General features: G+C 65.0%; 203 protein-coding genes, 7 pseudogenes and 1 riboswitch (2 of these 211 only partly in view). Of the genes and pseudogenes, 123 read left to right on the top strand and 87 right to left on the bottom strand.

Annotation, left to right across the window (positions count from 1 at the left end):
* The 7 genes from H5J25_RS15680 to H5J25_RS15650 form a co-directional block, all read left to right on the top strand.
* A protein-coding gene (locus H5J25_RS15680) for an MFS transporter (RefSeq protein ID WP_202092667.1) crosses the window boundary here: on the top strand, positions 1–308 show its 3' portion. It extends 1195 nt beyond the left edge of the window; 308 of the gene's 1503 nt are visible here — the last part of the coding sequence; the start codon falls outside the window, past its left edge; it ends in the stop codon at positions 306–308.
* Positions 305–568, top strand: coding sequence for a Gfo/Idh/MocA family oxidoreductase (locus H5J25_RS15675; RefSeq protein WP_202092665.1), 264 nt, complete (start codon positions 305–307; stop codon positions 566–568). Before H5J25_RS15680 ends, H5J25_RS15675 begins: the two co-directional genes overlap by 4 nt.
* Positions 565–1668, top strand: coding sequence for a glycoside hydrolase family 130 protein (locus tag H5J25_RS15670; RefSeq protein WP_202092659.1), 1104 nt, complete (start codon positions 565–567; stop codon positions 1666–1668). Before H5J25_RS15675 ends, H5J25_RS15670 begins: the two co-directional genes overlap by 4 nt.
* Before the next feature lie 133 nt (positions 1669–1801).
* Positions 1802–2026: riboswitch (cobalamin riboswitch) on the top strand.
* A gap of 120 nt (positions 2027–2146) precedes the next feature.
* Positions 2147–3133 carry a DUF1852 domain-containing protein gene (locus H5J25_RS15665; protein ID WP_202092657.1) on the top strand — a complete coding sequence of 329 codons (987 nt, stop codon included), beginning with the start codon at positions 2147–2149 and terminating at the stop codon, positions 3131–3133.
* A 28-nt stretch (positions 3134–3161) separates the two neighbouring features.
* Positions 3162–4199 (top strand): methionine synthase, encoded by a 1038-nt coding sequence (locus tag H5J25_RS15660; protein WP_202092655.1) that lies wholly within the window; start codon positions 3162–3164, stop codon positions 4197–4199.
* 124 nt (positions 4200–4323) lie between these two features.
* Entirely contained in the window at positions 4324–4524 is a 201-nt protein-coding gene (locus H5J25_RS15655) for a hypothetical protein (RefSeq protein WP_202092649.1), read from the top strand.
* On the top strand, positions 4499–5584 hold the full coding sequence (locus H5J25_RS15650; protein WP_225883178.1) for a hypothetical protein: 1086 nt from the start codon (positions 4499–4501) through the stop codon (positions 5582–5584). The genes H5J25_RS15655 and H5J25_RS15650 overlap by 26 nt, the downstream gene beginning before the upstream one ends.
* Before the next feature lie 64 nt (positions 5585–5648).
* Here the strand turns inward: H5J25_RS15650 and H5J25_RS15645 are convergent, their stop codons facing one another.
* From H5J25_RS15645 to H5J25_RS15610, 8 genes are all read right to left on the bottom strand, one after another.
* Positions 5649–7250, bottom strand: a complete 1602-nt coding sequence (locus H5J25_RS15645) for a methyl-accepting chemotaxis protein (protein WP_202092645.1) — start codon at positions 7248–7250, stop codon at positions 5649–5651.
* Positions 7247–7573: a hypothetical protein gene (locus tag H5J25_RS15640; protein ID WP_202092642.1), complete on the bottom strand. Its 327-nt coding sequence runs from the start codon at positions 7571–7573 to the stop codon at positions 7247–7249. Before H5J25_RS15640 ends, H5J25_RS15645 begins: the two co-directional genes overlap by 4 nt.
* A gap of 59 nt (positions 7574–7632) precedes the next feature.
* Entirely contained in the window at positions 7633–8430 is a 798-nt protein-coding gene (locus H5J25_RS15635; protein ID WP_202092640.1) for an aldo/keto reductase, read from the bottom strand.
* Positions 8431–8492: 62 nt separating this feature from the next.
* Positions 8493–9806, bottom strand: coding sequence for an APC family permease (locus H5J25_RS15630; RefSeq protein WP_202092635.1), 1314 nt, complete (start codon positions 9804–9806; stop codon positions 8493–8495).
* Complete coding sequence (locus tag H5J25_RS15625; protein WP_202092633.1) at positions 9803–11275, bottom strand: S10 family serine carboxypeptidase-like protein; 1473 nt, start codon at positions 11273–11275, stop codon at positions 9803–9805. The genes H5J25_RS15630 and H5J25_RS15625 overlap by 4 nt, the downstream gene beginning before the upstream one ends.
* Positions 11272–12465, bottom strand: coding sequence for a pyridoxal phosphate-dependent aminotransferase (locus H5J25_RS15620; RefSeq protein ID WP_225883177.1), 1194 nt, complete (start codon positions 12463–12465; stop codon positions 11272–11274). Before H5J25_RS15620 ends, H5J25_RS15625 begins: the two co-directional genes overlap by 4 nt.
* A gap of 73 nt (positions 12466–12538) precedes the next feature.
* A complete protein-coding gene (locus H5J25_RS15615) occupies positions 12539–15604 on the bottom strand; it encodes a TonB-dependent receptor domain-containing protein (RefSeq protein ID WP_202092631.1) in 3066 nt (1021 codons plus the stop codon).
* 167 nt (positions 15605–15771) lie between these two features.
* Positions 15772–17187, bottom strand: a complete 1416-nt coding sequence (locus tag H5J25_RS15610; protein ID WP_202092629.1) for a S10 family serine carboxypeptidase-like protein — start codon at positions 17185–17187, stop codon at positions 15772–15774.
* A 167-nt stretch (positions 17188–17354) separates the two neighbouring features.
* On the opposite strand from H5J25_RS15610, the gene H5J25_RS15605 reads away from it, so the two are divergent.
* A complete protein-coding gene (locus H5J25_RS15605; RefSeq protein WP_225883176.1) occupies positions 17355–18587 on the top strand; it encodes an aminotransferase class V-fold PLP-dependent enzyme in 1233 nt (410 codons plus the stop codon).
* 23 nt (positions 18588–18610) lie between these two features.
* Entirely contained in the window at positions 18611–20122 is a 1512-nt protein-coding gene (locus H5J25_RS15600) for a S10 family serine carboxypeptidase-like protein (protein WP_225883175.1), read from the top strand.
* 10 nt (positions 20123–20132) lie between these two features.
* Here H5J25_RS15600 and H5J25_RS15595 read toward each other — a convergent pair whose 3' ends face one another.
* Positions 20133–22205: an amidohydrolase family protein gene (locus H5J25_RS15595; protein ID WP_202092625.1), complete on the bottom strand. Its 2073-nt coding sequence runs from the start codon at positions 22203–22205 to the stop codon at positions 20133–20135.
* Positions 22205–23158 (bottom strand): ornithine cyclodeaminase family protein, encoded by a 954-nt coding sequence (locus H5J25_RS15590; protein ID WP_202092623.1) that lies wholly within the window; start codon positions 23156–23158, stop codon positions 22205–22207. Before H5J25_RS15590 ends, H5J25_RS15595 begins: the two co-directional genes overlap by 1 nt.
* 128 nt (positions 23159–23286) lie before the next feature.
* Here H5J25_RS15590 and H5J25_RS15585 point away from each other — a divergent pair, with 128 nt between their 5' ends.
* From H5J25_RS15585 to H5J25_RS15575, 3 genes are all read left to right on the top strand, one after another.
* Positions 23287–23760: an Lrp/AsnC family transcriptional regulator gene (locus tag H5J25_RS15585; RefSeq protein WP_202092621.1), complete on the top strand. Its 474-nt coding sequence runs from the start codon at positions 23287–23289 to the stop codon at positions 23758–23760.
* 123 nt (positions 23761–23883) lie between these two features.
* Positions 23884–24594 carry a hypothetical protein gene (locus tag H5J25_RS15580; RefSeq protein ID WP_202092619.1) on the top strand — a complete coding sequence of 237 codons (711 nt, stop codon included), beginning with the start codon at positions 23884–23886 and terminating at the stop codon, positions 24592–24594.
* Complete coding sequence (locus tag H5J25_RS15575; RefSeq protein ID WP_202092617.1) at positions 24591–25583, top strand: M61 family metallopeptidase; 993 nt, start codon at positions 24591–24593, stop codon at positions 25581–25583. Before H5J25_RS15580 ends, H5J25_RS15575 begins: the two co-directional genes overlap by 4 nt.
* Before the next feature lie 24 nt (positions 25584–25607).
* Here the strand turns inward: H5J25_RS15575 and H5J25_RS15570 are convergent, their stop codons facing one another.
* From H5J25_RS15570 to H5J25_RS15550, 5 genes are all read right to left on the bottom strand, one after another.
* Entirely contained in the window at positions 25608–27038 is a 1431-nt protein-coding gene (locus tag H5J25_RS15570; RefSeq protein ID WP_202096423.1) for a mannitol dehydrogenase family protein, read from the bottom strand.
* A gap of 46 nt (positions 27039–27084) precedes the next feature.
* Complete coding sequence (locus tag H5J25_RS15565) at positions 27085–29079, bottom strand: M3 family metallopeptidase (RefSeq protein WP_225883174.1); 1995 nt, start codon at positions 29077–29079, stop codon at positions 27085–27087.
* Positions 29080–29083: 4 nt separating this feature from the next.
* Positions 29084–29893: a transglutaminase-like domain-containing protein gene (locus tag H5J25_RS15560; protein ID WP_202092614.1), complete on the bottom strand. Its 810-nt coding sequence runs from the start codon at positions 29891–29893 to the stop codon at positions 29084–29086.
* On the bottom strand, positions 29893–30801 hold the full coding sequence (locus H5J25_RS15555) for a transglutaminase family protein (RefSeq protein ID WP_202092612.1): 909 nt from the start codon (positions 30799–30801) through the stop codon (positions 29893–29895). Before H5J25_RS15555 ends, H5J25_RS15560 begins: the two co-directional genes overlap by 1 nt.
* Before the next feature lie 343 nt (positions 30802–31144).
* A complete protein-coding gene (locus H5J25_RS15550; RefSeq protein ID WP_225883173.1) occupies positions 31145–31753 on the bottom strand; it encodes an arylesterase in 609 nt (202 codons plus the stop codon).
* Between the two features lie 135 nt (positions 31754–31888).
* Here H5J25_RS15550 and H5J25_RS15545 point away from each other — a divergent pair, with 135 nt between their 5' ends.
* Genes H5J25_RS15545 through H5J25_RS21425 form a run of 3 tightly spaced genes read left to right on the top strand, consistent with a single transcriptional unit; the run spans position 31889 to position 35051 of the window.
* The gene (locus H5J25_RS15545) at positions 31889–32551 is read left to right on the top strand and encodes an ABC transporter ATP-binding protein (RefSeq protein ID WP_225883172.1); all 663 of its coding nucleotides are present in this window, start codon (positions 31889–31891) and stop codon (positions 32549–32551) included.
* Entirely contained in the window at positions 32551–33537 is a 987-nt protein-coding gene (locus H5J25_RS21430) for an ABC transporter permease (RefSeq protein ID WP_318781326.1), read from the top strand. The genes H5J25_RS15545 and H5J25_RS21430 overlap by 1 nt, the downstream gene beginning before the upstream one ends.
* Positions 33531–35051: an ABC transporter permease gene (locus H5J25_RS21425; RefSeq protein ID WP_318781325.1), complete on the top strand. Its 1521-nt coding sequence runs from the start codon at positions 33531–33533 to the stop codon at positions 35049–35051. Before H5J25_RS21430 ends, H5J25_RS21425 begins: the two co-directional genes overlap by 7 nt.
* Before the next feature lie 41 nt (positions 35052–35092).
* Here H5J25_RS21425 and H5J25_RS15535 read toward each other — a convergent pair whose 3' ends face one another.
* Complete coding sequence (locus H5J25_RS15535) at positions 35093–36919, bottom strand: DUF885 domain-containing protein (RefSeq protein WP_202092608.1); 1827 nt, start codon at positions 36917–36919, stop codon at positions 35093–35095.
* 87 nt (positions 36920–37006) lie between these two features.
* Between H5J25_RS15535 and H5J25_RS15530 the strand changes: the two are divergent.
* Positions 37007–37991, top strand: a pseudogene (locus tag H5J25_RS15530) (bile acid:sodium symporter family protein).
* A gap of 282 nt (positions 37992–38273) precedes the next feature.
* Here H5J25_RS15530 and H5J25_RS15525 read toward each other — a convergent pair.
* The 5 genes from H5J25_RS15525 to H5J25_RS15505 form a co-directional block, all read right to left on the bottom strand.
* Positions 38274–38750 carry a lasso peptide biosynthesis B2 protein gene (locus H5J25_RS15525; protein WP_202092606.1) on the bottom strand — a complete coding sequence of 159 codons (477 nt, stop codon included), beginning with the start codon at positions 38748–38750 and terminating at the stop codon, positions 38274–38276.
* Positions 38722–38985: a PqqD family protein gene (locus H5J25_RS15520; RefSeq protein WP_202092597.1), complete on the bottom strand. Its 264-nt coding sequence runs from the start codon at positions 38983–38985 to the stop codon at positions 38722–38724. Before H5J25_RS15520 ends, H5J25_RS15525 begins: the two co-directional genes overlap by 29 nt.
* Positions 38982–39890, bottom strand: a complete 909-nt coding sequence (locus H5J25_RS15515) for a sulfotransferase domain-containing protein (protein ID WP_202092595.1) — start codon at positions 39888–39890, stop codon at positions 38982–38984. The genes H5J25_RS15520 and H5J25_RS15515 overlap by 4 nt, the downstream gene beginning before the upstream one ends.
* Positions 39887–40813: an HPr kinase/phosphorylase gene (locus tag H5J25_RS15510; RefSeq protein ID WP_202092589.1), complete on the bottom strand. Its 927-nt coding sequence runs from the start codon at positions 40811–40813 to the stop codon at positions 39887–39889. The genes H5J25_RS15515 and H5J25_RS15510 overlap by 4 nt, the downstream gene beginning before the upstream one ends.
* 151 nt (positions 40814–40964) lie before the next feature.
* Positions 40965–41129, bottom strand: a complete 165-nt coding sequence (locus H5J25_RS15505; protein ID WP_202092587.1) for a hypothetical protein — start codon at positions 41127–41129, stop codon at positions 40965–40967.
* A gap of 488 nt (positions 41130–41617) precedes the next feature.
* On the opposite strand from H5J25_RS15505, the gene H5J25_RS15500 reads away from it, so the two are divergent.
* From H5J25_RS15500 to H5J25_RS15465, 8 genes are all read left to right on the top strand, one after another.
* Positions 41618–42085 carry a helix-turn-helix domain-containing protein gene (locus tag H5J25_RS15500; protein WP_202092585.1) on the top strand — a complete coding sequence of 156 codons (468 nt, stop codon included), beginning with the start codon at positions 41618–41620 and terminating at the stop codon, positions 42083–42085.
* Positions 42086–42391: 306 nt separating this feature from the next.
* Positions 42392–43309: a hypothetical protein gene (locus H5J25_RS15495; protein ID WP_202092583.1), complete on the top strand. Its 918-nt coding sequence runs from the start codon at positions 42392–42394 to the stop codon at positions 43307–43309.
* Between the two features lie 11 nt (positions 43310–43320).
* Positions 43321–43797 carry a DUF11 domain-containing protein gene (locus H5J25_RS15490; protein WP_202092581.1) on the top strand — a complete coding sequence of 159 codons (477 nt, stop codon included), beginning with the start codon at positions 43321–43323 and terminating at the stop codon, positions 43795–43797.
* Positions 43798–43862: 65 nt separating this feature from the next.
* The gene (locus H5J25_RS15485) at positions 43863–44966 is read left to right on the top strand and encodes a DUF11 domain-containing protein (protein ID WP_202092579.1); all 1104 of its coding nucleotides are present in this window, start codon (positions 43863–43865) and stop codon (positions 44964–44966) included.
* Between the two features lie 231 nt (positions 44967–45197).
* Positions 45198–50081, top strand: a complete 4884-nt coding sequence (locus H5J25_RS15480; RefSeq protein ID WP_225883171.1) for a DUF11 domain-containing protein — start codon at positions 45198–45200, stop codon at positions 50079–50081.
* Positions 50078–50587 carry a hypothetical protein gene (locus H5J25_RS15475; RefSeq protein WP_202092567.1) on the top strand — a complete coding sequence of 170 codons (510 nt, stop codon included), beginning with the start codon at positions 50078–50080 and terminating at the stop codon, positions 50585–50587. The genes H5J25_RS15480 and H5J25_RS15475 overlap by 4 nt, the downstream gene beginning before the upstream one ends.
* Before the next feature lie 5 nt (positions 50588–50592).
* Complete coding sequence (locus H5J25_RS15470; protein ID WP_202092565.1) at positions 50593–50892, top strand: hypothetical protein; 300 nt, start codon at positions 50593–50595, stop codon at positions 50890–50892.
* A gap of 2 nt (positions 50893–50894) precedes the next feature.
* Positions 50895–51500, top strand: a complete 606-nt coding sequence (locus tag H5J25_RS15465) for a PilZ domain-containing protein (RefSeq protein ID WP_202092563.1) — start codon at positions 50895–50897, stop codon at positions 51498–51500.
* 10 nt (positions 51501–51510) lie between these two features.
* Here the strand turns inward: H5J25_RS15465 and rutA are convergent, their stop codons facing one another.
* From rutA to H5J25_RS15430, 7 genes are read right to left on the bottom strand one after another with little or no spacing between them, the layout of a single operon-like run.
* Positions 51511–52587, bottom strand: coding sequence for a pyrimidine utilization protein A (rutA, locus tag H5J25_RS15460; protein WP_202092561.1), 1077 nt, complete (start codon positions 52585–52587; stop codon positions 51511–51513).
* Between the two features lie 2 nt (positions 52588–52589).
* The gene (gene rutD / locus H5J25_RS15455) at positions 52590–53369 is read right to left on the bottom strand and encodes a pyrimidine utilization protein D (protein ID WP_202092559.1); all 780 of its coding nucleotides are present in this window, start codon (positions 53367–53369) and stop codon (positions 52590–52592) included.
* A 41-nt stretch (positions 53370–53410) separates the two neighbouring features.
* A complete protein-coding gene (gene rutC / locus H5J25_RS15450) occupies positions 53411–53794 on the bottom strand; it encodes a pyrimidine utilization protein C (RefSeq protein WP_202092557.1) in 384 nt (127 codons plus the stop codon).
* A 33-nt stretch (positions 53795–53827) separates the two neighbouring features.
* A complete protein-coding gene (gene rutB / locus H5J25_RS15445) occupies positions 53828–54556 on the bottom strand; it encodes a pyrimidine utilization protein B (RefSeq protein WP_404829544.1) in 729 nt (242 codons plus the stop codon).
* Between the two features lie 58 nt (positions 54557–54614).
* Positions 54615–55451: an oxygenase MpaB family protein gene (locus H5J25_RS15440; RefSeq protein WP_202092553.1), complete on the bottom strand. Its 837-nt coding sequence runs from the start codon at positions 55449–55451 to the stop codon at positions 54615–54617.
* Complete coding sequence (locus H5J25_RS15435) at positions 55451–56971, bottom strand: ABC transporter permease/substrate-binding protein (RefSeq protein WP_202096421.1); 1521 nt, start codon at positions 56969–56971, stop codon at positions 55451–55453. The genes H5J25_RS15440 and H5J25_RS15435 overlap by 1 nt, the downstream gene beginning before the upstream one ends.
* Before the next feature lie 17 nt (positions 56972–56988).
* Positions 56989–57771, bottom strand: a complete 783-nt coding sequence (locus H5J25_RS15430; RefSeq protein ID WP_202092551.1) for an ATP-binding cassette domain-containing protein — start codon at positions 57769–57771, stop codon at positions 56989–56991.
* 133 nt (positions 57772–57904) lie between these two features.
* On the opposite strand from H5J25_RS15430, the gene H5J25_RS15425 reads away from it, so the two are divergent.
* Positions 57905–58705 (top strand): SDR family oxidoreductase, encoded by an 801-nt coding sequence (locus H5J25_RS15425; RefSeq protein WP_202092543.1) that lies wholly within the window; start codon positions 57905–57907, stop codon positions 58703–58705.
* Between the two features lie 914 nt (positions 58706–59619).
* On the opposite strand, the gene H5J25_RS15420 is transcribed toward H5J25_RS15425, so the two are convergent.
* A complete protein-coding gene (locus H5J25_RS15420; RefSeq protein WP_202092541.1) occupies positions 59620–60045 on the bottom strand; it encodes a hypothetical protein in 426 nt (141 codons plus the stop codon).
* Between the two features lie 579 nt (positions 60046–60624).
* The gene (locus tag H5J25_RS20850; RefSeq protein ID WP_225883170.1) at positions 60625–60801 is read right to left on the bottom strand and encodes a hypothetical protein; all 177 of its coding nucleotides are present in this window, start codon (positions 60799–60801) and stop codon (positions 60625–60627) included.
* On the opposite strand from H5J25_RS20850, the pseudogene H5J25_RS21715 reads away from it, so the two are divergent.
* Both H5J25_RS21715 and H5J25_RS20840 read left to right on the top strand, forming a co-directional pair.
* Positions 60779–61111: pseudogene (locus tag H5J25_RS21715) on the top strand (choice-of-anchor tandem repeat GloVer-containing protein); the annotation flags it as partial. The gene H5J25_RS20850 and the pseudogene H5J25_RS21715 overlap by 23 nt on opposite strands.
* Before the next feature lie 19 nt (positions 61112–61130).
* Complete coding sequence (locus tag H5J25_RS20840) at positions 61131–61925, top strand: choice-of-anchor tandem repeat GloVer-containing protein (protein ID WP_225883169.1); 795 nt, start codon at positions 61131–61133, stop codon at positions 61923–61925.
* A 34-nt stretch (positions 61926–61959) separates the two neighbouring features.
* On the opposite strand, the gene H5J25_RS15405 is transcribed toward H5J25_RS20840, so the two are convergent.
* Entirely contained in the window at positions 61960–62253 is a 294-nt protein-coding gene (locus H5J25_RS15405) for a 4a-hydroxytetrahydrobiopterin dehydratase (protein WP_202092535.1), read from the bottom strand.
* 50 nt (positions 62254–62303) lie between these two features.
* Between H5J25_RS15405 and H5J25_RS15400 the strand changes: the two genes are divergently transcribed.
* The 3 genes from H5J25_RS15400 to H5J25_RS15390 are packed head-to-tail and all read left to right on the top strand — an operon-like array spanning position 62304 to position 63942.
* Positions 62304–62708, top strand: a complete 405-nt coding sequence (locus H5J25_RS15400) for a metallopeptidase family protein (protein ID WP_202092533.1) — start codon at positions 62304–62306, stop codon at positions 62706–62708.
* On the top strand, positions 62705–63286 hold the full coding sequence (gene ccmA / locus H5J25_RS15395) for a heme ABC exporter ATP-binding protein CcmA (RefSeq protein WP_202092530.1): 582 nt from the start codon (positions 62705–62707) through the stop codon (positions 63284–63286). Before H5J25_RS15400 ends, ccmA begins: the two co-directional genes overlap by 4 nt.
* Positions 63283–63942, top strand: a complete 660-nt coding sequence (locus H5J25_RS15390; RefSeq protein WP_202092523.1) for a heme exporter protein CcmB — start codon at positions 63283–63285, stop codon at positions 63940–63942. The genes ccmA and H5J25_RS15390 overlap by 4 nt, the downstream gene beginning before the upstream one ends.
* Here H5J25_RS15390 and H5J25_RS15385 read toward each other — a convergent pair whose 3' ends face one another.
* From H5J25_RS15385 to H5J25_RS15365, 5 genes and pseudogenes are all read right to left on the bottom strand, one after another.
* Positions 63943–64314, bottom strand: a complete 372-nt coding sequence (locus H5J25_RS15385) for a reverse transcriptase-like protein (protein ID WP_202092520.1) — start codon at positions 64312–64314, stop codon at positions 63943–63945.
* Positions 64315–64347: 33 nt separating this feature from the next.
* Positions 64348–65234: pseudogene (locus tag H5J25_RS21710) on the bottom strand (FAD:protein FMN transferase).
* 151 nt (positions 65235–65385) lie between these two features.
* Positions 65386–66225 carry a DUF4198 domain-containing protein gene (locus H5J25_RS15375; RefSeq protein ID WP_202092518.1) on the bottom strand — a complete coding sequence of 280 codons (840 nt, stop codon included), beginning with the start codon at positions 66223–66225 and terminating at the stop codon, positions 65386–65388.
* Positions 66226–66238: 13 nt separating this feature from the next.
* The gene (locus H5J25_RS15370) at positions 66239–66718 is read right to left on the bottom strand and encodes a DUF2271 domain-containing protein (RefSeq protein ID WP_202092516.1); all 480 of its coding nucleotides are present in this window, start codon (positions 66716–66718) and stop codon (positions 66239–66241) included.
* A gap of 29 nt (positions 66719–66747) precedes the next feature.
* Entirely contained in the window at positions 66748–67401 is a 654-nt protein-coding gene (locus tag H5J25_RS15365; RefSeq protein WP_404829543.1) for a PepSY-associated TM helix domain-containing protein, read from the bottom strand.
* Between the two features lie 231 nt (positions 67402–67632).
* On the opposite strand from H5J25_RS15365, the pseudogene H5J25_RS20835 reads away from it, so the two are divergent.
* Positions 67633–68635: pseudogene (locus H5J25_RS20835) on the top strand (IS30 family transposase).
* A 67-nt stretch (positions 68636–68702) separates the two neighbouring features.
* Here the strand turns inward: H5J25_RS20835 and H5J25_RS15360 are convergent.
* The gene (locus H5J25_RS15360; RefSeq protein ID WP_225883168.1) at positions 68703–70022 is read right to left on the bottom strand and encodes an MFS transporter; all 1320 of its coding nucleotides are present in this window, start codon (positions 70020–70022) and stop codon (positions 68703–68705) included.
* Between the two features lie 217 nt (positions 70023–70239).
* Between H5J25_RS15360 and cyoA the strand changes: the two genes are divergently transcribed.
* From cyoA to H5J25_RS15325, 7 genes are read left to right on the top strand one after another with little or no spacing between them, the layout of a single operon-like run.
* A complete protein-coding gene (cyoA, locus tag H5J25_RS15355) occupies positions 70240–71301 on the top strand; it encodes a ubiquinol oxidase subunit II (RefSeq protein ID WP_202096419.1) in 1062 nt (353 codons plus the stop codon).
* Between the two features lie 9 nt (positions 71302–71310).
* Entirely contained in the window at positions 71311–73317 is a 2007-nt protein-coding gene (cyoB, locus tag H5J25_RS15350; RefSeq protein ID WP_202092512.1) for a cytochrome o ubiquinol oxidase subunit I, read from the top strand.
* A gap of 3 nt (positions 73318–73320) precedes the next feature.
* On the top strand, positions 73321–73944 hold the full coding sequence (gene cyoC / locus H5J25_RS15345) for a cytochrome o ubiquinol oxidase subunit III (RefSeq protein ID WP_202092510.1): 624 nt from the start codon (positions 73321–73323) through the stop codon (positions 73942–73944).
* Entirely contained in the window at positions 73941–74303 is a 363-nt protein-coding gene (gene cyoD / locus H5J25_RS15340; RefSeq protein ID WP_202092508.1) for a cytochrome o ubiquinol oxidase subunit IV, read from the top strand. Before cyoC ends, cyoD begins: the two co-directional genes overlap by 4 nt.
* A complete protein-coding gene (locus H5J25_RS15335) occupies positions 74300–74983 on the top strand; it encodes an SURF1 family protein (protein WP_202092506.1) in 684 nt (227 codons plus the stop codon). Before cyoD ends, H5J25_RS15335 begins: the two co-directional genes overlap by 4 nt.
* Before the next feature lie 9 nt (positions 74984–74992).
* On the top strand, positions 74993–76300 hold the full coding sequence (locus H5J25_RS15330; protein WP_225883167.1) for an ATP-binding protein: 1308 nt from the start codon (positions 74993–74995) through the stop codon (positions 76298–76300).
* Positions 76297–76860 (top strand): response regulator transcription factor, encoded by a 564-nt coding sequence (locus H5J25_RS15325; RefSeq protein ID WP_202092504.1) that lies wholly within the window; start codon positions 76297–76299, stop codon positions 76858–76860. Before H5J25_RS15330 ends, H5J25_RS15325 begins: the two co-directional genes overlap by 4 nt.
* Positions 76861–77004: 144 nt before the next feature.
* On the opposite strand, the gene H5J25_RS15320 is transcribed toward H5J25_RS15325, so the two are convergent.
* A complete protein-coding gene (locus tag H5J25_RS15320; protein ID WP_202092502.1) occupies positions 77005–77544 on the bottom strand; it encodes a helix-turn-helix transcriptional regulator in 540 nt (179 codons plus the stop codon).
* 286 nt (positions 77545–77830) lie between these two features.
* On the bottom strand, positions 77831–79222 hold the full coding sequence (locus H5J25_RS15315) for a tetratricopeptide repeat protein (protein ID WP_202092500.1): 1392 nt from the start codon (positions 79220–79222) through the stop codon (positions 77831–77833).
* A 564-nt stretch (positions 79223–79786) separates the two neighbouring features.
* Between H5J25_RS15315 and H5J25_RS15310 the strand changes: the two genes are divergently transcribed.
* The 6 genes from H5J25_RS15310 (at position 79787) to H5J25_RS15285 (ending at position 87709) form a co-directional block, all read left to right on the top strand.
* Positions 79787–81361 carry a SulP family inorganic anion transporter gene (locus H5J25_RS15310; protein ID WP_225883166.1) on the top strand — a complete coding sequence of 525 codons (1575 nt, stop codon included), beginning with the start codon at positions 79787–79789 and terminating at the stop codon, positions 81359–81361.
* On the top strand, positions 81358–82032 hold the full coding sequence (locus H5J25_RS15305; protein ID WP_202092496.1) for a carbonic anhydrase: 675 nt from the start codon (positions 81358–81360) through the stop codon (positions 82030–82032). The genes H5J25_RS15310 and H5J25_RS15305 overlap by 4 nt, the downstream gene beginning before the upstream one ends.
* A gap of 416 nt (positions 82033–82448) precedes the next feature.
* The gene (locus H5J25_RS15300) at positions 82449–82994 is read left to right on the top strand and encodes an FxDxF family PEP-CTERM protein (protein ID WP_202092494.1); all 546 of its coding nucleotides are present in this window, start codon (positions 82449–82451) and stop codon (positions 82992–82994) included.
* A 192-nt stretch (positions 82995–83186) separates the two neighbouring features.
* On the top strand, positions 83187–85517 hold the full coding sequence (locus tag H5J25_RS15295; RefSeq protein ID WP_225883165.1) for a TonB-dependent receptor: 2331 nt from the start codon (positions 83187–83189) through the stop codon (positions 85515–85517).
* A 159-nt stretch (positions 85518–85676) separates the two neighbouring features.
* Entirely contained in the window at positions 85677–87332 is a 1656-nt protein-coding gene (locus H5J25_RS15290; protein ID WP_202092492.1) for an alkaline phosphatase D family protein, read from the top strand.
* Between the two features lie 104 nt (positions 87333–87436).
* Positions 87437–87709 carry a DUF1488 family protein gene (locus H5J25_RS15285; protein WP_202092490.1) on the top strand — a complete coding sequence of 91 codons (273 nt, stop codon included), beginning with the start codon at positions 87437–87439 and terminating at the stop codon, positions 87707–87709.
* A 3-nt stretch (positions 87710–87712) separates the two neighbouring features.
* On the opposite strand, the gene H5J25_RS15280 is transcribed toward H5J25_RS15285, so the two are convergent.
* Positions 87713–88480 carry a hypothetical protein gene (locus tag H5J25_RS15280; RefSeq protein ID WP_225883164.1) on the bottom strand — a complete coding sequence of 256 codons (768 nt, stop codon included), beginning with the start codon at positions 88478–88480 and terminating at the stop codon, positions 87713–87715.
* A 200-nt stretch (positions 88481–88680) separates the two neighbouring features.
* Between H5J25_RS15280 and H5J25_RS15275 the strand changes: the two genes are divergently transcribed.
* Together H5J25_RS15275 and msrB are read left to right on the top strand one after the other, a co-directional pair.
* Positions 88681–89718, top strand: coding sequence for a potassium channel family protein (locus H5J25_RS15275; protein ID WP_202092487.1), 1038 nt, complete (start codon positions 88681–88683; stop codon positions 89716–89718).
* A gap of 88 nt (positions 89719–89806) precedes the next feature.
* Complete coding sequence (gene msrB / locus H5J25_RS15270; protein WP_202092485.1) at positions 89807–90256, top strand: peptide-methionine (R)-S-oxide reductase MsrB; 450 nt, start codon at positions 89807–89809, stop codon at positions 90254–90256.
* Positions 90257–90279: 23 nt separating this feature from the next.
* Here the strand turns inward: msrB and H5J25_RS15265 are convergent, their stop codons facing one another.
* The 5 genes from H5J25_RS15265 to H5J25_RS15245 all read right to left on the bottom strand — a co-directional run bounded on the left by H5J25_RS15265 (position 90280) and on the right by H5J25_RS15245 (position 97587).
* The gene (locus tag H5J25_RS15265) at positions 90280–91677 is read right to left on the bottom strand and encodes an efflux transporter outer membrane subunit (RefSeq protein ID WP_202092483.1); all 1398 of its coding nucleotides are present in this window, start codon (positions 91675–91677) and stop codon (positions 90280–90282) included.
* Positions 91678–91688: 11 nt separating this feature from the next.
* Entirely contained in the window at positions 91689–94880 is a 3192-nt protein-coding gene (locus H5J25_RS15260; RefSeq protein WP_202092481.1) for an efflux RND transporter permease subunit, read from the bottom strand.
* Positions 94881–94996: 116 nt separating this feature from the next.
* Positions 94997–96277 (bottom strand): efflux RND transporter periplasmic adaptor subunit, encoded by a 1281-nt coding sequence (locus H5J25_RS15255; protein WP_202092479.1) that lies wholly within the window; start codon positions 96275–96277, stop codon positions 94997–94999.
* Positions 96274–96657, bottom strand: coding sequence for a hypothetical protein (locus H5J25_RS15250; protein ID WP_202092478.1), 384 nt, complete (start codon positions 96655–96657; stop codon positions 96274–96276). The genes H5J25_RS15255 and H5J25_RS15250 overlap by 4 nt, the downstream gene beginning before the upstream one ends.
* A gap of 312 nt (positions 96658–96969) precedes the next feature.
* Positions 96970–97587, bottom strand: a complete 618-nt coding sequence (locus tag H5J25_RS15245; protein ID WP_202092476.1) for a TetR/AcrR family transcriptional regulator — start codon at positions 97585–97587, stop codon at positions 96970–96972.
* A gap of 145 nt (positions 97588–97732) precedes the next feature.
* Between H5J25_RS15245 and H5J25_RS15240 the strand changes: the two genes are divergently transcribed.
* Entirely contained in the window at positions 97733–99277 is a 1545-nt protein-coding gene (locus tag H5J25_RS15240) for a PAS domain-containing sensor histidine kinase (protein ID WP_225883163.1), read from the top strand.
* Between the two features lie 9 nt (positions 99278–99286).
* On the opposite strand, the gene H5J25_RS15235 is transcribed toward H5J25_RS15240, so the two are convergent.
* The 3 genes and pseudogenes from H5J25_RS15235 to H5J25_RS15225 all read right to left on the bottom strand — a co-directional run bounded on the left by H5J25_RS15235 (position 99287) and on the right by H5J25_RS15225 (position 101564).
* Entirely contained in the window at positions 99287–99436 is a 150-nt protein-coding gene (locus H5J25_RS15235) for a hypothetical protein (RefSeq protein WP_202092465.1), read from the bottom strand.
* Positions 99437–99509: 73 nt separating this feature from the next.
* The gene (locus H5J25_RS15230) at positions 99510–100907 is read right to left on the bottom strand and encodes a sensor histidine kinase (protein ID WP_202092463.1); all 1398 of its coding nucleotides are present in this window, start codon (positions 100905–100907) and stop codon (positions 99510–99512) included.
* Positions 100904–101564: pseudogene (locus H5J25_RS15225) on the bottom strand (response regulator transcription factor). The gene H5J25_RS15230 and the pseudogene H5J25_RS15225 overlap by 4 nt, the downstream one beginning before the upstream one ends.
* Before the next feature lie 124 nt (positions 101565–101688).
* On the opposite strand from H5J25_RS15225, the gene H5J25_RS15220 reads away from it, so the two are divergent.
* Complete coding sequence (locus tag H5J25_RS15220; RefSeq protein WP_202092461.1) at positions 101689–102252, top strand: hypothetical protein; 564 nt, start codon at positions 101689–101691, stop codon at positions 102250–102252.
* Positions 102253–102575: 323 nt separating this feature from the next.
* Positions 102576–103529, top strand: a complete 954-nt coding sequence (locus H5J25_RS15215) for an IS110 family RNA-guided transposase (protein ID WP_202090443.1) — start codon at positions 102576–102578, stop codon at positions 103527–103529.
* An 87-nt stretch (positions 103530–103616) separates the two neighbouring features.
* Here H5J25_RS15215 and H5J25_RS15210 read toward each other — a convergent pair whose 3' ends face one another.
* Together H5J25_RS15210 and H5J25_RS15205 are read right to left on the bottom strand one after the other, a co-directional pair.
* Positions 103617–104666, bottom strand: coding sequence for a glycosyltransferase family 2 protein (locus H5J25_RS15210; RefSeq protein ID WP_202092458.1), 1050 nt, complete (start codon positions 104664–104666; stop codon positions 103617–103619).
* Complete coding sequence (locus H5J25_RS15205) at positions 104663–107149, bottom strand: DegT/DnrJ/EryC1/StrS family aminotransferase (protein WP_202092456.1); 2487 nt, start codon at positions 107147–107149, stop codon at positions 104663–104665. The genes H5J25_RS15210 and H5J25_RS15205 overlap by 4 nt, the downstream gene beginning before the upstream one ends.
* A gap of 107 nt (positions 107150–107256) precedes the next feature.
* Here H5J25_RS15205 and H5J25_RS15200 point away from each other — a divergent pair, with 107 nt between their 5' ends.
* Complete coding sequence (locus H5J25_RS15200; protein ID WP_225883162.1) at positions 107257–108171, top strand: crotonase/enoyl-CoA hydratase family protein; 915 nt, start codon at positions 107257–107259, stop codon at positions 108169–108171.
* 23 nt (positions 108172–108194) lie between these two features.
* Here the strand turns inward: H5J25_RS15200 and H5J25_RS15195 are convergent, their stop codons facing one another.
* On the bottom strand, positions 108195–109802 hold the full coding sequence (locus H5J25_RS15195; protein WP_202096414.1) for a phytoene desaturase family protein: 1608 nt from the start codon (positions 109800–109802) through the stop codon (positions 108195–108197).
* 252 nt (positions 109803–110054) lie between these two features.
* Here H5J25_RS15195 and H5J25_RS15190 point away from each other — a divergent pair, with 252 nt between their 5' ends.
* The 5 genes from H5J25_RS15190 to H5J25_RS15170 all read left to right on the top strand — a co-directional run bounded on the left by H5J25_RS15190 (position 110055) and on the right by H5J25_RS15170 (position 118313).
* Positions 110055–110528 (top strand): MarR family winged helix-turn-helix transcriptional regulator, encoded by a 474-nt coding sequence (locus H5J25_RS15190; RefSeq protein ID WP_202092454.1) that lies wholly within the window; start codon positions 110055–110057, stop codon positions 110526–110528.
* A gap of 173 nt (positions 110529–110701) precedes the next feature.
* A complete protein-coding gene (locus H5J25_RS15185) occupies positions 110702–112516 on the top strand; it encodes a DUF885 domain-containing protein (protein WP_202092445.1) in 1815 nt (604 codons plus the stop codon).
* A 60-nt stretch (positions 112517–112576) separates the two neighbouring features.
* A complete protein-coding gene (locus tag H5J25_RS15180; RefSeq protein WP_202092443.1) occupies positions 112577–113872 on the top strand; it encodes a cation:proton antiporter in 1296 nt (431 codons plus the stop codon).
* Between the two features lie 89 nt (positions 113873–113961).
* Positions 113962–115059, top strand: coding sequence for an extracellular catalytic domain type 1 short-chain-length polyhydroxyalkanoate depolymerase (locus H5J25_RS15175; protein ID WP_202092434.1), 1098 nt, complete (start codon positions 113962–113964; stop codon positions 115057–115059).
* A 290-nt stretch (positions 115060–115349) separates the two neighbouring features.
* Positions 115350–118313: a TonB-dependent receptor plug domain-containing protein gene (locus tag H5J25_RS15170; protein ID WP_202092431.1), complete on the top strand. Its 2964-nt coding sequence runs from the start codon at positions 115350–115352 to the stop codon at positions 118311–118313.
* 283 nt (positions 118314–118596) lie between these two features.
* Here the strand turns inward: H5J25_RS15170 and H5J25_RS15165 are convergent, their stop codons facing one another.
* The 6 genes from H5J25_RS15165 to H5J25_RS15140 form a co-directional block, all read right to left on the bottom strand.
* Positions 118597–119121, bottom strand: coding sequence for a CAP domain-containing protein (locus H5J25_RS15165; protein ID WP_202092429.1), 525 nt, complete (start codon positions 119119–119121; stop codon positions 118597–118599).
* Positions 119122–119241: 120 nt separating this feature from the next.
* Positions 119242–119889 carry a L,D-transpeptidase family protein gene (locus H5J25_RS15160; RefSeq protein ID WP_202092427.1) on the bottom strand — a complete coding sequence of 216 codons (648 nt, stop codon included), beginning with the start codon at positions 119887–119889 and terminating at the stop codon, positions 119242–119244.
* A gap of 1 nt (position 119890) precedes the next feature.
* On the bottom strand, positions 119891–120469 hold the full coding sequence (locus H5J25_RS15155; RefSeq protein ID WP_202092425.1) for a PEPxxWA-CTERM sorting domain-containing protein: 579 nt from the start codon (positions 120467–120469) through the stop codon (positions 119891–119893).
* A gap of 304 nt (positions 120470–120773) precedes the next feature.
* Positions 120774–122159, bottom strand: a complete 1386-nt coding sequence (locus H5J25_RS15150; protein ID WP_202092423.1) for an ABC1 kinase family protein — start codon at positions 122157–122159, stop codon at positions 120774–120776.
* Positions 122160–122172: 13 nt separating this feature from the next.
* Positions 122173–122667: a DUF427 domain-containing protein gene (locus H5J25_RS15145; RefSeq protein WP_202092415.1), complete on the bottom strand. Its 495-nt coding sequence runs from the start codon at positions 122665–122667 to the stop codon at positions 122173–122175.
* Complete coding sequence (locus H5J25_RS15140) at positions 122667–123026, bottom strand: thiol-disulfide oxidoreductase DCC family protein (protein WP_202092413.1); 360 nt, start codon at positions 123024–123026, stop codon at positions 122667–122669. The genes H5J25_RS15145 and H5J25_RS15140 overlap by 1 nt, the downstream gene beginning before the upstream one ends.
* Before the next feature lie 159 nt (positions 123027–123185).
* On the opposite strand from H5J25_RS15140, the gene H5J25_RS15135 reads away from it, so the two are divergent.
* Positions 123186–123542: a nuclear transport factor 2 family protein gene (locus tag H5J25_RS15135; RefSeq protein ID WP_202092411.1), complete on the top strand. Its 357-nt coding sequence runs from the start codon at positions 123186–123188 to the stop codon at positions 123540–123542.
* Between the two features lie 25 nt (positions 123543–123567).
* Here the strand turns inward: H5J25_RS15135 and H5J25_RS15130 are convergent, their stop codons facing one another.
* Positions 123568–124221, bottom strand: a complete 654-nt coding sequence (locus H5J25_RS15130) for a TetR/AcrR family transcriptional regulator (RefSeq protein WP_202092409.1) — start codon at positions 124219–124221, stop codon at positions 123568–123570.
* Positions 124222–124306: 85 nt separating this feature from the next.
* On the opposite strand from H5J25_RS15130, the gene H5J25_RS15125 reads away from it, so the two are divergent.
* The 4 genes from H5J25_RS15125 to H5J25_RS15110 all read left to right on the top strand — a co-directional run bounded on the left by H5J25_RS15125 (position 124307) and on the right by H5J25_RS15110 (position 130523).
* Entirely contained in the window at positions 124307–125491 is a 1185-nt protein-coding gene (locus H5J25_RS15125; RefSeq protein WP_202092407.1) for an efflux RND transporter periplasmic adaptor subunit, read from the top strand.
* Between the two features lie 4 nt (positions 125492–125495).
* Complete coding sequence (locus H5J25_RS15120) at positions 125496–128666, top strand: efflux RND transporter permease subunit (RefSeq protein ID WP_202092405.1); 3171 nt, start codon at positions 125496–125498, stop codon at positions 128664–128666.
* 4 nt (positions 128667–128670) lie between these two features.
* Positions 128671–130149 carry an efflux transporter outer membrane subunit gene (locus H5J25_RS15115; RefSeq protein WP_202092402.1) on the top strand — a complete coding sequence of 493 codons (1479 nt, stop codon included), beginning with the start codon at positions 128671–128673 and terminating at the stop codon, positions 130147–130149.
* Positions 130150–130229: 80 nt separating this feature from the next.
* A complete protein-coding gene (locus H5J25_RS15110) occupies positions 130230–130523 on the top strand; it encodes a hypothetical protein (RefSeq protein WP_404829540.1) in 294 nt (97 codons plus the stop codon).
* A gap of 90 nt (positions 130524–130613) precedes the next feature.
* Here the strand turns inward: H5J25_RS15110 and H5J25_RS15105 are convergent.
* Positions 130614–132772, bottom strand: a pseudogene (locus H5J25_RS15105) (TonB-dependent receptor); the annotation flags it as partial.
* Positions 132773–132951: 179 nt separating this feature from the next.
* On the opposite strand from H5J25_RS15105, the gene H5J25_RS15100 reads away from it, so the two are divergent.
* Together H5J25_RS15100 and H5J25_RS15095 are read left to right on the top strand one after the other, a co-directional pair.
* A complete protein-coding gene (locus H5J25_RS15100) occupies positions 132952–133404 on the top strand; it encodes a hypothetical protein (protein ID WP_202092400.1) in 453 nt (150 codons plus the stop codon).
* A 78-nt stretch (positions 133405–133482) separates the two neighbouring features.
* Positions 133483–134160, top strand: a complete 678-nt coding sequence (locus H5J25_RS15095) for a nitroreductase (RefSeq protein WP_202092398.1) — start codon at positions 133483–133485, stop codon at positions 134158–134160.
* A gap of 140 nt (positions 134161–134300) precedes the next feature.
* On the opposite strand, the gene H5J25_RS15090 is transcribed toward H5J25_RS15095, so the two are convergent.
* From H5J25_RS15090 to H5J25_RS15070, 5 genes are all read right to left on the bottom strand, one after another.
* A complete protein-coding gene (locus tag H5J25_RS15090; protein WP_202092395.1) occupies positions 134301–135350 on the bottom strand; it encodes a phytase in 1050 nt (349 codons plus the stop codon).
* Positions 135350–138133, bottom strand: coding sequence for a TonB-dependent receptor (locus H5J25_RS15085; protein ID WP_202092386.1), 2784 nt, complete (start codon positions 138131–138133; stop codon positions 135350–135352). The genes H5J25_RS15090 and H5J25_RS15085 overlap by 1 nt, the downstream gene beginning before the upstream one ends.
* A gap of 216 nt (positions 138134–138349) precedes the next feature.
* Positions 138350–141214 carry a M16 family metallopeptidase gene (locus H5J25_RS15080; protein WP_202092384.1) on the bottom strand — a complete coding sequence of 955 codons (2865 nt, stop codon included), beginning with the start codon at positions 141212–141214 and terminating at the stop codon, positions 138350–138352.
* A 58-nt stretch (positions 141215–141272) separates the two neighbouring features.
* Positions 141273–141791 (bottom strand): winged helix-turn-helix transcriptional regulator, encoded by a 519-nt coding sequence (locus tag H5J25_RS15075; protein ID WP_202092382.1) that lies wholly within the window; start codon positions 141789–141791, stop codon positions 141273–141275.
* A 56-nt stretch (positions 141792–141847) separates the two neighbouring features.
* Positions 141848–142459: a 2-hydroxychromene-2-carboxylate isomerase gene (locus H5J25_RS15070; protein WP_202092380.1), complete on the bottom strand. Its 612-nt coding sequence runs from the start codon at positions 142457–142459 to the stop codon at positions 141848–141850.
* Positions 142460–142812: 353 nt separating this feature from the next.
* Here H5J25_RS15070 and H5J25_RS15065 point away from each other — a divergent pair, with 353 nt between their 5' ends.
* Genes H5J25_RS15065 through H5J25_RS15055 form a run of 3 tightly spaced genes read left to right on the top strand, consistent with a single transcriptional unit; the run spans position 142813 to position 145882 of the window.
* Positions 142813–144009, top strand: coding sequence for an acyl-CoA dehydrogenase family protein (locus H5J25_RS15065; RefSeq protein ID WP_202092378.1), 1197 nt, complete (start codon positions 142813–142815; stop codon positions 144007–144009).
* A 13-nt stretch (positions 144010–144022) separates the two neighbouring features.
* Positions 144023–145108 carry an acyl-CoA dehydrogenase family protein gene (locus H5J25_RS15060; protein WP_202092364.1) on the top strand — a complete coding sequence of 362 codons (1086 nt, stop codon included), beginning with the start codon at positions 144023–144025 and terminating at the stop codon, positions 145106–145108.
* 24 nt (positions 145109–145132) lie between these two features.
* Entirely contained in the window at positions 145133–145882 is a 750-nt protein-coding gene (locus H5J25_RS15055) for an SDR family NAD(P)-dependent oxidoreductase (protein WP_202092355.1), read from the top strand.
* A 46-nt stretch (positions 145883–145928) separates the two neighbouring features.
* On the opposite strand, the gene H5J25_RS15050 is transcribed toward H5J25_RS15055, so the two are convergent.
* The gene (locus H5J25_RS15050; RefSeq protein WP_202092345.1) at positions 145929–146303 is read right to left on the bottom strand and encodes a hypothetical protein; all 375 of its coding nucleotides are present in this window, start codon (positions 146301–146303) and stop codon (positions 145929–145931) included.
* Positions 146304–146639: 336 nt separating this feature from the next.
* Here H5J25_RS15050 and H5J25_RS15045 point away from each other — a divergent pair, with 336 nt between their 5' ends.
* Positions 146640–147116: a GAF domain-containing protein gene (locus H5J25_RS15045; protein WP_225883161.1), complete on the top strand. Its 477-nt coding sequence runs from the start codon at positions 146640–146642 to the stop codon at positions 147114–147116.
* Positions 147104–149563: a PAS domain S-box protein gene (locus H5J25_RS15040; protein ID WP_202092343.1), complete on the top strand. Its 2460-nt coding sequence runs from the start codon at positions 147104–147106 to the stop codon at positions 149561–149563. The genes H5J25_RS15045 and H5J25_RS15040 overlap by 13 nt, the downstream gene beginning before the upstream one ends.
* A 60-nt stretch (positions 149564–149623) precedes the next feature.
* Here H5J25_RS15040 and H5J25_RS15035 read toward each other — a convergent pair whose 3' ends face one another.
* A complete protein-coding gene (locus H5J25_RS15035) occupies positions 149624–149902 on the bottom strand; it encodes a hypothetical protein (protein ID WP_202096496.1) in 279 nt (92 codons plus the stop codon).
* A gap of 241 nt (positions 149903–150143) precedes the next feature.
* Here H5J25_RS15035 and H5J25_RS15030 point away from each other — a divergent pair, with 241 nt between their 5' ends.
* The gene (locus H5J25_RS15030; RefSeq protein ID WP_202092341.1) at positions 150144–151187 is read left to right on the top strand and encodes a DUF2332 domain-containing protein; all 1044 of its coding nucleotides are present in this window, start codon (positions 150144–150146) and stop codon (positions 151185–151187) included.
* 54 nt (positions 151188–151241) lie between these two features.
* Entirely contained in the window at positions 151242–153038 is a 1797-nt protein-coding gene (locus H5J25_RS15025; RefSeq protein ID WP_202092339.1) for a methyl-accepting chemotaxis protein, read from the top strand.
* Positions 153039–153098: 60 nt separating this feature from the next.
* On the opposite strand, the gene H5J25_RS15020 is transcribed toward H5J25_RS15025, so the two are convergent.
* Positions 153099–156347 (bottom strand): S41 family peptidase, encoded by a 3249-nt coding sequence (locus H5J25_RS15020; RefSeq protein ID WP_225883160.1) that lies wholly within the window; start codon positions 156345–156347, stop codon positions 153099–153101.
* A gap of 238 nt (positions 156348–156585) precedes the next feature.
* Here H5J25_RS15020 and H5J25_RS15015 point away from each other — a divergent pair, with 238 nt between their 5' ends.
* The 5 genes from H5J25_RS15015 (at position 156586) to H5J25_RS14995 (ending at position 161651) form a co-directional block, all read left to right on the top strand.
* Positions 156586–157137, top strand: coding sequence for a 2Fe-2S iron-sulfur cluster-binding protein (locus H5J25_RS15015; protein WP_202092337.1), 552 nt, complete (start codon positions 156586–156588; stop codon positions 157135–157137).
* Complete coding sequence (locus H5J25_RS15010; protein ID WP_202092335.1) at positions 157134–158114, top strand: FAD binding domain-containing protein; 981 nt, start codon at positions 157134–157136, stop codon at positions 158112–158114. The genes H5J25_RS15015 and H5J25_RS15010 overlap by 4 nt, the downstream gene beginning before the upstream one ends.
* A 2-nt stretch (positions 158115–158116) precedes the next feature.
* A complete protein-coding gene (locus tag H5J25_RS15005) occupies positions 158117–160345 on the top strand; it encodes a xanthine dehydrogenase family protein molybdopterin-binding subunit (RefSeq protein ID WP_225883159.1) in 2229 nt (742 codons plus the stop codon).
* Between the two features lie 134 nt (positions 160346–160479).
* Complete coding sequence (locus H5J25_RS15000) at positions 160480–161352, top strand: hypothetical protein (protein ID WP_202092333.1); 873 nt, start codon at positions 160480–160482, stop codon at positions 161350–161352.
* Positions 161353–161444: 92 nt separating this feature from the next.
* The gene (locus tag H5J25_RS14995) at positions 161445–161651 is read left to right on the top strand and encodes a hypothetical protein (protein ID WP_202092331.1); all 207 of its coding nucleotides are present in this window, start codon (positions 161445–161447) and stop codon (positions 161649–161651) included.
* 28 nt (positions 161652–161679) lie between these two features.
* On the opposite strand, the gene H5J25_RS14990 is transcribed toward H5J25_RS14995, so the two are convergent.
* The 3 genes from H5J25_RS14990 to H5J25_RS14980 form a co-directional block, all read right to left on the bottom strand.
* Positions 161680–162642 carry a 2-hydroxyacid dehydrogenase gene (locus H5J25_RS14990; RefSeq protein ID WP_225883158.1) on the bottom strand — a complete coding sequence of 321 codons (963 nt, stop codon included), beginning with the start codon at positions 162640–162642 and terminating at the stop codon, positions 161680–161682.
* Positions 162643–162649: 7 nt separating this feature from the next.
* Positions 162650–163597: a DUF808 domain-containing protein gene (locus H5J25_RS14985; RefSeq protein ID WP_202092328.1), complete on the bottom strand. Its 948-nt coding sequence runs from the start codon at positions 163595–163597 to the stop codon at positions 162650–162652.
* Positions 163598–163707: 110 nt separating this feature from the next.
* Entirely contained in the window at positions 163708–164043 is a 336-nt protein-coding gene (locus tag H5J25_RS14980; RefSeq protein ID WP_225883157.1) for a hypothetical protein, read from the bottom strand.
* A gap of 152 nt (positions 164044–164195) precedes the next feature.
* Between H5J25_RS14980 and H5J25_RS14975 the strand changes: the two genes are divergently transcribed.
* From H5J25_RS14975 to H5J25_RS14935, 10 genes are all read left to right on the top strand, one after another.
* The gene (locus H5J25_RS14975; RefSeq protein WP_202092327.1) at positions 164196–166472 is read left to right on the top strand and encodes an FdhF/YdeP family oxidoreductase; all 2277 of its coding nucleotides are present in this window, start codon (positions 164196–164198) and stop codon (positions 166470–166472) included.
* Positions 166473–166928 carry a c-type cytochrome gene (locus H5J25_RS14970; RefSeq protein ID WP_202092325.1) on the top strand — a complete coding sequence of 152 codons (456 nt, stop codon included), beginning with the start codon at positions 166473–166475 and terminating at the stop codon, positions 166926–166928.
* A complete protein-coding gene (locus H5J25_RS14965; protein ID WP_202092323.1) occupies positions 166910–167920 on the top strand; it encodes a cytochrome c oxidase subunit II in 1011 nt (336 codons plus the stop codon). The genes H5J25_RS14970 and H5J25_RS14965 overlap by 19 nt, the downstream gene beginning before the upstream one ends.
* Positions 167917–169806: a cbb3-type cytochrome c oxidase subunit I gene (locus tag H5J25_RS14960; protein ID WP_202092322.1), complete on the top strand. Its 1890-nt coding sequence runs from the start codon at positions 167917–167919 to the stop codon at positions 169804–169806. The genes H5J25_RS14965 and H5J25_RS14960 overlap by 4 nt, the downstream gene beginning before the upstream one ends.
* Positions 169803–170054, top strand: a complete 252-nt coding sequence (locus tag H5J25_RS20830; protein ID WP_225883156.1) for a hypothetical protein — start codon at positions 169803–169805, stop codon at positions 170052–170054. The genes H5J25_RS14960 and H5J25_RS20830 overlap by 4 nt, the downstream gene beginning before the upstream one ends.
* Positions 170051–170428 carry a cytochrome c oxidase subunit 3 gene (locus tag H5J25_RS20825; RefSeq protein ID WP_225883155.1) on the top strand — a complete coding sequence of 126 codons (378 nt, stop codon included), beginning with the start codon at positions 170051–170053 and terminating at the stop codon, positions 170426–170428. Before H5J25_RS20830 ends, H5J25_RS20825 begins: the two co-directional genes overlap by 4 nt.
* Complete coding sequence (locus H5J25_RS14950) at positions 170425–170733, top strand: hypothetical protein (RefSeq protein ID WP_202092313.1); 309 nt, start codon at positions 170425–170427, stop codon at positions 170731–170733. Before H5J25_RS20825 ends, H5J25_RS14950 begins: the two co-directional genes overlap by 4 nt.
* Complete coding sequence (locus H5J25_RS14945) at positions 170721–171596, top strand: cytochrome c oxidase assembly protein (protein ID WP_202092311.1); 876 nt, start codon at positions 170721–170723, stop codon at positions 171594–171596. Before H5J25_RS14950 ends, H5J25_RS14945 begins: the two co-directional genes overlap by 13 nt.
* Positions 171593–172015 (top strand): c-type cytochrome, encoded by a 423-nt coding sequence (locus H5J25_RS14940; protein WP_225883154.1) that lies wholly within the window; start codon positions 171593–171595, stop codon positions 172013–172015. Before H5J25_RS14945 ends, H5J25_RS14940 begins: the two co-directional genes overlap by 4 nt.
* Positions 172016–172154: 139 nt before the next feature.
* The gene (locus H5J25_RS14935) at positions 172155–172907 is read left to right on the top strand and encodes a Crp/Fnr family transcriptional regulator (RefSeq protein ID WP_225883153.1); all 753 of its coding nucleotides are present in this window, start codon (positions 172155–172157) and stop codon (positions 172905–172907) included.
* 11 nt (positions 172908–172918) lie between these two features.
* Here the strand turns inward: H5J25_RS14935 and H5J25_RS14930 are convergent, their stop codons facing one another.
* The 4 genes from H5J25_RS14930 to H5J25_RS14915 all read right to left on the bottom strand — a co-directional run bounded on the left by H5J25_RS14930 (position 172919) and on the right by H5J25_RS14915 (position 176040).
* A complete protein-coding gene (locus H5J25_RS14930; protein WP_202092309.1) occupies positions 172919–173773 on the bottom strand; it encodes an MBL fold metallo-hydrolase in 855 nt (284 codons plus the stop codon).
* Positions 173774–173845: 72 nt separating this feature from the next.
* A complete protein-coding gene (locus H5J25_RS14925; protein WP_202092307.1) occupies positions 173846–174394 on the bottom strand; it encodes a DUF4142 domain-containing protein in 549 nt (182 codons plus the stop codon).
* A gap of 30 nt (positions 174395–174424) precedes the next feature.
* The gene (locus tag H5J25_RS14920) at positions 174425–175312 is read right to left on the bottom strand and encodes a manganese catalase family protein (RefSeq protein ID WP_202092305.1); all 888 of its coding nucleotides are present in this window, start codon (positions 175310–175312) and stop codon (positions 174425–174427) included.
* 128 nt (positions 175313–175440) lie between these two features.
* Positions 175441–176040 (bottom strand): cysteine hydrolase family protein, encoded by a 600-nt coding sequence (locus H5J25_RS14915; RefSeq protein WP_225883152.1) that lies wholly within the window; start codon positions 176038–176040, stop codon positions 175441–175443.
* Positions 176041–176495: 455 nt separating this feature from the next.
* On the opposite strand from H5J25_RS14915, the gene H5J25_RS14910 reads away from it, so the two are divergent.
* From H5J25_RS14910 to H5J25_RS14880, 7 genes are all read left to right on the top strand, one after another.
* Positions 176496–177674: a helix-turn-helix transcriptional regulator gene (locus H5J25_RS14910; RefSeq protein ID WP_202092304.1), complete on the top strand. Its 1179-nt coding sequence runs from the start codon at positions 176496–176498 to the stop codon at positions 177672–177674.
* A gap of 156 nt (positions 177675–177830) precedes the next feature.
* Positions 177831–179573 carry a beta strand repeat-containing protein gene (locus H5J25_RS20820; protein WP_225883151.1) on the top strand — a complete coding sequence of 581 codons (1743 nt, stop codon included), beginning with the start codon at positions 177831–177833 and terminating at the stop codon, positions 179571–179573.
* Between the two features lie 77 nt (positions 179574–179650).
* Entirely contained in the window at positions 179651–180049 is a 399-nt protein-coding gene (locus tag H5J25_RS14900; protein ID WP_202092302.1) for a hypothetical protein, read from the top strand.
* Positions 180046–180747: a C39 family peptidase gene (locus H5J25_RS14895; RefSeq protein WP_202092300.1), complete on the top strand. Its 702-nt coding sequence runs from the start codon at positions 180046–180048 to the stop codon at positions 180745–180747. Before H5J25_RS14900 ends, H5J25_RS14895 begins: the two co-directional genes overlap by 4 nt.
* A complete protein-coding gene (locus tag H5J25_RS14890) occupies positions 180744–181436 on the top strand; it encodes a hypothetical protein (protein WP_202092291.1) in 693 nt (230 codons plus the stop codon). Before H5J25_RS14895 ends, H5J25_RS14890 begins: the two co-directional genes overlap by 4 nt.
* 19 nt (positions 181437–181455) lie before the next feature.
* The gene (locus H5J25_RS14885; RefSeq protein ID WP_202092289.1) at positions 181456–182829 is read left to right on the top strand and encodes a transporter; all 1374 of its coding nucleotides are present in this window, start codon (positions 181456–181458) and stop codon (positions 182827–182829) included.
* A 242-nt stretch (positions 182830–183071) separates the two neighbouring features.
* The gene (locus H5J25_RS14880; protein WP_225883149.1) at positions 183072–183563 is read left to right on the top strand and encodes a PEPxxWA-CTERM sorting domain-containing protein; all 492 of its coding nucleotides are present in this window, start codon (positions 183072–183074) and stop codon (positions 183561–183563) included.
* A gap of 82 nt (positions 183564–183645) precedes the next feature.
* On the opposite strand, the gene H5J25_RS14875 is transcribed toward H5J25_RS14880, so the two are convergent.
* The 3 genes from H5J25_RS14875 to H5J25_RS14865 are packed head-to-tail and all read right to left on the bottom strand — an operon-like array spanning position 183646 to position 185283.
* Positions 183646–184287, bottom strand: coding sequence for an ATP-binding protein (locus tag H5J25_RS14875; protein ID WP_202092285.1), 642 nt, complete (start codon positions 184285–184287; stop codon positions 183646–183648).
* The gene (locus H5J25_RS14870) at positions 184284–185123 is read right to left on the bottom strand and encodes a Crp/Fnr family transcriptional regulator (protein ID WP_202092284.1); all 840 of its coding nucleotides are present in this window, start codon (positions 185121–185123) and stop codon (positions 184284–184286) included. Before H5J25_RS14870 ends, H5J25_RS14875 begins: the two co-directional genes overlap by 4 nt.
* Entirely contained in the window at positions 185116–185283 is a 168-nt protein-coding gene (locus H5J25_RS14865) for a hypothetical protein (protein ID WP_202092282.1), read from the bottom strand. The genes H5J25_RS14870 and H5J25_RS14865 overlap by 8 nt, the downstream gene beginning before the upstream one ends.
* Positions 185284–185648: 365 nt before the next feature.
* On the opposite strand from H5J25_RS14865, the gene H5J25_RS14860 reads away from it, so the two are divergent.
* The 10 genes from H5J25_RS14860 (at position 185649) to H5J25_RS14810 (ending at position 195079) form a co-directional block, all read left to right on the top strand.
* Positions 185649–186386 carry a Crp/Fnr family transcriptional regulator gene (locus H5J25_RS14860; RefSeq protein ID WP_202092280.1) on the top strand — a complete coding sequence of 246 codons (738 nt, stop codon included), beginning with the start codon at positions 185649–185651 and terminating at the stop codon, positions 186384–186386.
* Between the two features lie 149 nt (positions 186387–186535).
* Positions 186536–187402, top strand: a complete 867-nt coding sequence (locus H5J25_RS14855) for an SDR family oxidoreductase (protein WP_202092278.1) — start codon at positions 186536–186538, stop codon at positions 187400–187402.
* A gap of 27 nt (positions 187403–187429) precedes the next feature.
* Complete coding sequence (locus H5J25_RS14850) at positions 187430–188167, top strand: SDR family oxidoreductase (RefSeq protein WP_202096403.1); 738 nt, start codon at positions 187430–187432, stop codon at positions 188165–188167.
* Between the two features lie 2 nt (positions 188168–188169).
* Positions 188170–189225, top strand: a complete 1056-nt coding sequence (locus H5J25_RS14845) for a zinc-dependent alcohol dehydrogenase (RefSeq protein WP_202092276.1) — start codon at positions 188170–188172, stop codon at positions 189223–189225.
* Positions 189222–189941 (top strand): lactonase family protein, encoded by a 720-nt coding sequence (locus H5J25_RS14840; protein WP_202092274.1) that lies wholly within the window; start codon positions 189222–189224, stop codon positions 189939–189941. Before H5J25_RS14845 ends, H5J25_RS14840 begins: the two co-directional genes overlap by 4 nt.
* Positions 189942–189957: 16 nt before the next feature.
* The gene (locus tag H5J25_RS21210) at positions 189958–190209 is read left to right on the top strand and encodes a beta-propeller fold lactonase family protein (protein ID WP_404829620.1); all 252 of its coding nucleotides are present in this window, start codon (positions 189958–189960) and stop codon (positions 190207–190209) included.
* Positions 190210–190360: 151 nt separating this feature from the next.
* Complete coding sequence (locus H5J25_RS14830) at positions 190361–191926, top strand: MFS transporter (RefSeq protein ID WP_202092272.1); 1566 nt, start codon at positions 190361–190363, stop codon at positions 191924–191926.
* An 86-nt stretch (positions 191927–192012) separates the two neighbouring features.
* The gene (locus H5J25_RS20815) at positions 192013–193047 is read left to right on the top strand and encodes a hemerythrin domain-containing protein (protein WP_225883148.1); all 1035 of its coding nucleotides are present in this window, start codon (positions 192013–192015) and stop codon (positions 193045–193047) included.
* Entirely contained in the window at positions 193044–194087 is a 1044-nt protein-coding gene (locus tag H5J25_RS14815; RefSeq protein WP_202092270.1) for an SDR family oxidoreductase, read from the top strand. The genes H5J25_RS20815 and H5J25_RS14815 overlap by 4 nt, the downstream gene beginning before the upstream one ends.
* An 8-nt stretch (positions 194088–194095) precedes the next feature.
* Entirely contained in the window at positions 194096–195079 is a 984-nt protein-coding gene (locus H5J25_RS14810) for a patatin-like phospholipase family protein (protein WP_202092261.1), read from the top strand.
* Between the two features lie 189 nt (positions 195080–195268).
* On the opposite strand, the gene H5J25_RS14805 is transcribed toward H5J25_RS14810, so the two are convergent.
* Together H5J25_RS14805 and H5J25_RS14800 are read right to left on the bottom strand one after the other, a co-directional pair.
* Complete coding sequence (locus H5J25_RS14805) at positions 195269–196126, bottom strand: SMP-30/gluconolactonase/LRE family protein (RefSeq protein ID WP_202092259.1); 858 nt, start codon at positions 196124–196126, stop codon at positions 195269–195271.
* A gap of 18 nt (positions 196127–196144) precedes the next feature.
* Positions 196145–197953, bottom strand: a complete 1809-nt coding sequence (locus H5J25_RS14800; protein ID WP_202092257.1) for an IlvD/Edd family dehydratase — start codon at positions 197951–197953, stop codon at positions 196145–196147.
* Between the two features lie 316 nt (positions 197954–198269).
* Between H5J25_RS14800 and H5J25_RS14795 the strand changes: the two genes are divergently transcribed.
* The 11 genes and pseudogenes from H5J25_RS14795 to H5J25_RS14745 all read left to right on the top strand — a co-directional run bounded on the left by H5J25_RS14795 (position 198270) and on the right by H5J25_RS14745 (position 213207).
* A complete protein-coding gene (locus H5J25_RS14795; RefSeq protein ID WP_202092255.1) occupies positions 198270–199574 on the top strand; it encodes a sugar MFS transporter in 1305 nt (434 codons plus the stop codon).
* Positions 199575–199612: 38 nt separating this feature from the next.
* Positions 199613–201190, top strand: a complete 1578-nt coding sequence (locus H5J25_RS14790) for an alpha-N-arabinofuranosidase (RefSeq protein WP_202096401.1) — start codon at positions 199613–199615, stop codon at positions 201188–201190.
* 10 nt (positions 201191–201200) lie between these two features.
* Complete coding sequence (locus H5J25_RS14785; protein ID WP_202092253.1) at positions 201201–202214, top strand: arabinan endo-1,5-alpha-L-arabinosidase; 1014 nt, start codon at positions 201201–201203, stop codon at positions 202212–202214.
* Positions 202214–203254 (top strand): annotated as a pseudogene (locus tag H5J25_RS14780) (glycoside hydrolase family 43 protein); the annotation flags it as partial. The gene H5J25_RS14785 and the pseudogene H5J25_RS14780, both read left to right, overlap by 1 nt.
* Positions 203254–205278, top strand: coding sequence for a discoidin domain-containing protein (locus H5J25_RS14775; protein WP_225883147.1), 2025 nt, complete (start codon positions 203254–203256; stop codon positions 205276–205278). The pseudogene H5J25_RS14780 and the gene H5J25_RS14775, both read left to right, overlap by 1 nt.
* A gap of 182 nt (positions 205279–205460) precedes the next feature.
* The gene (locus H5J25_RS14770) at positions 205461–208298 is read left to right on the top strand and encodes a TonB-dependent receptor (protein WP_202092251.1); all 2838 of its coding nucleotides are present in this window, start codon (positions 205461–205463) and stop codon (positions 208296–208298) included.
* 15 nt (positions 208299–208313) lie between these two features.
* Positions 208314–208868: a hypothetical protein gene (locus tag H5J25_RS14765; RefSeq protein WP_202092249.1), complete on the top strand. Its 555-nt coding sequence runs from the start codon at positions 208314–208316 to the stop codon at positions 208866–208868.
* Positions 208865–209806, top strand: a complete 942-nt coding sequence (locus tag H5J25_RS14760) for a family 43 glycosylhydrolase (protein WP_202092247.1) — start codon at positions 208865–208867, stop codon at positions 209804–209806. Before H5J25_RS14765 ends, H5J25_RS14760 begins: the two co-directional genes overlap by 4 nt.
* Positions 209807–209847: 41 nt before the next feature.
* Positions 209848–210996, top strand: coding sequence for an aldose epimerase family protein (locus H5J25_RS14755; RefSeq protein ID WP_202092245.1), 1149 nt, complete (start codon positions 209848–209850; stop codon positions 210994–210996).
* A gap of 22 nt (positions 210997–211018) precedes the next feature.
* Positions 211019–212182: a cellulase family glycosylhydrolase gene (locus H5J25_RS14750; RefSeq protein WP_202092243.1), complete on the top strand. Its 1164-nt coding sequence runs from the start codon at positions 211019–211021 to the stop codon at positions 212180–212182.
* A gap of 2 nt (positions 212183–212184) precedes the next feature.
* Positions 212185–213207, top strand: a complete 1023-nt coding sequence (locus H5J25_RS14745) for a glycoside hydrolase family protein (protein ID WP_225883146.1) — start codon at positions 212185–212187, stop codon at positions 213205–213207.
* On the opposite strand, the gene H5J25_RS14740 is transcribed toward H5J25_RS14745, so the two are convergent.
* The gene (locus H5J25_RS14740; protein WP_202092240.1) at positions 213204–213959 is read right to left on the bottom strand and encodes a FadR/GntR family transcriptional regulator; all 756 of its coding nucleotides are present in this window, start codon (positions 213957–213959) and stop codon (positions 213204–213206) included. The two genes, H5J25_RS14745 and H5J25_RS14740, sit on opposite strands and share 4 nt — an antisense overlap.
* Positions 213960–214064: 105 nt before the next feature.
* Between H5J25_RS14740 and H5J25_RS14735 the strand changes: the two genes are divergently transcribed.
* From H5J25_RS14735 to H5J25_RS14705, 7 genes are all read left to right on the top strand, one after another.
* The gene (locus H5J25_RS14735; protein WP_202092239.1) at positions 214065–215633 is read left to right on the top strand and encodes an aldehyde dehydrogenase (NADP(+)); all 1569 of its coding nucleotides are present in this window, start codon (positions 214065–214067) and stop codon (positions 215631–215633) included.
* 46 nt (positions 215634–215679) lie between these two features.
* Complete coding sequence (gene araD1, locus H5J25_RS14730; protein WP_202092237.1) at positions 215680–216672, top strand: AraD1 family protein; 993 nt, start codon at positions 215680–215682, stop codon at positions 216670–216672.
* Positions 216672–217598, top strand: a complete 927-nt coding sequence (locus tag H5J25_RS14725; RefSeq protein WP_202092235.1) for a Gfo/Idh/MocA family protein — start codon at positions 216672–216674, stop codon at positions 217596–217598. Before araD1 ends, H5J25_RS14725 begins: the two co-directional genes overlap by 1 nt.
* Positions 217591–218478, top strand: a complete 888-nt coding sequence (locus tag H5J25_RS14720; protein WP_202092233.1) for a 2-dehydro-3-deoxygalactonokinase — start codon at positions 217591–217593, stop codon at positions 218476–218478. The genes H5J25_RS14725 and H5J25_RS14720 overlap by 8 nt, the downstream gene beginning before the upstream one ends.
* Positions 218475–219125: a 2-dehydro-3-deoxy-6-phosphogalactonate aldolase gene (locus H5J25_RS14715; RefSeq protein WP_202092231.1), complete on the top strand. Its 651-nt coding sequence runs from the start codon at positions 218475–218477 to the stop codon at positions 219123–219125. The genes H5J25_RS14720 and H5J25_RS14715 overlap by 4 nt, the downstream gene beginning before the upstream one ends.
* 47 nt (positions 219126–219172) lie before the next feature.
* A complete protein-coding gene (locus tag H5J25_RS14710; protein WP_404829619.1) occupies positions 219173–220165 on the top strand; it encodes a glycoside hydrolase family 43 protein in 993 nt (330 codons plus the stop codon).
* Positions 220166–220371: 206 nt separating this feature from the next.
* Entirely contained in the window at positions 220372–220929 is a 558-nt protein-coding gene (locus H5J25_RS14705; protein ID WP_202092229.1) for a GDSL-type esterase/lipase family protein, read from the top strand.
* 8 nt (positions 220930–220937) lie between these two features.
* Here H5J25_RS14705 and H5J25_RS14700 read toward each other — a convergent pair whose 3' ends face one another.
* Genes H5J25_RS14700 through H5J25_RS14670 form a run of 7 tightly spaced genes read right to left on the bottom strand, consistent with a single transcriptional unit; the run spans position 220938 to position 226861 of the window.
* A complete protein-coding gene (locus H5J25_RS14700; protein WP_202092227.1) occupies positions 220938–222404 on the bottom strand; it encodes a hypothetical protein in 1467 nt (488 codons plus the stop codon).
* Positions 222401–222625 carry a hypothetical protein gene (locus tag H5J25_RS14695; protein WP_202092225.1) on the bottom strand — a complete coding sequence of 75 codons (225 nt, stop codon included), beginning with the start codon at positions 222623–222625 and terminating at the stop codon, positions 222401–222403. The genes H5J25_RS14700 and H5J25_RS14695 overlap by 4 nt, the downstream gene beginning before the upstream one ends.
* A gap of 4 nt (positions 222626–222629) precedes the next feature.
* A complete protein-coding gene (locus H5J25_RS14690) occupies positions 222630–223619 on the bottom strand; it encodes a Gfo/Idh/MocA family protein (RefSeq protein ID WP_225883144.1) in 990 nt (329 codons plus the stop codon).
* Positions 223616–224581, bottom strand: coding sequence for an MDR/zinc-dependent alcohol dehydrogenase-like family protein (locus tag H5J25_RS14685; protein ID WP_202092220.1), 966 nt, complete (start codon positions 224579–224581; stop codon positions 223616–223618). The genes H5J25_RS14690 and H5J25_RS14685 overlap by 4 nt, the downstream gene beginning before the upstream one ends.
* Positions 224578–225495, bottom strand: coding sequence for a glycoside hydrolase 5 family protein (locus H5J25_RS14680; protein WP_202092218.1), 918 nt, complete (start codon positions 225493–225495; stop codon positions 224578–224580). The genes H5J25_RS14685 and H5J25_RS14680 overlap by 4 nt, the downstream gene beginning before the upstream one ends.
* Positions 225492–226271 carry a TIGR04290 family methyltransferase gene (locus H5J25_RS14675; protein ID WP_202092216.1) on the bottom strand — a complete coding sequence of 260 codons (780 nt, stop codon included), beginning with the start codon at positions 226269–226271 and terminating at the stop codon, positions 225492–225494. The genes H5J25_RS14680 and H5J25_RS14675 overlap by 4 nt, the downstream gene beginning before the upstream one ends.
* On the bottom strand, positions 226268–226861 hold the full coding sequence (locus tag H5J25_RS14670; protein WP_225883536.1) for a histidine phosphatase family protein: 594 nt from the start codon (positions 226859–226861) through the stop codon (positions 226268–226270). Before H5J25_RS14670 ends, H5J25_RS14675 begins: the two co-directional genes overlap by 4 nt.
* A gap of 255 nt (positions 226862–227116) precedes the next feature.
* On the opposite strand from H5J25_RS14670, the gene H5J25_RS14665 reads away from it, so the two are divergent.
* The 4 genes in view from H5J25_RS14665 to H5J25_RS14650 are tightly spaced (at most 17 nt apart) and all read left to right on the top strand, a layout consistent with a single transcriptional unit that may run on beyond the window.
* A complete protein-coding gene (locus H5J25_RS14665) occupies positions 227117–228232 on the top strand; it encodes an NAD-dependent epimerase/dehydratase family protein (protein ID WP_202092212.1) in 1116 nt (371 codons plus the stop codon).
* A complete protein-coding gene (locus tag H5J25_RS14660) occupies positions 228229–229311 on the top strand; it encodes an NAD-dependent epimerase/dehydratase family protein (protein ID WP_202092205.1) in 1083 nt (360 codons plus the stop codon). The genes H5J25_RS14665 and H5J25_RS14660 overlap by 4 nt, the downstream gene beginning before the upstream one ends.
* Positions 229312–229328: 17 nt before the next feature.
* On the top strand, positions 229329–230411 hold the full coding sequence (locus tag H5J25_RS14655) for a glycosyltransferase family 4 protein (RefSeq protein WP_202092203.1): 1083 nt from the start codon (positions 229329–229331) through the stop codon (positions 230409–230411).
* A protein-coding gene (locus H5J25_RS14650; protein WP_202092201.1) for a CgeB family protein crosses the window boundary here: on the top strand, positions 230408–230686 show its 5' end (the start). It continues 831 nt past the right edge of the window; 279 of the gene's 1110 nt are visible here — the first part of the coding sequence; the start codon lies at positions 230408–230410; its stop codon lies beyond the right edge, outside the window. The genes H5J25_RS14655 and H5J25_RS14650 overlap by 4 nt, the downstream gene beginning before the upstream one ends.

Here is a 230686-nt window from a genome sequence, read left to right as displayed (position 1 = left end):
ATTATGCCGGCTGGGCCTTTGCCAGCAAGGCGGCGGCCGGCTTCGGGTCGCTCGTTGCGGGCGTCGCGCTGCAGGCGATCGGGTTCGAGAGCGGCGGCGATGCAGCCGCTGCAGCAGCGAAGCTGTCGCCGGCGACGATCGACTGGATCGGCGCGATCTATGGGCCCGGGGCCAGCCTGCTTGCCCTGCTCGCTGCAACGACCTGCCTGTTCTACCGCCTCGACGCCAGGAAGCATGCCCAAATCATCGGCGATCTGGACGCACGCCGAGCGATCGCGGTGGGCGCAGCCGCCCCGCTCGCCGCATGAGCCTCAACGTCGGCGTCATCGGCTGCGGCATGGTTAGCCACGCCTATCTCGGCAGCATCATTCGCGCACCGGGTCTTACGCTTGCCGCGCTTGGGAGCCGCACGATGCATTCCGCCTGGACGCAGGCGGCACGATATGGTGGGCACGCCGTCACCGTCGATGCGTTGCTCGCCGATCCGGCAATCGATCTCGTAGTCAATCTGGCCCCGCCGGGCGTGCATCACAGTATCGGCCGACGTGCGCTGGAGCCATATTCATGACATCATCCGACTGGGCACTCGGCCCCTTCACGTCGCCCGTCCGGGTGCTCGAAGATCGCGCCGATGTCAGCTTCGCCTGCCCGTTATCCACTGGTCCCGTATCCTGGGCAGCGAAGGACGCCTTCAATCCGGGTGCGGTCGTCCATGACGGCAAGATCTGCCTGCTGGTCCGCGGGGAGGATGCGATCGGGCGCTATGCAGGTACGTCGCGCATCGGTCTCGCAACAAGCAGCGACGGCCTGCTGTTCGAACTGGATCCCGAACCCGTCCTGGCCCCGGGGGACGACCGCTGGCAGGCTTGGGAATGGCCGGGCGGGCTGGAGGATCCGCGCGTTATTACGGCACCCGACGGGACGTTCGTCTGCACCTACACGGCATTCGACGGAAAGGTCGGATGCCTGTTCGTCGCGACGTCGCGCGACCTGCGCGTCTGGACCAAGCACGGTCCCGCCTTTGCTGGCAGTCCCTACGTCCGCCGTCCGACCAAGGCCGGGGCGATCTTGACCGAGCTGCGCGACGGCCGGCTGGTTGCCGCGCAGGTCGACGGTAAATTCTGGATGTATTGGGGCGAGGGAACGATCTTCGCTGCGACGTCCGCCGATCTGATCCGCTGGACGCCGCTGGAGGCCGACTCATCTCCCGACAAGTATCTCACCTGGGATCCCGAAGTGTCCGGGCCGATGGGTCACTGGCAGCTGGAACGCGTCGCCGGCCCACAAGGCCTGCGCTCACTCGCCGGCCCGCGCCGTACACGTTTCGATTCGCTGCTCACCGAACCGGGCCCGCCGCCGGTGCTTACCCCAAACGGGATCGTCCTGATCTATAACGGCGCCAACCATTATAAGGGCGGCGCCCCGGACACCCCGCCCTTCGCTTATCAGCCCGGCCAGTTGCTCTTCGATCCCGCTGACCCGACCGCGGTGATCGGTCGTCTCGAACGGCCGTTTCTGACGATCGACAGTTCAGAGGCCCAGGGTCAGATCGGCAACGTCTGCTTCGCTGAAGGGCTCGTCGCCTTCGACGGCCAATGGCTGCTATACTCGGGTCTTGCTGATTCCCGGATCGGCGTTTCCGTCGCCCCGATCGGTTTCCACGTCTGACAGTTGTCGGACCTCCATCAACGGATCGTCATCACCTTTCGTACAGCCACCGCAGTTCAGCCAACCAACGATCTAACGGTATAACGATATAAGGATGTCTTTATATCATGGTTGACACTCGCTCTCCGATGGTGTTGAACAGCGACGTCGAGGTTCCTCATTCCAGGCATGGCGATAAGGCTAAGACGGGAAGCCGGTGATCCTCTTCGGGGGAAAATCCGGCGCTGCCCCCGCAACTGTAAGCGGCGAGCGGCGGTTCCATTTCGTGTCACTGGGCTTTTTGCAAAAGAGCTTGGGAAGGCCGGAACCACCGCGTTGACCCGTGAGCCAGGAGACCTGCCTCCGACGCGATAACGTTCTTCGGACGGGGGTTCCTCCGGTGGATCGCGCTTGACGCAAATCCAGTGGCTCACGCCATCCGGTCCTGTCGACGTTCCGCGCGCTCTTGTCTCCCCCGCCCGGCAAAAGCAGGTGAGACATGACCAATAGCGGCTTTACCTTCACGATCAGCAGCATTCCGTTCGACGAGGACTATCGCCCCGCCGACAGCACGCGGATCACGACCAACTTCGCCAATCTTGCGCGCGGGGAAAGCCGACGGGAGAATTTGCGCAACACGCTGAAGATGATCGATAATCGCTTCAATTCGCTGATGCATTGGGACAATCCGGCAGGTGACCGCTATTCCGTCGAACTCACGATCATTTCCGCCGCCTTGCAGATCGATGCACGGTTCGGCGAGCAGCCGTTCCCGCTGATCGAGATACTGCAGACGACCGTTATCGACAGACGGACCGACACGCGCATCCCCGGAATGGTCGGAAACAATTTCTCGTCCTACGTCCGGGATTACGATTTCAGTATCTGCCTGCCCGACCATCTCAGCCACGCCCCGAATGGCGGCCCGCCGGAGGAGTTCGGCGATCTGCATGGCAAGCTCTTCAAGCAGTTCCTGAAGTCCGATGCCTATCGCGACATCGCGGCCAAACCCCCGGTCATCTGCCTGAGCGTTTCGAGCAAGGAGATCTATCACCGCACGACGAACGAACATCCCGTGCTTGGGATGGAATATCGCAACGACCGCTTCTCGGGCACCGATAGGTATTTCGCGAAGATGGGCATGGCAGTGCGCTATTTCATGCCGCGCCACGGCGTTGCCCCGCTGGCCTTCTATCATTCGGGCGATCTGGTCGGCGGTTATAGCGATATCGAGCTGGCCAGCACGATCAGCACGATGGAGACGTTTCAGAAAATATACCGCCCCGAAATCTACAACGCCAATTCGGTGGCGGCGGAACACTATCAGCCCAGCCTGCACTATCAGGACTATTCGCTGACCCGCATCGTCTACGATCGCGACGAGCGAAGTAGCCTGGCGATCGAACAGGGCAGGTTCGCCGAACGGCATTTCATCAAACCGCACGCCGCGATGTTGGCGCAATGGTCCGCGACCTGCGGCCTGTGAACGATCAAAAAAGCCGGGATATTCTATCATGACGATTATGTTGCCGACCACCACTGCGGGCAGCCTGCCCAAGCCTTCCTGGCTGGCCCAGCCGGAAACGCTCTGGTCGCCGTGGAAGCTGGAGGGGGCCGAACTGGCGGCCGGAAAGCGGGATGCGCTTCGCCTGGCGCTGGACGATCAACGGCAAGCCGGCATCGATATCGTCGGCGATGGCGAACAGACGCGCCAGCATTTCGTGACGACGTTCGTCGAACATCTCAGCGGCGTGGATTTTGAAAAGCGGGAGGTCGTCAGGATCCGCAATCGTTACGATGCGAGCGTACCGACGGTGGTCGGTGCCGTCTCGCGCCCCAAACCGGTCTTCGTCGACGATGCCAAATACCTGCGGTCGCTGACGGATCGGCCGATCAAATGGACCCTGCCGGGGCCAATGACGATGATCGATACCCTCTACGACGATCATTACCGCAGCCGCGAGAAGCTGGCCTGGGAGTTTGCCAGGATCCTGAACGAGGAAGCGAAAGAACTGGAAGCCGCGGGCGTCGACATCATCCAATTCGACGAACCGGCGTTCAACGTCTTTTTCGACGAAGCGAACGACTGGGGGATTGCCACGCTGGAACGGGCTGCCGAAGGTCTGAAGGCCGAGACTGCCGTGCACATCTGCTACGGTTACGGGATCAAGGCCAATACCGAGTGGAAGAAGACGCTCGGATCGGAGTGGCGGCAATACGAGCGAACCTTCCCCAATCTGCAAAAGTCGCGGATCGATATCATATCGCTGGAATGTCAGAATTCACGTGTGCCGATGGATCTGATCGAGCTCGTCCGGGGCAAGAAGGTGATGGTCGGCGCGATCGACGTGGCGACCACTGATATCGAGACACCGGAGGAGGTGGCCGATACCCTGCGCAAGGCGCTCAAGTTCGTGGATGCGGACAAGCTCTATCCCGCCACGAACTGCGGCATGGCGCCGCTGTCCCGCGATATCGCCAAGGGTAAGCTGAGGGCGTTGGGCGCGGGTACGGAGATCGTCCGACGAGAACTTTCGACCGGACCGGGATGATCGTCAGATCGGTTCTTCAACGTTCAGTTAAGATCATCACGACATTCCAGGAGAACGTAGAACGACTTCGAAAGCCGGAATGATGCGTTACCTATGCCTTTTGGCGATCGCGCCCTTTATGCAGATGCAGGGCATGACCCGATCGGCGGTCATCGATGATGCGTCGGTGGCGGATACGGCCTGCCGCGACGGTGCGGCTGCGACGGTTGTATCATGGCAGGAGATCGGACGAAGCAAGGGGCCGAGCGAAAGGCGCCGCGTCGTCTGCATGTCGCGGGTCGTCGCCCAACCCGCCGAGCGTGACGACACGGAGGCAGGTCAGTGAGCGCGGCGACAGCACCGTGGCGTCGTGTCCTCGCCCCCGGGTCCTCGCCCCGGTCGTCGCGTTCGTTGCCGCATGCGCGCCATTGCCGGCCGTCGCCTGCATCCTGACGACATCGGTCAAGACCGATCTCGGGACCTATTCGCCCAATGCGGTGAAAGCGAAGGTGGTGCCATCGCTTCGAAGCATCGCCGGGCTCCAATGCGATTCGGCCTTGCTGGTCCTGTTGGGCGGCAACTTCATACGCGCGAAGTTCACCAGTGCGAACGCGTTCAAGCTCATCCGGGATGGGGGCGGGAGCATGGTATACAAAGCTTCGGCGGATCCAGATGGCACATACCCCTTCGCCCAGGGCACGACGATCGATTATATGCAGAACAATCTGCTCAATCTTCTCGGGCTGTTGGGGAACAGTTCGGCGGACCTGCCGATCTTCGTCAAACCGGACGACGGCAACCTTCCGCCGGTCGGGGTCTATCGCGACCGCATAACCATCAACTGGAACTGGGATCTCTGTCCAGGCGGCATCAAGGTGCTCGGGATCTGCGTAGGGGTTCCGGATACCGGAACCGGCGTCTCCGTGATCGACATCACGCTGACCGTCACGCCGCAAAACGCCACCATTGCGATGACGTCGGTCGTGACATGGGATCCCGTAAATACGACGAACAGCCCGAAAGCCATTCCCGGTAGTCGGTTTGCGGTGTCCGCGACATTTTCGAACCCCGATATCGTTCCTTTGGAGCCGGGTGCCATCGATGTCGTCATTCCGACGCCGCCCGGCGCGAAGATCGCGCTCGACGGCGATATGGCCACATCGGGCACGGTTATAAGGATGGTGGAAGGGCCGACACCCTCGTCGCTTCTGGCGCGGTATGGCGGACCCGGCGATGCGACCGACGACGTTTCCTTTTCCAACGACAAGGGCGTCACCTGGTCCTACACCCCGACGAGCGGCAACCCCAACTCGCAGTCAGCAGTGACCCATGTCAGGATGCGTGCGCGCGGTACGATGGCGAAATCATCGAGCTTCGCCGTGCGCGTGCCCTTCATCATCAACTAGCGAAACGAGCGGCCGCGAACGAGCGGGTACGGTTACCCTCGGGGGCTCTGGTCGGGGCAGTACGTCATGCCCGTTCGTGAACGTTGCGACTGTCGGAACGAAGGCTGGAGATGAATTGCTCCGTCGATTGGCGGAGGCTGTGTACGCCGCCTGAAAGCGAGGTCGCGCTCTGCCGGACCTGCGCGGAAAGCGAGGCGGCGGCGAGGACGGAGGCTGCCACCCGCTCCATCTTCTGCTCGATCCGGTCGGCACTCTGAAGCGCACGCGCCGCGCTTTTCTCGACCGTTTCGGAGGCGCTGCGCTGATCGTCCACCGCGTCGGCGATACCATTTGCAGTCTTCGAAATGTGTCGGATGGCCTGGCCGGCTTCGGACATATGCGTCGACGCGCGCTCGACGCTTCCGAGGATGCCTGCCAGCAGCCCGGAAATCCTGTGACTCGCTCGTGACGCGTCCGAGGCGAGCGACTTGACCTCGCCCGCCACGACGGCGAACCCACGTCCGGCATCGCCGGCACGCGCCGCCTCGATCGTCGCGTTGAGCGCCAGAAGGTTGGTCTTGGCGGCGATTGCCTGGATCTCGTCGACGAACGTGGTGATCTGCAAGACGTGGCGTTCAAGTTCGACCAGCGTCGTACCGCTCTGATTTTCGTGGCCTTCCGCCGCTTGCGTCAGTTCGGTCTGCTCGGTTGCCGACCGATTGATGACGCTGATCGAACTGCTGAGGTCCCGGATCGCATCGGCGACCTGGCGGACGTCGGTCGTCGTGGCCGTCGCGCTGCACACGGCCGCCTCCACTTCGATCCCCGCGCTTCCGGCCAGCCCGTCGAGATGGACTGCCGAATCTTCGAGCTGGGCCGCCGCATCGTCGATCGCGCGGGCAACGGTTGCGACACCGGTTTCAAACGCGCTGGCGAGCGCGAATATCTCGTCGCGGCGGCGGTCGATCGTTTCGCGTTCGAACCGTTCCCGCTGGTCACGTTCCTGTGAGCGTTCGATATCCGCGAGCTGCGCAAGGGTAAGCGCTTCCTTGGTCCGCAGGCGCTCGTCATTCGCCTCCTTGAGCAGACGTCGGCTCTCGGCGACGGACGTGTCCTGCGCGTCGAGCAACCGTCGCAACGTACCGGTGACGAACGACAGGACCGCGAATTGCAGGATGACCGCCGCGGCATGGAACAGGACGCGCCCGATATTGCTTTCGCCCCGGAAGACCCAGTTCGGCGCGGAGAAATCGAAAAGCAGATGATGAAGGGCGATCAGGCCCGCCGCGACCGCGATCGCACGCCAGTCGCACAGCACCACCAGCGACGCCAAGGCGACGAAGAAGTACATGTGGGCGTCCATCTGCCAGTCATGACCCTGCAGCACATAGACGAGAAGCGCGGGCATGACCGCTGCGAGCGTCCCGACGACGATCCGCGCCTCCTGATCGCAGCGCCGCCGAAACGTCATGAAGGTCGGGCCCGCCATCGCGACAAGACCGACCGTCAGGATCGGCAGGATACTGCCTGTCCTGAGAAGGGTATCCGACACGATCAATAGCGTCAGGCTGATCCACCCCAGGACGGTCAGCAGACGCACGCCGCCCATCTGGAGCCGCTCGATAGCCGGCAAATTGTCGTCCGCCGCCATCCGCATGAAGGGCAGATCGAGACTGGCTAAGGTCACGAAGATGCCCCTTCGCTCTTTCCGCCGCGTGTGGAACACAAAGGCGATGGCGCCGCGACGAGAAGCGCTCGCGCATTCCAGAACGCCGGCGCTAGTGTTTCGCGGTCCCCGTTTACGATCAGGAGTCCGGCGACGCGCGCTTCGCCGAGCAGCGTCGCTTTGTGACCGAGCGCGAGGTTCAGCAGGCTGGCCTGCGACGCACGCGTCAACGGCACGATTATCATGGCGCCGCTTGCCGGCGGCCAGAATGTTAGAGCCGCCAGCATCGTCATAACCGCGACGATCTGAACGGCTCCGATCGAGGGAAGGCTTACGCGGAACATGCTCCGGACATGCCCGGATGTGGTTAAGATATACTCAACCCTACGAATTTATCGTCCCGTTACATGGAGTTCGGGTGGGACCCGAGGCGTCCTTCCGGGTCGTCGAGTGCGTCCATCGCCGCCACATCCTCGCGATCCAGTTCTAAACCCGTCGCGTCGAAATTGTCCTTCAGATGCGTAGCGTCGGATGCCTTTGGGATCACCGATAGTCCGTGCGCAAGGTGCCAGGCCAGGATCACCTGTGCGGCACTGCGACCATGCTTGTCTGCGATGCCGGTTATGACGGGATCCGTCAGCAGGTCCTTGCCTTGTCCGAGCGGGCTCCAGCTCTGCGTCACAATATCATGCGCCTCATGATACACCCGCTGCTCGCGCTGCTGGAACCGGGGGTGCAGTTCGATCTGGTTGACGGCGGGCGTGACCCCGGTCGCCGCCACGATGGCGTCGATATGCTCGGGCAGGAAGTTCGAAACGCCGATCGATTTCGCCTTTCCTGCATCGCGGAGCGCGATCATCCCCTTCCAGGCATCGATGAACCGGTTGTTCGCCGGTACGGGCCAGTGGATGAGATAGAGGTCGACGGACTCTACTCCTAACAAAGCGAGGCTTTCATCCATCGCCGCTGTGACGTCGTCGTGGCGATCGTTCCAGAGTTTGGTGGTCAGGAACACGTCGCCCGATTTGCAACCGTCACCGACCCCGCGCTCGTTTTGATAGATGGCTGCGGTATCGATCAATCGGTATCCGATATCCAGCCCGGACCGGACGATCGACGCGGCCTGGCTGTCGGGAACCTGCCACGTGCCCATTCCAAGCGCGGGGATCGAGCGGCCATCGTTGAGGGTGAGATCTGTCATGCCGTGTAAGCGAGCGACACGGGTTCCGGTTCCGGATGCCCGCCCGGCACGTGCACGGCCTTCTATTCGGCTTGCCCGGCCGGATGAGGGGCAGGGTGCCCGAACATCGCATAGCCTAGGCCGCAAACCATCCAGCCCATCAGCAGCGCATAGGGTCGCCAATCCGCCTCGATGCCGACGAAGATTAGCACGACCGCGCACGCTGCGCCTGCATAGCCCAGCCCGCGCATCGTCCGGGGGCCGAATTTGAACGCTGCGGCTTCGTAGATTGCCGGGTGGCGCTCCACGACGCGGGCGGCGGACAGGCAGATGCTCGCATATTTCAGCAGGTTCGGGATGTTGACGGCTAGGAACAGGAAGGTGAGTTCCATCGGCAGCAACAATCCGACGCAACCCAGCAGAAAAACTGCGATCAACGCGACATAGGGGGTCTTCCACTGTGGATGAATCTTGCCGAGCGCGCCGGGCAGCATTCCGGCCACGCCCATCGCATACAGGCTGCGGCTGAACATCGCGAACAGCGCGTTCAGCGACTTTCCGATCGACAACACCGCCGCGAGCACGATGACCGGTGTCGCGACAGGGCCCATGAACTGCTTTGCGGCGTCAAGGATCGGCGCCTCGCTGGACCCCAGCCGGTCGCCACCCAGAACACCCAGCGCGACGAAGCCGACCGCGAGATAAAGCAACGTCGCGGACCCGATCGACAGCGCGATGCCGAGCGGGATCGCACGGCGGCTGTCGGTCACCTCCGCTCCCGCCTCGGTCGCGGCCTCGATTCCGAAGAACAGCCCCATCAGCAACGGGGTCGCCGCGATCATGCCGTGAACGCCGTGCGGGAAGACCGGCTGCATTCGCGCCGTATCGACGGCCGTCGCCCCGCCCCAGACGATGAACACCGCAAACAGGATGAGCATGCCGACAAGCAGCACCTTCTGCACGCGCGTCGCGATATGCACGCCGAACAGATTGGCGATCAGCGCGAGCAGCAGCACCGCAAGCATCGTCGGCTTGGTCGGTAGCGGTACGATCATCGATACATATTTGACGAGCACCAACGCCAGCACGACGATCGCACCGACATTGGCGACGATCCGCGCCCAGCCGATATAGAATCCCCAGGCGGGGTGCAGAAAACGGGCCGGCCAGACGAAGGACGCCCCCGATTCCGGGCAGGCCGATCCGAGAAACGCATAACTGACTGCGATCAAATACATTGGCAGCGCGGCGATCAGCGCGGACAGCAACATCGCCGGCCCGGCAATACGTGCCGCTGGCGCGATCGCCGAGAAGATCGAAACGCCGACCGCGGTGCCAAGGCCGAGCGCGACCACGCCCCACAGGTCGATCCCCTTGGCGAGCTTCGCGTCCGTCAACGTTCGGACCCCGTCGTCAGGAAAGCGCGTATGTCGCGCATCAACGCGCGCCAACTGGCATCGTCCGAATAGGCGACATGTCCGGCGGGATAGTGTGCGGCGCTAATCCGGTCAGCGGCCAACGCGCTTTGCGCCACCAGATAATCCGCGGCGCCGACGGTCGTGGTCAGGTCGTACAAGCCGGTACCGACGAATAGACGCAACTCCGGTTCTGCGGCCATCGCAGCTTCGAGCCGTGCCATGAACGGCCAGTCGTTGAACGGCGAATCTCCGGATCCGTATCGCCAGTCGTCTCCACCGCGAATGATAACGCGGTACGCTTGCGGGTCGCGTACGCCGATCCGCGCCAATTGCCCGATCACCGCCTTGCCGTACAGATCAGACACGGCCGAAAACGCATCCGGGCCGACGGTATCGCCGGTACCGGCAGGGCGAGGTGCGGTGTAGCGCGCGTCATATCGCCCCAGCACCCGGTTCCGCTGGCGGAGCAGTTCGACCCGGAATCGTTCCTTCGTGATCCGAAGGTCGTGGGCGAGATAATAGGCGCTGGGTATGCCGGTCAGTTCGGCGAGTTTCGCCGCGACGGATGTGCGGCCGGTCGCGTCGAGCGCGCGCCCCCGAAACAGTGCGGTGAGATAGGTTTCGGCGTAAGCCGACGCCTCGCGTACGCTATTCTCAGGCGTACACTGCTGGGGGCGGACGTGATGGTAGCACGCGATCGCAGCCAAGATCGGCAACGCCACCGGGTAGGTGACGACATTGTCGGGGCGCTGTGACGTCTCGATCATATTGAGTGCCTGCCCGAGCAGCAGCACACCGCGCAGCTTCAGGCCGGGGTCCTGATTACGCAGCGCATCGACCATCGCGGCGGCGCGGATCGTGCCGTAACTTTCCCCAAGGATGTGGATCGGTGCGCCGGAGCGGCCGTGCGCTGCCAGCCAGGCACGGGCAAGTTGCGCGACGGCGTCGGCATCCCCCTGGACCGATCGGTAGAAGGCGGCATCTGCGTCGGCTGCGATCGTGGAGAAACCGGTGCCGGGCGGATCGATGAAGACAAGATCGGCAATGTCCAGCACCGTATCGGTATTGGCGGCAATGGGGGCGATCGCGGGCAGGGGCGCAGTCGGATCCTGCGGCACGTGCGCGCGGAACGGCCCCAGCGCGCCCATCTGGAGGAAAGCGGACGCCGCGCCTGGGCCGCCGTTGAACACGAACAGCACCGGGCGGTCGGCCCCGGCGGTCCGGCTGTACGATATGTACCCCGCGGTCGCATCCTGACGCCTAGGTTTGCTCGACACCGGAACCAATCCGGCCTCGGCGGTATAGTCCACCCCGCGCCCCCGTAGCGCGATCCTATGCGCGCTGCGGGCGAGGATCGTCGGTGTTACTGCGACAGCCGGTCGGTCCTGCGCGAAGGCGGCGGCTCCGGCGAGCAGCATTGCCAATCCCCAGACCAGCCGAACCATCATTCCGTCCTATCCCTGCCATGCTGGTCGCGATACCGGATCAGGCCATCGGTCAGCGCCTGCAAGCCGTAGTCCACATCCGCAGGCGTTCGCGCAAACCCGATCCGGATATGGCCGGGCATGCCGAAATATTCTCCGGGCGCGACGACGACGCCGCAACGATCGGCCAGCCATTCGGAGAAAGTCAGCGTGTCGTCGATCCCGATCAGTCGCGGGAAGGCGATACAGCCGAACGCCGGCAACGCGCCCGAGACCAACCCCTGTTCCAGCCAGTGCGCATGATACGATGCCATGATCGGCCGCGCGCGTTCCATCATCCCGGCACGATAGCCCTCGAAAAGATCGGGATGCTCCAGGACCAACGCGGCTACGGCGTGGGACAGGTTGGATACGCCGAAGTCGATTTCCTCGGCGAGCGCGCGGATCCGGGCGATGGGGTCTTCCACAGCGACGATCCAGCCGCACCGCAGCGTGCTGAGGCCATGCGATTTCGTCAGGCTGCTGATGCTGATAAGCGCAGGCGATACCTGCACTGCGGGCGGCGGGCGAACGCCCGGCTCGATATAGTCGCCATAGACCTCGTCGACGATCACGTGAATGCCGCGCGTCTCTGCCAGCGCGCCGATCGCCGCCAGCGTGTCGGCGGAGAGCGCCATGCCGGAGGGATTGTGGAGGTTGGACAGCACGATAAGACGTGTCGCGGGCGTGATCGCGGCGGCGACCTCGGCGGGGTCGATCGTGAAGCCGTCCCCGCGGCGCTGGAAGTAATCTACGCCATAGCCATAGGTATCGGCGATCTTATGAAACAGGTCGAAGCCCGGATTTTCCACTAGCACGCGTTCCCCCGGTGCGAGCATCGCACGGTAGATCAGCGACAGGGCACCTGTCGCCCCGGTGGTACAGACGATTCGATCCGCAGGCACGGCATAGTGGCGCGCCAACTGCGCGACGACGTATGGATTCCCGCTCGTGAACGCACTCGTATAGCGGGTGGTGATCGTCTCCCCGAAGCCCTCCACGATCATCCGGCGGAGCTGGTCGACGGGTTCGGGAACAGAACTGTCGAACAGGCTAACGAGCAGGTTCCGTTCGGAGCGGACGGCGCGGATCACCCGGCGAATCCAGTTCGAATAGGATTCGGTCATGGCCGATGCCACGGCGGGGGCATGATCGGGCACATCCGGCCGGTTCATCGTCAGGGGTCCGTATCCGCGCGTCAGGGGGCGTCGCCGGTGGTTCGCCCGGCGGTGCGGCCGGGCGATACCGTCACTTCAGCTTGATCCGGACACCGGCGTAGAAGCGCCGGCCCAGGATGTCGCCATAAGCGATCTGCGGATAGGACGGATCCTTGTCGGTCAGGTTGTCGATTCCCAGCCGTAAGGCGTAATTGCCCAGATCGACCTGTGCCGACACGTCGTGAACGATGTTGCGCGCCAGCACCGGGTTGGGCGTGGTCTCGATCGATACGTTTGCTCCGGCCGCGGTCCGGTCACGATATTGCAACTGATAGGTTAGCCGCAGCGGCCCCTTGCTGTAGGCGGCGTTGAAGCGCCCGACCCAGGTCGGCGACAGATACGTCCCGTCCGTCCGGACGAAGGTGGTGCCGGTGACCGATGTCGTCAGCACCGTGTTGTGAGTCGCCGCCGCGGTCAGCTGCAGCCGGCCGAGATCGCCCGTGCGGAACAGGCCGCCCAATGCGAACTGGTAATCGACCATGTAGTTTTCGCCGCGATACCGGAGGACGCCCGCATTGAAGGTGGTCGTGGTGCCGGTCGCGATCGTACCGCCGGGGCTTATCGCGTCCGCGGTGGCGAGGCGCGTGAAGGCGTTACATACGCCGGCCGCCGGATTGGGATCGTCATAGCAGGCCGCCGTGAAATCCTGCGTCGAGAAGGCGGACAGCCCGTCCCTCAGATCGATCTCGATCCGGTCGGCGCTGATCGTCAGGCCAGGAATTATGGCCGGCTGGAGCAGAATGCCGTAGGTCCAGGTCTTCGACACTTCGTTGCGAAGGTTGGGATTACCTCCCGTGGTCACGGTCGCGCGGGCGAAGTTTTCGGACGGATTCTGGAACCGCGCAAGACGGGCGGCCGCGCTCAGGCCGGCGCCGGTACCGTCGGGATCGACGCCATAGCCGGGATTGGCGGTGAACAGCGCAAGGCAGCTCGCGCGGCGTACGGCTGGGTTCGGCCCACCGGAGATACGGTCGGCATCGCACGGGTCGAAGCCGGTCGAGTCGAGGCCACTGGCCGAGGGGGCGATCAACTGCGTCAGCGTCGGCGCGCGGAAATTGCGGCTGCGCGATCCACGTAACGTCACGCCGCGTACGACTTCCCAGCGCAGTCCGATATCCCAGACGTTCTCCTTGCCGGCATAGCTGTTGTCGACATACCGGAACGCGCCCTTTGCTTCGAGCAGCCGGACGAACGGGAGTTGGAAGTCCTTGCCGATCAACGGCACGATCAGTTCGGCGGATACTTCGTCGGTATTGTAGCTGCCCGATTGGCCGATCTGACGGACGCCGGTGCCAAAATTGCCCAACCGGTTGGCTTCCAGCGGGTCGAAGCGCGCGCTTTCGTTGCGATGTTCGTAGGCGACGCTGAAATCGGCACTGCCGGTCGGCAGCTTGACCAGCGTGCCGCCGAGCGTCGCGAGCAGGTCGGTCTGTTCGTTGGTCCAGTCCGTGCCGGCGCGCGTGCTGACATAGTTGCGTGCGTGGGCGCTGACGTTTCCGTTGCCGAACGGATTGATCGTGGCGCAATTCGGATCGTCGTTCGTCGTAATCGCATCCGCATTGATCGCGCAGACGGTCCGCCCGCCGCTTGTCACCGCGTTGATCGCGTTCTGGAAGCGGGAATTGACCACTTGCCAGCTGCGCTGCGCGCCATCGACGCGCGCGTAACTGCCGGCGAGCGACCAGTAGAAGTTGCGCGATCCCATGTCGAAATCACCGTCCAGCGCGAGTGCTGCACGATAGGTTTCGGTGCGCGTCGTCTGGTCGTTCGCAGGCGTCAGATCGTAGAAGTATTTCGACAGGAACAGCGGCGCACCGGCGGCGAACGCCGGATTGGCGGTGCCGAGCAAGGTGCGGGCCTGCGTCGTCAGATAGGGGTTGGCGGCGGTGAAGGCGATCGGGCCGTTATACGCGCCCGCGTTCAGCGTCGTGTAGCTGTTTCCCTGCGGGATCTCCGTGCCAGTGGTGCGCGCATACAGCAACTCCGTCGAGACGGTGATGCTATCGATCAGGTCGTAGTGACCGACCAGATTGGCGGTATAGCGTTCCACCCCGGTGCGCAGCCCGGCCAGCGCCTGATATTTGAAACCGTCCCCGCCCGAGGCGAAGGGAATGCCCTGGAGAACCCCCGTATCGTACGGGATGACGCTTCCGTCGGGCGAGAATTGCAGCGCACTGCCGTTGCTGCGCGCCAGAAACGGGGCGACCGGGGCGGCGCGGGTGAAAATCACGCCGTTGCTGTTGAACGGCCAGAACGCCGCGTTGAAAATCTCCTTCACCGCCGGAATGCCGTCCGCAGGGCCCGTGTCAGCCGCATTACTGACGGTCAGCCGACCGAGGTTGGACAGCGGACGCGCGTCGAACAAAAGGGTCGGCGACTTCGAATAGCCGAGATCGACCGCGATGTTGCCGCGCCCATCCGCGAAGTTGATGCCGGCGGTACCCCGCACGCTTTGCGTGGCATAATCGCCGCGGCCGGCGATGCCGGCTTGGCCGTCGATCACGAGGCCGGAAAAGTCCTTCTTGACGATGTAGTTGACCACGCCGGCAATCGCGTCCGACCCGTACACCGCCGCGCCGCCGCCCTGATACACTTCGACCCGGTCGAGCAGGCCGAGCGGGATGATGTTTGCATCGACGAACGCATTGCCGACGCCATCCGCCGATCCGATGCCGCTGCCCGTGGTAACCATGCGGCGACCGTTGAACAAAGTGAGCGTGCGACCCACGCCGAGGTTGAACAGGTTCGGCGCCTGATAACCCGGTCCGCTCGTATTGCCGCTGCCGTCCGCCTGGTTCAGCACGGGCGCGTTGGACGGCAGGTTGTTGAGCGCTTCGGCGGCGGTGATGAAGCCGCGGTCGGTGATCGACTGCGTGGTGATCTCCGCAACGGGGGGGGCATTGTCCAGACCGGCGCGGCGGATGCGCGACCCGGTGACGACGATCGTCTCTTCGGCTGCGGGATCAGCATCGACGGTGGTCGCGATCGACTGATCGGCGGGGGTCTGCTGCGCCAGCGCCGGCGTCGCGATCAACGCGGCGAGTACCGCCGTCGATGCCATCAGGTCCCGGATCATTCCGTTATGTACGTGCTGCATGAAGCCCCCTTCGTTCGCCATGTCCCACGATCGCGCGGCTGCTGCCGTCTGCGATCGATCCCGGTCGCAAGAATAGCGCAGGGTGACGGGCAATTTTCGGCGTAGCTTGGCTTTCAACGCAGCATCTGGGTTTGAAACATCACGATCACGCCTTGATCGCGCAAAATTTATGCGCCGCTCTGCAGAAAGCGTGTGAGTTCCTTGCCGAAGCGACCCGTCTCGCGCGGGTCCTCATACATCATGTGCCCGCCCGCATAGCATCGCAGCGTGAACCGGCGGGGCAGGTCGCCGGGAAGTGCTGCGACGGTTGCTTCGTTGCCCGCGCAACTGTTGAGCGAATCGTACAGGCCGGTCGCTACCCAGATGCGCAGGCTCCGGCTCTTCCCCATCGCCCGCTGTATCCAGGGTTGCGATGCGCTCGGCGGACCTTCGCCGGCAAGCGCGCGGGCCAGCGACTCCTTCGTCACGGGGGACTGGTCGTACCGCCAGTTGCGACCGACATCCTCTGCCGGATCTTCCACACCCGCATAGCGCCCGGCGGCATATCGCAGCCGGTTACGGTAATAGGCGATCGCGATCGCGTCCTCGTCCGAATTATCCACTTTCGACGTCTGACGCATGTCGAATATCCCGAGCGTCTTGCCCTCGGCGGCAAGCAATTTCGTGCGGAAGTCGCGCGGCGATACCCACAATGTTCGTGAGTCGATCGCGGCAGGATCGAGCCCCTGATACCGCGCAAGTCCGGAGACGATCGTCACCCGCCCGGCCGCATCCAGCGCGCCGGGATCGGCCAGCGCCTGAGCATAATGCGCTCCGGCCCAACGCTCCGCTTCGGCCAGCGTCGCGGCCTGATCACGTTGCAGATCGGGTGAGAGCTTGCCGAGCGCGAACGCCGTGGCGGTGCGGTTGACGAGCGACAAGGCGCGGCGGCCTTCGCCGTTTCGCTCCTCGCCAAGCGGAATGCCACCGGAGATCAGGGCCACGCCGGCGACCGCGACGTTCCGATCGATCAGTGCCTCGGCCACGCCCGATGCGCGCCAAGTGCCGAAGCTTTCGCCGACGAGATTGAGCGGACTGGCGGTGCGTCGATAAAGCTTGCGGAAATCACTGACGAAGGCGGCAGTCGCTTCGATGTCGGCGACGGTGCCGTAGAACGCCTCGGCCTGTGCGAGGCTTGCCGCGCGGCTGAACCCGGTACCGACGGGATCGACGAAGACGAGGTCGGAAACGGCCAGCGGGCTGTCCGGATTGTCGGAAAGCGCACCGTTCCTGATAACCTGTGGGCCGATCGCGTGGAATTGCAGCGTGCGAGAATCGGCCCCCGGCCCGCCGTTCCACACGAAGCTCAGCGGACGGTTGCGGCGTCCGGGGACGACATAGGCGGTATAGACGATCCGTGCTTGTGCAGTGCCGACGCGGACCGGCAGCGCACCGACGCAGGCGACGTAATCAACCCGCTTGCCGGCGATCCGGGCACTGTGCCGCGTCTCGACGGCATCCGGCGCGCAGGTCCGCGCGGTTGCCGCAAACGGTATGCCGAGCGCGCTAAGCATCACGATAGTCAAGGCCGTCCGGCGGATCATAACCACACTCCCTCTTCGCCTTGGCGTAACGTCGAAGCCGCGGCATATTTATGCGCAGTTCGATTGCTGCGGTCGATCGGTGATCGGGTATGATCGCTCTCTCGCGCCAAAGGAGGCAAAAACTATGCGGCTGGGTTGCGTTAGGCTGTGATCGACGGGGGACGCAGGTGATCGAAGGGGTAACACGACGCACGATGCTGGTGGGGGCCGCGGCCCTGCCGCTGGCGACGCGTGCCGCCGCTGCGTCGACGGCTCTGCCCGACCGGACAAGCTTCGCGCCGATGCCTGGCACGTATCTCGATTCCGGAACGATGCATCCGGTGCCGATCGGCGCCCGCGACGCCGCACGCGCCTATCTCGAACAGCGTGCGACGATGGACGGCTATTTCCCGACCGATGCGGTCGAGAGTCGGGTCAAGGCGAACTTCGCAAAACTGATCAACGCGACGCCGGAGGAGATCGCTTTCGTCCAGAGCACCACCGCAGGCGAACAAGCGATCATCGACGCGCTCGGCTTCCCCCGTGAAAAGGGACGGATCGTCACCGATACACTGCATTTCTTTGGCTCCTTCTATCTGTACGAGGAACTGGCCAAGCAGGGTGTCGAGGTCACGTGGCTGCGTCCGCGCGACAACCGCATTGCGATCGACGATCTCGAACGCGCGATCGTCCCGGGAACGCGGCTCGTCGCGCTGTCGCTGGTCTCGACCTATAACGGGTTCGAACACGACCTGAAACGCGTGTGCGACATCGCCCATGCCAAAGGCGCATTGGTCTATGCCGATATCATTCACGCCGCCGGCACGGTCCCGATCGACGTGCGCGCCAGCAATGTCGATTTCGCCGCCTGCGCCAGCTACAAATGGCTGATGGGGGATTTCGGGCTCGGCTTCCTCTACGTCCGCGCCGACCTGCACGATCGGTTGCGGCGGACGCGCTACGGCTATTACCAGCTTTCCGGCTTCGACCCGCACGTCTATCCGTTCGATCAGCCCGCGACGAAAGTCGATTACCCGATCGCCGACGTGACGCCACGCCGCGATATGGAGGGGCTGTTCGCGGGTGGCACCCACGCACACGCCATCTCGGCGATGCTCGACTACTCGCTGGATCACATTCTGGCGGTGGGGGTGGATCGGATGACCGCGTATCGCCAGCCGATGTTGCGACGCCTGCATGCCGGGCTGGCATCGCTCGGCTATTCCATCGTCACGCCGCCGGAAAGCCGCACACCGCTCGTCACCTGCGTGCTAGAGGGCGCGCGCGAGCGGCTATCGGCGCCGCTCAAGGCGGCGAAAGTGCAGATCACCCTGTCGCGCAATCGTTTCCGCGTCAGCCCGTCCATATTCAACACGATGGACGACATCGAACGCCTGCTTGCCGCGCTACCCCGCGTTTGACCCCGAACGAAAGAAGAATGCCGATGCGCCGTCTCGCTCCCTTCGCCGCGCTGCTGCTCGCCGTCGCACCGGCGGCGCTCCACGCACAGGATGAAGGCGATGCCCCGATGTCGCCCGCTTTCCTGCGGGCGATGGAGCCGATGATCCCGCGCGACGCCGCCAGCGCGCGCGTGGTCACCACGCAGCACCGCATTACGCTCGGCGGCAAGCGTTTCGCCTATCGCGCGATCGTCAGCGAATTGCCCATGCCCGGGGCGGACGGCGCACCCGTCGCCGTCGGGGTCAGCTACGCCTATGTCGCTGAACCGGTGCAGGGCGGAGCGAAGCGCCCGGTGCTGTTCGTGTTCAACGGCGGGCCGGGCGCGTCGTCGTCGCCGCTGCACATGCAGGCGTTCGGGCCGCGGCGCATGGTCAGTTCCGGCGATGCGGCACGTCTTGAGGACAATCGCTTCACCCTGCTCGATATCGCCGATCTGGTGTTCATCGATCCGGTCGGCACCGGGGCGTCGATGCCGATCAAGGGCAAGGACGCCTCCGCTTATTTCGGCGTCGGCGGCGATGCACGCGGCGTCGCGGCGATGATCGAACACTGGCTGGCAGTGAACGGCCGCGCCGGCGCGCCGGTGCTGCTGGTCGGTGAAAGCTACGGCACGTCGCGTGCGCTGGCGATCCTGAACGAAACCATGAAGGCGAAGAAGCCGCTGCCGGACGGCGTCGTCTTGTTGTCCTTGTCGATCGGCGACAGCGACGGCCCGGTCGTATCCGACGCCGTCCTGTTCCCCACCCTTGCGGCGGTGGCCTGGTATCACGATGCGATCGACCGTGGCGGCCGGAGCGTCGCGGACTGGTATGACGCGGCGCTGCGTTTCGCGCAGACCGACTATGCCGCGGCGTTGATGCAAGGGCCGGCCCTTCCTCCCGCAGAAAAACGCCGCGTCGCGGCGCGGATGGCGCAATTCACCGGCCTTCCGACGACGATGATCGAGGCGAAGGACTTGCGGCTCGATCGGCGCGACTTCATGCTGGGTTTGCTCTCGGCAAAGGGATTGCGGACCGGCCAGCTCGACGGTCGCGCGACGCGAGCGATCGCGGACAGCAAGTTGCGCCCGCCGTTCGACGATCCGTCCATGTCGCTCGGATCCGGTACGGCAAACGGGATCGAGACATATCTTCGTCAGGAACTCGGCTATTCGGTGCCCAGCGCATATCGCAGCCTGAACCTCGGCATCAATTTCAAATGGAACTGGGACAAGGACTATGGGGGCAGCTATCGCGCCATGTCGTTCGCGCCCTATCTGAAGGCCGCAATGGACGCCGAGCCCAGCCTGAAAATGTTCGCGGCGGGCGGCTATTACGACATCACCACGCCTGTCTATGCCGGGCAATTCGCGGTCGAGCAGCACGGTGTGCCGGCCGACCGCGTGGCATTCCATCGCTACGCCGCGGGCCATTCCGCATTCGAGGACGAAGCAGCGCTGAAGGCGCTCAGCGCGGACCTTCACCGGTTCGTGGCGGACGTCGTGGCGGGGCGGTGACGGCGCCCGCCTACAGGAATTCGTCGCCCGCATCATGGGACGGAGCAGCGCCAGCCGCCGCTGGCGCGCTCTCGGGCTTGGTCATTTTTGGCGCCGCCGCGAACGGCTCGACCCCGAACGCCGGATAGATTTCCGCCGGGAAATACATCGTGCCATCCTTCACCACCATCGCGATCCGGTGCAGTTCGCGCAGGTCGCGCGTCGGATCGCCCGGCAGCAGGATGAAGTCGGCCAGTTTGCCCCGCGCGATCGATCCCAGTTGCTGGTCGCGGCCCATATATTGCTCCGGCGCCAGCGTCGCGAGACGCAGGACGTCGGGTATCGGGATGCCCGCCTCGGCATAGATCTGCAATTCGCGGTGGACCGACAGCCCCGTCTGGTCGTCGGTGCCCGGCAGCAGCCGGATCCCGCGGTGATGCAGCATCTTCAGCACCTGCTTCACTTTCGCCATCGCGCCGCCATACGCCGCAGCATCGGCCGGGCCGGTGATCGGCGCGATCGCCTGGCGGCGGCGGCGTTGCAGGCCGATCGGCAGATGGTCGATATAGTCCGCGACTGCCGGGTTGGCCTTTCCGTCGCGGCCGCCCATCAAAAGCTCCAGCGTCACCGCGGTCGGATCATGCGCGATCTTTCCCGTCACCATCAGGTCGATCGTCCGCTGCACGCGTGGGCTGGCCAGGTCGAGCGTCGCGGTCCGTCGCATTGCGGTCAGCCGAAGTGGAGTCCGCGTATCCTCCTTGGGATCGAGCACCCAGCCGAGCATCAACTGGTTGATGTGTGTGATCTCGTCATAACCGGCACCCATCATCGCATCGGCATCGGTGAAGGCGGGGATATGGCCGGTCACCGTCATCCCCAGCCGGTGTGCCTCGCGCGTGATCGCCGGGACCCAGGCGGGGTTCATGCTGTTGTAGATCTTGATCTGCCAATAACCGCGCGCCGCATACCAGCGCACCGCGTCGATCGCCTTCGCCTCGCTGTCGGCGACGACGCCCAGCCGCGCGGAATACGGGCTGCGCCCTTCCAGGAAGCCGTTCGCTACGATGCGCGGGCCGGCGACCTCGCCCGCATCGATACGGCGGATGAGATCGGGCAGGAATGCGTTGTCATTGCCCATGTCGCGTACGGAGGTGACCCCGGCGGCAAGGTACAGCAAAGCGGACTCCAGGCTGACATGCGCATGCATGTCGTGCAGTCCGGGCATCAGCGTGCCGCCAGCACCGTCGATCAGCGCCTCGCCCGGCGATGCGGGCGCGTCCAGCGGCTGGATGCCCGTGATCCGGCCCCCGGCGAAAGTCACCGATACCGGTACGCCCCGCGTGCCGGCGACAGGGTCGAACACGCGGACGTTGTGGATCCTCACCGGCGCGTCGATGCGATGCGCAAACCTCTTCTGCAGCGCTGCATACCGCTCCGCAGTCAGCCGCGTCGCCAGTTCGGCCAGCGCAGGGACGTCGCCCTCATGCCCTTCGCGCACCGTCGCGCCGCCGGTGCCGAGTACAGCGAACAACGCATCGTTCTTGTCCAGCAGGATCAGTTCGGGCGACAGGTCGATCCCGCTGATCGCAAAGGCACGGTAGCTCTCGCCGCCGATCGTCGCTGCCCCCAGTCGTTCGATCTTCAACTGTCCGCCGGGCAGAGCGGACAACGTTCCACCCGGCGCCTTCAGCAAGGCACGGGCATAGAGGCCGAGCGCCCAGGGGCTGGCGGATTGCCCGACATAGAGTGACGTGCCGCGGACTCGAGCGCGCCGCGCGCCCATTGCGTCGGTCCAGCGCGCGCCGGAACCGTCGCGCGCGAAACGTTCGTGGACGTCGCTGCCGAATGTCAATTTGCCGTCCAGCGTCCAGCGAAGCGGTAGCCCGTCCGCGCCGAGATCGATCGCCTCGTCCATCGTCGGGCCGCGACCGTTATTCTTAACGTCGTAATGGATCGCGACATGGTCCCCGGTGCGGATCGCCTCCACGCTGCCGACCTTTTCGCCATTGGCGATCACCGAAAGGCGCTCGGCGGTCTGTGCGTGAACCTGCGGCGCGAGCAGCGATGTGCCCGCAAGCGCGGCGGCGAGGATCGTCCGGAACATCAACGCCGCGAACTCCGATAGAGGTGAGCGGCGGCAGCAAGGTCTTGCACCGCATGGCCGAGCGATTTGTACAGGGTGATGTCCGCGGCGTTTGTCCGGCCTGCGACCCGGCCCAGCAATACCTCGCCGATTTCCGCCACGATATGGTCGTCGGTGACTAGCCCTGCATCGCGTGCGACGATGAATTCGGCGGCGGCGTCGCGGGCAGAGCCCGTGCTGTCGGCGATATAGCGGCTCTTGACGATCAATGCGCTGTCGACCTCGACCGGGCCGGGGCCGCTCGACCCGACGAGGTTGACGTGCGTTCCTGCCCGTACCCAATCGCCCAGGATCACCGGCTCGGCGGCCGTGGTCAGTGTACAGATCACGTCGGCGGCACGCGTAGCGCCTTCCAGATCATCCACACGTTTGCACGGCAGGTGGGGAAAGGCCGCAACCAGCGCATCGGCCCGGTCCGCCACCCGGCCCCAGATCATCACCCGGTCGAACCGGCGAACGAGCGGCAGCGCGTGAAGGTGCGTATGTGCCTGTCCGCCCGTACCCACGATCAGCAGCGTGCCCGCATCCGGGCGGGCGAGCGCGTCGGTGGCGACGGCGGTCGCGGCGGCCGTGCGAATATGCGTAATCTCCTCCGCATCGGCGATCGCGACGGGGCGGCCCTCGACCGGTTCGAACAGCACGATAAGCCCGCGGTGGCGGCGCTTTCCGGGCGATTGCGGGTCGGCGAAGACGCTGATCGTCTTGGTGCCGAACATGTCCTGTTCGCCGAGCGCCCCGGGCATCTGCGCGAAGGTCCGCCCCGGCCCCAGCGACAGCATCGTGCGCAGCAACTGGCGCGTCGTCCCGGCCGACAAAGCCTGCATCGCGTCGCGCACCACGGCGATGCACTCCGGATAGGACAGACCGGCGCGCACCGCATCGCTGTCGAATATCGCCAACTCGTCGCGCGTCATATCCGGTCCTTCGCCAGCCATTGGGTCACACGCTAGCCCCGCCGATCCGCAAAAGCTTGTCGATCGGGCGCGCGCGTGCTGGAATGGAGGCAGGTCCAAACCCCATTTTGCCGGAACAGCGCATAATTATGGCTGAAGCTCTCGACCGTCTCGACCTCAAGATTCTCGACCGACTGCAGATCGACGCCTCGGAATCGTCGAGCGAAATCGCCGACCGCGTCGGCCTGTCGCAATCGCCGTGCTGGCGACGGATCCAGCGGCTGAAGGAAGACGGGTATATCAAGGCGCAGGTGGCGGTGCTCGATCGCGAGAAGTTCGGCGAAAGCATGTACATCTTCGCGCAATTGAAGATGGGACGGCTGTCCGACGAGGAACGCGACCGGTTCATGCGCGCGGTCGAGGACATACCGGAAATCACCGAAGCCTATACGTTGTTCGGCGAAATGGACGTGATGCTGAAGGTCCTGGCACCGAGCATGGGCTGGTATCAGAACTTCACCTTCCGCACGCTCCTGCGTCTCCCTGGTGTGGAGGATATCCGCTCGATCGCCACCCTGTCGGAGGTGAAGTGTACCCACCGGCTACCCTTGCCGACTGCATGAGCGGGGCCGCCGCCGGGATTGCGTACGAATAGGCTATGCGCGCCGGGGCGTTCGAACCGCGGGATGGGGCAGGATTTCGCCAATGGAGGCGGATAGGCTGGCGGTCTTGTCGAAGGAGCCGCCATGACCGCCAGAGTGTTGCGCCTGTACCCCGCGATCGCGTCTATGGCGGTACTGACCGCTGCGGCGGCGCCCGCCGATGACCCCCGGCTGACCATCCGCCTCGCGCCGGGCGCACCGGATGCGACCCGGCATGTACCGTTCGTCGACGTGACCCTCGTCGCGAACGATATGCATGTGGCCGCGGGCAAACCGCTGTTCGAGCTTTCGATGGTGGCCAATACCGTCGTCACCAGTGGCAAGGACCTGCAGGGATTGACCTTGTCCGACGCCGCCGGCCCGATTGCCGTGACGACGCAGGACATTGCGGAGGACGGGTCAAATACGAAGCGCCAGTGGCGCGCCGGTCGCGCCGTCGACGGCGTCATCACCGTCCGCTACCGCGTACCGATCGATGCCGCCGCCCCGCCGCTGTCCCTGCCGCAATATGAAATGCGGACGGAAGCCGGGACCTTCTCTGCCGCGGGAACGGCCTTCCTGCTCTTGCCAACCGACACCCGGCCGCGCCGCGTTGATGTTCGCTGGAACTTTGTGGGATACGGCAAGGACGGGGCGGGGGTATCCAGCTTCGGCGTCGGCGACGTCACCACGCGCGCGGCCTTGCCTCCGCAGAAACTCGCTTCCGCTTATTATATGGGCGGCCGCCCGGGGGTGGCGGGGCCGGGGAAGGACGGCTTTTTCGCTGCCTGGCAGGGAACGCCGCCTTTGCGATGACGCCGCTGATGGAGTGGGCCGGGGCGCTGCACCGCTTCTATGGCGGCTTTTTCGGCTACACCCCGCCGAGTTTCGGCGTGTTCGGCCGGACCAACATGCGCAACCCGGGCAGCGGTATCGGCCTGACCGACAGTTTCGCCTACACGTTCAATCACACGTCCAAACCGGACGACCTGCGCTCGCTGCTCGCGCATGAGATGCTGCACTCCTGGGTCAATTCGCTCGACGGTTCGATGGACAGTGCCGGCGGGCTGGACCGGTCGTGGTTCGGCGAAGGACTGGCCGTGCATTACCAGCGGACGCTGCCATTCCGCGCGGGGATGATTTCGGCGGAGGAGTTCCTCAAGGATCTGAACGAGACAGCGGGGCGCTATTATACGAACATCATGATCGCGACGCCCAATGCTGCGATACCCGAAGGCTTCTGGCGTGATACCCGAATCCGGGTGCTGCCTTATGACCGCGGCTCGCTCTATTTCGAGGCGGTCGACGCGCAGATCCGCACGGCGTCCGGGGGCAAGAGGTCGCTCGACGATATCGTCCGCACGATGCTCCGCACGCGCCGCGACGGTGGCCGGATGAACGAGGCTTTGTACCGGTCGCTGCTCAAGGCCGAATTGGGTGAGAAGGGGATCGCAGATTTCGACGCGATGCTCGGCGGGGCAACCATGCTTCCGCCGTCGGATGCCTATGGCCCGCACTTCCGGCGCGTCGTCCGGCCGCTCCGGCGGTACGATCTCGGGTTCGACATTGCATCGCTGGGCACGAAACCGAAGATCGTGCGCGGCCTTGTCGCCGGGTCCAATGCGGCACTCGCCGGCCTGCGCGACGGTGACGAGATCCTCAACGGCTTCCCGCAGGATGCGCTGCAGGGCGATCAACAAGCCTATGTCACGCTCGACGTAAAGCGGGATGGACGCACCTTCCCGATCCGCTATCAACCGCGCGGCGCGACCGTGGACGCCTATCAGTGGGTGGCTGCGAAGTGACGCGGTGAACCGCGGCGCGGCGGTTTAGGAAACGATCGTACGAACCGCCCCCGCGGCGCCATCCCGCTCTAATGTGGTGAGCCACGCTCCGATCGCGGATCGTGCACCAGGATCCAGCGTCACGCCTATCGCAGCGAGCAACGCATCCACGCCATCCGCTGATGCCAACCGATCGGCGATCGGGTCCTCGACCGCAAACCGCTCGCCTGAATCGGTTTGTCCGGCCTGCCATCGCATCCAGGCCGCCACCGCGAGCGCCAGCGCGTCGATCGGCTGGGTCGCCTCGCGTCGGTCGGCCAGCGTGGCGATCAGGCGCTGTGGCAACTTCTGCGACCCATCCATCGCGATCTGGTGCGTCCGGTGCTGCAAGGCCGGGTTGGAAAAGCGTGCCATCAGGTCGCGCCGGTATTGCGCGACGTCCAGTTCCTCAGGCGGCGACAGCGTCGGCTCCGCTTCGTTCCAAAGCTTTTCGACGAACGCACGTCCTTCCGGCCGTCCGACGAATTCGTGCACGAACGTGTCGCCCGCCAGCCCGCCCAGATACGCGATCGCCGAATGCGCACCGTTCAGCAGGCGCAGCTTCGCATCCTCCCACGGCCCGACAGCATCGGTCAATTGCACACCTAGCGCCGCGAAATCCGGACGCTCGCCGGCGAAGCGATCCTCGATCACCCACTGCGTGAACGGCTCGGTTTTGACCATCGCTCGGTCCTCGACCCCCAGCTGAGCGGCATGCGCGGCGATATCCGCTTCGGTCGTCGCGGGCACGATGCGATCGACCATCGATGCCGGAAATGCGCCTTCATCGGCAATCCATTCAGCAAGATCGCCGTCATGCGCACGCGCCATTGCGATCACCGCCGCGCGCAGCAGCGCACCATTGTGCGGCAAATTGTCGCACGACATCGCAGTGAAGGGCGGCAGGTTACGCGCGCGGCGCTGCGCCAATGCCGCCACGATGAACCCGATCGCGGTGCGCGGCGCGTCCAGCGCGGCCAGATCGGCCGCGACGTCGGCATCGTCCGACAACAGTCCGCCCGCCGCACGGTCCAGTTTATACCCCTTTTCGGTGATCGTCAGCGTGACCAGATGCGTGTCGCGATCGGCCATCGCCGCGATCACTGCCGCCGGGTCTTCGGTCGCGACTAGCACCTCGCGTACGGCGCCCACGATCCGCGTCTGCTCCGCGTCGCCGTCGCGCACTACCACACCGTACAGCCCATCCTGCGGCTGCAACCGGTCGCGCACCGCGGCTGATCGTAGTGAAACGCCAGTGGTCGCCCAGCGCAAATCGCCAGAGTCGAGCGCGCGATCGAAATACACCGCCTGATGGGCCCGGTGGAACGCGCCGATTCCCAGATGCACGACGCCGCGCTTCGCCGCCTTACGGTCGTAAGCGGGCCGCTCGACATCCGCCGGCAGTCTGGACAATGCGGTTTCAGACAGTCTCATCAGGTCCCTATCTCGCTCGATTTGGGCGATATTAGGGACCTGTCTCGCGTCAGGCCAGCCCGCGTTGCCGCAACAAAGGCCCTTGATCGGGCGCCCGCCCCCGGAACGCGACGAACGACTCCGCCGGGTCGCGGGAATTGCCCACGCTTAATATCTCGCGCCTGAACCGCGCCGCCAGTTCCGGATCGAACAGGTCGCCAGCCTCGCCGAACGCCGCGAACGCGTCCGCATCCAGCACTTCGGACCAGATGTAGCTGTAATAGGCCCCGGCATATCCGCCGTCGAAGATATGCGTGAAATGCGTCAGCCCGTGTCGCGGAGCGATCGCGTCGGGCATGCCGATCGCCTTCAGCATCGCCTCCGCGATCGCGCGCGAATCCGGTCGCGGCTCCTGACTGCAATGCACCGCCAGATCCAGCAGCGACGATGCCAGCAACTCGATCGTCGCGAACCCCTGGCCGAAATCGTCCGCATGGCCGATGGCGGCGATCAGCGCGTCCGGCAGGCCCAAGGTCGCGAGCGTTTCCGGCGCGACGATCCAATGCTCCATGAACTTGCTCGGGAACTCGACGAAATCGCGCGCCACCGCGGTCCCGGCCTGGCTCGGATAGGTCACGTCCGACAGCAACGCATGCAAGGCATGACCGAATTCGTGGAACAACGTCGCCGCCTCGTCCAGCGACAGGCCGGTATCCGATCCCGGCGGCGCCTTGGCGAAATTGGCGACCAGATACGCGATCGGCAGCACGACGCCGTCCAACTTTTCCTGCACGCGCAGCGACCCCATCCACGCGCCGCCATGCTTCTCCGTCCGCGCCAGATAGTCTGTGTAGAGCAACCCGATCGGCTGCCCCTGCTGATCCGCCACGGCCCAGGCCGCGACATCTTCATGCCACCCCGGCAAATCTTCGCGAGAGGTGAAGCTCAACCCATAGAGCCGCCCGGCACAGGCGAATGCCGCCGCCCGCACCCGGTCGAGCGTCAGGTGCCGCTTCACCTCGCCGCCATCCAGCGCATAGCGGTCGCGCCGCACCTTTTCAGCGTAGAAGCGCCAGTCCCAGGGCGCGATTCCGATGCCGTCCGCATCCGCGAGCCGCTGCAATTCCGCCTGCTCGTCCGCAACTTGCGGCAAAGCAGGGGCCCAGAGCCGGTGGATCAAAGCCGCGGCCGCATCCGGCGTCTTCGCCATGCTGTCGGTCAGCGCATAGTCCGCATGGCTCGCATAGCCGAGCAGGCCTGCCCGCTCATGCCGGAGCGCCAGCATCGTATCGACGATCCCGCGATTGTCGTGCGGGCCGCCGTCACAGCGCGTGGTGAAGGCGCGCCACATCGTCTCGCGCAGGTCGCGACGCGTGGAAAAGGTCAGCAACGCCTCCGCATCACCGCGATCCAGCGTCAGCAGATAGCGGCCCGGCTTGCCTTGCGCCTCCGCCCGGCGTGCCGCGGACGCGCGCAGCGGTGCCGGCAGTCCATCCAGGTCGCCTTCGTCCAGCACCATCGACCAGTCGGCGACGGCGGCCATGACGTTCTGCCCGAACCGCGTCGAAAGATCGGAAAGCTCAGTCGCTATCACCGCGAACCGTGTCTTGTCCGCCTCGTCAAGCAAGGCTCCGCTGTCCACGAACCCACGATAGCTTGCCTCGACCAGCCGTAACGAAGCTTCGTCCAGCCCGGCCTTGTGCCGCCCGTCCCACACCGCCTGCACCCGCGCGAACAGGCCAGCGTCATGCGCGATACGCGTGCCGTGCGCTGCCAGCATCGCCGACACCTCGCCCTCGATCGCCCGAATGGCGTCGTCGGCCTGCGCCGATGCAATCGTCCAGAATATCCGCCGCACCCGCGCCAGCCGTGCGCCGCCGCGTTCGATTGCCAGGATCGTATTGTCGAAGGCCGGTGCACGGCGGTCAGCGACGATCCCCGCAATCTCCGCCGCCGCCTCCGCTATCCCCGAGCGGAATGCGGGCATGAACATGTTCGCACGGATGCCTTCGAAGCGCGGTGCGCCGAACGGCAGGTCGGATTGGTCTAAAAGGATGTCGGTCACCCGTTCAGCCCGTAACCTCATCCGTCACGACATTGAACCCCGTCAGCGCTGCCGGCCCGAACGTCGTCGTCAGCGCGGTATCGGTGGCATCCCGCCCGCGCGCCATTAGCACGCGCCCGATCCGCGGCATGTTGTGGCGCGCATCGAACGTGTGCCACTCGCCGCTCAGATATACGTCGAACCATGCGGAGAAATCACCCGCGGCATAAGGCGGCGGCATGCCGATATCGCCCAGATACCCGGTGCAATAGCGCGCCGGAATGTTCATGCAGCGGCACAACGTCACCGCCAGATGCGCGTAATCGCGGCACACGCCCTGCCGCTCCTGATACGAATCCCAAGCCGTCTTGGTGGGGCGGGCGTGATGATATCCGAACTCGATATGATTGTGCGTGAACTCGACGATCGCCTGCACGCGGCCCCAGCCCGGCGCGATATGCCCGAACAGCGACCACGCCGTGTCCGACAGGCGGTCGGTTTCGCAATAGCGGCTGCCGAGAAGATAGACGAGAACTTCGTCGGGAAGATCCTCTACCGCATGCTGCTGCGCCATCGGCGACAATCGGTCCGGCTGACCGTCATCCTCCACCGTGAAGTCGCATGACAGAGTCAGCCCGCCCGCAGGCACCGTCACGCGGGTGCAGACGTTGCCGAACGCATCCATGTAATCGTACATCGGCACGTCGGGCGAGGCGACGATCCGATGCGTCGCCACCAGATCCTTGTGCCGCGTCGGATGCACGCTCAGCATCGCCATCAGCGGCGTCGCGACTTCGGTTTCGTACCGGATTTCATAGCCGCAGCGGATCAGCATCAGGATGTCTTTCTGGAAAGGACGGAGGGTTCGGCGCTGCGATCGACCGAAATGTCGACCGAAACGCCCATGTCGAGGAAGGAGCCGGGAAAACCGCTCCACGTGCCGGAGATCGGCACCGCCTGGTAGATGTCGCGCGCGACGGCGACGCGGATCAGCCCGCGGCTGCCGACGATCCCGTTGGTCGGATCGAATTCGACCCAGCCGGATCCGGGCAGATAGACACGCACCCAGGCATGCGTGTTGCCGCCACCCAGATGCCGATCGTCCTGCGACGCGCTGTACAGATATCCGGACACGAACCGCGCGGCGAAGCCCAGCGCGCGCACCGCCTCGATCATCAGCATCGCATAATCGCGGCATGTGCCCTTGCGCTTGGCGAGCGTCTCGATCGGCGTCTGCGTGCCCTTTTCGGGCCGCGCGACATAGGTGAAGTCGCGTTTGATCGCCGCGGTCATGTCGGACAGCATGCTTAGCGTATCCGTCTCGCCGCCGCTCTTCACGAAGCGCCGAGCCCAAGTATCGATCTGGCGCTGGGGGTCGACATGCTGGCGCTCGATCGAGCGCAACAGGTCCGGCATCTCCTCCGACGAATAGGTGAAGGGATAGATGCGCGCATAATCCTCGATATCGACATGCTGCAATTTGGTCGGGCGATGATCGACATGAACTTCGCTGTCGATCACCAGCCGCGTGGACGGCCGGTCGATCGTCGCGATCGCGACCGAATTGCCGAACACGTCCTGCAACCAGCGCACGTCGGCCGGTTCCGGATCGATCTTCAGCGTCGCACTGACAAGATGCTGGTCGTAACTTTCGCGCGGCCGCACCATCAGCCGATGTTCGCCGAACCGGACCGGCTGGCGATAGGAATAGCTGGTGATGTGGGAAATCGTCAGTCGCGGCATCGAACACTCGTCGCACGATAGACAAGGATGCGCCATCGGTTCGGAAACTCAACTCCGTGACGTCCGGATTCGTTCCTGATCTGGGTTAACCGGACGGAACTTAGGTGTAGCGAGCGACCTGGACTTTGGTCTGCCTACCTCCGTTCGTTTCGAGCGTAGCCGAGAAATCGGTTCTGAGTGTCATGGCCTGTTTCTCGACTATGCTCGAAACGAACGGGGGAGGGTGCCGACCCTAACGACCCCGTTTGTGCTGAGCCCGTCGAAGCACCTGTCCGTGGCGCACGCCCTTCGACAAGCTCAGGACGAACGGTGGGCGTGGATATAAGTAGATCCATTCCGCCCACTAAGTGCCCGGCAGTTCCTTCAACTGCGCGCCGACCAACGGCGCCAGCTTGTCGGCGATCCGGTTCACGCCCGTCACGTTCGGATGCACCCGGTCGCCCTGCATCAGTGCTGGATCGCCGATTACCCCGTCCAGAATGAAGGGATACAAAGCGTCCTTGTGCTTGGCCGCAAGGTCCGGCCAGATCGCATCGAATGCGGACACATAATCCGCCCCGAGATTGGGCGGCGCCTTCATGCCCGTCAGCATCACCGGTACACCGCGCTTGTCCAGTTCCTCCAGCATCGCGGCCATGTTCGCGCGCGTTTCAGCGGGAGCGATCTGGCGCAGGACGTCGTTGCCGCCCAGGCCGAGCAGGACGAGGTCCGGCTTTCTCGGCAGATTGTCGAGCACGAAGGCCAGCCGCTGCCGTCCCGCCGCGCTTGTATCGCCGGAAACGCCGGCATTGACGATCGTCGCGTTGATACCGGATTTCCGCAGCCGCGCCTGGATCGCATCGGGCAGGCTCTGCCCGCGCGACAGCCCGTATCCGGCGTACAGGCTGTCCCCGAACGCCAGGATCAACCGCTCCGCACCCGCGGGACGCGCCGTTTCCGGCTCGACCGACACGCTTGACGGCGACGCGCTCGGCTGCGGCGCGGACCCCGGTCCGCTGCACGCCGACAATATCAGGGCTTGGACTAAAGAGATGGCGACCGCATATCGGCCCAACGGCAACGCTCCGATCAAGGCAAATCCTCCGACATGACCGAAAACGATATGGTGATCGACGCCAGCAATGTCACGCTGACGCTGGGGGAAACCGCGATCCTGCGCGGCGTCGATCTTGCGGTCCGTCGCGGCGAGAGCGTCGCTTTGCTCGGCGCCTCGGGGTCGGGCAAGTCGTCGCTGATGGCGATCCTGACCGGTCTGGAACGCGCCAGTTCGGGCCGGATGCTCGTCGACCGCCTCGATTTCGGATCGCTGGGGGAGGACGATCTGGCGCGGGCGCGGCGCGGCCGGATCGGCATCGTGCTTCAGGCCTTCCACCTGTTGCCGACGATGACCGCGCGGGAAAACGTCGCCGTGCCGATGGAGCTTGCCGGCCTGTCCGATGCCTGGGAGCGGGCAGAGGCGGAGCTGATCGCGGTCGGGCTCGGCCACCGTCTGGATCATTATCCGACGCAATTGTCGGGCGGCGAGCAACAGCGCGTCGCCATCGCCCGCGCGCTCGGGCCCCGTCCGCCCCTGGTCTTTGCCGACGAACCGACCGGCAATCTCGACACCACGACCGGCGCGGCGATCATGGACCTGTTGTTCGAACGGCGTGCCGCGCTGGGGGCGACGTTGGTCGTTATCACGCATGACCGGACGCTCGCCGAGCGCTGCGACCGGGTCGTGACGCTCGCCGACGGGCGGGTGGTCTGATGGGCTGGGCCTTTGCGTGGCGGTTGGCGCGACGCGAACTCGACTGGCGCTTCCGCGGGCTGCGATTGCTCGTCGCTTGCCTGTTCCTCGGCGTCGGCGCACTTGCCGCGATCGGCAGTCTCGCGGGTGCGGTCGGCGGCGAACTCGCCGCCCGGGGCGCCTCGATCCTCGGTGGCGATGTCGAATTCGCCACCTCGCAACGGCTCGCCGATCCCGCCGAACGCGCGGCGATGGCACGGAGCGGCACCGTCTCGGAAACCGTCCGGATGCAGGCCAATGCACTCACCGCCGGCAAGGGCGCGGGCGCACCGATCCAGTTGAAGGCGGTGGATGCCGCGTATCCGCTCTACGGCGCGGTCCGCCTGTCCGACGGACGCAGCGTCGGCGCACCGCCCGCCGATCATACCTGGATATCGCCTGCTCTCGCCGACCGGCTGGGGCTGAAGCGCGGTTCGCCCGTTCTGATCGGCACGGCGCGCCTCACGGTGGGCGGGATTATCGCCGATGAGCCCGACCGGTTGGGGGAGGGGTTCACGCTCGGCCCCGTGGCGATCGTTCCGATGACGTCGCTGCCCGCGACCGGATTGATCCAGCCTGGCAGCCTGTACGAGGCGAAGTACCGTATCCGCATGCCCGTGGCGCGCGATCCGGCGGCGGCAGTCGCGGCGTTTCGCGACCGGTTCCCGGCGGGCGGATGGCAGGGAAAGACGCGGGACCGCGCCTCGCCCGGTGCCTCGCGCTTCGTGGATCGCATGGGTGAATTCCTGACATTGGTCGGGCTGGCGGCATTGGCGATCGCGGGTATCGGCGTCGGCAATGGCGTGGGGTCGTTCCTGGCCGGGCGCCGGTCCGGCATTGCGACGTTGAAGGTGCTGGGCGCGACCAGCGCGGATATCGCGCGTATCTATGCGATCGAGATTGCCGTTGCGGCGGTGCTTGGCATCGCGGGGGGCTGCTGGTCGGCGCGGCGATCGTACCGTTGCTGATACGTCTATTGGGATCGGTCCTGCCGATCGCGACGGACGTGTCGATCGAGCCGCTGCCGCTCGCACGTGCCGCCGCCTACGGCCTGCTGATCGCGATCGCCTTCGCCGCACCGCCGCTCGCCGCCGCCGGGCGCACGTCCGCCGCGGGGCTGCTGCGCGGCGCGCTCGCACCGCTCAGCGCACCGTCCTGGCGCGGGCGGATCGTAGCGCTCGCGGCGGGCGCGGCGGCGATCGCGCTGGCGATCGGATCGTCCAACCAGCCGGGCCTTGCCGCGATGTTCCTTGCGGCCGTCGCTGGAACGCTGCTGCTGCTCGCGGGTCTTGGCCGTCTCGTCCGCATCGCCGCCGCCCGCGTACCGCGTCCGCGCCGTCCGCTGCTGCGTCTCGCGCTTACCGCACTCTACCGCCCCGGCGCGCGGACCGAGGCTTTGGTCGTCGCGCTAGGGCTAGGGCTGACGCTGTTCGTGCTGCTCGCTGCGATCCGCACGAGCATCGATGCGAACATCGCCACCACCGTTCCCGCCCGAGCGCCGGCCCTGTTCGCGCTCGACGTACCCCGCCCGCGGGAGGCGGAGTTCCGCCGGACCGTGAAGCGCGTCGCACCGCAGGCGGAAATCCGTACCGTGCCGATCCTGCGCGGCACGATCACCGCGTACCGCGATATCCGCGTCGCCGACCTGAAGACCCTGCCGGAGGGCGCATGGGCGTTGCGCGGCGAACGCGGGCTGACCTATTCGGCGACGTTGCCCGAAAGCAGCACGTTGGTCGCCGGACGCTGGTGGGCACCGGATTATGCCGGCCCGCCGCTCGTGTCGGTCGACGAACGCCTTGCGGATGCGCTCGACCTCAAACTGGGCGATTCCATCACCGTCAGCCTGCTGGGCGTCGAACGCACCGCGCGTGTCGCCTCGTTCCGGCGGATCGAGTGGGACACGCTGGGCTTCAACTTCGTCCTCGTCTTCTCACCCAACACGCTGGCCGACGCGCCGCACAACCTCGCGGCGACGATTGACCTGCCGAAAGGACAGGAGGATGCCGTCACGCGCGCGTTGCTCGCGCCATTCCCGTCCGTCTCGGTGATCGAAGTGCGCGGCGTGCTGGCGCAAGTCCGCGATCTCGTCGGTCAGGTCGCCACCGCGATCGCCGCCGCCGCCAGCGTCGCGATCGCAGCGGGCATCGCCGTTCTGGTCGGCGCGATCGCCGCGGCGCGTGAGGCGCGCACCTATGACGCGGTCGTCCTGCGCACGCTCGGCGCCACGCGGGCACAACTGCTTGCCGGACAGGTGATCGAATATCTGCTGCTCGGCACCGTCGTTGCGCTGGTCGCCGTCGCGCTGGGGTTGGCGGGCGCGTGGTATGTCGTGGTGGAACTGTTCAGCTTCACTTGGGCACCGGACCCGGTGACGGTCGCCGCGACATTGATCGCCGGGCTCGTCACAACCGTTGCGATCGGCCTTGCGGGTGCCTGGCCGATCCTCAGCGCCCGACCCGCGCAGGCGCTGCGTCAGATCTGACGCAGCGCCCCGGCATTCGTCACCCGAGCCTCAACGGAGCCTCAACGAGTCCGGGCGATCCAGTCGTCGATCTTCTTCTCCAGCACCGGCATAGGCAGCGATCCGGTGTCGAGCACCTCGGCGTGGAAGGCGCGCGGATCGAACTTCGCGCCCAACGCCGCCTTCGCCTTGGCCTTGGTGCGCAGGATCGTCAGCTGGCCGATCTTATACGCCAATGCCTGCCCGGGAATCGCGATATAGCGTTCGACCTCGGCGGTGGCATCGGTCTTGGCCATCGGCGAATTGGCGAGCATGTACGCGATCGACTGGTCGCGGCCCCACCCCTTGGCGTGGATGCCGGTATCGACCACCAGCCGCATCGCGCGCAGCATCTCGTCCGACAGGCCACCCATCCGCTGGTACGGATCGGTTTCCATCCCGAGTTCCGGCCACAGGGTCTCGGCATATAGCGCCCAGCCCTCGACATAGGCGGTATTGCCGCCGAACCGCATGAAAGCGGGCAGTTTTTCGTTTTCCGCCGCAAGGCTGATCTGGAAGTGATGCCCCGGCACGGCTTCGTGCAGGTACAACGTTTCCATTTCCCACATGTACCGCGATGGCAGGTCGTACGTGTTGTAGAAGAACACACCGGGCCGCGATCCGTCTGGCGTGCCCTGCTGGTACGATCCGCCGGCGTCGGTCTTCTCCTTATATGCGGGCACCGGCCTGATCTCGAGCGTGGTCTTCGGGATCAGCGAGAATTGCTCGCGCACCCGCGCATCGACGCGCTTGCCGATCGCCTCGTAGCGCAGCCGCAGATCGTCCGCGGATTTTGGCACGAACTGCTTGTCCGTCCGCAGGAATTCGAAGAATTCGGGCAACGTCCCCTTATATCCGACGGCCTGCTTCTGCGTCTCCATCTCCTTCAGGATTCGCGCGACCTCGGACAGGCCCAATGCGTGGACCTCCTCCGCCTTCAGCGGCAACGTCGTACTCGCCTCGATCAGATAGTCGTACAGTTTCGCCCCGCCGGGCATTGCCGACAGCCCGACGCTGTCGCGCGCCGCCGCCAGATACGTGCCTGACAGGAAATCGCGCATGCGTTTGTGCGCCGGGATCAGCACGTCGCGCACCTGCGTCGCATAGGCGGTGCGCAACCGCGCCTGATCCGCCGCCGGGATTCCGTCCGGAAATTTCTTCACCGGCCCCATGAAGGTCGATCCCTCGACGCCTTCGTTGATGATATTGTCGAACTGCTCGATCATGTTGCGCACGGTCAGCTTCGGTTGCACCACGCCGGTCTTCATCCCCTCGCGAAAGCGCTGGATCGCGATGTCCAGCTGCGCGGCATATTGCGCGTTCCGCTTCAGGTTGTTCTCGTAGTCGACCAAGGTCTTGAACGGCGCCGCGCCCTGCCCGGATGCGAGATCAGGATAGAAACCCTGAACGCCGTTGAAATGGTCCAGCGGACGCACCGCGGTCAGCGCGACGATCTCCGGCGACAGGCCCTTCAGGCCGGTCAGCGTGCCTTGGCGGAAAACGTCATAGGCGATCTGGTCGGTCGCGGTCAGCTTGGCGCGGTCGATCGTGTTCAGCCGACGGAGATCCTCCTGCGCGGCGGCACGCTCGGCATCGATCTGCTGATAGGAGAAGAAATCGCCCAGCCGATCAGCATAGCGCAGGTCGCCGCGGAACAGCGCGCCGATCGGGTTGCGCTTCAGCCCGGCTTCGTCGCTGTCGTGGAATATCCGCTTCAGCTTGCCGTCCTCCGGTCCGTCGCCGGGCAGCGGTGCGGGCGGGGGCGGGACCTGTGCCATCAGCGGCGCGGCGCTGGCGGCAAGCAGGGTGGAGGCGAGCAGGGCGCGGATGCGCGTCATCTTGATGGTCATCGCGCTTGCCTATTCGGGCGTCCCGCACTCGGCAAGCGGGGATCGGGGCCTTGACGCCGCGCATCCCCTCGCGGACACGCTTTCCCGATGATCCGTCGCTTTCTTTCGATCTTCGAACCGTTCGTGCTGATGCTGCTGGGCACCGTCCTGCTGGCCAGCCTGTTGCCCGCGCGCGGTATTTGGACGCAGGTCTTTTCCATCGCCGCCGATGCGGGCATCGTCCTGCTGTTCTTCCTGCACGGCGCGAAACTGTCGCGCCAGGCGATCTATGACGGCATACGGCATTGGCGGCTGCACATCGCGGTGCTCGCCGTGACGTTCGGGCTGTTCCCGCTGCTCGGTCTCGGGCTGGGCGCGCTGCCGTTTCTCAGCGCACCGGCGGCGGCGGGCATGCTGTTCCTGACCTTGCTGCCCTCGACCGTGCAATCCTCGATCGCCTTTACCGCGATCGCGCGCGGCAACGTCGCGGCGGCGGTGTGCAGCGCGTCCTTCTCCAACCTGCTTGGCATTCTCGTCACGCCCGCACTCGTCGCGTTGCTGATGCAGGGCGATGGCGGCATCTCGCTCGCGTCGGTCGAGACGATCGTGCTGCAATTGCTCGTGCCGTTCATCGCCGGCCATCTGCTCCGTCCGCTGATCGGCGCGTTCGTCGCGCGGCACAAGGCGATGCTGACGATCGTCGATCGCGGGTCGATCCTGCTGGTCGTCTATTCGGCGTTCGGCGCGGCGGTAGTGGAGGGGTTGTGGCATCGCCTGTCGCCATCCGATCTCGCGATCATTCTCGGCCTGTGCGTCATCCTGCTCATCGCCGTCTTGCTCGCGACCTGGGGGGATCGGCCGGGCGATGGGACTGAAGCGCGAAGATGCGATCGTGCTGCAATTCTGCGGTTCGAAAAAGAGCCTCGCCTCGGGCGTCCCGATGGCCGGCGTCCTGTTTCCCGCGGCACAGGTCGGCGTGATCCTGCTGCCGCTGATGCTGTTCCATCAGATCCAGCTGATCGCCTGCGCCGTCATCGCCCGCCGTTATGCGGAGAGCGGGGAGGCAGAGGTGGCGGGGGAGGGGGCGGGGTAGTCCTATCCCTACCGTTCGTGCCGAGCGAAGTCGAGAAACGGGCCGCGCGGCCGTGGAGCCGGTTTCTCGACTTCGCTCGAAACGAACGGTTGGTTATTGGTTCGTCACACGGCAATGGCTGCACCAAACCAACCGTCATTCCCGCGAAGGCGGGAATCTAAGTGGCGACCGTCTGTAAATTTGGACCCGACGTCGGCGACTATGGATTCCCGCCTTCGCGGGAATGACGAACCATTGCAGAACCCTCGCGCGTCTCCGCCCCACCCCAAACACTTCCTGAGATCAGACGAAGCAGCCAAGCTCCGCCAACCCCGGCGACACGGGATAGCCCGTTACCTTCACGCCCGCCGCGTCCAGCCATGCATGCGCGTCGATCGGTTTCACGCCACCCTTGCCCGCGCCGAAATGCATCACACTGGAAATGCCCCGCCGGCGGAGCATCGCATGCGCGGCCATCGCCTGTTGCAGGCAGACGGACCGGAACGGCATGAACGGCGCGGCGGCGGCGACGGCCCAGCCGATGTCTTTGGCGATCCGTGCCTGTTCGGGCGTCGCGCCGGCGCCGTGCGCGAAGACACGCGAATCGCTCGGCGGGACGAACTCGCCGAAGCGCTTCGACACTTTGGGGAAGGGCCGCACCAGCACGACGACGCGCGCGCGCAGCATCGCCGCGATCGCCTCCGCGACCAGCGCCTGCCGCCGCAGTCCGACCCGCGACAGCGTGCCGAGCTTATCCAGCGTCGATCGTGACCGCGCCATGCTTGCCCATTTCGGTGATGAATCGCTCGACTTCGGCGCGACATGTCGCCGCGTCCACTTCGAATTCCCGCACCAACGCGGCGCAGATCGTGTCCATGTCGCTCGGCGTCTCGATCAATTCCCAGATCCGCGCACCCACTGCGTTGACACCGATATAATCGCCCCGCTCGGCACTCATCATCATGATCTCGTCGCCGACCTTCGCGCTCAGCCAATCTCCGGAACGCCCGATCATCCCGTCATCCTTTCGTAACCGTCCGGATAATAACCGAAATGTCTCATCGTCACAGCATGATCCGCCTCGATCCGCGCGACCTGGGCAGGGTTCAGTTCATCGCGCCAGCCCCCCGCCACGCCACGCCTGAAAAATCGAGAGGCTGGCACCGCGCGGGCCCCTTCGCGAAAACCTTTTTCGGCCTCCTGCTTTTTCAGCGCATCGAAATCGGCAAAGCGCGCCGCGCGCTCGCATTCAGCCTCGCTCACCTCGACCCCCGCAAAGACCAACGCATGGCGCAGGACGCCCGGCGTATCGGCCTTCAGATCTTCATACCGCACCACATGCACCGGAATGTCGCCTTGCTCGATCCACCCTCTATTATAGCCGCCCCAGGTCGGCAGGAGCTGGCGCAACTGCTTGTGCTGCCGGTCGCGCCGCCCGGAAAAGTCGGCGTCTTGCGATCCCATGAAGTCGATCGCCTGATCGACCGTCCTTCCGATATGATGCGCCAGGGACGCCGCCACGTCGCGCGGATCGCGGACGATCAGGATCGCGCACGCCGCCGCCGCGCGTCCGCCCAGCAACGGCTCCCCGTCGGCGGTATAGGTGTAGGCATCGTGCGTCTTGATGAACCGCTTCGCGCCAAGGCGCGTGTCCGTCTTATCCGCGGGGTCCGGCGGCATCAGATCGGCAGCCATCGTACGATGGAGGTTCGGACGAAGCCGGTCGATTTCCTCGTGCGTCAGCAAACCCGATGGGAACAGCATGATATGGTCGAACCATGTCCGCGCGCTCACGATGCCGACACTGTCGGGCAAGGCGTTGATATCGACCGGCTTGTCCTGCCGCACATTGGCCACCAGCATCCGGAACCAGGTGTTGCCCGATTTCGGATAGGAGGCGAGCCAGACGATATCGGTCAAGCCGCCTGCTCCAGCAGGCCCAGCGTCCGCCAATGATCCTCCAGCCAACCGATCACTGTCGGGAATCGCTCGAAGTCCATCGCGCGGGTCAGCGTGAAGACGCCAGACCGCTGGCCGATCGTCGCCGCCGCATGAAAATACAGCGCCTGTTGATCCATCCGTTCTACCATCAACGGCCGATAGGCGTTGCTCCGGATCAGCAGCGCGCCGTCGACGATGTTCGGCCGCTCTATTCCGGGTGGATCGGGCGGGCGGGCCTCGCGCAGGATATAGACCGCGGCGAGCGGCAGCGGTGCGGAGATGACGGTGCGTGGCTCGACATAGAATTTCTCGAGGTGCGTGCGCACCGGGGCGGTGGTTCGATCGGCGAGCGCCAGCCGGTCGATCGAATTCTGCCACAGCTTCAACTGCCGCCCGTCCGGCTCGACCCAGGGCGTGCCATCGTCGCGCATCGTGATGCCGCAGAAATCGTCGGTCACGAGATCGTATCCGGCCTCGACCAGCGCCGCCGCCAGCGTCGATTTGCCCGCGCCGGATTGTCCGCAGAACAGCACCGCCTGATCCTGCACGCGTACGGCGCTCGCATGCAGGACGATGCGGCCACGCTGATGCAACAGGATGCCGAACCCCGTTCCGCTCAGAAAGATCGCCGCATCGGTCGCGGAGGTCCCGTCGAGCAGCTCGTACGTCATATCGCGACCGTCCGTGATCAGCATGCGGACGATATTCGGTACGGTCATCGTGAAGCGATCGGGCGCGATCTGCCAGTTCGGTCCGATGTTCACCGCGCCGTCCATTTCCTGCGGCACGGAACCGGCGTGCAACCGGACGTCATGCGCATCCGGCGGGTCGGGCAAGGCGATCAGCCCCGGCAGGGTCAAGTCGCTTTCGACCGACAATCCGGAGATGAGATAGGAAAACATTCTAACCCCTTCCGAAATTCCCGCGACCACCCGCCCGCACGGCTTCGCGCGTCGCGGTGTCCGTTCAATAGCGGATATTGGTCGGGCTGCCACCTTCGCGGCGCCGGCCGCATTCTACGCCGGTTATCAGCGAGTTACGAAGCGTGAACAGTCAGGCGTCGGGGTCGGAAACGTCCAGATGGTCGACGCCGACGCCGTATTTTTCCTGGACCAGCGCCATGCTGTGTCCGACATGCGCGGCGATGCCGTGATCGCCCGCCTGTTCGAGCGCGCGGCAAGCTTCCTGCAAAAGCGAATATATTCGCAGGGGATCCATCAGTGTCTCCGTATTGGACGGGCGGCTATCGTGCCGTCGGCCGGGTCTGTATACGCGCTGCACCGACACCGGAACACGCTTTCGTAAGTGGGGTGGCTAACGCGGACCGATCGATTTCGCTCCCGATCCGACCCATCAATCTTCGCCGGTCGATCCGGGGGTTTTGCCGCCGGGATCGCTGCGGAATCGGGTTTATTGCCGCAGGTTTGACCGATCCGGGTAAAGTCCGGCGTCATGACGTCACCCGCAAGTAATGCGCCGCCGCGCATATTCTTGCTGCAAATGCGAAGGGCGCCGGAAATTCCGCTCGCCGGACCTGCGAATTGCTTTTACGTACGAAAAAACTTGAACCATTATAGATATTAATGGACACTCTCTGACATATGTGCGGATTTTATGGGGGTTAGGCTGGCAGTCTGGTGACGATCGAAGGGATGGAAGGCCGGGGGCGGTCTGTGTTGTTTTGATACGGATGGAGCTGAAAAGGGATGGAAACGGTCGAGGACCTCATACGGGATTTCAGCGCGAAGCTCGGCAGCATCGCCGGGGAATTCGGCGTACGCGCCGATCAGATCATCTCGTCGAGCCGCCCGGCGCCCGGTATTGCCCCGTCGGACGGTCCGCCCGACCTCGTCGCGCGGGCGCGAGGGATCATTGCGTCGCGCAAGGCACGGCGTAAATACTTCCCGTCCGACCTGTTCCACGAACCCGCCTGGGAAATGCTGATGGCATTGTTCATCATCTACGAAGGCGAGCACACGATGAATGTGAAGCAGCTCGTGTCGTGTAGCGATGCCCCCGCGACCACCTCGCAGCGCTGGATCGACCATCTCCACAAGTCCGGCCTGATCGACCGCGTCACCGACACGATCGATCGCCGCCGTATCGACATCTCGCTTAGCGAGCGGGGGCATGCCGCGATGGTCAACTATTTAAAGGACGTCACGATCGGTTGAGTCGTCGTTTTCGGAACGTGGTAAACGCCCGTAAATACGTCGTTTCGGTTCCGACATTCCGCCCCGCCTCGGCGCCGCCGATCGAACCGATCCGGGTCGCATCCCGCGTTGTTACGAGACGAAATCCTCCCCCCGATACCAGTTCCAATCGAACCGAATTGCTGAACAATCCCAAGTAAACCCAAAGTGATGCTGTAGCTTTTCGTTAAGCGACATCACTGAAAATCCCCCTGACTCAAATGTCGGGGAACCATGCGCGCACGCCTTCACATCGTTACAGGATCAAACGGGTTCAGGCGCCCGTGTGTGAAGTCGTGTGTCGCGTCGATGCTGGCCGGAACGGTCGCAATAGTATCCAGCTCCGCGCGGGCCGAGACGACTGCCGGAACGCCGATCCCCAATACTGCCGCCCTGCGCTATGATATTGCCGGTCAGCCGATCGCCGCACAGTCGAATACGGTGACGACAGTGGTGGCGGAGCGGCTCGACATAGCGCTCGCCCGGCGTGGCAACGAACCGATCACCCCGGCGACGACATCGATCGGGCTCGTCGTCACCAATCGTGGCAATGGGCAGGAGGCATTCGCCCTGTCCGCCACCGACGGCACCGACACGCCGCCATCGCGCTTCGCGATCGATGTGGATGGCGACGGCCGCTACGACGCCGCGCGCGATCAACTGCTGGCTAGCGCGATCACGCCCTCGATAGCGCCCGGCGCACAACTCCAGCTGCTGTTGATCGGCGACGAGGGGCAGTTCGACGGCGTACAGAACGTCATCGTCGCCCGCGCGGTCACCGGCAGCGGTTCGCCCGGCACCGCATTCCCCGGCCGGGGCGATGGCGGCGGCGACGCACTGGTCGGTCCGACCGGCGCACAGGGGCAGATCATCGTCCCCACGATCGGCCAGGCGGCACAGGGATCCCTGGTCAAGACCCAGTCGGTCCTGGCGGCGGACGGATCCGCCAGCGCGGTCAGCGGCGCGGTCATCACCTACACGCTCACCGCCAGCATCCCGGGCCCGTCCAGCGGCGTCCGCGTCGACGATCCGATCCCTGCGGGTACCAGCTACGTGCCCGGCAGCCTGATGCTCGACGGTGCATCGCTGACCGACGGCGCGGACGGCGATGCCGGAACCGCGACCGCCTCGGCCATCGCGGTCGCGCTCGGCGCGCCGGTCGATCCCGTCATCCACACCATCAAGTTCAAGGTCCGGATTCAATGAGGAGTCATCAGATGCGCCTGCATATCATCGCCGCCGCCGCCGCCGTCGCGGCCATCTCCGCCACCGCGGCCTATGCCGCCGGCCCGCTGTCGCTGGTCAGCGAAGTCAAGACGGAGAAGCGTGTCGCTGCCGCCGACGGCACGACGCGCATCGCATTGGTCAAGGCGGACAAGATCGTCCCCGGCGACCGCGTCGTCTTCGTCCTCACTTATCGCAACACCGGCACGCAGCCGATCGCGAACCTCGTCCTCGCGAATCCGGTGCCGGCGAACATCGCCTATCGCGCCGCCAATCCCGGTTCCGCCGCACCTGAGCTTTCGGTCGACGGCAAGACTTTCGGCCCGCTGTCCGGCCTCCGCGTGGCGACTGCCGCCGGGACTTCGCGCGCGGCGGTGCCTGACGATGTCACCACCGTCCGGTGGCGCCTCGCAAGTCCGGTGGCGGCCGGCGCGCAAGGCCAACTCGCATTCCAGGCCGTCATCAAATGACCACCACCCTCAACCCCAACCCACACACCATTTTCAACGGAGTATCTTCAATGACTGCAAAAGGGATGCGGCGACTTCTGCTGTCGGGAACGACCGCGGTCGCGACGTTCGGTGTCGGCGGGGCTGCGTATGCGCAGACCACGTCCGCCGGCACGGTCATCAGCAACCAGGCGAACGCCACCTATACCGTCAACGGCACGCCGGCGAGCGTGCAATCGAACCTGTCGACCTTCGTCGTCGACCGCAAGGTCAACGTCACCGTCGCTGCCGACCCCAACACCAACACGATCGTCAATCTCGGCCAGTCCAACGCGGTGATGGCGTTCCGCGTGACGAACAATACCAACGGCACACAGGACATGCTGCTGACGACCAGCCAGATCCTCGGCGCCGGCGGCACGGGAACGGACAATTACGATGTCGGCAACGTCCGCATCTATGTCGATTCCAACACGAACGGCCAATGGGACGCGCAGGACCAGCTCGTGACGTATCTGGACGAGATGTTGCCCGACGCCTCGGCGTTGGTCTTCGTCGTCGCCGATGTACCCAACACCACGTCGGCGAACTACGCCTCGGTCTCGCTGAATGCGCAGGTCGCGATCGGCGGCGCGACGGGGACGGCGGGGCAGGCGCTCGTCGCGACCGATCTCAATCTGCTCAACCAGAATGCCGATCAGGATATCGTCTTTGCCGATGCCGATACCGACGGATTGCTCGGCTATGACGCGGCGCGCAACGGACAGGCCCGCGCCTACCTGCAATATGAAGTCGGCGCACGCACCGCCAATCTCAGCATTACGAAAACGTCGGCGGTCGTGACGGACAACGTCAATCTGATCGCGCCGAAGGCCATCCCCGGCGCGACGGTGCAATATTGCCTGACGATCCAGAATAGCAGCCTGCTCGTCCCGGCAAACGGCATCACGCTGACCGACGTGATCCCGACGAACACCACCTATGTTCCGGGATCGATCCGGATCGGCGGTCTCGGCACGGGCGGCGTCTGCATTCTTGGCGGGTTCGCCGCGAATGACGACGGGTCGGCCGTCCCGCTCAGTCCGTATGGCGGATCGTTCAACGCGACGACCAAAACGGTGACCGCGTCGATCCCGACCCTGTTGGGCAGTACGTCGATGGCGGTCAGCTTCCAGGTCACGATCAACTAAACAGACGCCCTTACCGAAAAGGAACTTTGCCAGCCGGCGCGCGGGAAACCCCCGTGCGCCGGACAGCACCCCCTTATGTCCAGTTTCCGCACTCTTGCGCGCGTCAGCGCCCTTGTCCTCGGCCTGTCGAGCAGCGTCACCGCGCTCCGGGCCCAGGTGCCCCAGATGGGCCCGGGGCGCGTGACCAACACAGCATCGCTAACCTATACGGTTGGCGATGGTCACCGCATCGTGCCATCGAACACTGTTTCGCTCGACGTCACGCGCACTAAGCGTCCGACCTCGCTCAGTTTCCATCTCACGCCGATGAAGTACGAGATGACGGGCATGGCCTGCAAAGGCTCGCCCATCCCTACCTTCACGCCTGCACCGATCGATGCTGCGGACTATGCGGCGGCGCCTTTGGTCGAGACGATCGACATCCATACCGACCTGATCCTCGCCCTCGACAGCGAGGGCAGCAATCGCGATCCACTGACCCGCGAAAACGCCGTCATCGATGTCGACGCGGGGCCGATCCACACCACGCTGACCCTGGTGGAAACCGGGCCCGATACGGGCGTCTTCGCGGGCGGCGTTCCGGCCTCCATGACCGGGAAATATCCCGATCTGGTACCCTGCGATGTTCGGACGAAACGCGGCGTCACGATCAAGCTCAGCTTTATCGAAGACGGCTTCAGCTTCGGTTCCAGCGCGTCTTTGTTGATCGATCCAGCGGGCTTCACGTTCGATTCCCGCACCGGCGCGCTGGTCGACGGCACGCGCGTGACGCTGGTCGACACGGCGGGCAACCCGGCGCAGGTCTACGGCGATGACGGCGTCTCGCGCTATCCCTCCACCGTCATCAGCGGCGAAACCGTCACTGACAGCAGCGGGCGTATTTATCCCGGTCGTCCGGGTCGCTTCCGCTTCCCGCTCGCCGCGCCCGGTACCTATTCGCTGCGGATCGAGCCCCCCGGCGACTATACCGCACCCTCGGTACAGGACCCGGCCGTCATCGCCGCCTTGCGCGACCCCACGGGCCAGCCCTTCATCATCAACCCGACCAGCTTCGGCGGATGGCTGACGCTGGCGGAACCCGATCCCTTCTATGTCGATATCCCGCTCGATCGGCCGACGAGCGCCGCGCTGTTGTTGACCAAGGCGGCGTCGGTGCGCGAGGCATCGCCGGGCGACTTCGTGCAATACCGGCTGCAGATAACCAACCGGGATACTCTGGCGGCGCGCGAGCTACACGTTTCGGACGTTTTGCCCGCCGGCCTCCGCTACGAACGCGGATCGACGCGGGGCGGGGCGGAACCCAGGGTCGCGACCGATGGACGCACGCTGGATTTCACCATTCCGTCGATCGCGGCGGGCGGCACGGCAGAACTCCGTTACGTCGTCAGTATCGCGCCCGGTGCGCCGCAGGGCGAGGCGCTGAACCGCGCCCGCGTGCTCGGCGCCAATGCTCAAAGCAACGAAGCGATGGCCTCCGTGCGCCTGCGCAGCCTGCTCTTCACCGATGCGATGACTATCATCGGTCGTGTCAGCGAAGGAAATTGCGGCGATCCCGACAGCCATCGCAAAGGGATAGCCGGAATCCGCCTGTTGATGGAGGACGGCACGTTCGTCGTCACCGATCGCGACGGATTGTACCATATCGAGGGCGTACGCCCAGGCCGTCACGTCGTGCAACTCGACACTGCCAGCATCCCCGCTTCCCATGAAGCGGTCGCGTGCGATGTCGATACACGACAGGCCGGAAGCGCGATCTCGCGCTTCGTCGAAGCAGATGGCGGACTGTTGAAGCGCGTAGACTTTCAGCTCCGTCCGACCGGCAAGTCCGTATCTTCCCTGGCGGACTTGCCGGTCACCCAGATCGACGACGCCACCGCCGCGGGCAATCGCGACTGGCTCACGGGCCAGACGCCGGGCATCGCAATGCTTTTCCCGACCGAAACCTACAATCCCCGTGCGCCGGTCACCCGGGTCGTCGTCAAGCACCTGCCGGGGCAGAATGTCGCGCTGACGATCAACGGCGTCCGCGGCGATGCGCTCGCCTTCGACGGTACCGATGTGAACGACAGCACCGGTGTCGCCGTGTCGCGCTGGTCCGGCCTCCCGCTGCGATCGGGCACGAACCAGCTCGTCGCGCGCATTCTGTCCGCCGATGGGCGTGAGGTTCAGACGATTGCCCGCACCGTCGGCGTGTCCGGAACCGCCGCGAACGCGGTCTATGACGCCGCGCAAAGCCGCCTCGTCGCCGACGGCCTCACGCGCCCGCTGATCGCGGTGCGCGTCACCGACAGGGATGGGCGTCCGGTCCATGCCGGCACCGTCGTCCCCTTCACAGTCGATCAGCCCTACACCGCCGCGGTGCAGGCCGAACTCGAACAGGGCCGCCAGCTTGCCGGGCGCGATCGCGCCGCCACCACTGCGCGCGTCGTCGGCGACGATGGCATCGCGTTCCTTGCGCTGCAGCCCACGACGCAGGCCGGTGCCGTCCAGATCAAGATCGCGCTGACCGATGAGAAGATCACCCGTACCAGCGAGATCCGCGCTTGGCTGTCGGGTGCGCAGAAGGACTGGATGGTCGTCGGCTTCGGATCGGGTACGATCGGCTACGACACGCTGCGCAAGCATTCGTCCGGCCTGCCCGTCGCCGAACGCGGCAAGGTCGTCACGGACGGCCAGTTGAGCTTCTATGCCAAGGGTCGAGTCAAAGGATCGTGGTTGCTGACGATCGCCTATGACAGCGACCGGAAGTACGATCCGACGCGCGGGCTGCTCGGCACGATCGATCCCGACCGCTATTACACCGTCTATGGCGACGGCTCGCAGCAGGGCTATGACGCGGCCACCCGGCGCAAGCTGTACCTGCGTCTCGAACGCCGCGAATTCTACGCTCTTTTCGGCGACTTCGAAACCGGCTTCACCGACACGCAACTCACCCGCTACAGCCGCACGCTGAACGGCCTGAAGGCGGCATACGAAGGCACGAAACTGCGCGCGACGGGCTTCGCTGCTACCACCGACACTCTGTATTCGCGCGACGAGATCCAGGGCAACGGCCTCAGCGGTCCGTATCGCCTGTCGGGCCGCAACATCGTGCCGAACAGCGACAAGTTGCGGATCGAGGTGCGCAACCGCTTCCGTTCCGAACTGATCGTCTCCAGCCGCGAACTCGCTCGCCACATCGACTATGACATCGATATCGTCGCTGGCACGATCCGCTTCCGCGAACCCGTGCTCAGCCGCGATCTGGACCTCAACCCGGTCTTCATCGTCGCCGATTACGAAGTCGACGGCGGTCGCAGCGGCAAGCTGGTCGCCGCCGCCCGCGTCGCCGCGAAGCTTGCGCAGGGCCGCGTCGAAGTCGGCGTCAGCGGCATTCGCGACGAAACCGTCGGCGTCGCCACCGTTGCGGGCGTGGACCTGAAGGCAAAACTCACCACCAGCACGCTGCTGCGCGCCGAAGCGGCGACCGGCGGGCGCGGCGGACTGCGCGATGGCCAGGCCTATACCGCGGAGGTCGAGCATCACGGCCCGGTCGCCGACGTGCTCGCTTATGCCCGGCAACAGGATGCCAGCTTCGGTCTTGGCCAGCAGAATCTGGTTGAGGCGGGGACGCGCAAGTTCGGCTTCGACGGCAAGGTCCATCTATCCGGCCGGCTCAACCTGACCGGCTCGGCCTGGCACCAGCAGCAGCTGGAAGGGCCGGGCACGCGCACCGCCGGCGATATGCGGCTCGAATATCGCCGCGACACCGGCACCGTCTTCATCGGCGCCCAGGTGGCGATGGATCGTGGCCGCGACGGCAAGGATCGCGACTCCCGCCTGCTCACCCTCGGTGGCAGCCAGATCCTGTTCGGCGGCGACCTGACCGTGTCCGGCCAGACCCAGTTCGCGCCGGGCGGGGACAAGGACAGCGTCGACTTCCCGATCCGTCACCAGTTGACCGCGGCCTATCGCATCACGCCCGGCATCCGCCTGATCGGCGGATACGAAATCGCGAACGGCCAGGAATTCGTCGTCCATACCAAGCAGATCGGTTTCGACGTCGCGCCCTGGACCGGTGCCAAGCTGATGAGCACGCTCAACCAGCAGGCCGTGGCCGAAAATGGCGGCCGCACCTTCGCGCAATACGGCCTCAGCCAGTCGCTGCCGGTCGGCAAGCACTGGACGTTCGACGCCACGCTCGATGCCGCCTCGACGATCAGCGGGCGCGTCCCGACCGGTGCGGTGATCAATCCTTTCCAGCCGGTCGCGTCGGGCGGCTCGATCGGCTCGGTTTCGTCCTCGACCACGGGGGGCTTCGGCAATACGGGCAGCACCGGCAGCTTTACCGCCGCCACGCTCAGCGCGGCCTATCGTGCCAATCGCTGGTCGTGGAACGGGCGGATCGAATATCGCGACGCCGCCGCTGACAAGCGGCTCGGCCTCACGACCAACTTCCTGCGCTCGCTCGGCGAGGGTCAGACGCTCGCATCCTCGATCCGCGCTTATCGGACGACGGACGCGGGTGGTGCATCGGGCACCTATGCCTCGGCGGATCTCGCCATCGCGCTGCGCCCCTTCGACAGCCGCTGGTCCATCTTGGAACGCTTCGAACTGCGCCACGAAGGCGCTGATGCCGGCTTCTCCGCCGGCAACAATCTGGGTGTCCCGGCCTATGGGGCGGGCGATCAGGTCACCAGCCGCGCGATCAACAATCTCGCGATCAACTATCGCTCCGGCCCCGAGGGCAACGGGCACGGCTTCGAAGCGACCCTCTATTATGGCTCCAAATATGTGCGCGGACGGTTTCAGGACGACATTTATACCGGGTATATCCACGTCACCGGCTTCGAACTGCGCAAGGACATCGGCACCCGCTTCGACATCGGCATGCAGGGCTCGGTCCAGCACGCCTGGGATCGCGGCGCGGTGGCGTTCAGCGGCGGCCCGTCGATCGGTGTCTCGCCGGCGAAGAATGTCTGGATCACGGGCGGCTACAACGTCGCCGGCTATCGCGATCGCGACTTCGAGGATGATCGCTACACCCGGCACGGCCCGTACATCACGATGCGGATGAAATTCGACCAGCGGACCATTGGCAACACTACCCGCGCGATCTTTGGAGGACGGAAGTGACCCCGCTTTCACTCCGGATGATCCTCGCGCTGATTGCCGCGCTGGTCATGACCACGCCGGCCATCGCCGCCGATCTGAATGTCGACAAGACCAGCACGATCGTCGGAGATCAGGTCAATACGCTCACCCCCGCGCGCAACCTGCCGGGCGCGACGATCGACTATTCGCTCGTCGCGACCAATCCCTTGCTGAACCTCGTCACGATCCGCCACGTCGTGATCGAGGACGTCATCCCGGCGACGGTAAAGTTCCGCGTTCTTCCCTACGGCAGCGGCTCCACCGCGGTCGAATTCACCAACGGCACGTTGCTCGGCCTGCAATTGCTGTCGAGTGGCCTGACCTATGGCAGCATCGAATATTCCGACGGCGTCACCTGGACCTATCTGCCGCAGGACGACGGTACGGGATATGACGGCAAGGTCCGCGGCATCCGCGTGACGATGAGCAACGGCATCATGACCACCGGCGGCGCCTTCCGCCTTCGGTATCGCGTCATGCTGAGATAGGAGAGATGATGAGCTTCTATCCAAATGGGTTGCAGTCGATGCGCACCCCGCCCGAGGCCGATCAGGTCGCCGCGCTCGAGGAGCTGGCCGCCAGCTTCGCGCTGCGCGACCGGCAAGAAAGCGAGGAACTGATCGAATCCTTCTGTTGCGAGGCGATCCGGCAGTGGCGTCTTAAGGACGCGACATTCTGGCAACGGGTGAAGTTCCGCGCACGAATGCTCCGCGCGATGACACCGGATCCGCGCCTCACCTCAATTCATCCCGAAGATCGCTGGTTCGCGCGATCAAGTGAAAGGAATGTATGATCATGTTCTACCAAACAATCCCTTCACCCCAGACCGTACCGTCCGCCAATGTCGACCGCCGCGAAGCTGCGCGCGCCTCGACGGTATTGCTGATCGGAAAGGTCAATGACGGCATGAACGACAATGCCTGTCTCGTGCTCAACCTGTCCGAATACGGACTGATGGCACGGATGAGCTTCACGCCCGCCGTCGGGCAGGCGCTGGAGATCGAGCTTCGCGGCTTGCCCCGGTGCACCGCGCATGTCCGTTGGGTCAACGGCATGAAGGCCGGCATGCAATTCGTAGAAAAGCAGAATCTGGAACCCGTATTCTGCCAGACGAGCGATGACGGGCAAATCGCGCGCGCACCGCGCTTCGACGTCACGCTCGATGCCGTGGTCCGGCTGTCCGGACGCCAGTTCAAGGCGAAGATCTCGAACATCTCCCCCGGCGGCGTCCGGCTGGAGGCAAACGTCGCGGTCGAACCCGGACAGACCGGACAGATCCTGCTGCCCGGTCACCAGATATGCCTGTTCGGCACCGTCCGCTGGGTCGAGGGCAACGCATTCGGCATGCACTTTTCGACCCCGCTGCCCCTCGGCAACCTGCGCGATTGCCTGGAAGGGTAGCGCCGGAGTTTCATTCCGCCGCTGTGATATGCTCCCGGCATTTCATCAGCGGCTGGATCCGCGTGCCGAACGCCTCGACCCCCTCGACGAAATCGTCGAACGTCAGCAGCACGCCGCCGGTGTTCGGCACTGCGGCCATCTCGTCCAGCATCCGCGCGACGCTTTCGTAGCTGCCGACCAGCGTGCCCATGTTGATGTTGACCGCACCTTCGGGCGCGGCAAGCTGCCGGACGTTGGTGTCCTTGTTATGCTTGTCCACCGCGCCCTGATCCGCGAGCCAGGCGATCGCCTCCAGATCGACGCCGTCATTGTAGGATTTCCACTTCGCCATCGCTTCTTCGTCCGTCTCGGCGGCGATGACCATGACGAGGACGAAGATCGACACGTCGCGACCGGTCTTCGCGGTCGCGGCGGCCAGCTTGTCGTTGTTCGATGAAAAGGCGGTCGGCGTGTTGACGCCCTTGCCCAGACAGAAGGCGTAATCCGCCCACTTCGCGGAGAAGGCCAGCCCCTCTTCGGACGACCCCGCGCAGATGATCTTCATGTCGCCGGTCGGCTGCGGCTTCACGCGGCAGTCGTCCATCTGATAGTATTCGCCCTTCAGATCGGAGCCGCCCGTCTCCCAGCATTCGCGCAGGATCTGGGCATATTCGTCGAGCATCTTGTAGCGGTTGCGGAAATGCTCGTCCCCCGGCCACAAACCCATCTGGCTATATTCCGGTCGCTGCCACCCCGTGATCAGGTTCAAACCGAACCGGCCGTGGCTGATCGAATCGATCGTGTTACACATCCGCGCGGCAAAGGCCGGGGGGATGATCAGCGTGGGGCAAGTGGCGTAGATCTTGATCCGCTCGGTCACCGCGGCCAGCCCGGCCATCAGCGTGAAGCTTTCCAGTCCATATTCCCAAAATTCGGTCTTCCCGCCAAAACCGCGCAGCTTGATCATCGACAGCAGGAAATCCAGGCCGTGCTTCTCCGCCGACTGCGCGATCTGTTTGTTGAGGTCGAAGCTCGGCTTATATTGCGGTGCGTTTTCGCTGATCAGCCAGCCATTGTTGTTGATGGGGACGAAAACACCGACTTGCATGTTCAGCTCCTGAGGAAATCGAGGACGAGGCGGTTGAAAGTGTCCGGATCGGTGACATTGCAGGCATGGCCGCCCCAGTCGAACGTCGCGGTTCTGGCGCCGGGTACGTGCGCGGCGACGTCCAGCGACCGCTGCATCGGCACGAGCATGTCGTCGCGCGTCGCGAGCGCGAGCAGCGCCGGAATGTCGCACATCCGTACCAGATCGGGCACGTAGGACCGCACCGCGTCGATGCGGCGCCGGGTCGTTTCCGCGCCGGCGAAATGCGCCAGTTGGTGCGCCGCCTCGGCCCGCAACTCCGCATCGTGCGACGATATCCAGTCGGGCGGATAGAGGAATAGAGGCTGTGCGTGCAGGAACGCCTCCGCCCCGCTGTCGCGCAACAGCGTCAGCCGTACGTCGAAACATCGCTGTGTATGTGCATCCAGTTCGACCCAGCCGTTGATGACGACGAGCCGGTCGATCCGCCCGGCTGAGATCGCCGTTTCCAGCCCGATCATCCCGCCCAACGCATGCCCGACAAAGTCGGCCCGCTTGATCGCGAGGGCATCCATCAGCGCCACGACGTCCGCCGCCATGCCCGCCACGCCGGTCCCGCCCCTCGGGACGGTGCGGTCGCTGCGCCCCGTGCCGCGATGATCATAGGCGATGACGCGGAAATGCTCCGCCAGCGCAGACAGGTTCGGCGCCCAATATCCCGCCGACCCGCCCAGCCCCGAAGACAGGATCAGCGGCGGCCCGCTGCCATGCTCCTCGTAATACAGCCCACCAGCCTCCGCCAACTAACCGTCCGATGCGCAGGGGTGACGAAGCGGGAAGGCGCTCAACCGATATGCGCCACGGAAGCGATCTCGACCAGGCAATCGGGCTTCACCAGATCGCATTTGATGCAATAGCGCGCCGGCTTCGCGCCCGGAAAATACTCGGCATAGACCGCGTTGAACGCGGCATAATCGGCCAGATCCTTCAGGAAGATATGGTTCATCGCCACATCCTCCAGCGTCGCGCCGCCCGCCTCCAGCGTGATCTTGATGACGTCCAATATGTGGCGCGTCTGTGCTGCGGCATCGCCGACATGCAACACCGTGCCGCCTTCGCCCAGCGCCAGCACACCCGAAACATAGACCGTATTGCCCGCCTTCGCCCCGGCGGAATAGGGCGCGATCGGCGTTGGGAATTGCGGCGGATTGATCGGTTCGAACGGCATGCTGTCTCCGGAGACTAAAGCGGGGGCGGGGGATCAGTCCTTGGGCACCTGCCCGAAAGACCCGCAGAAATCGGCCACGGTCGAAACCCAGCCGAAGAACTTCTCGATATTGTAGACCGTCGCTTCCTGCATCATCGGCGGTCCCAGATGATGCGTCGCATCCTCCAGCATCACGCCGAAATATTCGAGGTGGAAGCCGTCGCGCAGCGTGCTTTCGACGCAGACGTTCGTCGCGATCCCGACGAACACGATATTCCGGATGCCGCGCGACCGAAGCACGCTGTCCAGTTGCGAATTGAAGAATGCCGAATAGCGCGTCTTGTGCACGCGCAGGTCGCCCGCTTGCGGCGCCAGCGCATCGACGATCTCGTAATCCCACGTCCCGCGCGCCAGCAACTGACCGTGCAGTTCGGGCCGCGCGCGCATCGTCTTCAGCGCGTTCGACTTGTGCCAATTGGGCGAACCGGGGCCGCCCGCTTCCTGATATTCCGCATCCCAGCCGTTCTGGAGGTACACGATCTGCACCCCGGCCTTGCGCGCGGTATCCAGCACCATGCCGACCCGCTCGATCGCCGCCGCCGCCCCCGCAATGTCGAACCCCGCCAGATCGACATAGCCGCCGGGCGAGGCATAGGCGTTCTGCATGTCGATCACGACGACCGCCGTCTCTTCGGGCGCCATGCGCAAAGGCTCGGGCCGGGCCATCATCGTCACGCCGGATCGCGCGGTATCGGCGCCAGCGGTGGTTACGGTCATCGTCATGGGGGCAAGTCTGCGGCGGGCCTGCGCGCTTCGCAAGGGTGAAAGCGCGTGGTAGCCCTCAGCCGTGGAACGCCCAGCGCAACGTCTTGGCCAGCCCCAGCGTCCCCGCCGACACCAATGGCCGTCCCAATGTCGATGCATGCAGCCCGTGCATCTCGCGCGCCCAATGCGGCAACAGGTCGACTGCCGCCTGGAACGTCATCGCCTGTACGGGTTGCGCCGCGAGCTTCGGCGCGCGCTGCGTCAGGACGATGCGGGCCACTTCCCGCGTGCGTGCATCCACTTTCAGTTCGGGCCGCATCTCGGCGATCAGCGCCAGCGCCTCGGCCTTGGTGGTCGGCACGGGGTCCGCCCCCAGATCGCGCGCGATCCGTGCGGTTTCGGCGAAATACCGATCCTGATCCGCCAGCGACATCCTGGGATCGCCATACATCAGCCACGCATCGAGAAAGCTCGTCATCTCCGTCACATGCACCCAGGCGAGCAGCCGGGGATCGTCGGCGCGATACGGCGTGCCATCGGCCAGCGTGCCGGAGACATAGGTGTGGATCGATCGCACCCGCTCGATCGCGGCCTCGGCATCGTCACGCGCACCGAACGTCGTCACGGCGATGAAGCGTGCCGTCCGCCGCAGCCGCCCCAGCATGTCCTTGCGGAACTCGCTATGATCCCAGACGCCGGCCAGCACCGCCGGGTGGAGCATCTGCAACAGCAATGCCGCGACGCCGCCGACCATCATCGTCGTCACGTCGCCATGCACCGTCCAGGCGGCGGATCCGGGGCCGAACAGGCCGTCGTCGCGGCGCTGCACCGGTTGCTCGCCGCGATTTTTGTCGTTGAAGATCGCCCGGACTTCCCCGACGAGCCGGCTCCTCAAATGATCGCGCAACGGCATCAGCGTAATCCCAGGCGTTCCTCGAGCCAGCGCGCGGCCTGTTCCGGCGTTGCCTTGTCGGTATCGCGATCCACCATGTAGTTAGCCTCGCGCATCGCCTCAACCGGGATGCGTCCGATAAGCGGCCGTAACGCCGCGTTGAACCGTTCATCGCCGGAGCGCTTCGGCGCGATGAGCAGGATCGCGTCATAGCCCGGGATCGCGCGGCGTGGGTCGGTCAGCACGGTCAATTTCTGCGCGGCGATCCGCCCGTCGGACGAAAATGCCGAGATCACGTCCGCCTGACGGCTGTCGAGCGCGCGGTACATGAAGGTCGGCGCATAGGCGCGCGCTGACTTGAACCTCAGCGGATAGGAACGCTGGACCGCCGCCCATTCGGGCCGTTCGAGGAACTCCAGATCGGAAGCGAGGTTCAGCGTCGGGGCGGCCGCGACCAGATCGTCCAGCGATGCGATCTTGCGCGCCTTCGCATCGTCGCCGCGCATCGCGAAGGCATAGGCATTCTCGAAACCCAGCGCGCCGAGCTGTTTCACGCCGGAAGTCTTTGACGCCCATTCCCCGATCTGCGCCAGCATCGGCGCGCGTTGGGGGACGTCCTTGCGGTGCATCTCATTGGCCCAGATCGTACCGGAATAGTCGACATAGACGTCGGTATCGCCGCTCTTCAGCGCACCGAAGATCACCGCCGAACCCAGCCCCTCGCGATACTGCACCCGGTATCCCGCACGCTCCAGTCGGTGCCCGATCAACCGCGCAAGGATATACTGCTCGGAGAAGTTCTTCGCGCCGATCGTCACGACCTGATCGTCACCCGACTTCGGCCATAACGGCGTCAGCGCGACCAGCACGCCCGCCCCCAGCACTGCCGCCGCGATCCAGACCTGCGCGTGGCGGCGGTGGCGGATGCCGTGTTCGATCACGCCGAGCATCGCGTCCACCGCCATCGCCAACGCCGCCGCGCTCACGCATCCGGCCAGCACCAGCGCCCAGTTCTGAGTCTGCAATCCGGCGAAGATCATGTCGCCGAGGCTCGGATAGCCGATGGTGGTGGACAACGTTGCCGCGCCGATCGTCCAGACCGCCGCGGTCCGGATCCCCGCCATCAGGACGGGCGCGACCAATGGCGCCTCCACCAGCCGCAATTTCTGCGCCGGCGTCATGCCCACCCCGTCCGCCGCCTCGATCACCGCCGGGTCGATCCCGGCCAGCCCCGTCACGCCGTTGCGCAGGATCGGCAACAGCGCATACAAGGTCAGCGCGAGCAGCGACGGCAGGAACCCCAAAGCAGGTATCCCGCCCCCGACCAGGGTCGATAGCGACAGCAACAGCGGGTAGAATAACGCGAGCAGCGCGAGCGACGGTATCGTCTGGACCAGGCTCGCGAAACCGAGCGCGACCCGCCCGACGCGGGCATTCCGCGCAGACCAGACCGCCAACGGCAGGCTGATCACCAGTCCCGCCAGCAGCGCCGATGCCGCCAGCAACAGGTGCGACGCCAGCAGATCGGGCACGCGGCCCATCGCCTCCAGGAACGCGCTCACGATTCCAGATCCCTCAAGCGACGGCTCTGCTCCCGCGGCACCGCGACTAGCGCATCCGCCGCCGCGCCGCCCTTGCCCGCGATCAGGTCGCGCGGGGTTTCATCCGCCACGATCCGCCCGCGTTCCATCACCAGCACTCGGTCCGCGATCAGCAGCGCCTCCGCCATGTCGTGCGTCACCATGATCGTCGTCAGCCCAAGCCGGTCGTGCAGCGCCCGGATGCTGGTGCCGAGTTGATCGCGCGTCACCGGGTCGAGCGCGCCGAACGGTTCGTCCATCAGCATCAGCCCGGGCGCTGGCGCCAGCGCGCGCGCCACGCCGACCCGCTGCCGCTGCCCGCCGGACAGCTCGCCGGGCATCCGCCGGGCGAACGCGGCGGGCAGGTCGACCAGTTCGAGCAATTCCGTCACCCGCGCGCTGGCGCCGTCCGCCCCGGATGCATCCCCCGCGATCCGCAATCCGATCGCGATGTTCTCGGCGACGTTCATGTGCGGGAACAGCCCGATATTCTGGAACACATAGCCGATCCGCCGACGCAGCAGGTATGGCTCGGCCTGCGTGACGTCCTCGTCGCCTATCGTCACCCGGCCGCCGCTCGGCTCGACCAGCCGGTTGATCATCTTGAGCAAAGTCGATTTGCCCGATCCCGACGATCCGACCAACGCGACGAAGCTGCCTGGTGCGATCGCGACCGACACGGCATCCACCGCGACCGCATCGCCGTACCGCTTCGTCACATCGGCAAAGGCGACGGCGGGGCCGGGGGAATCCTGTGACATTGCGGCGGGTTGTGCGGGAGGGCGGGGCAGGCGTCAAACGCTCCTTCCCGAATCCGCGCCGACGAGCGGACGGCTTGCCGTGGCCTCCGGCGTACCGCACAGTCGAAAAAACACCGAAGGGCAGGGGATTTCAGTGGCGCACCAGCAATCTATCTTCATCACCGGCGGCGGATCGGGCATCGGGCAAGCGACGGCCAAGCTGTTCGCCGCGCGTGGCTGGCGCGTCGGGCTGGCCGACGTCAACGTCGCCGGAATGGCCGAGACGGCGGCGCTGCTGCCGCCCGGAATGTCGTCCGCATATCCGATGGACGTGCGGGACCGGGAGGCCTGGGTCGCCAGCCTGGATGCGTTCGTCGCGACGACCGGCGGGCGGCTGGACGTCCTGTTCAACAATGCCGGGATCGGGTCGGGCGGGCCGCTCGCCGAAACCAGCTTCGAGGAGATCGACCGCGTCATCGCGATTAATCTGGTCGGGGCGCTGAACGGCGCGCGGATCGGCTATGCCTATCTCGCCGCGACGCCGGGATCGTGCCTGCTGAACACGGCGAGCGCATCGGCAATCTACGGATCCGCCGGCCTCGCGCCCTATTCCGCCACCAAGTTCGGCGTCCGCGCGATGACCGAGGCGCTGGACGGCGAATGGGCGGGCGCCGGGGTGAAGGTGCGCTCGATCATCCCAAGCTTCATCGACACGCCGCTGCTGCAAGGCCCGGCCGGGGGATCGGATCACTCGATCCGCGAGACCGTGACCGGCGCGGGGCTGGAACTGACCTCTGCAGAAGACGTCGCGCTCGCGGCCTGGGCGGCGGTGCATGGCGACAAGGTCCACACCTATGTCGGCAAGACCGCGCACCGCATGGCCTTCGCCGCGCGCTGGATGCCGGGCAAGCTGCGCAAGATGATGCGCCGGGGAATCACCACGCGCGAGGGGTAGCGGCCCGTATCACGACGCTCCGTGGCGCCGAAGTTCACACAAGGTCACACGATATGCACCCGGATGCGACGAGCGGCTGAGCGATATCCAGCAATGCGAAAGAGCGGAGTCAGCGTTAGCGGACCGAGGGCGTGTAGGACATGACGGCGTCGGATATTCGTGGATCGCGGATGTTCGGCGTTCGCGGGGGCTTGCTCGAAGTTCGGCTCTGACGTCGGCTTCCGCCGTTGGTCAGCCGGCAAATAGGCTGGCTTCCGGCGACGACGTCCAAACGTGAGGCTTCAATATGGCATAAGCCGCAGAAGAGCGCAGCTCGAGGCGCTTTCCGGTCACGTAGCAATGCCCCTCATAGCCCGGCCTCACGACAGAGGCGCGTCAGCTTCACGATCCGTCGATCGGACGCGCCAAGTTTCGCGCGGTAGGATGGAAGCTCGCGGCAGGTCTGACGATCGCTCACCGCTGAAGATGCGCGACGGGTGGATCGCTTAGTACGAGCGACGTCTCGGGCTTGCGCATTAGCCGCGGCTCCCAGCGCTATGACCGGGGTATGGTCGAGCGGACTTGTGTTCAGATCCTGAGCAACGGCCGCCGTGCTCATGCCAATGCACACTATCGTAAGGGCAATCATCCGCATAATTCATCTCCGAACGGTTGAACCGAACGAGCGAGACGACAGAAGGTGCCGCTGCCACTCTGATCACCAGGTAGTTCGAGTTGGGCACCGCGCGTCATCAGCTGCTCCATACCCTTTCCGTTAGTCGTCCAATCTTTATGGCACTGTGTTCGTTCGTCCTTACCAAAGGTCACTATCGGCTCAGCGGCGTCGCACAAATGTGATTATCGAACGTCGCGTATGTCCGGCCTTTTGCGACGACAGTGATATCCGGAGTTGGTGGTCAGCGAACGTCCCAGCTTTAGCGTTCCGGCTGTACGCTGGCGGCCTGCGTTGGTGCACGATCGCCCTCGTAATACATGCTCATGCACAGGAACCCGATCGCCATTCCAATCAGGCCCATCGCGATCTGCACGTCCAGCTTGGTGCGGCGTAGGACAGGCCGGCGCTGGGTCAGTCCGTCGATTAGCCGAACGTTGCCACTGACTGACGTAACTGCGGCTAACCCAAAGAGGATCACTGACAGCCACACGACGCGCGATGCGTTCTGGAGCAAACTGCCGATCAAAGTGACGGAGAGCCCGGCGCCGGCGATGCTGACCGTCGCCAACTGATCGAAAATTTTCGATTGAAGCTCGTAAGGAAGATCCACCGATACGGACTCAAGCCGCTCCTCGATGAAGTCAGCGGCCTGCTTGCGCCGGAGCCTATGGAAAAAATCTAGCACGTGCCGCTCCCGATCGAGACGCAAAATCTCGCAGGTCGATAGTCGCAGGGTTCTTGCTCAAGGTCGATACCGAACGTCCGCTGTCGGGATGGCCATCAGGCAGCCTGACCGTCCGGTTTTGGGCGTTAGCGGTCATTCCAGCTTGCCCAAAAGGAACGTCGTTCGGCGAGAACCACCCTGCCATGATAGCTCGCGGCCATCCGAGATCTCCGCTTTCCCGAAACCTGTTCCCATTTGCTCATTCCCAAAACCGAAGCTTGGCGACGTAGAAAAGGGAAGGACCAACGGCTGTCGCATCGTCTTGCCGCTTCAATCCACCACAGCGTCGGTCGTTTTCGCCATACGAGTTGCAATGCGACGGTTCATTCTTCCGACGCTCCCGCGGCCTAATCCCCGCCCCCCGCCCCCCGCGCCCGCAAGCTAATTTCGCGCCGTGTAGGTCGATGACCTACGCCGATCCCCGCACGGGACTCTAAACGCGCCGTTAACGTTTACGCGGATGCCGACGGGCGCACGTGATCCGGTGATCTCGCCGCCGGATCGCGGCCCTGCCGCATGGCCTCGGCGTGATGTCACCGATCAGGGCAACAGGGGAAAATTCATGAAGATCATATCGACCATCGCCGCCGCGGCAACAGGGCTCGCTTTGCTGGCTGCCGTGCCCGCCTCCGCGGCGACGCTCGTCACGCTCGCCAGCTTCGACAATAATAACTGCGCATCGCCGCGTGGCGGGCTGACCATCGATGCCGCAGGCAATATCTATGGCGGGGCGAGCCAGGGCGGTATCAACACGTCGGGCGTCGTGTTCAAGATCGACGTCGGAACCAGCACGATGACGACGATCGCACGGTTCAACGGAACGAATGGCGCGGGCCCGATCGGCGGGGTCGCGATGGACGCCGCCGGCAATCTGTACGGCGCGACGCAGACCGGCGGTGCGGGCGGATTGGGAACGATATACCGGATCGCCGCGGGGACGAACACGATCACGACGCTGGCCGCTTTCAGAAACGGCGACGGCGCAAATCCCTGGGGTCGCGTGACGTTGGACGCGGCAGGCAACATCTACGGGACGACGGCGTCCGGTGGTCAGACAGAATCAGGGCACCGTGTTCCGGCTCGCCGCGGGCGCGACGTCGATCACCACGTTGGCGAGCTTCACCGGCCCCAACGGATCGATGCCCTATGCGCCGCTGGTGCTCGACAAGGACGGCAATCTCTTCGGAACGGCATCGACCGGCGGGACGAATGGGCGGGGTACCATCTTCAAGGTCGCCGCCGGAACCAACGCCGTGTCGACTGTGGCCAACTTTACCAATACCACCGGATACACCCCCAATGGCGGGCTGTTGCTGGACGATGCCGGCAATCTGTACGGCACGACGGTCAACGGTGGACGGGGCAGCGGCAACGTCTTCCGGATCGATGCGGGCACCAGCACCATCACCAGCATCGCGGAATTCGGGTTCGGCAATCCCAACCCGGCCAATCCCTATTCCGGGCTGATCATGGATGCGGTCGGCAATCTGTTCGGCACGACCTTTTCGGGCGGCACATCCAATAACGGAACGATCTTCCGGATCGATGCGGGCACCAATGCTATCGTCACGCTGGCAAGCTTCAGCGGCCAGCCGGAGGGGCGCGGCCCATACAATGCCGAGGGTCTGGTCGCCGACGCGAAGGGCAATCTGTACGGCACGACATGGCGCGGCGGATCGATCAACCGCGGCACGGTTTTCCGGCTGAGCGACGCCGGCTTCGTGACGGCGGCAGCGGCCGTGCCCGAACCGGCGAGCTGGGCGATGATGATGATCGGCTTCGGACTGTTGGGCGGCAATCTCCGCCGCCGTCGTCATAGCGGCATCGCGGTCGCGGCCTGACATCGAGGCGCCGGGGCCGAACCCCCGGCGCGCTTCACTCCACCAGCGCGTCGATCGCTTCGGCCATGTCGACGTCGCGGTGGGAGAGTCCGCCGGCATCGTGCGTCGTCAGCAATATCTCGACGCGGTTCCATACGTTCGACCATTCGGGATGATGGTCTGCTTTCTCGGCGAGCAGGGCGACGCGCGTCATGAAGGCGAACGCCTCGCTGAAATCCTTGAACGTGAGCGTGCGCGTGATCGCGTCGCGCGCTTCGTCATAATCCCACTCGTCCAGCGCATCCAGGGCTTCGGCGCGCTCTTCCTCGCTCAGCGGTTCGATGGCCATGTCCGTCCTCCTGCTGGCGCGACGCGCGCCTTCGGCTTATGGCATATCGCATGGCCGCCCCGGATCAAACACTCGCGCCGACAGCACAGGCGATCGAGGATATCGCCTTGGCGACGCTGGAAGCTTTGCCGCCCGAATTCCGCGCGCATCTGGGCGAGGTCGTGCTGATCGTCGAGGATTTCGCGGATGACGAGACGCTGGCGGCGCTGGGGATCGAACATCCGCTGGACCTGAGCGGCATCTATCACGGCCGTCCGGTGGGCGAGAAATCGTCCAGCGATTCCGGCGCGGTGCCGGATCGCATCCATCTGTATCGCCGCGCGATCCTGGAGGAATGGATCGAGACCAATGTAACGCTCGGCGATCTCGTCTCGCATGTGATGATCCATGAGATCGGACACCATTTCGGCCTGTCGGACGACGATATGCATGCGCTGGAGGATTCGGTCGCTTGACGGCGGCGCTCGCGTTCGACGGCGTCGCGTGCATGCGGGGCGGCAGGACGGTCTTCGCCAACCTGTCCTTCGACCTGAACCCCGGCGATGCGGGCGTGGTTTCCGGGCCGAATGGTGTCGGCAAATCCAGCCTCGTGCGGATCGCGGCCGGATTGCTCGCGCCCGCCGACGGTGTCGTCCACGCATCGGGCCGGCGAGCGTTGCTGGGGGAATCCAGCGCGCTCGACCGGGATCTGACGCTCGTCCGCGCGCTTGGTTTCTGGGCCGGTATCGACGGCCGCGCCGACATGCTGGAAGAAGCGATGGCGGCGTTCGACCTGATGCCGATCGCCGCGATTCCCGTGCGCCTGCTGTCCACCGGGCAGCGGCGGCGCGCCGGGCTGGCGCGTATCGTGGCGAGCGGGGCGGATGTGTGGCTGCTCGACGAACCCGCCAACGGGCTGGACGAAAGCGCGGTGGCGATGCTGGAGGCGGCGATCGTCGTCCACCGCGCTCGGGGCGGGATCGCGCTGGTCGCGACGCATACGCCGATCGCGATCCAGTCCGCCCGCCGCATCGCGCTCGGGCCGGTCCGTTGAGCATCGCGTTCGCTTTGATCGCGCGCGACGTGCGCCGGGCCTGGTCGGGTGGCGGGGTTACTATGGTCGTGGCGTTCTTCCTGCTTGCGACGATCCTGTTTCCCTTCGCGATCGGGCCGGATGCGACGTTGCTGGCGCGCGTCGGCGGGGGCGTCATCTGGGCGGCGGCGTTGCTCGCGGCCTTGTTGCCGGTCGAACGGCTGATCGCACCCGATGCGGATGCGGGGGTGCTGGATCAGCTTGCGGTCCGCGGGGTGAGCATGGCGGGCGTCGCGGCGGCGAAGGTCGTCGCGCACTGGATCGGTTTCGGTCCGCCATTGATGCTGGCGGCGGTGGCTGCGGCGGGGTTGCTCGGGCTGCCGGGGGATACGTTGCTCGCGGTCGAGATCGGGTTGGCGATCGGCACGCCGGGTCTCGCCGCGCTTGCCGTCGCGACATCGGCATTGGTCGCCGGGGTGCGCGGGGCGGGGGCGGTGGCCGGGCTGGTGATGTTGCCGCTCGCGGTTCCCTTGCTGATCTTCGGTGCCGGATCGATCGACGGCGGAACGGCGGGTGGCGCGGCGGGTGCGCTCAAACTGCTCGGCGCGATCAGCCTGTTGTTCCTCGCGGGCGCGCCGTTCGTCGCGGGCGCGGCGATGCGGGCCGCGATCGATTGATCAGCGACCGTGCAGCCGGGCGAGCGCGATGCCGGCAAGGTTCTGCGATCGCTTGATATAGCGGATTGCCGGCGGACGATCCCCGGCCAGCGCGCGGAACTCGGCCATGTGCCGCAGGCCGGCACCCCGGCATTTCAGGCTTCCGTTCGCCTGTCCGATCACCGCCGCGGAATCGCCCAGCAGGACGAAGTCGGCCAGTCCAAGGTCTTGCGCCAGCCGGAGCGCGTGGATCAAAGCGAGCCATTCCGCATCCATGCTGGAGCCGGTGCCCATGTCTGGCAGGACGTGCGCCTTGCCGCCGACGACGACCGCGATTTCCATCGTGCCGGGGTTCGGGCGGCATCCGCCGTCGAAATACAGTTTCGTACGCATCGTGGCCGACGCTGCGCCAGCGCCCCGCGACAATCAATCGTCGGCCAGCATTTCGGCCAGCGCCGGCGTGATATGCTCGACCGCAACGCCGCCCCGCACCGTCACCAGTCGCGCGGCGAGACCTTCCCGCTCGGCCATCGCGATGCCCTCATGGACACCCAGCACCGTCAGCGCGGTGGCCCATGCATCCGCCGCCAGCGCGGAACGGTGGATGACGCTGACCGAGGCAACGGGATCGACGACGGGATAGCCCGTCCGCGGATCGATCGTATGTTCGCCGCGGCGATAATCGCCCGATGTGGCGACCGCCAGCCCGTGCAGCGCGACCCGGAACGGCGCCAGCGTCAGCCCGGGCGGGACTTCCAGATCGACCCACCACGGCTGCCCGTCCGGCCGCACCCCGCGCCCGACCAGCTCGCCGCCGATCTCGACCAGTGCATGCGCGATGCCCGACGCGGCGAGCAGATCGGCCACGGCATCGACCGCATAGCCCTTCGCGATGCCCGACAGGTCGAGCGAAAGGCCCCCGGCTGCCGCAACCGCCGGTCGGTCGGCGTAAAGTCCAGCCGCCGCCATCCGCCGTCACCCAGCGCGCGCGCGACCTGCGCCGCGTCGGCCGGGCGATCGGCCGGCACCGGACCGAAGCCGTGCAGATCCACCAGCCGCCCGATCGTCGGATCGAACGCGCCGCCGCTCGCCTCCGCGATCGCCAGCCCTTCCGCCATCACGCGCGCGAAGTCCGGCGGCAGCGTCGTCCAGCTACCCGCCGCCGACCGGTTGAACCGCGACAGCAAAGACGCCGGCGACCAGTGGCTCATCTCGGCCACGATGCCCTCCAGCCGCGCGACGATCGCGGTCCGCACACCCGTCGCGGTCGTGCCATCGGGAAGGATGGCGCGCACCGTCCAGCCCGTGCCCATTGTCTCGCCGCCCAGCCCGGTGATCCGCGCATCGGGCGACAGGCCGGCGAATGCGTCGGGCGAGATCGAGCGGGGCAGGGCGATACGCGGCTCGGCCCCGCGCGCGCCCCCGTGTTCCGGCTCGTCCGGCATCATCCGCGCCGGTTCGCGGTCAGGGCGTCATAACCTCGACCGTGGTCGTATAGCTCATCCGCCGCTGCGTCGCGCGCGGCGTCGTCGCCTTGTCGTCGGTCGCGGTGGCGTTCAGCCAGTACATGCCCGCGGTCGGCCATTTCACATCGAGCATGCCGTCCGCCCCCGTCGTCAGTTCCACCGCGCCCTCGTCGTTGCGATAGCGCTTGCCGCCCGGGATCACCGTCACCTTCAGACCGGCAGCGGGCTTGCCGTCGATCAGGAACTTGAACTTCGCCGTCTCGCCCGCGACGAGTTCGTCGGGATGCGTCACGGGCGCGAATTCCAGCCCTTTGCCGGTCGGCGCGAACACCGTCCTGGTCGGCGCGCCGGAGGTCAGGAACACCTCGTTCCGCGCCGACGTCTCGGTCAGCTTCACGTCGGTCGCATTGGCGGGAATGTCCGCAACGGTCAGCGGCGCGGGCTGGCCGGGGCGCGGCGGGCCACCACGACCACCGATGCGCTTTTCGACGCCATCGACCATGAAGCTGCCCATCACGCCCGACATTGCGGTGCCGACCTTCCATGTCCCCGGTCTGTCCAGCTGCACGTCGAACACCGAGCGATAGCGGCCGGTCGATGGATTCTGCAGCTTGCCCTCGCTGCCATCGGGTTGCCACACCTTCACGCCGGTCAGCCGCATCGGCTGATGATCCGCGAAGAACAGGTCGTTCGACACGGCGGCATCGATCGTCGCCCAGGCATCCTCACCCGAGAAGACGGTTCCCGACGGCAGCAGCCACTGGCGGTGGGCGGAGAGCATCGCGGGCACGGAGACGAGCGCGGCGGCGGCGATCAGGCGAGTGGTGAAACGCTTCATGATGCGGCTCCTTTCAGCGAGCGGAAACGGTGACGGCGCCGAGTTCGGACTTGCCCGAGCCCTTCGCATTCGGATTGGGTACGGTCAGCGGCATGGTGACGAGTTCGCGTCCGCCGGTCTCGCGCGCGGCCTCGACGTTCAGCACATACTGGCCCGGCTTGATGTTGGCGGGCAGCGCGATCTTGTACGTGCCCGGCGCGCGCGTCGCACCGCTGACGCCGTCCGCCGGTACGGTCATCGTGCGCCCGCCCTTGCGCCACCACGCCCGCAGGTCGGCGAGATACTTGGTGCCCGCATCCTTGCCGGTCTTTTTCGTCTCGTACCACAAGGCGATCGTGCGCGCCGCGCCGCCGCCGACCGGCTCCAGCCAGACCGCGACATACGGGCGGTGATATTCGGCCACCTTGATCGCGGGCACGGTGACGGTGATCGTCCCCGCGACGGCGGGGCCGGCCAGCACGCCGCTCAACAGGACCAGATTGGATGCACGCATGATGGACGCCCCCCGTAAGTAGATGAAATTCAGTGAATGAAGACGATGATGAGCAGCACCGGCACGATCAGCCCCGCGGCCACGATCGGCCATGTCGTCGGGCGATGCCGCGCATGCAGTTGCAGCAGCAACAGCCCGGTCAGCGTGAACAGGATGCACGCCCCGGCGAAGATATCGATGAACCAGCTCCACGCCGTGCCCGAATTGCGGCCCTTGTGCAGGTCGTTCAGATACGCGATCCAGCCGCGATCGGTGTTCTCGGACGTGATCGCGCCGCTGGTGCGGTCGATGCTGACCCATCCGTCGCCGCCCGGCCGCGGCAAAGCGACATAGACGTCCGCATCCGACCATTCGCCCGGCTTGCCCGACGCATCCAGCCCGACCGCCTGCTTCACCGCCGCCGCGACGGGCGCGGGCAGGGGGGCATCGGCTGCGGCGGGAGTCTTCAGCTGGGCGAGCAAAGCGGGTGGCAGCGTGCCCGCTTTCTCCGCCACCACCGGCGTCGCGCCGATCGAGGATGCGTGGTTCAGCGTGATCCCCGTGATCGCGAACAGCAGCATCCCGATCAGCGAGACGGCGGCACTCATCCAGTGCCACGTATGCAATTGCTTCAGCCACCAGCCACGCCATTTGGGCTTCGGCTTGCGGACAGGCGGCACCGCGATGGGATCGTGTCGAGTCACCCCCGCCGCCTAGCGCCAACGCGGGAGAAGATCAACACTATTGCGAATGATTATCAACCGCAGGGGTTTTGGGGTTACGGAATGATAGCGGCCAAGGCCCACCCCACCGTCCGTCATCCCCGCGCAGGCGGGGATCCATAATCACCGGCGCCGGAAAGGAACCGACACGTCAGCCAGTATGGATTCCCTGGACTCACGAAAGAAGTGCACCACTGCTAGGGTGGTAGTGCGATGGGGCGAAGATACAGGCAGCTCAGCCTAGACGAGCGGATCGAGATTGCGCGGTTGCATGCCGCCGGGCTGTCGGATCGTGCGATAGCGGCGGCGATCGGCCGGGATCATACGACGATCGGTCGCGAGCGGCGGCGCAATAGCCAGCGGACGAAGGTCTGGGATGGGGGCTATGCCCCGGCGCGGGCGCATGCGCTGGCGGCACGGCGGCGGCGCTGGGACGGTCGCTTCAAGCTGGTACGCCAGCCGGACCTGCGAGAGATCGTGAGGAAAGGCCTTGCGATGGGACATTCCCCCGAACAGATCGCCGGCCGGCTGGCGCGTGATGCTGGTCGCACCGTGATCAGCCATGAGTCAATCTATCGCTACGTCTATCACCGCTCGGCGCAGAAAGACCATTGGCACCGCCTGCTGCCCCGCGCGAAGTTCAGGCGCGGGCGATATGCACGCCGCGGCGGCAGTCCGGCCAGCTTCATCCAGCACCGTATACCCCTGTCCGAACGGCCCGCAGAGGCCGACCGGCGCGACCAGCCGGGCCACTGGGAGGCCGACTACATGCTGTTCGCCCGATACGGTCACAACATCCTCGTCCTGCACGAACGACAGACCCGCTTCACCATTCTCGACAAGCCACCGCACCGCAAAGCCGCCTTGACCGCCAGCCGTATCGCAGCGCACCTGCGCGCCATCCCCCGCGACATGCGGCGCACCATCAGCTTCGATAACGGCACCGAGTTCGCCGAGCATTATCGCCTGCACGATCGTCTCGGCGTCGCCACCTTCTTCTGCGATGTCCGCAGCCCCTGGCAAAAAGGCGGGGTCGAAAATACCATCGGCCGGCTGCGCCGCGTCCTGCCCCGCAAGACCGACCTCGACACGATCACCCACCGGCAACTCCGTGCCTATGCCGAGCGCCTCAACAATACCCCCCAGAAAATGCCTCGACTTCCAGACACCCGCCGAGGCATTCATCGCTCTCTCAAACGGTGCACTTCAAACGTGAATCCACATTCCCGCCTGCGCGGGAATGACGGGAAGAAGAAACAGCGGGGCGTGACGGCCCATCCAAACTACCGCCCGGCGAGGTTCTTGTTCACCCCCAGCGCCACCAGCGTGCCGATGCACCCCGAAAGCAGATACAGCCCCGCGGCCAACAGCCCCAGCTTCGTCGCCAGCAGCAACGCGACCAAAGGCGCGAACCCGGCACCGAACAGCCACGCCAGATCGGACACGAGAGCCGACCCGGTATAGCGCGACTCGGTCGTGAAGCTGGACGCGACCGCGCCCGACGACTGGCCGAACGACAGGCCAAGAAGTGCGAAGCCGATGATCATGAACGCGGCGGCGCCCGCCTCGCCCGTGTCGAGCAATTGCGGCGCGAACCCGCTATACACTGCGATCGCCGCGGCGGAGACGCCCAGCACCGATCGCCGGCCAAAGCGATCCGCCAGCAGGCCGGAACAGATGATCGCGATCAGTCCCACGGTCGCGCCGACGATCTCCACCATCAGGAAGGTCGGGGCGGCTTCCTGCGTGAACAACACGACCCAGGATAGCGGGAACACCGTCACCATGTGGAACAAAGCGAAGCTCGCGAGCGGGGCGAATGCGCCGACGACGATCTTCCACCCGTCCGACCGGATCGTCGCGGTCACGCGCGACGGCTGCAATTCCTTGTTGCGGAAAAGCGTGTCGTATTCGGGCGCGACGACCATGCGCAGGCGGGCGAACAGGGCGACGACGTTCAGCGCGAAGGCGACGAAGAACGGATAGCGCCAGCCCCAGTCGAGAAAGTCGGCAGGCGACAGATAGGACAGGAAATAGGCGAACAGCCCGCTGGCGACGATCAGGCCGAGCGGCGCGCCGAGTTGCGGGATCATCGCATACCAGCCGCGATGCTTTTCCGGTGCGTTGAGCGCGAGCAGCGAGGCAAGCCCGTCCCACGCGCCGCCCAGCGCGATGCCCTGGCCGATGCGCAACAGGCACAGGATCGCCGCCGAAAGCCCGCCGACCTGCGCATATCCGGGCAGGAACGCGACCGCGACGGTCGAAGATCCGAGCAGGAACAGTGCGATCGTCAGCTTGATGCCGCGTCCGTAATTGCGATCGACCGCCATGAAGATCAGCGTCCCGAACGGACGCGCGACGAACGCCAGCGCGAAGATCGCGAACGACCACAACGTACCGGTCAACCGGTCCAGATGCGGGAAGACGATCTGCGGGAAGACCAGCACCGATGCGATGGCGTAGACGAAGAAGTCGAAGAATTCCGACGTTCGCCCGATGATCACGCCGATCGCGATTTCGCCCGGATGGACGTCGTGGTCGTTCCCCGAATTGACGATTCGGGCGTCGCGTTCCAGCGCGGTCAAGGACATGTCTTGGGCCATTCGGCTGCTCTGCTTGCTGGATACAGGCCATCTGCGCGGGGCGCACGGACAGCCTGTATCGGTGTTCGATATACGCCCCTAACCGCATTTTGGTGCAATGCGGCATAGGACAAATTGTCCAATCGTTCGATCCGGGACCCGGTCGTACAGGCCGAGCATGGTTTCGCATCCTTATCAGCATTTCCTGCCTCGCGGGGCTGCCCGTCTCGGCGCGCTTATGTCGCCTTTGGCCCTTCTCGCGCTCGGCGGGTGCGGAATGCAGGTGCTGGAGCCGGCCGGCGACGTCGCGCATCAACAGGCGCAGATCCTGATGATCTCGACCGGGCTGATGCTGATCATCATCATCCCGGTGATGGCGCTGACCGCGCTGTTCGCATGGCGGTATCGCGCGTCGAACAAGGCGGTCGAACATCGTCCGGACTGGGATCACTCGACGGGACTCGAACTGATCATCTGGGCCGCGCCGCTGCTGATCATCATTGCGCTGGGCGCGATCACCTGGATCAGCACGCACACGCTGGATCCGTATCGCCGGCTTGGCCGGATCGCGCCGGGCAAGGCGGTCGCCGCGACCGACAAGCCGCTGGAGGTGCAGGTCGTCGCGCTCGACTGGAAGTGGCTGTTCATCTATCCCGAACAGGGCGTTGCGACGGTCAACCAGCTGGTCCTGCCGCTCAACCGCGAGGTCCGTTTCCGCATCACCGCCAGTTCGGTGATGAACTCCTTCTACATCCCCGCACTCGCCGGTCAGATCTATGCGATGCCGGGGATGGAGACGAAGCTGCATGCGGTGCTGAACCGCGGCGGCAAGTTCGAGGGCTTCTCCGCCAATTACAGCGGCGCGGGCTTTTCGGGCATGCGCTTCTCGGTCACCGGCGTGGACGATGCCGGGTTCGACCGCTGGGCCGCGCAGACGCGCACCGGCGGCGGGCTGATCGACGCATCCACCTATAAGGCGATCGTCCGTCCCAGCGAGAACGTCCCCGCGCGCCGCTGGTCCGCGGTGCAGCCCGGGCTGTTCGATCGCATCGTGCAGATGTGCGTCGAACCCGGCACGACGTGCATGAGCGAGACGATGAAGCACGACATGCAGGGCAAGATGGGCGGCACGATGGGCCACGCCATGCCTGCGCCGACCAACAATAACGCCAACCGAAAACCGGGCGAGAAGGAAGGGGCGCTGCTGCGCGATGCGGACGATCTCGGCAAGTCGCCGCGTCCGCCATCGCCCCCCGGCACCCCGCTCGACCCGCAATCCACCAAGCCTGTGCAGCGTTAAGGCCAGATCATGTCCCCTGAGCTTCTCAAGATCATCTTCGGGCGCTTCACGCTCGAATCCCTGCCGCTGCACGAGCCGATCGTGGTCGCGACCTTCTGCGCGGTGGCGCTGGGCGGTGCGGCGCTCGTCGCGGTGCTGACCTATTACAAGGTCTGGGGCTATCTGTGGTCAGAATGGTTCACCAGCGTCGATCACAAGCGGATCGGGGTGATGTACATGATCCTCGGCCTGATCATGCTGCTGCGCGGCTTCTCCGACGCGATCATGATGCGCCTGCAACAGGCGATGGCGTTCGGCGCGAACGACGGATACCTGCCCGCGCACCATTACGACCAGGTGTTCACCGCGCACGGCGTGATCATGATCTTCTTCGTCGCGATGCCGTTCGTCACCGGATTGATGAACTTCGTCGTGCCGCTGCAGATCGGCGCGCGCGACGTGTCCTTCCCGTTCCTCAACAATTTCAGCTTCTGGATGACGGCGATGGGCGCCGCGATCGTGATGATGAGCCTGTTCGTCGGCGAATTCGCCAGCACGGGCTGGCTGGCCATGGCGCCTCTGTCGGGGATCGATTACTCGCCCAGTGTCGGGGTCGACTATTACATATGGGCGCTACAGATTGCCGGGGTCGGGACATTGCTGTCCGGCATCAACCTGGTCGCGACGATCGTGAAGATGCGTGCGCCCGGCATGACGATGATGAAGATGCCGGTCTTCACCTGGACTGCTCTCTGCACCAATATCCTGATCGTTGCCGCCTTCCCGGTATTGACGGCGGTGCTCGCCCTGCTCGGCGCCGACCGGTATCTCGGCACGCACTTCTTCACCAACACGTTGGGCGGCAACCCCATGATGTACGTCAACATGATCTGGATCTGGGGCCATCCGGAGGTCTACATCCTGATCCTGCCGGCGTTCGGCGTGTTCAGCGAAGTCACCTCGACGTTCAGCGACAAGCGGCTCTTCGGCTATACGTCGATGGTCTATGCGACGGTGGTCATCACGATCCTGTCCTATCTCGTCTGGCTGCACCACTTCTTCACGATGGGGTCGGGCGCCAGCGTCAACAGCTTCTTCGGCATCACGACGATGATCATCTCGATCCCGACGGGCGCGAAGATCTTCAACTGGCTGTTCACGATGTATCACGGCCGCGTCCGTTTCGAAGTGCCGATGATGTGGACCGTCGCGTTCATGCTGACCTTCACGGTCGGCGGGATGACCGGCGTGCTGCTCGCGGTGCCGCCGGCGGATTTCGTGCTGCACAACTCGCTGTTCCTGGTCGCGCATTTCCACAACGTGATCATCGGCGGCGTCGTGTTCGGCATGTTCGCCGGGATCACCTACTGGTTCCCCAAGGCGTTCGGCTTCAAGCTCGACGAATTCTGGGGCAAGCTGGCCTTCTGGTTCTGGGTCGCGGGCTATTGGTTCGCCTTCACCCCGCTCTACGTGCTCGGCCTGATGGGCGTCACGCGCCGCTTGCGCCATTTCGACGATCCGTCGCTCCAGATCTGGTTCCTGATCGCGGCTTTCGGTGCGTTCCTCGTCGCGCTCGGCATCCTGTCGCAGCTGATCATGTTCTATGTCAGCATTCGCGATCGCAATACCGACCGGCTACGCGACACGACCGGCGATCCGTGGGGCGGGCGTACGCTGGAATGGGCGACGTCCTCGCCGCCGCCGGCCTACAACTTCGCCTTCACGCCGGTGATCCACGATCTGGACGCCTGGTACGACATGAAGAGCCGCAACCATGAACGCCCGGTGAAGGGCTACCGCGCGATCCTGATGCCGCGCAACACGCCCGCCGGCCTGTTCATCGCGGTGTTGAGCGCGGTGTGCGGCGTGGCGTTGATCTGGTACGTCTGGTGGCTCGCGGCGCTCAGCCTGATCGGGGTCGTCGCGACCGCTATCCACCACAGCTACAATTACGACCGCGAATTCCACATTCCGATGGAAGAAATCGCCTCGACCGAGGATGCGCGTAGCCGCAGCCTCGCGGCACTGGAGCGCTGAGTGATGGCGAACGCACAGACCGCATACGACCGCGACGTCTTCTACCTCGCGGACGAACACGATCACGAAGCCGGGGGCAGCACGATGCTCGGCTTCTGGATCTACCTGATGAGCGACTGCCTCATCTTCGCGATGCTGTTCGCCTGTTACGGCGTATACGGCGGCAGCTATGCCGGCGGGCCGACCCCGGCGGAGATCTTCGAACTGCCGCTGGTCGCCGTGAACACGACGATGCTGCTGCTGTCGTCGATCACCTACGGCTTCGCGATGCTGGCGATGGAGGAACAGCGCAAGGGCGGCACGCTCGCCTGGCTGGCGATCACCGGGCTGTTCGGCCTGTGTTTCATCGGCATCGAATTGTATGAATTCAGCGAACTTATCCACGAAGGCGCGACGCCGCAGCGCAGTGCGTTCCTGTCGTCCTTCTTCACGTTGGTCGGCACGCACGGGCTGCACGTCACGCTCGGCATCGTCTGGCTGGTGACGCTGATGGCGCAGGTCGCGCGCTTCGGGCTGACCGCGGCGAACAAAAGGCGCCTGATGTGCCTGTCGCTGTTCTGGCATTTCCTCGACGTCATCTGGATCGGCGTCTTCACCTTCGTCTACCTGCTCGGAGTCCTCAGATGAGCGCTGATACCCATGACGCAGCCGCCCACGGCACGCGGCGGTCGTACCTGATCGGCTTTGCCCTGTCCGTCGTGCTGACGGCGATCCCCTTCTGGCTGGTGATGGGCGGCGCGCTCGGCGACAAGCAGACGACCGCTTTGGTCATCATGGGCTTCGCGCTTGTCCAGGTTATCGTCCACATGATCTATTTCCTGCATATGAACACGCGGTCGGAAGGTGGCTGGAACATGATGGCGCTGATCTTCACCATCGTTCTGGTGGCGATCGGGCTGATCGGATCCTTGTGGGTGATGCATCATATGAACCTGAACATGATGCCCGGCATGGGCGCGATGCCGGGCGACACGAGCGGCATGTGAAGCGGATCGTCCTGGCGGGGCTGGCGCTGCTGGCGATCGCCGGGCTGGTCGCGCTCGGCCTGTGGCAGCTGGAGCGCAGGACGTGGAAACTGGCACTGATCGCGCAGGTCGAGCGCCGCCTCTCCGCCGCCCCCGTGCCCGCACCGGGACCGTCCGCATGGGCCGGGATCGGCCGCGACGACGCCTATACCCGCGTCGTCCTGCACGGCACGTACGCGCATGACCGCGAAACCCTGGTGCAGGCGGCGACGACGCTCGGCGGCGGATATTGGGTACTGACCCCGCTCGCCACCGACACGGGCTTCACCGTGCTCGTCAATCGCGGCTTCGTCCCTCCTGATCGCAAGACCCGCCCCCGGCCGCCGGCCGAACCGGTCACCGTCACCGGACTGCTCCGCGTCACCGAACCGGGCGGCGGTTTCCTGCGCAGCAACGATCCCGCCGCCGACCGCTGGTATTCGCGCGACGTCGCCGCGATCGCCGCCCGCCGCGGACTGAACAGCGCCGCACCCTATTTCGTCGACGCCGATGCCGCGTCCGAACCCGGCTGGCCGCGCGGCGGGCTGACGGTGATCGCGTTCGCCAACAGCCACCTGCAATATGCGCTGACCTGGTTCGCGATGGCCGCGATGCTGGCGGGGGTCAGCCTGTGGATGGCGCTCGGTCGCGGCCGGGCCTAGGATCGCGCGATGGCCGATACCAGCATCCTCCCCTACGGTCCGCCGGTTACCGGCTCCGACCAGACGGGGACGCGCAACATGCTGGTGCTGACCCACCTGCGCTGGATCGCGGTGGCGGGGCAGTTGGCGACGATCCTGTTCGTGCATCTCTTCCTGCACGTCGGCCTGCCGATCGTCCCGATGATCGCCGTCGCCACCGGGCTCGCCGCGCTCAACGCCGTCACGCTGATCGTGCTGGCGCGCGGACGGACGGTGGCCAATTGGGAGTTGTTCGTCGCGCTGCTGGTCGATTTCGCGGCGCTGACGGCGCAACTCTATATGAGCGGCGGCGCGACCAATCCGTTCGCCCCGATCGGCCTGTTGCAGGTGGTGATCGGCGCCGTGCTGCTCGCGCCCTGGTCCAGCTATGCATTGGTCGCGCTGCACAGCGCGGCGTTCGGGCTGCTCGCCATATACCACCGCGAACTGGTCCTGCCGGAAGGCCTGGCGAGCACGCTGTCGCCGGCGCACCTGCTCGCCAGCTGGGTGAACTTCGTTCTTGCTGCGGTGCTGCTCGTCTTCTTCGTCACGCGGATCGGCCGCAACCTCCGGATGCGCGACGCCAGCCTCGCCGAGATGCGTCAGCGCGCGGCGGAGGAGGATCATATCGTCCGGATGGGCCTGCTCGCATCGGGCGCGGCGCACGAACTCGGCACGCCCTTGTCGTCGCTGTCCGTGATCCTCGGCGACTGGCGCAAGCAGCCGTCGCTCGCCCGCGATGCCGCGCTGTCGGAGGAGATCGTCGAGATGCAGGCCGCGGTCGCGCGCTGCAAGGAGATCGTCGGCGGTATCCTCTATGCCTCGGGCGAGGCACGCAGCGAGGATCTCGAACGCACCACGCTGCGCGCCTTCATCCTGTCCGTCGCGGATCAGTGGCGCGCGCAACGGCCGGGCCTGCTGTTCATTGCCGATCGGTTGGGCGGCGACACCGTGATCGCCGCGGACCGCACGCTCGCGCAGATCCTGACCAACGTGCTGGACAATGCGGCGGAGGCGGGGGCGACTCGCGTCGACCTGATCGCCGAACGAAGCGCGGGCGTGCTGCTGCTCACCGTGCGCGACGACGGGCGCGGCTTCCCCGCCGAAATGCTGGAGGGCGTCGGCAAGCCGTATCGCTCGACCAAGGACCGTCGTGGCGCCGGGCTCGGCCTGTTCCTGGCGGTCAACGTCATGCGGACGCTCGGCGGATCGGTGGCGGTTCGCAACGCTCCCGGTCGTGGTGCGGAGGTCGAACTGTCGCTGCCGCTCGACGCATTGGCGCTGGAGCAAACCGCATGACCGAAGCCGACACCCGGCCGCGCGAGGAATCCCGCCGCCTGTTGATCGTCGAGGACGATGCCGGTTTCGCGCGCACGCTGTCGCGATCGTTCGAACGCCGCGGCTATCGGGTCCGCTCGCTGCAGGACGCGGCCGGCTTGCCCGCAATCCTGGAGGAATTCGCCCCGGATTATGCCGTGGTGGATCTCCGGCTCGGCGGCGCATCCGGGCTGACCTGCGTGCAAGTGCTCCACGCGCGCTATCCGGCGGCGCGTATCGTTGTGCTGACCGGTTTCGCCAGCATCTCGACCGCGGTGGAGGCAATCAAGCTCGGCGCGACCAATTACCTGACCAAACCGTCCGACAGCGACGATATCGAACGGGCGTTCGGGCGGGTCGAAGGCGATGTGGACGCTGGCCTCGCCGTGCGTCCGACCTCGATCAAGACGCTGGAATGGGAACATATCCACCAGGTTCTGGCCGAAGTGGACTTCAACGTATCGGAAGCCGCCCGCCGGCTCGGCATGCACCGCCGTACGCTGGCGCGGAAACTGGACAAACGACATTTGCCGAACGGCTAAGTTAGCGACCGTCATTCCCGCGCAGGCGGGAATCCATAATCACCGCAGTTCGTGCGGACCCACGCGCGTCAGCCAGTATGGATTCCCGCCTGCGCGGGAATGACGGGTGAGAGTGTCGACGCAACTCCGCAATCGCCCGCCCGATCAGTCCTCCAGGAACTTCGGCATCGTCTGGACGATCGCCGCGATCTCGGACTGCCGCCTGCACCCCAGTTTCGACGCGATCGACTTGATCTGCGACTGGACCGTGCTGAGCAGCGCCCCGCGCGCCACCGCGGTTTCGGCGGGGGAGGCGCCGGTGCCGAGTGCGCGGGCGATATCCGCTTCGGCTGCGGTCAGGCCGAATGCGCTCTTCAGTTGCGATGCGCATTGCCGCTCGCCACGATCCATGTCGGCGGCGAGCATCAGCACGGACCCGCCCCCGCCCCCGCCCACGCCGCCGCCCGCGCCCCCGCGCAACGGCTTCGTCGTCAGCATCAGTCGCGATCCATGCGACGTTCCGATGCACATCGCGTTCGTGTTGCCGAACGTCGCGGTCGCCGCGACCATTCGCGCGAACGATCCGGTTGCATCCGGATCCGCTTCCTGCACGCGGTCGCCGCGGAGCCGCAGGGCCGTCGCCGTCGCCAGCATCGATCGCGCCGCACGATTGGCATAGGAAAGACGGCAATCCGCGCCCAGCACGAACGCACCCTGTGCCAGTGTATCGAGCGTCAGCGCCGCCAGCGTGGACTGCGTATCGTCGGGTATTCCGAACGCGGCGACGTCAGGACGGGACCGGCGCCCCCGGCCGCTCCGGTCCCGATCGCGCCGTGAACGACGCCGAACGATGCGATACTATCCACTGGCAGACCCCCGTCGGTGCCGATGTTCGAAGGCGCGACGATGGACCGGAAACGGTTCGGGGCAGGTGTGGCAAATTGCCGCATTGTGCAGAATCTGGGCGCATGACGGGGCGGTTCCTACCGTATCACAGCGGCGCAGTAAGGGGCGGGGGCGAGATATCGCGCACCAGCCGCTGGATCGTCGGATCGTCCTTCCACCGCGCGCCGATCCGCCGGCGGACGCTGGCCGAAAGCCATGTTTCGCCCAGATTGCTCGCCTCCGTCAGCAACGCGACCAGTTCGTCCCGGTCTCCCATCGTCGAGGCGAAGAAGGCGGGCGTCTCGCGGATCCGCATCGATCCGCGCGCGATCTTCGCCCGTGCATCGGCGATCAGCACGCGGTGCGCGGTGGCGGGATCGGCCCGTACCGCCGCGTCCAGCCGTTCGGTCAGATGCAACAGGCCCGGCTCGCGACGGGCCAGAGCGGCCAGGCGATATTCGCGCGCGAAACTGACGATATCCCCGCCCGATATATACACCCAGGCGAGGCAATTGTGGATCGTCGCATCGCCGGGATAACGCCGTGCCAGATCGGACAATTGCCGCATCGCCAGCCGGTCGTCGCCCGCCTGCCATTTCGAACAGGCATATTCGGCCTCGATGATCTGCGACCCGGGCGACAACAGGCGCGCGCGGCTATATTCGCGCTGTGCCGCTGCATGTTCTCCCAGGTCGGCGAGGACGTTGGCGTACCAGAAGTGGTTCTGCGCATCGCGATCGTCCAGGCTGATCGCGCGCTTGAACTCGGCGACCGCGGTCGGCGCGTCGGTGGCCCACCAATAGGTGATGAAGCCCAGTGCGCGGTGTGCGGCGGGCAGGTTCGGGTCCAGCCGCACCGCCTGTTCGGCTGCCTTGCGCGCGGCGGCATAGGCGGTCGGATCGTCGGTCTCGCCATATTCGCGGTAAACCAGCCATGCCTCGGCCAGGCCGGCATGCGCGGGCGCGAAGCCGGGGTCGCGGCGGATGACCGACCGATACAGCGCGATGGCCTGTGCGATGTCGCGTGGGGTGCGTCGTGCCCAATCGTCGCGTGCGGTCATATAGTCCGCGGCGACCGCTGGGTCGGCGGGCAGATCGGGCCGCATGCCGGCTGCCGGGGCCGGCTCCGGCCGGCCGAGCCAGAACGCTCCGCCCGCCACCGCCCCCAACAGCGCGACGGGCATGATCCACGCGAGGGGGCGGCGTCGGAGGCGGGCCGGGGCGGCTGGATCGGCAGCGGCATTGGCAGCCGTCGAGTCGGGGGCGGGCGCTTCCGAGGTGTCGGCAGCGTCGGTGCGGTCGGGCGTCAGCGACCAGGCGGCCAGCTCGCGCTCGAACGCGAAGACCGATCCCTGCTTGCCGCCGGGCATGCGCCGGACGGGAAGGCGATGGTCGCGGGCCCAGCGCATCACGGTGCTGCGGTCGCGCCGGAAATAGGCGGCGATCGCCTTCCATCCGTCTATCCGTTTCCCCGGATCCTCCGGTATCGACCCGTCCATACCTGCGACTCACCCTCTTACCACGTGCGCGGGGTTTCAGCCGTGCTCAGCACCGACCCTGCTTAGGTCGCAGCCGCGGTTCGTCAATTGCTTGGACGATACGAAAGCGATGCCGAGTATCCTGAAAAGGCAAAGTAATTGCGTTTTCGTGCGTCTTTTTACCCTAATCGAAGGTCTATCCCCCAAATGGGGTATGCCGGCCAGCGCAGGACCATGTCAGGTGGCAATGCGACCCAAGCGCAAATCGGTATTGCGCTTCACCTAACGCCCGCTTTTCGTTAGCGAAAAGCGGGCGTTGTTTTTTCGGGCTCGTCTGATCTGGAACCATGCCGGTGCGGCGTCCGGTACTTTCGCGAACGGGCCGAAAAACGTCAGTCCGGCATGACGCGCGGGACACGTTCCAGAAACAATCGCGGTGCGGACGGGAGCGTAACGATACGCGCCGGTGACGGGCCTGTAACAATTGATTGCTGCGCTGCAATAGGGGGAAGCCGCCGCTCGCGCGAGATGCCAAGGGCCTGTCGACTTGCCACTCCGGCAGACGTACCGACACGAGGTCCAACTTTGGCGTTACCCCTGTTCAAGACCCTGCGCGCTGATTTTCCTGCGTCGATCGTGGTGTTTCTCGTCGCGCTTCCGCTGTGTCTCGGCGTCGCGCTCGCATCCGGCGCACCGCTCTTCTCGGGTGTGATCGCCGGTATCGTCGGCGGCATCGTCGTCGGGGGCCTCTCGAAGTCGCCGCTGTCGGTCAGCGGCCCGGCCGCGGGCCTGACCGTGATCGTATTCGCGGCGATCGAGCGCTTGCCGTCGTTCGAGGCGTTCCTGCTCGCGGTGATGCTCGGCGGCGTCCTGCAGGTCGCGCTCGCCGCCACCCGGTCCGGCATCGCGGCGGAATTCGTTCCTTCCTCGGTCATCACCGGGATGCTCGCCGCGATCGGCATCATCCTGATCCTGAAGCAGGTGCCCCACGCGCTCGGCTATGACGGCGATTTCGAGGGCAGCTTCCAGTTCACGCAGGAAGACGGCAGCAACACCTTCACCGCGATCGTCGAGGCGATCCAGCAGCATCTGTCCGCCGGTGCGATCGCGATCGCCGCAGTCAGCCTGGCCTTCCTGTTCTGGTGGGACGGCGCACGCCCGAAGGAAGGCCCGCTGCGCTTCGTGCCCGGACCGCTGGTAGTCGTGCTGATCGGTGTGGGCGGCAATGCGCTGCTCGGTATCGTCAAGCCAAGCTGGCAATTGGGCGCGACTCACCTCGTCCAGGTGCCGATCGCCAGAAGCTTCGGCGAATTCACTTCCTTCTTCTCGACGCCCGATTTCTCGCAGATCGGCAATGCCGCGGTGTGGACGACGGCCGTGACGCTCGCGATCGTCGCCAGCCTCGAATCCCTGCTCAGCGTCAAGGCGGTGGACGAACTTGATCCCCAGCGCCGCACGACGCCCAAGAACTGGGAAATGATGGCACAGGGCGGCGGCAACATCGTCTCCGGCCTGATCGGCGGTCTGCCGGTCACCTCGGTCATCGTCCGCTCCTCCGCCAACGTCGATGCGGGCGCAAAGAGCAAGGCCTCGACGATGCTGCACGGCGCCTTCCTGCTGCTCAGCGTCGCGTTGATCCCGACCCTGCTGAACCTGATCCCGCTCGCCGCGCTCGCCGCGGTGCTGATCGCGACCGGCTACAAGCTGACCAAGCCCAAGCTGTTCACCGAACGCTACAAGCAGGGCTGGACGCAGTTCGTGCCCTTCGTCGTCACGATCGGCGCGATCCTGTTCACCGATCTGCTGATCGGCATCGTCATCGGGCTCGCGGTCGGCTTCGTGTTCGTCATCGCGCGCAATTTCCGCTCGGCGATCACGTTCGTCTGCGATGACGGCGACTGCCTGATCCGCGCGCGCCGCAACCTGTACTTCATCCACAAGTACGAATTGCAGAACGAACTGGCGAAGGTCCCCGACAATTCGAACCTGCTGATCGACCTGTCCTCGACCAGCTATGTCGATCTCGACAATGTCGACGTCATCAACGCCTTCATCAAGGGTGCGGAATATCGCGGCATCGTCGTCACGGTCCGCGGCGACGTGGCCGAACGGAGCGCGCCGCTCATCAACGCACCGATTGCCGGGATCCGTTACGCATGAAGAACTACAAGCAATTGCTGCTCGCCAACCGCGCCTGGTCGCTCGAACTGGTCGAGGAACGGCCCGATTTCTTCGAACGCCAGTCGCATGGCCAGAAGCCGGAATTCCTCTGGATCGGCTGTTCCGACAGCCGGGTCAGCCCGGAACAGATGACGATGACGCCACCCGGCGGCATGTTCCTGCATCGCAACATCGCCAATCTGGTCAATCACGACGATCTCAACCTGATGTCGGTGCTGCAATATGCGGTCACCGTGCTGGGCGTGAAGCATCTGATCGTCTGCGGCCATTACGGCTGCGGCGGCGTGAAGGCGGCGCTGGACGGCGGGACGACCGGCCCGGTGGATGACTGGCTGCAGACTGCACGCAACGTCGCAAGCGATCATTGGGAGGAACTCGGCAACCAGGCGACGCCCGAGGCCAAGGTCAATCGCTTCGTCGAGTTCAACGTGCGCGACCAGCTCGTCAACCTCGCCCGCACCGCCACAGTGCAGGAGGCGTTCGCCAAGAAACAGGATCTGTGGCTGCACGGCTGGGTCTACGATATTCGCGACGGGCGCATCAAACCATTGATGGAAATCGATCGCGATACGCCGCTGGACGCCGTGCCGCACCCGCGCCGCGTCCTGCTCACCACCGACGAGATCAAGGCGACGAACGGCGCGAGCTGATCCGCGACATGCTGCTTCACGCTTATCCCGGGCGCGAACGAAGAGTTCATGCGCACACTCACAAGCCGTCGGTCCCCCGGACCGGCGGCTTTTGCTTTGCGGCACCACAGGCTGTGTCGCGACACTGACGATCACGCGCGCGCGATCCGGCGTCCTTTCTCAAGCCACGCACGCGACGGGCAAGGGTTCGGGCCGTCAAACGGTCGAAGAAGGTCCACCGCCGCCCTCGCCTCGTTAACCATGGAGGCGGGTTCGCCTTACGCCGGAACCTCTCGATCCGTATCGGCCAGCGAGCATTTACAACATGTCGCTGGCGCTTACAGTCGATCTCGGGAACGGCACGAAAATGGCGGATTTCTAAGGATGGCACGATTTGTGCTTGTTTTATTACGGTAATCAAACCCGTGGAGTAACTCATGCGTAACATCTATCGCGCCGGCATCGCAGCCGCCGCACTTGCACTCTCCGTCCCGGCATCGGCAGCGGTAACCGTCAACGGTCCGGACTTCGGCCCGGACGGCTCGTTCTCGATCGGCTTCAGCGGCGCGAACGTAGCGCGCCCGACCTTCACGGAATCGTTCACGTTCTCGACCACGACCAGCGGCTTCCTGAGCGCGATCATCTCCACCACGGGTGGCGGACCTCGCTCGGCCAACGACGTCGATTTCACGAGCGTTTTCGTCACGGGCCCCGGCAACGTAACGTACGTTCTGGAACCGACCAGCAACTCTGACGTCAACGAGACGCGTAGCTTCGAGGACCTCTTCGTCGGCATCGGTACCTACACGTTCACCACCAACGGTTCGTTGCGCGGTACGAACGGTGCCTATGGCGGCAGCGTCGCATTCAACCCGAGCGCAGTTCCGGAAACCGCAACCTGGGGCATGATGATCCTCGGTTTCGGCATGATCGGCGCAGCTGCACGCAGCCGCAAGGTCAAGACGAGCGTCAAGTTCGCCTGAACCATATCGCTTCGTCACGCGATCAAGGAGCCGCCGCCCGAAAGGGTGGCGGCTTTTTGCTGTCTACGCTCTGCGGCCCAAATGGCGGGTAACGTCGGCTAAAATCTTCACGCTGTAACGCGTCCGTAACGGCGCTGTCGTCCAACCTTCACGAACGCGCGGCAATGGCTCCCCAACGAAAAGGGGTTCCAAATGATAACGCGTATGTCTCTCGCGGCGATGCTGCTCGCCTCCGCTTCCACCGTCGACTCGATTGCCCAGGCTCAGACCGCGCCGGAGCCCCAGAACGCGCCCGCCGATGCCGATGATCGCGGCGGCAACGATATCATCGTCACCGCGCAGAAGATCGAACAGCGCGCGCAGGACGTTCCGATCACTATCTCGGCTTTGTCGGGCAAGCGGCTGGCAGAACTCGGCGTCAGCGATCTGGACGAACTGTCCAACTATGTCCCCGGCCTCAATATCCAGGAGCAGAGCGCCAACAATCCCGGCATCGTCATCCGCGGCATCACGTCGGATTCGGGATCGTCGCAGCAGGGGCCGCGCGTCACGCTGTATTATAACGGCGTCGACATCTCGCGGTCGCGCGGTTCGTATCAGGCGATCTACGATCTGGAACGCGTCGAAGTGATCAAGGGGCCGCAGGCGACCTTGTTCGGCACCGCATCGGCGGTCGGCGCGATCAGCCTGACCTCCGCCCGCCCGAAGCCCGGCTTTTCGGGCGCGCTGACCGGCGGATACGGCAATTACGACCAGACCCTGGTGTCGGGCTTCGTCAATGCCGGGTCAGACGTGCTCGCCGGTCGCGTCGCGTTCGAATGGAAGACGCGCGACGGCTATGTCGAGAACCTGTCCCCGCGTCAGAACAAGGAATTGTACGCGCAGGACCAACTCGGCGTGCGCGGCTCGCTCCGCTACACGCCGTCCGATGCGCTGACGATCGACCTGATCGGCACGTTCGATCGCCAGAAGAATGGCGGCACCCCGTTCGTATCGCGCGCGCTGCCGACGCAGGACGGCCCCGGCAATCCGTTCGGCCGCGCCAATCTCGGTGGCTCGCCGCTGTCGGCACAGGTGCTGGGTAACGATCAGCTCGGGCTCGACCGCAAGGTGTACGACGTCAACCTGACCGCCAGCTACGATTTCCACGACGGCTGGAACTTCACCACCGTCAACGGATACCGCAAGTTCGACAGTGCGGAGGTGTTCGACGCGGACGGCTCGGCCGCCTGGTATCTGGAATTCGCGGAGATCGCCAAGGGCTGGCAGGCGAGCCACGAAGGCCGCTTCTCCTATTCCGATCCGCACTGGCGCGCGTCGTTCGGCTGGAATGCGTTCGTCGAGGACAATATCCAGCGCGTCCCCTTCTCGTCGGAGGAAGGCACCTTCCTGCAATGCGCCGGGCGCGTCATCCCCAATCTGCCATGCATCGATACGGCGGGCGTGGTTCAGGCGGCGAATGCGACCAGCCAGCTGACCGGCGGCCTCGCCACGCAGATTCCGTACAGCTCGGTGTTCGAGAATGGCGGGCGCAACGACAGCTATTCGGTGTTCGCCGATACGACGTGGATCCCGGTCCCCGCGCTGGAACTCACAGCTGGCGTCCGCGTGCTGATCGAACAGCGCAAGTCGACCTTCTTTGCGCGCGTGCCACGCCCCGTCCTCAACCCTGCCGCCACCTCGCTCGTCCCCGGCCAGGTCGATACTGCGGGCCAGACCTATACGACGCAGGAAAGCTATGCGGCGGTCCTGCCGCGCTTCAATGCGCTGTACCGCTTCACGCCTGAGATCAACGTCTTCGCCACCGTGTCCAAGGGCCGCCGTTCGCCGGTCGTCCAGTTGAACGCGGCGCTTGCGGGCGGCGTGCCGCGGGCCAACCGGCAGTTGGTGCCGGAGGAGATCGTGTGGAATTACGAAGGCGGGTTGAAGGCGGATTTCGGCAAGGTTTCGGGGTCGGTCGGCGTCTATTACCAGAAATATGACGGCTTCCAGGTCAGCGTGACCCAGCCCAACGGTACCGCGATCACGCAGAGCGCGGGCTCGGCCGGCAACCTCGGCGTCGAGGCGGAGCTGAACGTACGGCCCGTGCGCTGGCTCAGCGTGTTCGGCAATTTCGGCTATATCAAGGGCGGCATCGACAAGAATAACAGCTTCGCGCCTACCTTCTCCGGCGCGCGTTTCCGTCTCCAGCCCGAATGGCAGGCGGCGGCGGGCTTCACCGTCAACGCGCCGATCGGTGGCGGAATGCGCGTCTTCGCGACGCCCAGCGTGACGTATCGCAGCCGGATCTTCTTCGAACTGCCGAACAGCGCGGCGCTGTCGCAGGGGCCGGTGACCCTGGTCAATGCCAAGGCCGGGATCAGCTTCGCCGAGGACAGGTTCGAACTGGCGGGCTTCCTGCGCAACGCCACGAACAAGGATTACCTGCTCGATGCCGGCAACACTGGTGGCGCGTTCGGTATCCCGACCTTCATCCCCGCCGAACCGCGTTTCTACGGCGCACAATTGACTGCGCGGTTCTGATCGGGTTCGTCTGTAAGCCGCTCTAAACCATGTCATTCCCGCGCAGGCGGGAATCCATAATCACTGACGTTCGAACCGGGATATGCAAACGTCAGCCAGTATGGATTCCCGCCTTCGCGGGAATGACGACGGCCCGAAACCACCGAAAGACAGCAGATCATGACCAATATCGGACGGCGCGGCGCACTTGCGCTAATCGGCAGCGGCGCGACCCTGGTACTTCCGGGCGGCACGCATGCGGCGACCCCGCGCGGCGCGACGTTCGACCACGGTGTCGCCAGCGGCGATCCCGCGCGCGACGGGGCGGTGCTGTGGACCCGCGCAACGCCCGCCGGTGGCGGTTCGGGGGACGTCGCGCTCGACTGGCACGTCTCCACCACTTTGGACGGAAAGCCGGTCCGGTCCGGCCGGGTCGTCGCACGCGCCGCGGCGGATCACACGGCGAAAGTCGAGGCGACCGGCCTGGCACCCGGGCAGGATCATTGGTTCTGGTTCACCGCGCCCGGTGGCATGAAATCGCCGGTCGGACGATTCCGCACCCTGCCTGTCGGAGCGGTCGATCGGCTCGTCATCGGGGTGGCGACATGTCAGCTTTATCCGGGCGGCTTCTTCAACGCCTATGCCGATATGGCCAAACAGCCCCGGCTCGATGCGGTCGTCCATCTCGGCGATTACATCTACGAATATGGCGAGGACGGCTATGGCGGCGATATCGGCAAGAAGATCGGTCGCGTCCCCGACCCGCGCCACGAAATCGTGTCGCTCGACGATTATCGCCGTCGCCACGCGCAGGTGAAGACCGATCCCGACATGCAGGCGGCGCATGCCCGTGCCGCGTTCATCTGCGTGTGGGACGATCACGAGGTCGCGAATGACGGCTGGATCGGTGGCGCCGAAAATCACGACCCGAAGACCGAAGGCAGTTGGGCCGCGCGCAAGGCGGCGGCGATGCAGGCCTATTTCGAATGGATGCCGATCCGTGAATCGCGTCGCGGGCTGGGGCGTGCGGCGATCTATCGCAGTTTCGAATTCGGCGATCTCGCGACGCTCGCAATGGTCGAGACGCGGTTGCTGGCCCGGTCCGAACAGGTCGCGCCCAAGGGGCAGGCGCCCACGCCCGACCAATATGCCGCCGCGATCGCCGAACGCGCGCGTCCCGATCGCGAATTGCTCGGGGCCGTGCAGCAACGCTGGCTGGAACAGACGCTGTCCGCATCGGTCCGCGCCGGGAAGCCGTGGCAGTTGCTCGGCAATCAGGTCGTCATGGCGCGCGTCGCGGGTCCCGATCTGGAAACCGGTCTTGCCGCGAAGGCCGTCGGCCCGGCGCTGGCGAAACTCTCCAACACGTGGCGCGACCGGCTAGAGGAAGCGAAGGCCAGTTACCGCGCGGGCCTGCCGTTCAACCTCGATTCCTGGGACGGCTATCCACCGGCGCGCGAACGCCTTTATGCCAGCTTCCGCAAGGCAAATTCGTCGCCGATCGTGCTTTCGGGCGACAGTCACGCCGCCTGGTCGAACGATCTGTACGATGACGGCGGAACGCTTGTCGCGACGGAATTCGGCGCCACCGCGATCACCAGCCCGTCCTACGGCTCGCTCCTGCCCGGCCTCGGCGCGGTGCTGGCCGAACAGAATCGCGAGGTGGCGTTCTGCGATCAGGATGCGAAAGGCTATATCCTGCTGACGCTGACCCCCGACGCCGCCACCGCCCAACATATCGGCCTGTCGACGGTCTTCAGCCGGACGTTCGACCGGCGCGTCGTCGCAACGCACCGGGTGACAAGCGGCGCGCGGGCCCCGGTGGCGACGGTCTGACAGGGTAAAGCGCGCGTCCTCATCGTTTGAGGCTTGATCGAACGCTGCCGACGTTCAAGGATGGTGCGAAGTCGCAACATCACTTGAACAAAGGACAATATCGCATGGCCGAGGATCGCCTGGACATCGACATGAAGACGCTCGAAGACGATATCGACCAGCAGCAGGTCGAATTCGAAGGCGAGGTGGAGGACGAACGCTATCTGTTCGCCGTCCAGTATTCGGTGCTGGAAGCGATCAGCGCGACGATCCCCGATGGCGACGCACTGGCCATCTTCAAGGCCCATACCGACGAAATCGCGGACGCAGCGTTGGTCGCTCTGGGTCGCGATCCGGATTCCGATACGATCGTGATCAGCGAAGACGATCTGGAATAAAGGTCAACCGCGCCAAGTCTTTATGGCGGCGTCATAGGCGCGGCGGCGTTCGTCCCGCCGTCTCTCCAGCGCCGCCATCTCCTCTTTCTGCGATGCGATAAGTTTACGCTTCTCCGCGGCCAATTCCGCCTCCCGACGGGCGATCTCGGCAAGCTCTTTCTCCTGCTCCTTCAGTAGTTTGTCGATCTCCACCTCGACCGCATCCAACGCCCCCCGGTCCGGCCGCGGTTGCGGTTCGGAAGCTTTCTCCGCGGTTCCTTTGCTACTTTTCGACGTCCCGCGTGGTTCCTTGGGCAATGCCGCCAGTTGCTCGGCCACCGACCCCCGCGATACCTTTATCACCGTGCCCGGCGAGGCCAGCGCAGCCTTCGCCAGCGCCGGATCCTCCACCAGCTCCGCCGCCCCGCGTGCAAACAGATCCTTCTTACTCCCCCACGCCTCAAGCGCCGCCTTCTTGCTCGGCGCCGCGACATAGGCGTCGTGGAAACCGACGGCGGTGCGAAAGACCTTCAACGCCTTCGGCTTGGGTGACGCGCGCCTAGCGATCCGCTCTGCTCCCGCGGTCGGACGGTTGCCCATCGGGTTCGGCACCGCCCGGCGTGTCCGGATCGTAATCCTCCCCGGCCTGACCACCCCCGCGCCGATACCGCTACCGCTGACGCCGCTGCCGGCCGGCAGGCTCTTGCGCTCCTGCTCCGCGCGCCACTCGGCCTGACCCGCACTGTCATATTCCTGGCCGGAATAGCCGCTGCCCGTCCCGACCTGCTTCAACCGCTCGTCGATCGGCGTGGCGAACTTCGGCCGCTTGCCGTTATCGGGGGAATATCCCGTTCGTCATCCTGCTCGGTCATCGACATCGTCGCATCCTTTCGTTCGCGTTCGATGCCTTACAACGCGCGATACGGCCATCCGGTGCGTCGTCCCTGCGAAACCCCCTTCCGATCACGCGGTTGCCGCCCTAGACGATGGGGATGGATCGCCGGAGCCAACGCCGCAGCTTCAACCTCCGGCGGAAAGGCCAGACGCCCGCCTGGCTGCGCTTGTTCTGGCGCGTCGCGCTCGCCGCCGCGCTGGTCGCGGTCGCCCTGACCGGCCATTGGCTGGACCGCGATGGGCTGCGCGACAATTATGACGGCGCGATCAGCTTCCTGGACGTGCTGTATTTCACCGTGATCACGGTAACGACGGTCGGTTACGGCGATATCGTGCCCGTTACGACGCACGCCCGGATGTTCGATACGTTCGTCGTGACGCCGGTCCGCCTGTTCGTCTGGCTCATCTTTCTGGGAACTGCCTATGACTTCGTCTTCAAACGGGTTTGGGAGAAATGGCGAATGAAGGTCATTCAGCGCAACCTGCACAATCATGTCGTCGTCGCGGGCTATGGCACCAGCGGGGCGCAGGCGGTGGACGAACTGATCAAGCGCGGCGCGGTGCCCGAAACGATCGTGGTGATCGACGATCACGCATCCGCGCTGGAGATTGCGGAAACCCACGGCGTGACCGTGATGGAAGGCGATGCGACGCGCAACGCGGTGCTGGAGGCGGCGCAAGTAGATCGCGCGAGCGCGGTGATCGTCGCCGCCGGACGCGACGACACCTCGATCCTCATCGTCCTCACCGCGCGCGGGCTCGCCGCGACCGTTCCGGTCAGCGTCGTGATCAAATCGCAGGATAACGAGGCGATCGCGCGGCAGGCGGGTGCGGACACCGTCATCAATCCGACGAGCCTGGCGGGCGTATTGCTCGCCGGTTCGACGCACGGCGCGCATATCGCGTCCTATATCTCCGATCTTGCGGGTGCGAGTGGCGAGGTGGCGTTGCGCGAACGCCCGGTCGCTGCGGATGAGATCGGCCACCCCCTGGCGCAGATCCGCACCGGCCTCGGGCACCGTATCTACCGCGGGAATACCAGCTTCTGCTTCTGGGACCCGGAGGCGCAGCAGTTGCAAGCGGGCGACATCATCGTCGAAGTGGTGCGGCAAAACGGGGTCGCCAATCTGCCCTAACGTCCCGGTGAAACGCAATATCTGGCGCGCGCTGAGTGGAAAATCCCGGTCGAGTTCCCCATCTACGCAGGGATAGGAGACATGGTTCATGACCACATATGCAAAGACTGCCGAGGCGATAGCCGCACTTACGCCCGAGGAATATCACGTCACGCAGGAAAGTGGGACGGAGCGGCCGGGCACGGGCAAGTATCTCGATAACAAACAGCCCGGCATCTATGTCGACATCGTGTCGGGTGAGCCGCTGTTCGCGTCCGCGGACAAGTTCGATTCGCATTGCGGCTGGCCGAGCTTCACCAAGCCGATCGAGCCGGCGCATGTCGAGGAGATCCGCGATACCTCGCACGGCATGGTCCGGACCGAAGTGCGTTCGGCGCATGGCGACAGCCATCTCGGTCATGTGTTCGATGACGGCCCGCGCGATCGGGGCGGCTTGCGCTACTGCATCAACTCCGCGTCGCTGCGCTTCGTGCATCGCGACGACATGGAGGCCGAGGGTTATGGCGCGTACCTGCCGCAGGTCGAGGATGTCGGCTGATTTCTGCGGCTGACGCCTGAGGTTTAGCTCCACCCGCCGCCGAGCGAACGAAACAGATCGACCTGCGCACCGGCGATGCGTGCATCGGCGGCGGCAAGGTCGGCATCTGCATCTGCGAACGTGCGCTCTGCGTCGAGGACGCTCAGAAAGTCGATCTGCCCCTCGCGTTGGCGTGCGCGGGTAATGCGTGCGGCGCGTTCGGCGCCGTTGCGCGCGGCTTGCAGCGCGGTGCGGCGGTCGAGTTCGCGAGCGTAGGTGGACATTGCCGTCTCGGTTTCCTGCAACGCCTGGAGCACCGTGCCGTCGAATTCGGCAAGCGCACCGCGCATGTCCGCTTCCGCTCCGGCGATCCGGGCGCGGGTCGCCCCGGTGTTCGGGAAGGTCCAGTTGATCAGCGACCCCACCAGCCAGCGCAGCGGACCGCCGCCGAAGACGTCGCCAAAACCGGTTCCCGTCGAGCCGACCGAGCCACCGAGTGAGATACGTGGATACAGGTCTGCGGTAGCCACGCCGATCCGCGCCGTGGCGGCGGCGAGACGGCGTTCGGCGGCGCGCACGTCGGGGCGCCGGGCCAGCAAGGCGGCGCCGTCGCCGACCGGGATCGGCTGCGTCAGGCGCGGCGTGCTGGTGCGTGCGGCGGCGATCGCGGGAAGCTCCTGCGGCGTCCGCCCGGTCAACGTGGCCAGCCGGAACAATGCGGCTTGCCGATCGGCCTGAAGCGCGGGGACGAGCGCGGCGCGTTGATCGCGCAACGTGGTGATGCGGATCGTGTCCAGCGGTGCAGCGCGTCCGGCCTCGACACGCTTGCCGGTCAACCGCGCGCTTTCATCCAGCAGCTTGACGACTCGCTCGGCGACGGCGAGTCGTTCGGCCGAGGCGGCGGCATCGACATAGGCGCGCGTGGTTGCCGCGACGATCGCGACGCGCACCGCATCGGCGTCGGCCTCCGCCGCACCGACATCGCCGCGCGCGGCCTCGATATTGCGCTTCACCCGGCCGGCCAAATCGAGTTCGTAAGCGACGTTGAACCCGATATCGACGCCCGCATCCTCCCGGTCCATGCCGGGCAGGCGCTGTGCGGCGGGCAGACGGGCATAGTTGGTATTCGTCACAATATTGGTCTGCGGCAAGCGGTCGTTACGCACACCGCGCAAGGACGCCCGCGCCGCATCAAGCCGGGCGACCGCGACGCGGATATCGGTATTGGCCTTCAGCGCATCGGCGACGAGCCCGTCGAGGACTGGATCGTCATACAGCCGCCACCAATGATCGCCGGCGGTCGTGGCAGCGATGCCGGGCTGGCCCGCGCCGATGAAGGAGGCCGTCGCTTTCGGCGCAGGGATCGGCGCGACATAGTTCGGGCCGGCGGCGCAGGCGGCGAGCGTCAGTGCGGAAAGGGAGGAGAGCAAAGCGCGTTTCATGGGACTGGCCTTTATTCGGCGGGCTGGAGCGCGGCGGGACCCGATTGGTCCGGTGCCGCCTTCGGTTTGCGACGCGACAGGCGGATCGCGAGGGCGCGGCACATGACGTAGAAGAAGGGGGTGAAGAAGAGGCCGAAGGCGGTGACGCCGATCATGCCGAAAAACACCGCCGTTCCAAGCGCTTGCCGCAGTTCCGCGCCTGCGCCGGTCGCGATCACCAGCGGAACGGTTCCGAGGATGAATGCGAAGCTGGTCATCAAGATCGGGCGAAGACGATCCTGCGCGGCGCGGACGGCGGCTTCGACCGGGGACAGGCCCTCCTGTTCCTCGGCCTGCCGGGCGAATTCGACCACGAGGATCGCGTTCTTCGCGGCCAATGCGATCAGCACGACCAGCCCGATCTGCGTCAGGACGTTATTGTCCATGCCGCGCAGGTTGACGCCGGTCATCGCCGCCAACAGGCACATCGGCACGATCAGGATGATCGCCAGCGGCAAGGTAAGGCTTTCATACTGCGCCGCGAGCACGAGGAAGACGAACACCACGGCCATGCCGAAGACCAGACCGGCGGTGCTGCCCGCCAGCTTCTGCTGGAAGGCGATCCCGGTCCATTCGTGCGAATAGCCGCTGGGCAGGCTGGCATCAGCAAGCTTCTCCATCGCGACCAGCGACTGGCCGGACGAGAAGCCGGGGGCGGTATCGCCATCGACCTCGACCGCGGGGCGGAGATTGTAGCGCACCACGCGGTACGGCCCGGTGCGATCCTCGAACGTGGCGACCGACCCGACCGGCACCATCTGCCCGGAATTCGAGCGCGTCTTCAGGTTGGCGATATCCGCCGTCGTATTCCGGAATGGAGCATCGGCCTGAGCAGTGACGCGGTAGGTGTGGCCGAGCATGTTGAAGTCGTTGACGAATGCGGACCCTAGATAGACCTGCAACGCCTCGAACACCCTTTCCGGGGGCACGCCCAGCATGTTCGCCTTGGTCCGGTCGACATCGGCGAAGATACGCGGCGTCGAGGTTTCGAAGAAGGTGTAGATCTGGGCCAGCCCTTCGGTCTGGTTGGCCTTGCCGATCAGGTCGTTGGAGGCCTTGGCGATCTCGCCATAGCTGCGGCCTTCCTGATCCTGCACCATCAGGCGATATCCGCCGGCCGAGCCGATCCCCTGGATCAAAGGTGGCGGGATGATGAGCAGGCGCGCCTCGTCGATGTCGCCGGTCGCCTTCTGCGCCTCGGCCATGATGCTGGCGAGCGTGACGCCGAGTTTCTCGCGCTCCTCGAACGACTTAAGCGGGATGTAGGCGGCGGCGGCGTTGGGGGCGAGCGTCTGCGACGGGCCGTCGAACCCGGCGAGCATCACCGCGCCCTTGACCCCGGCAAGCGGCAGGATGCGCTTGGCGACCTTCTGCATCACGGCGTCGGTGCGTTCGACCGACGCGCCGGGCGGCAACTGGATCACGGTGAGGAAATAGCCCTGATCCTGCGCGGGCACGAAGCCGGTCGGAGTCCAGGCGAACACACCGACGGTCAGCAGGATCAACGCGCCATAAAGCGCCGCCATCCGCCTGGGCGCGAGGACGAGGCGGCGGGTGAGCCCGGCATAGGCAAGGCTCATCCGTTCGAACGCCCGGTTGAAGGCGTCGCCGGCGCGGCGCACTGCGCGCTGCACGCGATTGTCGTCGGCCGCATCGGCATGCGGGCGCAGCAGCAGCGCGGCAAGTGCGGGCGACAAAGTCAGCGACAGGATCAGCGAGATGATCGTCGCGGTCGAGATCGTCACCGCGAACTGGCGGTAGAAGGCCCCGGACAGACCGGTGAGGAATACGGTGGGGATGAACACCGCGCACAGGACCAGCACGATCGCGACGAGCGCGCCGGACACCTCGTCCATCGACGTCCGTGCCGCCTCCAGCGGCGACAGGCCGCGTTCGAGGTTGCGTTCGACATTCTCGACCACGACGATCGCGTCGTCGACGACGATACCGATCGCAAGCACCAGCCCGAACAGCGACAGGTTGTTGAGCGAATATCCGACCGCCGCCAGCACTGCGAAGGTGCCGATAAGCGATACCGGAATGGCGATGATCGGGATGATCGCGGCGCGCCACTTCTGGAGGAAGACCAGGATGACGAGCACGACGAGGACCATCGCCTCGATCAGCGTGTGCTTCACCGCGTCGATCGACTGGGCGATGAATTCCGTCGGGTTGTAGATGACGCGGTAGCCGAGACCCTTGGGAAAGCGCTTCGACATCGCTTCCATCTCGGCATTGACCTTTTGCGCGGCGGCGAGCGCGTTGGAGCCGGGGCGCTGGAAAACCGCGACGACGACCGTCGGTTTGCCGCTGAGATAGGTGTTGGCGCCGTAATCCTGCGCGCCGAGTTCGACGCGCGCGACATCGGACACGCGGACCTGACGCCCGGTCGCGTCGGTGCGGATCACGACATCGCCGAACTGCTTGGGATCGGTCAGGCGGCCCTGCGTTTCGACGTTGAGCTGGAAGGCGTTGCCCTGGGCATAGGGTGGCTGGCCGAGCGTGCCGGCGGCGACCTGCACGTTCTGCGCGCGCAGGGCGGCGACGATCTCGCCGGCCGTCAGGTCGAGCGCGGCGGCGCGGCCGGGATCGATCCAGATACGCATGGAATAATCGCGTGCGCCGAACAATTGCACGTCGCCTACGCCGTCGATCCGCGACAGGCGATCGCGCACCTGCGTCAGCGCATAGTTGGAGATGTATCCGCGATCGAGCGAGTCGTCGGGGGAAACCATGTTGACGACCATCAGGAAATCGGGCGACGTCTTGCGCGTGACCACGCCCAGTCGCTGCACGTCCTCCGGCAGGCGCGGCACGGCGACGGCGACGCGGTTCTGCACCAGCACCTGCGCGGCATCCAGATCGGTACCGATCTTGAACGTCACGGTGATCGTCAGCTTGCCGTCGCCGGTCGATTGCGACGACTGGTACAGCATGTTGTCGACGCCGTTGATCTCCTGCTCGATCGGTGCGGCGACCGTCTCCGCGACGGTTTCCGCGCTCGCGCCGGGATAGACCGCGCTGACTGTGACGGTCGGCGGTACGATGTCGGGATATTGCGACACCGGCAGGCTGAGATAGGCGATCGCTCCGACAAGCGTGATGATGACGGCGATCACCGCGGCGAAGATCGGCCGCGTGATGAAGAAGCGCGAGAAGCGCATGATTTGTGTCCCGACTGGAGAGGCTGTGGGATGACTTCGGTTATGGGCGCGTCGAAGGATTACGCTTGCCCGCGATGGGCAAGACGTTCGGGCTTCTTACGTTCGCGGTCGGGATATCAGCCGGGCGGAGCGGCCAGGGTCGCGTCGCTCGCGATCGGCTGCGCGGCGGCGGGAGCGGATGCGGGCTGGGCGACGATCTTGCCGGGCCGTGGCGCGACCGTCGCCCCCGGCATCGCCATCTGCGTGCCCGTGACGATGACGCGGTCGGTGGGTGCAAGCCCGGAACGGATGATGCGCAGGCCGTCTATCACCGGGCCGAGCGTCACGGGCTTGGCGACGACGGCATTCTGGCGATCAATGGTCAACACGACCTTGCGCGCCTGATCCGTCTGCACGGCGGTGTCGGGAACGAGCAGCGCCTTGACCGTGCCACCGCTCGACAAGCGCATGTTGCCGAACATGCCGGGGGTGAGGAAATGCCCCGGATTGGCGAGTATGGCGCGACCGCGGATCGTGCCGGAGCGCTGGTCGAGACCGTTGTCGGTAAAGTCGAGATGGCCTTTCCAGCGGTGATCCGTTTCATCCTGAAGCTGGATCTCGACCGCGGCGGGCGCTGCGCCGGGCTGACGCGCGCGCTGCGTCTTCAGGTACAACGCCTCCGAGCCGTCGAACGTGAAGTAGATCGGATCGAGTGCATTGATCGTGGTGAGGACGCTGCCGCCGGTGCCTTCGCCGCCGGCGACCTGGTTGCCGGCATCGACCTTGCGATCGGAGACGCGGCCGGAGATCGGCGCGCGGACCTGAGTGAATTCGACGTCGAGCGCGCGGGCGCGGACACGGGCGGTGGCTGCGGCGAGCGCCGCCTGGGACGCCTGGACCTTGGCGCGCAGGGAATCGACTTCGCTCGCGGAGATCGCCTCGTCGTCGACGAGCCGCGCGGCGCGTGCATAATCCGATCGGGCGAGTGCCAGCGCGCTGGCGGCGCTGGCGACATTGGCGCGCGCCTCGGCCAAAGCCGCCGCGAAAGGACGTGGATCGATACTGAAGAGCAACTGGCCCTTTCGCACGATTTCACCGTCACGGAAGTGGATGCCGGTGACTTCGCCGGAGACGCGGGGGCGGATTTCTACAGCGCGGCTCGGGGTGAACCGGCCGACATATTGGTCCCATTCGTTGACCTCGCGGACCAGAGGGGCAGCGACGGTCACTGCGGCGGGCGGGGGGACGGCGGCGGTGGCGGGGGCGTCGTTCAGGAGCTTTGCGCCGAGACCGCCGGCCAAGGCGAGCGGGACGAGCACCAGTGCGCCGCGCTGCCATGCGGGCCTGCGCTTGTCCGGTTCCGGCGGGGGCGCTGGTGCGTCGTCCGCCTTGGCCTCGATCGGAGTGATCATGTTCATGCGGCGACCTTCCAGGCGAGCTGACCGACCGACCCGCCGGTGACGCTGGCGACCAGCACCTCGGCCTGCCCCATGCTGAACCCGGCCTTCAGGAAGGCGGACACCTCCGCGGCGGGAAGGGCATAGCCGCGCCGCCAGGCATAGACGGCAAGCCGGCGGAGCATTTCCAGCCGCGGCTCGGCAAGGCGCGAATTGACGCCAAGGCCGAACACCGTGCCGATTGCGCGGGAAACGCGCCCCGGCGCCTTCAGGCTGCCGATCGAATCCTTCTTGGCGAGTGCGATGACGCTCCATTCGAGCGCCGTGAAGCCGGCTTTCGTTTCTTTGCGAACGTCCGCCGACGGACCCGAGAACATCTCTTCGATACCCAGATAAGCCATGTAATTTCCCCTTGTGGCTCAGGCATGGCGGGGCGATCGCCGCCGACCCGATCGTCGGAGGTGCAGACCCTGCGAGGCGCAGTTGATTGATCCCGGACCACGTTTCGCAGTGGGCGGGCCGTTTGAATGATGATGATGAAAGCGGACGATCGATGGATCGTCCGAAGGATCAGGTAGTTGCGGTCTTCATTGGCGGTGGTCCTTCACCGTTTTCGCCGCATCCGGATCAGGACGAAGCTTCGATACCGAGTGGTATATAATGTTCCGTTGCACTGCGTCAACGACTTTATGTACCGGGCGGTATTTTATTTTTCAGCGGGTCGGCCACACCAGCATCGTCGTCTCGACGAGCTGCCTGAGTTCGACGCAACTGGCCCCCGAGCTCGATTGTACGGACATCCCCTGGAGCAGCGCGTACAGGAACCGCGTGAGTGCGAACGGGGTCAGGCCCTCGGGCAGTTCGCCCTCCGCCTGCGCACGTTCGAACCGCGCGATCAGCGCCGCCTCGGACGACGCGCGCCGCGTGGTCAGGTCCGCCTTGATCGACTCGGCTTCGGAACCGCAACAGGTGACGGTCGAGATGACCCCCATACAGCCTTTTGGGTCGCCGGTATTCAGATGGATCTGGAGTGCACCCTGCAGGAAACGCTCCGCGACGCCGCGCGCCGTCGGCGCTTCGAGCGCGGCAACGGTATAGGCGAGCTTTTCGCGTTCGTAGAGGTCCAACGCCTTGTGAAACAGCGCTTCCTTGTTACCGAACGCCGCATAGAGGCTGGGCTTGGTGATGCCCATCTCGGCGGTCAATTCCGCCATCGATGCGCTTTCGTAGCCGTTGCGCCAGAAGACGCGAAGTGCCGCCGTGAGTGCGACATCCGTGTCGAACTCGCGTGGGCGGCCCTTTACGGGCGGGGAGGCTGTGCATTGTTCCATACCGATCGGTATATAGTGCCGCCGGGGCCGAACGTCCAGTGTCGTCGGTCCTTCGCGCAATGTTAGGCGAACGCTTTGCCTCGACCGAAACTATGTTATGCTCCGTGTTCCAAAAGAGCCGATATCCGGCCGGAGAAGGGGGCGCATGTCGACAGGATCGATGGGGCTTTGGGAAATCATCGGGCAATCGGACCAGTCTCCGATCTGCGCGTTCGACCACGAATACCGCATGATAGCGTTCAATCGGGCGCATAGCGACGAGTTTTTCCGCATCTATGGTTACCGCGTGCAGATCGGTGACGTGTTCCCCGATCTGTTTCTGCCCGAACAGGCGGACGTCATCCGGGGGTTCATGACGCGGGCGCTGTTGGGCGAAGTCTTCAACGTTACCGAGGAGTTCGGCGATCCCGAACTCAACAAGCCGTATTGGGATATTTCCTATGCGCCGCTGCGCGATGCACACGGGACGATCATCGGCGCATTTCACCACGCCAAGGATATCAGCGCGCGGTTGCGCGCAGAGGCTGCGTTGCGCGAGACCGAGGATGCGCTGCGCCAGAGCCAGAAGATGGAAGCGGTGGGGCAACTGACCGGAGGCGTCGCGCACGATTTCAACAATCTGCTGACGATCGTGCAATCCGCGGTCGAGATGCTGAAACTGCCGAACCAGAAGGAGGAACGGCGTGCGCGCTATGTCGGTGCGATCGGTGAGGCGGTGGGGCGGGCGTCGAAGCTGACGCAGCAGTTGCTCGCCTTCGCGCGGCGGCAGGCCCTGAAGCCGACCGTGTTCGATATCGGCGGCAACATCCGCGCGATCGACGAGATGATGCGGACGCTGGTCGGATCGCGGATCTCGATCGAGGTCGATATTCCGGACGGGTCGTTCGCCGTGAATGCCGATACGAACCAGTTCGATACCGCGTTGGTCAACATGGTCGCCAATGCGCGCGACGCGATGGGGGGTGCCGGGCGGCTGAAGATCTCCGCGCGGGCCGTGCAGGCGATACCGGCGTTGCGCGAGCGTCCGGTGATCCAAGGCGATTTCGTCGCGGTGACGATCACCGATACGGGCGCGGGGATCGAACAAGGCGAACGCGCGCGTATCTTCGAGCCGTTCTTCACGACCAAGCCGGTCGGTCACGGCACCGGGCTGGGCCTGTCGCAGGTGTTCGGGTTCGCGCGGCAATCGGGCGGCGACATCCAGGTCGAGAGCGAGATCGGTTCGGGGAGCAGCTTCACCCTGTACCTGCCGCAGGTCGCCGCGGTCGAAAAGGCGGAAGCGGTGGCCGCCGTCGATGCCGAGGGCAATGACGTCGTGCGATGCGTGCTGGTGGTCGAGGACAATGCCGAGGTCGCGGCGAGCACGGTGGATGCGCTGGACCAATTGGGCTTCACCACCGTCCTGGCGACCAACGGCGTCGAGGGGCTGAAGGAGGTCAAGGCCGATGCCGCGCGGTTCGATGTGGTGTTTTCGGACGTGGTGATGCCCGGGATGACCGGCATGGAGATGGGTCGTGCGATCCGCGAGATGAACGTCGGGCTGCCGGTGGTGCTGGCGAGCGGGTACAGCCATGTGCTCGCGGCGAGCGGGACGGACGGGTTCGAACTGATCCAGAAGCCGTATTCGATCGACCACGTATCCCGCGTGCTGCGGCGCGCGGCGGGGACGAGGATCCGCGAGGCGGCGTGACGGGACTCGTCAGGGCTTCTCGGTGAAGCGCTTGACCTTGACGGGCAGGTCCTTGCCCTTGGTGCGGCGGGAGGGGATCTGGACCGGGTTCTTCTTCTTCCATTCGGCCCAGGTCATCGGGCCGTCGGGCGTGTCGATCATCTGGTCGTCGATAGACATAAAGCGTTCCGTGGTCGGTGAAGAAAGAGCGTGCGGGGTCTGAACGCGCGCCGCAAGCCTGTGTTGCATCGCCTTATCCGGCCAGTAGCGCGCGGGGCAGCGTGAGGGTCACGGCGAGCCCCCAGCCGGCGCGTTCGGAACGGCCGAGCGACAGCGTGCCGCCGTTCAGTTCAGCCAGTTCCTGCACGATCGACAGGCCGAAGCCATAGCCTTCGCCCGCCTCGTCGAGCCTTTGACCGGGAACGAGCGCGTCGCGCATCGCGGTTTCCGCAAGCCCAGGGCCATCATCCTCGATCAGGATCGTCGCCAGCGTATTTAGGACCTCCACACGAACGGACAACTCCGACCGGGCATGACGGCGGGCATTGTCGAGCAGATTGCCCAGCATCTCGTCCAGATCCTGCGGATCGACAGCAAGCGCGAGATCGGCGGGGACGTCGGTTTCGAAGCGCACCGGGCGATCGGCGTGAAGGCGGTCGAGTACGGTCGCGAGATCCATGAGGGCGGGCAGGAGCGGCGTGCGCGCGCGGCTGCGTCCGGCGGGCGTGGCGGCGCGGGCGCGGCCGAGATGATGGCGGACGCGGGCATCGACTTCTGCCACCATCGCCGACAAGCTGCCGTCCGGATCGCGGCCGTCTTCGCTGAGTTTCATCGCAAGCGCGGCGAGCGGGGTCTTCATGCCATGCGCCAGATTGGAAACGTGGCGACGCGCGGCGGAAAGGCCGGCCTCGTTCTGGTCGATCAGCGCGTTCAGTTCGCCGACGATCCCGGCGAGTTCCTCCGGCTGGTCGGCGGGCACGTGGCTCCTCCGTCCGGCGCGCACGTCGACCAACGCGGTGCGCAGCCTGGTCAGCGGGCGCAGGCCGAGCCGGAGTTGCACGAAGGTCGCGACGCCCAGGCCGATGCCGAGGATGGCGAGCGAGGCGAGCAACGGCAGAAGCGCCTCGCGCAGCGGCGCGGCGACGACGCGACGTGGGCCAGCGGCTGCGATCGTGACCGGGCCGGCCGGGGTCGCGACGACCGTCTGTCGCGCGTGCAGCCGTTGCCCGGAGGAGTCGTCTATCTCGCCGGGTCGGATGCCGTCATCGTCGTGGCGAGGGCCGTCGTCGTGCCGGAGGGCCGGGTCGGGGCGGGGGGCGCGTGCGTCGGGGGAGCGGATTACGGGAACGTCCGGGGCACCGGCTGCGCTGGTAAAGTGTCCTGTGGGGCCATCGACGCGCCACGACCAGCCCGAGCCGATCCGGCCGAAATCGGGGAGGTCGACGGCGCGGGCGGTGTCGAGCGTGCCGTCCGGGCGGACCGCGCGGGCGAGGATACGCACCTGCGTATCGAGGCGTTCGTCCAGTCCGCGCATCACGACTCGTTCCAGCACATGGCCGATCGCGAAGCCCGCAAACAGCAAGGCGGCGAGCGTCGAGGCCGCGGCGATCAACAGCAGGCGACCGCGTAGGGACCGGAGCCAGCGGTTCATGCGCCGCCGGTCAATCGGTAGCCGCGGCCACGCACCGTCTCGATCATTTCGGCGCCGATCTTGCGGCGCAGACGACCGATAATGACCTCGATCGAGTTGGAATCCACGTCCGCATCGCCTTCATAGACGCGTTCGATAAGGTCGGCGCGCTCGATCACCACTTCGCGGCGAAGCATCAGTTGCGACAGAACGCGCCATTCGAACGCGGTAAGCTTGAGCGGCAGGCCGTCCAGTTCGAACGTACCCAGCTGTGCATCGAAGACCAGCGGCCCGCAGGCGACGCGGGCCGAGGCGTGCCCGGCGGCACGGCGCACGAGCGCGCGGAGCCGCATCACGACCTCCTCGATACGGAACGGCTTGGTCAGGTAATCGTCGGCACCGGCCTTGAACCCCTCGACCTTTTCCGACCAGCCGTCCCGCGCGGTGAGGATCAGCACGGGCAGGTTGCGGGCGGCGGCGCGCCAGTCGCGCAATACCGACAGGCCATCGCGCCTGGGCAATCCGAGGTCGAGAATCGCAACGTCGTAGAGTTCGGTGGCGCCGAGATGCCCGCCATCCTCGCCATTCGTCGCGACATCGACGGCAAAGTTTTCCGCGCGGAGCGCGCGCGATGCCGTCGGCGAGCGTCGCGTCATCCTCGACCAGCAATACCCGCACAGCAACACCTCCGCCGGGCGGACTAGCCCTTTCGACCAAACCGAAACTGAACGGAGCGGTTCAGTGTGGGTCGGGAACCGGAGCCTAGAGAGGGTGGATCGAAACCCCAAGTGGAGTGAAGACGATGACTGAAGAAACCACACGGCGCCCATCGCGGCGCAAGTTCGGCCTGATCGCCGCGGCTTTGGTCGCACTGGGTGGCGCGGGCGGCGCGATCACCGTGGCGGCGACGCGACCGAGCGCGACGATGGCCCCGGCGGTGCCGGTAGCGATCAGCGCACTGAAATCCGGCGACAGCGTCGTGACGATCCGCGGTCGCGTGGACCAGATCTATGGCAACAAGATCGTGATCGCAGACGCATCGGGACGCGCGCTGGTCGATCTGGGGCGCGAAGGCGAGGACGGCACTCTGGTGTCCGCCGGGCAGGCCGTGACCGTGCAGGGGCGGTTCGACCGCGGCTTCATGCGGGCGGCGTTCCTGGTCGGTGCGGACGGCAAGGTGACCGCGCTCGGACCGATGCATGGCCCCGATCACGGGCCGGGCGGGCCGGGAGGGAAGGGGCCGCGTCCGGGTCCCGACGGCGACCGGGCGGCGCCTCCGCCGCCGCCGCCAGCTGCACCTGCGTCTGCTCCCGCGACGGCTGTGGCGCCGACTGCGACGGCTGTGGCGCCGACTGCGGCCAAGTAAGGGATCGGGGGTCGGACGGTGCGTCCGGCCCCCTTCCAATATTCGGGTGAAACGACTTCAACTTTTACCGTTCGTGCTGAGCCTGTCGAAGCACCTGTCCTGCGCTACCCGCCCTTCGACAAGCTTGTCTGTCTGGAATGGTGTAATCGGCAAGGTGCCTGAGCCGGGTGGCCACCCGGCTCAGGCGGCGGATGTGAGGCCGTTCGACAAGCCGGTCGACAAAGACCGTTCCTGAGCAGGGCCACATCCGTCTTCCCAAACCCCGGACAGTTGCCTGGGGCCGTGCTTACGGACCCCGCATGACAAGCTTGGGAGACCGGATCATGTCACACTCCGACCTCTTTGTCGGCATCGATGTTGCCAAGGACGAACTCGTTATCCACGCTCATCCGGCAGGAATGCTCTGGCGGGTACCCAATACCAAGACCGGCATTGCCGCACTCGGCCGCAAGCTTGTCCGGCTTGCCGGTACGGCGTGCCTGCGGATCGGCTTCGAGGCATCGGGCGGTTACGAGCGCAAGCTCGCCATCCTGCTCGATCGGATGGACGTTACAGCCTATCTCCTCGATCCGGCACGCGTGCGCAGTTTCGCCCGTGCCGAGCGACAACTCGCGAAAACCGACCCACTCGATGCGGCCGTCATCGCGCGGTGTCTGGCAGCACTGCATCCCGAACTGACGCCCTATGTCCATGATCCCGAGGCCGTGAGGCTGGCCGAGCATGTCCGCATGCGCGATCTTGCCGTCGCCCAGGCGGTCCAGTTCGGCAATCAGTTGGAGAGCATCGCCGATCCCGCCATGCGCCGCCTCGTCGTCGCGCAGGTCGCACGGCTCAAGGCCCTGGTTCTGCGCATCGAAAAAGCCATTGCCAGCGTCATCGCCGCCTCGCCCGATCTGGCCGCTCGCGAAGCCCTGCTCCGCACAGCACCCGGCGTCGGGCCGGTCGTTGCCGCATGCCTGCTGGCACGCATGCCAGAACTCGGACGCCTCTCCAGTCGACAGGTCGCAGCGCTTGCTGGCCTCGCCCCCTTCGATCGCCAAAGCGGCAAGACCAGCCGGCCGGGGCGATGCTCGGGCGGCAGGCCCAGCATCAGGCGTTGTCTCTATCTGGCCGCGCTCAGCATCGCGCGCTCGGGCAAGGGGCAACTCGCCGCTACCACCAACCGCCTGCGAGAGGCCGGCAAACCCTTCAAGCTTGCCATCGTCGCCACAATGCGAAAACTGCTCGTAACCCTCAACGCGATGGTCAAAAACAATACCGAATATCGCACCGCGTGAACACAGTTGCTCAGGACGAACGGTGGAAGGGGCATGGGCGCAATACCATGCGATCTTCGGATAGTAGCGTTGCGTGAATAGCGAGGCCTATTTGTAGCGGCGTTTCGCCGACCGGGCGCCGCCAATCAGGCGCGAGACGACGAGTTCGTCCATTCCCTGATAGCCCATGCCGAGGTGATCGATCCGCGCCGATACGATATCGCCGAGCGTAACGGTGCCGGTGCGCAGCGCGGTTCGTCCGACGCGGCCCCAGCGGCGCGCGGTTTCCCAGCGGATCATCTTGAGACTTTCCTTGTCTACATCGTGCGTGGCGAGGAAATCCGCCTGCAGCCGCATCAGGACGTCGCCCAAGGCGTGCAACGTCGCGCGGTCCGGCACCGGGCTTTGTGCCATCATGTGCCGCACGATCAGCCACGCGGCGGCCTCTGATCCGTCGCCGAAGACATGCGTATAGCTGTCGGACAGGACGCGTGCGGCGTTCGCGGTCATCGTCTCGGTATAACGCTGCGAGGCGCCACCGGCATGGCGGCGATAGATGACCAGTTCCTCGTCCAGACGGGCGATCCGGCCGATCCGGCTCATGCGCTGGTAGAGATCGAAATCCTCGGCATAAAGGCGCACCGGATCGGTGAAGGGATCGGTCGCGGCGGACGCGCGGACCATGACGGAGGACCAGACGAGCGGATTCTCGATCCGCAGCAGCCATTCGATGACAGCCGGACTGGAGAGCGATGTGCGCGGCGCGGAGGTGACCACGCCGTCATCCAGCCATGCCGCGCCGGTGCCGATCAGAACCGTCTCCGGGTTCGCATCGAGATAGGCGACCTGACGCGCGAAGCGTTCCGGCATGCACAGATCGTCCTGATCCAGCCCCGCCAGATAGCGGCCGCGCGCGTGGCGGACGGCGGTGTTGCGCGTGCGGACCGGGCCCTGGTTGACCTCCGATTCGATGATGCGGAAGCGCGGATCGTCGATCGCGCGGAGCACGTCCCGCGTATCGTCGGTCGAGCAATCGTCGACGATCACTACCTCGAAATCGGTCAATGTCTGCGCTTGCAGGCTGGCGACGGTTTCCGGGATCAGGGCCGCGCCATTATAGGCGGCCATGATGACGCTGACGGTGGGGGCGGCGGTCATGCGACGGCGCGCCGTTCGGCGGCGACACCCAGCACCTGATCGACGATCATCTGGCCGACATCGTTCTGCCACTGCCACAATCCGTTGGCCTGGCCTGAGAAGCTCGCTTCGCCGCCGAGATGGCCCCAGGGGACGAAGCCCGCCGCCAGCCCGATGCCGTACAGGCCGGGGATCGCCGCGCCGCCGGCGTCGGTGACGCGGCAATGTTTGTCGACCATCGCCCGGTTATGCGCCGCGGACAGGTCGATCGGCTGGCCGTCCGTGTCGAACACCGGCAAAGCGTGCGGACGATAGCCGAGCGCGGCGATGACGATATCCGCCTCCGCCAGCGCCGACCGGGCGACCGCGTCGTCGTCACCGGTGATGCGGTGGTTGCGGATGCGCGGATCGGCGACACGGCCATCGACCCCGAGCATGCGCAGGACGAGTTCGCGCGCCTCGAGCCGGAAACCCGCGAGCCGATAGACGAAGCCGCTGACGGGGCAGATATCGTCCGGCGTGAAATCGGTGAAGCCTTCCGCCTGCGCAGCCTCGATCGAGGGGTAGAAGGGGCGCAGGGGGCGGCGGTGGAGCAGGGTGATGCCATGTTCGCCGAACGGCAAGGCGGGCGCGGTCTTCAGGATCAGGAAGATCGTCGCGAGCGCGCTGGTCGATCCGCCGATGACGACGATCTTCGGGGCGCGTTTGCCGCTGAGCAGATCCGCGACCTTCGCCATGCCGCCGTGCGCCAGTACCTCGTCCGACTGCAACAGGCGGTCGCCCGCCTGAGCGACGAGCGACTGGCCCGCAACCTGTTGGGCCGCCAGCCGATCCAGCGGCTGGTGACCGCCGGTCGCGATCACGACGTTGTGCGACAATTGTTCGAATTCGCTGCCGTCGGCGCGGCGGCGCAGACGCGTGGACCACATGCCGCCATCGATCCGGCGCGTGCCGAGCGCCTCGTGCCCCGTCAGCAGCTCGCCGCCATTCGCCGAGACGATATCGCCCAGCCGGTCGCCGGTGGCGCGGATCAGCGGCCCCGCCTCGACCAAAGGAACGCCGATCGCATCGGTATAGCGTGCCACGGCGCGGCCCGCGGGATGATCCAGGATCGCGGCGATCTCCGGATAGGGATTGTCCTTCACCGCGGTCAGGAAGGTCGTCGCCGTGCTGTCCGAAGTGATCGCATATTTGCCGAGCCGGCCGACACCGATCGCGGCATCGCGCTCGACCACGACCAGTCCCTGCGCGAAATCGCCCAATTGCCCGCGCTTGGTGGCGGCGGTGAGCAAGGCGGTGCCGGCCGGGCCGCCGCCGATCAGCAGCGTGCGGGCGACCGGACGGGTGCGGACGGTGGCGGGGACGGATGCCGAAGCCTCGGCGCACACTCGTTTGAAAATCGCGGCGACGGCGGTCGCGTCGGCAGCGGTCATCGCGTCCGTGATCGGCAGCGAGATCATCCGTGCGGCGACCGTATCGGCGATCGGCGTGGGTTCGATCAGCGCGTGCGTCTTGAACAAAGGCTGTTCGGCGAGGTGGGGGCTGAAATAACGGCCGGTGCCGACACCGGCTGCATCCATCGCGGCGGTTATCGCATCGCGTTTGGCCGCGAGCGCGGCGGGGAGCAGGACCGGCATGAACTGCATAGCACGGCGGCGGCCGTCCACCTTCTGAAGCTGAAAGCCGGACAATCCTTCGCGATACGCGACTTCCAGTTCGGCGCGCGCATCGCAGACCGCATCGATCTGCTCCAGCTTGGCCTGGGCAAGGACGGCGACGACTTCCGGCAGCTTGGCGTTGATACCGTAGAGCGTCGCGCTGCGGCTGCCCTCGAAACCGAAATTGGTCATCGCGCGCAGCTGATCGATCAGGCCCGCATCGCCGCTATGGACCAGCCCGCCCTCCGCCACCGCGAACGTTTTGGTGGCGTGCATCGAATAGACGGTAGCAAACGGCGAGTCGTGGCCGAAGCCGTTGCCCGCATCGTCCACCGTGCCGAGCGAGGAGGCGGCGTCGATGACCACGCCGACGCCATATTTGCGCTGCAGCCAGCAATAGCGGTCGAGATCGATCGCGTTGCCGAACGTGGCATAGGGGACGAGCACCGAAATCCGATCGCCCCGCGTTTCGAGCAGACGCTCTTCGGCGTGGCGGCAGGCGCTCCAGTCGTCCGGATCTACATCGCAGATCAGCGGCGTCAGGCCGGACCACAAGGCTGCCTGGCCAGTCGCGGCGAAGGTGAGGCTGGGCATGAGCGCGAGGCCGTCCGGCCGTCCCACCTGCTGCGCTGCCTGTTTGATCGCGATCATCAGGCCGAGCGTCGCATTGGCGACCGCGAGGCTGGCGCCGTGGCCGCCGAACAGGCGATCGGTCACGTCACGCTCGAACGCGCGCACTTCCGCGCCGTTATTGCTGAACACGCCGGACGCCTCGATGCGGCGCAACGCCTCCGTCTGTTCGCTGAGGCGGGGCGGATTGGGCGCGATGAGCGGATAGCGTGTCATGGTCCGGGCTTATGCGGACCGACCTTCTAAAAAGCCGTTACGAGTGCGGGCCGGCTTGGCGGGGTGTGGCGTCGCGCCTAGCATCGGCCGGATAAGGAGAGGGCACGATGTCGATGCAGGACGGGTTCGAGACGATCACGCTTGGCGTGGAGGACGGAATCGCGACGATCACGCTCAACCGGCCGGACAGGTTGAACGCGTTCAACGGCGCGATGATGCGCGATCTGGTCGCTGCATTCGACGCGACGGACGCCGACGAGGCGGTGCGCGCGGTGATCGTGACGGGGGCGGGGCGTGGTTTCTGTGCGGGCGCCGATCTGTCGGGCGGTGCGGCGACGTTCGACTATGATCAGAGCGGCGGCTGGAACGGCGCGGAATCGCCGGTCCGCGCCGACGGCAGCGTCGATTATGCGCATCCCGCGGTGCGCGACGGCGGCGGGATCGTCGCTTTGCGCATCTTCGAATCGCGCAAGCCGGTGATTGGCGCGATCAACGGCGCCGCGGTCGGGATCGGCGCGACGATGACGCTGCCGATGGATTTCCGGCTGGCGAGCGAGGGGGCGCGGTTCGGTTTCGTCTTTTCGAGGCGGGGGATCGCTCCGGAGGCGACCTCGACCTGGTTTCTGCCGCGGCTGGTCGGGATCGGACAGGCGCTCGACTGGTGCTATTCCGGCCGGATCTTCGGCGCGGCGGAAGCACTGGAGGGGAAGCTGGTGCGCAGCGTGCATGCGCCGGACGATCTGTTGCCCGCCGCACGCGCGCTGGCGAAGGACCTGACGACGGATACGGCGGCGGCGTCGGTCTCGCTGTTGCGGCGGATGATGTATGCCGGAATGGGGGCGAGCCACCCGATGGACGCGCACCGGCTGGAAAGCCGTGCGATCTGGGCGCGCGGGGCGAGCGCCGATGCGCGCGAGGGCGTTGCGAGTTTCCTCGAAAAGCGCGCGGCGGTGTTTCCGGACGGCGTTTCGGAAGCGTGGGAGACGTTCGAGCCGTGGTTCGATTCGCCGGAATATCGATGAGGGTCCGGCGTTCGTCGTCCAGTCTAGCCGAACAGCCGTCCCAGCACGCTGCGATCGCGCAGGATTTCGTGGGCGGCGTTGTGGCCGGGGGCGCCGGTGACGCCACCGCCGGGATGCGTGCCCGCGCCGCACATGTAGAGGCCCTTGACCGGGCTACGATAGTCGCCGTGACCGAGCACGGGGCGCGCGGCCCAGAGTTGGTCGAGGCTCATATGCCCGTGCATGATGTCGCCGCCAATCAGGCCGAACTTGCGTTCGAGATCGAGCGGGGAATGGATCTGCGTCGCGATGATCGACGCGCGGAAATTGGGGGCGTGGCGCGTCACGGTGTCGATGATCGTTTCCGCCGCCGCCTCGCGGTCGTCGTCCCAGGTGCGGCCATCGGGCAGGACCGGGGCGAATTGCTGGCAGAACAGGCTGGCGATGTGCTGCCCCGGCGGGGCGAGCGTATCGTCGACCGACGTCGGCAGCTTCATCTCGACGATCGGTTCGCGAGACCAGCCGAATGCGCGAGCGTCGGTGAAGGCCCGGTCCATATAATCGAGCGTCGGGGCGATGATGATACCGGCGGTATGATGTTCGGCCTTTGCCCGGCCGGGCAGGACGGAGAAATCGGGCAGTTCGCTGAGCGCCACGTTCATGCGGAAGGTTCCGGACCCGGCCTTGTAGCCCTGCATTCGCCGGGCGAATTCGGGGGTCAGGTCGGACGAATCGACCAAGTGGCGGAACAGCAAGGCGGGGCCGACATTGGCGGCGACGATCTTCGCGGCCATCTCCTCGCCCGATTCGAGGCGGACGCCCGCCGCCTTTCCACCGTCCACCATCACGCGGGCGACGGGTGAGTCGACGCTGATCGCGACGCCCGCCTCGCGGCAGGCCTCCGCCATATAATCGCTGATCGCGCCCATCCCGCCGACGCTGTGGCCCCACGCGCCGTACTTGCCGTTTACCTCACCGAACACGTGGTGGAGCAGAACGTATGCGCTGCCCGGCGTATCGGGGCTGGCATAGTTGCCGACGACCGCATCGAAGCCGAACGCCGCCTGGATGAAGGGGTTTTCGTACCAGCCGTCTAGGAAATCGCGCGCCGACTTGACGAACAGGTCCATCACGTCGCGCTGCGCTTCGATCGAAAGCCCGGACAGCCGCCGTCCCTGGGCGGCGGCGGCGATCAGCGCGCGCAGCCCGCCCCCGGCATTGGGCGGGGTACGCAGCGCCATGTCGCGCAGCACCGCCGCGACGCGTTCCAGCGCGGCCTCGTAGCGCGGCAGGGTCTCCGCATCCTTCTGCGAGAAGCGGGCGAATTCCGCCTGCGTCCGCGCCTGTCCGCCGCCGAGCATCAGATAGCCGTCGTCATGCGGGAAGAAGTTGCTGACGGTGCGCTCGACGATCCGCCAGCCGCGTTCGTGCAGCCGCATGTCGCGGATCACCTTGGGACGCAGCAGGCTGACGGTGTAGCTGGCGGTGGAATTGCGGAAGCCGGGATGGAATTCCTCCGTCACCGCCGCGCCGCCGACGATGTGACGGCGTTCCAGCACGCGAACCTTCAGCCCGGCACGTGCGAGATAGAAGGCACAAACCAGGCCGTTATGCCCGCCGCCGATGATCAGTGCGTCGTAGGATGTCGTCACATGTCCGGCCCCGCATGCCGGGCTTTTCGCCGCGGGACTGCGGGCGAGACGCGACATCAGGGTATTGTCGGTCGGTTTAGATCCCGGAGTAAAGGGGCGGCGCGCCAAAACCTACATTCGACAATACGATCCACTATCGCTTTTGTGTAAATGCCTTTAGTTTTGCCAAAAATGGCGAACTGGGCGCAACAGTCCCGATCCCGCGCATCCGTGCGGCAGGGAAACAGTTATGGCGAGGGGTAGTTTCAGGGCATGAGGCAGGGGGCCGATCTCGAAACGCTTTTGGGCTATCAATTGCAGTGTGCGTGGTTCGTCGCGGACAGCGATGGCCGTGCGAGCCTGTCGGCGTTCGATCTATCGCCCGCAAAACTGACCGCGCTGATCCTTATCCGCGACAATCCCGGCAGCGACCAGACGGCGCTGGGCCGCGCTTTGAACGTCAACCGGTCGAGCGCGATGAAACTGGTCAATATCCTGGTCGACCGCGAGTTGATCGAGCGCCGACCGGGCCGGGATCTGCGCACTAACGCCTTGCACTTGCTTCCCAAGGGCGAGGGGCGCGTCGCGGCGATGCTGACCATCATGCGCGAGTCCGATGCGCGGATAACGACGCGCATGACGGCGGAGGAAATCGGGACGCTTCATACCCTGCTGCGCAAGGTCGGCCCGGTCGCGAAGACGCGCGAACTGCGTCCGGCCGTCGATCTGGTCGCCGAGCGGGGCTGACGTCGCACCAGAGGCGACCGGTGGTACCCTAATCATCATCATTGCCCGGGCGAGGATGCCGGAGATCACCCGCAGCAGTGCCGCCGGCCCGGGTATTTCATTGTGGAAGCGGGCTGGCATGCCCTGCGCCGACATGTCTAAGATGCCGGTATAACGTCAAAAGGGATTTCGCCATGGATCGCCGTCAGTTGCTTACCTCGGGCGGCACCGCCGCGCTTGCCGCCGCCTTCATCCCCGCCGGGGTTCTCGCGCAGGGCAAGGCAAGCGGCGATGCGGCGCTGAATGCCGAGTTCGAGCGGATCTTCCAGGATTCGGTCGCACGATCCCCGGAACTCGCAACCTCGCTCGGGCTGGACAAGGGGCCGCTGGCGGCATCGAAGGCAATGCTCTCGCCCCGCACCGCGGCGAAACGCGCGGCGGACATCGCGCAGACCAAGGCGGCGCTGGCCCGGCTTGCCAAGGTTCCGGCGACGGGATTGTCCGAACCGGCCAAACTGAATCTGGAGGTCGTGCGCTATTCGCTGTCCAACCAGATCGCATCGGCGGACCGGTTCGGGATCGACAGCCCGATCCGGCCGTATCGTATCTTCCAGCAGGGCGGCGCGTATTTCTCGGTCCCCGATTTTCTGAACACCGCGCACACGATCAATGTGAAGCCGGATGCCGATGCATATCTGTCGCGGCTCGACCAGTTCGGGACGGTGCTGGATCAGGAAAGCGCGTTGCAGTCGGACGAGGATGCACGCGGGTATCTCGCGCCTGGCTGGTCGCTGGACCTGACGCTGGGGCAGATGCGCAAGCTGCGTAATCAGCCGGCGGATCAGTCGAGCATCGTCCAGTCGCTGGTCAAACGCGCCGCCGCCAAGAATATCGCCGGGGATTGGCAGGCGCAGGCGTCGAAGATCGTCACCGACAAGGTATATCCCGCGCTCGACCGCCAGATCGCGCTGATCGAGAAACTGAAGCCGACCACGAAGCCGGGCGACGGTATCTGGCGCGTGCCGAACGGCGACGCGATCTACGCAATGGCGCTGGCCCAGGCGACGACCACGACGATGAGCCCGGACGAGGTGCATCGCATCGGGCTGGCACAGGTCGCGGAGATCACCGCAGAACTGGACACGATCCTGAAATCGCAGGGGTATTCGAGCGGCACGGTGGGCGAGCGGCTGGCCAAGCTGAACGTTGCGCCGGATCAGGTCTATGCCAATACCGCCGCCGGTCGCGCGGAGCTGATCGAGGGGCTGAACGCCGGGGTGAAGGCGATGTATGCGCGCCTGCCGCAGGCGTTCGTGACCGTGCCGACGCAACCGCTGGAGATTCGCGCGGTTCCGGTCGAGATCCAGGACGGCGCGTCGAACGGATATTATAACCGTGCCTCGCTGGATGGAACGCGGCCGGCGATCTATTTCGTCAACCTGAAGGATGTCGGCGACTGGCCGAAATACACGTTGCCCGCGCTGACCTATCACGAGGGCGTGCCGGGGCATCATCTGCAGATCAGCCTGGCGCAGGAATCGCGCGATATTCCGACGCTGCGCAAGATCGGGTTCTTCTCGGCCTATTCGGAAGGCTGGGCTTTATATGCCGAGCAAGTGGCGGACGAGCTGAAATCCTATGCGACCCCGCTGGAGCGCGCGGGCTATCTGCAATCCTTCCTGTTCCGCGCGACACGACTGGTCGTCGATACGGGCATCCATGCCAAACGCTGGAGCCGGGAAAAAGCGACCGACTATATGGTCGCAACCACCGGGTTCGCGGTGCCTCGCACGCAACGCGAAGTGGAGCGGTATTGCACGCAGGCCGGGCAGGCGTGCAGCTACAAGGTCGGGCACATGGCCTGGACGCGGGCGCGCAAGAAGGCCGAAGCGGCGTTGGGCGACCGCTTCGACCTCAAGCAGTTCCACGAAATCCTGAAGGAAGGGGCGATGCCGCTGACGGTGCTGGAACGTCGCATCGACCAGCGGATCGCGGCTATGAGGGGATAGCGGTTTTGCGCGGGTCACGAGGGGACGTACCCTAAACGCGCTGCCGGTCGTTGAGCGCGGATGATTCCAGACACCTGGCTGCCCGAACCCTATATCCTCGTCCTGACGGGCATGGGGTTGCTGACGGCTTTGGTCGTCTGGCTGCCGCTTGCGCTCAAGAAACTGCCGTTGTCGCTGCCGATCGTCTGCATTGCGCTCGGCGCGGCATTGTTCTCGCTGCCGCAGATCACGCTTCGGCCGCTGCCGTTCCTGTATCCGGAGATTGCGGAGCGGTTCAGCGAATTCATCGTCATCATCGCGCTGATGGGGGCGGGGCTGAAGATCGACCGGATCTTCGACTGGCGGCGCTGGGCACTGACGTGGCGACTGTTGGCTATCACGATGCCGCTCGGGATTCTCGCGATCACCGCGTTACTGGCACTCACCCTCGGTATCCCGTGGGCGGTGGCATTGTTGCTCGCCGCCAGCCTCGCGCCGACCGACCCTGTGCTTGCGGCGGACGTGCAGGTGGGGCCACCCAAGACGGGCGACCAGGACGACGTGCGGTTCGGCCTGACGTCGGAGGCGGGGCTGAACGACGGTCTGGCTTTCCCGTTCGTCCATCTCGCCATCGCGCTGATCGCGGTCGCGGGCACATCCGATCCGTGGTTCGTCGAATGGCTGTCCTATCGCGTGCTCTGGGAAATCGGTGTCGGCGTCGGCTCGGGTTGGGCGATCGGCCGGCTGTTCGGATGGCTGACCTTTCACGTGTCGGCGCGCACCAAGCTGGTGAAGACGGGCGACGGGTTGATCGCCTTGTCGGCCACGCTCGTTTCCTATGGTTTTACCGAAATCGTGCATTCCTATGGGTTTCTCGCGGTCTTCATCACCGCGCTCAGCTTCCGCGGAACGCACCGCGATCACGATTTCCACCACGACATGCACGACGTGACCGAACAGATCGAGCGGCTCTCGATGATGGTGCTGTTGCTCTTGTTCGGCGGTGCGCTGGTCAGCGGGCTGCTGGCGAAAGTGACGTGGGTCGACGCGGTGGTGGCAGCGATCATCCTGCTGGTGATCCGGCCGATCACGGGGCTGATCGGGCTGATGGGGCATCGCGCGCATTTCGGGGAGAAATTGACGCTGGCGTTCTTCGGGATTCGCGGGGTCGGATCGATCTACTATCTGGCCTATGGGCTGAACCACGTGAAGGTCGGCGGGACGGATCGCCTGTGGGGGCTGGTCGGACTGGTCATCCTCTTCTCGATCCTGCTTCATGGCCTGACGGTGACACCGGTGATGCGCATGCTGGATCGCGAGCGGGGGGTGTCGCCGGACTCGGAAGGCGACGAAAGAACGGTCCCGGCCACGGCCTGAGCCTCGCCCCCCGGTTGAAAGCGGGCGCGTAACGGCGCATATGTTGCACTGCAGCATGTCGTCTGCGATTATTTCGACTGGAACACAGGATGCGTAGCATCAGCGATACGATCGCGCGATTGAACGCCGCGAACATGCGCTCCGGCGCGATGGGCGGTGCCTCGGGCGGGCCGCTGGCGCCGCTGACCGACTTCGGATCCAACCCCGGCGCGCTGACCGGCTGGACCTATGTCCCTAAAGATTCCGGCGAGATGCCGCTGGTCGTGGTTCTGCACGGCTGTACGCAGAATGCGGCGGGTTATGATCGGGGATCGGGATGGTCGGCGCTTGCCGGGCGGTTCGGCTTTGCCGTGCTGCTGCCGGAACAGAGCCGATCGAACAATCCGAATGGCTGCTTCAACTGGTTCTCCGCCGAAGACACGACGCGCGATAAGGGCGAGGTTGCATCGATCCGTCAGATGATCGCGAAGATGGTCTCGGATCACGCGATCGATCCGGCGCGCATCCATATCACCGGCCTGTCCGCCGGCGGGGCGATGACGTCGGCGATGCTTGCCACCTATCCGGAAGTCTTCGCCGGCGGCGCGATCGTCGCCGGCCTGCCTCATGGATCGGCCACATCCGTCCCGCAAGCGTTCGACCGCATGCGGGGACACGGCCATGTCGGCGACGATGCGGGCGCCGCGGCCGTGCGTGCGGCTTCGGGCCATGCGGGTCCCTGGCCCGTGGTGAGCGTGTGGCAGGGCAGCGCGGATGCCACCGTCAATGCGGTGAATGCGGACCGGATCGTCGGCCAGTGGCGAACCTTGCAGGGTTTACCGGAATTGCCCGATGTCGAGGACCGGGTGGACGGGCAGCGTCATCGGGTATGGACCGACGCGAATGGCGCGGTGCGGCTGGAAGTCTACGACATTGCCGGAATGGGCCATGGCACGCCGATCGCCACGACGGGCGACACTGCGAGCGGCACGGCAATGCCGTATATGCTGGACGTCGGCATCTCCTCGACCTGGCATATCGCAAAGCGGTGGGGATTGCTGGACGGCGAAGAGCGGGCGGTCTCCAGCGTCACGAGCGATGCGGCAGGCGCGCCGCAATGGGCCACTCCGGATGCGGCCGCCGACCAGTTTTCGAACGTACAGGCAACGATCGAGAACGCTTTGCGATCGGCGGGTCTGATGCGGTGATGCCCGTCACCGCGATCAAAGTCGCGATTTCAAGGGCACGATCGCGATCAGTCTGAACACGCGATTTACACAAACTTACAATCGCGAAATAAACCCGTGACCAATATATCACGCTGTTCGAAATTTACAAAAATCAAGTTCCTGAGAGCTTTACGACGCCCCGTATTCCTCCCCAAGAGGGCGCCGGACATTCGGCGCGGCTCCTGTTGGGGGGAGATGGAGCGTCGGCGCTGACGGTCGTGCCCGGTCGCCTACAGGCGGTCGGGATCGTCAAGCCAAGGAAGTTCGACATGACAGACAATCGACGCAATCGTCGCCAGACCCTGCTGCGCGGGGTTGCCCTGCCGATCCTTATCTTCGCCGGATCGGGCCTTGCCCTGCCGGCGATGGCGCAGGACACGCCCGCCGGCACCGATGCGCAGGCCGCGCCGCCGGCCGTGCCGCCCGCCCGCACCACGATACAGTCGCCACCTGCCGCCACGCCGCAGACCGCCGCGCCCGGCCCGGACGCCGCGGCGCCCGCGGATGAAGGCGATATCGTCGTCACGGGCACGCTGTTCCGCCGTACCGACACCGAAACGCCGTCGCCACTGACTGTTCTGACCGCCGACAATCTGGCCCGCGCGGGTATCACGACCGCAGCGGATGCGGTGCGGTCGATCGCGTCTGACAGTTCGGGATCAATCCCGACGGCCTTCTCCAACGGCTTCGGCGCGGGGTCTTCCGCCGTGTCGCTGCGCGGCCTGACGGTGAATTCGACGCTGACGCTGGTGGACGGCGTGCGTACCGCCAATTATCCGCTCGCCGATGACGGACAGCGCAGTTTCGTCGATCTGAACACGATTCCGAACGCGACGATCGACCGGATCGAAGTGCTGAAGGACGGCGCGTCGTCCAGCTACGGCGCGGATGCGATCGCGGGCGTGGTGAATATCATCACGAAAAAGGAAATCACGGGCCTGCAGGGAACTGCGGAAGCCGGCGTCACGCAGCGCGGCGACGGCGGAACGCAACGTGCGACGCTGACCGCCGGCTTCGGCAAGCTGAAGGAAGAAGGCTATAACTTCTACGTCAGCGGCGAATATCAGCATGATGGCGCAATCTATTCGCGCGACCGCGGATTCCCGTACAACACCAACGACCTGTCGGGCATCGGCGGCGACAATAACAATGCCGGTTCGGTCGTTCCCGGCACGACCAGCAGCGCGATCGTCGCGCCCAGCCAGCAGACGATCGCCGGCAACCCGTTATCGGGTTCGGGCCTGACGTCGGGTCTGTGGCAAATCCTGAATCCGAACGGTTGCGCCGCCGGTCAGAATCAGGTGACCGGACCGGACGGTGTCGGCTGCGAACAGAATACCGCGGCCGATTACGGCCAGATTCAGCCGGAACAGACGCGATTCGGCGGCACGGCGCACGCCACCGTCAATGTAGGTGACGATTCGCAGGCTTATGCCTCCGTCTCCTATTTCCAGAACAAGGTCGTCGCGTCGGGCACGCCGAATTCGATCCGGTCGGCCAACCCGGTAAACACGCTCAGCATCGTCCTGCCGGCGTTGCTTTCCAACGGGCAGCAGAACCCGAACAACCCGTTCGCAGCATCAGGGCAGGCGGCGGCGATCCGCTATCTGTTCGGCGATCTGCCGTCGCGGTCCGAATATAAGAACCGCGTGCTGCGCGGGCAGGCGGGGATTGCGGGCAAGTTCGGTGACGGCTGGACCTATTCGGTCGATGCCACCGCCGCGAAGTCGTGGCTCGACATCAGGCAGGACGGGTACGTCAACCTGCCCGCGCTGATCACCGCGATCAACACGGGCAGCTACAATTTCGTCGATCCGAGCCAGAATTCGGCGGCGGTGCGCGCGGCCCTGTCGCCGACGATCTCGACGCGGGCGACCAGCGACCTCGACATGATCCAGGGCGTCGTGACGAAGAACCTGTTCCGACTGCCCGGGGGCGACCTGCAACTGGGCGTGGGCGGCTCGTTCCGCTACGAAGCGGTCAACGATCCGAACCAGAATGCTGCAGGCCAGACGATCGGCCTCAACCAGTTCACTGCGGTCGGCCATCGTTATGTCACGTCGGGCTATTTCGAGGTGAACGCGCCGGTGCTGACGTCGCTGGAGATCAACGCGTCGGGCCGATACGATCACTATTCGGACGGGTTCAACAACTTCTCGCCGAAGATTGGCGCGAAGTTCCAGCCGATCCGCGAGCTGGCGATCCGCGGCACCTTCTCGAAGGGCTTCCGTGCGCCGAGCTTCGCCGAACTGGGCGGTTCGGTGGTAGGCTTCACCAGCGGTCGCCCGCCATGCTCGCTCCAGGTGCAGCACGGCGCGACGAGCAATTCCGACGGGACGTGCTCCGGCGGCAGTTCCTACAACCAGCCCTACGGATTCGGTTTCCAGACGATCGGCGACGAGAATCTGAAGCCGGAAAAGTCGACCAGCTTCACTGGCGGCTTCGTTGCCCAGCCGACGCGCTGGCTGAGCTTCACGGCGGATTATTACAACATCCGCAAGACCGACGTGATCTCGTCCGCGCCGCTGTCGGGTGATGCCTTGTCGGCTTATTATGCTGGCACCGCGCTTCCGGCAGGCTATTCGGTCACGCTCGACGCGATCGATCCGGCCTTCCCGAATGCACCGCGCCGCGTCCTGTTCGTCAACGGGCCGTTCGCCAATGCGGCGGCGCTGCGCACGCAGGGCATCGACCTGTCGGCACAGGTGAACTTCAAGCCGACCGATGACCTCCGCATCACCAGCCGGGCGGAAGCGACGTACATCATCAGCTACAAGTTCAAGCCGAGTGCCGACAGCGCGTATCAGGAGTTCGCCGGTACGCAGGCACCGTATGTCACGTCGTCGGGCGCAGGCACGCCGCGGTGGCGCGGCAACTGGCAGAATACGGCGCAATACGGGCCATATTCGCTGACGGCGACGGCCTATTATACGAAGGGGTTCAAGGCGGTTGCCGAGGACCAGTTCGGCGGTACGGATTGCACGACGAGCAGCACGTATCAGGGCAGCGATCCGAACTTCAACTGCAAGGTCAATTCGTTCATCGATGTCGACCTTGTCGGCAGCGTGGATGTCAACGATCGGTTCCAGTTGTACTTCAACGTCATCAACCTGACGGATGCGAAGGCACCGCTGAACGCGGGCAATTATGCGGGTACGAATTACAACCCGACCTATCATCAGATCGGTGCCGTTGGCCGGACCATCAAGGTCGGTGCCAACTTCAAGTTCTGATACTCGCGTGAGAGGCGGCCGGTGCAGACCGGCCGCCTTTTTCGTCTCAGCGGCAGTTCGTCAGGGTACACATCGCCCCCAAGCAGGGGCATCCGCTGCCCGTCGGCAGGCACGAGACGGTCTCCCCATCGTCAACCGAATCAGCAAGCTTATTGCCGTCTCCGGGGCGGCGCGCCCGTTTTTACCCTCGGCAATGCGAACCCGCATCTTGTCACGGAAGATCGTGTTGCCGTCCTGCACTTGCGCAGGGAGGACAAAGGATCCTGGCAGCCAGCACGTCGGATCAGAATGCGCGCTCGCCGACGTAATTGCCCGCGCTGCTGTACCGGCAAACCAGAACATCCTCGCGCGCGCCGGTGGCTGTTGCGCAGCCGACCTGGTGCGTATCGCGCCACATCAACTGGGTATAATGGCCGACGTCCGCGACGTCGCCCGTAACGCTGTTGTCGGGGAAGGTCCCGCGCTTGAAATTCTGCTTCTCGCGGATCCACGCATCGACCCGCGCCTCCAGCGGAAAATAGCCCTTCGTCCCGGCCCAGAGGTTCTCGCCCTCCGGCTGGTGCGGCGTTTCCGGAGCATGCTCGAAGCGCCCCGTCGTCGCCAGGTGATCCGCCCAGCGTTGCGCGGATTGCGCCAGCGCCGGGTCCCACCGCAGTGGGCCGATCCCCAGCGTCGCCCGTTCGCGATTATGCGCGACGAGCAATCTTTCGCCGAAGAACGCGTCGAGATCGACCGCGCCCGTCATGAACGGTGTCGCCAACAACAACGCCAATGATGCCGCCGATGATTTCAGCCGGTGACCAGCCATCTGCTTACCTCCCGTGAACTACGGGTGGTTTCGCATCGTCATCTATCGACGAGGTTTCCGGCTTTAGTTAGCAATGCCTTAGGCAGATTTTTGCCGCTTCGGCCACTCTTGCCGGCAGGATCATGCCGTTGGGGCGGGGCGCCGCTCGGTGGCCTGTCGATCCGGTTCCAGCGGCAGGATCACGACCTGATCGCCGCGCTTGACCTGACCGAACAATAATTCGGCGAACCGGTGGGGAATGCCGATGCAGCCGTGAGTCGCCGATCCCCGGCGCACGTTGCTGGCGTGGATCGCCACGCCGTCGCCGGTCAGCCGCAGCATGAAAGGCATCGGCGCGTCGTAAAGCGAGGACTGGTGTGTCGCGGCCTTCGCTATCACCGGGAACGTGCCGGCCGGGGTCGGCTTGCCGTCGGTACCGAACAGGATGATCGCGGTTCCGATCTCGTGCCCGTCGCGGAACACGGATAACGTCTGTTTCGCCAGGTCGACGCGCACCCAGACGGGGCCGGGCGGCACGTTTATCTCGTTCCAGACATAGTCGCCGAACCGCAACGGCCGCTTCACGTCGAGCAAGCTGTGCACGGAGTGCTTTACGCCGTCCGGTGTTTCCAGCGTCGGATACCGGTCCGCAGGATATCGGATACGGCCATCTACATGCGATACGAACGCCGGCGCGGCGGGGGCTTCCGCCTTGCTGTAGGTCGTACCGATCGCAATGCCGACACCGGCGACACACAGCGCCGCGATCGGAATCGCATAGCGCAACATATCAGGCGCGGGAAGCGGCTGCCGCCTGCATCGCCGCCGTCCCAACGGCGCCACGTCGACGTGACCGCAACGCATGACCGATGGCGAAGAAGCCTGCGATCATCATCAGCCAGGTCGTCGGTTCCGGAACGGGCGGCACCGGCGGTGTCACTGGCGGAGGCGTCACGGGTGGTGGCTCGCCGGTTCCACCGCCGCCACCGGGAACGACCGGACCGATGCCGCCGGGCGTGAAGATCGGAACGCCGCCATCTCCGGTCGGCACGACCGGGGTGATCGTGTCGATACCGGGAACGGCATCACCCGCGGGGCCGACGAACACTGCGTCGGGCAGGCCGGTCGGGGCGAACGCATCGGGCTGGCGCGTGCGGACGTTAGACAGAACGCGCTCGCTCGGGAAAACCTCCGCCAATTTCACCGGGCGTTCAGTACCCTTGGCGCGCGACGGTTTGGTCTGGGTCAAAGCACCTGGAGCGCGGCCACCGGGCGACCGGGCGGCGAACACGGAAAGCGGATCGGCCAATGCGGCGGCGATCGCATTCCCACCCATCGGGCTGGACGAGAAGGCATAGGTGCCGCCCACGACAACGATCGCCGCAGGCCAGATGACCCAGGCGCTTCGAATAGCTTTGCGTGAACGCCTCTTTCTACGGACTGGTCTGTTCAACGAAATGTTCCCCATCGGCACAGAACCAACAATCCCCGAAATAGTTTCGCGCGACAGGCGAGCTTGAATGCCTGCGACTTCGAGCGAATGCCTAACCGGTCAGGTCGGACCCTTCCCGACATACGATACGGAAGGTAAAATAGTTTCAAATGCTCCGCGCCGGACGAAGAACCCCGCTACATCCGACAGTCGCGGCCCTATCACAGGTTGCCCTTGTCGTCTAATCCCCGCCCGACGTTTCCGGCGTATATGATGCCGATACGTCACGATATGTTAACGCCGCGCCGATCATCGACCGGACGTCTATCCGCGCCTTCAACCGGGCGGCCAGCAGGGCTGTTCCGCTGATCTTCCGCTGGACGAACAAAGTGTCGACGGGCGGCACATGCCACGTGTCCCGGTCCGCCGCCATGACCATGCCCTGTTCGCGCAGCACGCCGACGAACGCGCGATCGCCGAAGTCGAACGGGCCGGCGCGGTTCATCTCCGCCAGGACGATATCGATCATCCGATCGACCAGGACGCGGTGCTGTTCGACGGCCGCAAAACCCAGGAATCCGGCCGAAATCGCCGCATCACGGACCGCGTCGCGGTCGTTCGCCAACCCTGAGCCCAGCAAGGCGCGATACGCCTCCGCCGTCCCGTCGCTCACGGTGCGGGTCGCTCCGAAGTCGAGCAATACCAGCCGCCCGGTCGCCGGCTCGTATCGATAGTTCGCGAAGTTCGGGTCGGTCTGCATCAATCCGAAATCGAACAGTTCGCGCAGCACGAGCGCGATCAGCTTGCGCATCGCCGCGTCCCGCACGCCTTGCTCCGCCGTCTCGAGGGATTCGATCGGGACGGCATCGATGAAGCTCATCGCCAGCACGTTCGCGCTGGAAAATTCTGCGTCCAGAATAGGGACTCTGTAATCGGGGTCGTCCGCCAGCAACGTTCCGAATCGGGCAAGTTGCCGCCCCTCGCGGATATAATCCGCTTCTTCGTGCAACTGGCGCTTGGCCTCCACCAGCAGCGGCGCGATATCGATCGACTTGGGCAGCAGGCCGGACACGCGCAGCAACGTCGCGACGTTATCGACATCCGAATCGATGCTGTCTCGAACGCCGGGATACTGGACCTTGATCGCGAGATCCCGGCCGTCGTGGGTCCGGGCGCGATGGACCTGACCGATCGAGGCGGCGGCGAACGGCCCGGCCTCGAACCGGGCGAAGCGGCGTCGCCAGTCCTTGCCCCATTCGCGCGCCAGCACCTGCTGCAATTGGGCGGGCGGCATGTGATGCGCGCGATCGCGAAGCCGGCCGAGGATCTGCGTCAGTTCGGGCGGCAGGAAATCGCCGGCATCCATCGATATCATCTGGCCCAGCTTCATCGCCGCCCCGCGCAGGTGCGACAATTGGTCCGCGACGCGCCCGATATTGCCGGGGGTCAGCAACAGATCGCTCATCTTCGGCCGTTGCCCGTCGGCAATTCGCCGCGCACCCTCCGCGATCACGCCACCAGCGACACCGCCGGCGAGTTTCCCGAAGACGCCCATTCGCGACAGCCGCCCGCTTGGAACGGCCCGTCCGCGCGCATCGCGGGATGCCGGATCGAATTCATCGCTCATATCGGCACTCCGTTCACCAGAACCTGCTTCCGGGGATACCCTTGAACGGCCCGGCCACCGCGTCGGTGATCCAGCCGCCATAAAAACCGCCGGGCTGGGGCGTGACGGTGGCGCCGTTCACGCTGCACCGGTCGAACGCCGCGGCGTAGAAAGCGACGTGATCCTTCAGCGCGGCGAACGGACGGGTGGGGGTCGGATAACTCCACCCGACGCTGGCGAGAACGAGGCCGTCGACGACGACATCCCAATAGACGGCGGCGCCCTTCCATTCGCAGAACGACGTGCCTTCGCCGCGACGCAGGACACCCTCCCGGATATCGGCGCGGGGGATGTAATAGCTTGGTGGGTGGCTCGTCTCGAGCGTCCTGACGCTCGCGCGCGTATCCGCCAGCACGACGCCGCGATGTTCGATCATGATACGGGCGCCGGTCGGCTCCGCAATGGCGGGCCGGGGATAGGACCAGACGCTTTCCTGCCCGGGACGGACGGGGTCGGGTGTCGGAGTCATCATCGCTCCCACTTTCGCGCAAGACGCTGCATGCCGGGACGAACGCGCAGGAAGCGGGCATACACCTTGTCCAGAACCGCTAGTACGACCGGGTTCCGCGCGGCCAGACCGATCGGCCGCAACATCGGAATGGCGCGCCACATCGCCGCAAAGGCCGCAGCGCCGGACAGCAACCGCCCGTCCTCGCGCGCATGGAAGCGTGCCAGCATGGCGTCCCGGTCGATCGGACATGCGACCGGTTCGTCGCCGGATACGTCGACAAAGGTGATGTGCCCCGCCCGGTCGAGCCGGCGGAACAGCGCGATTTCGCGGCGGCACAGCGGGCATGCGCCATCGTGCCAGACGGTCAGTTCGGTCATGTGGGGCACGGTCGGGACATTCGGGAGGCATAACGCGGCAGGACGCAGATCGGGCATCCCGCTTTGCACCCGGCCTCACGATTTATCCGGTCCGGGCGATCCCGGACGGAACGATCCGCCCGTGCGAAGGCTTCAGCATCCTGAAAACAGGAGATAATCATGGACGACGATCGCGTTTGGGCTTTCGAGGAAAGCTTGTGGACCGGCGATGCCGAACATTATCGCGAACTGATCGACGAGGCCTGCACCATGGTGTTGCTCGTTCCGCCATTCGTGTTCAGCGGGCAGCACGCGGTCGAGGCCGTCGCCGCGACGCCGCGCTGGACGAAGGCGAGTTTCTCCGACCAGCGCATCGCTAGGCCGGAAGAAGGGCTTATCGTTGTCGCCTATCATATCGCCGTCGAACGCGACGAAGAGAAGTTCGCCGCTTATTGCACCTCGACCTATCGCCGCCGTGCGCATGACGACTGGCAGGTCGTGCAACACCAGCAGACGGTGCCGCTGACCGAAACCTGATCGGGACCGCCGCGGAGACCAGCGGTCAGGCCGCGATCAATGCGTCGATCTCCCGACCGACCATGTCGGTCAGGGCGGCGGTCACGACCGGGTCGATCACGCCATTCTGCGCCAGTCGACGATGAAAACTGCCGGCGGAGATCGTCAGGATCATCTCGGTCAGCAAAAGGCGCTGACGATCTTTTCTCGCGTCCGGAACGATTGCGGCAAGTGCGGTTGCGATCGTTCCGCGCAGTCTCTCGTGCAGGTCGGAAACGATCGTCGCGATACGATCGTTGCGCTGCGCCTCGGCCATGATGTCGGCGATCAGCCGCATGTCCTTGTCGTCCGGCGGGCAGGCGATGAAGTCGGCGACCCAGTCGCGCACCGCGTGGAGATCATGCGCGATGGTCGCCTCACGTAATTCGGATTCCGCGAGAAACAGTTCCAGGTCGCGCGACACGATCGCCGCGACGATGTCCTCCTTCTTGGCGAAATCGCGGTAGAGTTGTCCGACTAGCACGCCGGAGTGCTTCGCGATCTGCGCTATGCCGGTATTGTGGAACCCTTGTTCGGCAAACAGAGTTCTTGCCGTGGCAATCACCTTCTCGCGCCGGACTTCCGCGCGCCCGAGCTTGATGCATGATGCGTCCTGCCCGACTGCTCCCGGTGTTTTCGGATCGGTCGGAATGATAGACACGAGTGCTTGACCTCCAATTCTCTTCGCAGTAGCAGCAAAATGTAAGTGAGCGTTCACTCACATATCACATTTTCACGAGATGGCCATGACTTTGATCCGATTCGCGACGGCTGGCGCAGTCCTTATGGCCCTTTCGGCCTGTGGCGGAGAACCGAAACAGGCGCCCCCACCGACCCCGCAGGTAGGTGTGATCACCGTGCAACCACAATCGGTTACGCTGACCAGCGAACTGCCGGGACGGACCTCCGCCTTTGAGACTTCGGAGGTTCGCCCCCAGGTGAACGGCCTGATTACGGCGCGTCTGTTCGCCGAAGGCGACCAGGTCCGCGAGGGGCAGGCGCTCTACCGAATCGATCCGCAGCCTTATGTCGCGCAGGTCGCGAATGCTCGCGCGGCACTGGCGAGGGCACGGGCTGCGATTGCATCCAGCTCCGCGCTGGCCCGCCGGTATGGCGAGCTGGTCAAGATCAACGCAATCGCGCGTCAGGATTACGAAAACGCCATCACGACGTCGCAACAGGCGCAGGCAGATGTTGCGGCGCAGCAAGCCGCGTTGCGTACGGCGCAGATCGATCTGGCCCGTACGACCGTACGCGCGCCCATCTCGGGACGGATCGGAACGTCGGTCGTGACGACCGGTGGTCTGGTGACCGCGGGGCAGACCACGGCGCTGACGACGATCCAGCGGCTCGACCCGATCTATGTCGACGTGGCGCAGGCGAGTGCGGACCTGCTGAAACTGCGTCAGCAGATTTCGAGCGGGAAATTGTCGCGCGACGGCCAAGCGGCGCGTGTTCGCCTGAAGCTTGAGGATGGCAGCGTCTATCCGGAAGAGGGGATCCTGCAATTCACCAACGTCTCGGTTGATCCCACGACGGGCACGCAGACGATCCGGGCTAAATTCTCGAACCGCAACGGTCTGCTGCTGCCGGGCATGTATGTGAAGGCGGAACTGGTCGAAGGCACGCAGCAGCAGGCCCTGCTCGTGCCGCAACGCGCGGTGACGCGTAACGAGAAGGGCCAGCCTACGGCACTGGTCGTCGGTGCGGGTGACAAGATCGAGCTGCGCCTGTTGCAAGCGCCGCGCACGATCGGTGACAACTGGCTGGTGACTTCCGGTCTGAAGGCTGGTGACCGCGTGATCATGGAGGGGGCTTCGATGCTCCAGCCTGGCGCGGTCGTGAAACCGGCGCCGTGGAATCCGAATGCAAAGCCTGCGGGCGGTGCGCCGGGGCAGTCCGCGGGCCAATCCTCCGGTCAGGCGAAATAAGCCCATGTCACGCTATTTCATCGACCGTCCCATTTTCGCATGGGTCATCGCCATCGTGCTCATGCTGGCGGGTGGTATCGCCATCCGCGGCCTGGCGATTGCCCAGTTCCCGGAAATCGCGCCGCCAGCGGTGACGATCAGCGCGACCTATCCGGGCGCGGATGCGACCACGCTGGAGAATACGACGACGCAGATCATCGAGCAGCAGATGAAGGGTATCGACAACCTTCGCTACTTCTCGTCCTCCTCCTCCTCCGCGGGCACCGTCACGATTACGCTGACGTTCGAACAGGGCACTGATCCGGACATCGCGCAGGTGCAGGTGCAGAACAAGCTGCAGGCGGCGACGCCACTCCTGCCGCAGGAAGTGCAGCAGCAGGGTATCCGCGTCGCGAAATCCAGCGCCAGTTTCCTGTTGATCGTCGCTTTGTATTCATCGGACGGCAGCCATAGCGCGAACGATCTGTCCGACTATGTCGCCGCGCGTTTGCAGGATCCGCTCAGTCGCGTAGCCGGCGTCGGCGACACGCAGGTGTTTGGCGCGCAATATGCGATGCGCATCTGGGTCGATCCGCTGAAGCTCAATGCCTATCAGCTGACAATCGCGGACGTCACCGCTGCGGTCTCCGCGCAGAACGCCCAGGTTTCCGCCGGTCAGATCGGTGCGCAGCCCGCCCCGAAGGAGCAGATGCTCAACGCGACCGTCTCGGTCCAGTCGCGGCTTCAGACGCCCGAGCAGTTCGGCAATATCAGCCTGAAAACGACTGAGGGCGGCGCGGTCGTTCGCCTGTCCGACGTCGCGCGCGTCGAACTGGGTGCGGAGCAATATGGCTTCGACCCACGCTATAACGGCCAACCGGCGTCCGGTTTCGGTGTGAAACTGGCGCCGGGTGCCAATGCTCTGGCTACGGTCGATGCCGTCAAGGCGGAAGTCGAGCGGATCGCCAAGACGTTCCCGCAGGACGTCAAGGTCGTCTATCCGTACGATTCCACGCCGTTCGTCCGCCTGTCGGTCAAGCAGGTGATCGAGACGCTGATTGAGGCGGTCGTTCTCGTGTTCCTCGTCATGTTTCTGTTCCTGCAGAATTGGCGCGCGACGATCATCCCGACGATCGCGGTGCCGGTCGTGCTGCTCGGCACGTTCGCGGTGATGGCGCTGGCCGGTTTCTCGATCAACACGCTGACCTTGTTCGGAATGGTGCTGGCGATCGGCCTGTTGGTCGATGACGCGATCGTCGTGGTGGAAAACGTGGAGCGCCTGATTCAGGACGAACATCTTTCGCCCAAGGAAGCGGCGCGAAAATCGATGGACGAGATCAGCGGCGCGCTGGTCGGCATCGGCCTCGTCCTGTCCGCGGTGTTCCTGCCGATGGCGTTCTTCGGCGGATCGACCGGCGTCATCTATCGCCAGTTCTCGATCACGATCGTCTCGGCGATGGTGCTGTCGGTGATGGTCGCGTTGATCCTGACGCCGGCCTTATGCGCCGCGATCCTGAAGCCGCACGATCCGGACAAGGCGGAAGGCAAGGGGCCGCTCGCGCGCTTCTTCCGCTGGTTCAACGACAAGTTCGAACGTGGCCAGGTGAAGTACGAGAAGGGCGTGAAGAGCACGGCGCGGCATTGGGGTCGCTCGCTGATCATCTATGCCGTCATCGTGCTTGGCATGTGCCTGTTGTTCTTCCGCTTGCCGGGAGGCTTCTTGCCGGACGAAGATCAGGGGACGCTGATCGCGCTCGTCCAGGGTCCGTCGGGGGCGACGACCGCCCGCACCGACAAGGGGCTGGACCTCGTCCGCAGTCATTTCCTGAATAATGAAAAGGCGAACGTGGATGCCGTGTTCACGATCAACGGATTCAGTTTCGCAGGACAGGGGCAGAATGCCGGCCTGGCCTTCATCAAGCTGAAGTCCTGGGAGGATCGACCAGGTGCCGACAACCGCGCTCCCGCGATCGTCGGCCGCGCGATGGGGGCGTTCTCGCAATATAAGGACGGCACGATCTTCGCCCTGGCCCCGCCGGCCGTGCAGGAGCTGGGCAACGCCACCGGCTTCGACGCGCAGTTGGTCGATACCGGCGGGATCGGGCACGACAAGCTGCTCGCCGCGCGGAACATGATGCTCAGCATGGCGGCACAGGACAAAAGGCTGGCCCAGGTCCGTCCTGTCAGTCTTGACGATGCGCCGCAGTTGAAGGTGGAAATCGACCAGGACAAGGCGCGCGCGCTGGGTCTCGACCTGTCGGCGATCAATTCTACGATCGCGACGGCGTGGGGTGGATCGTACGTCAACGACTTTATCGATCGCGGCCGCGTGAAGCGCGTCTATATCCAGGCGGATGCGCCGTTCCGGCTCGCGCCGGAGGATATTGGCGACTTCTACGTTCGCGGTGCGGCCGGTCAGATGTCGCCTTATCCTGCCTTTTCCACGCTGAGTTGGGCGCAGGCGCCGGTGCAGCTGACCCGCTATAACGGACAGTCCGCAATGCAGATCCAGGGTTCGCCGGGTCAGGGCCTCAGCAGCGGTGACGCGATGAATGCGATGGAGGAAATCCATGCCAAGCTGCCGCCGGGCACCACGCTGGAATGGACCGGCCTTTCCTATGAGGAGCGGCTGTCGGGTGGTCAGGCGCCAGCCTTGTACGGCCTGTCGATGATCATCGTGTTCCTCTGCCTCGCCGCGCTGTACGAAAGCTGGACGGTGCCGATCTCGGTGCTGCTCGTCGTGCCGCTCGGCATTCTGGGTGCGGTGCTCGCCGCCGTGCTGACGGGGCTGAACAACGACATCTACCTGCAGGTCGGCCTGATCACCACGATCGGCGTGTCGGCGAAGAACGCGATCCTGATCGTGGAGTTTGCCGAAGAACGGATCGCGGAGGGCATGGCGCCGTTCGAAGCCGCGGTCGCCGCCGCCAGACTACGTCTGCGCCCGATCCTGATGACCAGTCTCGCGTTCATCTTCGGCGTGCTGCCGCTGGCGATCTCTACCGGAGCGGGTGCAGGCGGCCAGAACGCGATCGGCCGCGCGGTCGTCGGCGGCATGTTGTCAGCGACGATCCTCGCTATCTTCTTCGTGCCCATGTTCTTCGTCGTCGTCCTGCGCCTGTTCGGCCAGGGCGGCCCCAAAGCCGCGGAACGGCACGATCATTCGGACGGCGAACCCGCCGTCCAGGGAGCATGACCCCGTGAACCGCTTTGCCATCACTGCCGTACTTGCGCTATCGACCGCCTTGTCGGGCTGTAATCTCGCGCCGAACTATACGCGGCCGGGGGCGGTCGTTCCCCCGTCCTTCCCGCAGGGTGGTCCGTATCCCCGCGCCAAGACCGATGCCCCGGACGTGACGAAGATCGGCTGGAGAGCGTTCTTCACCGATCCGCGCCTTCAGGCGGTGATCGATGCAGGTCTCGCCAACAATCGCGACCTGCGCATCGCCGCTGGCAACGTTTTGCAGGCGCGCGCGCAATATCGCGTACAGCGGGCGGACCTGTTGCCAACGGTGAATGCGACCGGTGGCGCGACCTTCACCAACAATGCGCTCGGCGCGGGTGGCGGGGCCGGGGCGGTTGGGGCTGGCGCCGGCGCTGGGGCCGGAACCGGGGCGACCGGTGGTGGATCGACCGATTTTCAGATCTATCAGGGACAGATCGGCATATCGGCATTCGAACTCGATCTGTTCGGCCGGATACGGAACCTTAGCCGCGCCGCGCAGGAGCAGTATTTCGCGAGCGAGGAGGCGCAGCGTGCTGCGCGCATCAGCCTGATCGCGGAAATCGCCACCGCTTGGCTGACGATGGCGTCCGACCAGGAACAGCTCAGGCTCTCGCGCGAGACGTTGAAGGCGTTCGCCGAAACGTCCCGCCTCACGCGCGCGCAGTTCGAGATCGGCGTCGCGTCTGAGCTCGAGGCGCGGCAGGCGGATACCAATTACCAGGGCACCCGCAACGACATCGCCGCGCTGACCGCGAAGATCGCGCAGGACAAGAATGCGCTCGACCTGCTGGTCGGTGCGCCGGTCGCTACCGAGCAATTGCCGAACGGCCTGGCTGCCAATCGCCTGACGCGGGAGGCTCTGCCGGGGAATCTGGATTCGTCGATCCTGCTGAGCCGGCCGGACGTGCTGCAGGCCGAACATCAGTTGATCGCGCAGAATGCCAATATCGGCGCGGCGCGCGCTGCGTTCTTCCCGCAGATATCGTTGACCGCGGCGCTCGGCACGATCTCGACCGCTTTGTCCGGGCTGTTTTCCGGGGGCAGCTATACCTACAGCGTCGGCCCGACGATCGGTCTGCCGCTGTTCGACGCCGGACGCAACAAGGGTAATCTAGACTATGCCCGTGCGTCGCAGGTCGTTGCCCAGGCGACCTATGAGCGGGCAGTACAGACGGCGTTTCGCGAGGTCGCCGATGCGCTGGCGCAGCGCGGGACAATCGAGGAACAGGTGTCCGCACAGTCGGCGCGGGTCAACTCCGCCGAGGTGGCGGGGCGGCTATCGGATGCGCGGTACCGGGCGGGCGTGGACTCGTTCCTGGTCGCATTGGACGCGCAACGCACGGCCTATGCCGCCCGGCTGCAACTGGTGACGACGCGGTTGACGCAGGAAAGCAACATGGTCGAATTGTACCGCGCGCTGGGCGGCGGGCTGGCCGAGCCTACGCCCCGGTAAGAGCGGGGCGATACGGCCTGGGGGCTTTCAATCTGCGGAAATCGGCGTAGCATCCTCGAAAGATAAGAGGAGAAGATGCCGTGGATATCAACGAATCCGTCCTTCGTCCCGCTCAGCAAGGCGCCACGATGGAGCCCCGCGCTACGGATGAGAGCCTTATCATCCTGCAAAGCCTGCTGTGCCTGATGCGGGAGAAAAACCTGCTAAGTCGCGCCGATATCGAGGATCTGTGCGACCGCGTCGCGATGCGCGCGGCGCAGGCCGAACGCGATCCGCTACCCTGTTGCTCGGAAGCCAGCGGTGCCGCTGCGCGCGAGATGGCGCGAATCGGCGGCTATATCGGCAAGCACTACGGCGGCAAGCACCGGCGCTAATTGCCGCTCGTTTCACGAGTTGAAGGACCGCCGACCCGAGGGGCCGGCGGCTTCGGATCGCCGCTTGGCGATCCCTTATGCGCTAGACCCTTACCAGCTCACGCCCACACGGGCGTAGAGATAGCGTCCGTTGAACCCGAACGGCGAATAGTATGGGAAGCCGACGAGACCCGTGCTGTTGAGCACGGTGCCCCGTGACGAGGTGAGGGCGACGGCGTCGGGATAGGTGTCGAACAGGTTGTTGGCGCCGATCGCGACGTTCAAGTTGCGGACGACCTGATAGCGCCTCGCGATCGAAGATCGTATGCTTGCCGGCGTGGATGTCATCTTGCGCGAAGCCGTTGCTGCTCGGCTGGGTCACGTCGCCATAATAGGAGGCGCGCGCGGTGACGCCAAGATCCTGCAGCGACCAGTCGATCGTGCCGACCACCTTCGTCCGCGGCGTGCCCTGTTCGAACGAGATTATGCGCTGGCGGCTGAAGATCGGCAGCGTTGCGGTCCCACCTGACCCCGTGATCGTCGCCGTGCCCGGGGCGCGCGTTATCTTGATATCGTTGAAGTTGGCGGCCGCAGTGAGATCGAACGTCCCGATGGCATCGGTCCGGGTGCGGTAATGCGCGACCACGTCTATGCCCTTCGTCGTGGATCGGATGCCGTTCAGGAAATACCGGCCAGCCGTCACGCTGGTAATGCCCTCGTCGCGCAATCGTCCGATCACGGCGGCGCCGCTGAGGTTTTCGGACAAGGCGATCTGGTCGCGCACCTTGATCTGATAGGCGTCGACCGACAGATCGAACCCGCCGAACCGGATCACGGTACCGACCGACAGGTTGCGTGCCTTTTCGGCCTTGAGCGGAACCCCGCCCAGCGCGCGGCCGACGGGGCTTGTCGACGGGAAAAGACCGGTTTCGACGATATTGCCGTCGGTCAGCACCGACGCGGTGGAGGTGAAATATTGCTGCTGGAGCGACGGCGCGCGGAAGCCGGTCGAAGCGGTGCCTCGGATCGCGAACCAAGGTGCGAATTCGTAGCGGGCGGACAGCTTGCCCGTCGCGGTTTCGCCGAAGTCGGAATAGCTCTCGGCGCGTCCGGCGATGCCCAGCGTCAGCGCTTCGGTCGGCTTGGCTTCGATGTCGAGATAGCCGGACACGTTATCGCGGTGCGCGTTGACGACGTTCGAGGGCTGGAAGCCCGGAAAGCCCTGTGCGCCCGAACCAAGGGTGGAAGCAGCGCCCGGTGCCCGGTTGTAGGACGCCGGTTCACCCGCGCCGATCTTGAAGCCCTCGCGGCGATATTCTTCGCCGAACGCGATGTTGATCGTACCGTGGCCGAGCGGCAGTTCCTTCGACACGTCGATGCCGCCGACGATCTGGTCGTAGGTCAGCGTGCCGCTGTAGAAATCGCGCTGCGATGCCGCGCCGTACGTGGCGTTGCCGGAATTGCGCGTGTTGAAGGTAAGCTTGTTGCGGCCATACGACACGTTCAGATCGACGTTCCAGCCGGACAATTCGCCGCGTGCGCCACCCGTTGCGGTCAGATCGACCGACTTCACGGCGATCAAAGGGGTGAAGCCGTCCGGATACAGGCTGGCGAGCGCATCGGCGCTGACGTTCGCATTGCCCCCAGTTCCGCCGACGATGCGCGGGGTCGCGGCGCTGACACTGTCGCGGTGCTGGTATCCGCCGAAGCCGTACAGCGTCCAGCCGCTGTCGCCGAGCGGCTTACCGGCGTTGATATAGCCGGTATATTGTTCGACCTCGGGGTCGCCGAAGCGCGACCGGACGCGGATCGGCGTCTTGCGTGGATCGAAGTCGCCGCGGCTGGTCGGGTTGCGGTTCAGATACTCGCCCGAAATCGCCAGGAACCCGTCCGATCCCAGCCCGATGCCCTGCCATGCCGATACGGTCGCGGTCTCGCCATCGCGTTCCTTGCGCGATCCGCGCGCGGTATCGACGTCGGTGATGTACTTGCCGTAGCTGACCGTCGCGCCGCCGCCGCTACGCGCCTCGCGAAGGCGAAGGTTGACGACGCCGGCGATCGCATCGGACCCGTATTGCGCCGCCGCCGTCGCGCAGCACCTCGATCCGGTCCAGCGCCACGGACGGGATCGTATTAAGATCGACCGCCGCCGAACCGCGGCCGACCGAACCGTTGGTGTTAAGCAATGCCGAGGTGTGCGCGCGGACGCCGTTGATCAGCACCAAAGTCTGATCGGGCGACAGGCCGCGCTGCGTGGCCGGGCGGATCGAACTCTGAGTGCCTAATCGTCTTTTATTCGCAACATTGATGCGAAGAAAATTTATCGTCCGGAACAGAAAATCGCCGAGCGGACGCCAAACGCTCCGGCAGGCAGGTTTGAAGGTCGGTCTGTATATGGCAGGGTTTGCCAATTACCGCGGGACGTCGAGCCCGCGGGGAGGATGCGTAGATGCTCAGCCGACAGGAACAAGCCGCGACCAGTGTCGAGGAAGGCCGCGCATTGCGTGCCGCGGGCCTGTCCTATCGTCAGATCGGGCGCAAGCTTGGGCTGACATCGGGCCAACTCGGGCATGTCCGCCGGTCGTTGAAGCGGGAAAAGGCGGCGGGCACGCGGCTGCGGTCGAAGCGGCCGGGAGCGACGGAGCGCGATCTTCCCGTCGGGCAATCGGTGTTGCCGCCCGGCCTGCGCCGGACGCTGACCGCCGCGGGGTATCGCACGCTTGGCGACCTGGCCGATCGGCTTGCCGATCGCGATCTGCCGGGATTTGAGGCGATGGCCGGGATCGGCCCGCACAAGGCGGCCTTGGTCAAGCGGATGCTCGACCATTACGGGCTGCTGCCCGGCGCGTCCGACCTGCAAGCAGAAATCGAAAAACTATTTCCCGAGCTCGGCGGGGCCTGACGAAAGCAGGAGCGGGCTGTTCGCTGCGGGATAAGTCTGTAGGCGGGGCGTGCGCCAACGATGATATGGAACGGAAAAATGCAGTTCGACGACGTGATCCTCGGCCGCCGCAGCATCCGCGGCTACAAGCCCGACCCGGTACCCCGCGCGCTGATCGAGGAGATATTGACGCTGGCGATGCGGGCGCCGTCGTCGATGAACACGCAGCCCTATCATTTCCACGTCGTCGCGGGCGCCGCGCTGGATGCGATCCGCGCGGGCAATACCGAACGGATGGTCGCGGGCGTCCCGCAGTCGCGCGAATTCCGCACCGGTGAAGCCTTTGCCGGGCCGCACCGCGATCGCCAGATCGGTGTCGCCAAGCAATTGTTCGCCGCGATGGGCATCGCGCGCGACGACAAGGATGCGCGGCAGGACTGGGTGCTTCGCGGCTTTCGGCAGTTCGATGCGCCGGTCTGCGTCATCATCACCTACGACCGCCATCTGGCCGGCAGCGACGATACCGCGTTCGATTGCGGCGCGGCGGCGACCGCATTGGTCAATGCCGCCTGGTCGCGGGGGCTGGGGGCGGTGATCAACAGCCAAGGGATCATGCAGTCGCCGGTCGTGCGCGAACATGCGCGCATCCCGGACGATCAGGTGATCATGAAGAGCATCGCGCTCGGCTGGCCTGACGACAGCTTCGCGGCCAACGCCGTCGTGTCGGAACGCCGCCCGGTGTCCGAGGCCGCGGTGTTCGTCGGCTTCGAGGATTGACGCGAGACGCGGCCGTCATGTCCGCGTCCACCGTTCGCCCTAAGCTTGTCGAAGGGCGTGCGCCGAGGACAGGTGCTTCGACAGGCTCAGCACGAACGGTTGGATTAAGATAACGATGCAGGAAGAGGACGGTCGGTAGCCTACTCCAGGCCGAGCGCTTTCTTGATGTCCGCCCAGGCGACCAGCTTGAAGTTCTGCGCCGTCGGGTCGTTGTGCCCGTCCTGCGCAACGAACAATCCGCCAGTATAGCCTGGCCCGAAATCACCCACAGCCGCGTCGATGCCATCGGTCTCCTCGGTCGCGCCGAAACTGCCCTTGGCGATACGGAACCGCCCCACATAGCCGTCGTCGGACAGACGATAGACGGCATAGGCGTTGTCACCCTGGCTCGACACAAGAAGATAACCGCCATTGCCGGTGCCCTCCGCTGCGATCGTCACGCCTTCGGTATCCGCGACGATGTGCTTGCCGTCTGCCGCGCCGATCCGGATCGGGTCCGGATTGCCGGACGCGCTGGCATCGAACCGCCACAGACCGACATCCTCTTCCGCGACATACAGGCGGTGCGTGCGCTCATCGGTCGCGCAGCCTTCGGATTGCGTGCCGAGCTTCATCGTCCGCACGATCCTGCCGCTTGGCGCGCCCTGGATATTCAGCATGACCTGGCGGATCGTGCCGTCCTTGATGACGTTGAACGCGGACAAGGTATCGCCCTCGCGGTACAGGCAGATGCCGTACGCTTCTCCGGCACCGGCCGAGACCTTGCCGATCGCCGTCAGCGTTGCGGTTGCTGGGTCAAGCCGGAACAACGCGATCTTGGCATTCGCCTTGTCGCTACGATCGCTGGCGGCGACGATGATGCCCGCGTCGCCCATGTCGCGCAGGTCGACATTGTTGACGCGCCCGGCATCGATGAACGAGCGTTGCCGGCCGGACAGGTCGTACACGTACAGCCCGGCCTTCTTGTCCGTCCCCACGATCAGGCCGGCGGCGGGATCGGACGGGTTGCGCCAGATTGCGGGATCGTCCGCGGCATCGGCATTTGCCGTCCCCACCGCCTGCGTCTCGCCGCGGGCCTGTACGGAAGCGGTCGCGACCGGGCTCGCCGCAGGGGCGGTATCGGTCGCCGAACAGCCCGACAGCACGAACGGGACCAGTGCCAGACCCGCGCGGACGATCGTCTTGCGCATCAGAAGTTGACCCGGATGCCGCCCGAATAGCGGCGGCCGAACCGCTCCCATTCGATCGTCTGGTTGTCGCTGCGCGGGGTCGGGATGCCACCCGCCGTCAACAGATTGCCCGGTTCGGAATAGCGGCGGCCGGGATTGTTGAGCACGTTCGACGCATCGAAATAGATTTCGACGTTGCGGGTGATCGCATAGCGCGCCGATACATCCATCTCGTCATCCGCCGCCCAATAGGTGTCGCCGCCATCCGTCAGATCGTCCGCAATCCCGTCCAGCCAGGTGCTGCGGCGCTGATATTGAACGCGAAGCGACAGGCCGTATTTCTCGTAATATCCACCCAGATTGTAGACGCTGTCCGACGTGCCGGGCAACCGTACCTTGCGCGCCGGGACGATACCGATTGCAGGCTTGGTCACCTGGCTGTCGTTGAGCGTCAGGTTGGCGGAGACGCCGAACCCGCCCATCCAGTCGGGCAGGCCGAGATTGCCCGTCCAGGGTTCGAGCTGCAACTGTGCCGCCGCTTCCATGCCGAAGACTCGACCGTCGCCGCCATTGGTGATCTGCGAGAAATCGTAAGTCGATCGTTGGTTGGTTGTGGTGTCGAGTTCCGTGGAGCCGTATTTACGCGTTTGGCGATACAGAACGTCCTGCACTTTCTTGTAAAACAGCCCGACCATCAGATAGCCCTGCGGACGCATGTACCATTCGAAATATGCGTCGATGCCATGCGCGCGTTCCGGTTTGACATACGGATTACCGCTCGAGATCGTCTGGTTGGGATCGCTGATGACGATGTTCGGCCGCAATTGGTCATAGTCCGCACGTGCTGCCCCGGAGTTGAACGACAGGCGCAGCTTCTTGGTATCGTCCAGATTGTAATTCACGTGAAGGCTGGGCAGAAACAGGGTCTGGCTGGATTCGGCGGTGACCAACGCGCCCGGCGTCGAGCCGACCAGCGTGATGGCGGAACCCCGGTTCTTCAGATGCTCGACGCGAACGCCGCCGAGGATCGAACCCCAGTCATACTTGACCGTGCCCATCAGGAAGCCGGCATAGACCTGCTCCTGCACGTTATAGTTGTTGCCGACGTTCGGCGTGAACGCGAAGTTCGCGCGAGCGGCGTCGGAGACGGTCCGCATCTTGTCCGTATCGAAATAGCGGAAGGTGTATCCCATCGGCAGCGCACCGGCGAATGGCTCGTTCGTCGAGAACTGATTGTAATCGCTGGGCAGGCCGATCGTGGTGAACTGCGCCGCGGTGTTGAGCGAGATTTGCCGCTCATCCGCAATCTTGGTGCGTTGATCGAACTGGAAACCGGCCTTGAACACCGCATCGCCGCCCATGAAGCCCGTCTCGCGCGACAGGACCAGCTTGCCGGTATAGGCCTTGGTCGTATCGATCGCGTCCAGCACGGTGAAGGACGAAGCCGGCTTGGTGAACGTGTCGATCGCGGTGACCGGCGTGCCTGCCTGATAGCGCGTCGGACCGGCGAGTTGGGTCGTCGTGAACAGGTTCAGGCTAGACCGGTTTGGATCGCTGAAGTCGTATGCAACGGTTGGACGCAAGGTCCGCGTTGAGGGGCTGTCCCATGACGCTTCACCGACGACGGAGCGATCATCCTTGGACTCCGTATAGTTGCCCACCCAGTTCAGGTGCCAGCCCGTGCCGAAGTCGTGATTGCCCTCCAGCGTGTTGGTGAAGATTGACTGGCGGAACGCGCGCAGCGTCGAGCGCTGGCGGATGTCGATGCCGTAGATCGTACCCTTTTGCGGCGTGTTGCCGATGCAGACGTCGGCATAGCCGGTCGTCGTCGGCGTGGGATTGATTGCCGTGTTGCAAGCGGCGGTGTCCGTTGAGAGGTCACTCTGACGATCATCGAGATCGAAGCGGTAATTGTCGCGCGCCTCGTCATCGGTGAAGATCGTGTAGATCGACCGCAGCGAGATCGTGTTGTCGCTGTCCGGCTTGTAATCCACGCGACCCGATACCGACCAGTTCTTGCGCGTCAGACGATACAGCTTGTTCTCGGCCTCCTGCGCCCAGAAACGCGTCTCATTGCCGGGGCGCCGATCCTGCGAGACACGTTCGTAATCGGTCTCGAAATTGTCGGTGATCATCGCGCGCTGGTAGTAGCTGCCCGACAGCAAGACGCCGATCTCGCCGCCGCCGACGTTGAAACGGTCCGACACGACCGCCGACCCTTCATACTGCTTGCGGCTGCCGAGTTCCGCGATGCCGAACCCGGCCTTGCCGGCAAAGTGCGGCCCTTTGTAATCGAACGCCGAGCGGGTGATGACGTTGACGTTGCCGGATACGGTTTCGCCCGGCATTTCCGGGGTCACCGCCTTGGACACGATGATCTGCGACGCGATCGCGGAGGGGATGGAGTCGAACCGGGCGTCGCGGCCTTCCGGGCTGACGACGTTGATCCCGTCGAACGACAGCGTCGTCCAGTAATTGGGGGCACCACGCAGCGAGATGTAGCGTGCCTGGCCCTGATCGCGCTCGACGGCGACACCGGGAAGGCGGCTGGTCGCCTGCGCGATATTCTGGTCGGGCAGGCGACCCACGCCGTCCGCGGCAACGACGGTGACGAGCGAGTCCGAATTCTTCTGGATCGTCAGCGCGGTCGATTCCGATTCCGCGATCGGGCGCGCGCCCGTCACGATGATCGCCTGATCCTCTTCCGGTTCGGGCGGCAGCAGCGTCTGGGCGAAGGCCTGTGCCGAAACCAGAAGGGCAAACGCGCTGATGCCCGATGCCAGGATATATTTACGATGTGTCATAACGCCCTCGAAACCAGTCCCCGTTGGGACTGGCCTCTAGGTGCGCTTCCGGTCAGTTTGGTTGGGCTTTTGTGATGGTTCGATGACGGCAAAATTACACTTTTGCGGTGCAGCAAAATGTGTGGTTTTTGTCACAGTGCGGTCTGTGCGGGGAGGGAATTACCCTTGCCCTCGCACCTCGGGCTTGTTTCGGGGTGCGAGAGGTAAGCGGGAACTCTACTTCGCGGCCACCACCAACGACAGATCGTCCAGGTTCAGCGCATCCGCACGGATCAACTCCACATCCGGACGGATCGCGCGCAGCCGGTCGATGAACAGCTTGGAATCTCCCACCACGACGATGCTCGCGCCCGCGCCCGATACGTTTTCCCTGGCGACCGCACTTGCGCCTGCAGGCGTGACCGCATCGATCTCCGCGGGCAGTTGCGCCGCCTTGGCGGCGGGGACGCCTTGCAGGATCAGCGACGCGATCGTCACGCCGAATCCGCGACTGGTCGCCGCCTGCCGTGTCAATCCGCCGGACAGGAACACCTTGCGCTTGGCCACCGCATCCGCCGCGAGCGGTTCACGGCCCAGCCGGTCGAACTCGGTAAGGAAGATCTGGACGACCTCGGGGGCGCTTTCGTTCTTCGTCTGCGTGGTCGCGGTCAGCAAGCCGGCATCGGCGCGCGCCGCCACGTTGCTGTAGGCGCCGTATGACAAGGCGCGCTTGACGCGGATTTCCTGGAAAAGGCGTCCGTTCGACCCGGCACCCAGCGCCGCATTGGCGACCTGAAGGTCGAACCAGCGTGGATCGGCGCGATCGATACTACGCACCGCGGCGGCGACCGCGGCTTGCCCGGCGCCGGGCATGTCGATCACCACTAGCCGCGGCTTGGAGGGCGTACCGGCCTGTGCGCCTGGCAGGACCGGCGCGGTGCCTGCCGGACGCCAGGCGGCGAACAGTTGCTCGCCGATGCGCCGTGCTTCTGCCGGATCGATCCCGCCGGTCACGACCAACGTCGCAAGTTCGGGCCGCCACCAGCGCGCATGGGCCGCAGCGATATCGGCAGGGGTAATCGCGGCGACGCTGACCGGTGTCGGCACCATGCCGTACGGCGCTGCGCCATAGCTGACCGGCTGGAGCGCGATGCTGGCCAGGGCACCGGGGTTCTTTAGCGTAACGGATAGGCGATCCAGCGTCTGGCGGCGGCGACGCTCCACCTCGGCCGGGGCGAATGCGGGATTCTGTACGATATCGGCGAGCACCGCGCCGGCCTTTGCCAGTGTGGTAACCGGGCCGGTGATCGTCAGGATCGTCCCGTCCGGACCCGCCTGCGTATCGATCTGTGCGCCCAATGCCTCGATCTCCGCCGCAATCTGTTCGGCGCTGCGCGACTTGGTCCCTTGCGTCGCGATATCGGCGACCATCGAGGCAAGTCCGGCGCGGCCGCGCGGATCGGTCGATGCGCCGCCCTTGATGACCAGTGCCAGCGTTGCCACCGGAACCTGCCCGGTGCGCGCGGCGACGAACGCCATGCCGTTCGACAATGTGCTCTCGACGATCGTCGGCGCGATCACCGGTACTGCCGTGCCCGGTGCTGGCGGGGCCTGGCGCTGGCCTTCGGCTGCGAGCGCAAGCGGTGGCTGGGTCGCAGGCGGCACGGACGCCCAGACCGGCATCGGCACGGGGTTCGCCCACGCATCCTTCGCGCCCGCCGGACGCTGACCCTCATCCAGATACCGGATATCGACGCGCTTCTCGGGCATCAGATAGGTGCGCGCGACACGCTGCACGTCGGCAACCGTGACCTTGCCGACCAGCGCCAGCCGCCGGTCGAGCGCCAGCGGATCGCCAGTGCGGACCAGCGCCTCACCAATTGCGAAGGCGCGGCCGTCGAATGTCTCCCGCTCCTGCAATGCGTTCGCGAGGATTTCGTTCTTCGCCTCGGCCAGTTCGGCGGCGGTCACCGGCTCGTCGCGCACCCGCGCGATCTCTGCCGCGAGCGCGGGCTCCGCCTCGGCAACGGTCCGTCCGCTCGCCAGCGTAACGCTGGGCGCGAAGAAGCCGCCATTCTCGACGTCCTGCAACTGGACGCCCGCGCTGGACGCGATCTGCTTGTCGCGCACCAGCGCGCGGTACAGGCGCGAATTCTCGCCACCCGCCAGCACACCGTCCAGCACTTCCAGCGCGGCAAGATCGGCGCTGCTCGATCCCGGAATGCGCCATGTCGATACGATCATCGGCAGCGGCACGTTGGGGGCATAGGCAGTCACGGTCCGCGCCTGCGTCCGCGCCTTTTCCGTCGCCTTGACCGCGAGCGGGATAGGGTTGGGCCGCCGGGCGATCGATCCGAAATATTTGTCGATCAGCGTGTCGAGCCGCTTCGGATCGAAATTGCCGGACACGATCAGTGTTGCGGTGTCGGGGCCGTAGAATGCCTCGTGGAAGGCGCGGGCATCCTCCAGCGTCGCGGCGTTCAGCTGGTCCAGGCTGCCAATGCCCGGCCGCCGCATCGGCAGCGTGTCGTAGCTGTTCTCGTCCAGCACCAGCCGCATCCGCCCATATGGCGGGGCGAGCACGCGCTGGCGTAGCTCCTCCTTCACGACGTTGCGTTCGGTTTCGAACACCTGCTGGTCCACCACAGGGCGCGCCATCCGCTCGGCGTGAGTCCACAACATCGTCTCGAGATATTGCGCGGGGACGATCTCGTAATAGTTGGTGCGATCGAACCAGGTCGATGCGTTGCGCTGACCGCCGACATCCTCGGTCAACTGGTTGATCGCATTGTACGGCATGTTCACCGTCTTGCGCGACAATATATGCTCGAACAGATGCGCGAAGCCCGACCGGCCCTCCGGATCGTGCTTGGATCCGACATCGTACCATACCTGCGTCGTGACGTTCGGCGTCGTCGTGTCGCGGATCGCGATAACCTTCAGCCCGTTGGCCAGCGTACGTTCGGTGAAGGCGATCGGCGGGACGACGATTGCGGCCGGCGCGGCGGGTGCGGGTTTCACGCGCTTCTGCGCGGCGGCGGGCGCCAGGATCGTGCCGGCGAGAAGCGCCGCGACGCCCAGGCGTCCGAGAAGGGATGACATTGCCGATTTTCCTGAACTGGGGATCATCCGGCATAGCAAGCGGTTGGCGAGGCTACGGTCAAGCCCCTGGTTTGGCGCGCGTCCTTGGCGCTTTGTTGACGGGCACCGGCGGCAGATGGATCGGGTCGCGCGCACCGGGACCGGGCAGGATCGCCACCGAGCGCGGCAGGACTTCGCCCGCGCATTCCGAACAGGTCAGCACCGGATCGAACTGATGGCCACAATCAGTGTGCCGATGCAGTACCGGGCGACCCTTGCGATCGGCCATGTGCACATCGCCCCAATGCACGATCGACATGATGACAGGATACAGATCGAGGCCCTTCTGCGTCAGGCGATATTCGTATCGTACCGGATTCTGCTGATACGCCACTTTCGTCAGCACGAAATGATCCACCAGTTTCTTCAGCCGATCGGTCAGAATCGGGCGACCGATGCCGAGACGATCGTGGAAGTCGTCGAACCGGCGCACTTTCATGAAGCAATCGCGCAGGATCATCAGCGACCAACGGTCGCCGATCACCGACATCGTCCGCGAAAAGGAACAGGGCTGATCGCCCAACTCGCTCCACTGCATCGTTCCGCTCCTGCCCGGTCGTCAGCGTGTCGAAATAGAACCGGGCGCCCCGCACATCAAGCGCGCTCGCGGACGAACTCGTTCTCAACCTCGCGCAACCGGTCCTTGCCGAAGAACATCTCGTCCCCGACGAAGAAAGTGGGAATACCGAACCCGCCGCGATCGATCAGCTCCTGCGTCGCATCGATCAGCGCCTGCTTGACCTCGGGCGTCTGCGCCTCGCGGAACAGGTCCTCGGTCGGCAACCCGGCCTCGGTCAGTATCGTCGCGAGAACCTGCGGGTCGCCGGCGTTCAACTCCCGCTCCCACATCGCGCTTGCCACCGCCTCGATATAGCGGTCGAGCACGCCCAGCTTCGCCGCCGCGTGCGCGCCGCGCATCAGGATCAGCGTGTTAATCGGGAAGAACGGGTTGAACTTGAATGCGGTGATGCCGTGGCGCTTGCAGAACCGTTCGATCTCCATCCGGTCATAAGCGAGCTTGGCGGGGATGCCGGCGAACGCCTCGACCGGGGAACGGTTGTTCGTCGCCTTGAACACGCCGCCCAGCAGTACCGGCTTGATCGTGAAGACCTTGCCGATGCGCGCCTCGATCCCCGGCAGCGCGCGCAGGCAGAGATAGGCGTTCGGGCTTCCGAAATCGAAATAGAAGTCGATCGTTGCGGACATCACATCTCTCCACAGGGGAATACGGGGATAATTTCGTCGGAAGGTTCGGCGGCGTAGAGGTCTTCGATCAGACCAGCGCGGCCAGCTTCGTCACTGACTATCCTGCGTTCATTTTCGTGGGATGATACCGACCATGCAGGAAGCAGCAAGATCTATTTCAGAACTCGCTGATGCCGTGTTTGCCGAAACATGCGATTTCGCCCTTGGGGATCGAATAAGGTGAGTGCAGAATTAGCACCAAGATCAGATACTGGTTCTGCGGGGCGATGCTATCGCTTGCATCCCGCCCCCTGCCTGGCGCAGGCATCCGGTGTCAGCAAACGACCGCGCGCAGGCGCGGCGCAAGGAGAGTTATGGACCTCGCCTATACCCCCGAAGAGGAAGCGTTCCGCGCCGAAGTGCGCACCTTCCTCGCCGAAGAACTGCCCGCCCGCCTGTCCGACAAGGTTCGCGGCGGTCGAAATCTCAGCAAGGCCGACATCCAGGAATGGCAATCGATCCTGTCGCGCAAGGGCTGGCTCGCGCCGCATTGGCCGGCGGAATATGGCGGCGCCGGCTGGTCGGTGACGCAGAAATTCATCTACGAACAGGAATCCGCGCTGGCGCACACGCCGCCGGTCATTCCGTTCGGACTCAACATGCTGGCCCCGGTGCTGATCAAATATGGTAGCGAAGAGCAAAAGGCGCACTGGCTGCCCCGCATGCTGCGCGGCGACGACTGGTGGTGCCAGGGCTATTCGGAACCCGGCGCGGGTTCGGATCTCGCCAGCGTCCGTACGGTCGCGGTGCGCGACGGCGATCATTACATCGTCAACGGCCAGAAGACCTGGACCACGATGGGCCAGCACGCCAACATGATCTTCTGCCTCGTCCGCACCGACAATAGCGGGTCGCGGCAACAGGGAATCTCCTTCCTGCTCGTCGATATGACGGCGCCGGGCGTCGAGGTCCGGCCGATCATCACGCTGGACGGCGATCATGAGGTGAACGAGATCTTCTTCACCGACGTGCGCGTCCCGGCCGAAAATCTGTTGGGCGAGGAAGGCCGCGGCTGGACCTACGCCAAGTATCTGCTGACCTACGAACGGACGTCGATGGCGGGGCTGGGCCAGTCGCGTGCGGCGCTCGGCTGGCTGAAGCAGATCGCGCAGAAGGAGAAGGCGAACGGCGTGCCGCTGGCGCGCGATCCCCTGTTCGCGGCGCGGCTCGCGCGGGTGGAGATCGCGCTCGCCAATCTCCAGACGACGACGATGCGCGTCGTCGCGGCGGCGGCGGCGGGCGGCGCACCGGGGGCGGAAAGCTCGATGCTCAAGATCCGCGGTACCGAGATCCGGCAGGAGATCAGCTCGCTCACCCGCCGCGCGATCGGGCCCTATGCGCAGCCGTTCCTGCCCGAAGCGCTCGAGGACGGACATAATGAGGAACCCGTGGGGCCGGACTATGCCGCGCCGATCACGCCGACCTACCTCAACCTTCGCAAGCTGACGATCTTCGGCGGATCCAACGAGATCCAGAAGAACATCATCACCAAAGCCATTCTCGACCTGTAAGGACTGCACACTCATGGATTTCACACTTGGTGAAGACCGGCAGGCGCTGGTCGACGTTCTCTCGCGTTCGCTTCGCGAGCGCTACAGCATCGCACGCCGCCGTGCCGCGGCGAAGGAAACCCCCGGTCACGACCGGGAAACCTGGGGTCAATTGGCGGAGATCGGTGCGATCGGCGCGCTGTTCGACGAAGCGCGGGGCGGCTTCGGCGGATCCCCGTTCGATGTCGTCGCGGTGTTCGAGACGCTCGGCAACGCTTTGGTCGGGGAACCTGTTCTGGCGACGTTGATGGCCGGCAGCGTGCTTCCGACCAACGTGCTCGAAGCCGTCATCGCCGGCGAAACGATCCCGACGATCGCTTTGTACGAACCGCAATCGCGCTACGACTGGACCGACGTGCAGACCCGCGCGACGACCGATGGCGATGGCTGGCGGTTGAACGGGGCCAAGGCGGTCGTGTCCTTCGGCGAGGCGGCCGATCTGCTGGTGGTTTCGGCCCGGACGGAAGACGGCACCTTCGGTCTGTTCGTCGTTCCCGCCAAGACCGAAGGGGTCGAGATCCGCGGCTATGCGACCAACGACGGTCAACGCGCCGCCGATATACGCCTGATCGACGTGGCGGCGCCCGGCGATGCGCGGATCGGCGGGGAGCAGGAAGCCGCCCGCGCCGTCGCGCTCGGCACGCTCGCGGTCTGCGCGGAAAGCGTCGGCATCATGACGTGGCTGAAGGATACGACGCTCGAATATCTGCGCACCCGCGTTCAGTTCGGTGCGCCGATCGGCCGCAACCAGGCGCTGCAGCATCGCATGGCCGAAGTGCTGATCGAGATCGAGCAGTCGCGCTCCGCCGTCATCAACGCTGCCGCCGCTTTTGACGGCGATACCCTCGCGCGCGACACGGCTCTGGCCGCGGCGAAATATTCAATCGGCACCAATGCGACGCGGGTCGCGGAGGAATCGATCCAGTTGCACGGCGGCATCGGCATGACCGCTGAACTGGAACTGTCGCACTATGCGAAGCGCGCGATCATGATTGATCACGACCTTGGCGACGCGGACCACCATCTCAGCCGCTACATCGCGCTGACCGCCGCCGCCTGACCTGTCCACCCTGGGAGACCCGACATGAGTGATGATACGCCAATCGCCAAGGCGCCGCGCAATGCCAGCGTCGTGGTCGTCGGGGCCGGGGATTATATTGGCGGCGCGATCGCGCGGAAGTTCGCTAGCGAAGGCTATATCGTCTTCATGGGGCGCCGCGACGGCGACAAGTTGTTGCCGTTGAAGGCCGAGATCGAGGCGGCCGGTGGCCGGGCCGAGGCGCGCACGCTCGACGCGCGTGAGGAGGAACAAGTCATCGCCTTTATCAACGAGGCAGAGGCAGCGGCGCCGGTCGAGGTCGTCGTGTTCAACATCGGCGCGAACGTGAACTTCCCGCTGCTGGAAACGACCGCGCGCGTGTTCCGCAAGGTCTGGGAGCTGGCCTGCTTCGCCGGTTTCCTGACCGGGCGGGAAGGCGCGCGGGTGATGCTGCCGCGCGGACGGGGGTCGCTGTTCTTTACCGGAGCGACCGCTGGCCTGCGCGGCGGAACCGGCTATGCCGCGTTCGCCAGCGCGAAATTCGGTATCCGGGCGGTCGCGCAGGCGGCGGCGCGCGAATTGGGACCGCAGGGGATCCACGTCGCGCACCTGATCATCGATGCCGGCGTCGATACCGCCTGGGTACGCGAACGGATGCGGGCCGCGGGTGCGCCGCAGGATCGCGAGCTGCTGCAACCCGCGTCCGTCGCAAACGCCTATTGGGCGCTGCATCAGCAGACCAGCGACGCCTGGACCTTCGAAACCGAGATCAGGCCCTCGGGCGAGCCCTGGTAACGGGGACGCTCACTTTTTCCGACGTACGGCGACTGTGTCCGGCGCCTTATTTCTTCGCGGGCGGTATCGGGTTGGACTTCTGCAATTCCTGCCCGATGCCCTGCATCATGCGCTGATCCTGCTGAAATCTCTTGGCGCACGCCGTCATGATCGGGCCGCCGTTATTCTTGTCGACCGATTTGGATTGCGCGAGGATCTGCGCCTTGATCTGCGGCGCCGAAAGCCGCGCCGTCACGCGTCCGGTAAAGTACATGGCTGATGCCTGGGCCAGTTGCTTTCGCGTCGCATCGGTTTCGATCCGGGCGAATACGTTCGATACCAGGATGCAGCGGATATCGGATCCTGCGTCCTGTGCGTTAGCGGGCGCGGCGATTGCGCCGATGGCGCAGAGCGCGACGGAGGATATGATGGTACGCCGCATGTCACTTCTCCCAAAGCCGTTGCCTAGAGGATGGCGGCGCCATGGCAAAGCCATATCGGTCGAATCGGCGATGGCGAGGGTGCCCCGGCACCGACGAGGGTCTGAGATGTTGGCACCGGGACAGCGGCGCGGTGGCACTGTGAGCGGCGGCAATCAAGGGGCTCGCGCTAAGTGGAGCGAAATCAATTTGATAATCTTGAATGCTACGAAGGAATCAGGCTCGATCCAGGGCAGAAGTGTGTGCCGCGAATCGAGAAGCTCGCGAATTGGTCGGAAATAGCCTAAGATAAGTTTGTCGCGACCGGCGGCGGGGCATTCTTATACGGGCGTTTTCGCGTGAACATCGAAATCAGCATGGATGTCCGTGAAGCTCGACGCGTCGCCGCGCTTCACGACTACGACATCCTCGATACGCCGCGCGAAGCCGCGTTCGACGAAGTCGCCAACCTCGCGGCCCGGCTGTGCGGCACTTCGATTGCGGTCGTCAATCTGATCGACGCCGACAGGCAGTTCTTCAAGGCGGAAGTCGGACTGGACGTGCGCGAAACGCCGCTCGAAACGTCTTTCTGCGCCAAGGCGATCCTTGAGGACGACTTCCTGCTCGTTCCCGATGCGCGGCTCGATCCGCGGTTCGGCTGCAATCCGCTGGTCACGGGTGACCCGCATTTGCGCTTCTATGCCGGCGCGCTGCTCAAGACCGATGACGGCCTGCCGATCGGAACATTGTGCGTTTTGGATACCGAACCGCGCACTCTGACGGAGCTTCAGCAACAGGCGCTGAAAGTGCTCGCCAATCAGGTATGGGCCAGTTGAAGCTGCGTCTGACGCTGCGTCACCGGGAAGAGAGCGAAGCGCGTCAGCGTGCGATGGTCGAAAGTGCCACCGACTATGCGATCATCGCGACGGATCTGACCGGTAACGTCATCGAGTGGAATACCGGCGCCGAATATATTTTCGGTTGGAGCGAGAAGGAGATGCTCGGTCAGTCGGCCGACCGCATGTTCACGGCCGAGGATCGCGCCAGCGGCTGCATCGAGAAGGAGATGAAGGCCGCACGCGAAACCGGGCGGGGCGGCGACGAACGCTGGCGGCTGCGCAAGGACGGTACGCGCTTGTGGGCGTCCGGTGCGATCATGCCGCTGAAGACGCAGGACGGCGATCTGGTCGGGTATCTCAAAGTTCTTCGGGACCGCACCGACGAGCGGTGCCGCGAGGAGCGGCTGGCGCTGATGTCGCGCATTTCTGCCGCGTTGCTGGATGCGCGCGATCCCGACGCGGTGCTGCGCCCGCTGCTCGAACAAAGCCGCCAATTGCTCGGCTTCGACGAATGCTACAGCTACGCGCTGACCCCGGACCGCGAGCATCTGACGCTGACCTTCTCGATCGAATCGAGCCAGGACATGCGCGACATGCTCGTCAATATCGGCCTCGACGTACCGATTTCGGGCATCGTCGCGCAAACGCGCCAGCCGCTGGTGATCGATAACCTGCAGGAGACGACGGCGCAGCGGTACGAGATCGGCCGGGCCAGCGGGTATCGCGCGTTCGCTGCCTTCCCGATCGTCGCGGGCGATACGCTGCACGGGGTGATGTCGTTCCTGTCGCGCGACCGGACATCGTTCGATGACGAGGCGCTCGATTTCTTCGCGACGATCGCGCGCTATGTCGCGGTCGTGCGGTCGCGGTTGCAGAACGAGCGCGCGATCGGCGAGGGCGAGGAGAAACTGCGTTTCGCGATGGAGGCCGCGGGGCAGGGGGATTGGGAACTCGACATACCGAGCCTGACTTTCCTCCCGTCCGACCAGTGCAAGGTCAATTTCGGACGATCGCCGGACGAACCCTTCACCTACGACCAACTGGTCGAAAGCGTCCACCCGGACGACCGGCCACGGATGTGGAACACCGTCACCGCCACGGTGGAGATGCGCGGCCTGTACGACATCGAATATCGCTGCATCCGCACCGACGGCAGTGTCGGCTGGGTCCATATCACCGGACGTCCGACCTATGCCGAGGATGGGACGCCACTGTCCTTGCTGGGCGTGTCCAGCGACATCAGCGAACGCAAGGCCGCGGAGATCGCGCTGACGGCGCTGAACGACACGCTGGAGCAGCGCGTCGAGGACACCATCGCCGAACGCGAACTCGCCCAGTCCGCGCTGCGCCAGAGCCAGAAGATGGAGGCGATGGGCCAGTTGACCGGCGGCGTCGCGCACGATTTCAACAATCTGCTGACCCCGATCATCGGCAGCCTCGATCTGCTCAACCGCCGATCGACGAATACGGAGCGCGAGGCCCGGCTGATCGACGGGGCGCTGCAATCGGCGGAGCGCGCTAAGGTCCTCGTCCAGCGCCTGCTTGCCTTCGCCCGGCGCCAGCCACTGCAATCGGGCGCCGTCGATGTCGCCGCGCTCGTCAACGGCATGGTCGACCTGATCGAAAGCACATCGGGCGCGCAATTTGCCGTCCGCACGGACCTCGCGCCGGAACTGCCCCCCGCCCTGGCCGATGCCAATCAGCTGGAAATGGCGATCCTGAACCTGGCGGTGAATGCGCGCGACGCGATGCCCGATGGGGGCATGCTGACCGTGTCGGCCCGGCTGGAAGACGAAGACGCGGCGATCGCCAGCGGGCTTGCCGGGGGGCGCTGGATCCGTCTGTCGGTCGCCGACAACGGTATCGGGATGGACGCGGAAACGGCACGTCGAGCGATCGAGCCCTTCTATTCCACCAAGGGGATCGGCAAGGGAACCGGGCTCGGCCTCTCGATGGTCCACGGGCTTGCACTGCAACTTGGCGGCACGATGACGATCACCAGCGCCCTGGGCCTGGGTACCCGCGTCGATTTGTGGCTGCCGATCAGCACGGCAGCGGTCGAGGCCGGGCCGGCGTCGATACCGGCCGCGCCCGATATGCCGCGCAGCGGGCGCGTCCTCGTCGTGGACGACGAACCCCTGGTGCGGATGACGACCGCCGACATGTTACAGAATCTCGGGTACGAAGCGGTGGAAGTGCCGAGCGCGGCGAGCGCCGAGACTCTGTTGAGAGCGGGTGAGCAGTTCGAAATGGTCGTGACGGACCATCTGATGCCCGAGATCACGGGCGCCGAACTCGCCGCGAACATCAAGGCGAACTGGCCTGCGTTGAAGGTTCTGATCGTATCGGGGTATGCGGATGTCGATGGCATAGCGCCGGACTTTGCGCGCCTGACCAAACCGTTCCGCGAGGCCGAACTTTCAGCGGCGATCAGCGCGTTGTGATATAGGCGAACGCCGGCCCGCCATGCGCCGTGGCACGGCCGGGCCGGACGTTCTGCCGGATCAATGGTCCGGCAAATCCTTCGGATAATCTTCCGGCGTCACCGTGCCGACATTCGGGCGATCTTCGACGGCTTCCTGATCCTGACCGCCTTCGGTCATGTCCTGCCCACGATCGAGCGTGTCGCTCGGGCTCCGCGCGTCGCCCTGTTTCTGATGTTCGGTCGATAAATTCGGGCTTGGCTGTGTCGACGTGTTCGAGTTTTCTGCATCGACCTTGGTGCCGGGTTCGGTCGATATGTTGGGACGGGGCTGGGTGTCCGTATGCCGATCGTCGGTCATTGAATGGTCCTTTCACTGGGCGGGCGGCACGCGCGGCGCCACTGCCACTCAACCCGTTGATTGCGGCGAAGTTTCCGCAACGGTGTCGGGAAACCGACTGAAGTATTGCTTTCTGGAAACCTTGACGGAGGGAGGATGAAGCGACCGTTCCACCTCTGAAATTGTACGCTTCGCACCCGAACCCCACGGGCTGCGCCTATAAGAGGACCACCTGCCATCCTCTTTCTGGTCGCCCGTACCTATGCTGTTTCAACCCTTGCATGTCGCCGACGGAGAGCTGGCACGCGGCGCGTCGGTCGCACGGGCATTGGGGTCCGATTTCGTTGCGGACATTCTGGAGGCCGCGCAAAGACAACTCGGAAAGGCACCCGAACTCCTCCGGATGATTGAAGAATGGCCCGGCGACCCGGCCCGCGCTGCGGTCGCAATGCGTTTCAACGGGGCGCTGCACGCTCTGGCACGACGCGGTGACATGCAGGCACTGGCCACCCTGTATAAGACGCGCAGCGGAGATTTCGATGGACCGATCGGCGACGCCTTGTCGCGCGAAAGTGCTGCCATCGCATCCTGGATGCAGCGTCCGCCGCAGACAAACGAAGTCGGGCGCGCCGCCGCAATCGTGGCGGCGCTGACCGTCGCGCAGGACATTGATGCTCTACCGATCGAGTTGCTGGAGATCGGGTCCAGCGCCGGGCTCAATCTCAATCTTGGTCTGTATGGATATGATCTCGGCGGCGTGATGCTGGGCGATCCGCTATCCAGCGTCCAGATGGCGCCAAGGTGGAACGGTCCAGCCATCCATCCCGGCCCGATCGGAATCGTCGCGGCACGCGGTGTCGATCTTGATCCGCTCGATCCCGCCGATGAGGCGACGCGCGACCGTTTACTGGCCTATGTCTGGGCGGATCAGCCGGCCCGCGCGGATCGGCTGACACAAGCCCTCGCCATCGCGCGGCGGCACCCACCACGCGTCGATCGTCAGGACGCCGCAAGCTGGCTGGCCGAACGACTTGCCGAGCCGCAGGACGAGGGCATTTGCCGGGTCGTATTCCATTCGATGGTTCTGCAATATCTCACCGCCCCGGATCGCGCATTGATCCGTCAGATGATCGAGGCGGCCGGCGCGCGCGCCACCGCCCTGCGGCCGCTGGTCTGGATCGGCTATGAATGGAACCCGGCGCGCACGTCCGTCCGGCTGACGATGACGCGCTGGCCCGGGGGCGAAACGCGCGATCTGGCCCGATGTCATGCCTATGGCGCATGGATCGACTGGTCCGGATCATGATGGCCCGACGTAGCCGCCCCGAGAATTCCCCACAGATCAAGCGAGTATAGCATCGTGCCAATAGCTATCAGCATCCCGCGTAAACTAGCCTTGTCCTTCGTCGCGCTCAGTGCGGCTGCGGCGGTCATGATGTTCGTCTTCTACACCAACATGGTACAGATCCGGACGTCGACCGATGGCAACGATCTGAGCCAGTCGATCTACGCCAAGGCGCTGTCGCTGGAAACGTCGATCCTGCGGCAGAACAGCCAGTTTCGCGGCTTCCTCGTCACGGCGGATCCGACGTACCTGAAATCCTATCGGGAGGCGCATGACGATTATGACGCGACCTCCGCCGAATTGCAGAAACTGCTCGACGATCCTGCAAAGCGCGCATTGGTCGCGCAGGCCGCCGAAGCAACCCAGGCCTGGCGCCGGGACTGGGGCGACCGTCTAATCGCCCGTGTCAGCCGCGGTGATCGGGATGCGGCACAGGCGGAGGTGCGCGGTGCGGGCGCCGGCGTGCTGGTCAGCAAGGTCGCGCTCCCCTTGCGCGAACTGCGCGACAAGGAAACGCAGACGATGAAGCAGAATTCGGAAATGCAGACGTCTGCGATGCATACCGCGATGATCGCGCTGGCCATGGGCGGATTTGCTTTGATCGGCTTGGCGACGGCGCTTGCCGTGACGCTCAGCCGCGTGATCGCCAGCCCGATCACGCGGCTGACGCGTGCGATGGGGCAGCTCGCCGCCGGGGATAACGGCTTGGTGGTCCCCGACACCACGCGCAACGACGAATTGGGCGACATGGCGCGCGCCGTATTGGTCTTTCAGGAAACCGCGCGCGACAAGCAGCAGGCCGATCAGGCCCGGGCGAAATCCGAAGTCGAGCAAAAACGCGTCGTGGATACCGTCAGCGCGCAACTGGCCAGCCTGTCGGCGGGAGATTTGACTGCGCGCATCACGATCGACTTTCCCGGCGAATATGCCTCCATCAAGAGTAACTTCAACGCGGCGTTGTCCAGTTTGAGCGACCTGATCGGTGCGGTCGGAACCAGCGCGGCGACGATCCATACCGGATCGAACGAGATCGCCCAGGCGTCCGAAGACCTCGCCCGCCGGACCGAAAGCAATGCGGCCAGCCTGGAACAGAGCGCTGCATCGGTCACGCAGATGGACAGTCGGCTGCGCACCAGCGCGGCGGCGGCGCAGCAGACCGCGGCACGGACGAGCCAGGCACTGGGCATCGTTGGCGGCGGACGGACGGTGGCGGAAGAAGCGGTGCTTGCGATGGGGCGCGTATCCGGCAGCGCGAAGGGCATCGACGAAGTCATCGAGGGGCTTGACAAGATCGCCTTCCAGACGCGCGTGCTGGCGATGAATGCCGCGGTCGAGGCGGGACGCGCAGGCGAAGCGGGTCGCGGCTTCGCGGTCGTTGCCGATCTCGTCTCCGCTTTGGCGATGCGCGCCGAGGAAGAGGCGAAGGCCGCGCGCGACCGGCTGACCATGACACAGAACGACATCGTCACGGCGGTGGAAGCGGTGCACAAGGTCGATGGCGTCCTCGTTGCGATATCCGACGATGTCGGCGAGGTGCATCAACTGGTCGAGCGGATGGCAAGCGACAATCAGGCGCAATCCGCCGCGATCACCGAAATCTCGGCCGCGATCGGCACGATGGACCGGGCGACGCAGCAGAATGCGGCGATGGTCGAGGAAACGTCCGCCGCCGCGCGCAACCTCGTGTCCGAAGTAGCCAGCCTCGCCGCCCAGTCCCGGAAGTTCGTCGTGAACGGGACGAGCCGGAATTTTGCGGAACGCTCCACCCCGGACCGGAAGCGCGAGAGCCGGCTGGTTTCCGAACCGGCCTGAAGACGCCGTCCAGTATCATCGGCCGGGCGGCGGGACATTCCCGCGGCCCGGCCACGCCCGTCATTCGGGTTTCGGCGGCGTGCTCCCCAATTGCGACAGGAGCTGCCCGACCGCGGCGGCAAGCTGCGCGTCCCTGCCGGTGTCGGTTTCCCCCAGCGGGCGTTCGACCGCGATGTCCACGGGGCGGGGGTTCATCTCCATATCCTGCCCCCGACCGTCGCGAATGCGGGTCGATGGCACGCGGACCGTCGATCCGTCGATCAGCGGTTCGCCGCCGGTGAAGACGATCCACCCCGCGGTCGGCTGGCCGACCACCTTGCCCAGCCCCAGCGCGCGATAGCCTTCGGTGAAATCCTCCGCATCGGACAGCGAGGATTCGTTGATCACCAGCACGGTCGGAACGCCCAGCGCACGCTGGCCCAGCGCTTGCCGGCTCGGCACCGGGAACAGGTCGCGCGGCGTCATCGTCAGGAAGTTGCGACGCGAGAACACATCCAGCGCGAAGCCGTTGACGAAGCCGCCATTGTTGTTGCGGATGTCCACCACCACGCCCTGCCGCGACTGGTTCTCCGCATCTAGGTCGAGATACAGTTGGTTGAGCGATTCCGACGACATATCGGCGATATGGACATAACCGAGCCGCCCGCCAGACAGGCGGTCGACCAAGGCGCGGCGATCGTCGACCCACTGGCGATAGCGTAGTCCGGCGGCGACCGAGACGGAACCGGGCCGCACCACCACATCGCGCCGCCCGGTTGCGCCCTGCACCCCCAAGGTCACGCGGCGATCGACGGTATTTTCGAGCAGCGCATCCAGATTGTCGCGCGGGCCGATCGTCCGACCGTTGATCGCGACGATGCGGTCTCCGGGCGTGATCTTCTCGATCGATGCCGGACCCAAAGTCACCACCTCGCTAACGACTAGCCCGCGTCCCGCTTCATATGTCGCGCGGTCGAAACGCAGGCCAAGATCGCCGACGCGGTCGCTCGGCAGCGATCCGGGGCCGCGCTGCGGACGGTTGATGCCGGAATGCGATGCGTTTAATTCACCGATCATCAGGTTGATGATGCGCCGCAATTCGTCCGACGTCCGCGCGCCCTCGACATAAGGCAGGTATTTCGCGCGCAAGGCGGGCCAGTCCTGTCCGTTGAACTTCGCGTCGTAGAACTGGCGATTCAGGATGCCCCACGCCTGATCGAACACGACGGTCTTCTCGGCGGCGAAGTCCACGTCCATGTCGGCCGCAATCGACACGGGCTTGGGCTTGGGCGTGTCCAACGCAGTCGTCATCACCGTACCGCCCTCGAGGTAGAACAGCGCCTTGCCGTCTTTCGTCAGTGCGAAATCACCCTTCGACTTGGTGCTCTGGCTGATCTGCTTGGCGATCGGCGGATCGGTCGCCAGTTCGTCCAGGTCATAGCTGTACAGATTGTCCTGGCCGCGTTCGCTGGCATGGAAGACCAACGTCTTGCCGTCGCTGCTGATCACCGGTGTGTCCGCACTCATGCCCAGCGGCAGGATCGTCGCGCGGCCCCGCAACCCTTCCCACACGATCGTCACCGGCGGGATCTTCGGCGCAGCGGGGGCAGGGGCCTTCGCGCCCGGCTTGCCACCCGCCGGCAACGGCTTTTGCGGCGCCGGGCCATCGGGGGACGTATTGGTCGGAGCGTCCGGCGTGCCGGGCTGCTTGCCGGGCTTGAACAGGTCGCGGAAGCCGTCCTCGCGATATTTGGGCACGTGCGGCAACAGGTCGATCCGCACGATGCGCGAATCCTCGGTCCGTTGCGACGTGTCGAACAGGACGTACTTGCCGTCCGGCGACCAGGCGATCGCGCCCATCTGGCCATTGCCGAGGAAGCTGATCGGGCGCGCCGCGCCGCCCGCCGCTGCCGCCACATGGACGTTGGTGAACGAGCGCGCATCGGTGACCGGGAAGGCGACGTACCTGCTGTCCGGCGACCAGGTCGGCCGCGGCCCATAGCGTTCGTTGGTCGCGACCGCCCCGGTGAAGACGACGCGATCGCTGGGCGCAACGCTTGGCCGCGGGAGCGTCGCGATATGCAGTTCGCGATCGCCCACGACATAGGCGAACGACTTTCCGTCGGGCGCATAGACCGGGACGGATGCGATGCCGCCTTTGGTGAGCACCGTTTCGCGCCCACTCGCCACGTCGAATTCGGCGATGAGGTGATCCAGTCCGCGCTCGGTGACGTAGAGCAGGCGGCGGGAATCGGGCGACCAGCTGACATCGCGTTCCGCCGCGACCGAATTGCTGATCCGCTGTGCCGGCCCTCCGTCCTTCGCGGCGACCGCGAAAAGCTCGCCATGCCCGATCACCGCGATCTTCTGGCCGTCCGGCGACAATGCCATCCGGTTAAAATTGTTGATCGTGTCATGCCGCTTCGGCGTCACCGCCGCCGTTCCGCGCAAGGTGATCGGCACAGGCGCGGCCTGGCCCGTCGCCGGATCGTAGCGCCACACGCCCATGTCGCGTTCGAACACGATAGTGCCGTTCGGCCCCTGCGACGGGAACAGCAGGCGGCCATCCGTGAAGCGCGTAAGCTGCTCCGGTACTGCCTCCGGCGTGGCTGCCATGCGCCACAGATTCTCTGTCCCGCTCTTCGTGCTCATGAACGTCAGCGTGCGGCCGTCCGCGCTCCACATCGGCCATGCATGCTTCTGGTCGTCGGCGAGCAATTTGGTGAAGCTCCCGCCGGCGATCGGCTTCAGCCACAATTCGGTTTCGTCGATGTGCGAATGGCCGTTTCGCCACCACTGGTTCGCGCTGATCCCGCGCGCGTTGACGACGATCGCATTGCCATCGGGCGAGGGCGCGGCTTGGAATTCCGCCAGATACCGTTCGCGGTTGACCTCCATCGGCGTGCCGCCGGATGCCGAAACGCGGAACACGTCCGGACTGCGGCCGAGATCGTTGACCCCGGATGCGAAGTAGATCCACTTCCCATCGGGCGACCATGCGTCCAGTTCCTCGCCGGATTCGGCATAGGTCAGCCGGGTGACCGCCCCGCTGGCGAGATCGAGGACATAGATGTTCGGGCTGCCGCCACGCGTCGAGGTGAAGGCGAGTTGCTTCCCATCGGGCGAGTAGAGCGGCCGTCCTTCGGTCGCGACGTCGCTGACCAACGCGCGTGCGACACCGCCGCTGGCCGGAACTTCCCAGATATCCCCGCCCGATACGAACGCCAGCAACTGCCCGTCGGGCGACACGGCGGGTTCGGCGAAGGCCGGCTTGGGTTCGGCGTGCGCGACGGGTGCGAGCGATGTCAGGCAAGCGGCGGCGCTGATCAACCAACAAGATTTCAAGATGACCCCCAGGGTAGCAAATTGCCCGCGAAATGGAGCGGAAATTGCCGCGGAGTGCAAGACGGCATCGCGCAGCCGGGGCGGCGCTCTCCGTCCGGGCGCATCGACCGACACGCAGCTTGATCTCGATCATCCAAGTCATTGGCAATGAACTGGAACGTCCGGAACCTTCGGCCTGTGTCGCGCGGTTTGGTGTCTTCCTGCCACAAGGGGCCGATCCGCCATGCACTTTACCATCAACGGCCAGTCCCATGAGGCCGATGTCGATATCCGAACCTCCGTCCTGGATCTGCTGCGCGAGCATATCGGGCTGACCGGGTCCAAAAAGGGCTGCGACCACGGGCAATGCGGGGCCTGCACGGTGCTGATCAACGGTCGGCGGGTCAATTCCTGCCTGACGCTGGCGGTGATGCATCAGGATGACGAGATCGTCACGATCGAGGGGTTGGGAAAGGTCGGCGACCTGCATCCGCTGCAACAGGCGTTCGTGCGGCACGACGGATATCAATGCGGTTATTGCACGCCGGGGCAGATCTGTTCGGCGGTCGGTATGCTCGACGAAGTGGCCAAGGGCTGGCCCAGCCACGCAAGCGCCGACCTGTCCGATCCCGCGTTCGACGATGCGGAGATTTCGGAGCGTATGAGCGGCAATTTGTGCCGGTGTGCCGCCTATCCGAACATCGTCGATGCGATCCGCGAAGTGGCGGGGGACGAGCCCGAAGGCCGAAGCGCCGATGCCAAGGACGATATGATGACCCGGGAGGTCGCGGCATGAAGACCTTCGTCTATGCCAAGGCGGACACGCCGCAGGCCGCCGTTCAGGACAGCGCGGGCACCGCGACGAAGTTCATCGCCGGCGGCACCAACCTGCTCGACCTGATGAAGCTGCAGGTCGAGACCCCGGACAAGCTCGTCGATATCAGCCGGCTCGACCTGGCGGCGATCGAGGAACGCGACGACGGCGGACTGACGATCGGTGCCCTGGTGCCGAACAGCGATCTCGCCGCCGACCACCGCGTCATCGCAAAATATCCGGTCTTGAGCCGCTCACTGCTTGCCGGCGCGTCGGGCCAGTTGCGCAACAAGGCGACCACCGGCGGCAATCTGCTCCAGCGGACGCGCTGCTACTATTTCTATGACGTCGCCGCGCGCTGCAACAAGCGCGAGCCGGGCAGCGGGTGCGACGCGATAGGCGGGTTCAACCGTATCCTCGCGGTGCTCGGCACGAGCGACCAGTGCATCGCCACGCATCCAAGCGACATGGCGGTCGCGATGCGCGCACTGGATGCGACGATCGTGACGCTGCGGCCGGATGGCGACCGCCGGCGGATCGCGATCCACGAATTCTATCGCTTGCCCGGCGACACGCCGCATATCGAGAACGTCCTCGAACCGGGCGAATTGATCACGCATGTCGAATTGCCGACCCCGCCGGTCGGCCAGCAGACGTATCGAAAGGTGCGCGACCGCGCATCCTACGCCTTCGCTCTGGTGTCGGTCGCGGGCATCGTCAGCGTGGAGAATGGTACGATCACGTCCGCCGCGCTTGCATTCGGCGGACTGGCGCACCTGCCGTGGCGCGACGATGCGGTGGAGGCCGCTTTGATCGGGCAGCCCCCGTCGATGGCGACATTCGAGGCAGCAGCCGATGCTTTGCTTGCCGATGCCAAGGGCTTCGGTTCGAACGATTTCAAGATTCCCCTCGCACGCCGGACGCTGATCGCGACGCTGCGCGAACTGACGGAGGCGTGAGCATGCCGAACGGCGAAACCAACAGCCTGACAATGGACGCCCCGCATCCGGACAGCCTGCTCGACAGCGGCGTACAGGGTGTCATCAGCCGTCCGATCGACCGCGTCGACGGGCCAAAAAAGGTGTCCGGCGCGGCCACCTATGCCGCGGAATACCAGTTCGACGATCTCGTCTACGGGTTCCTTGTGGGCGCGACGATCGGTGCCGGGAAGGTCGTATCGATCGACGATGCGGCGGTGCGCTCCATGCCCGGCGTGATCGACCTCGTCACCGATTTCGACACGTTCATCCGCGTCGCGGCACAAGGCGGCGAAACCGAAGCGCCGACGCAAGGCGTGAAGCAGATCACGTTCGTCGGACAGGTCGTTGCGATCGTCCTGGCCGACAGTTACGAGGTCGCACGCGACGCCGCGATGCAGTTGAATGTTGCGTATGAACGGTCGGGCGGCGCATTCGATTTCGACAAGCATCGGGAAGAGGCGGTCGAGCCGCCGTCGGACGCAACGGAAGCACATTCGACGCAGGGCGATATCGACGCCGCGATGGCGGCGGCGCCCGTCAAGATCGACGTGACCTATACTACGCCCAGCCAGAATTCGGCGGCGATGGAACCGCACGCCTCGACCGCCGTGTGGGAAGAAGACGGCTCGCTCACCCTCTACGGCGCGTACCAGATGCCGACGTCGGATGCGCAGCAACTGGCCGATGCACTGGGGTTGGACGAGGACAAGGTGCGGATCGTGTCGCGCTATATCGGCGGCGGCTTCGGGTCCAAGCTCGGCATCGCGCCGGAAAGCGTCGCCGCCGCTGTTGCAGCCCGCAAGCTCGGCCGTCCCGTAAAGGCCGTCATGGCACGCCAGCAGGTCTTCGAGGCGACCGTCCGCCGGTCGAATACCGAACAGCATATGCGGCTGGCGGCGACGCGCGATGGAAGGCTGACCGCGATCGGCCACGACAATCTCTGCTCAAACCAGCCGGGCGAGGATTATTTCGAACCCGTCGGCATCGGTACGCACAAATTGTACGCGGGCGAGAACCGGTCGATCACGCACGACAACGTGCCGCTGAACCTCGTCCTGTCGGGATCGATGCGCGCGCCGGGTGAAGCGGTCGGGATGATCGGGCTGGAATGCGCGATGGACGAACTGGCCGAAGCGCTGGAGATGGATCCGATCGCGCTGCGCAAGATCAACGATCCAGCGCAGGACCCGGAAAAGGATGTTCCCTTTTCGTCGCGTCAGCTCAGCCAGTGCCTCGACGAAGGTGCCCGCCGCTTCGGCTGGGACCAGCGGCAACCGGCGGGCGCGCGGCGCGAGGGCGAATGGCTGGTCGGCATCGGCATGGCGTCCGCAATCCGCAGCAACATGCTGATGGAATCCTCCGCCAAGGTCGAGATCCACCCTGACGGAACCGCTACCGTATCGTCGGCGATGACGGATATCGGCACCGGCAGCTACACGATCCTGGCGCAGATCGCGTCGGAGGTGCTCGGCATTCCGGTCGATCGCATCACGATGGCGCTCGGCGATACGAAGGATCCGCCGGCCGCAGGATCTGGCGGTTCCTGGGGTGCGGCTTCGTCCGGTTCGGCGGTGTATCTTGCCTGCGAGACGTTGCGCGGCAAGATCGCCACGGCGATGGGCGTGGAGGCCGATGCCCTGACGCTGAAGGACGGAGCCGCGATCGGCGACAATCGTTCGGTGCCGATCGCCGAACTGGTCGGGCAGGGGTTGGAAGCGGTCGGCCATATCAAGCCCGGCAAGCAGGAAGAATTGACCAGCCAGGCGTCGTACGGCGCGCATTTCGCCGAAGTCGGCGTCAATGCGGTCACGGGCGAGGTCCGCGTCCGGCGTATGCTGGGCGTGTTCACGGCAGGGCGTATCCTGAATGCCAAGACGGCGCGATCGCAATGCCTTGGGGGGATGACGTTCGGGATCGGCGCGGCGCTGACCGAAGAGTTGATCCATGACACGCGCAATGGCAAGTTGGTGAACCGCGATCTCGCCGAATATCACGTGCCGGTGAATGCCGACGTACCGCAACTGGACGTGCATTTCATCGACGAACGCGACGTGCACGCCAATCCGATTCACGCCAAGGGCTTGGGCGAACTCGGTATTTGCGGGGCGGCACCTGCGGTTGCGAATGCGATCTACAATGCATGCGGCGTGCGCGTGCGCGATTTCCCGATCACGCTCGACAAGCTGCTCCCTGGTCTGCCGTCCATGTAATCGGCCCGGTCGGTGCGCCTTATTGTAAAAAGGATCTAAGTTTAGGCGCTGCTTCCCAAGACTTGTTCGTCCATTTGACTTCGATCGTGGTTAATGGGACTGAACGGGTCATGGGGCGGATCGTATCAGGGGCCATGTATCTCGCGACGCCATTGGCGTTCGCGGCGCATCCTGCCGTCGCCAAGCCCAATGTCATCGGCATTCCGCTCCCATCGGCCGAGGTTACCGATACGGCTTCGATTGCTTATGTCGTCGTGAACGTTCCGGCCGCGACGCAGCTAGCCGGGGAACGGTCGTTGAGCGCGGCGATCGACTATGAGGTCCGGCGTCGGATCGCATCTCCGCCGACGGGGTCGGGTGCGGCCGACATGCTGGAGGTGGAGGCGCGGTCGGATTTCCCGGATGTCGTCGCTGACCGCGGTTCCGGCACTTTCGGTGACGCGGTCGTCGCGTCGCACGCCGAACGCATCGCATTTTTGCGGCAACGCATCGACGCTCAGCGCACGGGCGGAGCCGACGCGCGCATCGTCGCCGATCTGCGAATGCGCCTGCACCGTGCCGAAGCGGCGCGTCGGCTGGCCGTCGCGCGCGGCCATGTCGAAAACATGGCGGTGACCGACTGCGTGACGAACGGGCAGGCGGGGTGCCTGCCGACCGCTAAGAGTCCCCCCGTTCGCATAAATATCCACGCCGCGCCGATCCTGCAGGCGAAGCGCAAGACGGGAGCGTCGCCGCGCACCGTCTTCGTCGCCACTCCGCGATCAGGCCAGCGGCTGACGTTGGGGATCGCGACCGCCAGGCCGAAACAGGCAAGCAAGGTCGTGACCGGCCTCGGCCCTTCGCCTCGCCTCACGCTTGCGCCTCATTCGCCGGAGCAGCGCCTCGCGGGCGCGCGTGCATCCTTGGCCAAGGCACGGTCGTCGCTCGCCACGATCGATGATGCGCGCGCCGCCGGGCTGTTGCAATTCCCCGGCAGCGATACCTGGTCGCTCAATCGCATCGCCTGAGCGACAATATCGTTGCAGCGGACGGCACTGCATCGGACTTCGAACGTTACCGCATGCGACGACGCATCCCCGCGCCCGAAGGAGCCATTCCGATGAACGACACGACCACCGCAGACACCAACACGACGTCCAACGGCAAGACCGCACTGGCCGACGATATCCGCGCGCACTTCCAGGGCGATGCGCCGATCACCGACAAGGCGAAGAACTTCGCGAAGGCCCGGCCGTGGACCAGCGCCGCGTTCCTTGGCGTCGCAGCGGTTGCGTTGCTCAACACGTTCAAGGGCACGCGCGGCTGATACTGGTCGTTACCGGACGGCGGGTCGCCTAACCGCGATCCGCCGTCTCTGGCACCGGCGTGATCGCGCGGCCGGTGTCGAACCAGCTGACAAGGTTATCGACCACCAACTCGCCCATTGCGCGGCGCGTGTGTTCGGAACCCGATCCGATATGTGGCAGCAGCACGACATTGGGTAGCGCGCACAACGCCTCCGGCACGTTGGGTTCGGTCGCATAGACGTCAAGCCCTGCGCCCCAGATCGTCCCCGCCTGCAACGCCGCAATCAATGCGTCCTGATCCACCACGCTGCCACGCGAGACGTTGATCAGCACCCCGTTTGGCCCCAGCGCCGCAAGCACGGAAGCATCGACCAGATGCAGTGTGCCCGCACCGCCCGGCACGACCGCGATCAGCACGTCGCATGCTCCCGCAATCGAAACCGGTGTCGCGTGATACTCGTAAGCAACATCCGCCTGTCGCGACCGGCCGTGATAGGCGATCGATACGCCGAACCCCTCCAGCCGTTGTGCGACAGCCTTGCCGATCGCACCCAGTCCGATGATCCCGACCCGCCGTCCTCGCAACGTCGGCGATAGCGGGAAGGGCGCATCCCGCCAGCGGCCATCACGCACGTACCGGTCGGCCTGCGGTATCCGCCGCAACGTCGCTAGCAGCAGCCCGATCGTCAGGTCGGCGACCTCGTCGTCAAGAACCCCCGGCGTATTGGTAACGACGATCCCGCGATCCGCGGCCGCCATCGCATCGATATTGTCATAGCCGACGCCGAAATTCGCCACGATCTGCAACGCCGGCAATCGCGCGAACCAGTCGGGGCCGATCCGCCCGGCCAAACTACTCGCGGCCAGCCCGACGATATCGGGGGCGACCCGCGCGAGATATGCCTCGCGGTCCGCCTGCTCCCACAAACGATGCAGCACGAACCGGGCGTCCAGCGCCTCGATCACGCCGTCCGACATCTTTGCGGGCATCAGGATATGTGGCCGTTTCACCGCCGCCTTACGCCTTTTTGGCGAACAGTCGCTTGACCGGCGGAACGACCACCGCGATCAGCCCACCGATCACCAGACCGACGATCGCGGACGCTACCGCAAAGCCGAGCCACGCGCCGAAGCCCGGTGCAAATGGCATCAGCCCGGCAATCGCATGCGCCACCGCTTCCGCCGCATGCGGGATCGTCGTTAAATGAAACTCTTCCAGCCCGTGGACAAGAATACCGCCGCCGACCCACAGCATCGCGACCGTGCCGATCTTGCCCAGCAGCGACAGGACGACCGGCATACCCTTGACGAGTCCCCGGCCCAATGCCGGCAGAACGCCGCCCTGCCGACGGGCGAGATGCAGGCCGATATCGTCCATCTTCACGATCAAAGCAACGACGCCGTAGACGCCGCCGGTGATCAGCAGGGATACGGCGATCAGTGCCGCGGCCTGCGTCGTGATCGGCTGATCGGATACCTCGGACAAGGCGATCGCCATGATCTCGCCCGACAGGATCAGGTCGGTGCGGATCGCGCCGCCGACCTTCTTGTCCTCCAGAGCCTGCGGGCTTTCCGCCGCCTCGTCCTGAAGCGCGGCGGCATGCGAGTGGCCCAGGACGGATTCGATGATCTTCTCCGCCCCCTCGAAGGCGAGATACAGCCCGCCCAACATCAGGATCGGCGTGATCGCCCAAGGCAGGAACGCGCTCAGCAGCAAGGCCGCGGGCAGCAGGAACAGCAGTTTGTTGCGCAGCGACCCCTTCGCGATCCGCCAAATGATAGGCAGTTCGCGTGCGGGGCTCAGGCCCGATACGTATTTCGGGGTAACCGCGGCATCGTCCACGACCACGCCGATCGCCTTGGACGAAGCTTTCATCGAAGCAGCGGCAACGTCATCGACGGAGGCGGCGGCAAGCCGCGCGATCGCGGCGACATCGTCTAGAAGGGCTACGAGGCCGGTAGGCATGCAGGTCTTTTCCCAGGGTTCGGTCTGGCGGATGCGCCTACACGCCAAAACCCGGCGACGCAGTGGTGAAATCCGCCATCGCCCGGATCACGGGCGATGGCGAGATAAAATTACTGGCCGTTGACGATCGCGGCCTTCTGCGCGTTCGACATCGCTTCTGCGTTCACGTCCGCATCGTCGATCGCTTCTTCGCGCGCTTCGCCGGCGGCACGGGTCGCGGCGGCATCGGCCTTCATCGCGGCACGATCGGTGCCGGTCATGTTGTCGGCGGTCGCTTCCATCGCGTCGGCGCGGTTGTCCGCGGCCTGCTCCGCCTGGTCGCCCAACTTGTCGTCACCCTTGCCGCCACAGGCTGCGAGCGAAAGCATCATCGCCGCGACTGCGGCACCCTTGAAGATCGATTTCAATGCAAATTCCTTAAAGTTGCTGAACGTCGGAACGGTCATCCGACGCGGATCAACCGATCGGAAGCAGGGGTGTAACGACCTTCCGTCGATTCCGTTCAACACAGGGTCGCTTTGTTTAATCTGGATAAGTGCCGCGCGCGCGACGCGGGTCTAGTCTGGATCGTCCGGGGGAAGGGACGAGGAGAGCCGAAATGGCCGAAGAAGACGATACGGTTCATTATACCGGGGCCGAGGGAGGCTGGGGTTCGGTGCGCGGCATCGTCGAAACGGGCCTGCGCGAACGTCCCTCGCTCGCCGCTCTGGACACGCTGCGGCGGCAGAACAAGCCCGGCGGCTTCATGTGCGTGTCCTGCGCCTGGACCAAGCCCGCCAAGCCGCACACGTTCGAATTCTGCGAGAATGGCGCGAAAGCGACCCTGTGGGAACTGACCACGCGGCGCTGCACGCCCGACTTCTTCGCGAAACACACCGTCACCGAACTGAAGGGCTGGAAGGATTACGATCTGGAACAGCAGGGGCGGCTGACGCACCCGATGCGCTACGACCGGGCCAGCGACAAATACGTGCCCTGCTCCTGGGACGAGGCATTTGCGGGAATCGGCCGGGAACTGCGTGCGATCGATCCCGGCGCGGCAGTCTTCTACTCCTCCGGGCGCGCCAGCCTCGAAACCAGCTATCTCTACGCTTTGTTCGCGCGGCTCTATGGCCATAACAACCTGCCCGACAGTTCGAACATGTGTCACGAAACGACGTCTGTCGCGCTGAAGGAAGTGATCGGATCGTCGGTCGGGACGTGCGTGCTGGCCGATTTCGAACTGTGCGACGCGATCTTCTTCTTCGGCCAGAATACCGGGTCTAACAGCCCGCGCCTGCTGCATCCCCTGCAGGAAGCGGTACGGCGCGGATGCCGGATAGTGACCTTCAACCCTGTTCGCGAAAAGGGGCTGGAGGTGTTCAAGAACCCGCAAAGCCCGCTGGAAATGCTGACGCCGAAGGAGACCCAGATCTCGACGCTGTATCTCCAGGTCAAAGCAGGCGGGGACATCGCCGCGATCATGGGGATGATCAAGCACGTCCTCGCAGCCGAAGATTGTTCGTGGCGGGAGAAGCGGCAGCACGTCCTCGACGTGGATTTCATCGAACAGCACACGACCGGCTTCCAAGCGGTCAGGGCCAAGGCGGAGGCGACCGGCTGGGACGAGATCGAGCGCGAAAGCGGCCTTGCGCGCGCCGATCTGGAGCAGGCGGCGCAAATCTATATCGATGCGCCTCGCTCGATCGCGATGTACGGCATGGGGCTGACCCAACAGGTGCACGGCTTCGACAGCCTCGCGATGCTGACGAACCTGTGGCTGATGAAGGGCAATGTCGGTCGCGACGGCACCGGCATTTCGCCGGTTCGCGGGCACAGCAACGTGCAGGGCCAGCGCACCGTCGGCATTTCGGAAAAGCCGGAACTGGTTCCGCTGGATCGGCTCGCGGAGCAATTCGGGTTCAATCCCCCGCGCGACAAGGGGCTGAACACCGTCGACGCGTGCAAGAAGATCGTATCGGGCGAGGTGCGCGCGTTCATCGGGCTGGGCGGCAATTTCGTCCGCGCGATCCCCGAACGAGAAAAGATGGAGGCGGCATGGACCGGCCTGCGCCTGACGGTACAGATCGCGACGAAGCTCAACCGCAGCCATCTGATCAATGGCGAGGTGGCGTATCTGCTACCATGTCTTGGCCGGTCGGAAGAGGACAGGCAGGCGGGCGGCGCGCAGGCGGTTACGATGGAGGATTCGCTGTCCTGCATCCACGGATCGATCGGCAAGGCCAAGCCCGCCTCGCCCGATCTGAAGTCCGAACTCGCGATCGTCGCGGGCATCGCCAAGGCGACGTTGCCGCCGAACTCCAGGGTGAAGTGGGACGACTGGACCGCCGACTATGCGCTGGTCCGCGATCTGATCGAGGCGACCTATCCGGAGGAATTCCACGACTTCAACCAACGCGTCTTTACGCCCGGCGGCTTCTATCGCGGCAATTCCGCGCGCGAACGCGTGTGGAAGACGGATAGCGGCAAGGCGCAGTTCACCGTGCCTTCCGTCATGTCGTCGGTCGGCTTCGCCGATGCGCCGGGCCGATACCGGCTGATGACGTTGCGCTCGAACGACCAGTTCAACACGACGATCTACGGCTATTCGGACCGTCTGCGCGGGATCGAGGGTACGCGCGACGTCCTGTTGATGAACCCCGAGGATATCGCCGCGGCCGGTTTGACCGCCGGTCAGGTCGTCGGGCTCGCGACCGATGCGGAGGACGGCGTCGACCGGCAGGTCGGCGGCCTGTCCGTCACCCCGTTCCTGCTGCCGCGCGGGTGTCTGGGCGCCTATTATCCCGAGATGAACCCGCTCGTCCCGCTCGATCATCATGACGAGCAGTCGAAGACCCCGGCGGCAAAGGGAGTTCCGGTGCGGATCGTCGCCTGAATGCGCCTGTCGCTTATCCTCATTGCAGCAGTGTCGGGACTTGCGGGGTGTACGCAGGAGGCGCGCCAGATCGGCCCGACCGTTCCGCAAACCGCGCCGGTCGGGAACACGGACCCGCGTATTCCGGCCTATCAGTCCAACATCTATCAGGTGGCGCAGGGCGGGCGGTACTTCCTGTGGTATGGCTGCTCGTCCTGTCATGCGGAGGGTGCGCCCGGGCATCTGAACCTTGCCAGGCAGGACCGGCGGCGGGGCAATGGCTTCGCGCGGGTGTTCGACGTGATCGCGCACGGTCACGGTCCGCGTGATTACGCAAACCGCATCCCGGTCGAACAGTTGTGGCAGATAACGGCCTATGTCCGGGACCTGCCGCTGCATTACCCTGAAAAGCGCCGGCGGCTTGCGGCGGACCAGACGGCGGAACCGACCGGCAAGACATGGACCGGACCGCAATGAAGCGCCTTGCTTTGCTCTCCGCGGTGCCGCTCGCCGGGTGTGTCGGGATCCAGTCGCCATTGTCGCCGGGCGGGGATCAGGCAAACGCGCTGCACGATCTGTTCGTATTGATGATGATCGTGTGCGGATCGGTCTATCTGCTGGTCGTAGCTGGCCTTGGCTGGGCGATCCTTCGCGCACGGCGGAATGCCCTGATTCCGGGGGCAGCCGACGGCACGGGCGATCGCCGCAGAGACCGGGGCGTGCTGATCGCCGCGGGGGCGATCGTCGTCGGGCTGACGGTGCTGATCGTCGGCAGCTTTATCGCAGATCGTGCCTTGTTCGCGACGGGCGGGCAGGGGGCAATGCAGGTGCGCGTCACCGGGCACCAATGGTGGTGGCGGATCGAATATCGCGATCCGTCGAGCGGGCGCTGGATCGAAACCGCGAACGAACTGCACCTGCCGCGCGGGCGCACGACCCGCGTCTCGCTGGGGTCGGCGGATGTGATCCACAGTTTCTGGGTGCCGAATGTCGCGGGCAAGCTGGACATGATTCCGGGGCGTCGCAACGTGCTCGATCTTACCCCGCGCATCGATGGCTGGTTTCGCGGCCAGTGCGCCGAATTCTGCGGACTACAGCACGCGCACATGGCGTTCGACGTGAAGGTCGAGGATCCCGCCACCTTCGACGCTTGGCTCGCGCGGCAGGCACAGCCCGCCGTTGCGCGAACGGATACGGTTGCGGCGCGCGGCGAGAGCGTCTTCGCAGGGCCGTGCGCCACCTGCCACGCAGTCCGCGGGACCGGCGCGACGGGGCGCGCAGGGCCAGACCTTACGCACATCGCCTCGCGACGGTCCGTCGCCGCCGGTACGCTGCCGATGACACGCGGCGGGTTGCAGGGCTGGATCTCCAAGCCGCAGGCGTTGAAGCCCGGCACCGGCATGCCCGACATTCCGCTCGACGCGCGCGATGCCGATGCCGTCGCGCACTATCTGGCGGGGTTGCGATGACCCCGGACCGCGAACGGCTCGATCAACTGGCGGTTACCTGGCGTGATCCGCCGGGGCTGCGCGGCTTCCTGACGACGGTCGATCACAAGCGGATCGCCGCGCGCTACATCGTCACGGCGCTGTTGCTGATGTTCCTGGCGGGCATGCTCGCGCTCGACATGCGCCTGCAACTCTCCGTGGCGGACAATACCCGCATGGGACCGCAGCTGTATAACGAGAGCTTCTCGCTTCACGGTTCGACGATGCTGTTCCTCGTCTCCGTCCCCGTCATGGAGGCGATGGCGCTATGGCTGGTCCCGCTCATGCTCGGCACGCGCAACATGGCGTTTCCGCGGTTGGGGGCGTTCAGTTTCTGGCTGTATTTCGGCGGCGTGCTGACATTGTGGGTCGCGCATGCGGCGGATATCACGCCCGATCTCGGCTGGTTCGAATATCCGCCCTTGTCCGGCCCGGCTTATTCCCCCGGCCACCGTGCGGACGTCTGGGCGCAGATGATTACCTTCACCGAAGTCGCGGCGCTCGCCGCCTCGGTCAACGTCGCCGCGACGATCCTGAAGATGCGCCCGCCCGGCATGACATTGGCGCGGATGCCCGTCTTTCTGTGGGCGATGCTGGTCGCGTCGATCATGACGATCCTGTCGATGCCCGCGATCATGCTGGTCACGTCGATGCTGATCGCCGACCGGCTGGTCTCGACCCACTTCTTCGTGCCTGCGACGGGCGGCGACGTGGTGCTGTTCCAGCATCTGTTCTGGTTCTTCGGCCATCCGGAAGTGTACATCATCTTCGTCCCCGCGACGGGGTTCGTCTCGTCCATCGTCGAGACGTTCTCGCGGCGGCGATTGTTCGGGCACAACGTTATCGTCCTGTCGATCGTGTCGATCGGCGCGCTGGCATTCGGATTGTGGGTGCATCACATGTTCGCGGTCGGCCTGCCACGGCTGGGCAACGATTTCTACACTGCGGCCAGCATGGCGATCGCGCTGCCGGCCGGGTTGCAGATCTTCTGCTGGATCGCGACGATGGGCAGCGGCCGGCTGTGGCTCGCGACGCCGATGTTGTGGATATTGGGCTTCGTCGCGACCTTCGTGATCGGTGGATTGTCGGGCATCATGACGGCGTCGGCGGCGCTCGACCTGCAACTGACCGACACGTACTTCATCGTCGCGCACCTGCATTACGTGCTGATCGGCGGTGCGATCTTCCCGTTGTTCGGCGCGTTCTGCTATTGGTATCCCAAGGCCACCGGGCGGCTGATGTCGGAACGCTGGGGCCGTGTCGCCTTCGCGATGATCGTCGGCGGGTTCAACCTCGGCTTCTTCCCGATGCACCTGCTCGGGCTGATGGGCATGCCCCGCCGCGTTTACACCTATCCCTCCGGCATGGGCTGGGACCTGCTCAACCAGGTCGCGACGGCGGGCAGCGTTATCGCGGTGGCCGGCGGGCTGGTATTCGTCGCCAACGCGCTGGTCAGCTACTGGCGCGGCGCACCGTCCGGCCGCGATCCGTGGCGCGGATCGACGCTGGAATGGGCCAGCCCCTCGCCCCCGCCACCGTGGAACCTCGCTTTCACGCCCGTCGTGCGCAGCCTGACTCCGATGTGGGACGACGGCCAGCGGCAGGTGATGGACGGGATCGCGATCGACCGGCGCGAGATGCTGGTCACGTCGGTGATGGACGCGACGCCGCTGTATCGCCAGAAAAGCGCCGGCCCGTCCTTCTGGCCGCTCCTCGCCGCGCTGGCGGTCAGCGCGATGTTCATCGGCAGCATCTTCACCCCCTGGGCGATCGTTGCCGGCGCGCTGCCAATCGGTGCGGCCTTGACCGGATGGTTCTGGCCCGAGCGCCACCGTGCGAAGACCGGTCCGCTGGCAGTGCGCCGATGACCCACGCCGATACCGAGACGCTCGAGGAGATCGTCGGCGACCTGTCCGACCTGCCGGACAGCGCCAGCGGCGCGAAGCACCTCATCTGGTGGGGCAATATCGGCTTCATGCTGATCGAGGGCACCGGCCTCGCACTCGCCGCCGCCGCCTATTTGTACCTGATGACGCAATCCTCCGCCTGGCCGCAATATGGCCATGCGCCCCCGGCCTGGTGTGGGGCGCGATCTTCACCGCCGGACTGGTTTTGAGCGAGATCCCCAATCTCTGGGTGCTTCGTTGTGCGCGCAAGAAGGATGTCGCGGGCGTGCGGCGCGGGGTTCTGGCGATGGCGATCATCGGCGCGATCCTGTTCGTGCCGCGCGCTTATGAATTCGCGCATCTGAACGTTTCATGGCATGACGATGCCTACGGATCGGTCGTGTGGATGCTGATGATCCTGCACACCATGCACGTCGTCACCGATTGGGCCGATACCTGCATACTCGGCACCTGGCTGTTCACGCACGAGGTGGGCGACGACCAGTTCGCCGATGTCGAGGACAATTCCAATTACTGGACGTTCGTCGTGCTCGTCTGGCTGCCGCTCTACGCACTGATCTACTGGGCACCGCGCGCGCTATGACCCCGTCCGCCAAGGCCTGGCTCGCGCTTTCCCTGCCGCCTGTCGCGTGGTTCACGTTCGAACAGGGGCTGTCGGCCGTGCTGCACGCCGATTGCACGCGTACCGGCATCGGCGTCGTCTGGGGTCTGACCGCGCTCGGCCTGTGCGTGTTCGCGGCGCATAGCGGGTGGCGTTTGCGCCGCGCACCGCAGACCCTCGTCTCCGCCTGGATGGCACGACTTGCGCTCGCCGTAGCTGGCATCTTCGGCCTCGCCATCGCGTTCCAGACGCTCGCCATCCTGATCGTGCCCGCATGCGCCCGCTGACGTGTCTGGCGCTCGGCGTGGCGGCGATCGCCCTGTCCGCGCCCGGCCACGCGCACGATACCGGCGCCCCGCATACCGAACCGCCGGGCTGGACGTTCGACCCGTGGATCGTCGTCCCGCTGATCGCCACGCTCGCACTGTTCTGGACCGGCTGGCGCAGGCTGCATCGCCGGTCGCGCTTGCGATCCGGATGGCGTCGCCCGGCGGCGCTGTTCACGGCGGGCTGGATCGTGCTCGCCACCGCACTCTTATCGCCGCTGCATCAGGCGGGGGAGCGATCCTTCGCCGCGCACATGCTGGAACATGAGATCATCATGCTGCTCGCCGCTCCGTTGCTGGTCCTGTCGCGCCCGCTTGCGATCATGCTTTGGGCCTTCCCCAAGGCCGCGCGCCGACGCATCGGCCGAGCGGCGAACAGCCGCGCGATACGCGGAACGTGGCGGGCGGCATCGGGCGCGGTGACAACGACCCTGCTCCAGGCGGCGGCCTTGTGGATATGGCACGCGCCCGCCCTGTTCGACCGGGCATTGGCGGACGAGGGCTGGCATGCGACGCAGCATCTGACGTTCCTGATCACCGCCCTGCTATTCTGGTCGGCGATGCTCGGCCGCCATACGCCCGCCGGGGTCGCGACCTTATGCCTGATCGTGACCTCGATCGTATCCGGGGCGCTCGGGGCATTGATGGCCTTCGCCACCAGCCCCTGGTATGCCGGCTATGCGCGGCTCGGCCTGTCCCCCTACGGCCTGACGCCGGCCGAGGACCAGCAGATTGCCGGATTGCTGATGTGGGTGCCGGGCGGGCTGGTCCATGCCGGGGCCGCGCTGCTCGTCCTGCGCCGCGTGTTGAAGGAGGCATCATGACCGTCCGCCGCTTCCCCTCCAGCCTCGCCTGGCTCGCCGCGCTCGTCATGCTGTCGATCGTCGCGGCGACGATCGCGGGCATCGCCATCTATGTCGAAACCCGCATGGCCGCACGCACGCAGGCGAATGCGATCAGCCACGGTTATGCGGCGCGCGGAAAGATCGCCATCGCCGCGAAGAATTGCCAGGCATGTCACGTCATCCCGGGAGTCGCCGGACTTGCCGGAGCCGTCGGCCCCGACCTGACCGATGTCGCGACGCGCGCGATGATCGCCGGCAGGTTCCGCAACGATCCGGACACGATGATACGCTGGCTGATGCACCCGCAGGCCATGTCGCCGGGCAGCGGAATGCCGGAGCAGGGCCTGTCGGAAACCGAGGCCCGCAACATCGCCGCATATCTGTATTCGAACCGATGAACGACAAGGTCATTGATATGCATCGTCCGTCGGATGTCGCACATTTGTAAGCGACACGCCCCCGAAACGATCCTTTAAATCAAATGTCTCCGCATCTTACGGAGGTGTGTTTTGCGTATCCCTCGTTCCGGAGAACTTCATGATGCGCAACGTATCGGCATTGCATTTGCTGGTGAGGAAACTCGAAAAGCATGTCGCGCTCGAAGAAAAGGATCGTCGCCTGATCCTGGATCTGCCGCATGTGATCCAGCCGTTCCGAACCTTCGACTATATCATCCGCGAAGGCGAGACGCCGGGCGCGTGCCCCGTCCTGATCTCCGGTTTCGCATTCCGGCAGAAGCTGGTCGAGAGCGGCGGGCGACAGATCATCTCGATCCAGATCCCCGGCGATGCGCTCGATCTGCAACAGCTTTTCCTCGATTATGCCGACCATAATGTTCAGGCATTGACCGATGCGAGTATCGCGATGGTCCCGCGCCTCGCGCTGCGCGAACTGGCGATGCAACGTCCGCGGATCGCCCATGCCTTTGCCGTCAACAATCAGGTCGATGCCTCGATCACGCGCGAATGGTTGTTGAACGTTGGACGCCGCGACGCGCGCACACGGATCGCGCACCTGCTGTGCGAAGTCGCCGTCCGTCTGGAACGGCAGGAACTGGTCGGCGATTATGGCTATGAACTGCCCATGTCGCAGGAACAGATCGGCGATGCGACCGGGCTGACCTCCGTCCACGTCAACCGCATGCTGCGCGAGCTGGAGAATGACGGGCTGATCACGCGCAACAGCCGCACGATCCGCTTCCCCAACTGGCCGGTGCTGAAGCAGGTTGCCGACTTCAACCCACTGTATCTGCATGTCGGGCAGCAATCGGCGGTCAGCATCCCCGCCTGATCCGCCCGGCGCTACAGCGGCTGCCCCGCCTGGCATTGTTCCAGTTCGACCGGGTCGTGCGTACAGGTCACCGTGACCTCGCCCCGGCGATAGATCGACAGATCGCGCAACCGCTGCTGATTGCTCATCCGCGCGGTCGCATCCACTTCCATCAGCCGCTGATAGGCGCGCAATCCCGGCGTGCATTCGCGGCGCGCCTGGCGCATCTCCCTGCGGTAGAAATAGGCGTCGCCGGCATGCAGCAGCCAGCGCCCGTCATCGTATCGCACCGCGACCCCGGCATGGCCCCAGGTATGGCCCGGTAACGGCACCATCAGGATTTCGGGCGGCAAGCCGGTCAGGTCGCGCACCGCATCGAAACCGAACCACGGTTCGCCCCGCGCGCCATAGCATTGCCAGTTCTGTACGTCGTCCAGTTGCGACGGCCGCCAGCGATTGCGCGCGACCGTGCCCGCGCGCGGGCCGGTGGCGTCGTCATATTCGCGCTGCATGACGTGAACGGTCGCGTTCGGAAAATCCTCCAGCCCGCCCGCATGATCGAAATCCAGATGCGTGGCGATAATGTGCCGTACATCGTTCGAACTGTATCCCATCGCCTCGATCTGGCGGATCGCCGTGTCGCGTTCGTGCAGCCGGATGTTGAGCATCAGGCGCCATGGCACGCTGATGCGCGAGTGCGGCCGACGATGCGGATGCGCCACGTCGCGCAGGCCATATCCGGTATCGACCAAGACCAGTCCGTGCGCATCGGTTTCGATCAACAGGCAGTGCCCGACGATCTTGCCGAGCGGCCCCGTGCTGCGCCCGTCGAACAGGGCACCGCCCAGCGGGCAGTCCGTACCGCAATTCAGATGATGGATACGCATCGTGCGCTTTCGCCCTCCGCCACAGGAATTCGGGCCGCCCGGATGGACGGCCCGTAAACGCCGAACGGCGACTTACATTCCGCGATGCGCGGCGTGCGATCCGGATTGCATCCGCTCGGCATCGGTGAGGTGGCGGCGCACGATCGAAACCGCCTTCTTGGCAGAGGCGCGCAGTGCTGCCTGATCGCCGTTCGCGCCGTAGCTCTGGTGCAGGTCCAACGCGGCCTGGTGCGCCGGCACCTGCTGCGCCAGATACAGGCGATCGAAGTCGGCGGCGGATGCGTTCTGCAACTCGGTGATCGATGCCGTGGCACCCGGGTCTAGCGCGGGCGGCGCCGGCGACAGGTTCGCCTTCTGCGCCGCCGCCAGCGTCGCGGCGGTCGTTTTCTGGTGATGCTTGATCAACATGTCCGCATATTTGCGGATCGCGGGATCCTGCGACTTCTGTAACGCGATCTGGCTCGAATTGATCTCGTACAGGTCGCTTCGCCCGGCGGCCATTACGTACGGCATGGCCTGCGCCTTGGCTTCGGCCGGCGGGGGTGGGGGCGGGGTCTGCGCGCCCGCCGGAACGGCTGCGGCAAAGGCCAGTGTTAGTGACAGGGGGAACAGTTTCATCATGTCTCATTCTCCGTCGTCGATAGGGAAGGGCTACCGGCGGCAGGCCCGCCGGTAGCGATACGTGTCAGGCGATCTGCTGGTCCTGCGCGCCGCTGTAGGGCCGTGCCGGGCCGAGTACCGGTTCCTCGCCCAGCGGACGATTGGCGAAGATCGTGAACTCTCCGCGACCGTCCAGCGACGGACCGCTCGTCCAGCGTCCTTCGGGCACCGAACCGTCCACCGACGTGGCGTAGAAATTGTGATTGTTGTCCTGGTCTTCCATCGATTGCGGGAAGGAATTCGAATCGGCAGATTGCCCGCCTCCGCGCCCAGTTCCTCGATCACGGCCAGCCATTGCTGCTGGTGCATCGTGTCGCGCGCGATCATGTAATGCAGCATCTTCTTCATACCGTCATCCTCCGCCGCGTTGAACAGACGCACGGCGAGCACGCGGCCGGTGCTTTCGGCGGCCACGTTGCAATACATGTCCGCCGCCACGTTCCCGCTGGCGTAGATATGGCTCATGTTGAACGGCACGCCGTCCGAATCCATCGGCATCGCAGCCAACCCGCTGGACAGCAGGTTCTTGTGGATCATCCCTTCGATCGCGTGCTTGGCGTTGCCGCCACCCATCACGGCACCGACGATCCCGTCCGCCGCGCCATCTTCCTGCAGGGATGCGGGCGCCTTTTCCAGGTTCAGCGCCACCGCCGTCGCGAGCATCTCGATATGGCCGATCTCCTCGGTCGCAGTATGCAACAGCATGTCGCGATACTTGGTCGTCGGCGCGCGGTTGCCCCATGCCTGGAAGAAATACTGCATGCAGACGCGGATTTCGCCTTCGACGCCGCCGATCGCCTGCTGCAACATGCGCGCGAATTGCGGGTTCGGCTTATCGACCGTGACGGGATATTGCAGCCGCTTGTCATGATAATACATCGTCGTCCTTTCGCTGACGGGCGATCAGCCACCCATGCCGCGCTCAACGAACGACCGGTGCTTAGGTTGTTGATGAAATTACAGAATTGGCAAATTTCCCAGTGACTTAGGTTAAGTTCTAACCTGGTTTAGGGCTGCTCGGACCGCGCGATCCAGTCGGCCAGCGACAGGTCGGTCGTGGCGCGCGTCTCGGCGTGCATGCTTTGCTCCATGATCTCCAGCGCCCAGCGGGTGCGCTGTCGGTCGGACCCCGCGACCGTGTCCGATGGCACCCAAAGATCATATTCGCGCATGTGCGCATCTGCCGCGGTGAACAATACGCAGATATCGGCCGACACGCCGGTCAGGATCAATCGCGTCGCGCTCAGCTTGGGCAGCAGAACGGGCAGGTTGGTCGAATAGAAGCCGGAGAATTGCGGCTTGATGACGAAGAAGTCGTCCTTGCGGGGTTCGATCCGGCGGACGAGGTCGCGCCCGCTCCCGCCTTCGCGCATCGCATGTTCGATCAGGCGCGACCGTTCCGAATGCCATTGTCCGCGATTGTCGTTGACGTAGACCACGGGCACGCCCGCTGCATCCGCCTCGCCCCGCAACCACGCGATCCGGTCCGCGGCATGATGCGCCGCCTCGCGCATTTCCTCCGCCCCGTCGAACTCCAGATCGGTGATCATGTCGATGATCAGCAATGCCGTGCCGCCAGGGGCGGGTCCGTCGATTCCTGTGCCCACGTCGTCCTGCCTGTGTCTGGGGATGCAGCGTAGCGGGCGACATGAGGCGGTGAACTAAAATGGATCAGCGCAGCGACGCGGACACCAAAAGATGCGACTGATCGAAGTTAGTGTTTCACGCTGATAATTAAATCTACAGGTAGCAACATAGGTCAGTAGCGAATCATGGTAAATTCGTTATAATCGGGCGACGTAATGCAGGCTGCTGCCAAGCAAGGGTTCGCAAAAGACCTACCGAAAATCTCAGGGAACCGAATTGAAAGGTAATACTTTAGTTCGGCAAAATCGATGGCCGATAATCGATAGTTCCTGGAGCTAGAAAGAGGGGATTTCGTCTTGCGATCCAGTCACCAGCCGAGCGGCGTAGAATCGTCGCTTTCACCGGCCTTTGCGATCCCTGCGCGCCCGTCGGGGGCCGGTCGCCTGTGTAGAAACGCATTCGACGATCCGGCGTGATGGCGCTCGACATGATCGACAGTGCAGCAGAACCCGTGTTCGTACATCTGGATCGCGACGTATCCGGGTTCATCGACGACGTGGTGTCCGTCACCGTTCAGGACCCGATCCAGGTCGCGACGCTCGACAACGACTGTTACGCCCCGCTGGCCAACGTCGCGCGTGAGATCGGGCGCGAATTGCAGGGCGACGGGATGCTGATCGGCTGGCATGCCGGCGGCGGCGATCCGATATACCTGTTCGCCGATGTCGCGCCGGGCGCCGGTCCGCAGGCGGAACGCGAGATGGCGTCTATGGCGGCGTCCGCGGGCACAATGCGCACGTTCGACGCGCGCTCCGAGTGGCGCCAGATCGGGGGCAGTGCGTCGGACGGGCTGCTCACCACGACGATCCCGGCGGATGGCGGCGTCGTCACCGTCACCACCTTGTTCAAGCGGATTGGTCAATCGACCCGCAAGCGCGCGAGCGAGGCGTCGGCGCGGCTCCTGCCACTCGTGCAGCCCTTCTTCCGCATCTGGGCCTCGCGACTGCGTTCGGCGACGCAGCTGCGCGCGCTGACCGCCGCGATCGATCGCAGCGACGTCGGCGTCCTGCTCGTCGATGCGAGCGGCCAGCTGACCTTCGCGAACGAGACGGCGGAGGCGCTGATCGCGCGCAATGACGGCCTGCGCCGGCTCGGCGGAATGCTCGCCGCGTCGCACCTGTCCGACACGCTCAGCCTGCAGACGTCGATCCAGCACGTCCTCGCATCGGGCGCCGACGAGTCGAAAGCCAACACCACACCAGCGCCGGTCGTCGCCCTGCGACGCAGTTGCGGACGACCGTTGATGGCCACCATCGTGCCGGTCCGCACGGTGGCGCAACCGGCCTGCGACGCCGCCGCGATCATCTACGTCTTCGATCCCGGCCGGACGATGGGCGCGCTGCTCGAACCGGTGTGCAAGTTCTTCGGCCTGTCGCGCGTCGAGACCCAACTCGCCTGCCTGATCGGGGACGGGATGGTCCTGTCCGATGCAGCCAAGGCGATGCGCGTCCGCGAACTGACGGCACGGTCGTACCTCAAGCAGATATTCCTGAAGACCGGCACGAAACGGCAGGCCGAACTGGTCGGGCTGCTGCTGAAAAGCGCCGTCCGCACGCACCGCATCGATGGAAAAGCGACCGCTACCCCCAATTGAGGGGTGCGATTCAGCCCGTGTCGGGGGCGGTCTATTCTTAACGAAGCATTAATGAAGTCCCCGTGCCGATCCCGGCGCCGCACCGCTCACCCCGATGGTCAGTCCGACCCGACGGAAGCGCGAGGCGAAGTTGATCAGAAAGAGGAAGCTGGACTCATGAAAACCAAATACTTCACCTGTTGTTCGTTTGCCGCGCTGATGATCGGTGCGCCCGCAGTCGCGCAGGACATGACCCCGACCGCCACGGACAGCTCGCTCGCTGTCGTCTACAGCGCGCCGGATATCTCGACGATCCAGACGGATAGCTCGGGCAGCAACAATGTCGGCGACATCGGCGTGACCGACAGCGGCAATACTGCAACTTCGAACACCAGCACGACCAGCACCGATTCGTCGGGCAGCAACAACGGTGGCAATACGGCCAACACCGACAATTCCAACAACTCGACCAACGGCAGCCTCAACGGCGGCAACACGTCGACGGCGGACAGCGGCAACACGGCGACGTCCACCAACACCGACAATTCGGGCAGCAACAACGGCGGTAACACCTCCACGGCAGACAGCGGCAACACCGCCAACACCGACAATTCGAACAATTCCGTGAACGACAGCCTGAACGGCGGCAACACGTCGACCAGCGACAGCGGCAACACCGCCACGACGACCAACACCAACACGGACAATTCCAACGACGCCGCGGCATCGGGTGGGACGTCGGGTGCGAATAACGGCGGCACCGCAGTCGGCGACATCAGCGTCGCGGATACCGGCAATACCGCCACGACGACCAACACCAGCACCGACAATTCGACCGACACGTCGGCCGGCACCTCGGCAGCGAATGGCGGCACCGCGATCGGTGACATCAGCGTGGCCGATACCGGCAACACGTCGACCAACACCAGCACGGACAATTCGACCGATACGTCGGCCGGCACGTCGGCTGCGAACGGCGGCACGGCGATCGGCGATATCAGCGTGGCAGACACGGGCAACACCGCCACGTCGACCACGACGAACACCGACAATTCGACCAACACGTCCGCATCGGCCGGCAACTCTGCTGCCAACAATGGCGGCACCGCGGTCGGCGACATCAGCGTCGCGGACACCGGCAACACCGACAATTCGACCAATACGTCGGCATCGTCGGGCACGTCCGCTGCCAACAATGGCGGTACGGCGGTCGGTGACATCAGCGTCGCGGACACCGGCAACACGTCGGACAGCTCCACCAACGGCAGCTTCAACGACAGTTCGGACAATAGCAGCGCCACCGGTGCGCAGGTCGCGGCGAACAACGGCGGTTCGGCGACGGACAGCCGCAACAGCTCGACCAACGGCAGCTATAACGACAGCTCCGATAACTCGACCAGCGACAGCTCCGACAATTCGATCAGCGGCAGCTACAACGACAATTCGGACAATCGCGATCAATCCGACAATCGCGACCAGTCCGATAACAGCGACAATAGCGACAACTCGACCAGTGTCGCCAACAGCAACAACGACAATTCGGATCGCTCGGCGAACGGCAGCTACAATAGCGACAGCTCGTCCGACGACTCGGTTCGTGTCCGCGACAGCTATAACGACACGTCCGACCGGTCGGTAACGGACAACTCGACGGCGACCGGCGCTGCTCGTTCGAACAGCGTCTTCGGCGACGGCGCGATCGTCGCCAGCTCCACGCTGTCCAGCTATGTAACCGGCGTCAGCGTCACGTTCAACGGGTCGGACGGCAACGGCACCACCACGGACAACAGCCTGACCAACGGCGGCAGTTCGTTCCAGAACTTCGCCGGCATGCAGGCGCTCAACCAGAACACCGGTGCCGGTGCGTCGCAGAACGCCAGCGTCAGCGTGGCGGCTTCGACCGGAGACCTGAACTTCTAAGAGCACCCCCTCCTGGCCGGTGGCGTCCCCCAAGTCCCGCCACCGGCCCTTTTTTCCCTGTTTCAATGAGGTTCGAGATGTTCCGTGTTCCTCGTCCCGCGCTCCCCCTGCTGTCCGGCCTGATCGCTGCCGCGTTCCCGCTGACGGCCTTTGGCCAGGTCGTGCAAACGGACCCGGCTACCTCTCTTGCGCCGCCCCCTCTTGCGGCCACGCCGTTCGCGTCCGCGCCGCTCGATGACAGTACGCTCGGCGCAGCCGCCGGTCGCGAGGATACGCAACAAGCAGCGACCGCGACCCAGGTCGCCGGCGTTTCGCAGAACAGCGTCGGGGACAATGTCCGCACCGGCGATGCCAGCATCTCCGACAATGCGTTCCAGAACCTGTCCGGCCTCTCGATCCTGAACGTCAACACCGGCAACAACGTCGCGATCAACGCCGCGATGAACGTCAACATCGCGATCCAGCCGATTCCGTGAAATCCGCCGTCGCCCTGTCTTTTTCGATCCTTCTTGCAGCGTGCGGCGCGGATGTTTCCGATCGCACGCATTTCGTCGCCAGCGTCGGCCCGGTCGGCGACTATCGCCTGCCCGTCTCCAGCGTCGTCGAACGGCGCTATGCCGGCGTGGTCCGGCAACGATACGATTTCAGCTGCGGCTCGGCGGCGCTCGCCACCCTGCTGCGCTACCATTACGGCTTCGACGTCCGCGAGGAGGTCGCCTTTCGCGGCATGTGGGCGCGTGGCGACCAGCAACAGATCCGGCGCGTCGGCTTCTCGCTGCTCGACATGAAACGCTGGCTCGCCAGCCGCGGTTTGGCAGCGGACGGCTACAAGGTGTCGCTGGAAAAGGTCGCGCAGACCGGCGTTCCGGGCATCGCGCTGATCGCCGTGCGCAATTACCGCCACTTCGTCGTGGTGAAGGGGATCAGCAACGGAGAGGTGCTGATCGGCGATCCCTCCAGCGGCGTATCCGTCATGCCGGTCGCGCAGTTCGCGTCGGTGTGGAACGGCATCTACTTCGTGCTGTCCGCCGATCAGGCGCGCGCGAAATCGAACTTCAATCAGCCGGCGCAGTGGCAGTCCTTGACCCGGTCACCGATCGGCGGGCGCTTTTCCGATCCGCTGAGCCTGCAGGCGCTGTCGCTGACCGCACCGTTTTACGGGGATATCTCATGACCTTCGCCTTGCTCCTGCTGAGCCTGCAAGCGGTACCGCAGGCAGCGCCATTCGATGCGCCGGTCCTGTCGGACGAGATGCTCGCCGAACAGCGCGGCGGCTTCCGCTTGCCGAGCGGGATCGACGTCGCGATGACGGTGCAGACGCAGAGTGCGATCAACGGCGCGATCGTATTGCGCACCGTGTTCGAGGTCGATCGTGGCGCCCCCAATCTGACGATCTACGCGCCGCGGCAGGGTGAAACCGTCTCGTCCGGCGCGGCGCAGGGTGCGACGGCGACCGGCGGTTCCGCGCCCACGGTCACTTACGACAATCGCAACATGCTGGAAGTCCGGCCGGGCTATACGCCGACGCTGACCGTCGCATCGGGTGATTCCGGCACGTCGGGCGCATTGCCCGCCGGGCTCGCGCAGGTCGCATCGGGCGCGACGACGGATGCCGGGCTGGTGACGGAGGGCGCGCATGGCGGCGTCCGGACGATCGAACTGCGTGGTGCCGATCTCAGCATCACGCACATTGCGGGCGACGCATTCGGGTCGGCGATCGCGAATTCGGGCAGCGATCGTCAAATCGATACGCAGACGTCGGTCTCGATCAATCTCGCCAATGCAGGGCCGGATGTCCTGGGATCGGCCATGTTCCGGGTCGAGGACGTCGCGCTTCAGGCGGTGGCGATGCGTGGTCAATAACGATGTGGAAGGGGGCTGAATGACGCGTTGGATGATGCTCGGATCGGCGGCGGCAACGATCGTCGCGGTACCGGCGGGTGCGCAGCAAGCGGGCACGCAACAGGTGCGGCCGAGCCCGGCCAGACCGGGCAAGCCGCTGACGATCCGTCAGCAATTGGATCAGGCGATGACTATGCTTGCCGCGCAACAGCGCCAGATCGATCAACAGGCAAGTGAACTCGCTGCCTTGCGTCGCCGGATGGAAGGCGTGGACGTGATGCAGGCACAGGCGCTGCCCAAACTGCCGGTCGGGCAATCCCCGCCGGCGCCCGCGATCGCGGCGGCGCAGGGGGCGGCGCCCGGGGCGGGCGATCCGGGCAGCGCGCTGCAATCGGTGCCGGCTCCGCTCGAACGCGTAGGGCAGGCACCGGCCGACGAGGACCGACCGATCGCGCTGGCGGTGCTGGACAATCAGGCGAGCGTCGTCACCCGGCGTGGTGCGCTCACCGCCGAATTCCAGGCCGATTATGCGCGGGCGGATCGCAGCCGCGCGATATTTCGCGGCATCGAACTGGTCGAGGCGGTACTGGTTGGCGTGTTCGACATCAACGAAAGCCGGCAGGACGTCGTCTCCGCATCGGCGGCGCTCCGCTACGGCCTGACCAACCGGCTGGAAATCGGCGGGCGTGTCCCCTTCGTCCACCGCTCCGACAGTTCGATCGTCGCCCCCGTCACGGGCAGCACGAACAACGATGCCGCCGCCACGACCGACAATTCGGTCAAGGGCACCGGCCTTGGCGATATCGAGGTCACGGCGCGATATCAGTTCCTCGACGGGAAAAACGGCTGGCCATATCTGATCGCGAACCTTCAGGGTGTCATCCCGACCGGCTCGGACCCGTTCAGCATCCGGCGCGACGGGCTCGGGCGGCTGACGCGCGCGGCGACCGGTGCCGGCTTCTGGGGCATTTCGCCCAGCGTCACCGCGATCCTGCCAAGCGATCCGGTCGTCCTGTTCGGTACGCTCGGCTACACGTTCAATCTCGGCAAATCGGTCGATACCCGCATCCCGCCGGTCATCATTCGCTATGTCGATCCGGGCGACGCCATCTCGGCCAGCGCAGGCATCGGCGTGTCCTTCAACCAGCGGACCACACTGAACCTGGGATACGCGCATACCTGGGCATTCGGCACGCGGACCGAAACGATGTTGATGGCGCCCACCGCGGCCTGGCCGGGATCGCGGGCCACGACATCGCGCGACTTGCAGATCGGACGGTTCCTGTTCGGCGTCACGTACCGGATGAGCGACCGAAAGAGCCTCAACTGGTCGGTCGAGGTCGGTGCGACTCAGGACGCGACCAACCTGCGCACCGTATTACGTATTCCCATTTCGCTTCTTACCGGGAGATAATAATAAGCTAAGACAAAGCTAAATTAATGTATCTTGATTTAGGTATTTTGATGATTTCCAAATCAATATTATTTTGATGGACATAAGGTCGCATGTTTATCAATTAAGTATTGAAAGGGAGTATCATGAGAAAAATATTATTAGCCGGTGTCGTCAGCGCGTGCTTCGCTACGAATGCTCAGGCCGCCGATTTGGTCAGTGCTGCCGTAACCGGACCAAGCGGAACGGTCTGGAACACCACTGTGGATGACTTTTACACATTGTTCATGCAACGCCCGCTGAACAATCTGTTGAACGAGACGGATAACTTTGCTCCGTCACCAACGACGCTTGGCCAGAACGATTATGCCATCAACGGCGAGGGCTTTCCCGTTGGTACCCAGGACAATTCGGACGGGTTCTACACGCTCACGCTGACATTCGGCGATGGCGCAGTGATCACCGGTGACTATGTCGGCAGTACCTTCACCGCCGGGTCGAGCACGACGGTCGGTAATACCACCTACGCGATGACGGGGTTCGGCTGGGACCGCAGCCCTGCCAACAATGTCGGGCGGTATTCTTTGGTCACGGCCGGCAGTGACGAGAACGATTATACCGGCCAGTTCTCCTTCTCGCAGCAGGTGGCGGCCGTTCCGGAATCCGCGACCTGGGGCATGATGATCCTGGGGTTCGGGATGATCGGCGGTGCAGCGCGGCGGCGTCGGCACGTGGCGCGGCTCAGCTATTCCTGATCCGTGGGAGGATATTGGCGATCGGAAAAGCCGCGGCCCGAAAGGTTCGCGGCTTTTTCGTATCCGACGATGTGAGGTAAGTTCAGCCTTGCGCGACTGGCACCCGGATCTCGAAGATCTTCGCACCCGGCGGGGGTGAAATGAACAGCCCGCCGGTCGACGCGACCAGCCGCTTGACCAATCCGAGGCCGAGCCCGCCGCTCTTTCCCGTGGGTTCGGGGAAGGGCAGGCCGTCATCGTCGACCAGGATGACGATGCTGCTCTCGTCGCGATCATAGGCCTTGATCATGATGTGGCCCGACCGCCCTTCGCGAAATGCATGCTTGATCGCGTTGGTGGCGAGTTCGTTGACGACCAGGGCGATCGTCGTGATCTGCGCCGGGGACAGCCGCTCGCCTTCCGTCGCGAGTTCCAGCGACACCAGGATCGCTCGCGGCTCGCAATGCGCGTGCAGCCCCTCGGTGATCTGGCGCAGCGCCGCGCCGAGGCTCGGGGCGGCGTGATGGTTGAGCGCCGCGCGCGACCGCGCGAGGACGCTGACGCGCTCCATCGCGTCGTTCAGCGCCCGCCGCGCCTCCTCGCTCGTCGCGCGCATGCTTTGCAGCGACAACAGGCTGACGACCAGTTGCAGGTCGTTGCTGCACCGGTGATTCGTCTCGCGCAGCAACAGGTCGTTCGCGGCGCGCGCGCGACGGGACGGCGGCATGACGCCGTCCATCTTCATCGCGGGCCTTCGAACATATGCAGCGTCTCGCGCCGGTTGGCATCGCGCAGGTCGATCGTCGATCCGTTGCGCAATTCCTGCACGTGCAGATATCCCGGCTGGAATTCCCCCGCCCGGCGCAGCGCCACGATGTCGCACACCCCGATCGTCCCGCGCGTCGAGGACAGGAGGCCCTCCGTCCGCAACTGGCGGAAGCTGCGATTGACGTGCACCGGCGTCAGCCCAAGCACGTCGGCGATATGTTCCTGCGTCAGCGGCATGGCGAACGTTACCGGCCCTTCGCTCGCGACATGGCCCAGCCGCACCGCCAGTTCGCAGAGCAGATGCGCCAGCCGCTCGCGCGCCGACAGCCGCCCGAGGCACAAGGTCCGCCGCGACAGGATCGTGTTCTCCGACAAGCCGAGCCAGGTGAAGCATTGCATGATGCCCGGATAGTTGGCCGCAAGCGTCGCGACGCGTTCGCGCGGCACCGCCAGTACGCTGCCATGCGTCAGCATCCGCACGCCGACATCCAGTTGCCGGAACAGCAAGGCGTCGAGGTTGCAGATATCGCCCGGCAGCAGCAGCGCGGAAATCTGCCGCCGGCCGTCGCGCGTCGTGGTGTACTGGCACGCCCAGCCGTCTTCCAGGAAATAGACCGTGTCGACCGGGTCGCCCTCGCGGACCAGTTCCATCCCGATCCGCACCGGTCGCCGTGTCGCGGCGCAATCGCGCATCGCGGCACGCTCTTCGGGCGTCAGGAAAGGGAAGCTGGCCAGTCGCGTATCGGCCAGGCTGTTGGCCAGCCGGGGATCGGCGCGAAGCATCGCAATCGTGCGGACGGAACCGTTAGCCATGATCGGTCTGCTGCTGCGCCTCGGCCGCGCTCATCCGTTCGAGATAGGCATTGGCAAGGTGATAATGCGCCGCGACCACCTTGGGATGCGTGGCGTGGGCGGCCAGCTCGACCTCGGTTTCGGCGCGGTGCCGATAGTAGGATAGTTCCTGTTCCAACACTGACTGCTCCTATCGTTCAGAAACGGTACATGTCTGGTAATAGGGCATTTTTAACCGTTTTTCAGCGAAGGTCTGCTAACCTACCTTGGGATGATTCATAAATATCTTGATCCATCTTGTGGTCCGCCTCGAAAATCACAGCATGTCGGGCGTTTTGTTGCTTGAAGTGAGGGAAAGTTGTTCGGGAACTGATCCATGTTGTTACGATTGGATCGATCGACTCTTCCGGGTCTGCTTCCGGACACACATATATTGTGGACCGTCGGCTCGGGTTGCCTATTGAGTCGATATCGTTTGCTACGTCTCGATGGGCGCGAACGGCTGGAAGATGCGTCGTGCTTTCGCCCTGAGGAAAGGGCCAGACCGTGTCGACATCCGACGACTTCCGCTCCACCAACCTGCTGCTGAACGCACTCACCCCTGAGGATCGCGCGCTGCTCGCCCCGCATTTCACGCGGATCGAACTCGAGCGTAACCATGTCCTCGTCGAACCCGGCGAGCCAATCGAGCATATCTACTTTCCGGAAGGCGGCATCGCCTCCGTCATCTCGCAAATGGAGGATACCGCCGAAACCGAGCTCGGTATCTTCGGGTTCGAGGGCATGTCCGGCCTTGCCGCGATCCTCGGCGCAGAGACGACCGCCACCAAGACGTCGATGCAGGTCGACGGAACCACCGCGATGCGCATCGATACCGCCCGGCTGCGGGAGGCCATGTGGCAGAGCCGCCCGCTGATGGAACTCCTGCTCCGCTATGTGCAGACCGTGCTGATGCAGGTCTCGCATAGCGCGGTCAGCAACGCGCACCACCGCATGGAGTCGCGGCTCGCCCGCTGGCTGCTGATGTGCCACGACCGGGTCGACGGCAACGAGATCGCGCTGACGCATCGCTTCATGTCGATGATGATCACCGCGCAGCGATCAGGCGTCACGGTCACTTTGCATATCCTTGAGGGCGGCGGCGCGATCCGGTCGACGCGCGGTCTGGTCACGATCCTCGACCGCGAACGGCTGGAGGAGGTCGCGGGAGAGGCCTATGGCACGCCGGAGGCTGAATATCGCCGCTTTATCGGACCGTTCGGACGGTCGCCCACCCAGGTTTGAACCCGCCGCATTCCGTGATTAATGCATGTAAAACAGGCACTTCGGTGAACGCAATAAAGCCACGCTTCGTCGGTTGATCGATCTGGACGCCGGAACTTCGGCTCTCTCTCTCGCGTCCATCCCACGCAAACCGACCGAGCGAGATCATGATGAGCGACACCCCCGACGACCTTCAGCCGCCGCTTCCCGAACAGCAGCAGGACGTGCCGGGACACACCGAGGAAATGAATCCGCGCCCCGATCACGGCGAGGAAAGCTATCGCGGTTCCGGCCGGCTGGCGGACAAGGCCGTCGTCATCACCGGTGGTGACAGCGGCATCGGTCGCGCGGTGGCGATCGCATTCGCACGCGAAGGCGCGGATATCCTGATCTCATACCTGAACGAGGATGACGACGCGCAGGAAACGGCGCGCTGGATCGAGGAAGCTGGCCGCAAGGTCGTGCTGGTGCCCGGCGACATCAGCGATGCCGCGCATTGCCGCAGCATCGTCGCGCAGGCGGTGGAGGCGTTCGGTCGGATCGACATCCTCGTCAATAATGCCGCCCACCAGATGACGTTCGAGGCGATCGAGGACATTCCCGACGAGGAATGGGACAAGACCTTCGCGACCAACATCCACGCCATGTTCTATCTGTCCAAGGCGGCGGTTCCGCACATGGCGGAAGGCAGTTCGATCATAAACACCGCGTCCGTCAACGCCGACACGCCCAAACCGACGCTGTTGCCCTATGCGACGACGAAGGGCGCGATCCAGAACTTCACCGGCGGGCTCGCGCAACTGCTCGGCAAGCGCAACATCCGCGTCAATTGCGTCGCGCCCGGACCCGTCTGGACGCCGCTCATCCCCTCGACGATGCCGCCGGATCAGGTGAAGGAATTCGGCAAGGAGACACCGATGGGTCGCCCCGCCCAGCCGAGGGAACTCGCGCCCGCTTATGTGATGCTGGCGACCGACGAGGCGAGTTACATTTCCGGCGCGACGATCGCGGTCACCGGCGGCAAACCGATCATCTGACCATTCTTGCAGGCTTGGGGTATGACGATGGGCGATCATATCGATTTGAAAGACAAGCGCGTCCTGGTCACCGGCGGGACGACGGGCATCGGACGCGCGACCGTCAAGATGCTCGCCGGCATGGGCGCACACGTGCTGACGTTCGGGCGGCATCGGGAGGATCTTGACGACGCGATTTCGGAAGCGGGCGAGGGCGGCCGTGTCGAGGGCGTCGTCGCCGATGTGTCTGAACGGGAAGGGATCGATCGGATCTTCGCGGCGGTGGACGACCGGCTTGGCGGTATCGACATGCTCGTGTCGTGTGCGGCCTTGGGGGCGAAACCGGTGCATGAAATGGACGAGGACGACTGGCGCTATGTCGTCGAGACCAATCTCGTCGGATCGATCGCCTGCACGCGCGCGGCGGTGCTGCGGATGGACGCGCAGGGCGGGGGCCGCGTGCTGCTCGTCAGTTCGATCAGTCCGGAGATCAAGGCAGTCGGCGAAAGCGTCTATGCCGCGACCAAGGCGGGGATCAATGCGTTCGCCGAGACGCTGCGCAAGGAAATCGCCGACCGCAACATCACTATTACGGTGATCCAGCCCGGCTCCGTCTCGACCCCGATGCAGGAATGCAGCGACGAGGAAAAGGCGCAGGCGATTGCCGATCACGAAATGCTCTATGCGGACGATATCGCCGAAACGATCGTCTTTGCGCTCACCCGGCCGGAACGCGTCGATATCGTCAATCTGCGGATCGAACCGCGCGTGCAGAAGACGTCCTGACGATGAAGGCGGCGTTGAAGACGGCGGACGGGCGGTTCGAGATTGCGGAGGTCGAACGGCCGATCATCCCGTCGAGCGATTTCGTCCTCGCGCGCGTCGCCGTGGCGGGCATTTGCGGCACCGATCTCAGGCACTGGAAAAAGGCCGAGAAGGAACTGGAATGCCATATCGTCGGCCACGAACTGGCGGGCGAAGTGATCGAGGTGGGCGAAGCGGTCCATGATCTGAAACCCGGCGATCGGGTCGTGATCGAAACCGTAATGGGCGACGGGGTATGCGAATATTGCGCGATCCAGCGCTACAATATCTGCGAACATCTGTACGACGTGCGGACCAAATACGTGTCGCGTGCCTATGCCGAATATGTCTGCGGCCCGTCGCGCAAATTCTACAAATTGCCCGATCATGTCAGCTTCGAGGAAGCGGCGCTGATCGACACCTTCTCGGTCTGTCTGCATGCGCATCATCTCGGGCAGGTCGGCGTCAACCAGCGGGTCGCGATCATCGGTGCCGGGCCGATCGGGCTGGGCCAGTTGCAACTGGCCAAGCTTGCCGGGGCGGATGTCATCGTCGCGGATCCGGTTCGTACGTCGCTCGATCTGGCGACGAAACTGGGCGCGGATGCCGTCATCGATAACAGCGGGGAGGATTTCGCCGCGCGGGTGATGGCATTCACCGGCGGGCGCGGCGCGGATATTGTGTTCGAATGCGCCGGTGGTGAATCCATGCCACAGACGCTGCCCATGGCGACCCGCGCTGTCCGGCGCGGCGGCAAGATCGTCGTGGTCGGTGGTTTCGATGCGGGCGCGACCACGATCCCGCTCGAATGGCAGCGCCTCCAGATGTCGGAAATCCAGATCCTGTTGAGCGCCAGTTTCGCGTTCCACGACATCTATCCCGAACAGGGGATGGTGCTGGATCTGCTGGCGAAGGGCAAACTGGATGCCAGGACCATGATCACGCACCGCTTCGATCTCGACCGGATCAACGACGCGTTCGACACGGCGGATCGCAAGGAGGAAACCGGCGCCGTCTTCGTCGCGTTGAACATCACATGAGCCTGCGCGTCCTCCTCGGCACCTATGCCAATGCGGGTGGTGCAGGGCTCCGGACGCTGACGTTCGTGGATGGCACCTGGACTGCGGGCGATACCTTTCCGGATGCCCGCAACGCGTCGTTCGGAACGCGCTCGCAGCGGCACGATTTCTATTATTTCGTCGACGAACAGGCGGATGGTGCGCTCGGCGTCTATCGCGCAACGGACGGCGGGTGGCAGACCGTCGCCACCGTCCCGACCTGGGGTGCGGAGCCATGCTATGTCGCGCTGGATCCGCACGAACGCCTGCTCGCCGTCGCCAATTACGGCAGCGGCAGCGCGGCGGTTTTCCGGATCGATCCACAGTCCGGCGTGCCGACCGACCCGCCGATCGTGCTGGCGGATTCCGGGCATGGCCGGAACGGCGATCGCCAGGAGGGGCCGCACGTCCATTGCACATGTTTTTCACCGGACGGGCGGTGGCTCTATGTCGTCGATCTCGGCACGGACCAGATAACGTCGTACGAAGTGAGTACCGACGGTTCGCTTGGCGCGCGCGAAGTGGCGTATCGCGCGCCGGAAGGCTCCGGGCCGCGGCATCTGGTCTTCCATCCAACGCAACCGCTTGCGATTCTGCTGAGCGAACTCGCCAGTACGCTGACGATCCTGCGCGTCGAGGGCGGGACGCTGCGGCCGGTCGGAACGGTCTCGACATTGCCCCCCCGACTTTCACGGTGAAAGTCTTGGCGGGCATCTGTCGCTGAACGCCGCGGGCGACCGGGTCTATGTTACCAATCGCGGGCATGACAGCATTGCGACCTTCCGGTGGGATGGCGGCGAGACGCTTGGCCTGTTGCAGCATCTCCCGAGCGGCGGGGTCTCGCCGCGATCGGTCGTCCTGCTGGAGGCGGAGCGCCAGATGCTCGTCGCGCACGAACAGAGCGGCGACGTCACCGCCTTCGATGTGCTGCCGGGCGGCACGCTCGCGGGGCGGGGCGGGGGCTGACGCTGCCGGGCGCGGTCTTTCTGCTGGTCGCGGCGACGTAGCAGTCCGTCGCCCGGCTGCAAAAGTAACGGAACTCCCTGCGAACAAAGGGTTTTGCTGAACGAAACGGGCGTCGGCACGGGGCCGCGCCGGATCGGGTCCGGACGAACAGATGGTCGATGGCATCACTCCGCTGCGTCATCGCATCCTGCCGTCGCTGGCGCCGCAGGCTAAGGTTACCCCTGAGGAAACCGAAGCGGGCCTGAATCGCCTGATCTACGAAGCCGGCTATTCCAGCGCGACCGCCGCGCTCACCAGCGGCGTGATCCTCACCGCCTTCGCGCTGCACCTCGGCGCGTCCAATTTGATGATCGGTATATTGGCGAGCGCGCCTTTTCTCGGCCAGTTGCTGCAAGCCCCGGCGATCGTGCTGATCGAACGGTATCGACGGCGCAAGGCGATTGCGGTGCTCACCAGCGTGGTCGGACGCTCGATGCTCGCTCTGATGGCGCTGGCGGCCTTCCTGCCTGCGCCATTAGCGATCGGCGCGGTGTTGATCGCGCAGTTCGTGTTGTGCGGGTTGGGCGCGGTCGGCGCCTGTGCGTGGAATGCGTGGCTGCGCGACCTTGCACCACAGGAACGGCTGGGCTGGATCTTCTCGCGCCGCACGACCTATACGACCTCGGTCAGCCTGATCGCCGGGCTTGCCGCGGCCGTCCTGCTGGACGTGACGCAGGCCGGATCGAACGGCCGCGCGCTCGCTTATGCAGGGCTCTACGTCGCGGGCTGCGTGTCCGGCTTGATCAGCGCCTATGTCGTGGCGCGCATGCCCGAACCGCTGATGCCGCCGCCCTCCGCCGAGCCGATGGGGATGATCGAACTGCTCCGCGCGCCGCTGGCCGACCGGAACTTCCGGCATCTGGTGATCTTCCTGTCCAGCTGGCAATTCGCGGTCAATCTCGCCACGCCCTTCTTCACCGTCTTCATCGTCAGCCGCCTTGGCTTCGAGATGACCTTCGTCATGGTGCTCAGCATCGTCAGCCAGGTGACCAACCTGATCGCGGTCCGCTCCTGGGGCATGCTCAGCGACCGGTATGCGCACAAATCCGTCCTGTCGGTGGCGGCGCCGACCTATATCCTGTGCATCGTCGGCATGATTGGCGCGTCGCAACTCGGCCGCAGCACCGCCGGGATCGTCTATCTGCTCGCCCTCCACGCGCTGATGGGCGCCGCAGTGGCGGGCGTCACGCTGGCCACCGCGAACATCGCCCTGAAATTGAGCAGAAAGGGGGAAGCAACACCCTTTCTTGCGACCTCCGCGCTAACCAGTTCGATCTCCGCCGGAATCGCGCCCATCTTCGGTGGCCTCTTCGCCGACTTTTTCGCCAATCGCAGGTTCGAACTCCTCTTCCGCTGGACCAGCCCGAACGGAACGATCCTGCTCAGTCCGATCACTTTGTCGCACTGGGATTTCTACTTCCTCATCGCGGGGATCCTCGGCCTGTACGCGCTGCACCGCCTGTCCTTGGTGCAGGAGGAGGGCCAGATCGACCGGCGCGAGATGATGCAGCAGGTGATCGGCGAGACGCGGCGCGTCGTGCGCAACCTCGGCACCGTGGCCGGCCTGCGCGCGCTGACCGACATGCCGGGCGCCTTCCTCGACGATCGCCGCTTGCGCGGCCGGTTGCGGAGAATGCAGCGCCAGATGGAGAAGAACGCCGGGACACTTCCTGACTGATCCAGGTAAGTCGCTAATTAAACTCCGGAAAAATGCGGAACCCTGCGACCCGGCCGTGGTTGGGTTGGCGAACAGGGAGATGCACGATGGCAGACGACAAGAGCAATCGCGGCAATGGCGACCGTGGCCGGGTAGCCGGCGGGGAAACCTATGAAGTCGAGTATTTCGCGAACAAGCACGGCCTCTCGCGCGACGAGGCGCAGGCGCTGATCGATCGCGTCGGGAACGATCGCGACGCGCTGGAGGCGGCGGTCGCCGATCGCGGCGGGAACGACACGCAGGCCAAGCCACGCGCCCGGCGCACGACGTCCAAGACGAGCGGCGAACCGCGCAAGCGTCGATCGACCAAGTCGGACGACAGCGTACTCGCCGCACCGGTCGAAGCCGTGAACGAAGCGATCGTCGAGCCGGTGCGTAAGGCGGTCCAGCCGGCAAAACGCAAGGCGATCGCCGCGATCGATAGCGTTACCGACACCACGACCAAGAACGTGCAAGCCGCAACGCGCTCCGCCGCCCGCGCGCCCGCCGCCGCGCGTCGTCGCGCAGGCGAAGCGACCGATAGCGTCAAGAAGGCGCTGCCCAAGCGCACCGGATCGATGCTCGGCGTCGCGGCGGCGGGTATCGTGACGGGCCTCGCCCTGAACCTCGGCCGCAAGATGGCGGTCCAGGCGCCGAGCGCGTTTGCGGGCGACTGGTTCGATGCCGTCAAGCTGGAACACAAATTGGCGCTCGCTTTGTTCGACAAATTGCAGGCGACCAGCGACGAGGACGTGACCAAGCGCGGTGCATTGCTGACACAGTTGAAGCATGCCCTCGGCAAGCACGCCTTCACCGAGGAAAACGTCCTGTATCCGGCCCTCAGGGCATGGGGCGACAAGGCGGATGCCGACAAGCTGAACCACGATCACGGCTATGTGAAACAGTATCTCTACGACCTCGAACGGATGGAAAAATCATCCTCGGGCTTCCTGCCGATGGTCGCCGACTTCCGCGCGCAGATCGAGGAGCATATCCAGGAGGAAGAAGCCGCAATCTTCCCGCCGTTCCACGCCGCGATGAGCGAGGCGGAGAATGCCAAGGTGACGGCGATGGCGAACAAGGAAGGGTTCAAGCTCGCTTGACGCTGCATCGCACGCCGGGGCGGGGCACCAGTCTCCGCCTCAAACCGATCGACCGGCAAGCGCTGGTCGTCACGGGGGCGACCAGCGGCAACGGGCTCGCGATCGTCGAGCGCGCGATCCGCAGCGGCGCGCGCGTCGTGGCGGTCGCCCGCAACGACGCCGCGCTGGATGACCTACGGACGCGATTGTCCGCGAATGGCGGCCGGATCGCGACCGTCGTCGCCGATGTCAGCGACGCAGACGCGGTCGAGCAAATCGCCCGCACGGCGATCGCCGAGTTCGGCGGTTTCGACAGCTGGATCAACAATGCCGGCGTCGGCGTCTATGGGTCACTGGAACAGGTGCCGATCGCCGATCACCGCCGCGTGTTCGACGTCAATTATTTCGGGATGCTCCACGGGTCGCTCGTCGCGGCCCGACATCTCCGCGGCAAGGGCGGGGCGATCGTCAACATCGGATCGATCCTGAGCGACCGGGCGATCGTCGATCAAGGCCCATATTGCGCCACCAAGCATGCGGCGCAGGCGCTGACCGATACGTTGCGGATGGAACTCGAACGCGAAGGCACCGGCATCTCGGTCACATTGGTCAAGCCCGGCGCGATCGACACGCCATTCCCGGATCATGCGCGGAACTTCATGGACCGGCTGCCGCGTGTGCCCCCTCCGGTCTATGCGCCGGATGTCGTCGCGGACGCCGTGCTGTTTGCTTGCGCGCACCCAAGGCGTACCATCTATGCGGGTGGCGGCGGACTCGCGTCGGCGTTGCTCGCGCGTGCGGCGCCGCGTGTGACGGACCGGATCATGGAAGCCGTCGGCCGGAAATTGCAGCAACGGACCGAAAAGCAGGACAACCCGGAGCGCCGCGATAATCTCTACGAACCGCGCGCCGATGCACTTCGCGGCCTGCCGAACGTCCATGTGCGGGAATCCAGCCTCGCGGTGCAGATGCAGAAGCTGCCGAAGCGCGCGGTCGGCATGGTGCTGGTCGGCGGGGCCGCCGCGCTCGCGATGACGATCCGCGCACGCGCCCGCCGGTGACGGCTGCGATGGCCGATGAATTCGACCTGGTGCTTGCGATGAGCGGCGGCAACGCGCTCGGCGCTTTCCAGGCGGGCGCGTATCAAGCCCTGCACGAACACGACCTGATGCCCCGCTGGATCGTCGGTGCGTCGATCGGGGCGATCAACGGGGCGATCATCGTGGGGTCGGACGCGGGCTCAAGGATCGACGCACTGCGAACGTTGTGGCGGCCGGACGGAGACGATGCCGCGCTCGGCCCGATGCTGGACACGTCACGCAGGGCCGCGGCGGTGGCATGGACGCTGATCGCCGGGCGTCCCGGCATGTTCGGGGCGTCTCTTCCCGGTTTCCGGTCCTGGGACGAGCATCGCATATCCTTGTTCGAAACGGATCAACTGGTGACCACGCTTGACCGAATGGTCGATTTCGACCGGCTGAACGCCGGGTCTTGCCGGTTCACCGCGACGGCGGTGGATCTGGCGACCGGAGACGATGTCGTGTTCGACACGCGCGATATGCGGATAAACGCGCAACACATCCGGGCGAGTGCCGCCTTGCCCGTGACATTTCCACCGGTCGAGATCGACGGGCGATGGCTGGTCGATGGCGGCATGTCGGCTAATCTCCCGCTGGACCCGATCATGGCCGAACGCACGTCGCGGCCGCGACTGGTTCTTGCGATCGATCTTCTGCCCTTGCAACAGGATCTGCCGCGCGACATGGGTGAGGCGGCAGGCCGTATGCAGGACCTGATCTTCGCGGCGCAATCGCGGCGGACGATCTCGCGGTGGCAGGCGGTTCACGAAAGCGATCCCGACATCGACCTGACGCTCGTCCGCCTGGTCTATGCCGATCAGTCGGACGAGATTGCGGGCAAGGCGCTGGACTTTTCCGGGCAGACGATCGCGCGCCGGTGGGATGCCGGCTACCGATCGATGTTGCGCGTCGTCGAACGGCTGGAGGCGGGTGACCTGCGTCCCAAGGGGGTCAGGGTCGTCGAACCGGACTAGGCCTGATCGACATTCAGCTGCGAAAGGCCTGTGCATCCACGCCACCCCGGCGGAGGCCGGGGCCCAGTCGGGAAAGCTGCCGTATCAAGGGACTGCAGCGCGTTACGAACCCTCCAGCGACTGGCTCCGGTCTTCGCCGGAGGGGCAGGAGTGAATGTCGACACGCTCCGGGATCCGCCCGCAAACGCATCAGCCCGCATATTCGTGGCTCGGCAGCCCGATCGCACCACTCTCGACTTCGAACAGCCCGCCGTCATGCTCGCTGTCGGGCAGGCCTTTCGCCGCCGACGTGACGAACAGCCGGTCCAGATCGTCCCCGGCAAATGCCATATTGGTGATCTGTTGCGCGGGCAGGGCGATTGATCGGTCGAGCGTTCCGTCCGGTGCGAAGCGGCTGATCCGCCCGCCGCCCCAATGCGCGACCCACAGCCCGCCGGCCGCATCGACCGTCATGCCATCTGGATAGCCATCATCGTCACCGAACCGGATGAAGGGCTGGCGATCGGCGACGGACCCGTCCGGGGCGAGCGCGAACCGATAGATGGTCCGCCGCGCGGTATCGCTATGATACAGCCATTGGCCGTCCAGCGAGAAGGCCGGGCCGTTGGTCACCCGGTAGCCATCGTCCAGCCGGGTCCAGCGGCGATCGCTGTCCAGCCGGTACAAGGCACCCGTGTCGGCTTCTTCCGCCATATCCATCGTGCCGAACCAGATACGGCCCTGCGCATCGGCCTTGCCATCGTTCATGCGGTTGCCGGGCAGATGCGGCTCCGGGTCCACGATCGGTGTGATGACGAGTGGATCGAGCCGGATTTCGGCGACGCCGCTCTGGAAACCGCCAATCAGTCCCCCCGCGCTGCGCCGGACGACCCAGCCGAGCGGTTCCGGCATCGCCCAACGGACCACGCGTCCGTCTTCCAGCGACAGCCGGTTCAGCGCGGGGGCAAGGATATCCACCCAATAGAATGCCCGGTCGCGCGGCGACCAGCAGGCACCTTCGCCCAACTGGTCCCGAACGTCCCGCTTTACCAATTCCCATTGCGCCACGGTTCGCTCCTTCGTGGCTCAGTGGTTGTCGCGGGGCAGGCCCATCGTCTGCGCGATGCGCTGATATTTCTCCGCACCTTCCAGGATCGCGCCGGTGTTCATCTGCCCGACCACGGCACGCTGGATTTCCTGCCACGGCGTCTGCGATGCGGGATAGGCATATCCACCCTTGGCTTCCAGCGCGCGCCGCCGTTCCGCCAGGTCCTCGTCCGACAATAGCACGTTGACGGTGCCGCGGTTGAGGTCGATCCGCACCCGGTCACCCGTTTCCAGCAATGCGAGACCGCCCATCGCCGCGGCTTCGGGGCTGGCGTTCAGGATCGACGGGCTTCCGCTCGTGCCCGACTGGCGGCCGTCGCCGACGCACGGCAACCCGCCGATGCCTTCGGTGATCAGATAGGCCGGCGGGCGCATGTTGACGACTTCCGCCGCGCCCGGATAACCGATCGGGCCGGCGCCACGCATGAACAGCAACGTCTCGGGCGTGATGCCCAGTGCGGGATCGTCGATGCGGTGGTGATAATCCTCCGGACCGTCGAACACGACCGCCGGTCCCTCGAACGCATCGGGATCGTCCGGGTTCGACAGATAGCGCGCGCGGAACGCGTCATCGATCACGCTCGTCTTCATCACCGCGGCATCGAACAGATTGCCCGACAGGACCAGGAACCCGGCCTCTTCCTTCAGCGGCTGGTCGAACGACCGGATGACCTTGTCGTCCTCGATCGTCGCGGCGCGGCAATTGTCGCCCATCGTCCGCCCGTTGACGGTCATCGCGCCTTCGCGGATCAGGCCCTGGCCCATCAGTTCGGCGACGACCGCGGGTACGCCGCCCGCCCGGTAATAATCCTCGCCCAGATATTCTCCGGCGGGTTGCAGGTTGACCAGCAGCGGCACCTTGTGGCCGACCGTTTCCCAATCCTTCAGCGGTAGGTCCACGCCGATATGGCGCGCGATCGCGGCCAGATGGATCGGCGCGTTGGTCGATCCGCCGATCGCCGAATTGACCACGATCGCATTGTGGAACGCATCCAGCGTCAGGATGTCGGACGGCTTCAGATCTTCCGCCACCATCTCGACGATGCGCTTGCCCGTCAGATACGCCACTTCCTGACGGTCACGGTACGGCGCGGGAATCGCGGCCGACCCGGGCAGCATCATGCCGAGCGCCTCGGCCAGCGAATTCATCGTGCTCGCCGTGCCCATCGTGTTGCAATAGCCCGTCGATGGTGCCGAACTCGCGACCAGCTTGATAAAGCCTTCGTCGTCAATCTGCCCGGTCGCCAACAACTGCCGCGCCTTCCAGACGATCGTGCCCGATCCGGTGCGCTCACCCTTGTGCCAGCCGTTCAGCATCGGGCCGACCGACAAGGCGATGGCGGGCAGGTTGACGGTCGCCGCCGCCATCAGGCACGCTGGCGTCGTCTTGTCGCATCCGGTGGTCAGCACGACCCCGTCGATCGGATAGCCGTATAGCGACTCCACCAGGCCGAGATAGGCGAGGTTGCGGTCGAGGCCGGCGGTCGGCCGCTTGCCCGTTTCCTGAATCGGATGGACCGGGAATTCGAGCGCGATGCCGCCCGCCTCCCGAATGCCTTCGCGGATGCGTTCCGCCAGAACGAGATGATGACGGTTGCACGGCGACAGGTCGCTGCCGGTCTGCGCGATCCCGATGATCGGCTTACCGGAGCGCAACTCGTCCAGGCTGAGACCGAAGTTCAGATACCGCTCCAGATACAAGGCGGTCATGTCGATATTGTCGGGATTGTCGAACCACGCGCGCGAACGAAGCTTCGCAGGTGTCGCTTTAGTATCTGGGGAGGTCATCGAAGGATTCCGTCAAGACGAGTTGAAGGGCGGGCGGATCGACGCGGACGGTTGGTCACGCGAAAGGTCGGGCAGCGGGCCGGCGCGCGGCCGGGGCGTCGGGAATGGTTAGGGGACACAGGAGACGGGCGGGGCGGCACGGCGGCCGGGCCGGGCGCGCGATGCAACCTCATTTCCCGAATGTCCCCGTCATGCCACTCCCCTGCGTTCAGACGCCATTGACGCGTGCTTGGCGCCCATATAGTCCGACAAATAAATCAAGCGCAAGCGGTGACGGCACGAGCGTCGCGCCGCTTCGACAGAGGAGGAGGGTGATATGGCGATGCCGCCGGCTACCGGAAGTACCGAGCGTTCGGACGCAACGGGCGTGAACTATACGTCCGCGCTCAGCCTGCTGGCGACGTTGTTCTTCATGTGGGGCTTTATCACCGTTATCAACGGGACGCTGCTGCCGCACCTGCGCAGCGTGTTCGATTTGTCCTACACGCAGACGACTTTGATCGAGAGCGTGTGGTTCATCGCATACTTCTTCGCATCCATCCCCTCCGCGAAGCTGATCGAGCGCGTCGGCTACCAGAAGTCCATGGTCATCGGTCTCGGCATGATGGCGGTGGGTGCGCTGGTCATGGTGCCGGCGGCGCGGCTTCCCTCCTATGAGGTAACTTTGTTCGCGCTGTTCGTAATCGCCAGCGGAATCACCTTGTTACAGGTCGCGGCCAACCCGTATGTCGCGGTCGTCGGCAAGCCGGAGACCGCCTCGTCGCGGCTGAACCTCGTCCAGGCGTTCAACTCCGCTGGGGCGACGCTGGCACCGTTGTTCGGTGGATATCTGATCCTCGGGCGCACGACTTCGGGAACCGCGGCGGCGGGGGCGGCGGCGCTGACGCCTGCCGAACGGCTCGCCGATGCGCAGTCTGTCGTGCTGCCCTATGTCATCGTCGCGGTCGTGCTTGCCATCCTCGCCGTCGTGATCGCTCGCTTTCCGCTGCCGGCCATGGGATCCTCCACGCAACGCGCCGCTCGAGCCGAGCGCAAGACGCAGTCGCTGTGGAAGCATCGCAACCTGGTGTTCGGAATCCCGGCGATCTTCATCTACCTCATCGCCGAGATCGGGGTGGGAAATCTCTTCATAAACTTCGTTTCGCAGCCCGAAATCGGAAATCTGTCGCATCAGCAGGCGTCCAACTATCTGTTCCTTTTATGGGGCGGAATGATGGTCGGCCGGCTCGTCGGCGCGTTCGTCATGCAAAAGGTTGATGCCGCGCATGTGCTTGCAATCGCTAGCATCGGCGCCACGATCGTGATGCTGGTCGCCGCCTTCACCACCGGTCATGTCGCGATGTGGGCGCTCATTTCCGTCGGCCTGTTCCACTCTATCATGTTCCCTACCATTTTCACCCTCGGCATACGCGGCCTCGGCCCCCTAACCGAGGAAGGGTCGGGGTTGCTGATCATGGCGATCGCGGGTGGAGCGTTGGTGATCGTGCAGGGCTGGCTAGCGGATCATTACGGGCTGCAGAATTCGTTCCTGCTGACCGCGGCATGCGAACTGTACGTGCTGTTCTATGCTGTGTGGGGATCGCGACCAACCGCGGCCGTGCCCGATCCGGTGGGGCGCTGATCCAAACCCCGCCTATGTCGGACAAATAGGAGAATATGATGTCCCGGTTCCTGCGCGGTGTCGCCGCCGCTTTGCTGCTATCAAGCAGTGCGATCGGCGGCGCGCAGAGCGCTCCTGCGACCGCGCCCGCCGCCGCGGAAGGGCGGGTTGCCCTGACCGTTCACGGCGATCGTCCCGGCCCGGTCTACGACCGGCGGATCTTCACGCAGTTCGCGGAGCATCTCGGCACCGGGATTTACGGCGGGCTGTGGGTCGGTCCGAATTCGAGCATCCCCAATACGCGCGGATTTCGCAACGACGTGGTCGCCGCATTGAAGGGCATCGCGGTACCGGTGATCCGCTGGCCCGGCGGCTGCTTTGCCGACGAATATCACTGGCGCGAGGGGATCGGCCCGAAGGCCAAGCGCCCGGTAAAGATCAACACGCACTGGGGCGGCGTGACCGAACCGAACACGGTCGGTACGCACGAATTCATGGATCTCGCCGAACAGATCGGTGCGGAAGCTTACATCGCCGGCAATGTGGGCAACGGCACTCCGCAGGAAATGGCCGAGTGGGTGGAATATATGACCGCCCCCGCCGGTACGCTGGCGGACGAGCGCGCGCGGAACGGGCGCAAGGCTCCGTGGGCGGTGCCCTATTTCGGCGTCGGCAACGAATTGTGGGGCTGCGGCGGGAACATGCGCCCGGAATATGCAGCGGACCTGACGCGGCGCTATGCGACTTTCATCAAGGCTCCGAAGGATACGCGCATCCTCAAGGTCGCGAGCGGTGCGAACGTCGATGATTATCGCTGGACCGAGACGATGATGCGCGAAGTTACCGGGCAGGTCGATGCCTTGTCGCTGCACTACTACACGATACCGGGCAGCTGGCCGCCGCGCGCCTCAGCCAGCGTGTTCGACGAAACCGGCTGGGCGGAAACGCTGTCCGAAGCGATGCGCATGGACGATCTGATCACGCGGCACAGCGCGATCATGGACAAGACGGATCCGCAGAGGCGCATCTGGCTGGCGGTGGACGAATGGGGCACCTGGTATGCGGGCGATCCCGGCACGAATCCCGGTTTCCTGCGCCAGCAGAATACGTTGCGCGACGCTCTGGTTGCCGCGGTACACCTCAACATCTTCGCCAAGCATGCCGATCGCGTGAAGATGACCGCGATCGCGCAGATGGTGAACGTGCTGCAGGCGATGATCCTGACCGACGGCAAGAAGATGGTGCTGACGCCGACCTATCATGTCTTCGCGATGTACAAGGGCTATATGGACGGGACGGTCCTGCCGATCGACATCACGTCGCCCTGGTACAACAAGGACAAATGGACGATGCCGGCGGTCAGTGTCTCGGCCGTGCGCGGTAAGGACGGGGTGGTGCGTATCGCACTCGCCAATCTGGACCCGAACAGGCCGCATGACATCGCCGCGGCGTTGCCAGGGCTGACCGCGCAATCCGTATCGGGGCAGGTACTGACTGCGCCGGCCATGACCGCGCTCAACAGCTTCTCCGCGCCGAATACCGTCACGCCCGCCGCCTTTACCGGTGCGCAGTTGCAGGCGGGTACGCTGTCCGTGTCGTTGCCGCCGAAATCGGTGGTGATGCTCGAACTGAAATGAGGTGGCGGTGATGCGGAAGACGATGTCGCGCTTCGCTGCGCTGGCGCTTCTCGCGGGCGTCGGCAGTGCGACGGCGCAGCAAGGCGGTACGGTCAATAGCCGGTTGAGCGGCGATATCGTGCCGACGCACGATCCGGTGATCGCGCGCGAGGGCGACACCTATTACGTATTCGGTACCGGCATGGCGTCGCGCACGTCGAAGGATCTGGTGCGCTGGGTTTCGGCAAAACCGTTGGTCGACAACACTTTACCTGACTGGGCGGCGAAGGCGGTGCCGGGTGCTAAGGGCATGTGGGCGCCGGATATCTCGTTCGCGAAGGGGCGGTGGCAGCTTTATTATGCGGTTTCGACCTTCGGATCGAACCGTTCGGCGATCGGGCTTTACACCAGCCCCACGCTAGATCCCGCCGCGCCCGGCTATGGCTGGCGCGACGAAGGCATGGTGCTGATGTCGACCGCGGACAGCGATTTCAACGCGATCGACCCGAATTTCATTATCGACCGCCAGGGACGGCACTGGCTGTCGCTCGGGAGTTTCTGGACCGGGTTGAAGCTGTTCCGGCTTGATCCGCGCACCGGCAAACCCGCCAACCCGAAGGCCGCGCCCTATTCGATCGCGCGCCGCCCTGCACCGGCCGGTGCGCCGGCGCCGGTGGAGGCGCCGTTCATCGTGGATCATGGCGGCTATTACTGGCTGTTCGCGTCGTACGACTATTGCTGCAAGGGCGTGAACAGCACCTATTACACCGTTGTGGGCCGGGCGAAGGACATCACCGGACCCTATCTCGGCAAGGACGGCAGTTCTATGATGCAGGGTGGCGGGACGACGTTCCTGCGCGCCGATCTCCCAGAAAAGCAGCGGTTTCGCGGACCCGGCCATGTCGGGTTCCTGCACGACAAGGATGGCACCGACTACGTCGTCTACCACGCCTATGACCGCGACAATAAGGGCGCATCGACGCTTCGGATCGCCCGGGTGCGGTGGGGGGCGGACGGCTGGCCGCAAGCGGAGGATTGGACGTGATCGATTTTACCCGACGGACGATTTTGGCAGGCGCGACGGCGCTCGCCGCAGCCCCGGTGATCGCGCGAAAGCCTGCGCTGCGGTCCGGCAGCGGATCGCTCATCGTAAACCCGCTGGTCCGCCAGCGCGCCGACGCGCAGGTGTTTCGTCACACGGACGGCTGGTATTACATGACAGGATCGGTGCCGGAATATGATCGGCTGGTGCTGCGCCGCTCCCGCACGTTGGCGGGTCTCGCGACGGCGCAGGAGCGGGTGCTGTGGCGGCATCTGTCGAGCGGGCCGATGTCCGGGTTCCTGTGGGCTCCCGAACTGCATTTGATCGACGGGAAGTGGATCATGTACTTCGCCGCCGGGCCGAGCGGGGGCGGAGAGGACGTGTTCCGCATCCGCACCTATGCCGTGACGTGCGACGGCGCCGATCCGATGACCGGCACATGGTCCGTGCTCGGTCAGTTGCAGACGGCGTGGGACAGCTTCAACCTCGATTCCACCAGCTTCGTTCACCGAGGCGTCCGCTATCTTGCTTGGGCGCAACGAGAGGATGGGATCGACACCAATAGCAACCTGTATCTCGCCCCCTTGAAAAGCGCCCTGACGCTGGGGGCGAAGCCGGCGCGGTTGACAGTGCCGACGCTCGATTGGGAGGTGCGCGGCTTCAAGGTCGCCGAGGCACCCGCGTTTCTTGCCCGGAACGGCCAGGTTTTCATCACCTATTCCGCCAGCGCGACCGACGCCCGCTACTGCATGGGCATGTTGAGCGCGAAAGACGATGCCGACCTGATGAACCCGGCCGTATGGACGAAGTCGCCGCAGCCAGTGTTCAAATCTTCACCCGAGCACAAGGTCTTCGGGCCGGGTCACAACAGCTTCACCGTGGATGAGGCGGGGCGCGACATGCTGGTCTATCATGCGCGCGATTATGAGAATATCAGCGGCGATCCGCTGTTCGATCCCAATCGGCATACGCGCGTGCAGCCGTTCAAATATCGCGCCGACGGTAGCCCGGATTTCGGAGTGCCGCTGGCCAACGGCCGGTTGTGAATCCGCATCGGCTGCGCGCGGCGATCGGGGCTTCGATCCTCGCCGTCGTTCTCGGCACGGCCTCGGCGCAAGCCAGTTCGCCGGCAATAGACACAGAACGGGTCGCGCAGGCGCGCTTCGGCAACGACGCGTCGTGGTACAGCGCGCGGATTCCGTTCTTCGAGTCCTCCGATCCGCAAATCGACGACGTCTATTATTACCGCTGGAAACTGTTCCGGGCGCACCAGCGCGATCTCGGCGCGGAGGGGTTCATATCGACGGAGTTTCTCGACGATGTCGGTTGGCAGCGCGAACCCTATGCCAGCCTGAACGACGCCAGCGGCTTCCATATTGCCGAGGGGCGCTGGCTGCGCGATCGGCGGTACGCGGACGACTATATCGATTTCATGTATCGCGGCGGGAACGACCGTCACTTCACCGACTATATGGCGGACTCGGTCTACGGCCGGTTCCTGGTTGATGGCGACCGGGCAGCTGCGGTGCGCCATCTGGGGGCCATGCGTCACATCTACCGTCTATGGGACGACCGGTTTGACTTCACCAAGGGGCTGTATTGGGTGGAGCCGCTGCTCGACGCGACCGAATATACGATCTCCTCGATCGATGCGTCGGGCGGGAAGGACGGGTTTCGCGGCGGCGATGCGTTTCGTCCCTCGATCAACGCCTACATGTTCGCCAATGCCCGGGCGCTAGCGAAGCTATCGGCTATGGCTGGCGATACGACCGCAGCAGCGGACTTTGCCGCCCGTGCCGCCGCGATCAAGGCGCGCGTTCAGGACGACTTGTGGAGCCCGGCGCTCAGCCATTTCATCGACCGCTACCAAGTCACTAACGAATTCGTAAAGTACTGGCAGCCGATCCGCGGACGCGAACTGGTCGGCTATCTACCCTGGACCTTCGATCTGGTGGACGATGACGCACGCTTCGCCGCCGCGTGGCGACATGCGCTCGATCCGCAGGGGCTGGGCGGTGCTACTGGGTTGCGAACGGTCGAGCCTTCCTACCAATATTACATGCGTCAGTATCGGTACGAAGGGACGGCGCCCGAATGCCAGTGGAATGGGCCCGTCTGGCCGTTTCAGACGACGCAGGTGCTGACCGGCATGGCCAATCTTCTCGATCATTATAGTCAATCCGTGGTGACGCGGAGCGACTATATGCGGTTGCTCCGGCAATATGCCGCAATGCATTTCCAGCAGGGACTGCTGGATATCGAGGAGGATTATCATCCCGAAACCGGGCGACCGATCGTCGGACTGGCGCGGAGTCATCACTATTTCCACTCGGGCTTCAACGATCTGATCCTGACCGGACTAGTCGGCATCAGGCCGCGAGCGGACGACGTGCTGGAGGTCAATCCGTTGTTGCCCGTGAACGGCGATCCGCAGGCGTTGCGTTGGTTTCGCGCGCAGGACGTTCCATATCATGGGCACAGTGTCGCGGTGACCTGGGATGCGGACGGGCGACATTATGGCGGCAAGCCGGGACTGACGGTGGAGGTAGACGGCGCGGCGCTGGCCCACCGGGCGACGATGGGGCGCTTGACCGTGCCGATCTCGCGGCTGCGCCTGCCCGAGGCGGAGCGCCCGATCGCGCAGTCGGTGCAGCTTGTGCGCGGCCAGTTTCCGAAGGGAAGCGCGTCCGGCATGGCGGATCCCGAACGCGTTCACGATGCGATTGACGGGCGCGTGTGGTTCTTCCCAGAATTGCCGAACGGTTGGGACACGGACGCAACGCGTTCCCCGCAATGGTTTGCAATCGACTTCGGTAAACCGGTTCGCCTGACGCGCGCAGAGATCGCGTTCTTTACCGATGGAAAGACCTTCGCCGTACCCCGCGAATATCGGCTGCAAGTGCGTTCGGGGAATGCCTGGCAAGACGTCGCACCCTCCGGGTCGCGCGCTATCGGCAACGGCATCACCCACGTGCGCTGGACGGAAACGGTTGCAGACCGGATCAGATTAATAGTCCGACAACAGCCGGGCAAACGCACTCGGCTTGTCGAGCTGAAAATTTTGTGACCATCGGCTCGCATTCCTCGACTGGAGCCGGAGCTAGTTGACGAAGACTATGCACGCCGACAATGTCGCATTCTTGCAACATGCATTCATTTCTCCGACAAATGCGTCTTGCTTCGGCGCCCCGAAAATCATAGCACGCCAATTGTCGCTCGGAATACCGACGGCATTCGAAGGGGAGAGGTATGATTACGAAGGCGGTACTTGGTACATCCGTAGCGGCACTGGCACTGATTGTCGGACTATCGCCCGCCGCGGCGCAGTCGAATCCTGCGACCGACGCGCAAGATGCGCCCAAGCCTGACGCGCCATCCGATCAAAGCGTAAGCCCAGCGTCCCCCGATGCTTCCGTGCAGGAAACGCCCGCTGAATCCGGCGATATCGTCGTAACGGGGTTCCGCCGTAGTCTTCAGTCTGCACAGACGATCAAGCGCCTGTCCGACGGGATCGTCGATGCCGTCGTCGCTGAGGATATCGGCAAGTTGCCCGATACGTTCGCCTCCTCCGCGCTGCAGCGTGTCGCGGGTGTCGCAGTGACACGTGGCGGCGGCGAGTCGGCAGGTGTCACCGTTCGCGGCCTTCCTGACCTGACCACGACCTATAACGGTCGCCAGATCTTCACCGCCGAAGGGCGCTACGTCCAGATCCAGGATTTCCCCGCCGGCACGGTCGCCGCGCTTGAAGTGTACAAGTCGGGTCTCGCCCCGCAGATCGAGGGTGGTATCGCCGGCGCCATCAACGTGCGCGGTCGCAAGCCGTTCGATTTCAACGGTTTCGAACTGTCCGGATCGCTGAATGGCGTGCTGTCGCAACAGTCGGAGAAGATCGTACCGAACGGCAACGTGCTGATCAGCAACCGCTGGAACACCGGCATCGGCGAGATGGGCCTGCTACTCAACGCGTCGTACGTCGGCATCAACTTCATGGATTCGACCCGCGAGCAATCGCTTGTGATCGGTACGACCGACGCGAACAACGCACCTGGTGCCGCCGGACTGCGCTTCCCCGATGCACAAGGAAACTTCCTCGGCTATGGCGCGCGCTATCGCCCCTCGGCCAATGCGGCGTTTCAGTGGAAGCCGACGCCGGAACTCGAAATCTACGCTGACGGTCTGTACCAAGGCTTCCGGTCTAAAGACTATAATCGCTGGATGTTCATTCCGATCTTCGGCGGACTTCAGTTTTCCAACGTAACAACGATCCCCGGCACCAATCAGATCGCGTCCGCGACGGTGACCAATGCGGTCCGGCCTGATGGCTATACCGGATCGTTTAACGGCAAGACCGATACTTATCAGGCGGGCGGTGGCGCGATCTGGAAGCGCGATCGGCTGCAAATTTCAGCGGATGTCGCGTATACCGACAGTACGTACACCGCGGATCTCGTGAACGTGGACTATGCGATGCGCTCGTCACCGGTTCGCAACGTCGTGTTCGACGCGCCCGGCGATGGCGGTCCGACCCAAACGTTCGTCAACTTCAACATCGCCGATCCGTCGAACTTCGTCGCCCGCGGACTGTATCAGGAACTGTTGGTGGTGAGCGGGCAGGACTGGCAGGCCCGAACCGATTTGCGATACGATCTCGACCTTGGCTTCCTGAAGCGGATCGAAGTCGGCGTGCGTTACAGCGATCGCAAGGCGTCGCGCGATTTCGGCAACCTTTACAATAACGTCGCCGTCCCCGGCACTGCCACGACTCCTCCAATCTTCTTTGAGGATCAGCAGATTTTGCTGTCCTCGCTGCCGGGAGCGGATGTTCGGGCGACCCTGCCGGGCTTCACCTATAACGATTTGCAACCGAATAAGACGTTTGCTGCGCTTACCCGCGACAGCATCCGCGACAATCTTCCCGCGCTGCGTGCCCGTTTCCTCGTTCCCGAAGGACGCCCGCCCTACAATCCGGGCGATAACTTCCGCGCTAACGAGAAGTCCTATTCGGCCTACGCACAGTTGAAATACGGATTTGATCTTGGCGACGTCGTGATCGACGGTGTGGCCGGCCTGCGTGCGATCAAGACCAAGACTGATATCAGCAGCTTCGGTTTCGCCAACGGGGCGCTGACGCCGATCACGCGTGATAATAATTACACGGACTATCTGCCGAACGTCAGTGCGCGTATCGCTTTCAACGACAAGCTGCAGTTGCGCCTAGCTTACACCCAAACGCGCACGCGGCCGAGTTTCTTCGATTTGCGTCCAAATCTGTCGATTGGGCAACCTGTCGATCCTGCGGCGCTTCCCGCCGGGGATCCGTGTCGCGATGCGGCTAACGCCAATACCGAGGATTGCATCCGTCGCCTGTCCACCCCGGCCAATGGCGGCAACCCCAATCTGAAGCCTCTGACCTCGAACAATTACGACGCAAGCTTGGAATACTATTTCTCGCGTACCGGTTCGGTCACCGGCGCGATTTTCCGGCATGACGCCCAAGGCTTCGTTGCTACGGTCGACAACTATTATACCGATCCGCAGTTCGGCCGTCTCCGCGCGTTCCAGCCGGTCAATCTCGGCAATACCCGATTGCAGGGTGCGGAGGTCACCTTCACCAGTTTCCTTGATATCGACAGTCTGCCCGATTGGGCGAAGGGCTTCGGTATTCAGGCCAATGGTACGTTCATCGATGCCAAGGGCGATCTACAGCCGAACTTCGCCGCGACGCTGAATAACCGTCAACAGGCTTTTCCTGGCGTATCGAAATGGGCGTACAACGTTGTCGCCTTGTACGAGAAGCCGATGTTCTCGGCACGTCTGGCGTACAATTACCGTTCGAAGTTCGTGAATTACTACAGCTTGGAGCCGCTGGATCCGATCGCGCATCCAGTGATCGAGAAGGGACGCGGGCAGCTCGACTTCTCGACCTCGGTCACGCCGGTGCCGAATATTACGGTGGCGTTCGACATCATCAACCTGCTTGGCAATCCGCTTCAGCGTTCTCGTCAATATGACACGGGCGACAAGTTCTCGCGGCAAATTGTCTATCTCGAACGGGCCTATTCGCTCGGTGTACGGTTCCGCTTCTGAATCGGGGAGGGTGGCATGAAGCATGGTATTCTGCTGGGCGTGGCGGCAATTGCCGCACCCGTCGTCGCGGTCGCGGCCCAAGCTGATCAATCGGCCGAGGCCGTGTTTGCGCAACGGCTGGTCAATGATCCGCGTGCCGAGGCGCTAAGGCCTTATGGACAGCCGATCCCGCCCGAGGTGCGCAGCGACAAGACGGTGCAATTCGGCAAGGCGCTGCGCATCCCGATCAGCAGCGCGGCGCAGGATTTCTGGCGGGTCGGGATCGTCACGCCGACATTGAAGCCGGTCAAGGAAAGCGACCGCCTTGTCGTCGCTTTCTGGGCGCGCGCGCAACGCACGGAGGCGAATTCGCCGGGAAAGCTGTGCCGCGTACAGCTTGAGGCGACGCCCGTTGTGCGGACGATCTTCGAACAAGCCTTCGACATTACGCCCGAATGGAAAATGTATAAGATCAGCGGGAAGGCGGACCGTGCCTATCCGGCGGGCGGGCTCAATGCCGCGTTCCATCTGGCTTGCGCGAAGCAGACGATCGATATCGGGCCGGTGTTCATTCTGGATTACGGCCAGTGAAGCGCTTTCTCGCCGGGATCGGCCTGACGTTTGCCGCGCTGACGGCCACCGCCGCCCTCGCCGACAATCCGCAGTTTCAGGGCGCCGACCCGCACGCTGTGTATATCGGCAACGAGCTGTGGGTTTTTCCGACCGGCGGACCCGGCGGAAGCTGGGCGGCAGACCGGTTCGGCGCTTTTTCGTCGACCGATCGCAAGCACTGGAAAAGCCGCGGCGAACTGATCCGCCGCGACAGCATCAAGTGGATCGGCGACGACGGTGCGCGCGAGCATTTCCTGTGGGCCCCGGGCGTCGCGACGCGTGGCCGTAAGTGGTATCTCTATTATTCCGTCGGGCCGCAAAACCCGACACCGAGCCGGATCGGGGTCGCGGTCGCGTCCCGCCCGGAGGGTCCGTATATCGACAGCGGAAGGCCTTTGCTGACCGGCGGAAACGGATTCGAGGCGATTGACCCGATGACGTTCGTCGATCGAAAGTCTGGCAAGGCGTACATGTATGCCGGCGGCAGCGCAGGATCGACGTTGCGCGTGTTCGAATTGACGCCAGACATGGTCGGGATCGCGCGCGAGGTGAAGGTCGCGCAGCCGCCCAAATTTACCGAGGGTGCGTTCATGCACGAGAGCAACGGCATCTATTATCTTTCCTACAGCCACGGACGCTTCAACGGACCGGACTATTCGGTCCACTACGCAATGGGGCGTTCGCCGCTGGGGCCGTGGCGCTATCGCGGCGAAATCCTGTCGAGCGACCAACGGCACAAGGGCCCGGGGCATCACAGCTTCGTGCGCGATCCGAAGACCGGAGCGTGGCTTATCGTCTATCATCGCTGGGAAAATCCGGTCGGTGGCGCACCGTATCAGGGCGAGCGGCAGGTCGCGATCGATCGAATCCGCTACGCTAAGGACGGAACCATCGTGCCGGTCCGGATGACCGACTGAACGTCGCTGGCCTGCACCGCGAGCATTTGGAGAAGAACGACATGAACACCCGCACCCGCCTTGCTGCCACCGCGCTCGCCGCTCTCGCCATCGCCTCGACGGTGCCGGGCGCCCAGGCGGCGGATGCCAAGCGCAGGACGTTCGGTACAATGCCTGACGGGCGGGAGGTGCCTGCGGTTACGCTCAGCAACGGTCGCGGAGTCTCCGCCACGATCATCGCACTCGGCGCGTCGATTCAGGCGCTGATGATGCCGGACAAGACGGGCAAGGTCGAGGACGTGCAGATCGGCTACGACACGCTGGACGGCTATCTCGCCAAGCCGGAATTCTTCGGTGCGACCGTCGGCCGCGTCGCCAACCGCATCGCCAAGGGTCGCTTTACGCTCGACGGCAAGAGCTACACTACGCCTACCAATGACGGCCCCAATTCGCTGCACGGCGGGACGAAGGGATCCGACAAGGTCCTGTGGGAGGTCACCGAGGTGAAAAGCGGACCTGTCGCTTCGGTCACGCTGCGCTATGTCAGCCCGGACGGGGACATGGGCTATCCCGGCACGGTCACGACCTACGCGACCTATTCGCTGGACGAGAAGAATCAGCTGACGATCGATTACCGCGCGACGACCGACAAGCCGACCGTCGTGAACATCAGCAACCACGCTTACTGGAACCTGGCCGGCGTCGGATCGCCGCGCGGGGCGATGGGGCATATCGTGATGATCCCGGCGGAGCGGTACACGCCGACCGACGCGACGGCGATCCCGACCGGCAAGCATGTGCCTGTTGCTGGCACCGTCTTCGACTTCCGCACACCCCGCGCGATCGGGGACCGGGTGCGCGACGCACGCGATCCGCAGATCGCGTACGGCCGTGGCTATGACCACAATTGGGTGATCGGCAATGCCGTCACGCCGACGCAGCATTTGATGGCGCGCGTGGTCGAGCCGGTATCCGGACGCGGATACGAATTGTGGTCGAACCAGCCGGGGCTGCAATTCTATTCGGGCAACTTCTTCAACGGCACGATCACGGGCAAGAAGGGGCAGATCTACCGCATGGGCGATGCGATCGTAATGGAGCCGCAGCTGTTTCCGGACGCACCCAACCAGCCGAGCTTCCCGTCGGTGCGGCTCAATCCCGGCCAGACGTATCGCAACACGATGGTTTACAAGCTGACGATCGCGCGCTGACCGACCGAACCGGAGAGACGAGATGAAGCACTTCGTAACTGCGCTGCTGGTCACCGCCGCATTCGTCGCCGTCCCAGCCGAGGCGCGGGGGCGCTGGACCGAGGCGCAAGCCAATACTTGGTATGCGAAGCAGCCTTGGCTGGTCGGGGCGAACTACACCCCCGCCAGCGCGATCAACCAGCTCGAAATGTGGCAGGAAGCGACCTGGGATCCCAAGCGGATCGACTACGAACTGAACCTTGCGCAAAGCATCGGGATGAACACGATGCGCGTATTCCTGCATGATCAGCTCTGGCAGCAGGATCCCGAGGGTTTCAAACGGCGGATCGGCGAATTCCTGACGATCGCGCAGCGGCACGGAATCAGGCCGCTGTTCGTCCTGTTCGACAGTTGCTGGGACCCCGATCCGAAGCTTGGACCACAGCATCCACCGATCCCCGGCGTGCACAATTCGGGCTGGGTTCAGGGACCGGGGCTGCCGGGGCTGCGCGATCGCGCGCGCTATCCGGCGTACAAGGCCTATGTGCAGGGCGTCGTCGGCGCGTTCGCGAACGACGACCGCATCCTCGGTTGGGACGCGTGGAACGAGCCGGACAACGGTGCGGACCAGTATAAGGGCCAGGAAGGCAAGGAACCGCTGGTGCGCGCGATGCTGGCGCAGGTGTTCGACTGGGTCCGCGACGCAGACCCAAGCCAGCCGATCACGTCGGGGGTGTGGTGGCACGATGACTGGACACCGACCGGTGGCAAGCTGACGGCGATGGAAAAGCTTCAACTCGGCCAGTCCGATGTCATCAGCTTCCACGATTATGGTTGGCCGGAGGCGTTCGAAGGGCGGATCAAGCAATTGCTGCCATATGGACGGCCGATCCTCTGCACCGAATATATGGCGCGCGGGAACGGATCGACGTTCGACGGATCGCTGCCGATCGCCAAGCGCTACAATGTTGCCGCAATGAACTGGGGCTTCGTCGACGGTCGCACGCAGACGCGGCTGCCTTGGGATAGCTGGCAGAAGCCTTATGTCATGGCCGAACCGACCATCTGGTTCCACGAGGTGTTCCGGAACGACGGCACGCCGTATCGCAAGGCGGAAACGGATCTGATCCGCCGTCTGGCCGCGGCGCCAAAGGGTGTCGTGCCGCCCGCCGACCCGATCGTAGCGGTACCGCGCAAACGGCGCTGATCGTGCGACGGCCGATGCAAGGCGCGGTCGCGGCGCTGTTCGCTATTTCCGGCCCGTCGTTGGCGCAAGCGCCAGGCGGGCCGGTTACGCCTTATGTGGATCCGGCCCGCGCCTATCTCTTCGCGCACATGACGAAAGAGCATTATGGCGATCTGTATTATTCGGTCAGCCTCGACGGACTCCACTGGACGCGGCTGAACGGCGGGCGGCCAGTGTCTGCGGACTATCACGGCCACGCCTCCATAGCGCGTGGCGGTGACGGCCGGTACTATCTCGTCGGGAACAAGGGCGACGACGATCCGCTGATCCGGTTCTGGGTTTCGGACGATCTCGTCCGCTGGACGATCTTCGGCACGTATCGACCCGATTTACGCGACATCCCCGGGCATCCGCATGCCTTGCAGCGGATTGGCGCACCCAAGCTGTTCTACGACACGCCGTCGCGCCAGTTCCTGCTGACGTGGCACACGCCCAATCTCGACGGATCGGCGCAGGGCCCGGAACGCTATTGGGCCAGCCAAAGGACATTGTACGTGCGATCGCCCGATCTCCGAACGTTCGCCGCGACCCCGCGCCGGATGTTCGCCTGGAATATGGCGACGATCGACACGATCGTTCAGCCGGACGGCAAGAAGGGATATTGCGTCGTCATCAAGGACGAGCGCTACCCCTCATACGACTGGCCGACGGGGAAGACGATCCGCATTAGTTGCGCGAAGACACTGCTCGGCCCGTATCCGCTACCGGGTCCGCCGATCAGTCCCAATTTTCGGGAAGCGCCGACCATCGTGCGCGCCCCGAACGGGAAGGATTGGCTGCTATATTACGAACAATATGCCGGGACGAGCTACGGCCTGTCGACCGCACCGACGCTGAAGGGGCCGTGGTATCAAGTGTCGGGTAATACCGGCGTGCCAGACTGGAACCGCTATGAAATGCCAGCCGGTACGAGGCACGGATCGATGATACCGATTTCGCGCGCGGAATATGACGCAGTGGTGCGCGCCTATCCCAGGCAACCCTAGCTACGGACGCCCATCGCGGTACGCGTATCGTCCAGCGCCAGATCGACCAGCACGCGCATCGCATCGCTCGCCGCACCCGAATCGCCTGCCACGATGGCGTCGTAGACACGCATGTGATCCGGCAACGGGTTGCGTGGCAGCGTGCGGCCGCGCTGCTTGAACTGTGTCGTCCAGTTGACTGCTGCCCCGATGCTCGCGCTGAGAGTCAGCAAGGCGTCGTTGCGCGTCGCCTGCAGAATCGCAGTGTGGAAATCGCGGTCGGCCGCGCGGCCGATTTCGGTTGACAGCGTATGCCGCCGCATCGCTGCGAGAGCGTCCTTCATCACTTTGAGATCCGCCTTGTCCCGTCGTTCGGCGGCGAGCCCTGCCGCGGCGGGTTCGACGATCGCGCGCAGTTCGAACAGGTTGCGGACGAAATCCACATCCGGCTCCCCGGCGAATGCCCAGGCGAGCACCTCGGGATCTAGCAGGTTCCAGCGGCTGCGCGGTAATACCCGTGTTCCCGTTTTCGTACGGCTTTCGACCAATCCCTTGGCCATCAGCACCTGCACCGCCTCGCGGTAGGCGCTGCGCGAGACTTCCAACTCCTCGGCAAAGGCGATCTCGCCAGACAGCGTGTCCCCCGGCGCATATTCGCCTGACAGAATGGCAAGACCCAGTTTGTGGGCGACCGCGCCGTTCAGCCGGCGGCCGGTGCCCCGCGGCGTACGTGCTTTCTTGGCGCCAATGTCGTCGGCAATCTGGTCGGTCATATCGATCTCCGGGGGGAACACCTAACAGGGTCGCCGCCAAGTGGAACGACAAATCATTGCGTTTCGCGCCCTCGCACAATATGTCGGAGTAATCAGGAGATCCACATGACCGATGACACTGCCACGATCGACCGCGCCGACACGTCCGAATTCCGGTCCGTCGCAGCGGCCACCGGCGAACCTGTCGGCGATCCGTTCCCGGTTCATGGCTTGTCCGACGTCGATGCGGCCTGCGCTGCGGCGGACGCAGCGTTCGACGCATACCGCTCGACCGACCGCGAGACGCGCGCGCAATTCCTTGAGAAGATTGCCGAAGAGATTCTGGCGATCGGCGATGACCTGATCGTCGCCGCGATTCTTGAAAGCGGTTTGCCGCGCGCCCGCCTGGAGGGCGAACGCGGTCGTACGATCGGCCAGCTCAAGCTGTTCGCCGGCGTCGTACGCAGCGGCGCGTGGCTCGGCCTGCGGATCGATCCCGCAATGCCCGACCGCCAGCCGTTGCCGCGCCCCGACCTGCGCCTGCGCATGATTCCGCTGGGGCCGGTAGCGGTGTTCGGCGCGTCCAATTTCCCGCTCGCTTTCTCGACTGCCGGTGGCGACACCGCGTCGGCACTGGCGGCGGGCTGCCCAGTGGTCGTCAAGGGACACCCGGCCCATCCGCAGACGGGCGCGCTGGTTGCCGAAGCGATCGGCCGCGCTATCGCCGCCTGCGGTTTACCCGCCGGCGTATTCTCGCATCTTGTCGGCCCGGGTAACGATCTCGGCAGCGCGTTGGTGAAGGATCCGCGGATCGCGGCGGTCGGCTTTACCGGATCGCGTGGCGGCGGGCTTGCGCTCCTTGCGCTGGCACAGGCACGCCCGGTTCCGATCCCGGTCTATGCCGAAATGTCGAGCATCAATCCGGTTCTCCTGCTCCCGGCTGCACTCGCATCGCGCGGCGCAGCGCTCGGCGCGGCCTTTGTCGGTTCGCTGACGATGGGATCGGGTCAGTTCTGCACCAACCCCGGCCTCGTGCTTGCGGTCGAGGGGGAAGGGCTGGATGCCTTTATCACTTCAGCGACGGAAGCGTTGCTTACTGCGGAAGCCAGCACGATGCTGACTCCCGGTATCCATGCGGCTTATTCCAAGGGTGTCGAGACGCTGGCCGGCAAGCCCGGCGTCGAACTCCTCGCTCGCGGCAAGCTGGGCGCGGGAACGACCTGCGGGCAGGCAGCCTTGTTCACGACCACGGCAGAGGCTTTTCTATCCGATGAGTCGCTCGGGCATGAGGTGTTCGGTGCATCCTCGATCGTCGTGAAATGCCGCAACACGGACGAAGTGCGCCGCGTGATCGAGGATCTGGAAGGACAGCTGACCGCAACGTTGCACATGGACTCGCAGGACGAAGCAATGGCGACCGAATTGCTGCCTGCGCTCGAACGCCGGGTTGGGCGCATTCTCGCGAATGGCTGGCCGACCGGCGTGGAAGTTGCGCATGCGATGGTCCACGGTGGTCCCTATCCCGCGACATCAGATGCCCGAACGACATCGGTGGGCAGCCTTGCGATCGACCGTTTCCTGCGGCCCGTTTCTTACCAGAACCTGGCGCAATCCGTATTGCCGCCCGAACTGCGTGACGATGCGGCCAGGGACGGCGTTCCGCGGTTGCTCGACGGGGCGCTCGACCTCGGCTGAAGCTTACATACAGCCGCAATGACGGCGATTTTCTGGGAGAGGTTTGATGGCATTCCGTCTGCTGCAGTATCGTGCGGCGAGTGGCGAACGATCGGTGATCGCGGCGATCGATGACGCCGCCTTCGTCGTACAGGGCGTGGCCAGCGTCCGGGATCTCGCGATGCGGGCGATCGCCGAGGGCACTACGCTGCGGCAGGCGGTCGATACGCTCGGGCTGGGCAATCCGGTCGATCTGGTAGCGGAGCATGCCGCCGGTCGCCTGATCTCGCCGATCGATCATGAAGACGACGCGCACGTGTTGTTGACCGGCACGGGGCTGACGCATCTCGGATCGGCCGAGGGACGCGACAAAATGCACCGCGACGCCAGCGCGGCGGCGACGCAGACCGATTCCATGCGCATGTTCCTGGAAGGCGTAGAGGGCGGCAAGCCGGCATCGGGCGAGACAGGCCAGCAGCCAGAATGGTTCTACAAGGGCGATGGGTCGCAGTTGGTCGCGCCGGGCGAAGCGCTGACCATGCCCGATTTCGCGCAGGATGGCGGGGAGGAGCCGGAGCTTGCCGGCATCTATCTGATCGGGCCGGACGGGACGCCGTTCCGGCTGGGCCTGTGTCTTGCGAACGAGTTCAGCGATCACGTGACCGAGCGGCATAACTATCTATGGCTGGCGCATTCCAAGCTCCGGCAGGCGGCGCTTGGCCCCGAATTGCTAGTCGGTGCCCCGCCTGCGCATGTCGAGGGGAGCAGCCGTATCGTCCGGAACGGCGAGACGCTGTGGGAAAAGCCGTTCCTGTCGGGCGAGGACAATATGTCGCACAGCCTCGCCAATCTCGAACAGCATCATTTCAAATATGCCTTGTTCCGTCGTCCGGGTGATATTCACATCCACTTCTTCGGCACGGCGACGTTGTCGTTTGCCGACGGGGTGAGGACGGAGGTCGGCGACGTGTTCGAGATCGAGGCCGCGCCGTTCACTCTGCCGCTGCGCAATCCGCTCGCCCGCGCCGCCGCCGCCATGGTTTCCGTCCGGTCGCTTTGATGGACCCGATCCGCATCGCCGTCGTCGGCATGGGCAAGATCGCGCGCGACCAGCATCTGCCCGCGATCGCCGGAAACAAGGCGTTCGGGCTGGCCGCAACGGTCAGCCCGCACGATCCCGGTGTGGAGGGCATCGCGCACCACCGCAGCCTGGACGCTCTGTTGGCCGAAGGTCCGGCGGTCGATGCGGTGGCACTCTGCACGCCGCCGCAGGTTCGCTACGACCTTGCCGCGCAGGCACTTTCACGCGGCGTACATGTCTTCCTCGAAAAGCCTCCCGGCGCGACGCTGGCGGAGGTCGCCGCGCTTGACGATCAGGCGCGGAAAGTCGGCGTCACTTTGTTCGCCGCATGGCATTCGCGCTTTGCCGCCGGAGTGGCACCGGCGCGCGCCTGGCTTGCGGAGCGGCGGATCGACCGCGTCGCGATCGTCTGGCGCGAGGATGTCCGCGTGTGGCATCCGGGGCAGGCCTGGATCTGGGAACCGGGCGGCCTCGGCGTGTTCGATCCGGGCATTAACGCACTGTCGATCGCGACTCACATCCTGCCGCGCCCGTTCTTCCTGAAGACCGCAACGCTGACGATTCCCGCCAATCGCGCCGCGCCGATCGCCGCCGACATCGAATTCCGCGATACGGCGGGTGCACCAATTACGATGGACCTCGACTGGCGGCAGACCGGTCCGCAAAGCTGGGACATCATCGTCGAAACCGATGCCGGCACGATGAAGCTGTCGAACGGCGGCGCAGTCCTGTCCCTTCCCAGCGGTACGGATCGTAGCGAGGATCGCGAATATCCGGGCCTGTACGCGCGGTTCGCCTCGTTGATCCACGGCGGGCGCAGCGACGTGGATACCGATCCGCTCCGGCTGGTCGCGGACGCCTTCCTACGTGGTCGTCGCGAAACGACCGAAGCGTTCCATGACTGACGCCGCTCCGTCCGATACGTTTCTGGCGATCGATTGGGGTACCACCAATCGTCGCGTGTATCGGATTGCGAGCGGTATGGTCGAACAGACAGAGCGTGACGATCGTGGCATCTTGTCCGTCCCGTCGGGCGAGTTTCCGGCTGAGGTGGCGGGCATTCGGCAACGGATGGGCGACCTGCCGATCCTGTGCGCCGGCATGGTCGGGTCCAACCGCGGGTGGGTCGAAATTCCCTATGTCGATTGTCCGGCAGATCTTCAAAGCCTGTCGGCGGGGATCGTCTGGGTCGAGTCCGGACGGACCGCAATCGTTCCGGGTGTGGCAACACGCGCGGGCGGCCATGCCGACGTCATGCGCGGTGAGGAAGTGCAATTGCTTGGTGCGGTCGCGGCAGGCCTCGTGCCTCCGAGCGCCCTGCTGTGCCAGCCGGGCACGCACTGCAAATGGGCGACCCTGGATGATGGAGCGATCACCGGTTTCGCCACTGCGATGACCGGCGAACTCTTCGCGTTGATGCAGAAGCACAGCCTGCTCGCGTCGCAGATGACGGCTGACGTACGACCGGGCGCAGATTTCGACCGGGGCGTGAACGACGCGACGGACGAAGCATTGCTCACGCGGCTTTTCAACGTGCGCGCGGATTTCGTCACCGGACTGCGCGCCGACGACAGTGGTGTCGCATCTTATGTAAGCGGACTGCTGATCGGGACGGACGTCCGCGCACAGCATGTAGTTGGACGCGACGCATACGTTCTGGCCGATCCGCAGCTTGGCTCGCTCTACGCGACCGCGATCGACGCGGCGGGTGGGCACGCACGACTGATCGACAGCCACGCTGCCTTTATTGGCGGTATCACCTCCATCTGGAACAGCCTGTTATGACGATTCCACAGGATTTTGGGCGCGCCTTCGCGCGGTTCCCGCTCGTCGCCATCCTTCGCGGGATCAAACCCGACGAGGTCGAGGCGGTCGGTGACGTTCTGGTCGAAGCCGGCTTCACGTTGATCGAGGTTCCGCTGAATTCGCCCGATCCGCTGATGTCGATCGAACGGCTGGCCAAGCGTCTGAACGGCGTGGCGGTCGTCGGCGCCGGTACCGTCCTGACCACGGATAACGTGGCCGCTGTCGCCGCGGCCGGCGGGCGCATGATCGTTTCCCCCAACTGTAACACCGACGTCATCGCCGCGTCGGTCGCTGCCGGACTGGCCTCGCTGCCTGGATGCTTCACCGCCACCGAGGCGTTCGCCGCGTTGCAGGCCGGTGCCCACGCGCTCAAATTCTTCCCGGCCGAAGCAATGAGCCCGGCGGTCGTCAAGGCCTTGTCGGCGGTGCTTCCGTCGGCGGTGCCGAAGCTGGTGGTCGGGGGTGTCGCGCCGGACACGATGCAGCCCTGGGTTGCCGCCGGCGCGGTCGGGTTCGGCCTGGGATCCGCGCTGTACCGGGCCGGCGACACGGCCGAACATGTCGCGAGCAACGCGCGCGCCTTCGCCGCCGCGGTCGAGGCGCTCGGGTTGACGGGCCGGGGGTGACGGCCGGCGCAGCCATCAAGGTCGCGCTAGCGCTGATCTTTTCGGGCGTGATCGGTCAGGTCGGCTGGGGCACAGGCGCCGACGCCCGCGCACCGGAACGAAGGATAAGGAACCCCTTGTTGCCCTCGGGGCCCGATCCGTGGATCGTGAGGCAGGGCGACACCTATTTCTACATGAACACGCTCGGCAATCGGCTGGCGATCCGCAAGACGAAGGACCTGGCTCGTCTGGCGGATGCCGACGAGAAGACGGTCTGGACCCCGCCAGCCGCGGGGCCGAATTCCATATCCATCTGGGCGCCGGAACTGCACAGGATCGGTGGTAGCTGGTACATCTACTATACGGCGGCGGCAAGCGGGCACGACGATGACGCGCATCGCGGAATCTTCGTACTGGAAAACCGCAGGGCCGATCCCACCGAAGGCGTCTGGGTCGATCGCGGACGCTTGAACACAGCTCATAACGGCATCGACGGAACCACCTTCGCGCATGCCGGCAAACGCTATTTCGTCTATTCGCCCTATGTCGGACCCGACAGCGTGCTGGCCATCGCGGAGATGTCCGATCCCTGGACGTTGAAGGGGCCGGAATCGATCATCGCCCGACCCGATCTCGATTGGGAACGCCGCGGCGGGCGGCAGATACTCGAAGGGCCGGAATTTCTCGTCGGGCCGAAGGGCGATCTGTTCCTCAGCTATTCGGCCAGTGCGTGCTGGTCGGACGATTATGCCATCGGCCTGCTCCACGCCCGGCCCGGAAGCGATCCGCTCGATCCCGCCATATGGTCCAAAAGCCCGAGACCCGTCATCGCCAAGGCGCCCGATCGGAACGTCTATGCGCCCGGGCATAACGGCTTCTTCACCGCCCGTGACGGCACGACCTGGATCGTATATCACGCCAATCCGGCAGCAGGCATGAAGTGCACGGCGAAACGCTCACCCCGGATACAGCAGGTGCGCTGGTCATCACGCGGGTTGCCGCTATTCGATCGCCCGATCGCGTCGGATTTGGCGATCTCGGGGACTGGTACGGCCCGGTAGAGAGGGATGCGATGCGAACACGACTGCACGCCATACTCGCTTCCCTGGCGGTGATCGCCAGCGCGATCGGGCCAGCTTCCTTTTCCCAGGCTTTTCAATCGGAAACGCAGCTTCGGGGGCGGGTCCCGGTGGAGAAGGATGGTGAAAGACATCGTGAATTTCTGAGTGAACGGGATCGCCTGATCCGGTCGGGCGGAACCGACCTGGTGTTTGTCGGGGACTCGATCACCGATTGGTGGCGGAACGACCCGCAACGCGATATCTTCAAAGGCTATTTCGGCAAATACCGCCCCTACAACATCGGCATTGCGGGGGACGAGACGCAGCATGTCCTGTGGCGGATCGAGCATGGCGAACTCGACGGTCTCGCGCCGAAGCTTGTCGTGCTGTTGATCGGCACGAACAATCTCGCCAACGCCAACCGGATGAGCCCGCAGGAAACCGCGGACGGCGTCGCCGCCCTCGTCGATGCGATCCGCGCCAAACTGCCGAAAAGCAGGATCCTTTTGCTGGGAATCTTCCCCCGCGCCAATCGCAGCGATGATTCCCTGCGGCTGGCGGTGAATGCCACCAACGCGTTCATCGCGCGTCTGGCCGATGGCAAAACCGTCTTCTACCAGGATATCGGGGCAAGGTTTCTTCAGCCGGACGGCACGCTGCCGGGCGAGGTGATGCCGGATTACCTGCATCCGAACGCCGCAGGCTACAAGATCTGGGCCGATGCGATCAGGCCGGACGTCGATCGGCTCATCACGCAGAAATAGCCGGGGCGTCAGATCGCCGTTAGCGCGGCGATCCTCGCGCGATAGAAAGCGCGCCGTCGTTCCGCGCTTCCGGCGTCGGTGGCGAAATGCCACCAGCCGATCTGGAAACCGAGGTAACACACGATCATCAATGCCGTCAGGTCGGCAGCCCCGGCGCGCCCCGGCATAACGGATCGAATGAGATCCGCGCCCTGATCCTGCGTCGCGTCCAGCTCCACGATCGCGCCAGCGACATCCCATGCGATATCCTGACACCCCACCAGATCGTGGCCGTGCGCGTGATCGATCGCGTCGGTCTTCAGCACACCGGACGCGGTACGGATCCACTCCCAGCGCTGCATCCGCCCGTCGATCCATACCGGGCGGACGAGGGGCACAAGGGCTGCGACACGCGCGTCCGGCCAGTCGACGAATAGCTCATCCGCAAGCGATCCGAACGCCTGCCGGATATTGTACCGGGCCATCGCGACGAGGTCCGGCAACGAAGCGCCGCCCGCCACGACAGGAAAGCTGGCCGCTCTGAACGCGAGATAGGGCGCGACCCGTGGCCAGATCGCCGCGACGTCGGGGGCGGTGTCGGTCGCCATCCAGCGTTCGGCGAGAAATCCGTGCCGGATCGCAACCGGTTCAGGAGTGAAACCGGCTTCGTACAGAAGCCTGGCGACCGCGAAGCCGTCGCGCCCGATGGCGTCCAGTCCGGCGAACTTCAGCAGGAACGTTCCGGACGCGGTGGTCAGCAGGAATTTGCGCCGTTCCCGTCCGGGATCGACCGGGGCGTCGGGGCAGGGGGAGACCGTCCGCCACTCGCCGCCGGAGACGTCACGCAATGGAGCGATCGGCGCGCCGGTCGCATCCCCGAACCAATTCGCCAGCCCCGTCGGGGCCGCGCCGAGGAAGATGTCGTCGATCGCGCATGTCGGCCGCGTCGCGCGTTGCCACCGCCGACGGTGCGACTGGATCGCATCGGGGCCGAGGTCGCCCGCATGACTGGGCAGGAAGAGTATTCGTTCCCGCGCGACACCATGGTCTTCGAGATAATCCGCCGCGCCGCCGAATGAACTGCCCGACCGCCCCGGCCCTTCATCCACCAGTACGAAGGTGCCGTGGCGGCGCGCGACGAGTTCGGACTCGAGCGCCGGTCCCACCGCGACATGGCGCGCATAAGCCGGGCCGATCGGTCTCAACGTACACCAAAAGTCCGCGTTGCTGGCGGACGCAACCGCCGCCGCCAGTCCGGTGCCTATGCTGCGCAGGCCGATCACGCACGCACCGGCGGGAATGCCGCGGGCGGCCCCCAGATACAGTTCGGGATAGAGTGCGTAGAACGCATATCCCTCGCACCGACGGATGGTAACGGCCGGTGGTACGTCGCGCAGCAAGGCATCGATCTCCGGGAGATCCGGCGTAATTTGCGTGGCGAAACCGCTGGACCAGGATCGGTCGATCGTATCGGCGATCGCCCGCAACATGGTCATGAGACGCGATTGCGCGGCGACAGATCGTCCCAACCGCCGATCGTGAATTCGGCATCTGCAACGCCTTGCATCAATCCGGCGACGGTGACGAACATGGCGACGCAGCCTTGGTGCCAGCGAATGCCCGGCGGGGCGACCGCCAGTCCGGCCGCTTCCGACCGAACCCGACCCAGTATCCTGGATGTCGGCGCAGTGTGCTGCTGGTCGCCATACACCAGCACCGGATCATCCGCTTGCGTAGATGCGATCGAGGATCGTCGCCACCATGACCAATTGATCGGCGGCGGGGTCGAAGCACGGGTCGGCATGCAGCCGGCGTGCCCAGGTCGCCGCCGCGCGTCCGCCCCAATCGTCGGGTGCGTCGGCCAGGACTTCGCTCGTGGTGCCGGTGAAGCGTTCGGTTCGGAAATCGTAGAACGATCCCCCCACATTGCGCATCGCGGCGCCGCCTTTCGTCCCGTAGAAGGCAGCTTCGATCCGGGCATCGACCCCGGCGTTCAGCCGCCACGAACACGCCAGCCGCACGATCGTGCCAGTTTCGAGGGTGACGCTGGCGACGGCATAATCCTCGGTCCGGTCGAGCGTGACCAGCGGCATGCCCTGCGCGAAAAGGGCGGCGCTGATGTCCGCCGTCGCACCCGGGAAATCCAGGACCCACAAGGCCAGATCGACAAGATGGACGCCCAGATCCATCACGCACCCGCCGCCCGATTGTGAGCGGTCGTAGAACCACGGTTTGTCCGGCCCGTATGCATTGTGGAAGGTCAGATCGACCGCATAGACATCGCCCAGCGCACCGGTGCGAACCAGTTCGGCGATGCGGATCATTCCGATCGTGAAGCGGTATGAAAAATCGACCGACAGAAGCCGATCGGCGGTACGGGCGGCGGCGACCACGCGCGCAGCCTCGGCCGCGTTCCGCCCGAGCGGCTTCTGGCAGAACACCGCGACGCCATTTTCGAGCGCGCGGATGGACTGTTCGGCATGCAATCCGCTTGGCGTGGCAATGACGATACCGTCCAGATCCTGCGCCAACATCGCGTCGAGCGAACCGACGACGGCCGCATCCGGCGCGAGCGCCCGCGCGGCTGCGAGCATGTCTGGGGACGGGTCGCTCAACACCGCCGCCTCGACCGATCCGGTCGCCAGCATCGCCTCCATCCGGTGTCGCCCGATCCACCCGACACCCAGAAAACCGAGTCTCGATTTCCTCAACGGAACGTGACCAATGCCTTGACGAACCCGCCCGGTTTATCGCGCGTGGCGTCCAGTGCCTCGGCGATCCGTTCGAGTGGGTATGCGTGGGTGAAGAGCGGATCAGTATCCAGCCGCCCGCCCGCCACCGCGCCGATCGCTTCGCGCAATCCGCGCAAGCAGACCGCCGGATCGCGCTCGTGCGCGTTGATGACGTCGATGCCTTTCCAGTTCCACATCTGCATGTTGACCTGTCGCGGACCATCCTGATGATAGCCGGCGACGATCAGCTTGCCGCCTTCGCGCACCAATTCACTCGCCAGATCGAGCGGCCATTGCTTGCCGACCGCTTCGATGACGCGGTCGCACATCGCGCCGCCGGTCAGGGATTTGACCTGTTCGATAATCCGCCAGTGATCGTCCATCGCGATCGTCTCCGCCGCGCCCGACGACCGCGCGAGATCTAGCGAGGAGGCTCGACGAGAGATCGCGATCACCCGTGCCCCGGCATCGCTGGCAAGCCGCGTCAGGATCGCGCCGAGGAAGCCGATGCCGACGATCGCGATCGTCTGGCTCGCCTGTATGTCGCTACGACGAAAGATGTTCATCGCGCAGCCCAGCGGCTCGCCCGGGAACGGCTTGTCGTAAAGTTGGACGGGCAGTGTCACCACAGCGTCGGCGTCGGCGAGATCGTATTCGGCGAAGCTGCGGAACGACAAGGCCGCCACGCGGTCGCCGACCGAGACGCCGGTCACGGCGGACCCGACCGCGTCCACGACGCCCCAGCCTTCATGGCCGAGCCCGCCGGGATCGCCGGGATAGGTCATCCAGTCCTGACCGGCCCATGGTTCGAGGTTCGACGCGCAGACGCCGCATCCCTCAAGCCGGATGCGAACCTGTCCGGCGGCCGGTTCCGGCACCGGAATGGTGTCGATCCGCATCGTGCCGGGCGCGACGAGGGTCGCGGCGCGCATCGTCTTCATGCGGTGACGACCCGGCGGATCGGTGTGGCGGGGGCGTAGCGTTCGACCATCCAGGCGCAGAAATCGGCAAAGGCCTGCGGGTCGCGCGGCGCGCTGGTATGGTGGGGGGCGACCCCCAGATGCTGCGGCGTGAAGCAGAAGGTCAGCGTCACGTCGAAGTCGGCCAGCGCTTCCATCTGCCGGTCGAACCAGTCGATCGCGCCGGGCCGGAAACTGTCCGCCCAGGAAAGGCCCGTGCGCAACGTTCGCGTGCCCAGCCGCTTCATCCACGCGACCGCATCGTCCAGCCGCGGATCCTCGAAATGGAACCACTGCATCAGCCCCATCTCGCCCGCGACCTTCGCATAGTCTTCGAGCGCGGGCTTCGGCGTCCCGTCCTCGCGGATCAGGCCCATGTAGAAATGGCGATAGTAGCTCGACCCTTCTGCCTCGCGGTGGCGGGTTTCCGCGCCCCAGTGCATCGGCAGATCGTACAGCGAGTACCAGAAGATGCGCGGCACCCGCCCGATCAGCAGTTCGGCGGTGCGCCTGATCCCGAAGACCTGAACCTCCTCCGCGCCAAACGATCCGACACCCACCTCCGTCACCCAGACGGGCTTGTCGGTCACGGCCTCGATCTCCGCGATCTTGTCCGGCCATGCGTGGATCGGCCACAGGTTCCAGTCGAGCGGGAAGCCGTGGACCGCGACGACATCCACGGCGTCGAGTGCGCCATGCCCCGCCATGCGCAGAACCCATTGCGGATCGATCGGCGACATTCCGCCCAGAACGCGCGTGAGATGCGGATTGATCGACCGGATGGCGTTTCCGGCGCGGATCACGCAATCGGCATAGGTCGTCCATTCGGGGTCGACCTCCGGATCCCAGTGCGATTTGTTGTTGGGCTCGTTCCACAGCATGGCGGCTTCGATCATCGGGGCGGCTCCTTTGCCGGATAGACTGCCGATGGGCCGAACTGCCCGTAGGGCACCGGCGCGACACGGCAGAGATAGACTTCGGCTTCCGGGTGCGCCTCGATTTCGAAACCGGCCGCGCGCAGCATCGCTTCGCTGCCGGCACGGTTCGGCGCCCACCAGTTGGTCCAGTCGTGCGCATATTCACGTTCGATGAAGTGCAGTCGCGGATAGCCGGGATCGTCGAAAATGGGCGAGACCGTGTACGTCCCGTCGATATGGAATGGGTGATCGGCGGGTACGTCGGCGACCACGTCCGATCCGCGCTGCATGGTCTGGAACAGGAGCAGGTCGCCGGCGACATGTTCCCGGATCAGGTCCAGCGCGAGCAGGGGATGCCGGAGATGGTACAGGACGCCCATGAAAATCGTGACGTCGAACTTCTCGCCGAGCGCAGCGACGTCGTAGGTGGAGAGGTTGCGATATTCGATGTCGGGGAAGCCGAGCGTCCGGCTGGCGAGGCGCGCCTGGGCGAGATAGCGATCGTCGGTGTCGATGCCGACCACGCGTGCGGCACCGCGGCGCTTCATCTCGATCGCGTAGAACCCGGCGTTGCAACCGATATCGAGCACCGACTTGCCCGTCAGATCGGTCGGAAGCGCGTGCGAGAAACGGGCGAACTTCTGCCGGGGATAGTCGCCGAGGAAGTGGTCCGGAGCAGTCAGCACACCGTGCCCGAGATCGATATTGTGGAACCAGGGTGCCAGATCGGCGACCGACTTTTCGAGTGGCGTCATAGCGCGGGCCGTTCGTTCAATCCGGCCAGTCTCGCGCCGGACTCGTCGATGACGACGTGCGTTATCGACCCAGGATCGACGTCGAACCGCAGGAGATTGTCGAGCGACAGGCCGAGAACCCGTGCGACGGCCGCGCGGATCATGTCGCAATGCGTGACCATCGCGATCGTCGCGCCGTCGTTCGCTTGCGCCGTCTCCTGCATGTGCGACACGATCCGCGACTGCGCGTCGGCCATGGGCTCGCCGCCCGGCGGCGTCACCTGGCTGCGGACGTGGTTCCAGCGCGACCAGAGCGGATCGCGGGACAGCTCGGCGAAGGTGTGGCCGGACCAGTCGCCGAAATCGACTTCGTTCAGCGCCTCGACCGGTTCGACCGCGCAACCGCAGGCCTGCGCGATCGGCCGGGCGGTCTGCATCGTGCGATCGAGCGGGCTGGCCTGCACACGGTCGATCGCGTGCCCGGACAGTCGCTCGGCGAGGCGATCGGCCAGAACGAGGCCCACTTCACCCAGCAGCACGCCCGGCGTCCGTCCCGAGAGCGTCTCGCCAAGTTGCCCATGCGGCGCATGGCGGATCAGCAAGATGGACACTGACAAGGATCAAGTTCTCCGCGACCGTTGCGATGGCTTTTCGGGGAGCCGGAAAGCATCATCTTTATACACGCTATGTGGCCGGCAAATTCTCTGATCTACGTCAATGATGTGGTTGATTGTCGGTAACTTCCAAGAAGATGATGCTGTGTTTGCTTGGCCGGTGCTTCATGGCGCCGATTACGGGAAGATGGCGATGAACTGTTGCAACGCGATTCGGATGGGAACGTCAACAAGCCAGATCAAGTCCGGCATATGACGGAGACGATTCTGATCACCGGCGGCGCCGGGTTCATCGGCCGGTCCGTGGCGCGGGAGTTATTGGGGCGGGGGCACCGGGTGCGGGTGCTGGATAGCCTGATCGACCAGGTCCACGGCACGGTCGATGGATCGAGGATGCTCGATCCCGAGGCGGAACTGGTCCGCGGCGACGTGCGTGACAAGACTGCCGTCGCCTGGGCGCTGCGTGGCGTCGACAGCGTCGTGCATCTCGCGGCGGAGGTCGGCGTCGGCCAGTCGATGTACGAAGTGGAGCGCTACACATCGACCAACGATGTCGGCACCGCCGTGTTGTTCGAGGCGCTGATCGATCAGCCGGTGCGCCGCGTCGTCACGGCGTCGTCCATGTCGATCTATGGCGAAGGCCTGTACCGCGACGCGGACGGCACGCTGATCGAGGATGCCGAGCGGCGGGGATTGAAGGACGGACTGTCCAACTGGGAACCAGTGGACTCCGCGGGACGACCGCTGACGCCCGTCGCGACGCCCGAATGGAAGTGCCCCAATCTCGCGTCGATCTACGCGCTCAACAAATATGTGCAGGAACGCACGACGCACATCATGTCCGCGCCATACGGCATCGAGGGCGTGTGCCTGCGGCTGTTCAACGTGTATGGGCCGGGTCAGGCGCTGTCGAACCCCTATACGGGCGTGCTGGCGATCTTCGCGTCGCGGCTGTTGAACGGCCAGCAGCCGATGATCTTCGAAGACGGCGAACAGCGGCGGGACTTCGTGCATGTCGGCGACGTGGCGCGCGCCTTTGCCGATGCGCTGACGTTGCCGCAGGCGGCGGGCGGTACGTTCAACATCGGATCTGGCCACGATCGATCCGTGCGCGAGATCGCGACCGATCTGGCGCAGGCGATGGGCAAGAACGACCTGACCCCGCAGATCGTCGGCAAGGCGCGGATCGGCGACATCCGGCACTGCTTCTGCGACACGACGCTGGCTGCCGAACGGCTGGGCTTTCACGCAAGGCAGGATTTCGGGGCAGGATTGGCCGAACTCGCCGGATGGGTCGCCGAGCAGACCGCGACCGATCGCGTCGATCAGATGCGCGCCGAACTGGAAGCGCGGGGTCTGGTCGCATGACACAGGCGACGGACGATCGTCCGGTCCTGATCACCGGGGGCGCGGGCTTTATCGGGTCGAACCTTGCGGACCGGCTGGCGGGCGAGGGGCGCCGTGTCCGCATCTACGACGCGCTGGCGCGGGACGGCGTGGAAGCGAACCTGCACTGGCTGACCGAACGGCATGGCGACCGGATCGAGGCCGTCGTCGCCGATATTCGCGATGACGTCCTGCTGGCGGAGGCGGCATGCGACGCGAAGGCGGTGTTCCATTTCGCCGCGCAGGTCGCGGTCACGACGAGCATGATCGACCCGCGCGAGGATTTCGAGGTCAATATCCTCGGCACGCTGAACCTGCTGGAGGCGCTGCGTCGGCGCGGCAATGCGACGCCGGTGATCTTCGCGTCGACCAACAAGGTGTATGGCGACTTGTCCGACCTGTATTTCGACTGCGGTTCGAACGGCTATGTCCCGACCGATCCGGAAGTCCGGGCACACGGCATCGGAGAGACCCGTCCGCTCGATTTCCATACGCCCTATGGCTGTTCGAAGGGCGCGGCGGACCAGTATGTGCTGGATTATGCTCGCAGCTTCGGCGTGCCGGCGGCAGTGCTGCGGATGAGTTGCATCTATGGCCGGCGCCAGATGGGGACGGAGGATCAGGGCTGGGTCGCGCATTTCCTGATCCGCGCGCTCGAACGGCGGCCGATTACGTTGTACGGCGACGGCCGTCAGGTGCGCGACATACTGGACGTGAGCGACGCGGTGTCGGCTTATGTCGCGGCGTGGCGGCGGATCGATCGGGTTTCCGGACGCGCGTTCAACCTTGGCGGCGGGCCCGACAATGCGGTCAGCCTGCGCGGGTTGATCGACTATATCGGCACGCTGCTTGAACGCGACGTCGACCTGCGATCGGGGGACTGGCGCGCGGGGGACCAGCGCTATTTCGTCGCGGATGCGCGCGCCGCGCAGGCCGCGCTGGAACTGCCGCCGCGCCGGGACTGGCGGGCGGGGGTCGCGGCACTGGCGCGATGGCTGGCCGAGACGCGCGGGATCGCGCTACCTGTCCATCACCCCGACGCAGCCGAGCGCGCGGCATGAGTGTCCGGCGCATCCTGATGTCCACCGATGCCGTCGGCGGCGTCTGGACGTATGCGATCGATCTGTCCCGTGCGCTGGGCGAGGCTGGGATCGAGACGATTCTCGTCACGACCGGGCCGGGTCCGAGCGATGCGCAGCGGCGCACGGTCGGCGCGATCGAAACCATCCGGCTGATCGAGACGGACGCACCGCTCGACTGGCTGGCACCGGACGCCGCCTCGATCGCCACAGCGGGACAGAGGATCGCAGCGCTCGCCCGGTCGCACGATGTCGATCTGGTGCAGGTGAACGCGCCCGCGTTGGCCGCCGACGTCGCGTTCGACCGGCCAGTCGTCGCGGCAACCCATTCCTGCCTCGCGACGTGGTGGGATGCCGTGGAGACCGGGCCGATGCCGGCGGATTTCCGCTGGCGGGTCGCGTTGACGCAGGCGGGGTTGCTCGCCGCGGATACGGTCGTCGCGCCGAGCCACGCCTTTGCGGCGGCGACGCGGCGCGTGCATCGCCTGCCGGTCATGCCTCACGTCGTGCATAACGGGCGTGCGTCGGTTCGCCCTGCAACGCGTTCAGAAACCGGTGCCGATCATGCCTTCACCGCGGGCCGGCTGTGGGATCGCGGCAAGAATCTGGTCGTGCTGGACCGCGCGGCGGAACTTGGCGCGCCGATCGTCGCGGCCGGGCCGCTGATCGGGCCGGGTGGCGACGGTACGCCGTTCGATCATCTGACGTGTCTGGGGACGCTGGACCCGGCGGCGCTCAACGACCGGATCGCGGCACGCCCGATCTTCGTATCCGCGGCCTTGTACGAGCCGTTCGGACTGGCGATCCTGGAAGCGGCGCAGGCTGGGTGTGCATTGGTGCTGTCCGACATCCCCACCTTTCGCGAAGTGTGGGGGGACGTCGCATGCTTCGTCCCGGCACGCGACGTCGCAGGGTTTGCGGATGCGATCAAGCGTCTCCTAGCTGACCCGGCCGAACGCGCGCGGCGCGGCGAGGCGGCGGCGAAGGCCTCGCGGCAATTCACCGCAACCGCGATGCGTGACGGAATGATCGCGGTCTATGCGTCGGTGGTCCGGTCGGTATCGGGGCGGGCGGCGGCATGAGGATCGTGTATTTCACGCACTCGCTGCGATCCTGCTGGAACCACGGCAACGCGCATTTCCTGCGCGGTGTGCTGCGCGACCTGATCGCGCGCGGGCACGATGTCGCGGCGTTCGAACCCGCCGGAAACTGGAGCCTCGAAAACCTGATCGCGGATGCGGGGCAGGCGGGGCTGGAGCCGTTCCGGGCTGCCTATCCCGAACTGTCGTCCACGCCGTTCGACCCGGACGGGCCGGTCGATGCGCTCGTCGCGGAGGCCGATCTGGTCATCGTGCAC

Origin of the sequence: Sphingomonas aliaeris, assembly GCF_016743815.1 — a bacterium.
GTDB classification, from domain to species: Bacteria; Pseudomonadota; Alphaproteobacteria; order Sphingomonadales; family Sphingomonadaceae; genus Sphingomonas; species Sphingomonas aliaeris.
Note: the sequence above shows the minus strand (reverse complement) of the source record. Positions and strands in the feature narration are given on the sequence as shown.

Excerpts from the sequence above, each read along its gene's own strand:
- H5J25_RS15235 (WP_202092465.1), bottom strand. The coding sequence starts at position 99,436 with ATGTCTATCGACGACCAGATGATCGACACGCCCGACGGCCCGATGACC.
- H5J25_RS15070 (WP_202092380.1), bottom strand. The coding sequence starts at position 142,459 with ATGTCCGCAACGATCGACTTCTATTTCGATTTCGGAAGCCCGAACGCC.
- rutB (WP_404829544.1), bottom strand. The coding sequence starts at position 54,556 with ATGACGATGACCGTAACCACCGCTGGCGCCGATACCGCGCGATCCGGC.
- H5J25_RS15575 (WP_202092617.1), top strand. The coding sequence starts at position 24,591 with ATGACGCCGCTGATGGAGTGGGCCGGGGCGCTGCACCGCTTCTATGGC.
- H5J25_RS14845 (WP_202092276.1), top strand. The coding sequence starts at position 188,170 with ATGAAGGCGGCGTTGAAGACGGCGGACGGGCGGTTCGAGATTGCGGAG.
- araD1 (WP_202092237.1), top strand. The coding sequence starts at position 215,680 with ATGGCATTCCGTCTGCTGCAGTATCGTGCGGCGAGTGGCGAACGATCG.
- H5J25_RS14885 (WP_202092289.1), top strand. The coding sequence starts at position 181,456 with ATGACGCGTTGGATGATGCTCGGATCGGCGGCGGCAACGATCGTCGCG.
- H5J25_RS15075 (WP_202092382.1), bottom strand. The coding sequence starts at position 141,791 with ATGCAGTGGAGCGAGTTGGGCGATCAGCCCTGTTCCTTTTCGCGGACG.
- H5J25_RS14870 (WP_202092284.1), bottom strand. The coding sequence starts at position 185,123 with ATGGCTAACGGTTCCGTCCGCACGATTGCGATGCTTCGCGCCGATCCC.
- H5J25_RS15100 (WP_202092400.1), top strand. The coding sequence starts at position 132,952 with ATGCTCAGCCGACAGGAACAAGCCGCGACCAGTGTCGAGGAAGGCCGC.
- H5J25_RS15485 (WP_202092579.1), top strand. The coding sequence starts at position 43,863 with ATGCGGCGACTTCTGCTGTCGGGAACGACCGCGGTCGCGACGTTCGGT.
- H5J25_RS15260 (WP_202092481.1), bottom strand. The coding sequence starts at position 94,880 with ATGCGCTTCTCGCGCTTCTTCATCACGCGGCCGATCTTCGCCGCGGTG.
- H5J25_RS15435 (WP_202096421.1), bottom strand. The coding sequence starts at position 56,971 with ATGGGCCGCGTGCCCGATCTGCTGGCGTCGCACCTGTTGCTGGCGGCA.
- cyoA (WP_202096419.1), top strand. The coding sequence starts at position 70,240 with ATGTCGCCTTTGGCCCTTCTCGCGCTCGGCGGGTGCGGAATGCAGGTG.
- H5J25_RS14680 (WP_202092218.1), bottom strand. The coding sequence starts at position 225,495 with ATGATCGAAGCCGCCATGCTGTGGAACGAGCCCAACAACAAATCGCAC.
- H5J25_RS15180 (WP_202092443.1), top strand. The coding sequence starts at position 112,577 with ATGATTCCAGACACCTGGCTGCCCGAACCCTATATCCTCGTCCTGACG.
- H5J25_RS14770 (WP_202092251.1), top strand. The coding sequence starts at position 205,461 with ATGATTACGAAGGCGGTACTTGGTACATCCGTAGCGGCACTGGCACTG.
- H5J25_RS20830 (WP_225883156.1), top strand. The coding sequence starts at position 169,803 with ATGACCCACGCCGATACCGAGACGCTCGAGGAGATCGTCGGCGACCTG.
- H5J25_RS15030 (WP_202092341.1), top strand. The coding sequence starts at position 150,144 with ATGCTGTTTCAACCCTTGCATGTCGCCGACGGAGAGCTGGCACGCGGC.
- H5J25_RS15250 (WP_202092478.1), bottom strand. The coding sequence starts at position 96,657 with ATGGCTTATCTGGGTATCGAAGAGATGTTCTCGGGTCCGTCGGCGGAC.
- H5J25_RS15015 (WP_202092337.1), top strand. The coding sequence starts at position 156,586 with ATGCACTTTACCATCAACGGCCAGTCCCATGAGGCCGATGTCGATATC.
- rutA (WP_202092561.1), bottom strand. The coding sequence starts at position 52,587 with ATGCAAGTCGGTGTTTTCGTCCCCATCAACAACAATGGCTGGCTGATC.
- H5J25_RS15465 (WP_202092563.1), top strand. The coding sequence starts at position 50,895 with ATGTTCTACCAAACAATCCCTTCACCCCAGACCGTACCGTCCGCCAAT.
- H5J25_RS15290 (WP_202092492.1), top strand. The coding sequence starts at position 85,677 with ATGACCAATATCGGACGGCGCGGCGCACTTGCGCTAATCGGCAGCGGC.
- H5J25_RS15325 (WP_202092504.1), top strand. The coding sequence starts at position 76,297 with ATGACCGAAGCCGACACCCGGCCGCGCGAGGAATCCCGCCGCCTGTTG.
- H5J25_RS15665 (WP_202092657.1), top strand. The coding sequence starts at position 2,147 with ATGACCAATAGCGGCTTTACCTTCACGATCAGCAGCATTCCGTTCGAC.
- H5J25_RS15620 (WP_225883177.1), bottom strand. The coding sequence starts at position 12,465 with ATGAACCGGCCGGATGTGCCCGATCATGCCCCCGCCGTGGCATCGGCC.
- H5J25_RS14665 (WP_202092212.1), top strand. The coding sequence starts at position 227,117 with ATGACGGAGACGATTCTGATCACCGGCGGCGCCGGGTTCATCGGCCGG.
- H5J25_RS15615 (WP_202092631.1), bottom strand. The coding sequence starts at position 15,604 with ATGCAGCACGTACATAACGGAATGATCCGGGACCTGATGGCATCGACG.
- H5J25_RS15400 (WP_202092533.1), top strand. The coding sequence starts at position 62,304 with ATGGCCGCCCCGGATCAAACACTCGCGCCGACAGCACAGGCGATCGAG.
- H5J25_RS15505 (WP_202092587.1), bottom strand. The coding sequence starts at position 41,129 with ATGGATCCCCTGCGAATATATTCGCTTTTGCAGGAAGCTTGCCGCGCG.
- H5J25_RS14920 (WP_202092305.1), bottom strand. The coding sequence starts at position 175,312 with ATGTATTATCATGACAAGCGGCTGCAATATCCCGTCACGGTCGATAAG.
- H5J25_RS15330 (WP_225883167.1), top strand. The coding sequence starts at position 74,993 with ATGGCCGATACCAGCATCCTCCCCTACGGTCCGCCGGTTACCGGCTCC.
- H5J25_RS15655 (WP_202092649.1), top strand. The coding sequence starts at position 4,324 with ATGCAGGGCATGACCCGATCGGCGGTCATCGATGATGCGTCGGTGGCG.
- H5J25_RS14925 (WP_202092307.1), bottom strand. The coding sequence starts at position 174,394 with ATGATGAAACTGTTCCCCCTGTCACTAACACTGGCCTTTGCCGCAGCC.
- H5J25_RS14750 (WP_202092243.1), top strand. The coding sequence starts at position 211,019 with ATGAAGCACTTCGTAACTGCGCTGCTGGTCACCGCCGCATTCGTCGCC.
- H5J25_RS14830 (WP_202092272.1), top strand. The coding sequence starts at position 190,361 with ATGGTCGATGGCATCACTCCGCTGCGTCATCGCATCCTGCCGTCGCTG.
- H5J25_RS20815 (WP_225883148.1), top strand. The coding sequence starts at position 192,013 with ATGGCAGACGACAAGAGCAATCGCGGCAATGGCGACCGTGGCCGGGTA.
- H5J25_RS15080 (WP_202092384.1), bottom strand. The coding sequence starts at position 141,214 with ATGTCATCCCTTCTCGGACGCCTGGGCGTCGCGGCGCTTCTCGCCGGC.
- H5J25_RS20820 (WP_225883151.1), top strand. The coding sequence starts at position 177,831 with ATGAAAACCAAATACTTCACCTGTTGTTCGTTTGCCGCGCTGATGATC.
- H5J25_RS15005 (WP_225883159.1), top strand. The coding sequence starts at position 158,117 with ATGCCGAACGGCGAAACCAACAGCCTGACAATGGACGCCCCGCATCCG.
- H5J25_RS15125 (WP_202092407.1), top strand. The coding sequence starts at position 124,307 with ATGACTTTGATCCGATTCGCGACGGCTGGCGCAGTCCTTATGGCCCTT.
- H5J25_RS15470 (WP_202092565.1), top strand. The coding sequence starts at position 50,593 with ATGATGAGCTTCTATCCAAATGGGTTGCAGTCGATGCGCACCCCGCCC.
- H5J25_RS15300 (WP_202092494.1), top strand. The coding sequence starts at position 82,449 with ATGCGTAACATCTATCGCGCCGGCATCGCAGCCGCCGCACTTGCACTC.
- H5J25_RS14840 (WP_202092274.1), top strand. The coding sequence starts at position 189,222 with ATGAGCCTGCGCGTCCTCCTCGGCACCTATGCCAATGCGGGTGGTGCA.
- H5J25_RS14980 (WP_225883157.1), bottom strand. The coding sequence starts at position 164,043 with ATGACCGTTCCGACGTTCAGCAACTTTAAGGAATTTGCATTGAAATCG.
- H5J25_RS15275 (WP_202092487.1), top strand. The coding sequence starts at position 88,681 with ATGGATCGCCGGAGCCAACGCCGCAGCTTCAACCTCCGGCGGAAAGGC.
- H5J25_RS15205 (WP_202092456.1), bottom strand. The coding sequence starts at position 107,149 with ATGACACGCTATCCGCTCATCGCGCCCAATCCGCCCCGCCTCAGCGAA.
- H5J25_RS14890 (WP_202092291.1), top strand. The coding sequence starts at position 180,744 with ATGACCTTCGCCTTGCTCCTGCTGAGCCTGCAAGCGGTACCGCAGGCA.
- H5J25_RS15140 (WP_202092413.1), bottom strand. The coding sequence starts at position 123,026 with ATGACCGAACTGACCGTCTGGCACGATGGCGCATGCCCGCTGTGCCGC.
- H5J25_RS15185 (WP_202092445.1), top strand. The coding sequence starts at position 110,702 with ATGGATCGCCGTCAGTTGCTTACCTCGGGCGGCACCGCCGCGCTTGCC.
- H5J25_RS14735 (WP_202092239.1), top strand. The coding sequence starts at position 214,065 with ATGACCGATGACACTGCCACGATCGACCGCGCCGACACGTCCGAATTC.
- H5J25_RS14800 (WP_202092257.1), bottom strand. The coding sequence starts at position 197,953 with ATGACCTCCCCAGATACTAAAGCGACACCTGCGAAGCTTCGTTCGCGC.
- cyoC (WP_202092510.1), top strand. The coding sequence starts at position 73,321 with ATGGCGAACGCACAGACCGCATACGACCGCGACGTCTTCTACCTCGCG.
- H5J25_RS14795 (WP_202092255.1), top strand. The coding sequence starts at position 198,270 with ATGGCGATGCCGCCGGCTACCGGAAGTACCGAGCGTTCGGACGCAACG.
- H5J25_RS14850 (WP_202096403.1), top strand. The coding sequence starts at position 187,430 with ATGGGCGATCATATCGATTTGAAAGACAAGCGCGTCCTGGTCACCGGC.
- H5J25_RS15510 (WP_202092589.1), bottom strand. The coding sequence starts at position 40,813 with ATGTTTTCCTATCTCATCTCCGGATTGTCGGTCGAAAGCGACTTGACC.
- H5J25_RS15375 (WP_202092518.1), bottom strand. The coding sequence starts at position 66,225 with ATGAAGCGTTTCACCACTCGCCTGATCGCCGCCGCCGCGCTCGTCTCC.
- H5J25_RS15095 (WP_202092398.1), top strand. The coding sequence starts at position 133,483 with ATGCAGTTCGACGACGTGATCCTCGGCCGCCGCAGCATCCGCGGCTAC.
- H5J25_RS15150 (WP_202092423.1), bottom strand. The coding sequence starts at position 122,159 with ATGAGCGATGAATTCGATCCGGCATCCCGCGATGCGCGCGGACGGGCC.
- H5J25_RS15285 (WP_202092490.1), top strand. The coding sequence starts at position 87,437 with ATGGCCGAGGATCGCCTGGACATCGACATGAAGACGCTCGAAGACGAT.
- H5J25_RS14960 (WP_202092322.1), top strand. The coding sequence starts at position 167,917 with ATGACCCCGGACCGCGAACGGCTCGATCAACTGGCGGTTACCTGGCGT.
- H5J25_RS15055 (WP_202092355.1), top strand. The coding sequence starts at position 145,133 with ATGAGTGATGATACGCCAATCGCCAAGGCGCCGCGCAATGCCAGCGTC.
- H5J25_RS14930 (WP_202092309.1), bottom strand. The coding sequence starts at position 173,773 with ATGCGTATCCATCATCTGAATTGCGGTACGGACTGCCCGCTGGGCGGT.
- H5J25_RS15520 (WP_202092597.1), bottom strand. The coding sequence starts at position 38,985 with ATGATCGGGCGTTCCGGAGATTGGCTGAGCGCGAAGGTCGGCGACGAG.
- H5J25_RS14970 (WP_202092325.1), top strand. The coding sequence starts at position 166,473 with ATGCGCCTGTCGCTTATCCTCATTGCAGCAGTGTCGGGACTTGCGGGG.
- H5J25_RS15590 (WP_202092623.1), bottom strand. The coding sequence starts at position 23,158 with ATGACGCGCGACGAGTTGGCGATATTCGACAGCGATGCGGTGCGCGCC.
- H5J25_RS15600 (WP_225883175.1), top strand. The coding sequence starts at position 18,611 with ATGCGCCGTCTCGCTCCCTTCGCCGCGCTGCTGCTCGCCGTCGCACCG.
- H5J25_RS15490 (WP_202092581.1), top strand. The coding sequence starts at position 43,321 with ATGCGCCTGCATATCATCGCCGCCGCCGCCGCCGTCGCGGCCATCTCC.
- H5J25_RS14995 (WP_202092331.1), top strand. The coding sequence starts at position 161,445 with ATGAACGACACGACCACCGCAGACACCAACACGACGTCCAACGGCAAG.
- H5J25_RS14985 (WP_202092328.1), bottom strand. The coding sequence starts at position 163,597 with ATGCCTACCGGCCTCGTAGCCCTTCTAGACGATGTCGCCGCGATCGCG.
- H5J25_RS14755 (WP_202092245.1), top strand. The coding sequence starts at position 209,848 with ATGAACACCCGCACCCGCCTTGCTGCCACCGCGCTCGCCGCTCTCGCC.
- H5J25_RS15405 (WP_202092535.1), bottom strand. The coding sequence starts at position 62,253 with ATGGCCATCGAACCGCTGAGCGAGGAAGAGCGCGCCGAAGCCCTGGAT.
- H5J25_RS15170 (WP_202092431.1), top strand. The coding sequence starts at position 115,350 with ATGACAGACAATCGACGCAATCGTCGCCAGACCCTGCTGCGCGGGGTT.
- H5J25_RS14855 (WP_202092278.1), top strand. The coding sequence starts at position 186,536 with ATGAGCGACACCCCCGACGACCTTCAGCCGCCGCTTCCCGAACAGCAG.
- H5J25_RS14945 (WP_202092311.1), top strand. The coding sequence starts at position 170,721 with ATGCGCCCGCTGACGTGTCTGGCGCTCGGCGTGGCGGCGATCGCCCTG.
- H5J25_RS14685 (WP_202092220.1), bottom strand. The coding sequence starts at position 224,581 with ATGAAGACGATGCGCGCCGCGACCCTCGTCGCGCCCGGCACGATGCGG.
- cyoD (WP_202092508.1), top strand. The coding sequence starts at position 73,941 with ATGAGCGCTGATACCCATGACGCAGCCGCCCACGGCACGCGGCGGTCG.
- cyoB (WP_202092512.1), top strand. The coding sequence starts at position 71,311 with ATGTCCCCTGAGCTTCTCAAGATCATCTTCGGGCGCTTCACGCTCGAA.
- H5J25_RS15090 (WP_202092395.1), bottom strand. The coding sequence starts at position 135,350 with ATGCGCAAGACGATCGTCCGCGCGGGTCTGGCACTGGTCCCGTTCGTG.
- H5J25_RS14975 (WP_202092327.1), top strand. The coding sequence starts at position 164,196 with ATGGCCGAAGAAGACGATACGGTTCATTATACCGGGGCCGAGGGAGGC.
- msrB (WP_202092485.1), top strand. The coding sequence starts at position 89,807 with ATGACCACATATGCAAAGACTGCCGAGGCGATAGCCGCACTTACGCCC.
- H5J25_RS15000 (WP_202092333.1), top strand. The coding sequence starts at position 160,480 with ATGTATCTCGCGACGCCATTGGCGTTCGCGGCGCATCCTGCCGTCGCC.
- H5J25_RS14700 (WP_202092227.1), bottom strand. The coding sequence starts at position 222,404 with ATGACCATGTTGCGGGCGATCGCCGATACGATCGACCGATCCTGGTCC.
- H5J25_RS15190 (WP_202092454.1), top strand. The coding sequence starts at position 110,055 with ATGAGGCAGGGGGCCGATCTCGAAACGCTTTTGGGCTATCAATTGCAG.
- H5J25_RS15370 (WP_202092516.1), bottom strand. The coding sequence starts at position 66,718 with ATGCGTGCATCCAATCTGGTCCTGTTGAGCGGCGTGCTGGCCGGCCCC.
- H5J25_RS15305 (WP_202092496.1), top strand. The coding sequence starts at position 81,358 with ATGAAGAACTACAAGCAATTGCTGCTCGCCAACCGCGCCTGGTCGCTC.
- H5J25_RS15525 (WP_202092606.1), bottom strand. The coding sequence starts at position 38,750 with ATGGCGCGGTCACGATCGACGCTGGATAAGCTCGGCACGCTGTCGCGG.
- H5J25_RS15580 (WP_202092619.1), top strand. The coding sequence starts at position 23,884 with ATGACCGCCAGAGTGTTGCGCCTGTACCCCGCGATCGCGTCTATGGCG.
- H5J25_RS14740 (WP_202092240.1), bottom strand. The coding sequence starts at position 213,959 with ATGACCGACCAGATTGCCGACGACATTGGCGCCAAGAAAGCACGTACG.
- H5J25_RS15245 (WP_202092476.1), bottom strand. The coding sequence starts at position 97,587 with ATGGAACAATGCACAGCCTCCCCGCCCGTAAAGGGCCGCCCACGCGAG.
- H5J25_RS14875 (WP_202092285.1), bottom strand. The coding sequence starts at position 184,287 with ATGAAGATGGACGGCGTCATGCCGCCGTCCCGTCGCGCGCGCGCCGCG.
- H5J25_RS14675 (WP_202092216.1), bottom strand. The coding sequence starts at position 226,271 with ATGACGCCACTCGAAAAGTCGGTCGCCGATCTGGCACCCTGGTTCCAC.
- H5J25_RS15595 (WP_202092625.1), bottom strand. The coding sequence starts at position 22,205 with ATGTTCCGGACGATCCTCGCCGCCGCGCTTGCGGGCACATCGCTGCTC.
- H5J25_RS14940 (WP_225883154.1), top strand. The coding sequence starts at position 171,593 with ATGACCGTCCGCCGCTTCCCCTCCAGCCTCGCCTGGCTCGCCGCGCTC.
- H5J25_RS15555 (WP_202092612.1), bottom strand. The coding sequence starts at position 30,801 with ATGCCGCGACTGACGATTTCCCACATCACCAGCTATTCCTATCGCCAG.
- H5J25_RS15175 (WP_202092434.1), top strand. The coding sequence starts at position 113,962 with ATGCGTAGCATCAGCGATACGATCGCGCGATTGAACGCCGCGAACATG.
- H5J25_RS15200 (WP_225883162.1), top strand. The coding sequence starts at position 107,257 with ATGTCGATGCAGGACGGGTTCGAGACGATCACGCTTGGCGTGGAGGAC.
- H5J25_RS15545 (WP_225883172.1), top strand. The coding sequence starts at position 31,889 with ATGACCGAAAACGATATGGTGATCGACGCCAGCAATGTCACGCTGACG.
- H5J25_RS15660 (WP_202092655.1), top strand. The coding sequence starts at position 3,162 with ATGACGATTATGTTGCCGACCACCACTGCGGGCAGCCTGCCCAAGCCT.
- H5J25_RS15500 (WP_202092585.1), top strand. The coding sequence starts at position 41,618 with ATGGAAACGGTCGAGGACCTCATACGGGATTTCAGCGCGAAGCTCGGC.
- H5J25_RS15360 (WP_225883168.1), bottom strand. The coding sequence starts at position 70,022 with ATGGCCCAAGACATGTCCTTGACCGCGCTGGAACGCGACGCCCGAATC.
- H5J25_RS14720 (WP_202092233.1), top strand. The coding sequence starts at position 217,591 with ATGACTGACGCCGCTCCGTCCGATACGTTTCTGGCGATCGATTGGGGT.
- H5J25_RS15240 (WP_225883163.1), top strand. The coding sequence starts at position 97,733 with ATGTCGACAGGATCGATGGGGCTTTGGGAAATCATCGGGCAATCGGAC.
- H5J25_RS15430 (WP_202092551.1), bottom strand. The coding sequence starts at position 57,771 with ATGTCACAGGATTCCCCCGGCCCCGCCGTCGCCTTTGCCGATGTGACG.
- H5J25_RS15085 (WP_202092386.1), bottom strand. The coding sequence starts at position 138,133 with ATGACACATCGTAAATATATCCTGGCATCGGGCATCAGCGCGTTTGCC.
- H5J25_RS21430 (WP_318781326.1), top strand. The coding sequence starts at position 32,551 with ATGGGCTGGGCCTTTGCGTGGCGGTTGGCGCGACGCGAACTCGACTGG.
- H5J25_RS15210 (WP_202092458.1), bottom strand. The coding sequence starts at position 104,666 with ATGACCGCCGCCCCCACCGTCAGCGTCATCATGGCCGCCTATAATGGC.
- H5J25_RS14965 (WP_202092323.1), top strand. The coding sequence starts at position 166,910 with ATGGACCGGACCGCAATGAAGCGCCTTGCTTTGCTCTCCGCGGTGCCG.
- H5J25_RS14660 (WP_202092205.1), top strand. The coding sequence starts at position 228,229 with ATGACACAGGCGACGGACGATCGTCCGGTCCTGATCACCGGGGGCGCG.
- H5J25_RS15585 (WP_202092621.1), top strand. The coding sequence starts at position 23,287 with ATGGCTGAAGCTCTCGACCGTCTCGACCTCAAGATTCTCGACCGACTG.
- H5J25_RS15635 (WP_202092640.1), bottom strand. The coding sequence starts at position 8,430 with ATGACAGATCTCACCCTCAACGATGGCCGCTCGATCCCCGCGCTTGGA.
- H5J25_RS15215 (WP_202090443.1), top strand. The coding sequence starts at position 102,576 with ATGTCACACTCCGACCTCTTTGTCGGCATCGATGTTGCCAAGGACGAA.
- H5J25_RS15535 (WP_202092608.1), bottom strand. The coding sequence starts at position 36,919 with ATGACCATCAAGATGACGCGCATCCGCGCCCTGCTCGCCTCCACCCTG.
- H5J25_RS15120 (WP_202092405.1), top strand. The coding sequence starts at position 125,496 with ATGTCACGCTATTTCATCGACCGTCCCATTTTCGCATGGGTCATCGCC.
- rutC (WP_202092557.1), bottom strand. The coding sequence starts at position 53,794 with ATGCCGTTCGAACCGATCAATCCGCCGCAATTCCCAACGCCGATCGCG.
- H5J25_RS14810 (WP_202092261.1), top strand. The coding sequence starts at position 194,096 with ATGGCCGATGAATTCGACCTGGTGCTTGCGATGAGCGGCGGCAACGCG.
- H5J25_RS15060 (WP_202092364.1), top strand. The coding sequence starts at position 144,023 with ATGGATTTCACACTTGGTGAAGACCGGCAGGCGCTGGTCGACGTTCTC.
- H5J25_RS14935 (WP_225883153.1), top strand. The coding sequence starts at position 172,155 with ATGATGCGCAACGTATCGGCATTGCATTTGCTGGTGAGGAAACTCGAA.
- H5J25_RS15065 (WP_202092378.1), top strand. The coding sequence starts at position 142,813 with ATGGACCTCGCCTATACCCCCGAAGAGGAAGCGTTCCGCGCCGAAGTG.
- H5J25_RS15255 (WP_202092479.1), bottom strand. The coding sequence starts at position 96,277 with ATGAACATGATCACTCCGATCGAGGCCAAGGCGGACGACGCACCAGCG.
- H5J25_RS14655 (WP_202092203.1), top strand. The coding sequence starts at position 229,329 with ATGTCCACCGATGCCGTCGGCGGCGTCTGGACGTATGCGATCGATCTG.
- H5J25_RS15610 (WP_202092629.1), bottom strand. The coding sequence starts at position 17,187 with ATGATCCGCCGGACGGCCTTGACTATCGTGATGCTTAGCGCGCTCGGC.
- H5J25_RS14790 (WP_202096401.1), top strand. The coding sequence starts at position 199,613 with ATGTCCCGGTTCCTGCGCGGTGTCGCCGCCGCTTTGCTGCTATCAAGC.
- H5J25_RS15670 (WP_202092659.1), top strand. The coding sequence starts at position 565 with ATGACATCATCCGACTGGGCACTCGGCCCCTTCACGTCGCCCGTCCGG.
- H5J25_RS15050 (WP_202092345.1), bottom strand. The coding sequence starts at position 146,303 with ATGCGGCGTACCATCATATCCTCCGTCGCGCTCTGCGCCATCGGCGCA.
- H5J25_RS15135 (WP_202092411.1), top strand. The coding sequence starts at position 123,186 with ATGGACGACGATCGCGTTTGGGCTTTCGAGGAAAGCTTGTGGACCGGC.
- H5J25_RS14715 (WP_202092231.1), top strand. The coding sequence starts at position 218,475 with ATGACGATTCCACAGGATTTTGGGCGCGCCTTCGCGCGGTTCCCGCTC.
- H5J25_RS15040 (WP_202092343.1), top strand. The coding sequence starts at position 147,104 with ATGGGCCAGTTGAAGCTGCGTCTGACGCTGCGTCACCGGGAAGAGAGC.
- H5J25_RS14900 (WP_202092302.1), top strand. The coding sequence starts at position 179,651 with ATGTTCCGTGTTCCTCGTCCCGCGCTCCCCCTGCTGTCCGGCCTGATC.
- H5J25_RS14910 (WP_202092304.1), top strand. The coding sequence starts at position 176,496 with ATGGCGCTCGACATGATCGACAGTGCAGCAGAACCCGTGTTCGTACAT.
- H5J25_RS14765 (WP_202092249.1), top strand. The coding sequence starts at position 208,314 with ATGAAGCATGGTATTCTGCTGGGCGTGGCGGCAATTGCCGCACCCGTC.
- H5J25_RS15315 (WP_202092500.1), bottom strand. The coding sequence starts at position 79,222 with ATGGACGGGTCGATACCGGAGGATCCGGGGAAACGGATAGACGGATGG.
- H5J25_RS15560 (WP_202092614.1), bottom strand. The coding sequence starts at position 29,893 with ATGCTGATCCGCTGCGGCTATGAAATCCGGTACGAAACCGAAGTCGCG.
- H5J25_RS15265 (WP_202092483.1), bottom strand. The coding sequence starts at position 91,677 with ATGAAACGCGCTTTGCTCTCCTCCCTTTCCGCACTGACGCTCGCCGCC.
- H5J25_RS14950 (WP_202092313.1), top strand. The coding sequence starts at position 170,425 with ATGACCCCGTCCGCCAAGGCCTGGCTCGCGCTTTCCCTGCCGCCTGTC.
- H5J25_RS15675 (WP_202092665.1), top strand. The coding sequence starts at position 305 with ATGAGCCTCAACGTCGGCGTCATCGGCTGCGGCATGGTTAGCCACGCC.
- H5J25_RS15640 (WP_202092642.1), bottom strand. The coding sequence starts at position 7,573 with ATGTTCCGCGTAAGCCTTCCCTCGATCGGAGCCGTTCAGATCGTCGCG.
- H5J25_RS15625 (WP_202092633.1), bottom strand. The coding sequence starts at position 11,275 with ATGATGGTTCGGCTGGTCTGGGGATTGGCAATGCTGCTCGCCGGAGCC.
- H5J25_RS15035 (WP_202096496.1), bottom strand. The coding sequence starts at position 149,902 with ATGACCGACGATCGGCATACGGACACCCAGCCCCGTCCCAACATATCG.
- H5J25_RS15295 (WP_225883165.1), top strand. The coding sequence starts at position 83,187 with ATGATAACGCGTATGTCTCTCGCGGCGATGCTGCTCGCCTCCGCTTCC.
- H5J25_RS15220 (WP_202092461.1), top strand. The coding sequence starts at position 101,689 with ATGACTGAAGAAACCACACGGCGCCCATCGCGGCGCAAGTTCGGCCTG.
- H5J25_RS14725 (WP_202092235.1), top strand. The coding sequence starts at position 216,672 with ATGGACCCGATCCGCATCGCCGTCGTCGGCATGGGCAAGATCGCGCGC.
- H5J25_RS15010 (WP_202092335.1), top strand. The coding sequence starts at position 157,134 with ATGAAGACCTTCGTCTATGCCAAGGCGGACACGCCGCAGGCCGCCGTT.
- H5J25_RS15230 (WP_202092463.1), bottom strand. The coding sequence starts at position 100,907 with ATGAACCGCTGGCTCCGGTCCCTACGCGGTCGCCTGCTGTTGATCGCC.
- H5J25_RS15145 (WP_202092415.1), bottom strand. The coding sequence starts at position 122,667 with ATGACTCCGACACCCGACCCCGTCCGTCCCGGGCAGGAAAGCGTCTGG.
- H5J25_RS15440 (WP_202092553.1), bottom strand. The coding sequence starts at position 55,451 with ATGCCGTTGCGCGATCATTTGAGGAGCCGGCTCGTCGGGGAAGTCCGG.
- H5J25_RS15165 (WP_202092429.1), bottom strand. The coding sequence starts at position 119,121 with ATGGCTGGTCACCGGCTGAAATCATCGGCGGCATCATTGGCGTTGTTG.
- H5J25_RS15160 (WP_202092427.1), bottom strand. The coding sequence starts at position 119,889 with ATGTTGCGCTATGCGATTCCGATCGCGGCGCTGTGTGTCGCCGGTGTC.
- H5J25_RS15385 (WP_202092520.1), bottom strand. The coding sequence starts at position 64,314 with ATGCGTACGAAACTGTATTTCGACGGCGGATGCCGCCCGAACCCCGGC.
- H5J25_RS14785 (WP_202092253.1), top strand. The coding sequence starts at position 201,201 with ATGCGGAAGACGATGTCGCGCTTCGCTGCGCTGGCGCTTCTCGCGGGC.